This is a genomic window from Campylobacter sp. P255, from assembly GCF_003627915.1.
Classification (GTDB): Bacteria; Campylobacterota; Campylobacteria; order Campylobacterales; family Campylobacteraceae; genus Campylobacter_D.
In genome coordinates this window covers 57672-249956 of the sequence record NZ_NREN01000001.1, presented here as the reverse complement: position 1 = coordinate 249956, position 192285 = coordinate 57672, and the positions used below count along the sequence as shown (strand labels likewise).

The window sequence follows — 192285 nt, the reverse complement described above, 5'->3', positions numbered from 1 at the left end:
GCATTAGCATAGCTAGCTAAAAATGAAATAGTTGCTAAAGAAAGAAAGGTTTTTTTCGTAAAAAATGAGAGTTGGTTTGATGAATTTAAAGAATGTTTGATTTGGGAATTATCGATTCCCCCCCCCCCGTGAAACAAGTCATGTTTACTCCTAATATAAATGAAATGTAACAAAAGGCGTAATTATAATTTGCTGATGTTTAAAATAAGTTTAATAATAAAAATTTCATAAATAAAAACTAATCTTTATATAACAAAGAAATTTTTAAGCAGCTTTTTTCCATTTTGGCTTAGTATGGCTTCGGGGTGGAATTGTACCCCGTAGATGTCGTATTTTTTATGTTTTAAAGCCATGATGATATTGTCTTCGTTGTGGGCTAAAATTTCGCATTTTTTGCCTATATGGCTAACATAAAGAGAGTGATATAAACAAATTTTAAAATTTTGTTCAAGATTTTTAAAAAGTGGATTTGGTTTAAATTTTATAGTTTTTACTTTACCGTGGGTTGGGTTGGGGAGTTTTGAAATTTTGCCACCAAAAGCATGGGCTATACACTGATGTCCTAGACAGATACCAAGAATTTTTTTAGTTTTTTTAAAGTGTTTAATGGCTTTTAAGCTTAGCTTAGACTCTTTTGGAGAGTTGGGACCTGGGGAGATTAAAAGATGAGTGAAGTTGTATTTTTCAAGTTTTTTGGGATTTTTGAATTGATCATTTTGTATGATCTGATAAGGAATGTTTAGTTCTTTGAGGTAAAAGGCAATGGTATAGGTAAATGAGTCATAATTGTCTATGATTAAAACTTTCATATAAACACCCTTTTTAAACCTCTTAAAGAGTTGATAGCGTAAATTTCTTCAGCATTTAAAAGTTCATCTTGAGTGATGTTTTTTTCTTTGATGAGTTTGTGTTTTAAAAGTGCTTGTCGGTATATGCCATTTAGGCAGTGTTTTACATAAGGGGTAAAATACTCATTGTGGATTTTAACGATGATATTGGTTCTTGATCCTTCGCAAAGTAAGTTTTGGTCATTGAAAAAAACAACATCATAACAGTGGTGCTTTTGCCATAAAGGCGCATGGGCTTGGTATAAACTACGCAAAGATGTTTTGTGATGAGTAAGAAGAGTTGGCTTTAGCTTGTCTTTGCTTAGGAGTATTTTGGTGCTAGGGTTGTTATGCAAGTCACTAAATTCTAACTCATAAGAGCCGTTTTTAAAAAGCTTTAGTTTGAGAGCTTTTTGGCCTTTTGGGTTAAAGTGACTTTTGGTGAGAAAAAATGCTTTATTGAAAACTGCTTCGTTGAAGCTTTGTAGAGATTTAAAGTGCGTTTTTTTATCTTTTTGGGTAAGTATGTTTTTAAAATCATGCATGATTTTTTGTGTGTTAAAGTCAAAAAATTTAGCCGAATTTAGTAGTCTTGTCAAGTGTTCTTTAAAAAATAAGACAAAATGATCTTTATAATACATCGTTTCAAATAAATAAAAATCAGGCTTTAGAATTTTGCTTTTGAGTTTGAGTTCTTCTAGCTCATCTTGCTTTTGTGAGTCCCATACAAGCCCACTGCCTACGCCGTATTTTAGATGGTTTTCGTGATTTTTTTGTTCTAAGGTGCGTATGGCTACGCTAAATTTGGCTTTATTTTTATGGATGAAGCCTATAGCTCCACAGTATATGCCACGCTCTCTTTGCTCTAGGCTTTGTATGAGTTTGATTGTTTCTAGTTTGGGCGCACCGGTGATAGAACCACAAGGAAACAAGGCTTTAAAAATTTTAAAATAAGTGCTTTTTGGCTTGAGTGTTCCGCTGATTTTTGAGATGAGTTGGTGTAAAGTGGGGTAGGTTTTGACTTCAAAAAGTTTACATTTTAGGGAATTTTTCTTGATTAGTTTAGAAATGTCATTGCGTAGTAAGTCCACGATCATGACATTTTCACTGATGGTTTTTTCATCTTGTTTTAAAAAGGCTTTGAAATTTTCATCCTCTTCAGGGTCGCTTGAGCGTTTAATGGTGCCTTTCATAGGTTTTGTGGTGATTTTGTTGTTTTTGATTTTAAAAAAAAGCTCAGGTGAAAAAGAAGCAAGTTCTAAGAATTCATTTTTCATATAGGCTTTATAAGGAGTGTCTTGTTTAGAATGAAGACTTAAAAAACTCTCATACATGTTAAGATTGGATTGTAGATGTAGTTCTTGGGTGAGATTGACTTGGTAGCTTTGTCCTTTTGCGATGGCTTGTTTGACTTTTTCAAAATTTTGAAAATACTGCTCTTGGTCAAGTTCGCGGGTAAATTGCGGATAAAAATCTAAAGCTTGTGTTTTGTTTGAGAATTTTTTACGTGTTTTGTAAGCAAAAAAATACAAAAAAGGTTCTTTGCTTTGATAGTTTTTGTCTTCTAGGTATTTGTGAAATTCATATTGGATATAGCCTACAAAGTAGTATTTGTTTTGATTTTTTTCTATGATTTTAAAGGCTTTTTTACTTTCTTTTTGATTGTGTGCTTTGAGTTTGAAAGCAAGATCGGTGAAGAGATGTTTTCCAAAGATAGCAAATTCCATAAAAGCCTTTCATTTAAAAGTGCAAAAAAATGCGTAAATTTATTCTAAGCTAGGTTAAAAAGCTTTTGACTAAATTTTGTATGAGCAAATTCCACCCATCTACAAGTACAAATATGAGTAGCTTAAAAGGCATGGAAATCATCACAGGAGGTAACATCATCATACCCATGGCCATTAGTACCGAGCTTACTACCATGTCAATTACCAAAAAAGGCAAGAAAAGTAAAAAGCCTATTTCAAAAGCCGTCTTTAACTCGCTGATCATGAAAGCAGGAACTAAAACTGTCAAAGGTACATCATCGATGGTTTTTGGGTTTTCTAAATTTCTAATCCGATAAAAAAGAGCCAAATCTTTTTCTCTTGTGTTTTTAAGCATAAAATCTTTAAAAGGCTTTACACTTTTTGCAAAAGCTTCTTCATAGCCGATTTGTTCTGCGATGTAAGGTTTTATACCTTCGTTATATGATTTTGTAGCCACAGGTTCCATGATGAAAAAAGTTAAGATTAAAGCTAGGGTTACTAAAATGGTGTTAGGTGGCATGGTTTGAGTACCAAGGGCCGTTCTTAAGAAAGAAAACACCACTACAAGTCTTAAAAATGAAGTCATTACAAAAATGATTGTCGGTGCAAGTGCGAGTATGGTTAAAACTATGACAATGTTTAAAGTGGTTACAAGTTGTTGAGGGCTACTTGGTGCACTAAGACTTAAATTTACAGTTGGTATGGTTGCTTCAGCACCTAAAAGAGCTAAGCTTGATAAAAACAAAATAAATAAAACCCTCAATTTTTTTCCTCATAATATAAAAATAAAGAAAGTATTTTAGCAATTTTACTCTTAAAAGAATGCAAGATTAATTTATAAAATAAATGTAGATAATTTTTTACTTTAGCTTGATAAAATAAGCAATAAATTTTTAAAAAGGTTATGTATGAAAATTTCTGTGCTTATTTTGGCTGCTGGACTTGGCACGCGTATGAAATCGCAAAACCCAAAAGTGCTTCAAAAAATCGGATCAAAAGCGATGATTTTGCATATTTTAAAACAAGCATATAAAATCAGCGATGATGTATGCGTGGTGCTTTCACATCAGAAAGAGAAAGTGGAGCAGGTGGTTTTGGAGCATTTTCCTAGCACGCGTTTCCTAGAGCAAGACTTGCAAAATTTTCCAGGTACTGCAGGAGCTTTAAGGGGCTATGAGAGTAAGCATGAAAAAGTTTTGATTTTATGTGGAGATATGCCTTTGGTAAAAGCAGAGGATCTAGAGAAAATAGCCTTAAATGAGAGTGATTTTAATGTAGCTGTTTTTGATGCTAAGGATCCAAAAAGCTATGGAAGAATAGTGCTAAAAGAAAATAAAATTCAAAAAATCGTAGAAACAAAAGATGCAAGCAAGGAAGAACTTGCTATAAGCGTTTGCAATAGCGGAGTTTATGCCATCAAAGCTTCGATTTTAAAAGAAGTGTTGCCTTTGATAAAAAATGAAAACAAAGCCAAAGAGTATTATCTCACTGATGCGGTGTATTTAGCAAGAGAAAAAGGCTATGAAATCGATGCGGTGTTTGTGAATGAGCAAGATTTCATGGGGGTAAATGATAAGGTTGAGCTTTCTTTGGCGCAAGATCTTATGCAAGAAGCGATTAAAAAAGAATGGATGAGGCAAGGGGTGATTTTTCATATGCCTGCGACGACTTTTATTTCAGATGATGTAGAGTTTGTAGGTGAGTGCGAGGTGTATGAGAATGTGCGCATAGAAGGAAAATCAAAAATTATTAATTCTATCATCAAAAATTCTAGTGTGATTGAAGATAGTCTGGTGGAAAATAGCGATGTAGGGCCTTTGGCGCATTTGCGTCCAAAATGTCAGATTAAAAACACTCATATAGGAAATTTTGTTGAGTGTAAAAATGCTTTACTTAATGGAGTTAAGGCGGGGCATTTGAGTTATCTAGGTGATTGTGAGATTGATGAGGGAACTAATATAGGTTGTGGCACGATTACTTGTAATTATGATGGGGTTAAAAAGCATAAAACTAAGATAGGTAAAAATGTTTTTGTAGGTTCTGACACGCAGTTTATCGCTCCGGTTGAAATAGAAAATGAAGTGATCATTGCAGCAGGAAGCACGGTGTATAAAAATGTAGCCAAAGGGTCTTTGTATATCAATAGAGCTAAAGCGCAAACCATAGAAGAGTTTTTCTATAAAAAATTAGGAAAAAAATGAAAACCATCTTGCTAGCAGTAAGCGGAAGTATCGCCTTTTATAAAGCCTATGAGCTTATTTCTTTATTAAAAAAAGAGGGCTTTAGAGTTAAGGTTTTGCTTAGTTTGGGTGTGATGAATTTTGCAACCAAGCTTAGTTTTGAAGCTTTAGCAGATGAGCTTTTGTGTCAAGAAAATGAGAGTTGGCAAAACACAAACAATCACATCGCTTTTAGTAAAGACTGTGATGGAGTGCTTTTTGCGCCTGCTAGTGTTAATTCTATTAATAAATTAAACTACGGGATAGCAGATAATTTGTTTATCCAAACTTTAATGGCGGTGGATAAAAGCAAACCGTTTTTGATCGCCCCTGCTGCAAATACAAAAATGTATTTGCACTTTAGCACTCAAACATCTTTAAAAAATTTAAAAGATCAAGGTTGTATCATTATAGATCCTGTAGTAAAGACTTTAGCTTGCAAAGATGAGGGCTTGGGTGCTTTGGCTGAGCTAGATAGCATTATAAGTGCTTTAAAAAGAAGTCTAATGCAGGAGGATTTTTTCAAAAATAAAAGCTTTGTTATCAGTGGTGGCGGTACTAAAGAAAAGATCGATGATGTAAGGTGTATTAGTAATTTTTCAAGTGGCAAAATGGCAAAGGCTATTGCTGATGCTTTGTATTTTTTAGGTGCAAGAGTGGTTTTGGTGAGTTCGGTGGATTTTAAAACACCTTATGTATTGGAAAAATTTGAATCTTCTTTAGAATTAAAAGAGAAGTTAGAAAAATACAAAGGCTTTGATGTGTTGATTATGGCGGCTGCTGTGAGTGATTTTACTCTTGAAGCTTATAAGGGGAAGATTAAGAAAAATGAACATCTAAATGGACTTGATCTAAGTTTAAAACTCAATGAAGATATATTGAAAAATTTGGATTTTAAAGGCAAAAAAATAGGCTTTAAAATGGAATTTGATCCACAAAATGCTTTAGAAAATGCTAAAAAATCTTTAATAGATAAAAAGCTAGATATGGTATGTTTGAATGTTTTAGATGAGCATATGGGCTTTGGAAGTGATGAAAATAGCATTTGTTTTATCACTCATAAACATACTTTTCAAAGTGCAAAAGAAAAAAAAGAAAAACTTGCTTTTATTTTGGCTGATGAATTAAGGAAGCTTTGGTGAACATCATTAATTCTACTTTGCCAGTAAGAATGCAAATTCTTGAAAAACGTGCATATAATCGTTATGTGTTGCTTTTAAATACCAAAAAACTTGAAACAAAAAGCATGATAGAGCTTGAAGTAGGGGAAGAATACTTAGCTGAAGTGTATGAAGATAGAGGGGTGATTTCTTTTAAAAATCTTTTGAAAAAACCTAAAATTCGGCTTTTTGAACAAGGCGGGGAGTTTATAGAAAGACTTTTAGAGTATGCAGACGAAGATGGTTGGTATAAAAAAGCTGTTATTCAAGGTTTGCTTAATAGTAGTCATACTTATGAATTTGAAGTGTATAAAGAAATGTTTTTTGCGTTTTTTGAAGGGGTTTATCATATACCTTTTGTATATGAAGGAAATCGAGCTTTGTTTGAAGCAAGAAAAAATGGAAATATTTTAGAGGTATATTTGTATTTTGAAATTTTTGGAGCTTTGAAGATCATTGTTAATGATGGCAAGGTAGAGCGTATACAAACACCATTTTCTAAGGTAGCACAGTTTTTGAATGAGCATTTTAAATTTGAAGTGGTTAGTTCACTTCAACCGATGTTTGTTTTTAAGAGATTGATGGATATAAAGGGCTAAAATGAATAAACTAAAACATCTTGCTGTGGTAATGGATGGCAATAGAAGATGGGCAAGAAAAAATGGACTTTTGGAAAAAATAGGATATAGTCATGGTGCAAAGGTTGTAGAAAAGATTATAGAAGTTTGCATTGATGAGAAAATTCAAAATTTAACCCTTTATGCTTTTAGTACAGAAAATTGGCAAAGACCTAAAGAAGAAGTGGAATTTCTTTTTAAATTACTAAATAAATATTTAGATGAGTCTTTGCCAAAATTTATTGCCAATGAAGTGCGTTTTAAGGCTATAGGAAATTTAAGCCTTTTAGATGAATTGACTTTGCAAAAAATACATCATTTTCAAGAACAAACCCAAGCTCATGAGAAATTGTGCGTGAATTTGGCTATTTCTTATGGGGGTAAAGATGAAATAGTAAGAGCGGTTAAAAGGGTGCTTGAAAAAAATCTTGAAATCAATGAAGCAAATATACAAGCCCATTTGGATTTAAGTGAAGATGTGGATTTGTTTTTAAGAGTTGGAAGTGCAAAGCGTATTTCTAATTTTTTATTATGGCAGTCAAGCTATGCAGAAATTTACTTTAGTCAGACTTTATTTCCAGCACTAACTAAAAAAGAAATCGCAAATATTATTGGTGAATTTAAAAAGCGCAAAAGAACCTTTGGTAAATGATTTTTTTCTTTTTGCTTGGTCTTTGTGTGGGGTCTTTTGCCAATGTTGTAATTTTGAGGAGCATTGGCAAGGAAAGCATTGTAAGTCCGCGGTCAAAATGCCCCAAGTGTAAACACCCTTTGAAATTTTATCATTTAATCCCTATTGTTTCTTTTGTATTTTTAAAAGGAAAATGTGCTTTTTGTGAGAGAAAAATTTCTTATATGTATCCTTTCAATGAGTTAATTTGCGCATGTTTATTTATGTATGCATTTTATCTTTTTGATGATTTTTTGAAAAGTATTATTTTTGCCTGCATTTTAGCTGTGTTTTTAGTGCTTTCATGGATGGATTATTTGATCAAAGCAGTGAGTGAAATTTGGCTTTGGCTTTTGTTTATATTAGCTTTTTACTTTGATTTTTTGCAAAATAATGACTTTGATTTTATGTATTTTCAAGAAGGTTTTTTATTTAGGGTGTGTTTTGGCGCAGGCTTGGTATTTTTACTTAAAAGTGTGATTAATTTTGTTAAAAATTTTAAAAAAAGAGATGAAGTTTTAGAAAGTTTAGGGGAAGGTGATGTTATAATTATAGCTTTGATTTTTGGAATTTTTGGCTATGAAAAAGGATTTTTGATTTTATTTATAGCTTGTTGTTTAAGCCTTTTAGCTTTTATTAAAGTAGCCAAAAAAGATTATCAAATGCCTATGATTCCTTTTTTGTTTTTTGGAATTTTGATCAATCTTAGCATAGAAAGTATAGTATGAAACTAGTTTATAAGTATTTACTCAATCAATTTTTAAGTACGATGTTATCTTTGTTTTTTACTTTATTTATTATTGTTTCTATTATATTTTTTATACAACTTGCAAAAATCACAGCTTATATCGAGATAACTTTTTTTGAACTAATTAAACTTTATGTGCTTTTACTGCCAAAGATTTTGATTTTCACCTTACCTATATCATTTTTTATTGCTTTGACTTTGGCATTTTATAGACTTTCAAGAGAAAATGAAAGTACTGTGTTGTTTGCTTTAAGTATAGCACCTAGTATGATAGCGAGTTTTTTTGCTAAAATTGCCGCTTTAATTAGTGCATTTATGCTTACGGTAGTTTTGGTTTTTATACCAATTTCTTTTGAACTTTTTGATAATTTTGTTGATTATAAAAAAATCAGTGCCAAGGTGAGTATAAAAACTGGAGAATTTGGTCAAAGATATGGCGAATGGCTTGTTTTTATCGATGCTAAAAATCTAGATGATATTTATAAAAATATCATTATGTATCATCCAAAGAAAAGTCCACAAGATAAAGAGCAAATTATCATTGCTAAAGAGGGTAAACTTCAAACAGATGAGGGGGTGATTACTTTTAGGCTTGATGAGGGAAAGGCTTATGAGATTAAAGAGGATAATTGGCATATTTCTAGTTTTAAAAATCTTTTGATTAAAAGTAAAATTTCTTCTAAAGACTTAAGTACGCAAAGTTTTTATGGGTATTGGTCTGATGTGACAAGCAATAAAGAAAAGGCAAAAGAATTTGTGATTTATACTTTAATCGCATTATTTCCTTTGGCGAGTGTGTTTTTTGCCTTGTCTTTTGGCATTGTAACTTATCGTTATGAAAAAGGTTTTGCTTATTTGGGTATTTTCGTGATTATTTTTGCGTATTTTACACTTTTGATTAGTTTTTATAATCCTCCATTTGTAGCTATTGCGGTGATTTTTTTAAGCTTTTTGGTAAGTTCTTTGTTTTATTTTAAAAAGAAAATCGTAAGCAAATACTAATGCTTTTAAAACTTACCTTTTCATATGATGGATCGAAATTTCAAGGCTCTGCTACACAGCCGCATAAACATAGTGTGCAAGATACTTTAGCACAGGCTTTGTCGCATTTGGGAATTTATGATAAGCCTTTGTTTGCTTCTAGAACCGATAAAGGCGTTCATGCTTTTAACGCAGTTGCTTGTGTGAAAGCAGGGGAGTATTTTAAGGATTTATCGTATCTAAAAAATAAAATCAATCATTTTGCACATCCATACATACATATAAAGCATATTCAAAAGGTTCAAGATGATTTTCAAGTTCGTTTTGATGTGAAAAAAAGGGCTTATCGATATATTTTAAGCCATGAAAAATATAACCCTTTTTTAGCTTCTTATGTGCATTTTTACCCTAAGATCGACTTGCAATTAGCTCAAAAAATTATATCTATGTTTGAAGGAGAGCTTGATTTTAAACTTTTTCAAAAAGAAGGTTCTGACACCAAAACAAGTATAAGAAAAATGTATAAAACGAGAATTTATACATATAAAAACCATACGATTTTGTATTTTGAAGCAAATGGTTTTTTAAGATCGCAAATTCGAATGATGGTTGCTAGTATTTTAAGGGTGCTTGAAGGTAAAATGAGCCAAAGTGAGCTTTTAGAGCAAATTAGTACTAAAAAAGCTCATTGTAGGTTTTTGGCTCCTGCTAGTGGTTTGTATTTGAGTAAGATTTCTTATTATAATAATGCATGATTTTTTTATGCACAAAAAAAGATAAAAGAATAATCAAAGAACCTATACAAAAAGGTAAAATTTCTACATCTACCCCAAAAATACTCATATTGATAAAAATACTAATAGGTATAATTGCATTATTCATTAAAGCTAAAACCCCACTGTCTACTTCAGTAGAACCTTTGTTCCATAAAAAATAACCTAGTCCTGAAGCAATGGTGCCAAGATAGATCAGAGCTACCCAAGAACCAAGATTAGATGGTAAGTTGTTATAGTCTCCAAAGATTAAAAAGGCAGGTAAGGTGATACAGATCGCACCCAGATAAAAATATGCAAATGCTTCTTTTTGGCTTAAGTGTGTATGATTTTCAAGTAAAATTTTATAGAAACTTTGTCCTGCACCAAATACTAAATTTGCTCCTTGTATGAGTAAAAATCCATATAAAAAGTTTGAATTGATATTGTCAAATTTTACTATAAAGGCGCCTAAAACACAGACAAAAATACTGATAAAATACCAATATCTAATATTCTTTGAAAATAATCCATAAAATAAAACGACATAAAAAGGAGTGAAAATAGTAAAAAGAGCCACTTCGCTTACACTAAGATATAAAAAAGAATGATAATAAAACAAATTCATCACGCCAAGTTGCAAGGCGCCAATGGCGATGAGTTTGAGTTTTAAATTTGTATCGATTTTGAAATTTAAAAAGGGAATGAAAACCAACAATGATAAAAATACTTTTGCAAAAGCAGCAAAAAAACTATCCATTTCTAAAGTAATAAAATGTCCTATTAAAGGAAATGAAAAAGCCCATATAAAGCTTGCTAGTAATAAACTTGGCATTATAAAGCACCTTCTAATTTTAATAAAAATTCTTTGATGAATACCCCGCCATTGTAACCACTAAGGTGGTGTTTTGCGACTACTCTATGGCATGGAATGAAAATAGCAAGTTGGTTTTTTGCATTTGCATTTGCCACAGCCCTAAAGGCTTTTGGGTGGTTGATTTGACAAGCTATTTCTTGGTAGGTTCTAGTCTTGCCATAAGGAATTTGAACTAAACTTTGGTAAACTTTTTGCTCAAAAGCACTACCATGTGAAGTTAGTGGGGTATTAAAATGAAAAATTTTTTTCTTAAAATAAAGATCTAACTCTTCTAAAGCTTGGTCTAAAATAAGGTGTTTTTGCTTGCTAAAGTTAGGTTTTTTTGTACTAAAATCAACGCTAAACAATGCATTTTCAGTGCATTGTAGGATAATATAAGCAAAATCAGCCTTGTAAAAACTTTGATACATTTTTTTCCTTATTTTAAACAGATCATTGTATGAATTTTAAATTAATTAATTGTTATTAAAGCAAAAATTTAGTTAAAATAGTAATTTAATTTATATTCAAGGATTCTGTTTGAGAATTTTACTGTTATGTTTAGTATTTAGTTTTCATGTTTTAGCTTTGGAGTATAGCTGTGAATACGTAAAAGAAAACAAAAATGATTTTTTTAAGGAATTTAAACCTGAAAATACGCAAGATTTTACACAGGTAGATTTAAACTGTAAGATTTCTTTAAAAAATAATTCTATCACAAAAAAACTTTATGCACTTGCTAATGAAATTAGAGGAAGCAATAGTGCTTGTATGGGCGGGGAGTATTTTAGTGATTTAAGAAAATTTGATTTTAAATTATTAAAAATTGCACTTGATCCAAATGCTTATCAAAAAGATCTACAAGATCCTGTTTTGTCAGAAGAAAAATTTTCAAAGCTCAAAGCTTATTTTAGATTTTGGGCTTACCAAAGCATAGGAAATTTTAAGCTCTTTAAAGAATTTTGGAAAGAATACAATAGCGCTATCAATCCGTTGACTAAATACTTTCAAGATGAATTTCACTTGGATAAGGCAAGTGCGATATATTATGCAAGTAATGCATTGAACGAATTTTTAAATTGGGCTGTGGGTGAGACTAAAATTTTTAAAGATATTTCAGATTTTGAAAAATTTGTTGCAAATAAAAATAATTCTTTAGATCAGATTAAAGAGTATATTTATAGTAAGAAAATTAGCAATCTAGAATTAAACAGTGGCTTTAAATCTGCACTGTTAAATAATAGAGAAAGTGAGATTATTGCGGAATTTATCAAGCTTGGTGCAAAGATTAATGAGGGCTATGAGTCAGCTTTGTTTTTTGCTTTAGATAATGCAAACAATGTAAAAGTTTTATTAGATAATAAAGCCGAGATTGATTATAAAAACTCTTTTGGAAAAACTCCGTTATTTTATGCGGTAGAATATAATAACTACAAGGTAGCAAAGCTTTTGCTTGAAAATGGAGCTAATGTAAATCAAAAATACATCAATGATAATGAGAAACTATCTATTGCTAATATGGGAAATAATACCCCATATTTCATTACTTTGTGTGCATTGGAGCATACTTCTAAAAATATCTTTATGCATGCGGCAAATTATGCAGATGTAAAAATGCTTAAATTATTGATTGATTATAAAGCAAACTATAAAGAAATAGATGATCTAGGTTTTAATGCACTTGATTTTGCACTAATAGCAAAAAAAGAACAAAATGCTAAGTATTTAAGAAAAATTGGTTTAAAAGAGAATGAAAATTTAATGTTGTATGAAGAGGCACAGCCATGAAAATTGCTTTGATAACAGGGGTGAGTTCTGGGTTTGGTTTAGAAACTTTAAAGGCTTTAGTCGAACTTGACTATAAAGTTATAGCTATTGCAAGGCGTGAAGAAAGACTACATAAGTTGCAAGAGCTTTATGGGGATAAAGTGCATCCTATCGTACTTGATGTAAGAGATAAACAAGCTGTTTTTAATGCAATCGATAAGCTACCTCAAGAACTTACAAACATTTCATTGTTAGTTAATAATGCGGGCCTTGCTTTAGGATTGGATGAATTTGATTCTTTGGACATAGAAGATATTGAAACTATGATCGATACTAATATCAAAGGCTTTTTGTATATTGCAAGAGCAGTTTTACCTTTGATGAGAAAAATGCAAAATGCTCATGTGATCAACCTTGGTTCTATTGCTGCAAATGTGCCTTATTATGGAGGTAATGTTTATTGTGGAACTAAGGCTTTTGTGGCGCAATTTTCTAAAGCACTAAGAACGGATTTACGTGGAAGTAATATTAAAGTAACCAATATCGCGCCAGGACTTTGTAAAACTGAGTTTAGCGAGGTGAGATTTAAAGGTGATGTAAAAAAAGCTGACGGTGTGTATGAAAATACCAAATACATTCAAGCAAAAGATATCGCAAAGATAATAACTTTCATCATTTCTTTGCCAGAACACATCAATATCAATGAAATAGAACTAATGCCTGTGACCCAAACTTGGGCAGGTACTTTTAGCGAAAAAATATAAAAATTTAAGGAAAAATATGAAAATTTTTTATTTATTACTAGCTCCTTTATTTTTGTTTGCTGATGCACAAGCAAATGCACATCTTTTTGGAGCTTGGACACTTTTGCCACCTGTGATAGCTATTATTTTAGCTTTTATCACTAAAGATGTGGTGCTTTCACTGTTTATTGGTGCATTAAGTGGTACTTTTATGTTAGGACTTGTTGAAAATAGTATTTATCATGCTATTATCGCTTCTTTTACAGGATTTATTTCTAAAGTGGTAAACGCTATGGCTAGTCCAGGTAATGCAGGTATTTTACTTCAAGTTTTAACGATAGGTGGAGTTGTAGCACTCATTACCAAAACAGGTGGTACAAAAGCGGTTGCAGTTTGGCTTTCTACTAAGGCTAAACAGGCAAAAAGTTCACAATTTGCTACTTGGTGTATGGGAATTTTTATTTTCTTTGATGATTATGCTAACTCTTTGATCGTAGGACCTATCATGCGTCCAGTTACTGATAAATTTAGAGTAAGTCGTGAAAAACTCGCCTTTATTATGGATGCTACCGCAGCACCAATTACTGGTCTTGCTATTATTTCTACTTGGATTGGGCTTGAAATTTCACTTATTCGTAGTGGTTATGATTTGATTGATAATGCAACTTTTGCTCACCTTGGCATAGCTAAAGAAGAAATCAACGCTTTTGAAATTTTTGTACAAACCTTGCCTTATAGATTTTATAATCTTTTTATGTTGATTTTTGTTGTTTTGACAATTTATACAGGTAGAGAATTTGGACCTATGTTAAAAGCAGAACTTCGAGCTAGAGCGGGTAAATTTTCTCATGGACATGAGCAAATTGATAATATAGAAGATAAAGTATTAGAGCCAAAAGAACATGTAAAATTACAAGCTTCAAATGCAATCATTCCTTTGGCTGTGTTAATTGTATTTTCTTTTATAGGTTTTTATTTTAGTGGTTATAATGCTTTAGATGATGCAAGCATTAAAGCACAAATTGATGCTGCCCCGCTTAGTTTGTTTGCTTTTAGAGAAACTTTTGGTGCAGCAGATGCTTCTGTGGTATTGTTTCAAGCAGCACTTTTAGCAACTATAGTGGCGATTATTTTAGGAATGTATAGAAAAATCTTTACCCTAAAAGAGGCAATTGCGGTTTGGACACATGGTTGGAGAACGATGATCATGACGGTAATTATTTTACTTTGTGCGTGGTCGCTTGCTTCTGTGATTAAAGATCTTGGGACTTCTAAGTATTTAATCGATCTTTTTTCGGATAAAACACCTATTTATTTATTGCCAACTGCAATTTTTATTTTTGCTTCTATCATTTCTTTTTCAACAGGAACTAGTTATGGTACCATGGGTATTTTAATGCCTTTGGCTATTCCTTTGGCGATGGCTGTTGGGGTGCATAATGACTTAAGTGGCTTAGAATTACACCAGTATATGATTATTAACATTTCAGGTGTGCTAACAGGAGCGATTTTTGGAGATCATTGTTCGCCAATTTCTGATACGACCATTCTTTCTTCTATGGGAAGCAAGTGCGATCTTTTGGCGCATGTTAGTACGCAAATGCCTTATGCTTTAAGTGTTTGTGCTATTAGTATACTTTGTGGTTATTTACCAGTGGCATTAGGGTTGAATGTGTGGCTTGGACTTGCATTTGGTATTGTAGCAATGGTAGCCTTGCTTTATGTAGTTGGTAAAAAGGTAGATGCTTAATGCATTTTGAAGAAAAGGTTGCTTTAAATCAAGCATTGTTTTCTTCATTTTTTGATCAAGAAATTCAATGCTTTAGTTCTCCATTAAAAGCTTATAGAACTAGAGCAGAATTTTCTATATATCATCATGAAAATGGAGAAATTGCCTATGCAATGCATGAGGGTAAAAAGAAAGTTCCTATTACAAATTTTGATATAGCTGATGAAAAAATTCAAAAATTTATGCCTATTTTGTTGCAAAATTTAAATGAGAATTTAAAACATAAACTTTTTGGAGTGGAATTTTTAGCGACTAAGTTGGATTTAAGTGTAACCTTGCTTTATCATAAAAATATCGAAACCATTATACATGATTTGCAAGAATTATCTACAAGATTAAACCTCAAGCTTATAGCAAGAAGTAGGGGAGAGAAACTTGTTTTTAAAGAAGAGCGATTAGAGCAGGTGTTGAGTATTAATTCCAAAGAAGTAAAGTATGAGTTTAACAATGATTGTTTTATTCAGCCTAATACTTTCATCAATGAAAAAATGATAGAATGGGTGATAGCTTGTATTCAAGATGATTTTAAACAAGATTTGTTAGAGCTTTATTGTGGATATGGAAATTTTACCATTGCTTTGGCGCAGTATTTTAATCAAGTCTTGGCAACTGAAATTTCTAAGAAAAACATTGAGTTTGCATTGAGAAATTGCACTTTAAATGCTATTGAAAATATAAACTTTACAAGACTTTCTAGTGAAGAACTAAGCCAAGCTTTAAAAAAAGAAAGAGAATTTAATCGCTTAAAAGGGATTGATCTAGACGCTTTTGGGTTTTCTCATGTTTTGGTTGATCCTCCAAGAGCAGGGCTTGATCTAAGCGTAATAGAGCTTATTAAACATTATGAGTATATTATTTATATATCTTGTAATCCTGTGAGTTTAAAAGAAAATCTTGAAATTTTATGTCAAAGTCATGAAATTGTGCATTTTGCGTTTTTTGATCAATTTGCCAACACTCCTCATCTTGAATGTGGAGTTTATTTAAGAAAAAAAGCTTAATATAAGTTAGAATTTATATAAGCTTTGCTACTATATAAATAGTTGATTTAATCAATTAATTTTTTACAAAGGATTTCTCATTTTTTTTCAAAAAATTACTTATACTAATAGAAAAATACTCCATAGGATTAATGAAATTTTAGAGCCTTTTGGTTTAAAGTCGAGTGATTGGAGGGTTTTTGTTTATTTGAGTTATCATCAAAATAGTGCTTTAGCCCCAATTTGTGAGTATTATCAAATGGATAAAGCTTTGCTTTCAAGAGCGGTGTCTAAATTAGCAAAACTTGGGTATATTGATTTTCTAAAATCTGATGATAAAAGAGAGAAAATCATCACGCTTAGCACTAATGGTATGAAAGTATATCATGATGCTAACATTTATATAAGAGAATACGAAAAAGAGATTTTAAGTATATTGAATATTCAAGATCAAGAAAAGCTTTTAAAATTACTTGATTATATCAATGAAAAAATTTAAGAAAGGTTTTTTCATGGGTCTTAGTAAAAAGTATAATTTATTTAATGTAAATTTTTTCTGTATTTTTGGTATTAATTTTGCGATTTGTCTTGTATTTTATATGAGTACCATATCTTGTACAGATTATGTTTTAGGTGTTTTAAATCTTCAAACTAGCACAGCAGGTCTTATTATGGGTGCATTTGTTATAGGAGCTTTACTTTCAAGGCTTTATTTTGGTTCAATTATTGACAATATCAACATTAAAAAAGTGATCGTTATTTCACTTTTGGTTTATTTGTGTGTGAATTTGATGTATTTGAAATTTTATAATATTTATTTTTTGATTTTAATTCGTTTTTTGGCAGGGGCATGTTATGGGGTTTGCTCTTGTGCGTGTGGCGCGGCTATTGCGAGGATTATCCCTAGCAATAAAAGGGGGATTGGTATAGGTTATTACGCTACAAGTGTAGTTTTAACGTCGGCTTTGGGACCTTTTTTGGCTATAAAACTTGACTCTATCAATGAATTTCAATTAAGCTTTTTGATTGCCTGTGCAAGTATAGTTTTGGCTTTAATTTTATCGATCTTTTTAAAAGTAAGAAGATTTAAAAAACATCACCACCATCATCATGGTAAAAGAAAATTTAGCATTTATCATTATTTTGAAAAGTCAGCATTAGGACTAGCTTTGGTGACTTTTATTTTTGCATGTCCTTTTGGAGCAATAATCGCTTATATGAGTGCTTATACTCAAAGTTTGAATTTAAGCTTTGCTGGTTCGATGTTTTTTGTTGTTTATGCGAGTTTTTCTATGGTGTTTAGACCTATTGCTGGCAAAGTTTTTGATCAGTATGGACCTAACATTATCATGTTTTTTTCTTTTTGTAGTTTTATAGTATGTTTGCTTTTACTTGCTTTTGCGCAAAACTTTTTGATGATTATTCTTGCTGGAATTTTTTGTGCCTTGGGTTATGCAAATGCAGCTTCAAGCGCTCAAGCTCTGGCTATAAAACTTGCCCCTAAGGAAAAAATGGGTTTGGCTAATTCTACTTTTTTTATTGCTTTAGATTTTGGAATAGGGGTAAGCCCTTATTTGCTTGGTATTATCGAGCCAAGTATAGGTTTTGCTAATGTTTATGCGCTTTGTATAGTTTTAGTTGCCATTGCTATGGCTTTATATTATTTATTAATTGTTAAAAAATCTACATGTTAATATAATTTTAGATACAATGCTTTAAAAAAAGGAAAAGCATTGTATGAGATAGAAAAAATACTAAGCTCTATGCAAAATATCGCAGTAGTAGGGCTTAGTCCTAACAAAACAAAGGCTTCGCATTTTGTAAGCCAGTATTTACAAAATTTAAACTATAAGATTTATCCTATTTACCCTAAAGAAGATTTTATTTTAAACGAAAAGGTTTACCGAAGTTTAAAAGAAATTCCTGATGAAATTGACACAGTTGTAATGTTTCGAAAGGCAAGTTATGCTAATGAACTTTTTGAAGATCTTTTGGCGAAAAATATTAAGAATTTTTGGATGCAACTTGGTATTATGAATGATGAAATCATGCAAAAATGTCAAAAATATGGTATAAATTGCGTTCAAGATCGTTGTATAAAAATCGAACTACAAAAAAGGTAAAATCCATGATTGAATTAAATAAAATTTATCAAGCTAAGCAAAAGATCGCAGATTTTGTATTAAAAACTCCTTTTGTACATTCTTCATTTTTAAGTGAATATTTAAATGCAGATATATTTTTAAAGTGCGAGAATTTGCAAAAAACAGGCGCTTATAAAATTCGAGGTGCATATAATACAATAGCTAATTTATCTAATGAGCAAAAACAAGCAGGTGTGATTGCTGCTAGTGCAGGAAATCACGCACAAGGCGTAGCTATTAGTGCAAGAAAATTTGGTATAGAGGCAGTGATTGTAATGCCTGAGGCAACCCCTTTGTTAAAAGTAAGTGCGACTAAAAATTTAGGTGCAAAGGTGATTTTAAAGGGTGATAACTTTGATGAGGCTTATGCTTATGCATTAAATTATGCCAAAGAGTATAATTTAAATTTTATCCATCCTTTTGAAAACGAAAGCATTATGGCAGGACAGGGTACTTTGATGCTTGAAATGCTTGATGAGATTAGCGATTTAGATATGATACTAGCACCAGTTGGAGGTGGGGGTTTAATTAGTGGTGTAGCAAGTGCTGCAAAGCAAATTAATCCTAATATAAAAGTCATAGGAGTGAGCGCTAAGGGTGCTCCTGCAATGTATGAAAGTTATAAAAATAAACAAATTATTAATTCAAAATCAGTTAGAACTATAGCTGATGGTATTGCGGTGCGTGATGTGAATAAAATCAACTTTGATATTATTCTTGAGTGTGTGGATGATTTTATCCAAGTAGATGATGAGGAAATTGCAAATGCGGTGTTGTATTTGCTTGAAAAACATAAACTAACCGTTGAGGGCGCTGGAGCTTCAGCAGTAGCTGCATTATTGCATAAAAAGATAAATTTAAAAGAGTATAAGAAAATTGGTGTGATTTTAAGTGGTGGTAATATCGATGTGCAAATGCTAAATATCATCATAGAAAAAGGTTTATTTAAAGCCTTTAGAAAAATGCACATTAATGTAACCTTAATCGATAAACCAGGGGCTTTGAGTGCCTTAAGTGATGCTATAAAAGAAGTTAAAGCAAATATAGTCAAAATTGATTATGATAGATTTTCTACTAAATTAGACTACGGCGATGCAATGATTTCTATCACTTTAGAGACAAAGGGTAAAGAACATCAAGAATTGGTTCGAAAAATTCTTTTTGAAAAGGGATTTAATTTTAACGAAATTTTATAATAAATGAAATATAATGCATTATAAATAAAATCACAATTAAGGATGTCAATGTCGCGAGAAAAAATTCTAGAGCCAGATACACTTATAACCTCTAAAACAGATTTAAAGGGCAATATTATATATGCTAATGATGATTTTTTAAAATATGCGGGTTATAAAATGCAGGAAATTTTATATAAACCACATAATATCGTTCGTCATCCTGATATGCCAAAAACAGTTTTTAAGTGCTTATGGGATTATATACAAGATGGCAAGGAAATATTTGCTTTTGTAAAAAATAAAACCAAACAAAATGATTATTACTGGGTTTTTACAAATGTTACAGCTTCTTTTGATTCGCAAGGGAATATTATTAGTTATTATTCGGTTAGAAGAAAACCTAAAAGAGAAGCTATACCCACTATAGAACAAGTGTATAAAATTCTTTTAGAGGTTGAGCAAGATGGTGGTATTAAAGCAGGGGTTGATGAGCTTGAAAAAATAATAAAATCTTACGGTATGAATTACAATCAGTTGGTTTTGAATCTTCAAAGGTAAGATTTATAAAAACTAAGATATAATTACTCTTTTTTTTAAATTAAAATAAAAGGTTGGTTATGTCTTCAGAAAAAATTTTAACTTCAGATGTTTTGATCACATCAAAGACAAACTTAAGAGGTGAGATTATCTATGCTAATGAGGATTTTTTAAATTACTCTGATTATAAAATCGATGAGATTTTATATAAACCCCACAGCATTATGCGTCATGCAGATATGCCTAGGACGGTTTTTAAATATTTATGGGATAATATCCAGCAAAAAAAAGAAGTTTTTGCTTTTGTTAAAAATAAAACAAAATTCAATGATTATTACTGGGTGATTGCAAATGTTACTGCTTCGTGTGATGCAAGTGGAAATATTTTAAATTATTATTCGGTAAGAAGAAAACCAAAAATAGAAGCCGTAAAAACAATTGAGGAAATTTATAAAGTTCTTTTGAGAAAAGAAAAGGATAATGGTATAAAAGCAGGGCTTGAGGAACTAAATGCGGTGGTGAAATCTTACGGAATGACTTATAATGAATTAATAATGAGTCTTCAGAAATAATTAAAAGGATTTTTAATGAAAAATATTTTACTTATTGGTGCTGGTTTAAGCATATTGGCTTGTGGGAGCTCTTTGTATTTTGCAGAGCATGTTTCATTTGGATTTTTTTTGATTTTATTTGTTTTGCTTGGATGTGCCTTAGTTGTTTTAAGAAAAGAAGAACAATTCAGTGATAAAATTTTAGTTCTTAGTAGAGAGATTAAAAATGGAAATTTTGATTCTAGAATTGTTTATATCAAATGTTACAATAAAAAATTTAAAGAAATTGCAGACAATCTTAACAATACCATAGATGGTCTAGAAGCTTATTTTAGAGAAATTAACGCTTCAATTGCTTGTGTGCAAAAAGGTGAGTATTTTAGAAGAGCTATTCCTGAGGGCTTAAAAGGTATTTTTGTGCATAATATCAACTTTATTAATAAAGCTTTAGATGAAATAGAAAAGACTGGTAAAATGGTGTTTAAAAATGCACTATCTAGAGAGCTTATGGATTTAAGCCTAAACAGTCAAAATCAAAACTTACTAAAATTATCTACTAATCTTAATGCAATCATTAGGCTTATGAGAAGAGTTTTTCAAGACGTGAAGCTTATTTCTGATACTGCACAAAAAAATGGTATTGAGATTGGTGGTTTGCAAGAGTCTATAGGATTTATGATGCAAGTTGCAAATGAAAGTAAAAATACTGTAGATACTTTTGCTTCTAACTCACAAAACATCAATGCAATTGTTGAAGTTATTAGAGATATTGCAGATCAAACTAATTTACTTGCTTTAAATGCTGCTATAGAAGCTGCTAGAGCAGGAGAGCATGGACGTGGTTTTGCGGTGGTTGCTGATGAGGTGAGACAACTTGCTGAAAAAACCCAAAAAGCAACAGGTGAGATTACTCTAGCGATTCAAGTTATGAACCAAGAAATTGGATCAATACAAGAAAATAGTGAAAAGGTTTATGGTATTGCAAGCTCTTCTGATGCGAAAATTTTGGATTTTAGTCAAGCATTTAAAGATCTTGAAAATAAAAGCTTGCGCTTAGGGGAAGATTTTGTTAGTTTTGCTTCAGATTTAACTCTTTCTGCTATGAAGATAGATCATATTTTATATAAATCTGATGTATATTTAACACTTAATGGTTCTCAAGATAGACTTCAAAATTTAGATCCTATTTCTATCTTATGTAAAGATGAAGATGCAAAAAGTATTTTTTGTCCTTTGATTCCACCTAGAGAGTTAGAAGCTAAAAGTCAGTTGATACAAAATGTTGCAAATAAAGCAGTTGAGCTTTCTAAGAAAGATAATATAAGTAAAAATGATTATGATCATATTATGAATGATATACAAGAATTAGAAAAAGAAAGTAGGGTTATCATGGATAAGCTAGAAGCTTAAGAGCTTCTAGTTTTACTTATACAAGAGCTATTTTTAAAACTTCACTTAAAGTCTTCACACCTATAATTTTCATATTTTTAACCACTTCTTCAGGAATATCTTTTAAATCTCTCTCGTAATTTTTGTGTGGAATGATAGCTGTTTTAATATCTGCTTTGTATGCGGCGATCAATTTTTCTTTTAAGCCTCCTATTGGTAAGACATTTCCCATTAGGTCGATTTCTCCAGTCATTGCCACATCTGATCGAACTTTTTTATCACTAAAAATTGATGCAATGGCAGTGGTGATAGTAATACCCGCGCTTGGCCCATCTTTTGGTGTGGCGCCATCTGGTACATGAATGTGAAGATTGTATTGATTATAAATGCTTTCATCTTCTTTATAGGAAAGATTTTTTGGTGTATTAATTTGCCCCTCATCGATTAAATTTTTAATAAGACTTTGGGCAATTTTTGCTGATTCTTTCATCACATCACCCAAGCTTCCTGTAAGGGTTAATTCGCCTTTACCTTTAATTTTAATCGCTTCGATTTTTAGTACATCACCACCTACTGCAGTCCATGCTAGACCGTTGACTTGTCCTATTTTATTTTCTTTTTCATGTTTTTCGATCTCAAAAACTTTTTTATTTAAAAAATCTTTGAGATTTTGGGTAGTGATTTGAATACTAGTGTCATCTTCTAGTAAAAGTTTTTTGACACATTTTCTGCATACTTCTGCAACTTTTCTTCTTAAATTTCTTACACCCGATTCTCTTGTGTATTCAGTGACTATTAATTCTATAGCTTCATCATCAAAGCTAATTTCATTTTCTTTTAACCCGTGTTTTTTTATTTCATCAGGTATGAGATAGTTTTTTGCTATTTGGAATTTTTCTTGTGGGGTATAAGAACTAAGCTCAATAAATTCCATTCTATCTTTTAGTGCAGGTGGAATTAAACTTGCATCATTTGCAGTAGCAATAAAGATGATTTTACTTAGGTCAATGTTGAAATTTAAGTAATAATCTCTAAATTTCGTATTTTGTTCAGGATCTAAAATTTCAAGTAAAACCGCACTTGGATCTCCTCTGTGATTACGACTTAGTTTATCAATCTCATCAAGTACAACCACAGGATTGCTTTGTTTTGCTTCTATTAGCCCTTGTATAATACGCCCTGGCATTGCTCCTATATAGGTTCTTCTGTGTCCTCTTAGTTCATTTACATCTTCTAAGCCACCTAAGGCTATGCGGACTAATTCCCTTTTTAATGCCTTGGCAACTGAATTAGCCAAAGAGGTTTTACCAACACCCGGAGGGCCTACTAAACATAAAATAACCTTTGCACCATCTCTGTCTTTGATTTTACGTTTTTCCAAAAGCTCTTTTACTGCAAAATACTCCTCAATGCGCTCTTTTGGTTTTTCTAGAGCATAGTGGTCGCTATTGAGTTGTAAGGATACATCTTTTAAGTTAAGTTTTTTCTTTGAAGAGTGTTCAAAAGGTATATCTAAAACGGTTTCAATGTAAGTTTGCACCATAGATGCTTCTGAATTGTCTTGATGAATTCTTTCGTATTTTTGAATTTGTTTTCTGATCTCTTTGTAAGCATCTTCATACATAAAAGCTTTTTTCTTTTCTAGCTTTTTGTTGTATTCTTCCACTTCGCTTTCTTTTTGTATATCACTTCCAAGCTCTCTTTGAATTTGCTTGAGCTGTTCTTTTAGGAAGTATTCTTTATTGACTTTATCTATTTTAGAATGAACTTTATTTTTGATTTCTTTTTGAATTTTATTTGCTTCAATTTCTTTAGCTAAATAATCGATCAAATTTAATAGTTTGGTTTCTAAATTAGTTTCAATGAAAAACTCATAAGCTTGTTGTTTTTTGATTTTGATAGAATTGAGTATCAAATCACAAATTCTACTAGGTTCAACATCTTCTTCTATAGTTCGTAAAAGATCAGGTGGAAAATAATGGCTAACCGTAGATAAAGCTTTAGCTTTTTCTCTGACTACTTCAATAATAGCTTCTTTTTTTGTATTGCAAATAGGCTCTTGATGGATTAAATCTACTAAGGCAAATAAAGGATCATCTGAAATTTTATCTACAATTTTAGCTTTAGCATAACCTTGAAATAAAATTTTAATCCTACCATCGGGTAGTGGAACTTTTCTCATGATTGTTCCAATCACCCCACAGTCATAAATATCATCAAAGCCACGTCCACCTTCAATCTTTGAAGGTGCAACAAAGATCATGCTTTCATTTTGCAAAGCAGTATCTAAAGCTTTGATGTTTTGCATATCATTTAAAAAAATTGGTGTAATCATAAAAGGGTATAAAAAAAGCTCATCTTCTACAAGTACGGGAAGTTTTGCTGGATAATTTTGAGTATTTTCTAGTTTCATTACATTATACCTTCTTCAAATATTTTTCTATACCATGGAAGTTCTGGTTTGATCATTTCGATTGTGTTAAAATCGGAATTTTCTATTTTTTGCTTATAAATTTCATAACTTTGTTCTCTATCTTTTTTTTCATATAATTTTGCAATGCTTGTATCAAGATAAAAAACCGCAAGATTAAATTTGGTTAACATGGTGTCAATGAGATCATTATATTGTATATTAGGATAGTTTTGGTTGTACTCTTTGATTTCTTCTATGGTTTTAAGCATTAATGCTTGATTGCGATTTGGAACTGCAAAAGAGTCAAATTTAGCTTTGATTTTTAAATATCTTATGTATGCGATATTTTTAGAATCACCAAATTTATTTAAATATTCATCAAGATAAAAATTTGCCATTTCATATTCTTCTTCATTAATATGAGCTTGTGCTAAGATAAGCAAAGTTTGTTCTAGTAAAGGATCAGCAATATGTTCAGCTGCCATGGAAGTATAGTGCTTATCAGCTGCTTCAAGATTTTTTTCTTGTAAATCTTTAATGATTTGTTGATACCACTCCATAGAACTAAGATTATATAAATCTTCTGCTTTTTTAGAACTGCATGCCCCTAAGAATAATCCTATTATTATAAGCGAAAAAATAAAAATTTTTTTCATATATATCACCTTGTAAATTTAATAATTTATAATTATAATGTTTTTATGTTTATGAAAATGTTAATTTTAAAAAATTCAATTTTACATTCAAAATACAAATTTGATAAAAATTTAAAATTTGGAACTAAAATTGCTTAAAGATTTGTAATTTCTTAGTCAATAGATTTTAGGAGGCAAAATGAACTTAGAAGTTAAATGTCCTATTTTGGGTTTTGAAGATACCAAAAATATGAATTTTTACAAGATAGATGAGGTTTTTTATAGATTAAAGAGCCTTGATGGTAAAGATTTTTCTTTCGTGATGATTGATCCTTATATGATTCGCCCTGATTATGATTTTGAAGTTCCTGATTATTATCAAGAGTTGTTAGCTTTAAATGAGCAGACTAATTTTGGTGTATTTGTTATCGTGGCTATTAATGAACCATTAGAGGAATCTACTGTTAACTTTCTAGCGCCTGTTGTGATGAATTATGATAATAACTCATTAGTGCAAGTAATTTTAGATACAAGTAAATACCCTAATTATTTTCAATCTGAAAAGATTTCGGCTTTTATCAAACAGTCAAAATAATGTCCGAAATTTATATTTTAGGAAATGGCGCTATGGCTAGTGCTATAGCAAAAGGTATAAGCGATGCTTATGAAGTGATAATAGTTGCAAGAGATTTAAAAAAGGCAAGTAGTTTAAATTTTAAAGTCATATCATATGATGAGTTTGATATGGAAAATAAAAATGTTATTTTGGCTTTTAAACCTTATGCTTTAGAATCAGTAGCTACTCAATTAAAAGGCAAAGCAAGGTGGCTTGTTTCGGTTTTAGCAAAGACTACTTTTGAGCAACTTAGTAGTATTAAAGCGCAAAATTATATTAAAGTCATGCCAAATACCGCAGCAGAATTTAAGGCATCTACAACTGCGTATTTGATGAAAAATGATTTGTTTAAAGATGAGGTTTTGGCGTTATTGGGTACTTTTGGAAAAGCTATAGCATTGCAAAATGAAAAAGAATTTGACACAGCAATGGTTTTAAGTGGATGTGCTCCAGCTTTTTTAGCTTTAGTGGCAGAAAGTCTAGCTAATGCAGGTGTTAAAAATGGTTTAAAAAATGAGCTTAGTTATGAGCTTACGCGTGCTTGTTTTGAAAGTTTCAGTGCTTTGTTTAACCACTCTCATCCAGCAATTGTAAAAGAAAAAATTTGCTCTCCTGCAGGAGTTACAATTAAAGGAGTTGAAGCTTTGGAAAAAAAAGCTTTGCGTGGAGCTTTTTTTGAAGCTTTTGAAGCAAGTTTAGGTCAATGAAGCAAGCTTTTAGTCTCCTAGAGCTTGCTTTTTGTATTGTTATTTTATCTTCTATTTTTGGTTTTTATTATCTGATTTTTTTGGGTAAATCTTTCAATTTAATACATTTAAATCAACTTCTTTTTAATGAAGAAAAGGCATTGTTAGAATATAATCCCTTGTATCAAAGAGGTGAGATTGATATCAATCATCATCTTTTTTTAGAGTATTCTAGTGAGAAATTTCATCTGAAATCTTTAAAAGCTAAAGATGAATCATACAAAAAAGCCTTTTTAGATGAAAAAAGCTTTTAGTTTGTTAGAACTTGTATTAAGTTTGATTATTTTGGGCGTTTTAATTGTGGTTTTAGCTAGACCTGGCGTAGTGCTTTATGAATATGCTTTTAAGGTAAAAAAGACAAATGAAATTTTTTCAGATATTAATCAAGCTTTGCTGAGTATAGAAAAAATATACCAAACATGCATAGATGTAAAACACACAAAGCATTCTCTAGAATGCTATATGGGTGCAAATGATGATATTTTCTATGATTTATCTTTGAAAAAGTTTAATTTTAGCGGTGTTATTTTAGATGATAACCAAAGCTTTATTAGCCCCAAGAGTCATTTTCACTTTATAGAAAATGGTATTTCAAAAGGCGTGTTAAGCCACTATAAAGATATAGTGGCAAATAAAAAATTAAAAATATACCCTGATGATTATATTTATTTATATGATTTACAACATCAAAAATTAAGAATGATTTTAGCAGATGATAAGGAAAAAATTCATTTTATTGGTGAAAAATGGAGTGGGTTTTATAGTGTGGTTTATGCTTATGTGAAAGTGTATTTTGAAGATGAAAAAATTTACATTCAAGTTGGAGATTTAAATCATAAACAAAAAAGATTTTTACTAATGCAGGATGTTTTTCAACTTGAATTTACGCAAGAATCCAAAGCATTGAAAGCTACAATTTGTAGTAAAAAACAAAATGAATGCTTGAGTAAATGGATGTTTTTATGAAACAAGCATTTGCTATGGTTTATACTATTTTTTTTATTATGTTTGTTGCTTTTGTGTTAGTTTTTGTTGTAAAAATAAGCTCGTATACTCCAAGGATTATGCAAGATCTAATTCTTTATACACAAGGAAAAATTTTAGTATTAAATTCTAAAGAAATGTCAAAATATTTTTTGTATCAAGCATATTTAGAAGGCAAGGAGTGTATTGAGCAAATTAACTTTAAATACAACAATGCTACAGTGCAAATAGACTATGCTTATCCGCTAGGGAGATGTGAAAATGGGCAGTTGCTGTTAGACTATGAAGTAACAAAAGCTATAGTAGCTGTTAATGTAAGTGTGCTTTTAAATGAAAATAAAAGCGTGAATGAAGAAGTTTTTTTGCAAAGAAGTTTTTTTATCTACCCTAAATTAGATTGAATATATGTTTCAATTCCAACGGCTATCATTTTTACACCCATTGCCATAATAAAGACTAGTGCAATACGAGAAAAAACATAAAGAACTAGTTTGCCAATAACTTTTTCAATAGTAGCTGAAAAATGAAATAATACAAATATAAAAATAAAAGTAAGTAATACAGAAGCTACAGCTATACCTAAATTTTGATCTTCTGAAATCACTACTATAGTAGACAGGGTCCCAGGTCCTACAAGCATAGGAAATGCCATTGGCACTATACTTTTTTTAAGTAATTCTTTGTGGCTTAGGTCTTGATAATGCTGAAATTGACTACTAGATGGAGTAAAAAGTAAGTTTTTGGTACTCATGATGATCAGGATCAATCCGCCCGCAACTCTTAAGTCGTTAATATCAATCTTAAATAAAAATTTCATAATAAATGGACCTGAAAGTAGAAAAACCAAAACAATACAAAAAGCTGTATAGATAATATTTCGAAATAGTTTTTTTCTTTTATCTGCATCTAAACCTTCAGTCATTGCGATAAACTGCGGGAGATTGCCAAAAGGGTTTAAAACAGCTATGATAGCAATAGAAGCAAGTAAGATAGCATAAATTTCAGATTCTATATCTGAAAACATATTTCACCTTTATATCCCCAAGCTTATAAAGCTTGGGAGAATGCAATTATAATCCTTCAAAAGGATTAGTAACAACTTCTTTTCTATCTACAATATAAGGAATAAGTGCTACGTGTCTTGCACGTTTGATAGCAACTTCTACCATTTCTTGGTGTTTTTTACTAGTACCTGTTAAGCGGCGTGGCATGATTTTAAATCTTTCTGATAAAGCATGTTTTAACAAAGCTGTATCTTTATAATCAATAAAATCAACTTTAGCTTCTGTGTATTTGCAATATTTACGTGAATATTTTCTTTTTTCTGCCATGATATTTTCCTTTAAAATGGTAATTCTGTATCATCATCGTATTTGTCGATATCAATTTCCTTCATAGGTGTTTCTTTTTGTGGAGCTTGATATGCATTAGATGAATTTGTTCTAGTTTGGACTTGAGCATAAGGATCAAAACTTTGTTGTTGGTTAAAATTTTGATTATAACCATAGCTTTGATTATCAAAGTTATTTTGTTGAGTATTTTGTACGGTTGAACCTAGCATTTCTAAATTTTCAACTTGAATACTATGCTTAGAACGATTTTGTCCATTTTGATCGCTCCATTGCTCAAATCTTAAACGACCTTCGATTAAAACTTTACTACCTTTGTTAAGGTATTGATTTGCAATTTCTGCTGTTCTTCCAAAAAAGCTAATGTCGATAAAGCAGGTCTCTTCTCTTTTTTCTCCTGTATTGGTGCTAAATCTTCTTGTCACAGCTATAGCAGAAGAACCTATTGCGCTACCTGATGGAGCATAACGCATTTCTATGTCCCTTGTGAGATTACCTACTAAAACGACTTTGTTAAACATTAATTAGCCTTCTGTGCTTTCATTGGCTTTGATTTCTTTTTTACCTTGTTTGATACCTTTGCTTAGTTTTTCCCAAGCAGCGATTTCTTTTTTGTTTTCATATTTTACAACTAAAAATCTTATCACTTCTTCAGTAATTCTTAATACCCTTTCAAGCTCAGCGATTAAATTAGTAGGAGCTTTGAAGTAAATTACAAAATAAGTTCCTCTTTCGTATTTTTTGATTTTGTACGCAAGTTTTCTTGTTCCCATTGGAACTACGCTTTCAATTTCTGCGCCATTTTTTGTAAGGACTTCTTTTACGAATTCCAACTTAGCACTTACTTCTTCTTCTGTAAGTGTTGGTTTTAATATGAATAAAACTTCATAATGTCTCATTTGAATTTCTCCTTGTGGATATAAAGCCTAAAAATTAGGCAAGGATTTTGCATAAAATGCAAATTTTATTTTACCACAAGTTTTCTTAATTTAACTTTTTAGTATAGAGCTAATGTGTAAGAGTGTGGCGATTAGAAATTCTTTTTTTTCTATTTTTGAGTTTTTTTTAAGTTCGTATTCACAATTACACAGTGTAGTGAAAATGCTTTTGTATTGAGGTATTTTTAGCATTAAAGCTTGTTTTTGTAGGTTTTGCGCTATGGTCATGGGTGGTGTATAGCCTAAAATTTCTTTTAGATCTAAATTACCATAAACTTTAATGTGTAAGGTTATTTTAAAAAGTCTTGAAAAACTAGCATATAAAGCATTGATTAAAGCGATTTCATTGTAATGATCTAAAATATTTTCAAGATCAGCTCTTAGATCCTTTTTTTGCATGAGGTTGTCAAAAAAGCTTTCAAAGCTAATAGTACTTAAACTAAAACAATGTTCTTGTATGATTTTTTCATCAATACTTAAGCCACTAAATTTATTTAATTCATTTGCTGCTAAGTATAGATTTTCATTAAAATTGTAAAAAAGTGCAAAAAGTGCATTTTGTGTGATATTGATGTTTAATTCTTTGGCTTTTAGAGCTAGAAGCTCCATACCTTCTTTGGCTGAATTGACTTTATAAAATCTACAAAAATGATTACCGAAAATTTTTTCTGCCTCGCTTTGTTTGGAGGTTTCATCGTAAATTTCAAGTAGAAAATAATTATCTTGTGAATTGTGGCAAAGTTCTACTAGTTGTTTTAATTCTTTGGTTGGAATTTTTTTTTGAGTTTTGATTTCTAGTAATTTTTTTTCGCTAAATAACGAAGCGCTTGATAAATAATCGTGTGCTTGTTTAAAATCATATTCTTCAAAATAAAATCTCAAACTCTCATCAAAAGAGTATTTGTCTTTGATGAGTTTAGCATAGAGTTCAATTTGGAAATTATCAGCTCCATAGAGTAAAAAAAAGTTAGGAATATTTCCGCTATTTAGTAAGGTTTGGAGTTGATTTTTATACATTTTGATTTCTCTCTAAACTAAAATGTTTGGTAATTTTTCCAAAAATTTTAGCACTGATAATATCTACTTCAGTGATTTCTACTTCAACATGTTCTAATAAATTTGCTCTTGAACCTATAACGGTGATCAAAGCTCCTTTTATATCATCGTTGAGTTTCACTTGTAGTGAGCTTTGATTTTCTATCACTAAGGCTTTGAATTTTTTTCCTATGTTGTATTTTGCCCATCTTGCGAATTTTCTATCCATGAAGTGCCATGCAACTTTATCTGCTTCTCTTTCTAGTGTGCTTAATTCTTCACAAGTGCTTTCTATATTTAAAAGTAGATAATTAAACATTTTTTCATCTTGATTGATTTTTGCTTTTAAAAGTCTATGTAAAATAAGATCAGAATATCTTCTAATAGGACTTGTGAAATGGGTATATTTGTCAAATCCTAGACCAAAATGACCTGCATTTTCACTGGCATATTCAGCCTTTTTTTGAGCTTTGATGATAAGCTTGTCTACTTCTTCTCCTATGTTGAGTTCATTGGCTAAAGCTTGAATATCTTTGAATAATTCTAAAATATTATTTTTGGCATTAATATCTATACTAAGCGTAGATAAATCTGCAAGTAGCTGATCGATTTTTTTATAATCAGGACTTAAGTGGTTTCTAAAAACTCCTATATCGATGAGTTTTGCTGCAGCTTTGTTGGCTAAAAGCATACAATCTTCGATTAGATTATGTGAGGCTGTGTCGCTTTCAAGACGTGTTTTTAGGAGTTGATTGTTTTCATTTAGAGTCATTCTAAGTTCTTGGGTTTTAAACTCACAAGCATTTTTTAGGCGTTTTTTGCGTAAATTTTGAGTGATTGCAAAAGCATCATAAAGCCAATTAATCTCCCCCAAATCATCACGGTTTTTTAAGTACTCATCAACTTCATCATAATTAAAACGGCGTTTTGAGTTAATAATGGCTTCAAAAAGCTCTTCTTTGATGACCTCATTGTTTTGATCTAAGCATATTTTAAAACAAAATGCTAATCTATCTTCATTAGGTTTTAATGAACAAATATTTTCGCTTAAAGCCCTTGGTAACATAGGTATGGCAATATGAGGAAAATAAATCGAAAAACCTCTTGATCTTGCTTCTTTATCAATGGCGCTATAAGCATGCACATAAGCACTTACATCGGCTATAGCTACATAAATAGCGTGTTCACTTTTATCATAATAAATCGCATCATCAAAATCTTTTGCATCTATAGGGTCGATGGTGCAAAAATTTAAATTTCTAAGATCTTTTCTTGAAGGATACATGCTTGCATCTACTTCATTTCCATAAGCTCTTGCTTCGTTTTCGCATAAATGATCAAAAATTGCATTTTTATTAAAAAGCGCTAGGGAAATTTTTTCATCTACAAAATCATCATCAATATGTCCTATCACTTCAGTGATATTGTTATCATGATTTTCTATTTTTAAAATAGTTCCTAAAGGTAGAGCTTTTAACGATTTTTGAGAGGCTTTTAAAGCACATGTAAGTCCCGTTTGAATGTTTACTCCAAGTATGGCTTCACCATATTTTTTGGTAATAACCAAAGAGGTTTCGTGTGCTCTTTTGAGTATCAAAACCACTTTGGCGCTAGGACGCTTTTTTTTGATAGGAAGCAACTTTGCTACAACAATATCAGCGTAGTTTGCACCTTTGAGATTTTTATTTTCTATCAGTAAGTCACGCTTAAAAGCATGATCATAGCTTTCTAAAAAACCTGTTCCATTAGATGAGATATCGATTTTACCAAAAGTAAAACCATCTTTGAGATAGTATTTATTTTTATAAAATTTAATAATATCACAGGTCAATAATTCTCTGATAAGTTGTTTGTTTTTATTGGTAATTTCGCTTGCGTTTAGACCGTAGCTTAATTGATTAAATAATTCTTTCATAACACTCTTTAAAATATTTTTATAAAGTCTAAATTTTATCATAAAAGGATTAAATTTATATTTTTTAGTTATAATCTTTATTTTTATTCTAAAATTTTAGGAGTACATCATGGCTGTGTCAATTTATTATGATAAAGATTGTGATATTAACTTAATCAAGTCAAAAAAAGTAGCTATTATAGGTTTTGGTTCTCAAGGTCATGCTCATGCTATGAATTTAAGAGATAGCGGAGTAGATGTTATTATAGGTTTGAAAGAGGGCGGACAAAGCTGGGCAAAAGCTCAAAATGCAAATTTTATTGTTAAAAGTGTAAAAGAAGCTACTAAAGAGGCAGATTTGATTATGATTTTGGCTCCTGATGAAATTCAAAGCGAGATTTTTAACGAAGAAATTAAACCTGAATTAAAAACAGGTAAAACTTTGGCATTTGCACATGGTTTTAATATCCACTATGGACAAATTGTAGCTCCAAAGGGTATAGATGTGATTATGATTGCTCCTAAGGCTCCAGGTCATACTGTAAGACATGAATTTAGTATAGGTGGTGGAACCCCTTGTTTGATTGCTATCCATCAAGATGAAAGTAAAATGGCAAAAGCTTTGGCTTTGAGTTATGCAAGTGCTATAGGTGGAGGTAGAACCGGCATCATAGAAACGACTTTTAAAGCTGAAACCGAAACGGATTTGTTTGGCGAGCAAGCAGTGCTTTGCGGTGGGCTTAGTGCGTTAATTCAAGCAGGATTTGAAACTTTAGTTGAAGCAGGTTATGAGCCTGAAATGGCATATTTTGAGTGTTTACATGAAATGAAGTTGATTGTGGATTTGATCTATCAAGGCGGTATCGCTGATATGAGATATTCTGTTTCTAATACTGCTGAATATGGGGATTATATCACAGGACCTAAGATTATTACCAAAGAAACTAAAGAGGCAATGAAAGGTGTTTTAAAAGAGATACAAAATGGAAGCTTTGCAAAAGATTTCATTTTAGAAAGAAGAGCAAATTTTGCAAGAATGCATGCAGAGCGTAAAATAATGAATGATTCTTTAATAGAAAAAACAGGGCGTGAACTTCGTGCTATGATGCCTTGGATTGGTGCAAAAAAATTAGTTGATAAAGATAAAAACTAATTTGAAAACGATAGATAAAAAATACAAAGTGCTTTTAGCACTTTGCTTAATTGTGCTAGGCATTTTTCTTTTTGCTTTTGGATCTTTGTTTTTATCAAAATCAAAATACCAAATTCAAGAACAAAACGTAACTACACCTCACGAAACACCTATAAACATAGCACCTGTAGAAAATAATTTAAGCTTAGAAGAAGTTGATTTAGGGTTAAAAAATGAAAATTTGGAATTTTTAGATAAAAATATCAGTGAAATTTTAAATCTACACAACGAAAATAATGATGTAAACCTTAGTCAAAATGATCAAAATTTAAGTTATGATTTAAATACTACCCAAGAAGATCTTAATCAAACCAAAATAGAGCAAAACATCACAATAACTCCAAAAGAAGCAAATCAAACACAAGCGATAAAAATTACCAAAAAACCTAAAAATACAAAACCGCGTTTGGCTATTATTATTGATGATATGGCTAGCCATACTCATGTTGATATGCTTAGAAAAACTCATCTTAAATTAATACCTTCGTTTTTTCCGCCCGATAAACGCCACCCATATACAGCTGAATTTGCAAAAGATTTTGAATTTTTTATGGTGCATTTACCATTAGCAGCTATTAAGTATGATAAAGCAGAATTGAACACTTTACATCCTAGTGATGATGCGCAAAAAATACAACAACGCGTTGAATACATCAAAGAGCATTTCCCAAATGTAAAATTTATCAATAATCACACTGGCAGTTTATTTACATCAGATAAAAAAGCTATGGAGAAACTTTTTAAAGCTTTTGGTGAAAATGAGTTTGTTTTTGTAGATTCAAGAACTATAGGTAATTCTAAAGCTAAAATTTTAGCAAACAAATATAATCAACCATATATTGCTAGAGATGTATTTTTAGATAATGAAGACAATATAGCTTATATTAAAAATCAACTCAAGCAAGCAGTTGATGAGGCGGTAAAAAAAGGGTTTGCTATAGCTATTGGTCATCCACGTGAGAAGACTTTTCAGGCCTTAGTGCAAAGCAAGGAATTGCTTGATTTGGTTGAACTTGTGTATTTAAATGAAATTTATTGACCATCTTGAAGCTTTTAATGAGCTTTTAAATCCTCCTGCTAGGGTGTATTATAAAGGGAATTTGAAGCTTTTAGAATCTAGGAAAGTTGCAATTATTGGTTCTAGAAGAATGAGTGTTTATACTAAAAACTCTCTTGTGGAGCTTGTGTCGTTTTTAAAAAAAGTTAAAGTTTGTGTGGTAAGTGGTGGAGCTTTGGGTGTAGATATTCACGCTGCAAGATTGGCTTATCCGCATACTATAGCGATCTTTGCAAATGGTTTAGATGAAATTTATCCCAAAGCTAATGCAAGTGATATTTTGGATATTTATAACAATGCTTTAGCATTGAGTGAAAATGTACCAGATTATAAAGCTAAGCCTTATGATTTTTTACTGCGAAATAGACTAATCATTGCTTTAAGCGAAGTGGTAGTGATCGCACAGGCTGATTTAAAAAGTGGTTCTATGCAAAGTGCAAGACTTGCTTTAAGTATGAATAAACCCATTTATGTGCTTCCTCATAGAAAAAATGAAAGCGAAGGGACCAATTTGCTTTTGGCTCAAAATAAAGCTAAATTGCTTTATGATTATCAGCAATTTGCAGCGATGTTTGGAGAGCTTGAGTGTAAACAGCAACAAGATGACTTGTTAAATTTTATAAAAAACGAAGATGACTTAGAGAAAGTTTTGCAAAAATTTGGCGATAAAGTTTATGAATATGAGCTTGAAGGTTTAGTGGAAATTTCTGGAGTAAAAATAAGAGTTTGTATATGAAAACTTTAGCATTGGATATAGGTTTAAAGCGTATAGGTGTGGCATTGTGTGTTAATAAGAGTATTGTTATGCCACTTGAGGCTATTATAAGAAAAAATCGCAACCAAGCAGCTAGAGAAGTTCAAGAGTATATCAAAGAATACGAGATAGATACTTTAGTCGTTGGAATTCCTTTGGGTGGAGCAAGTGAAGATGAAATGCGTAAAAGAGTGGAGCATTTTGTTGCCTTGTTGGAGTTTGATAAAGAAGTGTTTTATGTAGATGAAAGCTTTAGTTCCAAAGGAGCACAAGAGCTTGGTGTGGCAAATTTAAGAAAAAAAGATGGTAAGCTTGATTCTTTAGCTGCATATTTATTTTTAAAGGATTTTTATGGCCTTGCTTGATTTAAGTATAGCTTTAGAAAGTATTTATACACAGTCACAAAAAGAGCAAATTCTTCAAAGCTTTGACCAAGAAAAAAATGTGAATATTTTTAGAAATTCTTTACTTATTGGAAATGATGAGCTCGAAAGTATTTTAAAAAATGAAACGATAGAATTTAAAAAAATTGATACATATTGCTATAAAATTCCATTTCATTTTAAAAGCAAATTAAGTGCGATGAGTGCATTTAGTGAGGGAAAGTTTTATATACAAAATTATGCTTCATATTTATGTGCAAAAACCTTAGGTGTAAAAGCAGGAGAAAGTGTTTTAGATATGTGTGCTGCTCCTGGTGGAAAGAGTTTGAATTTGGCTAATTTTATGCAAAACCAAGGATATTTAGCAAGTTGTGAATTATCTAAGACTCGTTTTTTTACTTTGAAAAATACCTTAGAAACTTACCAAGTGAAGATGGCAAAGTGTTTTTTAAAAGATGGACGCACGATAGGAAAGGCATGTCCGCTTAAATTTGATAAAATTTTACTTGATGCACCTTGTTCTACTTTTGCAAAGATGGGTTTTGGCATCCAAAAAAATATTAAAGAAATCAAGCAAATTGCAAATTTACAAAAAAAACTACTGCATTCAGCATTGTTAGCTTTAAAACATGGCGGAGAGCTTGTTTATAGTACTTGCACTTTTTTAAGAGAAGAAAATGAGGCTGTTTTGGAGAATGCCTTGAGAAATTCTAATTTTCATCTTGAATTGCTTGATTTTGAATTGCCAAATGTGCAATTTATTCAAGCAAAAAGCGAAGAATTTGATTTATCTTTTGCTAAAAGGGTTTTACCTGATGATTATGCTGATGGCTTTTTTATCGCAAAAGTGAAAAAACATTAAAAATCAATAAATTTAAATGTGAAAAATATTTTTTAATTTAAAACTTAAAGTGCTATTTTTAGGTAGTTTGAGCTTAAATTCACACTGTGAAACTCTTGTGAATAAAATACCAAAAAAAGAAAACTTAAATTAAGAAAAAAGTAAAAATAATGGAAGGTGTTTTGCAGGATAAATAAGCACTAGGCTTATTTATCTCTTAAGTTTAATTCGCTAATTAATTTAGTGTAAGCTTGATAATCTTTTCTTTTTAGATAAGATAAAAGTCTTTTTCTTTGACCAACAAGCTTTAAAAGTCCTAAACGAGAAGAAAAATCTTTTTTATAGATTTTTAAATGTTCTGTTAAATCTGAAATTCTCGCACTTAAAAGAGCGATTTGAACTTCTGGAGAACCTGTATCTCCTTCTTTTCTAGCAAATTTTGCAACAATTTCTGCTTTTTTAGCCGAATCTAAAGCCATAATAGACCTCCTGAGCGGTATTTAAAATTAAAAGATGTAATTATAACGAAAAAAACAAAAAAAATGCTGAATTTTAAAATATAAGAAATTTAATACCGAAGAAGACTTATTTTTGATATAATAAAAATTTTTATCATAGTCATAATAATTATACTTTATATATTTAGAAAGGAAAAAAGTGTTATTTACAAAAGCTAGCGAATACGCTTTGTTGTCTTTGATACATATAGCCAATTCTCAAGAACCACAAGATGTGGATACAATGTCAAATGTTTTAGATATACCAAAAAGTTTTTTGGCTAAAATCTTGCAAGCGCTTGCTAAAGATTCGCTTTTAAAATCCTACAAAGGGGCTAAAGGTGGGTTTATGCTTGTTAAAAATCCAAGCGAATATACTTTAAAAGAAATCATAAATAGTGTGGAAAAAAAATCCATCAATGTTTTTGAATGCAGTAATGGAGTTTGCCCTTCACAAAAAGAAGAAAATTGTAAAATTATGCCTGTACTTGTGAAGTTGCAAAATAAAATTGATGATTTTTTGATTTCTATTACTTTAGAGGATATTATTCAAAATAATGGCTAAAAGAGATATTTTTAGCTTGGTATTGCCTTGGGTTGCTCCGCTTGTTGCACCGGTATTAAAGGCAAAAAGCTTAACTATAGTAGCTGTGATAATTGCTATTTTAGCAATTATCATTGTACCTTTACCAAGTATAGTTTTGGATTTTTTTCTTGCTTTGAGTATAGCCATTTCGGTTTTGATTATTTTAATTTCTTTGTATATACCTAAACCTACAGATTTAACAACTTTTCCAACGTTGATTTTGATCATCACGCTTTTTAGACTTTCACTTAACATCGCCACAACGCGTATGATTTTAAGTGAGGGTCATCAAGGTCCAGCGGCTGTAAGTGATATAGTGGCGAGTTTTGGGGAGTTTGTTGTTGGTGGAAATTATGTTATAGGTATGGTTATTTTTTGTATTTTGGTTTTGATTAACTTTATGGTTGTAACCAAAGGTAGTACAAGGGTTTCTGAAGTGCAAGCAAGATTTACTCTTGATGCAATGCCTGGTAAGCAAATGGCGATTGATGCGGATTTGAATGCAGGCTTAATTGATGAAAAAACTGCACGCCAAAGACGTCAAGAAATTATAGCCGAGGCAAATTTCTATGGAGCAATGGATGGTTCTTCTAAATTTATTAAAGGAGATGCTGTTGCGGGGATTATTATAACTATTGTAAATTTAATTGGTGGGTTTATGATAGGATATTTTCAGCATGATATGGAACTTAGCGAATGCGCTTCTACTTATACGATTTTAACGATAGGCGATGGACTTGTTTCACAAATTCCTGGATTGATCACATCGACTGCAACTGCTATTATTATTACGCGTGCTAGCAAAGATGAGGATAATTTCGCCGAGGGTTCTATTAATCAGCTTTTAGGTGAGTATAAGACCTTGCTTATTGTGGGATTTATTTTGTTTATTTTTGCTTTGGTGCCTGGCTTGCCACATTTTTCTTTAGGGTTTATGGCTTTGATGTTTTTGGGGCTTGGCTATATGATAAAACAAGTACAAGAAGGTAAAATTCAAATCAATACTGTCTCGAGTAAAAAATCTCAAGAAGATAACGAGCAAGAGCAGGCTAAACCTCAAAAACGTAGCGAAGAGGAGATTTTAAGAGAAGAAGAAAATAAAATTACAGATATATTAAAATTAGAAATTTTAGAGTTAGAATTGGGCTATGGGCTAATTAAGCTAGCAGAAAGTGAGTTGACAGAACGTATTAGATCTACAAGACGTAATATAGCCCAAAGTTTAGGATTTTTAATGCCTAAAATTAGAATTAGGGATAATTTACAGTTAAAACCTAATGAATATACTTTTAAACTTAAGGGTGTAGGGATAGCTAGTGCAGAAATTTACCCTGATAAATACTTGGCTATGGATAGTGGTTTTATTACCGAACCTATTGAGGGTATAGCTACTAAAGAACCAGCTTTTAATTCAGACGCTTTGTGGATTGATTCATCTTTAAAAGATGAGGCAACATTGAATGGTTATATTGTGATTGATCCAGCAAGTGTGATTTCAACTCATATGAGCGAGCTTATAAAAGCAAATGCTTCAGAGCTTTTAACTAAACAAGAGGTGCAAAATTTACTAGATAAGATTAAAAATGACTATCCTATTGTAGTAGATGATTGTTTAAGAGTGGCAAGTATTGGTTTAATTCAAAAGGTATTAAAAGCCTTGCTTAAAGAGCATATCCCAATAAAAGATATGCTTACAATTTTAGAATCAATTAGTGATATAGCAGAAGTTAGTAAGAGTTTGGATATGATCATAGAGCATGTAAGAGCTTCTTTGGCAAGAGCGATTACTAATTTATATGTAGATGAAAAAGGTCAAATTAGTTTTTATATCTTTGATGCTGCTGCTGCTGCGAAGCTAATGGAACATGTGCAGTTTAAAGATGGGACATATCATTTGATGATCAATGTAGCACAAACTGGAGCTTTGGTTGAAGCTTTAAAAGCAGAGCTTGCAAGTGTAGCAAATACAAGAATCAAACCTTTCTTACTTTGTGTTGAACCACAGCTTAGAAAATTTATCGCCGATATTTGTTCGAATTTTGGTATTAATATTACTGTTTTAAGTTTTGCAGAAATTGCAGAAAATACTAAATTTGAAACAGAAGGCATTATCAAAGTTGATAATCTATAAAGGAAAAATATGAAAATTTATCATCTTTCGCATACTGATTTAGATGGTTATGCTTGTCAGTATGTGCTAGATTTTTATTTTAAGAATTGTTGTTTTTATAATTCTAATTATGGTAAAGAGATTAATGAAAATTTTAATGTTATTTTTAAAAATATCGAAGAGGATTTAAAAGAAAATCCTAAAGAAGAATTTGTGATTTTAATCACTGATTTAAATTTAACCTTAAGTCAATGTGAAGATTTTCAAAAGGCTATAGAAGGCAAAAAAATCAAACTTATGCTCTTAGATCATCATCAAAGTGGCTTAGAGTGTATGCAAAAGTATCCTTGGTATTTTCTAGATGATAAAAGATGTGCAACAAAAATTGTTTATGATTTTTTTAGTAGATGTTATGGTAAAAATAAGTCATTATCTCAGTTTGTAGATGTGGTAAATGCAGTGGATATTTGGCTAAGTGAAGATGATGGTTTTGAATTGGGAAAAGTTTTACTTGGCATGGTTTCTGGAGCAAAAGAGATAAATAGAGTGATGTTTGCACAAGAGAATATAAAATATCTTTTCCATCTTTTTGATGCTTCAAGAAAATATATTCAAGAAACTAATGCGCATATTCGTTTAGATGATGATTTGCATAGTTTAAAAAAATCATTCTTCAAAAAAGAAAAAAATGACACTTTAAGTAATTTAATTTCTCATTTTGTTGTAGAAAAATTAAGTGCTGAAAAAGAAAAATTTAGCATATTTTATAAAGGACACAAGGGTTTGCTTACTTCTAATATAGGCAATACTTCAGTGATTGGAAATGATTTTTTGATGCAAAATCCTGAATTTGATTTTTTTGTAGATCTTAGCTCAAGAAAAACCTTAAGTTTTAGAGCAAATAATAAAATCGATGTAAGCTCAATGGCTAAAAGTTTGGTTAATGGAGGAGGACATAAAAACGCTAGTGGAGGTTTATTTGCTGCGTATAAAGATAGCTCTAATTATGATTTTATCAAAGCACAATTTGTAGATTTGATCAAAAATAAAGAATTAAAGGAAAACAATCATGAAAACAAACAATCTTAAAGAAGAAGTAGAAAACTTACAATATGAATTAAGTATTGTTTTAGAGGCAATGCTTTTGCTTGCTGGGGTTGAGAAAAATAAATTAGAAAAAGCTGTAGAGGCGTATATTGATTGTATTGATGAGGTTTGTCAAAAAACTCAAAAAGAGGGAGCTGAGGAAGTTTTGGAAGTAGTGGAGTATTTGAAAAATCATCACAAAGATTTATTTCAATGAAAATTTTATACCTGCTTTTAATGGGTGTGTTTGCTTGTGCAAATATTTATGAAGATTTGAATGATTTTGCTTATAATAAACAAAATACACTCAACTTAAATTCAAGTCAGGCTTGGTTTTTAGAGTATAAGCAAAACAAGCAAGCTTGTGTAGATATTGTGCTTACAAAGCATAAAGCTTATGTTGTACAAATTCATCCTGCGTGTAATAATCTAAATAAAGAAAAAATAAATGATTATTTAAATTCGCAATTTTTAAGCTTGTATTCTAAAGATCTTACCAAACTTAGAAGAGAAATAGCTAGTATTAAAAATGTTATGCGTGATTTTATGATTTATTATACTTTACATCAATCTTTTGCAAATGATATAAAAAAAATGAGCAAAAGTGATAAATTACAAGTATATCAACTTGATAAGAAAAATGGTGGGAAAATTTTTTACAAAGTCAATAATCAAGCATGCGTAGTTTTTGATCTTTATTTAGATGAAAATTTACAAGCAAATATGCAAGTAAGCGGAATGGAAAATTTAGATAAAACTTGTATGGAGTTAATCTCATCTCCAGAATTTAAGGATCTTTCTTATACTAAAGATGAGATGAAAAAATATAAATTAAAAAACTAACCTAAAAAGTCTTAAACAATAAAGCTTAAAAATTCTACTTAAAGCCATTTTTTTTCTTTCTATATTTGAAAATACATAAGCTTCAAGATCTTGCTTTTCTCTTAAAGTGAGATTTTTCATTATTGTAAACCTTTTAAAAATATTGCTAGGCGAAATTATATTATCTTTTCTTTTAAAAAAACTGAAAATAAATAATTTAAAATTGTAAACTTATAGCTAAAAAAAGTTTAGTCATATTGACTAAATAATATTAAATATTTTTATTTAGAAATAACTTGACATTGTTATACTAAAGTTGTATAATTATTTTGTCACTTAAAAACATTGAGTGCTAAAATTGAAATAAGGTTTTATAATGAAGTCTTATAGTAAAAAGGATTTAATTTTAAAAACTATCATTGAAACCTACTTAGAAGGCAATAATCCTGTGGGTTCAAATGAGTTAAATCATAAAGTAAGCATACCTGCTTCAACTATAAGAGTTTATTTTAAAAAACTAAGCGATGAGGGTGTTTTAACGCAGCTTCATATTAGCAGTGGTCGTATACCAACTGCAAATGCCATGAAAGCTTATTGGTGCGAGCAACTTTGCGAAGATGAGATTGTGATTAATGATCTTGCTTTGTTGGAATTTTTGCTTGATAAGTTTGAAATATACAGTTTAGTTTATGGTGGCGATGAGTTGATTTTACAAGAACTTACCACAGTAAATAACAAATTTATCGTGCTAGATTTTGGGCAAAATGAACTAGTATTGAAATTTAATCATGATAGTTTGATTTTTTTGCAAAGACTTATCGGGCTTGATGTAAAAAGCATCGAAAATTTAGCTTTTAGAGTGGAATTTAAGGAGTTGTTAGAAAAAATAGCTATGTTAAAACATACAAAAATTTACTATAGATATAACGAGAGCAAAGCTTATCAAATTTATCAAAATGATAAATTTGCTAAGCTTTTATCTCCACAAATTGGATTTTATTTTAATGAAAAATTACAATTTGATCCTTTGTTTGAAGAAGGTTTTATGGGGTTAAAGCTTAAGAGTACATTTTTAGGAAAAGAATCTCATGTGATTTTTGCTGGAAGTGTTTACTCTGATTTTAAAACAATGTTAAATGTTATAAAGGAGGCTGCGTGAGCGAAGAAAAGCAAAATGAAACCATGCCAGAAGAAGCAGTGGAAAATTCAGAAAACCAAAACAATGAATTAGAAAAGCTTCAAGCAGAGTATAATGAGTTGAAAGATACTTATTTAAGAGCAAATGCTGAATTTGAAAATATCAAAAAAAGAATGGAAAAAGAGAAAATTTCAGCAACGATTTATGCAAATGAGAGTTTTGCTAAAGATTTGCTTGATGTAGTTGATGCATTAGAGGCGGCTATTAATGTAGAAGCTAATGATGAATTAAGTTTAAAGATTAAAGAAGGGGTGCAAAACACTTTGGATTTGCTTTTGAAAAAACTAGAAAAACATATGGTTAAAGTTATAGAAGCAAATGGTGAGTTTGATCCAAATTTACATGAAGCTATGTTTCATGTAGAAAGCGCTGATCATGAAAGCGGTCATATTGTCCAGCTTTTACAAAAAGGTTATGTGATGAATGATAGAGTGATTAGATCAGCAAAAGTTAGTGTTGCAAAATAAAATTTAATAAAAAGGATATAAAATGGGAAAAGTTATAGGGATAGATTTAGGTACAACAAATTCTTGTGTGAGTGTATATGAAAGGGGTGAAAGTAAGGTTATCCCAAATAAAGAAGGTAAAAATACCACTCCTTCGGTAGTTGCTTTTACTGATAAAGGCGAGGTTTTAGTAGGTGATAGTGCTAAGCGTCAAGCGGTTACTAACCCTGAAAAAACAATTTATTCTATTAAAAGAATTATGGGTTTAATGATCAATGAAGAAGCAGCAAAAGAAGCTAAAAATCGTTTACCTTATCATATCACAGAAAGAAATGGGGCTTGTGCGATTGAAATAGCAGGAAAAATTTATACTCCGCAAGAAATTTCAGCAAAAGTTCTAATGAAATTAAAAGAAGATGCAGAAGCTTTCTTGGGTGAAAAAGTAGAAGATGCGGTGATCACTGTTCCAGCATATTTTAATGATGCGCAAAGAAAAGCTACGAAAGAAGCAGGACAAGTTGCAGGATTAAATGTGTTAAGAATTATTAACGAACCAACTGCAGCAGCTTTAGCCTATGGTCTTGATAAAAAAGAAAGTGAAAAAATCGTAGTTTATGATTTAGGTGGTGGTACATTTGATGTTACTGTGCTTGAAACAGGCGATAATGTTGTAGAAGTTTTAGCAACGGGTGGTAATGCATTTTTAGGTGGTGATGACTTTGATAATAAATTAATCGACTTTTTAGCAAATGAGTTTAAAGATGAAACAGGTATAGATCTTAAAAACGATGTAATGGCTTTGCAAAGATTAAAAGAAGCAGCTGAAAATGCTAAAAAAGAATTAAGTTCAGCTAATGAAACTAATATTAACTTACCATTCATCACAGCTGATGCAAGTGGTCCAAAACACTTAACTAAAACTTTAACAAGAGCTAAATTTGAAAGCATGATTGATGGTCTAGTAGCTGAAACTATTAGTAAAATTAATGAAGTAGTAAAAGATGCAGGACTTGATAAGAGTGAAGTAAAAGAAATCGTTATGGTGGGTGGTTCTACTCGTGTTCCTCTTGTGCAAGAAGAAGTTAAAAAAGCTTTTGGTAAAGAGCTTAATAAGTCGGTAAATCCTGATGAAGTTGTAGCAATTGGTGCGGCAATTCAAGGTGCGGTTATTAAAGGTGATGTTAAAGATGTATTATTACTTGATGTAACTCCACTTTCTTTGGGTATTGAAACTTTGGGTGGGGTGATGACTAAAATCATCGAAAAAGGTACAACGATTCCAACTAAAAAAGAACAAGTTTTCTCAACTGCTGAAGATAATCAAAGTGCAGTTACTATCAATGTTTTACAAGGCGAGAGAGAATTTAGCCGTGATAATAAATCTTTAGGAAATTTCAATCTTGAAGGAATTCCACCAGCGCCTCGTGGTATGCCACAAATTGAAGTAACTTTTGATATTGATGCAAATGGTATTTTAACAGTTAGCGCAAAAGACAAAGCTACAGGAAAAGCACAAGAGATCAAAATCACAGGTTCAAGTGGGCTAAGTGAAGAAGAGATCAATAACATGGTAAAAGATGCAGAGCTTCACAAGGAAGAAGATAGAAAACGCAAAGAAGCAGTAGAAGCTAGAAATGCTGCTGATAGCTTAGTACATCAAGTAGAAAAATCTTTAAATGAGCTTGGCGATAAAGTAGGCGAAGATGACAAAGCAAATATCCAAAAAGCTTTAGATGAGTTAAAAGAAACATTGAAAAATGCTAATGCTTCTAAAGAAGAAATCGAAAGCAAAATGAAAGCTTTAAGCGAAGTTTCTCATAAATTAGCGGAAAATATGTATAAAAAAGAAGAGCCAAATGCTCAAAAGAAAAAAGATGATGATGTAATTGATGCTGAAGTTGAGTAAAAATTAAACTAGAAGCATAAAGCTTCTAGTTTAATTAATCAATATATTTCTTACAGTCTTCTTTGAAATAATTTCTGTCAAATCTTGCAAAATTATCGTTATTTGGCACTTTATAACATTCACTAAAATTTTTAGCCTTAAGAATTTTGACATAAAAACTAGGAATGGCTATATTGTTTTTAATGCGTTTTGGTTTGTCATCATAAAGCACTAAATTTAAGACTTCTAATTCTTTATTTTTCTTTGCTAAATACCGCTCTCTTTGTTCGATTTCATTCCAAATTTCAGCATTGATATCTTTTTTTTGTGGTGTGATATTACTCATTAAAAAAGTGCTAAGTTGGGCTTGTGGAGTTGCATTCATAGATTGATTAGGCACGACATGTCCTCTTGTATAGCCGCTTCTTAGGTAATCCTCCCAGTAAGTTCTGTATTTTTTAGGGATATTGGTATCATCTTCAAAGCGTGGGCGTTTTTTGATGTGCCCTTGATTTAAAATTTTAGCTTCTAGTTTATAAGCAATGGCCTTGGTACCCTTATAATTATAATCATAACAGTTGATGTAATAATACTTATCCATCAATAAAGAGCATTCTTTAAAATACGGCTTAAAACTAGGGTGTAATTCGTATTGAGTATAAGCAAAAGAGCTTAAAGCTAAAGCACAAAGCGTTAAAACTTTTTTCATGCTAAAAGCTTTCTAACCATTTCATTGAGTCTTTTGCCATCAACACTCACACCAAAAACTGCTTTAGCTTCTTTCATTAAAACACCTTGTTCTTTTAAAGAATTAATTTGTAATTTTTCTATCAGTTTTTTTAATTCGCTTTCTAATTCCTCATCGCTTAGCTGTTTAGGTAAATAAGCACTTAAAATAGCGACTTCTTGAAGTTCTTTTTGTGCTAAATCTTCTCTAGCGCCTTTATTGAAAGCTAGTGCAGCTTCGTTTCTTTTTTTGATTTCACTTGCAATGATTTTGTAAATTCTTTCATCATCGAGTGTGATTCTTTCATCAACTTCTATTTGTTTAAAACTAGCATTAAGCGTTCTTAGAGTGTTTCTTTTGAAGTCATCTTTGTTACGCATAGCTTCTTTGATATCTTCTAAAATTTGATCTTTTAAATTCATTTTTTCTCCTTTAAATTTTAATATTTTTAAAATGTGCTATACACACACCTTCTCTAACACCATCATCAATGACAATGAGTTTTTGCTTTTCAAATAAAGCAAAAAGGATTAAAGAACCGGCTATAAGGTATTTTTTTCTGTTTTCTCCAAGATAAATTCTAGCTTTTTCTTGTTCTAAATTCCAAATTTTCAATGCAAAATTAAAAAAATCCCTTTTTTGAAGTATTTTACCATTAACACTTTCTTCTAGGTAATCTTTGTATTTTATATTTTGTTTGTAAGCACAAAGTGTGGTTGGTACACCTGAATTTAAAACAAAATAGTTTCCCTTGATTTCTTTTTTGATGTGCTTGCTTATGGTTAGTGCTTGAAACAAAATCTGTTTAAAATGCATAGGATAAGAACTAAGATGAAATTTTAAGGTTTTGTCTTTGATGTATTTAAGGTTTTGTGGATTTTTCTTAAAAAAACGCATATAAGCACTAGGTTTTGCGGTTTTAAATCGCATTCTTTCATAAAAACTAATGATACCAAAATCATAACTTTTGCAAGATTGCTCACTAGAGATTTCACAAGATGCACCACCTAAATCACAATAACTTAGTTGTTTTTTGAATAATTTTAGACTTTTAAGTCTTTCTTGTATACCTAAAATGCTTAATCTCGCTTCGGTTTTTGCATCTATGATTTGCACTTTGAGTTGAAATTTTTTTTCAATTTGCTCCATAATAGTTGTAGCATTTTTTGCTTTTCTAAAAGCAGCTGTGGCAACTGCTTTTGCTTGACTTAGATCGTAATTTTTTTCTTTTAAAGATTTCAAAGCGTTAAAAATTCTTTCAATAGCTTCATCGCTAATAGTGTCATTTTGCATATTTTTAGCCGCTGCTATGATAAATTCTTCACTTTGTAATTTGTTGAAATTTTTATCCATTAAAACAGCTCTTAATGTATTTGATCCCATATCAATACCTAACACTAGCTCTCCTTAAAAAATTTAAAGTATAATAGCTAAAAAACTTATAAGGAAAACTTATGCTTTTAGGGGTTAATATCGATCATATAGCGGTTTTGAGAGAGGCTAGGAAAGTAAATGATCCTGATTTGCTTGAGGCCGCATTTTTGAGTGCAAATTGGGCTGATCAAATTACCATTCATGTAAGAGAAGACCGTCGCCATGCTAATGAGTTTGACTTGGAGCATATCTTAAAATATTGCAAGTGCGTTGTAAATCTTGAATGTTCTATAGATATGATAGAGTATGCTTTAAAATACAAACCTTCACGTGTTACTTTGGTACCTGAAAAAAGACAAGAGCTTACAACAGAAGGAGGGTTAAATCTTCATAATGAAAAATTGCAAAAAGCAATTGATGCTTTAAAACAAGAAGAGATTGAAGTTTCTTTATTTATTGATCCAAATTTAGAAGATATTGAAAAATCATCTTCTTTAAATGCTGATTTTATAGAACTTCATACAGGTTTATATGCTAATATCTATAATGCATTATTTACCAATATCAATCAAACTTCTTATGCTATAGCTGAGCTAATTTTAAGTAAAAGTGAACTTCAAAAACGTTTAGAAGATGAGCTTCAACGATTAAAGCAAAGTGCAAGTTTAGCAAAAACTTTGGGTTTAAGGGTAGCTGCTGGACATGGATTAAATTATAAAAATGTAAAAAATATTGTGGATATTTTAGAGATAGAAGAACTAAATATAGGTCAAAGCATAGTAGCAAGATCAGTTTTTGTGGGCTTAAAAGAAGCGATATTAGAAATGAAAGCATTGATGAAAAGATGAAAAAAATTGCCATTAGCGTAGGGGATTTAAATGGTATAGGTATGCAAATTTTATTAGCTTGTCATGATGAGCTAGTAAAAATTTGCGAACCTTATTATTTTATACATCATTCTTTGTTTCAAAAAGCAAGCAAGCTTTTAAAAATTACTCCTAAATCTAAAATCAATTTAGTTGAAATTTGCAACGAAAACAAAAATTATTTTGCTTTTAAAGAAGAAAAAGAAAACTGTATGATTTATAGCTTTTCTTACCAAGCTAGTGGGGAAATTGATCCAAATTTCGAGCTAAATCCTGCTACTTTAGATGTAAAAAGTGGAGCGTATTCTTTTTTGAGTTTTGAAGGGGCAAGTTATTGTACGCAATGTTTTTTAGATGCTTTGGTTACTTTACCGATTAATAAAAAAACTTGGCAAATGGCAGGAGTAGAGTATAAAGGACACACAGAGGCTTTAAGAGCGTTTTTTAAGCAAGATGCTATCATGATGTTAGGCTGTGATGAGCTTTATGTGGCTTTATACACTGAACATATGGCTTTAAGAGAGGTTTATAAAGAAATTAAAGCTTTAAAGCTTGCGAAATTTTTAATCAATTTTTATCAATGTACTTCTTTTGAAAAAATCGGCGTTTTGAGTTTTAATCCTCATGCAAGTGATAATGGTGTTATAGGTGGAGAGGAAGAGCGGGAGATAAAAAAAGCCATAAGAATGGCAAATGTGTTTTTAAAAGATCATACTATAAGCTTACAAAAGCTAGAAAATGAGGACTTTCTAAGTCAAAAAGAAAAAGAAAATTTACATCAAAAAAATATTTTTATAAACGAGCCGTTGGTAGCAGATACTGCTTTTACACCTTTTGCTTTAAGTCAATGCAAGCGGTTGGTGAGTATGTATCATGATCTAGCTTTGGCGCCTTTGAAAGCCTTGTATTTTGATAAAAGTGTTAATGTTAGTTTAAATTTGCCTATTGTTCGTACTAGTGTTGATCATGGTACAGCTTATGATAAAGCATATAAAAATATAGATATAAATTTACAAAGTTACATGCAAGCGGTAAAATCAGCGTTGTATTTTTTAAAAATCAAAGAAAAAACTAAGTAAAAATCACTAAAATGATAGTCTCAAAATCAATTCTAAGGAGAATGCTTGAGTAAAGATAACGCGATTGCATTTTTTATTTTTATTGTGAGTGTGTTATGCTTTTTTGTTTGGGGTTATAATTATATCCCTAATAATTCCATGGTATTGTTTGTTTTGGCAAGTGTCTTTGGAATTTTCATGGCCTTTAACGTTGGAGGTAACGATGTTGCAAATTCATTTGGTACAAGTGTAGGTGCTAAAACAGTTACGATTAAACAAGCTTTGATTATTGCAGCTGTGTTTGAATTAAGCGGGGCTGTGTTTGCAGGGGGAGAAGTAACAAATACCATAAGAAGCGGCATTGTGGTTTTGCCTGATGGGGTTGATCCTATGGTTTTTGTATGTGTTATGCTTTCAGCTTTGTTAAGTTCAGGAATCTGGTTGTTTATAGCAACAAAAAAAGGACTTCCTGTATCTACTACACATAGTATCATAGGTGGAATCGTTGGTTCTAGTATTGCTATGGGATTTGTGTTTTTTGATCAAGATCAAGCATTTTCTATGGTGAATTGGAATGGTATTTATAGAATTGCTATGAGTTGGATTATCTCTCCATTGCTTGGTGGGCTTGTAGCGTATTTAATTTATGCTTATATTTATAAAAAAATCCTAAAGCCATCTGAAGATATTTCACTAGTGGTAAAAGAAATAAAAAAAGAAAGAAAAGCTTTTAAAGAAGAATATTTTGCTAATTTAAAAAACAAAAGCCAAGAAGAGCAAATTAAAGAGTTAAGTGCGATTGTTTTAGATGATGATGAAAAAAGAAGTGAATATAAATTAAAAATCAAAGAGTTGAAAGAAAAAGAAAAAAATATTGATGTTTTTTCAAAAATGAAATTCCATGTACCATTGATCGCATGTGTGGGAGCTTTGATTATTTCTTCTATGTTTTTATTTAAGGGTTTAAGCAAGGTTTCGACTTTAGATGTGATGCAAAATTTATGGATAGTTTCGATTATTTCTATTTTTGCTTATATTGTTACTTTAGCGGTTGTAAGATTGATGAAAAAAACTCAAGCTAATAAAACCATTGAAAAGATTTTTTCATGGTTTCAAATTTTTACCGCTTCAAGTTTTGCATTTTCTCATGGGGCAAATGATATAGCTAATGCACTTGGGCCATTTGCTGCAATTTTAGATGTACTTAAAAACAACACTATCAATCCTAGTTCACCAGTGCCATTTGCAGTAATGTTGATGTTTGGTATAGCTTTGGTTATAGGGCTTTGGTTTTTAGGTAAAGAAGTAATCCAAACAGTGGGATCAAAACTTGCTGAAATCAAACCAACAACAGGTTTTAGTGCTGAATTAGGTGCAAGTATAGTTATACTTTTGGCAACTCAATTAGGAATTCCTGTAAGCTCAACTCATATTTTAATTGGTGCTATTTTGGGTATAGGGGTGTTTAATAAAGATGCAAAATGGGGCATGATGAAACCGATAGGTCTAGCATGGGTGATCACTTTGCCAGTTGCTGGAATTCTTTCTAGTGTTATTTTTATAATTTTTGTTAATATTATCTTATGAGTTTAAACTCATAAGATTTTTCTTAGCTTCTTCTAAATTTGAACTATTGATAAAATAATCAATCTTTGTAGGTTTTTTATACACTTTATCATAATATTCAAAAAGCATTTTGACGCATTGTTCTAAAAGGTTGTTTTCAAAGTTCTCGCAAAGTTTTGATTTAAATTTTTTACTAATATAGGGAGAAATTTTTTCTACATTTTTATAAAACACATCTTTTTTCATAGGAGTATAATGCTTTAACACTCTTTGAATGCGCAAATTCATATCACATTCACACCAAATTTTCTTAGCATTTTGCATGCTATTGTAAAGATTTAATGGTAAGGTTAAATTTCCAATTTGTCTACTTTCAGCTTCTATAAAGCAAGTTTGAAAAGGGTAGTCTTTTAAAAAGAAAAATAACTCATCTTCAAAGGCTTTTTGGCTAGGTTGTTCTCCATAAATTTTACCAAAACTTGATCCTTGGTGGTTGGCTAGTTTTTCTAAATTCAAAGCATTATCTAAGCTTTGTATTAGATCACTTTTTCCGCTTGCTGTATTACCACAAAGGCATAAGAACTCAATGTTTAAGTTTTTGGTAAAAAAAGCACTTACATAACTTCTATAGGCTTTATATCCACCTTCTAATCTTACAACCCTATATCCTAGTTCGGCTAAGATTAAAGCTACAGCTTTGGATCTTTTTCCACCTCTTGCACAATAAATTCCAACCAAAGATCCGATTTTATATGTTTGATAAAGCTTGAGAATATGTTCGCTCATGTTTTTGCATATATAGCTTGCGCCTTTTGCTTTGGCTAAGCCTTTGTTTTTCTTATAAAGTGTGCCAATTTCTTGAAATTCAGCATCGTTTAACGCATAGTAATTTTGCGCATTTTTAATATGAGCGTGGTGGTATTCTTTAGGACTTCTAACATCAATTAAAAGATCAAAATTGTAAGTTAAAAAATCTTCAAAATTAACTTCTTTATACATAGTCTTTAAATGCTTTGCATAAACTCATATATACTTTTTCCAAATCGCTACCACAAACTCTAGTTTGTCCTATGGTGGTGATAAAGTTTGTATCTCCTTGCCATCTTGGGATTAAATGATAGTGACAATGTGGTGCTATACCAGCACCTGCTGCAGTGCCTAGGTTCATACCTATATTAACTCCTTTGGCATGAAATTCTTGTTTTAAGATTTTTACGCCAATTCGCACAAAATGGCTGATTTCAAGCCATGTTTCATCATTTAAATCTTCTATGTTTTCTAAGTGTACATAAGGTATGATCATAAAATGTCCTGGGCTATAAGGGTATTTATTCATAACTCCAAAGCAGTGTTTGGCTCTAAAAATCACACCAAGTTTTTCATCTTCATGTAAATTTTGTCTACAGTGGCAAAAAGGACAAAAATCTTTATCTTTAGTGTTAAAATAAACATCTCTCCAAGGTGCGTATAAATACTCCATTATATTTCCTTTATGTTTGCATGTAAATTTGTGATGTTTTTGCTTATTAGTGCTTTATTTTTTGGTATTAAAGGTAAAAGGTTTTTATCTTCAAGGAGAAAAATTCTAGCTCCAACTAAAATAGCATGGTTAAGATCTGTTTTGTTTTCTAGGTAAAAAATAGCTTCTAGACCAAGATGAATGGCAAAATTATAGAGCTTTTTAAGTTGCATAGTTTTAAGCATTTTAGGGAAAATGATAAATGCATCTGCACCATAAACTAAGCTTTCTAAAATTTGATATTCATCAAAAATAAAATCAAACTGAATCACAGGTTTTTCATGGTAACGTCTAAAAAGACTTAAATTTTGTATATCATGGTTTTGTAAAGAACTTGTTGGCAAGATAACAGCATCAAAGTTTGCTTGATTAAAATTTAAGTCTTTGGAGTATAAAAAATTTGAAAGTCTTCCTTCAATCAAAAGTGTATAGATATCTTTAGGATAAAAAGCATTGGAGGCTAAGCTACGTCCTAGCATATCATAAGGAAAAATTTCTTTTTTTGTTTCTAGAATTTTTTGTGTTTTTGAAAAACAGTCTTCAAGATTTATTTTTGTAAACATTTTTTGATCGCCTTTAAGTGCTCTTTACTTTCATCTGAGCTTGAAAATTCTTTATCGTGAAGTGTTTTTTGTAAAATTTCATAAGCTTTTTTGCAGTCTTTGAGTTTATAATATCCCCAGGCAAGCGAATCAAGATAGTAAAGGTTTTGCGGCTCTTGTTCAAGTGCCCAACCTACTAACTCCATACCTTTGGCTATATCGATATCATATTCGATTAAGGCATATCCATAGTAGTTTTGATACAAAGCATCGCTACGCACATCTACGCTTTTTTCAAATTTTTTCAAAATAGAAGCTAGAATTTTAGGATCGCTGATTTTTTTACTTTTAGGATCCATGTAAATTTCAAACTCTAAAACTCCTGCCATGGAGAGGTATTTTTTATCTTGGCTAAGTTTATAATGCTGGAGTGCTATCGCATAAGCTTTCTTATAATCTTTTATTTGAGTATATAAGAAGATTTTAGTATCAGGATCAATGTTGTATGTTTGGCTTAAATTTAAAGCTTGAGTGTAGTTTTTTTCTTGCACTAGTAGTTCTATGATAGCATAGATGTATTTAATATCATGGTTGAGTTTGTATAGCTTTTCAAGAGTTTGGATACTTGCTTTGTAGTTTTTTTGATCTTGATAGATTTTTAAAAGTAGAGTGCATGTTTTAAGTGTACAGCTTGATGTTTTTACAAAGTCTTCTAGTAGTTTTTTTGCTTGATGAATGTTTTTATTTTTTATATTGATTTCTACCATTTTCAACAATAAATTCTCATGTGCAAAAAGTTTATAAGCAAGGCTATATTGTTCTAAGGCTTTGGTGTATAAGGTTTTTTTAGCAAAGATATCTCCTAGTATTTCATGATTTTTAAAGTCTTGTTCTTTTTCAATAAGCTGATGAAGAATTGCCTCTGCTTGTTTATAATCTCCTATTTCAAAAAAATACAATGCATTTAATCTAGCAATAGCAGGGTGATCTAAAAAATCCTTAGAAGCTTTTATAAGCGCTTCTTTTTCTTTTAAATTAGCCCCAAGAGCAAGAAATAATGCTTTTTTTAGATAAATACTTTCATTGTTTTCTTTGAATAAATCCGCATAAACATTACACGCATCTTGCAGTTGTCCTTCTTCTTCATAAACAAGTGCTTGTATGATTTTATTCTCATCTTTTGCGAAGACAAAACTTGTTAAAAATAAAGCAATGATTAATGAAAACAAACCCCTATGCATTCTTTTTTCAACTCCTCTTTGTGTGTTTTAAAATAATCCCAAAATGGAAAAGTTCGACATTGTTTTGGCCGACATTGATAAATTAAACATTTTTTATGCATTGTATCAAAAAAAATACAACGATAGCCATTTTCGTACTTTGCCTCTTTAAGGCTGTATTTAAAACCAACTTTGATGAGGTATTGTTCTTTAAAAGCTTCAAAATCAAGATTTAAAAAACTAGCAATTGCTTCTAACTCTTCCTTGCTAGCATAAATATACCCACTATCGCCTATGCAACATTTACCACCGCATTTTTGACAAGCATTTTCATCAAAAGAATAATCAAAACCTTTTTCATATATCATAGCTTATAGTTCCTGTAGTGTTGTAAATTTCTTGTATTTTTGGATTAAGTGTATTGTTATTATACATAAAAAGTGTAGGCATAATCACACAAGGACTTTTGCTGTTTTTTTTGATATGCATTAAGATGATTCTTGCATTGGTTTGAGGGTTGGAGTGTACACATTGTAACGCTACCAATTTTAGTTTAAACTCTTTTAAATAAGCGCATATTTCATCTAAAAAATTTGCATCATAGCACATAAAAAAACTACCATTTGGCTGAATGAGGCTATTGATTTTGGCTAACATTTTTTCAAGTGGCATAAATTCTTGATATCTAGATATACACAAATGGGTATCTTCACTTTTTTGGGTGTTTTTTTTATAAAAAGGAGGATTGGAGATTAAAAAGTCAAATTTAATATCGCTATTGTAATTTAAAAAATCTTCGCAAAAGCTTTGGATTTCGAGATTGTTTTCTTTGGCATTTTTGCGTGTTAGTTTGATATTTTGCTCTTGAATGTCTAGCATATATACTTTGGAGTTGGGAAATTTTTGTTTAGTTAAAAGTCCCAAGATACCACATCCACAACCTATATCTAGGATATTTCCTTTGAGGTGGTGTTGGGATAAAAAATCAAAAAGCAAAAGACTATCATTGTTGTAGCGATAGCCTTTTGGAAGTTGAAAAAGTTTTAGCATTTATAAAGATAATCGCAGATTTTAAATGAATCATTTAAACCCACTACAATAGAAGCTCCATTTTTACTAGCAATATCTCCTGCTACAAACAATCCTTTTACATTGCTTTCTTTGTTCTCATCAAAACTAGGTACACCTTTTTCATCAACTTCAATTGAACATTTTTGCAAGAAATCAAGCGGAGTTGAACCACCAATAGCATAAATAATACGATCGTAGGTTTCACATGTATCATTAGTGAAATTTACCTTTGCTTTGCCATTTTCATCTTCTATGCTATTTATATCAATACCTAGTTTTGCTTTGACACTACCTTGCTCGAAAGCTTTTTGAATATCTTCAAGATTAATATCATTTAATCTTGAGAAAGTTTCTCTTCTATAGCAAAGCGTTACGTCATTATTTTTAGCTAAATCTATGGCGTATTCAGCAGCTGAATTTCCACCACCAACAACCAATATTTTTTCATTTTGACTTGCTGAATTTGCATTGAAATTAATGATTTTAGTTAAAGTGATAGGTAATGGATAACTTGGTTTATTTGGTTTACCCATTCTACCTATAGCTATAACTGCATTTTTGCAGATATAATTTTCATTTGCAGTGCTAACGATGAAATTTTCTCCATCTTTTTTAACACTTTCAACTTCACTTGAAAGTTTCACCTCAAGGTGATGTTCTTCGATCGCTTTTTGGAAAGTTTCTATTGTACTTTCTCTTGTTCCATCTTCAAAATTTATATGTCCGTAATTTGTACTATCGCAACCTTTATAAGCCTTGTCAACTCTTTTGCCTTCTTTGTAAAATTTAACCAAAGTTTGGCAGATTGAGTCAGTTTTTTCTAAAACAATTACTTCTTTATTTTTTATTTTGGCTTCTATTCCTGCTGCAATACCTGCAGGTCCAGCTCCGATAACTACCATATCAAAAACTTTCATTCTTTCCCTTTTTTAGTATTTTATATATGTAAATGTATCAAAAAAACAATAATAAAAAATAAAAATTTAAAAATATTTCCTATCTTTGAAATTATTTTTTATGATTATAAATTATTAAAATAATAATATCTTATAAAAAAATACAACAATTGTGTAAAAAAATACTAGTTTTCTCTTTTTTTGTATAAATTTAAGTATTTATATTTAAAAAACTAGAAATTTATATATAGTATATAAAAGGAGGTTTTTTGATGGGACAAAGTGAAAATCATGGTTTAAAAAATAATTTTTTTACGCTTTTATTGCTGTCTTTTTGTGGATCTATTATTTATGGTTTACCTTATTTTAGAAAATACTACTACGATGATTATATGAATCTTTATCATCTTAACAATTTTGAAATGGGACTTTTGGGCAGTGCTTATGGTTTACTTGGTTTGTTTTCTTATGCTTTGGGAGGTTATTTAGCAGATCGTTTTGCACCTAAAAAATTATTGATATTTTCTTTAGTTGCTACAGGATTAGGGGGTTTGTTGCATTTGTATTTTACTTCTTTAAATGCCTTGTTGGTTATTTATGGTTTATGGGGTATTACTTCTTTGTTGACTTTTTGGCCTTCTTTAATGAAAATAGTAAGAAGCTTGGCAAGTTCCAAAGAACAAGCCCGTGCTTATGGAATTTTTGAAGGTGGAAGAGGGGTTGTTGGTGCGGCACATTTGGCTATAGCTACAAGTATTTTTGGGTATTTTCAAACCCAGGCTCTTGCCAATAAAGGAATAGAGATGATTATTATTTTTTACTCTTTAGCTCCTATTGTAAGTGCTGTTGTTTTGTTTTTTCTTTTAGAAGATAAAATAGAAGAAGCTAGTGAAAAATTACGACTTCAGGATTTGATCTTTCTTCTTAAAAATTCAGCCTTATGGCTTGTGGTAGCCATTACTTTTTGTACGTATTTTTTCAATATGAGTTTTTATTATTTTACCCCTTATGCAAGCAATGTTATAGGTACATCTGCTGTTTTTGCAGCTATTTTAACAGTTTTAGCACAATATATCCGTCCTGTTTCGTCTGTGATAGGTGGGTTTATAGCAGATGGTTATGGTAAAGCAAAGGTGATGATGATAGGCTTTATTTTAATGGGTATTGGAGTGGTATTTTTGATCTTAAGTTCTTATACAAGTGGTTTTTTGCAAATGAGTATTTTAACCTCTGCCTGTGTTGTGATTTATGTGGCTATGTATTCTAATTTTGGAATTTATTATTCTTTGTTGAGTGAGGGAAAAATTCCTATTCATTTGGCTGGTATGGCCATTGGTATTGTTTCTACATTTGGATATTTGCCTGAGGTCTTTGCGCCGCTTTTAGCAGGAGATTTGTTAGATAGATATCCTGGGGTGAAAGGTTTTTATATTTACTTTAGCATTATGATTGCAATGGCTTTTTTGGGTGTGATGTTTTGCTTGATTTGGATTAAAAAATATAACAAAAAGGAGAGAGTATGAAAGAGATTGTTTTGGATTTTAAAAACAAAGTTAAAGTTATAGAAAATGTATGGATTGAGTTAAAAGATGGAACTAAACTTTCATCTAGAATTTGGCTTCCCCAAGTTAAAGAAAAAGTACCTGCTATTTTAGAATATATTCCTTATAGAAAAAATGATGGTACAAGAGGTAGAGATGAACCTATGCATAGGTATTTTAGTGGAAATGGCTATGCGGTTGTTCGGGTTGACATTAGAGGGAGTGGGGAATCTGATGGCTTGCTAAAAGATGAGTATTTAAAGCAAGAACAAGATGATGCTTTGGAAGTTATTGAATGGATAGCAAAGCAAGAATGGTGCAATGGTAATGTTGGTATGATGGGTAAATCATGGGGTGGATTTAATTCTTTGCAAGTTGCAGCAAGAAGACCTAAAAATTTAAAAGCTATTATAGTAGTAGGTTTTACTGATGATAGATACAATGAAGATATTCACTATAAAGGCGGATGTTTGCTTAATGATAATTTTTGGTGGGGCAATATTATGCTTGCATATCAATCACGTTTTGTCGATCCAAAAATTGATCCAAATGGCAGGGAAAAATGGTTAAATAGGCTTAAAAACATGCCTTTATGGCCTGCACTATGGCTTGAACACACTTTAAAAGATGAATACTGGAAGCATGGTTCTGTGGGAGAAAACTATGATGATATACAAGTTCCTGTGTTTGCGCTAGATGGTTGGGCTGATTCTTATACGAACACAGTGTTTAGTTTAATGAGGGGGTTAAAGGTGCCTAAAAAAGCTATTATAGGTCCTTGGGCCCATGTTTATCCTCATGATGGTATGCCTTTGCCTGCTATAGGTTTTTTACAAGAGGCACTAAAATGGTGGGATAAATGGCTTAAAAATGAGCCTAATGATGTGCTTGAAACACCGATGATACAAGCTTATATTGAAAATAGCTACAAACCTTACTCAAAAATAGAAAAAGTCCAAGGTCGTTTTGTTGGCGTGGAGGATTTTAAGCAGCAAGTAAGTTATAAAAAATATTATTTAAATTTGCGTCAATTATCTTGTCAAAAATTTTATGACTTTGTAAAAATCAATACTCCATTAAACCATGGTCTTTTATCTGGTGAGTGGATGGGAGCAGGTGTTTTAGGTGAAAGCCCTTGTGATCAAAGGCTAGATGATGGAATGGCTGTGGTTTTTGAAAGTGAATGTCTAGAGCAAGATTTAGATGTTTTGGGTTTTCCTATCTTAAAAGTAAAACTTACAAGCGATCAAGAAAAAGCTATGCTTTTTGCTCAACTTAGCGAAGTAAGGGAAGATGGGTATGTTAAAAGAGTAAGTTATGGTGTTATAAATCTTGCGTTGAGTGATGATAATGAACAATTTGTGCCTTTAAAAAAAGATGAATTTGTTCAAAAACAAATCAAGCTTGATGCTTGTGGATATAGATTTGCCAAAGGTTCTAGAGTAAGATTATCATTAGCGAATTCTTTTTGGCCTATGTTTTGGCCTATGCCAAAAATTTCAACCTTAACTTTGGATTTAAGTGAGTGTGAATTTAATTTGCCATGTTTTAGTGGTAAAGACTGTGATAAAATCAATATGCAAGCTCAAAGCGCACCTTTAACACCAACAACACTTTTAGAAGAAGGCAGGGTTGATAGAAGTATTTCTTATGATATTTTAAATGATACTTGGACTTGCATTACAGATGGTGTAGGTGGTGTATTTGGAGAGGGTGTTTATAGATTTGATGAGGTTGATGTTTTGGTAAAGCATAATTTAAAAAGAGAATTAAAACTCCAAAACGAAAATCCTTTAAGCGCGCAATATACGATTACTCAAACCATGCAAATAGGACGTGAAGGTTGTATAATGGAAGCGGATATAGTCTTAACACAAACAAGTGACTTGGAGTATTTTTACATTAAAGGAGATATGAGAGTGAAAGAAAATGGCAAGCTTGTTTTTGATAAAAAATATAATTATAAAACTAAAAGAAATAGTTTGTAAAAAAGTCCAAAGTATTCACTTTGGACTTTTAGTTTTCTTGTAAATTTTTAGCTAAATCTTTAGCACCTTTTAAATCTACCTTACCTGAACCTAAAAGAGGAATTTGTTCTACTTTAAAATATTTACTTGGCTTAAAAATCGCAGGCATGGTGGAGTTTTTAATCGCTTCGCAAATTCCTTTGAAGTCTTGTTCTTGACACTCAATTAGTAAACATACCGCCTCACCTTTTTTATCATCTTCTAGCGCAACAGCGCAAAATTTTACCACTTCGGTGTTTATAAATTTAGCAATTTCTTCTTCTAAGGCTCCTAAAGATACCATCTCACCACCAACTTTTGCAAAACGAGAATAGCGATCTATGATATATAAAAAGCCATCTTCATCCACATGCCCTTTATCGCCAGTGTTATACCAACGTATGCCATCGATTTCTTTGATCACTTCATCAGTTTTTTCTTTGTTGTTTAAGTAGCCCACCATGACTTGATGACCGCCAATGAGTATCAAGCCATCTTCTCCATGATTTAAGCTTTTATAACTTGAAGGATCTACTATGCGTATTGCACTTCCTGGTAAAGGCATTCCTACGCTGCCTTCTTTGTTTGCACGGTGTAAAATCCAATAATCAGGGTCAAATTTATTTGGTAAATTTACACTTGCAACCGGAGTGGTTTCAGTGGCACCATAGCCTTCGAAAATAGGTTTTTTAAATTTCATTTCAAAAGCGGCTCTTACTTCGTTTTTAAGCTTTTCAGCACCTGAAACAATGATTCTTAAGCTTTCAAACATAATCGCATCAAGTTTTTTATTTCTTGCATAAATACCCAAGAAAGTTGAAGTACCACACATAATGCTTACATTATTTTTTGCTACAGCCTTAGCAACGCCTAGAGCATCGGTTGGATCTGCGTGAGTTACGCTTTTTATCCCTTCTAATAAAGGCAAAAATGTCGTTACGGTTAGCCCAAAAGCATGAAAAGGTGGTAAAGAGGATAAAACTACATCTTCATTCTTCGCACATAATACATCTGAAATTTGTGCTATATTGCTTAATATGTTACGATTGTTTAGCATTACCCCTTTTGGCATTCCTTCACTACCGCTACTAAATAAAATAGCAGCTACGGCAAGATTTTGTTTATTAGGTGCAAATAATGTTTTTAACAAGCAAGTAGGCAAAATACTTACTAAAGTAAGCATAGAAAAGATTTTAAACTTTTGAGTTTTAAAACTTGCGATTACATCTTCCATGAAAATAAGTCTAACATGGGTTTCAAATTCTAATTTCGCACCTTTGCTTTCTAGCTTCTCTATAAATTTTCTAGAAGTGTAAATTTGTTGAATTTGAGAACTTTGTATAGCTTGGTTGATCGCTTTTGTTCCAGCGGTAAAATTTAAGTTTACTACGATTTTATTTGCAAGTAATACGCTTAAATTACAAAGTGAGCTAGCCATAGAAGCAGGGAGTAAAATTCCTATACATTCTTCTTTTGGCGCATAGCTTCCTTGGGTAGGTTGTATATTTAAATCATATGATCGGTTTTTGATAAAAGAACTAAAAACTAAGCTTAGAGCAAGCATTTTTCTATAAGTAATGCCTCCTATGAGTGGGTCAACAATGGCAATTTGATTTAAATTTCTTTTAGCGCTATCAATCCAAGCTCTAGCAATGGTATGCATGCTTTCACATTGAGATTTCCAAGCAATAAAAGAAAGTTCAAAAACTTTTGCTTTTACTACTTCTTTTTTAGAATGTATTGGCAAACTTTTTCCAAATGCAATAGCGATTTTTCTTTTGCTTATTTTGCGATTTCTTGCTGAAAATTCTTCATCGCTTCTTGAAAAAGCACTTCCCCAAAGCCCTTTGATGTAAAAAGGTAAAATCACTCCATCGCGTTCTTCTAGCTTGGAACAAACCAATTCAAAACCACCTTTAAATTCATTAAGCTGTCCATGGCGTGAAAGTACTCCTTCTGGGAAAAGACAAACTAGATTACCATTTTTAATATGCATAGCGATTAATTCTAAGCTTGATTTGCTTGAAGTGCTAGAAACAGGTATAACACCAAATTTGTCTAAAAATACCTTAATATACCATTTTGAATAAATGCTTCTTTCCATAACAAAATAAATTTTTCTCGGTATGGCCATTTGTACTATAGCCCAATCAATAAATGAGATATGATTTCCTAAAAGTAAAGCACCGCCTTTTTCAGGGATATTCTCAAAACCTTCTACTAGTAAGCGATAGCGTTGAAAAAAGGCTAGGCTCATTAGCAAACGCACCAAAGAAAAAGGTAATTTACCAAGTACATAAATACTTCCTAGTAGTGCTACAACCATAACAAAATAAAACAAAGTACTTGCTTGTAATTCTAAATAAGCACCCAAGGTAGCTAACATTAAAAAGCCTAGCATAAAGACATTTTGAATGAAGTTGTTTCCAGCTAGTACCTTTCCTAGTTCATTTTCTTTAGCATGAAATTGTATGAGAGAGTTTAAAGGTATGATGAAAAATGCACCACACAAGCCAAATACAAAAAATACTGCACTATAGCTTAATAAGGTTTCTAAAAACGGCATTAAAAGACTCATAAGAAAAATACCCAAAGCACCAAGAGGTATAAGACCTAATTCGATATAGTTTTTCGAAAATTTACCACTAATAAGCGATCCTATGAACACTCCTATGCCAGAAAAAGCTAAAGAACACTGTACATAAAAGGTATTTTCGATAAAAAGGTCATTTTTTGCATATACAGGAAAGCTTACTAGATATAGTTGTGATATAGCCCAAAAAAGTGAAATTCCTATAATACAAAGCCAAATGACCTTATGGGAAAATATAGTTTTTAAGTTAGAAGCTAAAAGTTTTCCTTGAAAGTATTGTTTTTTATTAAAACTTAAATTTTTATCTTCTTCTTTTAAACTAGGGAGTTTATGTGCCAAAAAAAGTTCCAATAGTGAAAAGGCTATTAAAACAAAACCTAAAGGCGCTATTTGCTGTAAAACATCTGAACTATCGTTAAAATTTGAGTCAAAGAGCATTTCAAAACTTAGAGAAAATACTGCCATGCCTGCTAATATAGCTACTATACTAACAGCATTAACAGCTCCATTTCCCATAGCTAAGAGTTCTTTACCTACCAATTCTTTAATAAAGCCGTATTTAGCAGGAGAATACAAGGCAGATTGTACCCCCATAATAAAAGTCATAGCAAAAGCAAGCCAAAATGCACCAAGATAATAACACAAGCAAATAATGCAGGTTAAAATCACAGAAAAATATGCAGACATTTTCATGATTTTATTTTTAGGGAATTTATCAGCTAAAAAGCCTGAAGGTGAAAGCATAAGGACAAAGGGTAGAAGCATTAAGGCATTAACAATAGCGGTTAAAAAAAGTTGAGTACCATCTTCATATACTTTATAGATAGTGTTTTGTATGATGATTTTGTGACCTAAGTCTACAAAAGCATTGATAAAAGCTACTGCCAAAAATGGCAGTACGCCAAAGATTTTTAAAAAATTTCCGTGCATTGAATACTCCATTTAACTTGAAAATCTTATTTTATTATATCAATATTAAATGAAGTTTTATGATTTTCAGTCTTTAAATTCCACCACTTCATCAAAAGCAAAACGGGCTTTTTGTGTGCTTGAGTTGGTATTTGTATGGCCTAGGGTGATTAGCATTGAAACTCTTTCTTTGTGAGTATCTAGTTGGAGATATTGGTTCATTTTTTCTTGATTAAAGCCTCCAATCACACATGAGCCTAAATTTAAACTATGAGCTGCATTGATGATATTTGCAATAGCAAGATAACTTTGTTCTTTTGCATAAATAAAACGCTGTTCTAAATTCATAGAATCTATAAATGGTTGATAGGTTTGAATGCGTCTATCAAGCTCTTCTTGACTTATATTGCGTTTTTTAAGTTTCTCTATAAAATAATCTTTAAAATCTGCTCTTGATATCACAACAATGATCGCAGCACAATCTGCAACATGGGTTTGATTGTTTGCAATGGTAGCGATTTCTTTTTTATGTTTTTCTTGCTGAAAGACAAAAAATTTCCATGGTTCAAGTCCCAAAGAACTAGGGGATAATCTAGCACATTCTAAGATGTATTCTAGGTTTTGCCTAGAAATGCTATCTTTGGTGTAAGATCTAATCGAAGCGCGATTTTGCATTAAATTTAAATAATTTTGCATGATGATTCCTTTTTTTTGTTTTATCTTATATCTTATTAGCTTTTAAAATTGTTAAAATTATATTTTATTGCTACAATTTTATTTTTACTTCACACAAATGATTTAATATATTTATTTTTAAAGGTGAAAAATGAAAAAGATAATTTATTTAAGTATATTATTAATCACACTTGCTTTGGGGGTGTATTTTTTCTTTTTTGCAAAAAAGCAAGAGTATAATTACTTAACTTATGAAGTTAAAAGACAGGATATAACTCAGAGTATAGAAGCAATTGGTGAGGTATATGCAAAAACTCAAGTAGATGTTGGTGCGCAGGTGAGTGGACAAATTACAAAGCTTTATGTGAAGTTGGGTGATCATGTTAATGAAGGAGATTTAATCGCTCAAATTGACAAAGATAAACAACAAAATGATTTAGATATCACAAAAGCTCAGCTTGAAAGTGCAAGGGCAAATTTAGAAAGTAAAAAAATTGCTCTTGAAATAGCCACAAAACAATATGAAAGAGAACAAAAGCTTTATGCTAAAAAAGCTACTTCTTTGGAAAATCTTGAAAATCTTAAAAATACCTTTTATGCTTTAAAAGCAAACGTAGCTGATTTAAAAGCTCAAACTACTCAACTTGAAATTTCTTTAAAAAATGCTCAAAAAGATTTGGCTTACACTACAATAACTGCTCCTAGTAAAGGTGAGATTATCAATGTGGCAGTTGAAGAGGGTCAAACTGTAAATGCAAATCAAAATACACCAAGTATAGTGCGTTTGGCTGATTTAAGTGAAATGGAAATTCGCATGCAAATAGCAGAAGCAGATATTAATAAAATTAGTGTGGGTAAAAAAGTTAAATTTAGCATTTTAAATGAACCGGATAAAAAATATGAAGCAGTGATTTCTAGTATAGATCCAGCTAATACCACTATAAGCGATGCAACAAGTAATACTAACTTAAACTCAAGCTCAAGCGCTAGTACTAGCGCGGTGTATTATTATGCTAGGGTTTTTGTAAAAAATGATAATAATTTTTTACGTATAGGTATGAGTACTGAAAATGAAATAGCTATAAACACACAAAATCAGACTTTGGTGATACCTACTTTAGCGATAAAAAGTGATGCGAATGGTTATTATGTAGAAATTTTAAAAGCAGATGAAAGTAGCGTTAAAATGCCTGTAAAATTGGGTATAAAAGACAGCCTTAATACTCAAATTTTAGAAGGTATAAGTGAAGGTGATTTGGTAATTGTGGGTAAAAATAAAAAATGATATGCTTAGAAAATATTCAAAAAAAGATCAATCATACTACGATTTTAGAAAATATTAATCTTTATATTCAAAAAGGAGAATTTGTAGCTATCATTGGGCAATCAGGTAGCGGAAAAACTTCTCTTTTAAATATCATAGGTACGCTTGATGAACCAAGTAGTGGAAAGTATTTTTTAGATCAATATGAGGTAACTAAGCTTGATAAAGATGAAAAAGCAAGAATAAGGCGAGAAAAGATCGGTTTTATTTTTCAAAGATATAATTTACTTAGTCTTTTAAACGCTAAAGATAATGTAGCCTTGCCTGCTGTTTATGCGGGAAAAAACAAGCAAGAACGTCTTGAAAAAGCAAAAAAACTACTTTCTTTTTTGGAACTTGATCACAAAGAATTATCTAAACCAAATGAATTAAGCGGAGGACAGCAACAAAGGGTTTCCATAGCAAGAGCCTTGATGAATGGAGGAGAATTGATACTTGCTGATGAGCCAACTGGAGCACTTGATTCTAAAAGCGGAAAGATTGTTTTAGAAATTTTAAATAAACTCAACGAGCAAGGACATACTGTTGTTTTAGTTACCCATGATAGAGAGATTGCAGCAAAAGCAAAGAGGGTTATAGAAATTAAAGATGGTAAGATTATTAGTGATAGTGGTGTAAAAAAAGTAGAGAATTTTCAAGCTAGGGTTATGCCAAAAGAGAAAAAAAGTTTAGCTTTGCTTAAAAATCAACTCTTTGAAAGTTTAAAGATGTCTATTGCATCAATTATCGCACATAAGTTACGTTCTTTGCTTACTATGCTTGGTATTATCATAGGGATAGCCTCTGTTGTTTGTGTAGTGGCTTTAGGTCTTGGTGCACAAGAAAGAATTCTAGCTTCGATTAATTCAATAGGTACAAATACCATAGAAATTGTATCAGGTAGAGATTTAGGAGATATAAGATCTGGTAGAACAACACTTAATCTAAGTGATTTAAAAACTTTAGATTCTTTGCCATATTTAGAAGCAGTTGAAGCAGAAATCGGTAGAGTTGGGGTGGTAACTTATAAAAACAACTCTTTGCAAGCAAGAATTCGTGGAGTAGGGCCAAATCATCTAAAACTAAGTGGATCTGTGATGGTTGATGGTAGGTTTATTAATGATGAGGATATTAAAGATAATGCAAATATTTGTATTGTAGATGAAAATACTTTGAGAATTTTGTTTGATAATATTAGCGCAAAAGATGTTTTAGGTAAAAGCATTATTTTTAATAAGCAACCTTTGATTGTTGTAGGGGTTTCTAAAGAGGTAGATAAAGATGATTTTGGTGCAGATGAAAATACTGTAAAAATTTTCACACCTTATTCTACTTTGATGAATAAAATCACAGGCGATAAAAGAATAAGAGTTATTGTCACTAAGGTAAAAGATGAGGTTGAGCCTTCATTGGCTGAAGAGGCTATTGTTAAAATTTTAGAAATTAAACGCGGAAAAAAAGATTTTTTTACAGTCAATCTAGACAAAATTAAACAAAAAATCGAAGAAAATACTGCTACATTGACTTTACTGATTTCTTCTATCGCAGTGGTATCGTTGATAGTAGGTGGTATCGGGGTGATGAATATCATGCTTGTTTCGGTGAGTGAGCGTACAAGAGAGATTGGAGTAAGAATGGCAATTGGCGCAAGAAAGGAGGATATTTTAATGCAGTTTTTAATCGAAGCTGTGTTAATTTGCTCCTTGGGGGCTATTTTAGGTGTAATGCTTTCTTTTGTGGTTATAGAAGTATTTAATTCTTTAAAAATTGGTTTTACCATGATACTTTCACTTGATTCGGTGTTTTTGGGACTTTTAAGTTCAGTTGTAATCGGCATTGTTTTTGGTTTTTTTCCAGCTAAAAATGCTGCAAATTTAAATCCTATCAGTGCTTTATCAAAGGAATAAAATGAAAATATTTTTATTGTTTTTTATGGCTTTTTTCTTAAGTGCTTGCGTAGGAGTGAAGTTAGAACAAGTATCTCAAGAGCAGATAAAAAAAGATTATTTTGAAGAGTTTAACGCAAGTAAAGCATGGTGGAAAAAATATAACAATCAAGACTTAAATCGTATTTTAGATGCTGTGATTGATAATAATAAAGATTTAAATATTGCAAGAGTAAATTTTTTAAGCACCTTAGCACGATACAAGCTTTTGAAGTTAGATTTATATCCTAGCTTAAGTGGTAATTTGGGTGCAAGTGTAAGAAAAAATTTAAGTAATGGTTTGCAAACACATGATTTTTCCAATGGGATTATGTTAAATTATGAGCTTGATATATATGGCAAAATTTCAGATCAAGTTGCAAGTTCTGAGTTTTTGGCAAAAGCAAGTGAGTATGAGTTGCGTGCTTTAGAGCTTGATACAATAAATTTAGCAATAAATGCAATTTTTGAATTGATTTACTTTAATGATGTGGATCATTTGTTAAATAATCACTTAAAAAATCTTGAAAAAATGCTAGAAATTTACACTACAAAATTAAATTATGGTAAGATTGAATATATTGATCTTTTAAATATTAAAAAATCTTTACTAAATACAAGACAAAACATCATTGCAAATTTGCAAAATAAAGACTTAACGCTTAAAAATATTAAAGATCTGCTTGGTAAAGAAGATGAAAATTTGATCAATGCAATACTAGCTTATAGTTTAGATGATTTTTCTATGCACAAGCTTAATTTTGATATAGAATTAAATATGCTTGCTTATAAACCACAGGTGCAAGCAAAGTTAAATCAACTTAAAGCTTCTTATAAGGATTATTCAAGCATTCAAAAAGGTATTTTGCCTAGCATAAAAGTATTAGGTGCTTTAAATGGAAACCATACAGATATAGATGAGAGTTTTAAATTCTTATTTTTAGGTGGAAATATAGCCATTGAACTTCCATTTTTGGACTTTTATAGAGTAAAACAAAATGTCAAAATTTCAGAATTAGCCTATCAAGCTCGTTTATTTGAATATAAAGATGTATTGCAAAAAGCTATTCATGAGTTTAAACTTTGTTATGAAAATGATAGATATTATAATGATTTGTTAAATTTGGTAAAAGATATCAATACAAATCAAGCAAAAATTACACAGCTTTATTATGAAAAGTATGAATTAGGGCGTAGTGAATTAAAAGATTACCTTGATGCAGATGCCTTGCTTATTAATTCACTTCAAGAACTTAGTAGAGCAAAGCTTTCCTTGCTTAAAAATATTAATTTATATCATAATATTGTTTTGATTTCAGAGTAAAATAGACTTAAAAATGTTTCATTTTGTAATATTGTAGTTAAAGTATAATATTAATTTGCGTTGTTTTAAAGTCATTTAGAATACAATTGATAAATAAATCAAACAAAGGAGAGATATGAAATTTGATTTTTATGCAACGCTAGTTACTATGGTTATAGTATTACTTTTAGGCGTTTTTGTCATTAAAAGGGTAAAATTCCTTCGTGATTATAACATCCCTGAGCCTGTTGTTGGCGGTGGAATTGCTGCGATTGTTCTTTTAATCTTACATAGTTCTTTTTCATTGAATATCAAATTTGATGAATCTATGAAAGATCCTTTAATGCTTGCATTCTTTTCAAGTATTGGTTTGCTAGCTGATTTTGCTTCACTAAAAAAAGGTGGAAGAAAATTAGCGATTTTCTTGGTAGTAGTAGTTGGTTTATTATTTGCACAAAATATTGTTGGTATAGGTGTAGCAACTGCTATGGGACAAAATCCACTTATGGGGCTTATTGCAGGTTCTGTTACAATGAGCGGTGGACACGGTACGGGTGCAGCTTGGGCGGCTGAATTTATCAAAGAACCTTACCTTTATTCAAGTGCAACTACAGTTGCTATTGCGTGTGCAACATTTGGTCTTATTTCAGGTGGTATCATTGGCGGACCGGTTGCAAGATACCTAGTCAATAAGCATAAACTAGTGGTTCCAAAACAAAACGATGATAAAGATGCGATTTTAAATTTCCAATCTCCAGAAAAAGAAAGATTAATCACTCCATCTTCTTTTATAGAGTCTTTAGCATTGATTGCTTTGTGTTTGTTAATAGGTAGTGCTTTATCTGCTTATATTAAAACCAATACAGGGTTTACTTTGCCAACTTTTGTTTATTGTCTTTTTGTGGGTGTGGTTTTAAGAAATGTTTTATCAGCTACAAAAATTCATCATGTGTTTGATAGAGAAGTGTCAGTTTTAGGTAATGTGAGCTTGTCTTTATTTTTAGCTTTAGCATTGATGACAATCAATCTTTGGGATTTAGTTACCCTAGCTTTACCAATGCTAGTTATCTTAGTAGTACAAGTTGCAATGATGGCGGCTTTTGCTATATTTATTACTTTTAGAGTGTGTGGAAAAGACTATGATGCAGCGGTTTTAGCAGCAGGACATTGTGGTTTTGGTTTAGGGGCTACTCCAACAGCTATGGTAAATATGCAAACTGTAACAAATCACTATGGTATGAGCCACATGGCGTTTATTATCGTGCCTTTGGTGGGCGCATTCTTTATAGATATTGTGAATGCTTTAGTGATTAATGCTTTCTTGTATCTACCATTTTTCCATTAAAATCATCTAGCACTAAATTAGTGCTAGATTAATTTTTTATCTTTACTCTTACATAAATGATTTAAAAAGCACTCTTTGCATAAAGGATTTTTAGCCTTGCATGTATAGCGTCCAAAAAGCACCATAGCTTGATGGAGATAGTTGAGATTGTCTTTAAAAATTTTAGTTAAGTCTTTTTCAGTTTCTTCAGGAGTTTTAGCCTTGCTAAGATGAAGTCTATGTGAAACTCTAAAAACATGGGTGTCAACAGCCATGCAATTAGCCCCGCACCATTCTATCATCACTACATGTGCGGTTTTTTGTCCTACTCCTGCCAGACTTTTTAAATCTTGCTCATTTAGAGGAATTTCGCCATTAAACTGTTCGCAAACTGCTTGAGCCATTTTGATTAAATTTTGCGCTTTATTGTTATAAAATGAGCAAGAATTAATCAAAAGCTTCAAAGATGATAAGTTTGCCTTAGCCAAATCTTGTACGCTAGGATAAGCTTTAAATAAAGCAGGTGTGATGAGATTAACCCTTTTATCAGTACATTGTGCTGAAAGCATAACACAAACTAAGAGTTCATAGGCATTGGTGAAAACTAATTCTGTTTTTGCTTGTCCAAAATGCTGTAAAAATAATTCTTTAATTTCTAAATTTCTTTTCATAAACTTATTGTATGTTAATCGGCTTTAAATAAAGTTTAGATATAATAAAATTAACAAAACTATTTCAAAAGGAAAAACAATGAAAAAAATTTCTTTAGTTGCTGCGGCTTTGTTGACAGGTTTGAGTTTGAATGCTGCGGTGGTTGCAACCCTTGATGGAAACAACATTAGCGATACGGAAGTTAATGAATTTTTTGCTCCTATGTTAAGAGGTGCTAAAATCAACGATTTGCCAGCTGAGCAAAAAAAAGCAATCATTGATCAATACATCATTCAACAACTTGTATTAAAAGATGCTAAGGCTCAAAAAATTGAAAACGACCCTTCTTATAAAGAAGAATTAGAGCGTGCTAAAGAAGCTATTTTGGTAAATATCTACCAAAAGAAAATTTTCGATTCTATTAAAAATAACGATGCGAAAGCTAAAAAATACTATGAAGCAAATAAAGATAAATTTACTAAACCAGCTCAAGTAAAAGCTAAACATATTTTAGTAACTAATGAAAAAGAAGCTAAAGATATCATTGCTCAGCTTAGTAAACTAAGCGGAAAAGCTTTAAATGATAAATTTGCTCAACTTGCAAAAGAAAAATCAATAGATAAAGGTTCTTCAGCTCAAGGTGGTGATCTTGGTTGGTTTGCTGAATCAACTATGGTAAAACCATTTGCTGATGCGGTTTTTTCTATGAAAAAAGGTACTATTTCTAAAACTCCTGTGAAAAGTGATTTTGGGTATCATGTTATCTTAAAAGAAGATGCAAGAGCAAAAAGCACTGTAGGATTTAATGAAGTAAAAGCAGGTATAGAAAATACAATTAAAATGGAAGAATTTAAAGAGCTTATGAATAAAAAAGCTCAAGATCTTCTTCAAAAAGCAAAAGTGGAATACAAATAATGGGCGTATTAGATCTTGTTAAGCCAGGTGTGTTAAGTGGTGATGATCTAAATATCGTATATAATTATGCAAAAAAAGAAGGTTTTGCTATCCCTGCGGTGAATGTCGTAGGGACAAATTCTATCAATGCGGTTTTAGAAAGCGCTAAAAAAGTTAATTCGCCTGTGATTATTCAATTTTCAAATGGTGGAGCTAAATTTGTAGCGGGAAAAGCTTGCCCAAAAGCTGATGTACTTGGTGCAATAAGTGGTGCAAGACATGTGCATTTAATGGCAAAAGCTTATGGCGTGCCTGTGATTTTACATACAGATCATGCTGCTAGAAAATTACTTCCTTGGATTGATGCTTTAATTGAGGCAAATATTGAGTTTAAAAAGGAAACAGGTAAACCTTTATTTAGCTCTCATATGATTGATTTAAGTGAAGAGGATTTAGAGAGTAATTTAAGCACGTGTGAAAATTACTTAAAACAAATGTCTGAACTTGGGATTTCTTTGGAGCTTGAGTTAGGGTGTACAGGTGGAGAAGAAGATGGAGTGGATAATACCAACATCGATAATGCAAAATTATACACTCAGCCTGAAGATGTAGCTTTAGCTTATGAAAGACTTTCTAAGATTAGTGATAGGTTTTCGATCGCGGCAAGTTTTGGTAATGTGCATGGAGTGTATAAACCAGGCAATGTAATTTTAAGACCTGAAATTCTTAAAAATTCTCAAAATTATGTAAAAGAAAAATTTGGCTTAAGTGAAGAAAAACCGATCAATTTTGTCTTTCATGGCGGTAGTGGAAGTGATATAGAAGATATCAAAGCAGCGCTTAGCTATGGCGTGATTAAGATGAATATAGACACAGATACTCAATGGGCTTTTTGGGATGGCGTGAGAGAGTATGAGTTTAAAAATAAAGCTTATTTGCAAGGGCAAATTGGCAATCCTGAGGGCGATGATAAGCCAAATAAAAAATACTACGATCCAAGAGTATGGCTTAGAGCGGGCGAAGAAAGTATGATCAAACGCTTAGAGTGTGCTTTTAGTGATTTAAATTGTATCGATAGAAACTAAGAGTTTTATAACTCTTAGTTGATTTTCCTGTGAAGATTTTCAATTTTTAGAGTAAAATTAACAAAGGTTTATAAAATGGAAGTTAAAACAACTGATGATTTTTCTGATCTTGTATTGCCTGAAGGAAAAGGTAGTACAGGGATTGTTGCGTATTTAAAGATTATATTTATCCCTGCTATGTTGTATATTTTGGTTCTTTTGGGGTATTTTGGTAAGATTGATTTTAAAGTAGAATTACATAGTGTTGTAATGATAGGGATTATCTTTTTAGTGGCTTTGATTTTTGCAAGACATAGTGCTGATTATGCTTCGAGTATTTTCGAGCAGCAAAAAGATGAATTTAAGCTTATTTTAAAACGCTACATTATGAAGCATTTTTTAGTTATAGGTAAAGAGACAAAATCTAATGCGAGTTTTGATGATTTTGCTTATGCTTATGTGAAAGATCTAAGAAATGAAAATTTTGCTTCTGTAGGCGCAGCTATTTTTCCTATGCTCGGTATTTTGGGGACTTTTATAAGTATAGCAATGTCTATGCCTAATTTTAATTCAAGTGATACAGCAGGCTTAGAGCAAGAAATTTCAGTTTTACTCAATGGAGTAGGAACTGCCTTTTATGTTTCAATCTATGGAATTTTTTTAGCACTTTGGTGGATATTTTTCGAAAAATATGGCAGTAGTAAATTTCAAAAACTCTTAAATCGTCAAAAAAATGCAACAAGTGATTTTTTCTGGTCTAAAGAAGAAATCGACAGAAAATACCTTCAGGAAAGTTTGCAACACTTTGAAAAAATTGGCACGATTTTTGAGCATGTTAGCAATGAAGAGTTTTTCAAAGAATTAGATCATACAATAGATAGAAAATTTAAGGTTTTTCAAGAACTTGTAAATGCTGAAGAAAAGGCTGTAAGATTAAGCAGTGAGCATGTGAAACAAACTATGAGTGATTTATCTAAAACCCAAAGAGAACAAAAGGACATCGTGAAAACTTATAGTGAAATCGCAAATGCGGTTAATATGCTAAATTCAAATATTAAAGAATTAACTTTGAGAATTTCAGAGCAATACAATAGGCTTTTAGATGTGAGTTCGGATAAAATTGTTCATCTAGATAAAAGCGTGAGTGCTTTAGATGATAAAGTGAATAATTTTTCAAATAATATAGAAAAATATCAAAATCTTATGCTTGATAATCAAACCAAGCTTTTTGAAGGTTTTAAAGCAAGTATTATAGAAGGAATGCATACTTTTAAAGAAGCCTATGAAGATGAGAAAAATATCGATGAAAAAATTTCTTTAATGCAAGAATTTAAAGAAGAAAGCAAAGAATTAGATGAGCAAACCTCACAAGTGATAGCCAAACTTGAAAATCAAAAAGAAGATGAAAAAGTAGATGATAAAAAATAATTCTAATAGCGAAGAAAATAATTTTTGGATTGCTTATGCTGATTTAATGGCAGGTTTGCTTTTTATATTTATCTTGCTTATTGGTGCTATAGTAGTTAAGTATGTTTTAACTCAAAGTGACTTACAAACCATTAAGGAAAATTTACAAAAACAAGAAGAGCGTTTAAGAGAAAACAAAGAAGAATTAAATCAAAAAGAGGATATTTTAAAAAGCCTTAGTCAAAAGCTCAATACTACTTCAAGTACACTTGATGATGTTAGTAAACAAAAGCAAGCTTTAGAAGCAAATATCACAAAGCTTAATCAAGATTTAAATTCAAGTTTAGATGAAAAAGATCAACAAATTTTTGCCTTGCTTGAGAGGTTAAATAAAAAAGATGAAGAAATTAAAGAACTAGAACACAACTTTGAAGAAGCTAAGTCTAAAATCAAAGAATTAGGCTTAATCAAAGAAAATACCATTAAAAATCTTCAAGCCAAATTTGATACAAATATCACTTTGGATTCTAATTCAGGTGCGATAGTTTTACCTTCTGAAGTACTTTTTGATACCAATTCTTTTACTTTAAAAGCACAAGCAAAAGAAAATTTAAAGGTGATCTTAACACAGTATTTTGATAATATCTTAAAAGATGAAAATATCTTAAACAGTATAGAAAATATAGTGATAGAAGGTCACACAGATAGTGCGGGTTCTTATATATACAACCTTGATTTATCGCAAAAGAGAGCTTATGCGGTGATGAGTTTTATCCATTCATTTTATAAAGATCCAAGATTGCAAAAGCTTTTAATGGCAAGTGGTAGGTCTTATTCTGATGTGATTATGAAAGATGGTAAAGAAGATAAAGAAGCAAGCCGTAGGATAGAGATAAAATTTAATATCAATACAAATAATGCTTTAGAAAAGGTTGAAAAATACCTTGATAGCAAGTAGAATTGATGTTGTAAAATACAAAGATTTTGAATTTTTACTCAAAAGAGATGATTTACTAGGTTATATCAACGGAAACAAGGCTAGGAAGCTAGCCTTGTTTGAAAAAAATAAACATTTATTCAAAAAAGGACAAAGATTTATTTCTTTTGGTTCTTCTCAAAGTAATGCTTTGGTTGCTTTGGCTAAATTTTGCCATGAGAATGATTTTTTGCTTATTTTTGTTTGTGAAAAAATCAGTACTTTTTTAAAAGAAAACCCCCATGGTAATTTAGAATTTGCTTTAAAACATAATGTTATCTTAGTGGAAAATGAGAGCTATCCCACAAGAAGATTACAAGCCTTGGCTTTAAAAAAAGATGATGATATTTTCATAGAAGAGGGTGTGGCTATAAAAGAAGCTGAGTTTGGCTATAAACAACTTGCTTTAGAGCTTAGTGAACAATTAAACGAAAATGTAAGTATTTTTTTACCCTCAGGCACAGGAACTTCTGCGACTTTTTTGGCTAAACATAGTCAATTTAAAGTGTTTACATGTGCTTGTGTAGGCGATAGTGCGTATTTAAAAGAACAAATCTTAGCTTTGGAACCAAATTATGATTTTAATAATTTAACTATATTAAATCCACTTAAAAAATATCATTTTGCTAAACCATATTTGGAATTATATGAGCTTTATGATGATTTAAAAAGAGAGTGTAAAGTAGAGTTTGATTTGCTTTATGATATGGTAGGCTTTAAAACTTTATTGGCCCATAAAGAACAACTCGGTGAAAAAATCTTATATATCCATCAAGGAGGCCTTGAGGGAAATATAAGTATGTTAAAACGCTATGAGTATAAATTTAAAAATCAAAAAATACCATAATAAAAAATCACTAAGATAATCAAAGGTATAATGAATTTAACATAGTAATACCACAGTGTAAAAATATTGCCTTTTAAGGTATTTTGGTTGGAAAGCTCATAAATAGCATCTTTTTTTAGCACCCAACCTACATAAATGCAGCAAAAAAATGCAGTTAAAACAAAAAAGATATTTCCACTGATAAAATCAAAACTATCAAAGATATTCTTTCCCTTAATGATGGTGATATCTCTTAAAGGACCATAGGTGAGTATACAAGGTAAATTTCCTAATATAAAAATGGTTCCAAGTGTGAGGTTAATCGCAGTATTTTTAGCCAGTTTAAATTTTTCCTCTAAAACACTAATGATCACTTGATAGATTGGTAAACTAGTAGTAAGCGCAGCGATGATCAAAAGTAAAAAGAAAAATACACAAATTAAACCGCCAAAAGGTATATGCGAAAATGCTACGGGCAGGGTTTTAAAAACCAAAGATGGACCGCTATCAGGGGTTAGACCTACACTAAATAAAGCAGGGAAAATCATAAATCCAGCAAGCACTGCTATAAGAGTGTTTAAGATCCCAGTATAGATAGAAGTTTTGATCAAATTTTCATTTTTTTTAAGATGAGAAGATAGGGTAATCATTACACCAAAACCTAAAGAAAGTGCAAAAAATACTTGTCCTAAAACATCTATAAATAACTTAGGAGTGATCTTAGAAAGATCAGGGGTAAGGTAAAATTTCACACCTTCACTTGCACCATCAAGGGTTAAATTGCGTGCAACAACGATCAAAAGACAGATAAATAAAAATGGCATAAGATATTTTACGGATTTTTCTATGCCATCAATGATACCTTTTTTTAAAATAATCCAATTAATCGCCACAAAAATTGTAGTAAAAACACCTATTAATAAAGGGTTGTTTTCGATAGTTGTATTGTAAAATTCACTAGTATATTGAGCATCAATTGGTGTTGAAAGATTGAAATCACCTATGATGATCTTAAAAATATAAGCCAAGACCCAACCACCTATAACCATATAATAAGCCATAATTCCAAAACTACCCAAAAGCCCCATATAGCCAACGCCTTGCCATGGGCGTGCTATTTTGACGCCATTATTGGTTTTTCCACCAAAAGCGTCAACTGAATTTAGCATTCTGCGTCTTCCTATGACATTTTCCACTAAAATTACAGGAATTCCTATAAAAATCATTGCGATACAAAAGGCTAAAACATAAGCACCACCACCATTTTCACCTACTAAATACGGAAAACGCCAGGTAGCTCCAAAACCTATCGTTGCTCCTGCGACAGTGAGTATGTAAGTTAGCGTGTTGCTCCAAGTTTGTCTTTGCATGCTTTTTTCCTTACTAAAATTAAATAAAAAATATTTTAAGATAAAAAATAATACCATTATGCCAAATTTTTATTTATTTTTTTATCAAATTAAAGGAAAATCCATGCAAAAAAAGAAAATTTTGTTTTTAGGCGCAGGATATGCTACCTTATCAGCGATAAAAGCTCTACCAGATGAATTGTTTGAAAAAGCACAGGTAAGTTTGATTAGTAATTATTCATATCATTATCACACTATTTTATTACACAAAGTAGCTTCTAATGAAGATATTTATAGCTCAAAATACGATCTTCTGCCTTTGCTGAATCCAAAAATCAATTTTATTCAAGATAAAGTTTTAAAAATTTCTAAAGACAAAGTTTTTACTCAAAATGGCGAATTTGATTTTGATATCTTAGTGTGTGGGCTTGGTTTTGCTAAGGAAACTTTCGGTATCAAAGGTATGCAAGAATATGCTTTGAGTATAGATAATTATGAAAATGCTTTAAAAATTAATGAAGTCATTTATAACAAAATCCAAGACTACAAAAACACTCACAATGAAGATGATTTAAAAATCACAGTCTGCGGTGGGGGGTTAAGCGGAGTGGAATTTGTAGCTTCTTTAGCTAAAGAGCTTAAGACTTTTTGCCAAAAAGAACAGATCGATCATGATAAAATAGAACTTTCCCTTATTGAAGCTATGGATCAAATTCTACCGATGTTTGAAAAGAAATTAGCCTTAAAAGCAAAGCATAGATTGGAGCAACTTGGCGTTAAAGTTTATGAAAAATCAAAAATTATAGAGTGTGAGAAAAATGGTATCAAGCTTGATGGAGGTATGTTTATTAAGGCAAACACTATCATTTGGACTGCTGGAGTTAGAGGTAATAGCGTAATCGAAAATAGCACAGATTTTCCAAGTACAAGATCTCGTGTAGAAGTAGATGCTTTTATGCATCCATTAAATGTAGAAAATGCATCAAAGTATTTTTTTATCGGGGATAATAGTTTATTTAAAGATCCTAAAACCAATACTCCTTATCCACCAACTGCACAACTTGCATTAAGAGAAGGTGCTTATGTGGCTAAAGCTTTAAAGGCTTTGGTAGATGAGGAGGAATTTAAGCAAGAATTTTCTTTTGTAAGTGGAAATACGGTTTGTTCTATTGGTAATGATTATGCTGTTGGTACGGTTTTACATAAACCAATTAGCGGTTATTTAGCGATCAAGCTTAAAATTTTTATAGAGAAATTGTGGCAATACCAACTTGAAGGAATAAAAGGTTTTTTCAAATAAAATTAATTTAAATAGAGTTTTTAAGGAACTCTATTTAAAAATTCATCTGCATCCACATAGCCGATAATACGACCTTTTTCTTCGCTTTTGTTAAAAAATATCATTACAGGTGGACCAAAAACATTTAGCTCTTTCATAAGCTCTAAATCTTCTTGAGTATTATGTGTTACATCTGCTTTTAGTAGGGTGTATTTGGTAAGTAAATTTTGCACTCTAGTATCTTTAAAGGTATACTCTTCTAAGAGTTTGCAATTTTCACACCATGCGGCTGTAAAATCAAGCATAATGGGTTGGGTTGAATTTTGTAGTTCTTGTTCAAGTTCTTTTAAATTTTTAATGGTTTTAAAATTCAAACTAGTATCAATTTCTTTAGAAGCAAGGTTAAACTCAAGAGGTTTTAATAGGCTTTTAGATCCCATAAAACCACCTAAAAGTATACTTAAGCTATAAACTAAAATTAAAATCATACTTGCTTTTTTAAATTTATCAAAGTTATTTTTTACTTCATCAAATAAGCCCATAAAGCTTACAAAAAATACCCCAATAACCCCATAAAGCATTAAAATAATGTTTGCACTAAGTATTCTTTCAAGCATCCAAACTGCCATAATTAACATGATAAAACCAAAGAAAGTTTTTATCTTGAGCATCCATGCGCCACTTTTTAAAAAGCTTCCACCAAGACCGATTAAAAGTAAAGGTATACCCATACCAAAACTCATCACAAATAAAGAAAGTCCTCCTAAAAAGACATCTCCGCTATTAGTGATGTAAAGTAAAGCACCTGCTAAAGGTGCTGCTACACAAGGTCCTACAATGAGTGCTGATAAAAAACCCATAACAGCTATGCCAAAAACCCCATTTTTACCTTCAATTTTTTTATTGATGTAGTTTTGAAATTTAAGTGGAAGTTGTAAGTCATAAAGTCCAAACATAGAGAAAGAAAGTAAAACAAAAATACTTGCAAATGTGATGATGATCCAAGGTTGTTGTAATAAACCTTGTACATTTGCTCCAGCAAATCCCACCAAAGCACCTGCTATAGCATAAGCTAAAGACATAAAAAATACATATACAAACGATAAATAAAAGCTATGTTTTTTGGAAGGTTTATCTTTAAGCTTCATTGCAATTAATGATGATAAAATAGGGATCATCGGTAAAATACAAGGGGTAAGTGCTAGCAATAAACCATAGCCAAAAAATGTCACGAGTGTGATGAATATATTTTGCGTGCTAAGATCACTTGCAATTTGCTCATCTTCGCTTTGTTTTTTAAACTGATCTTTAGCTGAATTGATAACATAAATTCCATTTTGCTTATAAAGCGTGTAGTCTACATATACAGGACGATAGCATAAGCCTTCTTCTGAACATCCTTGATATACTAAATTTAATTTTGCTTGCTTGTTTTTTATGAAATCATCAAGTAAGAGTTGAGGAATGAAGAGTTCTAGTTGTTTAAAGATTACTTCTTTATTTTCTCTTGTTTGTGTTGGTGGAAAATTGAGTAAAGAAGTGATGTTGTTGGAGTTTAATTCAACTTTGATTTGATCTTTGTAAAGATAAATTCGATCAGCAAGATTGATTTTTAGAAAAATTCCTTGGCTATCGCTGTGGGTATTGAGCTTAAATGCTTCGCTAAGAGACAATACTCCATTGTTAGCAAAGGCTAAATTTAAAAAAATAAAAAATACCGCAAAAAAACGCATTTTTATCCTTGAAATTAAATTTTAAATTTGTTTTATTTTACTTATTTGTGGTAAATTTAAGTTAATAATCATCCTCAATCAAGGAGCAAATTATGGGTAAGGATAAATTTACTCTCATTAAGGTTAAAAAATCTACTCTTGAATATGAAAATGAACTTAAAAGATTGCAAATTGAGCTTTTGAAATTTCAAAACCATGTAAAAGAAAAGGGTTTGAAGGTCTTGATTTTGATCGAAGGACGTGATGCTGCAGGAAAGGGTGGGGCTATTAAAAGGCTTATTGAGCATTTAAATCCTAGAGGTTGTCGTGTGGTTGCACTTGAAAAACCAAGTGATGTAGAAAAAACACAATGGTATTTTCAGCGCTATGTGACGCATTTGCCCGCTGCTGGTGAGATAGTGATTTTTGATAGATCTTGGTACAATAGAGCAGGGGTGGAGCCTGTTATGGGGTTTTGCACTCCAAGTGAACATAAAAAATTCTTGCGTGAAGTAGCTTCTTTTGAGGAAATGTTACTTGATAGTGGAATTTTATTTTTTAAATTTTATTTTTCAGTCTCTAAACAAGAGCAAAAAAAGCGCTTTGAGCAAAGAAGGATAGATCCGTTAAAACAATACAAACTTTCCCCAGTGGATGAAAAATCCCAAGAATTATGGGACAAATATACTTTAGCAAAATATTCTATGCTTTTAGCTTCTAATACGCCAAAATGTCCTTGGGTGATTATCAACTCAGATAATAAAAAGAAAGCAAGGATTAATTTGTTTAAGTATTTGTTACATGCTTTAGAATATCCTAATAAAATTAAAAATAAATACTTTCAATATGATAAAAAATTAGTGCGTAGTGGCGAGGAGGAAATTCGAAAAATGGAGCTTAGTTTGAATGATGAAAAACTTAAAAAATTTGATAAAAAATAAAGGGCAAAATTGAGTAATCTTTTTATAGTATATAATAAATTTAACGAGCACAAAAAAATCACTTTAAAAGTCTATGCATTTAATGCTTTTTTATTGACTTTTTTATTGTTTTTGTTTTTTTATTTATCTTTTTTAAGTGCTAGTTATAATTTTGATTTTGGGGCGATTTATGAATACAAAGATAAAATGATAAAAGGATTTTTTACAAGTTTTTTTGTTAGTATCTTATCTTTGATTGTGGGTGTGTTTTTTGCTTTAATTTTATGTTATATGAGTCTTTGTAGAATAGTGCTTTTTAATATGTTTGCAAGGGTTTTTATAGAGCTTGTTAGAGGCACGCCTTTGCTGGTGCAAATTTTATTGATTTATTATATTTTTGCGGATAATTTTGGATTAAACAACCGTTATGTTTGTGGAGTTTTGATTTTGGCGTTATTTGCAAGTGCTTATATTTGTGAGATATTTAGAGCAGGGATTTTAAGCGTTGAAAATATGCAATATCAAAGCGCTAAAGCTTTGGGTTTGAGTGAGTTTGAAATTTACAAAAGTGTGATTTTTCCTCAAGCATTAAAAAATATCCTAGCACCGCTAAGTGGACAACTTAGCAATTTAATCAAAGATAGTTCGCTTTTAAGTGTGATAGCTGTTTCAGAATTAACTCAAAATGCCCAGGAGATCAATGCTTTTACCTTTTCTACTTTGGAAATTTACATTCCTTTGGCACTTTGTTATTTGGTGCTGACTTTGCCTATTTCTATGCTTTCAAGAAGGCTTGAAAAGAGTTTTTCTTAAAAGAAAAACTCTAGCTTTTGTTTTTTAAAAATTGTTTGCATGTCTTGAAGATATTTTTGACCTAGTTTATCAAAAAAACCATTTTCTTTAGATTTTAAAATAAATTCATTCAACTCTTCTTTTAAATTGGTATTGTTTTTATTTAAAGCTATAGCCCATTGTTCTGGTGTTTTTTCAAAAGGAGTGAAAATGGCTTTAGTTTGTTCGGGGTGTTTTTCCCATGCTTTATAAATGCTCATTTGATCATAAATAAACGCATCAGCTTTGGCTTGAATAACCTCTAAGATGGCCGCATTTTCTTTATCAAAAACTAAAATTGTTGCATTTTTAAGATTTTTTTGTGCATATAAATGCGCACTAGACCCTCTTTTTAAAGCAAGAATTTTCCCTTTTTGATTTATATCTTCTATAGAGTTGATGTTGGATTTTTTAGCACTTAGTATTGCTAAATGGGCTCTTGCATAAGGAATGCTAAAGTCAACGACCTTTTTTCTTTGTTCGCTTATACTCATAGAAGACATGATTAAATCAATCTTTTGGGTTCTTAAAGCAGGGATTAAACCATCCCATGCTATGTTTTGAATTTTTAAATCATAGTTTTTTTCTTTAGCAAAAGCTTGTAAAAACTCTACGCTAATGCCACTTGGATTGCCTTTGGTGTTACTCATTTCAAAAGGAGGGTAGGCTAACTCCATGCCTACGATTAATTCTTTTGCATGGAGTGTAAAAAACAAGCTGAGTAGAAAAAGTATTTTTTTCATATTTTCGCTCCAAATTGAGCTAAAGCTCTTTCATAATCTTCTTTTGTATCTATACCTATGCTTTGACTTTGTATTTTTAACATTTTGATTTTTTTGCCATTTTCTAAAGCTCTTAGCTGTTCTAGTTTTTCACACTCTTCCAAAGCTGAATTTTTCAAAGTGCAAAATTCTTGTAAATTTTTAACCTTATATGCGTAAATTCCAAGGTGTGCTTTGAAATTTTGTTTATAATTTGCTCTTTCATAAGGAATTTTAGATCTTGAAAAATATAAAGCATAATTATTAATATCAGTAACTACTTTAACTAAATTTGGATCTTCACAAGCTTTTGCATCCACTTCTTTATAACAACTACTCATAAAACAAAGCTTATCTTCAAAAGCTTTTTGACTAAATGCTTTAAAATTTTTGATATTTTGTGTTTCTATGAAGGGCTCATCAGCTTGTACGTTGATGATAAGTTCATCTTCGCTTAGTTGTAAAATTTGACAAGCTTCGTTGATTCTATCAGTACCGCTTTCGTGGTTTTTGCTTGTTAAAACCGCTTTTATGTTATGTTTTTGTGCTATCTTTAAAACTTCTTCATCATCAAGTGCTACGCATACTTCATCAACTTCTTGCATTTTTTTAGCTGTGTAAATAAACATAGGCAAATTGCCAATTTCACATAAAATTTTATTTTCAAAACGACTTGATTTTAATCTTGCAGGTATGATTATCATTGTTTTATCCATTCTATAATAGTTTGTTTTAAATTTTCAAGTTTGCAAACTGGGTTTTGCTTTGGCATATTTGTAAATAAGCTTGCGATATTAGGGTGAATTTTTTGGTTAAATTCTTTTGCAAGTTCTTGCATGCAAGCTTGTTCATCTTGGCATTCTTTATTATATATTGCTTGATACATGCTTGGTGTAAATTTACTCCATTGTGCTGTGGAGGTAATGAGGGTGGTGGTGTTAGGATCAAGCATTTTAAAACAAGTGCAAGTATGAGGGTCTAGTAGTCCCAAATGACTGTATTGTTTGATATATTGCATGCATTCATCATCGCTGCAAAAATCAGCTTCAAAATCTTCCTGTAAAAGCTCTAGTTCTGTTTGGTTAAGTTTGTAGTATTTTTCATTTTTTAAAGCTTGCATAAGCTCTTTGGTGCGTTCATCTTTAAATTTATCAAAAAGTAATCTTTCAATATTTGATGATATGAGTATATCCATCGCAGGAGAAATGGTCTTTTGTAAGCTTTTATTTCTTAAGTCATATTTGCCTGTATTGAAAAACTCACTTAAGATGTTATTAGAATTTGAGGCAATTTTGATTTTTCCTATTTTTGCTCCCATTTTTTTAGCATAATAAGCTCCCAAAGCATCACCAAAATTTCCACTTGGAACAATAATATCAATTGTCTTGTTGATTTTTAAACTAGCATAGTAGTGGTAGATGATTTGAAAAAGTATTCTTCCAAAATTAACTGAATTGGCTGCACTTAAACTTAACTTTTCTTCTTTTAAGGTCTTTTTAAAATCCTCATCATTTAAAAGTGATTTTAGAGCATTTTGTGCATCATCAAAATTACCCTCAATAGCTATAGATTTTAAATTGCTTGCATTTGAATGCGTCATTTGCAAAGCTTGAGTTTTACTTGTGCCTTCATTTGGATAAATACAAACTACTTTTATACCTTTTTTATTTTCAAAACTTTTTAGTGTAGCAGGTCCTGTATCGCCACTTGTGGCACACATGATTAGAAAATCATCATCTTTTTTTAAGTGTTCTAAAAGTACGCCAAAAGGTTGCAAGGCCATATCTTTAAAAGCCCTTGTTGGTCCATGAAATAATTCATTAATGTAAAGTTTATCGTTGATTTTTTTTATATCAATAGGGCAGGTTTTATCATCAAAACTCTCATAAGTTTTTAAAGCTTTTTCAAAAACCTCAAGCTCTAAATCAAAGTCAAACGCCATAATGATTTTTAAAGCTAGCTCTTTGTAATTTAAATTTTTCAAAGCTTCATTGTCTAGTTTGGGTAGATTAAGTGGTGCATATAGAGCATTATTAGGCGCACTAGGGCTAAGCAAAGCTTTTGAAAAGCTTGTTTGATGGTTTTTATCTTGGGTTGAGTGTAGTTGCATTTTCTTCCTTTTTGTTAAATTGATCAATATAATCTTGTAAAACTTGTTTAAAGCTATCTTTTAAAACAATATCAAGATGAATCAGCTCGGTTTTAAAGCCAAAATCCTTCACTTTTACATAGTCTTTAAAGGTTAGCATTAAGGTGTCGCAGTTATGCTTTTTTAAAAGTTTTTCTAATTCTTCTTTTTTAAAAGTATAATGATCAGCAAAAAAATAACAAGCCCTAGCTTTGATAAAATGTTCATACAGTCTAAAAGGCTTTGCAATAGAGCTTATCAAAATGGCTTTTTGATTTTCTTTTACATGAGAGTAACGCACAAAGTCTTCATTTTCTTTAGCTATGAAATCAGCCTTTTTAGTAAATGATTTTGGCAAACGATATGCCCCGCTGGGCAAGGTAAAATCAAAAAAAGGTTTTTCTTTACTTTGTAATAAAACATTGAATTTTTTAATATGAAATTTAGAAAAAGCATCATCTAAAAGTATGATTTTTGCTCCAAGTTCGATAGCTTTTTGTATCCCTTTAACCCTATCTTCGCTAACTATCACACCGCTAATATGCTTTGTGAGTGCATACTCCATAGCTTCGTCGCCGCTTTTTTTAATATCGCATAAAATTTCATCTTTATGTTTGACTATGATTAAACCCTTGCTTTGTCTTTTATAGCCTCTTAAAATGATAAAACAACCCTCAAATTCAGTAGCTATAGCTTTACAAATGGGTGTTTTGCCATTGCCTCCTAGAGTGAGATTGCCTATGCTTATAATCGGTAGATTAAAGGTTATTTCTTTTTTAAATTTAGTGTTTAAAATCGCTATAACCATATATAAAAAGCTAAAAGGTAAAAGCAAAAAAGCTAGAGTTTTTTGCAAAAAACTAGGTTTAAAAAAATACCGATCAAGCCAAGTCATATGGTGTCTTTTGGTGTTGTTGGGAGTTTGCGTTTAAAGGCGTTATCTTGTACACGTTTTAGGACTAAATTTTTTAATTTTTCATCGAATTTTTCTAAACTTTGATTGTTTTCTAAAGCTTTTAAAACCTCGTCTAAAACTTCATATTTATAACCTAACTCACTTTCATCGCTTTGATTTGGCCAAAGATCAGCACTTGGGGCTTTTTGTATGAAATTTTTATGCACGCCCATTAATTTTGCAAGTTCAAACACTTCACTTTTATAAAGTGTTGCCAAAGGATTAAAAGCACAAGCTAAATCTCCATAAATAGTCCCATAGCCAAGCATTAGTTCGCTTTTGTTGGAAGTGCCTACTACTAAAGCTTGGTGTAAAGCTGAATAATCATAAAGCAAACTCATGCGTACTCTTGCGGCTAAGTTGCCAAAACGTAAAGGGTTTAGATCTTGACAAATTTTTTCATAAGCACCAAGAACTTCATCAATATAAATAATTTTGTGATGAATTCGTAAATCTTCACAAAGCATCAAAGCATCATTTAGATTTTCTTTTTTAGAATGTTTTGTAGGCATTAAAAGGGCAAAAAGTTTTTCGCCCACTGCTTTTTTGCAAAGATGAGCGACTAAGGCTGAGTCTATCCCGCCACTTAAACCCAAGATAAGATTTTTATCTCCTGCTTGTTTTTTTATAAAATGGATCAATAATTCTTCTATTTTAGTATAATTCATATAAAATCTTTACAAAGTTAATTTTTTAAAATTATATTTGATTTAGTTAAAAGGAAGTTTATATGCGTATTTTAAAACAACCATGTGGAATGTATGAGACTAATTGTTATATCATAGATCACAATAACAAGCAAATCATCATCGATCCGGGTGAGAATGCTTATGAGTTTATCAAAGAAAATACAAGCAAACCTTTAGCTATTTTAAATACGCATGGTCACTATGATCATGTGTATGATAATGCTAGGGTTAAAAATGCTTATGCGATCCCGCTTTACATTCACCAAGATGATGCTTTTATGTTAAGTGATCCTTTTAATTATGGTTTTGAACACTCAAACGCTGATGTATTGGTAGAAAATGAAAATGAATTAAATATAGATGAGTTTAAATTTAAATTTCATCATTTTCCAGGACATACTCCAGGGTGCTGTATGATAGAGTTGGTAGGAGAAGATGTGCTTTTTAGTGGAGATTTTTTGTTTTATCGTAGTATCGGTAGATGGGACTTTCCTTATTCGGATGCGACTAAGATGAAAGAAAGTTTGCTTAAAGTTTTAGCTTATGATAAAGACTTTAGATTGCTTCCCGGGCATGGGGAGGAAACTACTTTAAAAGAAGAGCAAAAAGCAATTCCTGCTTGGTTAAGGTATTTTCACTAATGGATAAGGTTTTATATTTTTTAAGCTTTTTGTTGGTTTTAAGTGCAATTTTGAGTTTTTTTAAACCCAAAGAAACAAAAAAGAAATTTTTTCATAAATGCCCGTGTTTTAAAGCAGTAGAAAATGGCTTAATGAGTAGAATTTGCATTTACACAGGAAGCTTTGGTTTTATGTACTCGGTGCTTTATATGGGTTTTGGTGTATATGATAAAAAGCTTTTTATTATATTACTTTTATCTTTTGCTATATGGTATTTTGCTTGGGTTTTAAAAAAAGAATAGCCTATTAAAGGCTATTTTATTTTGTGTGAATATACAAAGGTTCAAAAGGACCATAACGGTGTTGTTCTATGCTGAATTTATCGTTTTTAGCATAAGGTTTAACATCCATATCTACAGGCTTGATATCACGATCTGGAAAATCTTTGTCTCTGTGTTTTTTAATAGGTCTTGCTTGAGAATTAATATAAGCTGCTACATCGTAAGCTTGTTCTAAATTTAAAGTCGCATCATCCTTAGGCATATTTGCCTTGATGTAACTTGCAGCTTTGATGAGTCTATACATACCTGCACCTGTGTTATAGCTATCATCACCCCATAAGGCAGGGTAGATATAATAACTCATGCTAGGATCATCACTTTTTAAACCTTCGCCATTTTCACCATGACAGGCAATGCATCTTTCTTGGTAGACTTCTTTACCCTTGGCAGGATCTGCAGCCCGCTTCAAAAGAGCTATTTTAGGTAAACCTTGTCCTTGAGTTTTTGCCCCTACTGCTACCCCTTGAGAAAGATAGTGCATATATGCAAGCATGGCTTTCATTTGAGGAGAGTTAATCGGAAGTTTTTTACCATTCATGGATCTTTCCATACAGCCATTGATTCTATCTTCTAGAGTGATGATTTTATCTGCTCTTGCATTATACTGTGGAAAGCGTGCGTAAATTCCTACAAAGCCAGATTGGTTTTTAATGGTGCCTGCGTTTGCATGGCAACTTGAGCAAGAAAGATTATTACCTGCATAACGGTTTTTAGGATCTTTTGCTTGTGGTCCTATGTAATTGGTAGTGTAATTTAAAATTTTATTACCCAAGATAACTGCTTGAGTGTAGGGTGAGTGAGGTAATTTTTCTTCAACAATTACACCATTTTCTATAGTGTCTGGAACTTTCCACTGCGCACTTTGTAGTTGGATACCGGTTTCTTTTTTTGCTTGAAGTTTTGCATGATCAAATGCAAAGCTAGAGCTGAGTAAAAAAGATAACGATAAAGCTGAACATAAGACTTTATTCATTTTTTCCTCCTTTAGCTTGTCTCGTTTTTATCTTATAACTTGAAATTTAAAAAAATATTAAATGTTTTTATTGTAAAAATATCCCTAGATAATGCTATTTAGTTTTTAAAGATAAAAATGATATGATTTGTGTTTTTTTAAATATGCAAATTATGTTACTTTTTTATACATTCAAATCTAAAAAGGGAGTCAAAATGAGAAAAAGTGTAGCAGAATGGGAAAAGCAAGAATTACTTTTAATTTCCTTGCCTCATAAAAATAGCGATTGGGCGCCTTATTTGGAAGAAATTTTACAAAGTTATGAAGAATTCGTTAAAACAGTGGCTAATTTTCAAAAAGTTTTACTTATAGCGCCTAGTGATGAAGATTTTCAAAGATTTCAGCATATTGATAATGTTGATTTTTTCAAGTGCGATACTAATGATACTTGGATTAGAGATTTTGGTGCGATTGATGTGCGAGAAGGAGAGAAGCTTTTAGCGCTTGATTTTGCGTTTAATGCTTGGGGAGATAAATTCCAAAGTGCTTTAGATAATGCAGTCAACTCAAAACTTTTTGCGCAAAAATTATCAGGAAAATTGGAAAAAATTGATTTTATTTTAGAAGGTGGAAGTATTGATTTTAATGGCAAAGGAGTAATGCTTACAACTAGTGCTTGTTTGCTAAATGAAAACCGAAATTCTACTTTTGATCAAGCGCAAATTGAAGCTAAATTAAAAGAAATTTTTGGTTTAAAGCAAATGATTTGGTTAAATCATGGCTATATTAAAGGCGATGATACTGATCATCATATTGATACTTTGGCAAGATTTGTAGATGAAAATACCATTGCTTATTGTGTGTGTAAAGATGAAAATGATGAGCATTATGTACCTTTAAAGGCTATGGAAGATGAGCTGAAAAAAACAGGATTTGATCTTTTAGAATTACCTTTACCTAAGGCTTTGTATTTTGAAGGAAAAAGACTTGGGGCAACTTATGCTAATTTTGTTTTTGTTAACGGTGGTTTGATTGTACCAATATATCATGATGAAAATGATGCTTTGGTGCTTGAGAGATTGCAAGAAAAATGTAAAGATAGAAAAGTAGTAGGAGTAGATGCAAGAGTGTTTTTAAGACAAAATGGCTCTTTGCACTGTTCTTGTCAAAACCGCTATGAAGGGCAAAGATGAATTTGCAAAAAAGCGCAACTATTATCGCGAGTGTTTGCGCTATCTTTTTAGCTATTGTTAAATTTGCAGTAGGTTTGGCATCTGGTTCTGTTGCGGTGCTTTCTAGTGCGATTGATTCTTTGCTTGATTGTGTTATTTCAGGTTTAAATTATTTGGCTTTGAAGAAAAGTTTACAAGGATCAAGTAAAGAATATAACTTTGGTTTTAGTAAAATTGAAGCATTGATGGGGCTTTTTGAAGGACTTGTGATTAGTGCTATTGGGGTTTATATATTTTACGAAAGTGTTTTAAAAATTCACAACCAAGAAAGTGTTGAAAAGCTTGATCTTGGAATTTTTGTCATGGCATTTGCTATGGTAGTTACTCTGTGTTTGGTTATTTTTTTAAATTATGTGGCTAAAAAAACCAAAAGTTTAATCATAAAAGCTGACAGTTTGCATTATAAAATAGACTTTTTAACCAATGCGCTAACACTTTTGGCATTAATTATCATAGCTTTTACAAATTATCATTTTATTGATGGTTTATTTGGTATAGCTATTAGTTTATATACGATTTTTTCAGCTTTGAAGATTATCAAAGAGAGTTCTCAAATTTTATTAGATGTTGCAATTGCAAAAGAACAAGTGGAGAAAATCAAAGAAATCATTCAAGAAAATAAAGAAGTCAAAAGTTTTCATCATTTAAAAACTAGAAAAAGCCCTGATATGCTTTATGTTAGTGTGCATTTAGTTTTTGAGCCTACAATATCGCTTTTGAAAGCACATGAAATAGGAGATGAAATCGAAGATGCTATAAGAGAACATTTTAAAGATGAATTTTGGAATATCCATATACATTTAGATCCATATGATGATTCAGAAGAAGAAAGGAATAAAAATGAAATTAGCACTCATTCAGCACGAATTTAAAGGAAATAAAGAAAAAACTATAGAAAAAACTTGTGAGCTAATCAAGCTTGCTGCGCAAGATGGGGCACAACTGGTAGTTTTGCAAGAATTACACCAAACACAGTATTTTTGTCAAAGTGAAAATACAAACTTTTTTGATTTGGCTAATGACTGGGAAGAAGATGTTAAGTTTTGGTCTAATGTAGCAAAAGACAATAAGGTTGTTTTAGTGACTTCTTTATTTGAAAAAAGAAGCGCAGGGCTTTACCATAACACAAGCGTAGTGTTTGAAAAAGATGGAACATTAGCAGGAAAATACCGCAAAATGCACATTCCTGATGATCCTTGTTTTTATGAAAAATTCTATTTTACTCCAGGTGATTTGGGTTTTGAACCTATACAAACAAGCGTTGGAAAGCTTGGAGTTTTGGTGTGTTGGGATCAATGGTACCCTGAAGCGGCTAGATTGATGGCTTTAAAAGGAGCACAAATTTTGATTTATCCTGCTGCTATTGGTTGGTTTGATAAAGATGCAAAAGAAGAAAAACAAAGACAACTTGAAGCTTGGGTAGGCGTACAAAGAGGTCATGCTATAGCTAATGGCTTGCCTGTGGTGGCTGTAAATAGAGTAGGTTTTGAAAAAGATGAAAGCGGTGTGGAAGATGGTATAAGATTTTGGGGAAATTCTTTTGTTTTTGGTCCACAAGGCGAAGAGCTTTTTAGAGCTGATGATCAGCAAGAGTTGTATAAAATTGTTGAAATTGACATGCAAAGATGTGAAAATGTACGCAGGTGGTGGCCGTTTTTACGCGATAGACGCATAGAGTATTTTCACGAATTAAACAAAAGATTTATTGACTAAAGGAGGAAAAATGAAAAAGGTTTTAATACCTTTGGCAAAAGGTTTTGAAGAAGCTGAGTTTATAGGTATAGCTGATGTTTTAAAAAGAGCAGGAGAAGCTAGTGGAAATTTAGAAGTAATTATTGCTTCGCTTGATGATGAACTTTTGGTGCAAGGAGCTAATGGAATTTGCATAAGGGCTGATGTGAGTTTGGCTAGTGTTGATCAGGAAAATTTAGATGCAATCGCTCTTGCAGGTGGCTTTGAAGGTATGATGAATTTAAAAAACAATCAAGCTATCATAAAAATCATACAAGATTTACATGCAAAGCAAAAAATTGTAGCGGCTATTTGTGCTTCGCCTATAGTGCTAGCTAAGGCAGGGGTGATTGATGGTGAGTTTTCTTGTTACCCTGGTTGTGAAGTGGGCATTGAAGGTGTTAGAGTAAATAAGGCGGTTGTAGTTAATAAAAATGTCATCACAGCAGCTGGGCCTGCTACGGCTATTTTGTTTGGTTTAGAGCTTGCTAAACATTTGTGCTCAGAAGAAATTTATCAAAAACTTTATGAAGGTATGCTTGTCCCTTTAACAAAATAAACCCTCATTAATGAGGGTTTAGCTTACATTTGTTTCATAAGCTTAGTGATTTCACCCTCATGAGGAAATCTATCTACTTCACAGTTAAATAAGTCTTTTTTTGAGTAAATGATTTTACCATCTACTTCTACTATAAAATGCCCACCACCTTTTTCTATGGTAGAAATTTGCACATCTTTGAATTCATTTTGTATTTCTTCTGCAACCCTTGCAGCTTGTGGTTTGTAATTTCAAAGATTACAATAATAAATTTTCACTTCCATTTTTTACTCCTTTTTTGAAAGTAAGCTATTATACATTTTTTCTCCTTGTAAGTTTTAAATTTAAGGTTTTTTTTTATAATAATAAAAAAACTTAAGGGAAAAGATGAGCCAATTTACACATTTGCATTTACATACTGAATACTCTTTACTTGATGGGGCAAACAAACTCAAAGAGCTTGCTAAAACACTAAAAGCACAAGGTGCAACTAGTGTTGCTATGACTGATCATGGAAATATGTTTGGGGCTATTGATTTTTACAAAACAATGAGAGCTGAAGGGATTAAACCTATCATAGGGCTTGAAGCATATTTGCACAATCACGATGATTTAAGTGATAAAAGCTCAAGACAGCGTTTTCATATTTGTTTATTTGCTAAAAATGAAATTGGCTATAAAAACTTAATGTTTTTAAGTTCGCAAAGCTATATACATGGTTTGTATTATTACCCAAGGATTAACAAAAAGCTTTTAGAAGCGCATAGCGAGGGTTTGATTTGTTCTTCGGCGTGTTTGCAAGGTGAGGTTAATTGGCATTTAAACACCAAAAACGAAAGAAATTTAAAATTTGGCGCAAAAGGCTATGAAGGTGCAAAAGAAGCTGCGCTTTGGTATAAAAAGGTTTTTGGAGATGATTTTTACCTTGAGATTATGCGTCATGGTATTGATGATCAAAAATTTATCGATGATTCTATCATTAAACTTGCTAAAGAGCTTGATATAAAAATCATCGCAACGAATGATACGCACTATACTTTTAAAGAAAGAGCGGCTGCACATGAAGTGTTTATGTGTATAGCTATGGGGGTTAAACTTGATGATCCAGGTCGTTTAAGACATGAAGTGCATGAGTTTTATGTAAAAACACCAGAGCAAATGAGTGAACTTTTTGCTGATATTCCTGAAGCTATTGAAAACACTCAAGAAATAGCTAATAAATGCAATCTAGAATTAAAACTAGGTGATCCAACACCACCAAATTTTAAATTCACCCGTGAATATGCAAAAAAATATGGCTTAAGCTTAAGCCAAGAAGATCAAGAATTTAGCTTTGATAATGATGATATAGTTTTTGAATATCTTTGTAAAAAGGGCTTAGAAGAAAGACTTCAATTTATCGATGAGAGTAAACATCAAGAGTATAAAGATAGGCTTGATTTGGAAATTAGTATTATTAAAAATATGAAATTTTCAGGTTATATGTTAATCGTTCATGATTTTATCGCCGCAGCTAAGGAAAAAGATATACCAGTTGGCCCAGGGCGTGGGAGTGCTGCGGGGAGTTTGGTTTCGTATTGTTTGAAAATTACAGATTTAGATCCTATACCTTACAATCTTCTTTTTGAGAGATTTTTAAATCCTGAGCGTGTATCAATGCCCGATATTGACGTGGATTTTTGTCAAGATAGAAGAGGGGAAGTGATTGATTATGTGATCGATAAGTATGGAGCTGAAAAGGTTGCGCAAGTTATTACCTTTGGTAAGCTTTTAGCAAAGGGAGTAATCCGTGATGTAGCTAGGGTTTGTGACATGAGCATACCTGATGCAGATGCTTTGGCAAAATTAGTTCCTGAAGAGCTTAAAATCACTTTAGAAAAAGCTTATGAGCAAGAACCAAAAATCGCTGAATTTGTAAATTCTCATCCAAAAGGGCGTCAAGTTTGGGATTTTGCTAAGGCATTAGAGGGTTTAAATAGAAATGCAGGTATGCACGCAGCCGGAGTTGTGATATCTAATGAAGCTTTGTGGAATAAAGCTCCTCTTTTTAGGCAAAGCAAAAACGATGAGCGTCATTTGGTAACGCAGTATTCTAAAGAATATCTTGAAGATGTGGATTTAATCAAATTTGACTTCTTGGGTTTAAAAACTCTTACAGTAATTGATAATGCGATTAAGCTAGTGAAAAAGCGTTATGGTAAAGATGTAATTTGGGAAAAGATTGATATGAATGATCCTAAGGTTTATAAAACCATACAAAGTGGTAACACCTTGGGTATTTTCCAAATAGAATCAGGTGGTATGCAAAGTTTGAATGCTAGGTTAAAACCCGAAAGATTTGAGGATTTAATCGCGGTTTTAGCTTTATATAGACCAGGACCACTTGATAGTGGAATGGTGGATGATTTTATCGATATCAAACATGGCAGAAAAGCCGCAACTTATGCCTTTGAAGACTTAAAACCTATACTTGAAAACACTTATGGGGTTATAGTTTATCAAGAGCAAGTTATGCAAATAGTGCAAAAAATCGGTGGTTTTTCTTTGGGCGGGGCTGATAATGTACGCCGTGCTATGGGTAAGAAAAAAAGAGAAATTTTGGATAATCTTAAAGCAGAGTATCTAGAAGGAGCTAAAAAGCAAGGCTATGATGAGAAAAAGGCTGATGATTTGTTTGAGCTTATTTTGAAATTTGCTGAATATGGTTTTAACAAATCTCACTCAGCTGCTTACGCACTTATAACCTTTCAAACAGCGTATTTAAAGACTTATTATCCAAGTGAGTTTATGGCTGCACTTTTAACAAGTGAAGAAAGTAATGTAGATAAGGTCGCAAAATACATTGAAGAGATGAAAAGAATGAACATCAAGCTTTTGCCACCAAGTATTAACAAAGCCCAAAGAGAATTTAGTGCAACTAAGCTTGATGATGGTTCTGAAGCTATTATTTATGGGCTTGGAGCGATTAAGAGTGTGGGGATTCCTGCGATAGAAAATATCATGGCTATTCGCAAAGAAGAGGGCTTTAGCGATTTTGATGATTTTATAAGCTCGATTGATCCAACTAAGATCAATAAAAAAACCATAGAAAATTTAGCTAAATCAGGTGCTTTTGATGAGTTTGGCTATACTAGAAAATGTTTAGTGGATAATCTTGAGCTTATTTCAGAAACAAGTAGGAAAATTGCTGAAGTTAAAAGAAACTCTACTGCTTCGCTTTTTGGAGAAGAAGAAATAGCCGCAGATATCAAAGTAGGGCTTCATGATAGCAAGATAGAATTTGAACTAATGGAAAAACTAGGCTATGAAAAAGAAATTTTGGGAATTTATGTATCAGGTCATCCTTTGGATAAATTTGCAAGTCAAATAGAAGGCATAGAGTATTTTAAAAGTATGGATTTTGAAACACTTAAAGGCGAGGGCGAGCTTTTGGTGGTAGGGAAGATTGAAGATTTTAAATCGATGATGAGTAAAAGCGGTAAAAGATATGCTAAGGCTGTGATTTTAGACTTTTACTCTTCTTTTGATATGATAGTTTTTGAAGCTCAGGTAGAAAAAGTAGAAACGATTTTCAAAGAAAGCAAAGATGAAGCCTTTGCTTTTTTACTAAGATATAAAAACAATGACAATGATTTAAGCTTTAGTCTAAATGAAATTTATACTTTAGAAGAAGCAAAAGAAAATGAGCTAAAATCTTTTAGTAAAAGAAAAAGCTTTGCAAAAAAAGAAAACAAAGAAGAATTCACGCAAGAGCCTATGAAATTTGAAGAAAATATTATAGAGCTTGATATTAACAAACTTAGTAAAGATATGGTGTATGAAATTTATGATCTAGCTAATACAAGACACAACCCAAAAGATGCCAACAACAAAAAGCTTGTGCTAAAAGTGCTTGATATGGGTAGTTGCTTGCTTTATCATACAAATTTTGTCCTTTCACAAGAAGCTATGGACGTGATAGCTCAAAAATGTAAAGGTTAAAATAAACAGCTAGTGTATTTTGGTTTTTATTATAATATTGAATATGTATATGAGGTTTTAAAATCTAATTTTAATCCATAGCTTTAAGCTATGGATTAGCTAATAAGCTCTTCTAAATGTTTTAAAATTTTTACCATGGCTAAAGTATCAAGTTTGCAGTATTCTAGTAAGGCTTGACGGAGCGCCTTTCTTTTATTTTCATCTTCATTTTGCATGGATTCAAAACTTTGCATAGCTTCGCTTCCATTATGGATTAAATTTAAATTTTTATAAGCTTGTTCCATATCAGGGATCAGAGCTGGTAAGACTTTTTTTATAGAATAACTCCCCTGCATTTTATAATGATAGTAATCTTTATTTTGAAAAGGTATCATAAGATCTTTGATATTTTTTTCTATGTTTAGCAAATGCTCACTAAATTCAGGAAAAGCAAGTGCCAAATTTCTTATCACACCTTTTTCAAAGCTAGCATTATAAGAAAGCACGCAAACATCTTTTGGTATATCGTTGATCAATTTTTTTGCAAACTCATATCTTGGATCGATCCCGCATTCACTTAAAAATTCTTTATGTTCTAACTTGTCTTTGTAGTCTATATGTAAAGAGTATTGAAAAGGAATTTGCATATAAGGTTTTATACCTTTATATTCAGGTATGGTTTGCATAAAGGTTTCAAAATCTAGATGATAAATAGGATAAGTTAGTGTATCTAAGAATTTTTTGATGTTTTCTTTGTTTATATGGATTTCTTTATTAAGTGAAGCTCGAATTTGTATTTGTTGATTTTCGGTAAAGATAGATAGATCTTTTATATCTTTAAAATTGATTATGTTTTTACGGTATAAATTAAAAATTTTATTAGATTTTGAAATGCTAAATATATTCTCGTTTTCGCATAAATTTCTTTGTTTAACCCAGCAGTACTCGTATCCATCACAGTCATAAGGATTAAAACAGTGTGTTCCTATGTCTATATTTGGCTCCTCTTTTTTGCTTAAAATTTCTTCAAAGTATTTTAAATTTTTTCTAACTTCTTCTTGATTTTGGATAACTTTATCTGTGATATCATTAATCTTAAAAAGTTGATTTATATCAAGAAAATCACCCCTATGGTAAGCACTATTTAAATGTATCAGGTTAACTTGTTTGATTTTATAACCCAAATTTGATAAAACATAATATTGTAAAGCACAATCATCTATATATGTTTTTTTAATTTCTTTAGAAGTAGGTGTTTTTGTTAAAGATGTAGAGCTTTTTACTTCATTTATAATCATGCCATCTTTGGTATTTTGCAAAATATCTATCATGATCAAAATGCCATCATAGCAAAAAGTAGCTTCATAGATTACCTCTTGATGGTTTTCTAATAACTTCTTGGTTTGCGTACAATTTTCAGCCAGCTTATCTTTATGATATTTTATTTTCACTCCACTAGGAAAAAGCTCGCAGGCTAGATCACCTACTTTGCTACCTATGTCGGTTTTTGTTGACTTATTAGATGAGTTTAAAACATCTTTGTTATAAGTATTTAACCAAAGAGATTTAACGCATTGTGTGCCTCTTGTGTATTTTGATTTTGAAAAAAACATTATTTACCTTTCTTTGTTGTTTTGTTTGAATTCTAGCCTATTTTATTGAAATAGGCTAGAGTATTATTTTTTCAAAGGTTTATCTCGCATTAGGGCATAAATTAGTCCGCTTGAAAAAGCAAAACGTGCTAACGCATTTTGTTTTTCTTCTCTTCTTTGTGCTACGGTTTTAAGATTGCTTTTTTTCAAAACCGAAAAAATCGCAAGTCCATACCATAATCCTAGTACTATTTTTAAAGGTAGTATTAAAATCATTAGTAATGGATTATTACGATTGTCTCTTAGTGTTGTATATGCTATATATAGCACAACGCATGTCCATATAAAAGCAATGACACCTATAATCATTAGCGCAGTATCTCTTTCTATTCGCATTAGAAATAATGCCATAAAGATTATAAAGGCTAAAGGCAATACAGTAAATAATCCAACACACAAGCTAAGATCTATTGTATTTCTATATATGACCACCTTGCCTTTTAATCCATAATACACAAGCACCGCAGCTATGATGATATATATTAAGATAGCTATGGTGATGATTATTGTATTGGTATAATCTTCTTGAGTCATTTTTGTGCTTGTATTATTATCTATGGTTTTTTCTATTGTTGTATCTTGTTGTGCTGTTGTATAATTTACTTCAGCATTAGCAAAAGTAAAGCATATAAACATTAATATGTTTAAAATTAAAAATAGTTTTTTCATTTTATTCCTTTGTTTGATTTGTTATTTTAAATTTGATTTTTATTTTTTAACACCTCCATGACTTGATATTTTTTATTTTGCAATTGTAATTTATTTTAGTGGACTGTATTTGTCTATTTTTTAATTTTTATTTTGCTATAATTTAAAATACGAAATAAGCTATAATTATAAAAAACAAAACTAAGGAAAATAATGAGTGATTTCAAAACTAGATTAAATGCAATTAAAGATAAAAATTTTGGTTATTTTTTTAATAAAGATGGAAAATGTTATATTTATCATACTAAATTTGGCAGAGAGAGAAATGGTGAAATTAACGAAAATGATGATATTGAATTGAGATTTAAAGAATTAACCAAGAAAATTTATGAAGATAATAACGAGGTATTTGATAAATTAAAAGGTGTTTTTGAGGAATATTTAAACGATTATCATAATAAAAGTACTATACATATTAAATTTGATGGAGATGGAGATTTTTTAAAAATAAAAAGCGAGATTGTGGATAATTTTAGCGAAACATTTGGTAAAGAAAAAATAGACGAGATAGATTTCAATCAGGGTAATTTTAAAAAAGATATTTTTGAAAAATGGTGGGATAAAAGTATAAATAGTGCTAAAATGCAAGGCAATGCTACGAATTTATTAAAAGATGAAAAAAAATTAGTTGATAATCTTAAAATAATAAATGATGCAGTAAGTAATAGTAGCAATTTAACAGAATTATTAGTAGCACTTGATAAAGTGGAAGGCATGAAAGCTACTGCTAGAGAATTAGCATATTGGATGCAATTTAAAGATGATAAATTTCCACTTGCAAATGATGCTTCTGTAAATACCGCTAAGTATATCTTTGAGATATTAAATGAAAATCCAAAAGAATATAATTTTGATAACAAATGCAAAGAAGAAGTATATTTTGATTTTGTTTTGGAAAAACTTGAAGTAAAAAAAACAAATAATCTTCCAAGATATTATATTTTAGATCAATTTTTAAATTTGATTGATAAGATAAAAAAGTCTGATTTTGCTTTAATTACAAAAGAAAAATTAGCTGAAAATGATAAAAATCAAAGTGTGTATTATAAACTTTACGAGGTAGCCTATAGCTTTGCAAATTTATGTGGCAAGGCAGATATTAAAAGTAGTGATTTAAAAGGTTTTTTGGAGCTTTTAAGAACACATAAAAATATCATTTTTCATGGAATTCCTGGAACAGGAAAAACTTATACTATGGTTAATAATATAAAAAATCTTATTAGCAATGAAGAGCAAATGCTTATCACTCAATTTCACCCAAGTTTTTCTTATGAAGATTTTATAGAAGGTATTAAACCTGCAGGGATTGAAAATGGACAATTAAAACTTGAGCTTAAAAATGGAATTTTTAGAGAATTTTGCGATAAAGCAAAAAAAGAAGAAAAAGGGTTTTTAGAAAAACTAGAAAAAGGAAATTTTAATGAAGCTCTAAGTGATCATGGGTATTTTTTCATAGCTGATGAGATTAACCGTGCGGAATTATCTAGGGTTTTTGGAGAATTACTTTATGCGCTTGAGTATAGAGGAGAAAAAGGCAAGATAAAAACACAATATGCCTCTATGAGAGATGATGAGGATTTTTATGTGCCTGAAAATATGTTTTTACTAGGAACTATGAATGATTTAGATAAAAGCATAGATAGTTTTGATTTAGCACTTAGAAGACGTTTTATATGGCAAGAAATGACATGTGATTATGATGTAATAAAAAATGAAATTTATGCCAGTAATAACGAAGAATACGCACAAGCTTGTAAAAAATTAAACGATAAAATTAGTAAAGACATAGGTGAAAAGTATCAACTTGGGCATTCTTATTTTCTAAAAATTGAATTTAAAAATGATGAGATTAAAGATAGTGATATGAAAAAACTTTTTAGCAACCGCTTTGAAGCGCTTTTAAAAGAGTATTTAAGAAGCGAATATAGTGAAAAAGAAATACAAACTCACCTAGATAATTTAAAAAAACTTTTTGTTATAGAAAAAAACGATGATAAAAATAAATGATAATAGCTTTATAGAAATAGATCAAAAATCTTCAAGAATACAAGATTTTGATTTGTATTTTGAAGATTTTATAAAAAATGGAAATTTCTTTTCTTTTTTCAATGATGATGAAAAAATTTTAAGCAAAAATACTAAAAATCCTATCATTTCATTACGAACGATTGAGGAAAACAAAAAACAAATCACTAGTGGAAATTATATAGGAAAAATTTCTTATAATGGTTTGGAAGTTGAGATCAATTCACGCTTTGGCAAGAAGTTTTTAGAAAGAATGCTAAATTTTGCTAATGACGTATTTGTCGATGATGTGAGTATTTATCAAGATGTAAAAAAAGAAAGCAATATAAGTGAGTTTATACTTTTTTATATCTTTGTGCAAAAACTTGAAAAAAGTTTTTTGATAGGTTTGCCTAAAAATTATCAAAGTAAAAAATACAACGATTTGCGTTTTAAGGGAAATATCGATATGGTTGAATTTATAAAACACAATATCCCTTTAAAAGCAAAGGTTGCTACAAAAACAAGAGAGCAAATAGAAGATGTGCATATTATTAATGTATTATATAAAGCATTAGAAGTCATAGAAAAGAAAAATTCAAACTTTTTAAAAAATGTAAAGCATATAAAAACTTATCTAGTGCAAAATAAAAGCGAACATTGCTTTATAAAAGAAAGTTTAAACAAAGCTTTTTCTAGTAAAGCTTTGAGAAATCAAAACTATCAAAACTACAAAGAGCTTTTAAAATATGCAAAAATGATCATAGAAAGTCAAAATTTCACTAGTAAAAATAAAAATGATCAAAAAAGTTATGGATTTATTGTTAATGTAGCAGAGCTTTTTGAAATTTATATGAGTAAGCTTTTAAGAAATAATTTTGAAGAATACATGCTTGATTCTCCAAAGCTTGAAATTTATAAAAATAGCTTTTATAAACGCTATATAATACCCGATATTGTTTTGTCTAAAGATGATGCATTCATGGTTTTTGATACTAAATATAAAAGAATGAAAATGGAAGGTAGAAGCCAAAATGGTATGGGGGATTTAGACAGAAATGATTTATTTCAAATTCATACTTATATGGGGTATTATCAAAAGATAGGCAAAGTGCTTTTAGGTGGGCTTTTATATCCTATGCAAGAATTTGAAAAAGAAAAATGCCATAGTGAAAATTCTATCCTTTCAGATGAATATCAATTTATAGTTGATGGAATTTTTCTTAAAGATTGTCAAAATCCAGATAAAGAAATCACTCTTGAGTATATTATCCAAAAAGAAGCGCAATTTATAGAAAGGATCAAAGAGCTACTAAAACAATCATTTTAGTAGCTTAACAAAAGAAATTTTTCTTTCTATATCCTCGTGAGTAATAGAGTTATTTCTAGTTTATAGGGTTTAAATTTTTTGCGCTAATATTGGCAAATAAAATATCCAAACTCACATCTAAAAGTTTTTTCAAGCCTTTTGAAAATCATAATCTTTTAAGTAAAAATTATTTCTTATTGAAATTCTATATTGTTTTACTCTTTAATGTAAAATAATCTTTATATGTAATGTCTTTAATGCTATATAAAAACTTATGTGTCTTGTTCTTTGGAGTATTATATTCACAGTTTATTTTATTAAATTTTTGTCTTTCTATCCGAGTTTTGATTTTTGTATTTTTTATAAAAGTTTGTTGGTATGAGTTAGAATGTGTTTTATGGTTTGAAGCATTTTTAATCCTTTTTTTGAATAATTTGAAAAATCATGGATAAAAAACAGATAATAGCAGTCTATCTTTTTGTAGTATAATTGTGAAATATCTAAAGGGTAAAAATGGAAATTAAAGAATTTGTTAAAGAATTGTTGAAGATTAATGATAAATTTGAAGATAATACTAAAAAAGGCATGAGTGATATAAATATTTTTGAAGCTTTGGGAGTTGAGTATAAAGAAAATTATCATTCTAAATTTATAGCTTATTTGATCGATCCGCATGGTGATCATTATCAAGAGCTTTTTGCAAATGAGTTTTTAAAAAAGCTTGGAGGATATACAAAAGCTAAGAAATTTAAAAATCTTACAGCTTATGATATAGAAAGCGTAGAAACAGAAGCTTGTATAAAAGATAGTAGAAGAATTGATATACTCATAAGTTTAAAAGATAAAAGATATATCATCATGGAAAATAAACTTTATGCAAAAGATCAACCAAATCAACTCAAAGATTATGTAAAACACATAAAAGAAAAAGTTAAAACCATAGATGATTTTCACGAAAATATACTTACTATCTATTTGCATAAAAATGAAGATGTTGAACCTAGCAAGTATAGCTTAGGCGTAAGAAATGGATTTAAAATAAGTGATGATCTTATATATGATAGCTCTGATAAAAAAATGAGTTATTATTTAAAATTAGACTATAAATGGATAAAAAAGTGGATTAATACTTGTATAGGCGTATGTGAGAATAAAATCAAAAACTATGAGATTGAAAAAGAATTTAAAAATGATATGCAAAATGTGATTTTTACTTTAAATCAATATAAAAACATTTTAGAATGGTATATAACAGATGAATATGTAGCTAGGGATTATGTATTAAATTTTCTAAAAGAAGATAAAGAAAATTTAAAAAATACTATGGCTTTGTATAGATATACCAAAAACAAAAGAGATTTTAAAGATGTAGATTGCGATAAGTATAAAAAAGCAAAAGAAATAGTAAAAGAGAAATGGGATGAAATTTGTGAAGAATTGGTAAGTGAATTTTTTGATAATCTTGAACAAGAATTTGAAAAAGAACAAGCTATATATGGCGAAGAATGGTTTGGATATAGGCTTGATGAGAAAAGGTTTAATCGTGATTGGTTTGATTTTTATCCAAAAATTTATGAAGATGATAATGGTGTGTGGCCTAGCGTGGGTGTTTATTTTGGAAAAAGTGATTATGGTAATTTTGGATTGACTTTTAAAATGAATTATATTGAAGAAGAGGAAAAATATAAAGAATGCATAAAGTATTTTCAAAACTCAGATATAAGAAATGATGGTATCCGCAAAAGTGGTGATCATTATTACTATGATGAATTTAATAATTTTAACTTTAAAGAAAACTATGCTTTTATATACTGGCTAATAAATAATCATGGCAATTGGATGGTAGAATTTTCTAAAATTTTAGAAGAGTTTTTAAATAAAGAAACCATAAAAAACACTTTAGAAAATATAAACAATGAATTAAAACCAAACAAATAAGCAATCATTTACTTATTTGATCAAGGTATTCTCCAACTACTTCTTTAACTTTATTTGCTATAAAATCAGGTTCTAAAACTTTTACATAAGGTATGTAATAATACACCAAAGGTAAAATTTCCATTTCATGAGTTATCTCAAGCTCTATTTCTATAGAGCCATCTTTGTCTTTACCGGTGATGATTTGTGAATTTAAGGGTTTTCTTTCAAAATATTTTCGTACCGGATCTTCCACTAAAAGTCTTACTGTAAAAGGCTTATCAAGATTAAACCATATAGAATTTACTTTTTGAAGTTTTACTTCTAAGCTTTCATCGGTTTGAAAATACTCTTGGGTTAAGGTGATGTTTTGTATATTTTTTAAATAAAATTTTTTGAAAATATCACGTTTTTTCATATCAAAAGCAAGCAAATACCAAAACCCACTAAAAAAAGCTAATTTTAGAGGTTTTACTTGGAAAAGTTTATTTTCATATTTAAAGACAATTTGTTTTTTAGTATTAATGGCTTGTTCAAGAATTTGAAAATTGCTTAAGTCTTTTTCTTCTAGCTTTTCTGCATCTAGGCTAGTATGGATAGGATTAGAGATGATTTGAGAAAGTTTAGAAAGTAGGGGGTGAGCTTTAGCATAAAAGCTGTTTCCGGCACTTTTTGCCATGGTATCAAGCACTTCAAGGATTATTTTTTCATCATCTTGCCCTTGAGTGTCTTTGCTTGTGTCAATGCGCCACTTCCTCCCGTTTTTAATAAGCCCCATAGGTTCAAAAACCCCTTGCATATCTCTTTTTATGGTTTTAGCACTTACATTGAGTTCTTGCGCTAGTTCTTTTATGGTTATGCCATTTTCAGATTTTACTAATTTTTCATATAAAACTTCAAGGCGTGTTAGTTTGGAATTTGCGATGTATTTTTTAAGATCTTTCATAATTTTTCTCTAATTTTTAAAAAATATTAACAAGAATTGCTTTATAAATAAATAAAGTCTAATCAACAAATATTGTTTGAAAATAAAAGTTTGAAAGATAAATAACACTCAGGAGTAAAAACAAATGGTGCCCGAGGTCGGACTCGAACCGACACAAGGTTGCCCTTACCAGATTTTGAGTCTGGCGCGTCTACCAGTTTCACCACTCGGGCTTTTGTGTAAGAATTTAATTTTATTTAAGAGTTGAGATTATACTAAAAAAATATTAAAAAAAAATAAAATATTTCGTATGAAAAATTAAATTAGCTTTAAATTTTGGAACTTTTTTTGCTTATAAATCCTTAAAAATTATTTGCGGAGCAAAATTATGAGAATTAGTAATCAGTATAATTTCTACACATCTATACAAAACTACACCGATGGACAGTCTTTGTTAAATAAATACAATTTGCAACTTCAAACCGGTCAGCTTATTCAGCATTCTTGGGAAAATGCAAACATTTATATCAATGGTTCAAGATTAGAATATGAAATGGCTAATATCAATCAAGTGATTCAAGGCACCCAAGCGGCCATGGAGATGACAAAAAACACTGATACAGCTTTGAAAAATATCACAGAGCTTTTGGAAAAATTTAAAACACTTTTAACTAAAGCTGCAAGTGATGGTAATTCTCAAGAGTCTAGGGAGGCTATCGCAAAAGAATTGCAACTCGTGAGAGATTCTATTGTAAATATTGCAAATACTAGCATTAATGGGCAGTATTTATTTGGTGGATCAAATAGCGCAAATAAGCCTTTTGATAAATATGGAAATTATTCTGGTAACAAAGATAATATTTTTGTAGTAAGTGGCGCAGGGACTCAAATTCCTTATAATATCCCGGGTTGGGATTTATTTTTTAAGCCTGATTCAAATATTAATAAAATCATCTCAACCAATGTTTCATTTACAGATGCACGCTATCCAGACAAAAAAGAATACATTACCGGTGAGTCTTTATTTTCTCATGTGATAGGACAAAATTATGTCCAAAATGGTAAACTCGATCCAGATAAACATTTTGACAGTAGCTACGATGATAAACTTCCTTTTCCGCATTCATCAATGTATGTTCAAGGGGTAAGACCTGATGGAACAAGCTTTAAGGCCACTTTAGATATAGACCCTGATGCGAAAATAGATAATGTGTTAAATAACATAGGTAAACTATATGGTAACACAGAAGGCAACAAAGTAGTAGATGTAACGATTAACGATAGTGGTCAAATTGAAATCAAAAGCTTAAAAGAAGGAAGTAGTTCTTTAGATTTTCATGCAGTTGCTATGACCCCGCAGCTTCAAGATGCAGAGCAAATTAAAGCTTTAAGTGAAGCTGCAAAGAATGAAGGTATCAGCATGAAAGATGTGACCGATCGTATTATGCAAGCCGCACATGGAGGGAATTTAAATAACACAAGAAGTCCGGTTACTATTGAAGTAAACGGTGAGCAATTTACCGTAGATATACACAAAACAGACTTTATAAAAAGCAATATCAATGGCAATAAAACCAATGGAGCTGATTTTGATGTGCCTTTTGAAAAAGATGGTAATACTGTTTTTGGTAATGTTTCTCAAGTGGTGAAAGGAACAAGCGAATACGCAACAGATAGTACAAAGCTTAGCGAAGTAGTTGCAAATGCCAATGGTAGCATGGATGGTCAGCAACTCCAAATGGAGATTACTTCTAAAAGTGGTCAAACTTATGAAGTGACTGTAAATTTAGAAAATTCATTAGTTAGTTTGACAAGACCTGATGGAACTTTGATTCAAATTCCTTTTATGAGCGCTGATCCAAATAATCCTAGCAATATAAGCTCAACTAATCCTGAAGATATTACTTATGGGCAATTAAATGATATCATAGGTATGATAGCTTCTGATAATATTCCAGAAACTACACTTGTACCTGTAAATGCTGATAATTTTAAAGAGTATCAAAAGTTAGTCTTAAATTCTAGAGATAGTGTTGAAGTTGGTATGGATTATAAGGGTCGTATCAGTATTACTGATAAATTTTCAAGTAACACCAACATCGGAGTAACTATAAAAGATTCTAACTCAAACAGTGGCTTTCCTCCAGCAGGAACCACGGTAAATGGTTCGGGTTTTGTCTTTAGTGCAAACAATTCTTTGACAATTGATGATCCAAATATTGATCTAATTAAAGATTTAGATGAGATGATCGATGCGGTTTTAAATGGTACCATGAGAGCTGATTCAGAAGGGAGTGATCCTAGAAACACAGGTTTGCAAGGAGCACTAGAGAGAATTGATCATTTGCAAGAGCATGTTAGAAAAATGCAAACTACCATTGGTGCATACACAAATAATATAGAAGAAACTAACAAAAGAATGACTTTTTTAAATATCAATGTGGCTTCGATTAAAACAGGGATTACTGATGCTGATTATGGGCAAACCTATATGCAATTTATGCAAACCATGGTTTCATACCAAGCAATGCTTTCAGCAACTTCTAAAATTTCTCAAATGAGTTTGTTAAACTACTTATAATTTTTGATATAATAGCTTTTTTTCTTTATAAAGGATGTGTTATAAAAAAAGAAGCTATTTTTCTCATTTCTAATATATGTATTTTTTATTTTTGTTTAAGTGCTTTGATACCTGATCAAGCTTTGGTAAGCATTATAGGGTACTCTTTAGCAAAGCTTAGTTATTTTTTATTTGGCTCGTTAACCAAATTTTATCCTTTTGTCTTTTTTTGGTTTAATTATCTTTTGTATAAAAATGACTATAATTTCGACTTAATAGAGCGTAGGTTTAGTGTGGCGGTATTTGCTTGTATACTTGCTTCGCTAATTTTTGCTTCGGTTTTTTTACAAGATAAAGGCTACATAGCTTCAGCTATGTTTGTGATTTTAAATGGTCTTTTTGGAAAAATAGGTAGCTTAGTGCTAGTGATTTTATTACTTGCTTTTGCTTTTAGTATTTCTTTTCCGCAAATCATAAAAGATGTGTTTAAAATAGAGCTTGACTTTGATTTTTATCTGAAGCTTGAAACTTTAATTAAAAATAAAATTTTCGGCTTTTTTGGTGGCGATAAATATGAAAATGAAACCAAAGAAGAGCAAGAAAAACTCAAACAAGAGCTTTTGATCAAAGATAAAGAAGAAGTAGTAAAGACAACGCAAGTGGAGCCAGCACAAGTGGTTCAGCAAAATAAGAAATTTAATCTTGATGATCTAAAAAATCAAGAACTAGAAGAAGTTGTCGTTAGTGAAGAAGATAAAAAGCTAGGTTCAAGTTACATCCATGAGCTTTCAGAGCCTATCGCAAATTTTGCACAAAAAGCAAGTAAAATAAATATAAAGGAAGATGAAATGACGCCTGAAGAGTATTTGTCAAAATATAAAAATAAAAGTGAAGATATTTATACTCAAACTTTAAAAAGTAAAAACCTAGATGAACCAAGTTATAAAAGACGCAATATAGATTTAAATGAAAACAAAGAAGAATTAAACGAAGATAATACTTTGTTTGCTAAAGAATTAAAAGAGCGCGAGCAAATGTTGCAAAAGGCTAAATTGCTTGAAGAATACAAGGCATTGCAAAAAGAAAAAATACTCGAAGAGTTGAATGAGGATTTTAAAAAAATCGAAGAATTAAATGCCATAGAGGCGCAAAAAGAAGCTGAATTTAAAAAAATACAAACTAAAAATAACTTCCTAGGTGTTAAAGAATTTAAAGATGAGGATTTTATCCCGCAAAATGAAGTTAAAGAATTAGACTTTAGCGAAGATGATTTTGTTAAGCCTACTAGCATAGAGGAGTTAAGAGGTAAAAAAAACTATGAAACTCCTTTTGTGGTAGAAGAAGTAAAAAATGATATTTATGAGGAAAAAAATACGCCTGAAGTTTATCAAAAACCTACTATAGAAGTTGTTGAAAATAAAACACATCATTCAATTACCAACGAAGTTAGCGAAAATAAAGCATTATTAAAAGATCTTGATTTTGGAAATTTTGAAAAGCCAAAGGATTTTACTTTACCACCTTTGGATTTTTTAACTATGCCAAAAGAAGGTAAAAGTGAAATCAATGAAGAAGAAATCGATAGAAAAATTTATGATTTATTGGAAAAATTAAGACGCTTTAAGATAGGTGGCGATGTAGTTAGAACCTATACAGGACCTGTTGTTACTACTTTTGAATTCCGCCCTGCAGCTGATGTAAAGGTGAGTAAAATTTTATCTTTGCAAGATGATTTAGCTATGGCTTTAAAGGCACAAACTATAAGAATTCAAGCCCCAATACCAGGTAAAGATGTGGTTGGTATAGAGGTACCAAATGAGCAAATCGACACGATTTATTTAAGAGAAATTCTAGAAAGCGATGTGTTTAAAAACTCTAGCTCGCCTTTAACTATAGCTTTGGGTAAAGATATAGTAGGTGATCCTTTTGTGACAGATCTTAAAAAACTTCCTCATCTTTTAATAGCAGGAACAACAGGAAGTGGTAAAAGTGTGGGGATTAACTCCATGCTTTTATCTTTGCTTTATAGAAATTCGCCAAAAACTTTAAGACTGATGATGATAGACCCTAAGATGCTTGAATTTAGCATTTATAATGATATACCACATTTGCTTACCCCGGTTATCACTGATCCTAAAAAGGCGGTTAATGCATTATCAAATATGGTAGCTGAAATGGAGCGAAGATACCGCTTGATGGCTGATGCAAAAACTAAAAACATCGAAAATTATAATGAAAAAATCAAAGAACAAGGCGGGGAGATCTTGCCATTTATCGTGGTGATTATCGATGAGTTGGCTGACTTGATGATGACAGCAGGTAAAGATGTGGAGTTTTATATAGGTCGCTTAGCGCAAATGGCAAGAGCTAGTGGAATTCACTTAATCGTAGCTACTCAACGCCCTTCAGTAGATGTAGTCACTGGGGTTGTAAAAGCAAATTTACCAAGTAGAATTTCTTATAAAGTAGGGCAAAAAATAGACTCTAAGGTTATTTTGGATTCTATGGGTGCTGAGAGTTTGTTAGGACGTGGGGATTGTTTATTTACTCCCCCTGGTATGAGTGGTTTGGTGCGTTTACATGCTCCTTTTGCAAGTGAAAATGAAATCGAAAATATCGTAGAATTTTTAAAAGCTCAACAAGTAGTTGAATACGATGAAAGCTTTTTGAAAGATGATAGTCAAGATGGGGTTTATAAAAGAAGTGAAATAGATGATGGGGAGTTAGATGAGCTTTATGAAGAAGCAAAAGCAGTGATTTTAGAAGATAGAAAAACAAGTATTTCTTATCTGCAAAGACGCTTAAAAATAGGCTATAACCGCGCAGCAAACATCATAGAACAACTTTCTCAAATGGGTGTTTTAAGTGAACCTGATGCAAAAGGGCAAAGAGAAATTTTATAATTAATTTCTTATTGCCTTATTATGTTCTTTTAAAGTAGAGGTAAAAATATGTTTATTGGTTTTTTTATCTCTTACAAAATATAAATACTCTGTTTTGGCAGGAAAAATTGCCGCTTTAATCGCTTCAAAAGATACGTTACACACTGCTTCTTTTGGTATACCACTGAATTTGTAAGTATTATAAGAGCTATTGTCTGATCTTATTCTTTGTGGGGTAACTTTTTCATGAGAGTACTTTCCGTAGTTGAGTGTTCCATCCATTTGAAGCTTCATGCCTTTTTTTAAGCGATTTCTAATCACTGATGAGATGATAGGCATTTCTTCATTATCTGCTGCCTCTTTTTGAATAATGGAAGCTATAATAATGTATTCATGCCATTTTTTTTCATTATATTCTCTAAAAATTTTAAAAGAAAGTTTTTTAAATTCATTAGTAGAATAAGCTAAAAGATATTTTACTAAAAGCTCTTCTGTAATGCCTTTTGGAATCTTATAAGTTTCAGGAAAAAGCATACCTTCTTTAAAAGGACTTTGCTTGTGAAATTCTTGCATTAAAGTTTTAGCGTTTAAGTTAAGCTTAGGGGCTAATTCGTGAAAGAATATTTCTGTGGTTTCTCCAGGAATGAGCGTAATGGTTTCAAGTGCTGCTTTAGCGATGGTAAGTTTGTGTAAAAATTCAGCTCGGTTGAGTGTATTTGTGCCTATATTGATCCAACCAGATTGAGGATGGCCTAAAAAATACAAAGTGTATTTATCAATACTGCTCATTTTATAGTTATTTTTATCTAATTGCGTTATAATCTTACTTACAGAACCTTGTGGTATAAAAACCACGGAGTTTGTTTTTATAGGTAAGAGTAGATAGTAAAAAATGGATAAAAGAAAAATTAAAATAAAATCACAACATATTAAAAAAATTCTTAAATTTTTAGCATTGCCTATTATTTTTTTCATAGCTTTGTTTATTTACCTCAAAAATGGAATTTATATAGAAAAAATCGAGATTGCTTCTATAAATTTGGAGAAATTATATATTAAATTAGATAAAAAACTTATTTTAAATGCAAAAAAAGTTACTATTAATTCACACAATCAAAAGGGGCAAAATGATACTAGCGCAAGTAAAGCTATTAAGATTATAAAAGATGTGAAGTATTTGTATTGGTTTTTTCAAGAAGTAAGCATTGGAGAAATTTTAGTCAATAATTATCCAGTAGAGTTTGTATACAAAAATGATTTGTTTTTTGTCAATGGTGAGGATTTGTTGATTAAGCTTAATTTAAAAGTTGATGATAAAAAAATTCAAGTTGATGTAAGCAATTTTCTTCTAAAAGATTATGATCTTAATGTTATGGGCGCTTTAATGGTAAATCCCAAAACCAAATTTTATACATTTAGGGGTAAACTTGAAAGCGATTTTTTAAAAAGTGATGTTAAATTTTCGCTCAAAAGAGAAGAAATTGCATATGAGTTAAAAAATATCAGCACAAATAATATTTCTAAAATCTTTCATATTCTTACAGAAAATGGAGTGAAGCTCCCGGCTAACTTGGATCTTTGGGTGGGAGGCAAGGTTAAAGCAGATTTTTATTTTATCGAAGAATTAAATGGTTTTGCGGATTTTGGAAAGCATAGGTATTATTTAGATGATATAAAAGCTAAGGGTTATGTGAATAATCTAAGAGTGGTATTGGATAAAGGAATTGATCCTATTGTTAGTCCTTTTGTAAGACTTGATTTTGCTAAACAAAGACTTGATTTTAATTATGATAAATTGTGTTTTAATAGTTACAATCTAGCTCAAAGTAAAGTTTATATCACCAATATGCTTAATGATAAAGCAGGGATTGATATCCATCTTAAAAGCAACAACACAAGGGCTGATTATAGGGTTAATCAAATTCTACGCCTTTATGATATAAAGTTACCTTTCTTGCAAAACAATGGTATCACGAAAACTGATTTAACCTTAAAAATACCTTTTGAACATCCTGAAAAACTTACATATAGAGGAAATTTTGATATTGTAAATTCTAATATTAACATTAGCGATTTTAAAATCATTCAGGCTAATGTAAATTTAGAAAAAGACAAAGTAAAAATCAACAATGCACGTGTGCAAAGCAAACTCATCAATGGGGATTTTAATGCTAGTGTAAATTTAAAACAAAAAAAAGGAGAATTTAAAACTTATATAACAAGCTTAAAACTTCCACAAGATAGTTTAAAAATAGAAGATAAATTTTTAAATTTAGATCTTGATTTTGATCATAATATCAGTTTGTATAATAAAGAACTAACAACTACTTTGTTTTTTGATCAAGGTTTTTCGGTATATGTTGCTAAACTTGCAAAATATAAAGAATACTCTAATCTCATGCAAAAAAACAATGTCCACGATGGAGAATTGTCTTTAAAAACGGTTAATTTTGATGATTTTGATGTAGATATTAATAATACAACTTTTGAATCTTTTTTACTTTATAAGGACAACAATCCTTATGAGTATGATAGCTTTAGTGTAAATATCAAAGGTGATGATTTTAATCTTACTAGTGCAAGCGGTAGCGTTTTAGCACAAAAAGAAAGCGATGATGTAAACATAACTTTAAATAATGTAAATTTGTTAATCTCACAAAATGATACCGAAAACACCTTGAGTGATCTTGAGGGGTTGAATTACTATATCAATGCAAAAAATATTGATCTTATTTTAAAAGATTTTAACAAAACTTTAGATTTTGATCAATTTAGTGCAAATGTAAAAAAAGATTTTGTAAAAGCGCAGGCAAATCGCGGTGAATCTAAATTTAACTTTTTATTAAAAGAAAATCAAATGCAAATTAGAGCTTTGAAAATGGATGATGATTTTTTAAATACCTTTATGCGACAAAATGCTTTTGAAAAAGGCGAATTTAACCTTTATATAGATGGCAATAGTACGGATTTTTTTAAAGGAAAGTTTTTGTTTAAAGATACATATTTAAAAGATCTTAAATTTCATCAACAGCTTTTAAGTTTTATAGATACTATACCAAGTTTGCTTTTATTTAAAGCCCCAACTTTCAATGAAAAAGGTTTTAGTATTGAAAATGCAGGTGTGAGTTTTAGTAGAAAAAAAGATCTTTTTGAAATCGATGCGCTTAATTTCAATGGAGATAGTGCAGATATTTTAGGTCAAGCTAAGGTGAATTTAAGAAGTGGTCAAGTTGATGGTTTATTAGAGCTAAGAACATTAAAATCAGCTAGTTCTGTGATCTCTAAAGTGCCAATTATTAACCAGATTATCTTAGGAAAAGATAGACAAATTAGTACACAAATTAAATTAGGTGGAACGCTAGATAACCCTGAGTTTAAAACTCAGCTGATTGCACAAAGCTTACAGCTTCCATATCATTTGATAAAAAATATTTTCGAGCTACCGGCAAATTTAGTAAAATAACTACAAAAGGAGTGACAATGAAAATCACTATCATAGGTGCTGGAAATGTTGGTGCAAGTGTAGCTTATGCATTGATTTTAAGAGAGTTAATTAGCGAGCTTGTTTTGGTTGATATTAATAAAGATTTGCTTCTTGCAAGAGAATTGGAACTAAGCCAAAGCATTGCAGCGTTTAATTTTGATATAAAAATTACTTGTACGAGTGATTATAAATATACTAAAAATTCTCAAGTGGTTATCTTTAGTGCGGGTGTGGCTAGAAAAGAAGGGTAAAGTAGAGATGAATTGTTTATGATAAATTCTAAAATAATGCTCGAATGCGCACAATGCATTAAACAATATAATCAAGATCCATTATTTATCATAGTTAGTAATCCGGTGGATTTTTTACTTAATACTCTTTATGAAAGTAAGCTTTTTAGATCAAATAAAATTATCGCTATGGCAGGGGTATTAGATAATGCAAGATTTAAATACGAGCTAAGCAAAAGATTAAATTTAAAAACATCAGAAGTAGATACTAAATTAATAGGTTTTCATAATGACAGTATGGTTTTGGTCCAATCACAAAGTAAAGTTAAAAACAAAGCCTTAGATGAAGTGTTAAATGCACAAGTTATCGCTCAAATAGAGCATGAAGTCAAAACAGGCGGTGCTAAGGTGATTAAACACTTAAAAACTTCAGCATATTTAGCTCCAGCAAGTGCTTGTGTGAGAATGATAGAAGCTTTAAAAAGTGGAGAATTTTTACCTATGAGTGTGATTTTAAATGGTGAGTATGGCTTATACGGAAAAGCTTTTGGGGTTATGGCAAGAATCAGTCTTGAGGGTGTGCTTGAAACTTTAGAATTGAAATTAAGTGAGTATGAGCAATTAGCTTTAGAAAAATCTTTCATTCAATACAATTACAAATGATATATTAGGAGTTACTACTCCTAATGTTACTTTGTGTGATAAAACTTCAATTGTTTTATTTTATCTTTCAAATAATACTTATTCATGCTATAAATTCGCTATAATAAAAAGTTTGTTTTAAAAATAATTTTTTGATAAAAAATCATTAAAAATGACAAAAAGAGAAAGGATTATTAATGATTGCTCCAGAAAATACGCCAGTTTGGGTTGATGAAGCAAGGTGTAAAGCTTGTAACATTTGTGTTAGTTATTGTCCGGCTGGAGTTTTAGCAATGAGAGATGAGGCTAGTGCGGTTTTAGGACAAATGATAGAGGTGGTTCATCCTGATTCTTGTATAGGCTGTAGCGAGTGCGAAAGCCACTGTCCTGATTTTGCAATTTTTGTTGCTAAGAGAGATGAGTTTAAATTCGCAAAGCTTACACCTGAAGCCAAAGAGAGAGCTTTAGCAGTCAAAGAAAATAAATACAAAAAACTAAATGCTTAGGAAAAACAATGAGAGAGATTATATCAACAGGAAATGTTTTAGTAGCAAAAGCTGCAATTGATTGTGGCTGTAAATTTTTTGGTGGTTATCCGATTACCCCAAGTTCTGAAATAGCGCATGAGCTAAGCCATATGTTGCCAAAAAATGATGGTACTTTTATTCAGATGGAAGATGAAATTTCAGGTATTAGCGTGGCTTTGGGTGCTTCAATGAGTGGAGTTAAGTCCATGACAGCAAGTAGTGGCCCTGGAATTTCTTTAAAAGCTGAACAAATTGGTTTAGGTTTTATAGCAGAAATTCCACTAGTAATTGTAAATGTTATGAGAGGTGGACCATCAACAGGACTTCCAACAAGAGTTGCGCAAGGAGATTTATTTCAAGCAAAAGCTCCAACACACGGTGATTATGCGAGTATAGCTTTAGCTCCTGCTTCATTAGAAGAGGCTTATACTGAAACCATTAGAGCTTTTAATTTGGCAGAAAAATACATGACACCGGTATTTTTACTTTTAGATGAAACAATAGGACATATGAATGGTAAGGCAAAATTACCTGATTTGGAAGAATTAAAAATCATCAATCGTAAAAAATTTACTGGCGATAAAAAAGACTATAAACCTTATGCAGCAGGGGAAAATGAAGCTGCGACACTTAATCCTTTCTTTGAAGGTTATCGCTATCATATCACAGGGCTTCATCATGGAGATATTGGTTTTCCAACTGAAGATGGGGCGATTGTAGATAAAAATATGAAAAGATTGTTTGGTAAGATTAAAAACAATACAGATGAAATTTGTACTTATGAAGAATTTATGTGCGAGGACGCGGAGTTTTTAATTATTGCTTATGGTAGCGTTGCAAGAGCAGCTAAAGAGGCTATTTTAAGACTTAGAGAAGAGGGTTTGAAAGTAGGTCTTTTTAGACCAATCACGCTTTATCCGGTTGCTGAGAAAAAAATCGCTGAAGTGGTGTCGCGATTTAACAAAGTAATGGTAAGTGAGTTAAATATGGGGCAATATTTAGAAGAAATTCAAAGAGTGAGCAAAAGAAATGATTTTATTAGCTTACACCGTGCAAATGGACGTCCTATAACCCCAAGTGAAATTATTGCTAAAGTAAAGGAGAATATGTAAAATGGCTTTTAATTATGATGAGTATTTAAGAGTAGATAAGCTTCCTACTCAATGGTGCTGGGGTTGTGGAGATGGTGTTGTTTTAAAAGCTATTATCAGAGCAATCCAAAAACTTGGTTGGAATATGGACGATGTATGTTTGGTTTCAGGTATAGGTTGTAGTGGCAGGATGAGTTCTTATGTCAATTGTAACACAGTACATACTACTCATGGTAGAGCTATCGCCTATGCTACTGGGATTAAACTTGCAAATCCTAAAAAACATGTAATCGTAGTAAGTGGAGATGGTGATACTTTGGCAATTGGTGGAAACCATACTATCCATGGTTGTAGAAGAAATATAGATATAACACATATTTTGATCAATAACTTCATCTATGGTCTTACTAATTCACAAACCTCGCCAACTACTCCACAAGGTTTTTACACTGTAACAGCACAAGCAGGTAATATTGATCCTAATTTTGATGCTTGTGAGTTAACTAAAGCCGCAGGAGCTTCTTTTGTAGCAAGAACAAACGTGATTGAAGCAAATAAGCTTGAAAATATTATTTTTAAAGCTTTATCACATAAGGGTTATAGTTTTGTTGATGTATTCTCAAACTGCCATATCAATTTAGGTAGAAAAAATAAAATGGGTGAAGCAGTTAGTATGCTTGATTGGATTAAAAACCGCTGTGTAGATAAGTCTAAATTTGAACAACTTGATTTAGAGCAAAAAGCGGATAAATTTCCTACGGGGATTTTACATCAAGATGAAAGCAAAGCAGAATACTGCGAAGCATATGAAGAAGTTAGAAGAGCCTTAAAAGAAAAAAGAATGGTTGATTTAGGAGCGCTAAAATGAAATTTCAATTAAGATTTTGCGGAGAAGGTGGTCAAGGGGTAATCACCGCTGGTGAAATTCTAGCTAAAGCTGCGATCAAAGAAGGGCGCAATGCTTTTAAAGCTTCTACTTATACATCTCAAGTAAGAGGTGGGCCAACCAAAGTTGATATTATTATCGATGAAAACGAGATCTTCTTTCCGTATGCAGTAGAAGGCGAGGTAAGTTTTATGCTTTCAACTGCACACAAGGGATATCAAAGTTTTAAAGATGGAGTAGCTGCAGGTGGTATTATAGTGATAGAACCAAATTTGGTTCACCCAAGCAAAGAAGATTATGCCAAATGGAAAATTTTTGAAATTCCTATTATTACTATAGCTAAGGAAGAAGTAGGTAATGTAGCCACTCAATCAGTTGTTGCCTTAGCTATCGCTGCTTATATGAGTGAGTGTATTGATATCGAAGCTTTAAAACAAACCATGCTTGATATGGTACCCGCAAAAACTAAAGAAGCAAATGCTAAGGCCTTTGATTTAGGCATAGAATACGCTAAAAAAGCCCAAGTAGTTTCTTGATTTTCAAGAAACTCCTCTTGTAAAAATATATTTATCAAATTATCGTTATAATATTTTCCATTTTTCAACAAAAAGGTAAAATAATGAAAGAGCTAAATGGCTCGCAAATGATTTGTGAAGCACTAAAAGAAGAGAATGTTAAGGTTGTTTTTGGTTATCCTGGTGGAGCAGCTTTAAATATTTATGATGAAATTTACAAGCAAACATATTTCAAACATATTTTAGTAAGACATGAACAAGCAGCTTTGCATAGTGCTGATGCATATGCGAGAATGAGTGGGGAAGTAGGCGTAGCAGTAGTGACAAGTGGACCTGGTTTTACCAATACAGTTACAGGTTTGGCTACCGCTTATAGCGATTCTATCCCTTTGGTTTTAATTTCAGCTCAAGTTGCAACTTCTTTGATAGGAACAGATGCTTTTCAAGAAATTGATGCTATAGGTATTTCAAGACCTTGCGTGAAGCATAATTATTTAGTGAAAAATATTGAAGAATTACCTAGAATTTTAAAAGAAGCTTTTTATATTGCCACAACAGGTAGAAAAGGGCCTGTGCATATTGATATACCTAAAGATGTTACTGCAGCTATGGGTATTTGGGATTATCCTAAAGAAATTTCCATGAAGACTTATAAGCCTACTTACAAGGGAAATATTAAGCAAATTAAAAAATTAGTTAGCTTGATAAAAAATTCCCAAAAACCTTTATTTTACTTGGGTGGTGGATGTATAGCATCTAATGCTAGTGATGCATTAAGAGAATTAATTCATTTTTGTCAAATTCCTGCAGTTGAAACTTTAATGGCATTGGGAACTTTAAGAAGTGATGATGAGCTTAATTTAAAAATGGCAGGTATGCATGGGAGTTACTGTGCGAATATCGCTTTAAGCGAATGTGATTTGTTAATTGCTGTAGGGGCTAGATTTGACGATAGGATTACAGGAAAAACAAGTGAATTTGCAAAGAGTGCAAAAATTGTCCATATTGATATAGATCCAAGTTCTATTTCTAAAATCATCGAAGCACATTATCCTATAGTTGGGGATATTAAAAGTGTGATTATGGATACCTTAGAAGAGTTAAAAAAAGAAAGTTTGGATCAGACTCAGTATCAAGAATGGTTTAAAACTCTACAAAGATATCAGCAGCTATATCCATTAAGTTACGAAGATAATGATGAAGTGTTAAAGCCCCAGTGGGTGATAGAAGAGTGTGCTAGGTTGGCTCCTGATGCGAGAATTATCACAGATGTGGGACAACATCAAATGTGGGTAGCACAATTTTATCCGTTTAATTATGCAAGACAACTTGCAACAAGTGGTGGGCAAGGAACTATGGGTTATTCTCTACCAGCAGCACTTGGAGCTAAATTAGCTGTGGATGAAGAAGTGGTGGTAAATTTTGTTGGCGATGGATCTTTTTTGATGAATATACAAGAGCTAATGACAGCAAGTGCTTATGGTATAAAAGTGATTAATATTATCTTAAATAATTCCTTTTTAGGTATGGTAAGACAGTGGCAAAGTATGTTTTACAAAGAAAGATTTTCTAATACAGACTTAAGTATTCAACCTGATTTTATAGGGATTGCAAGAGGATTTCACTGTGAGGGTTGCAATGTTTTTAGTAAGGAAGAATTTCAAAAAGCTTTTCAAAAAGCTTTAGAATCTGATAAAACCTATGTATTAAATGTAGCGATAGATCGCTATGAAGATGTACTGCCGATGGTGCCAGCGGGTGGAGCGATTTATAATATGATTTTACCTAGTTTCAAAAACAAGGATAAAAAATGAAAAGAAGGGTGATTTCAGTTATCGTGCTAAATGAACACGGGGTGTTATCGCGTGTAGTTGGTCTTTTTTCAGGAAGAGGTTATAATATAGAATCTCTCACCGTGGCTCCACTTGATGATAAGGATTTTTCGAGGATAAACATCGTTACTTTAGGCGATGAAAAAGTTTTCGAGCAAATTATCAAGCAGTTGCATAAGCTCATACCTACTTATAAGGTGATTGATTCAAGTGATTTTATAGAAAAAGAAACAGCATTGGTTAAAATCGCATTAAGTGAAAATTTTGCAGGATTGGATGCTATATTAAAAGCTTACAATGGTAGTGTAACTTATAGTGATGATGAATGTATTATTGTGATGGCGTGTGATGATGCTTGTAATATTGATAACTTTTTAAAAACCATGAAAAAGTATAATCCCATAAGTGTAGTAAGAAGTGGTTCTATTTTAATGGAGGTAAAATGAAAATTAGTGAAATTGCTAAATTTTTAGGCATAGAGTATTGCGGAGATGATATAGAGATTACAGCTTTGAATTCTTTGAATAATGCAAGTTTTACCGAGCTTAGCTATTGTGATGGAGAAAAAAATTCTAAAAAAATAGCTAGTAGTGGAGCAGGGGCTATATTGGTATCTAAAGAATTTGAAAATTTGGTTTCAAAAGATTGCATTAAATTAGTCGTTGATAACCCACATTTATCCTTTGCACTTTTAAGCAAACTTTTTGCTAAGCCTTTGATTGCTAGTGAAAAAAAACAATCTCACATTGCTAAAAGTGCCAAAATCATGCCAAATGTTTATATAGGTGAAAATGTCCAAATAGCTGATCATGTGGTGATAATGGCAGGGGCTTATATAGGGGATAATGTAAGTATAGGCGAGCATACTGTCATTCATCCTAATGTTGTGATTTATAATGATACTAAAATTGGTAAAAAATGTCATTTGTTAGCAAATTGTGTTATAGGTAGTGATGGTTTTGGTTATGCTCATACAAAAAATGGTGAACATTATAAAATTTACCACAATGGCAATGTTATTTTGGAAGATTTTGTGGAAATCGGTGCTTGTACGACAATTGATAGAGCAGTTTTTGAAAGCACTATCATCAAGCAAGGTACTAAGATAGACAATCTTGTTCAAGTAGGGCATAATTGTGAGATTGGAGAAAATTGTCTTATTGTAGCGCAAAGTGGAATTTCAGGTTCGAGCATTTTGGGTAAAAATGTCATCATGGGTGGACAAAGTGCTACAAGTGGTCATTTAGAAATAGGAGATTTTGCTACCATAGCAGCAAGAGGTGGGGTGACTAAAAGCCTTGAGGGTGCTAGAGTGTATGGCGGTTTTCCTATTATGCTTCAAAAAGATTGGTTGAAACTTCAGGCAAAAATTATTTCAGCTTATAGGGATAAACATGAGTAAAAAAATATACAAAAGCATAGAGCTACATGGCAGCAAAAATGGCGAAATTAGCCTTTGTCATCTTGCAAATCCTTATGGAGTAGGGAGTGAAGATGTGTTAAGTATTGGTGTGGCTTTAAAAAAAGAAAGTGGAGTGGATTGGAAAATTCACATTCCTTATGAAAATTTAAAAGAGCTTATTCAAGCACTTCAAGAAATTGAAAAAAGTAGAGCCTAGTTTAAAAACTAGGCGTTTTGATATTTCTTTTTCTTCCTGCTAGTAGTATTAAAATCAAAATGAGCATTGTTAAGATATAAACATAAATAGGTATATTAAAACTATCTCCATTGGCATAAGAATGTAAACCAGAAAGGAAAAAATTTACTCCAAAATAAGTCATTAATATGCTATAAAATGCCAAAATACTAGCACTTGCAAAAGCAAAAATAAAACTAGTTTTAACAATAAACCTTAAGTGTAATACCATGGTATAAACTACAATAGAAATCAAAGCCCAAGTTTCTTTTGGATCCCAACCCCAGTATCTCCCCCAACTTTCATTAGCCCATACTCCACCTAAGAAATTTCCTATAGTAAGCATCGCAAGTCCTATGATCATAGACATTTCATTAATACAATGCAGTTTTAAGATATTTTTATCGATATGATTGTTTTGATTTCTTAAGACAAAAAGGATTAGGCTTAAAATTCCAAGTATAAAACAAAGCGCTAAAAATCCATAACTTGCTGTTATAATAGACACATGAATATTAAGCCAATATGATTTTAAAACAGGAACTAAATTTCCAATTTGTGGATCCATAAAACCAAGATGTGCAACAAAAAGTGCAATCCCTGCTAAAAAACTTGCTCCACATAAGGCTAAGAATGATTTTCTAAAAAACACCACGGCACTTATCGCACATGCAAAAGCTATGTAAACCATGCTTTCATAAGCATTACTCCAAGGAGCGTGATCGCCTACATACCAACGAATGATTAAAGCTAGTGCATGTATTAACACACAAATACTCAAAATAATATAAAAAAACCCATATACCCAAGAAGATAAAGTAGTGTTTTTTAATATAACATAAAAACTCAAAACAAAAAATACAAGTGAAAAACTGATATAAATAAAGGTGAGGTTATCGAAAATATTATAGTGATTTAGCAGTATTTCAAGCTCTATTCTTTCTTTTGATGGTAAAACCTTGCTGCCATAGTGAAGCTGAAAATCTTTTAGAGATTGTAGAATTTCATTTGCATTTTGCCATTGATTGTTTTCAATGCCATTGCGAGTTTGTAAAAAATAATTCACTAAAAGCATTTGTAAGCGCTCAATATCTTCTTTAGTAAAAGGTAAAGCATGCACAGGAGAAAACCATTTTAGACTTTGCTCGTTAACATCAGGTAGTATAGTTAAAGCTTGTCCACTATAAATATAATAAGCGTGATTGATTTTTTCATCCAAGGCGAGTAAGTCTTTGTCTAATTTTGTGCGCTGTGAAGGGGTTTTTCGATTAGCTTCTTCGACATAATTGCTAAGCTTGTATACTCCATCGTCAAAAACATCATCAAATGCAATATGTTTTTCATTGATATTTGTGCCTATTAGTTTTCTTAAGTCTTTAGTTTTAGTAGAGATCATTTTGATTTTTCTAAATTCATTAGGATAAATCATCATGGCTAAAAAGATTTGATCATAGTGTAAATTTAAAAAATCATCTTCTTGGGTGATTTTATGGATAAATTCCATCGCTAAAGTATCTAAAGGTTTTATCCTTCCATTGTGATCTTGTACAAGTAATTTGGCAAAATTTAAAGAATGTGTGTATGAGTTTTTTTGGATATGGGAGATTAAATTTAAAATATCATTTTTATTTTCTTGAGCAAAAAGTGGAGTATGTAAGCCTATAAAGAGTAAAGTTAATAATGTTAAATTTTGTCCTTTTTTAAGATAAGCATTGAGGCGGTGAAATCTTGAATTTTTATCAAATAAAACCCATAAAAATCCTAAGATCAATAAAGTATATCCTATATAGGTTGGAATTTTTCCAGGATCTTTATTGACTGAAAGTATTGTTCCTTGCTCATCTTGATCGTATGAGTTTTGAAAAAATCTATATCCACCATAATCAAGAACATTATTCATAAAAATATCATAGTTTTGATAGATGTGGTTTTTTTCATCTATGATTTTGATTTTTGAAGTATAAGAAGAAGGACTCATAGAGCCTAAGTAGCGCTCTAGTATAAAATCTTCCAAATACAATGCAAAAGGAAGTTCGATTTTTCTTGGACCCCAGTTAATCTCAAAAGCTTTGTTTTGAAAATAAAATGAAGTTGCCACCTTGTCTGTGAAATTTGGATTTAAAGTGATATTTTTATCTTGATTTTGATAATGAATATTTAGTGTTAAGCTCGCAGGTGTTACAGAGTCTTTTTGCGCAGTGTAGTTAATGGAGCTTACGGTTAGCTTTTGATGGCCAAAACTAAAAGTTTTTTGAAAATGTTTCTGACTAAGCGGTGTAAAACTGATGGGAAATTCTACGCTTGTATTGGTATCAAGATCGGTTATTTTTATCAATTCTTCTCTTGTGGCTATGATGTTAGAACTTTGGCTTTCTCTTATATGCATTCCACCTTCTAAGCCTAAATACCGCGTAAGTCCTGCTCCTATAAGTATCATGATAAAAGAAAAATGTAAAAGTAAACTCGCGTATTTTTTCTTTTGTAGTAGTTTTTTATAGATTATTACTCCGGCTAAATTAAGTCCTAGTAATAAATGTAGCATGTCAAACCAAGCATTATCATAAACTAAAGCTTTAGCTGCACTAATGCCATAGTCATTTTCTATGAAAGTTGCCACAGCACATGCTATAGCATAAACACTCATAAGTAAAAAACTCATTGCAAAAGAAAAAAAATACCGCATTGTGCAACCTTTAAATATTGTTGTCTTTATAATAATGAATAAGCTTTTGCGCTATGCTTGCTTCATCTAATTTTTGATTTTCACTTTTATTTAAAAAATCCATAGTAGCGTATAATCTTTTTGCACTTATAAAACCAGGGTAATTAAGCAAGGTTTGGTAGTTTTGGTTTAAAATTACAACCGTTGGAGTTGCTACGATATTATAAATACTAGAAAGTTCAGCGGTGCTTAGATCGCTTTTGTGGTTTTTATAAAATGTATGAATTTTTTTATAACTTATGTTGATATAATAAGAACTATATTGATCTTGTATCATTTTTTGTAATTTTTTGTCATTTTCTATTTCTTCTTTTAGTTTATCACAGTATATGCAGTGATTAGCACTAAAGATGATTAAGATGTTTTTTTCATCGCTTTTGATATTGGTATTGTCTTTAAATAAATGCGCGATTTCTTCGTAAGATTTTTTATCTAGATCTTTTGCTTTTTGTGAATTTTCTTTGGAAAATTGCGTACCACTTGAGATTAAATTAGAATCAAGCTTTTCTTCCTTAGAGCATGCTATAAAAAAAACACAAGTTAGGCTAAGTAAGAGTATTGTTTTAAACATTTTTACATCCTTAAAGAAGTTGGAAAAAGTCCTTATTCGCTATTATAGCGAATAAGGTTATAAGATAGTGTTAAAGAAAGTATAAAGCATTAAAAACAAAAACACCAAGCCAGTAAATAACATCGCAAAACCGACAAATTTAGCCAACCATTGATATGCTTTAGAGGTGTTTTTGTTTTCATATAAAGTGCTTAATTTACCACTTTCTTTTAAGCGTTTATACCATACACTTCTTTCTTGCTTGATTTCTTCTTCGCTTATACTTCCTGAGAAAATCACCATATCCATAGGGAAGCGATCTGCTCTAAAATGTGTATTAAAGAAGTGAATTGCAAAAATAAATCCTGTAGCAAGCAATGCTTCATCAGAGTGAAGTAGGGTTGCTAGGTTGATCGCCTCACCTGGCAAAAATTTACCAAAGAAAGTAGGAAACCATAAAACAAGCCCTGAAATACCGATGATAAACATACCCCAAAATACTGCTAGATAGTCAAATTTCTCCCAATAAGTCCAGCGGTCAAATTGCGGTCTTGGACCAAAGCCAAAAAACCATTTAAAATGATCTTTCATATCTTTTAGATCTTGTAAATTTGGCATTAAAGAATCAGGACCAAAGGTTGCTTTTAAGACTTTTATAAAACTTATTTTTCCGGTTATTGGATCTCTTGCTACATCGCGACGCTTCCAATTGACAATGATGATTTCTCCAATATGTGAGAAAAACACCGCAAACATTACAATCGCGGATATATGGTGTATAGTAGCCGCATGAACGATATCTCCACCCATTAAATCGATCATAGGTTTAGCCCATGGTGAGTCATAAAATTTTTGTGGCAAACCTGAAAAAGCAAGTCCTAAAAAGCTAGCCGCCATAAAGAAATGTTGAATTCTATGTAAGGTGGTAAATCTTCTTACTTTTACCCTATCTTCATGAGCTGCTTTTCTTGCTTCTTTCCATTCTTTAGGGTATTTAATACGCATAGCAATTAAACGCAAACACCAAAGTACAGTATGAGCACCAAAGAAAACAAACACAGAGATAACTAAAATAGTCATAAAAATATAAGCACCATGTAAACCAGGATAGTTTTCTCCATCTCCATGATCAGCATGCGCCATCCAATTTGCAAAATTTTCATTTGAATTAGGGTGGCAAGATTGACAAGTTTGAACACGGTTAATAGGAGATAAAGTTGAACTTCTCTCTGTAGATTTTAAGATATTGTGCTTACCATGACAGTCAGAACATGTAGCAACACTTGGAGTTTCCCCTGGTGTGCTTAATACCATGCCTTTACCATGAAAAGTCATATGGAATGTTTTGGTTTTTTGTTTATGACATTGTGCGCATTTTTGATCCACTAATTGCTTTTGTGAATAAACACCTGAATGCTTTGGACTAACATGGATGGAATGGCAAGTCGCACAAGAAGGTTTTTCTTTTTTCTTTTCTGTGCTTTGATTTGGTAGAAATTCTTGCACCCCATGAGCGCTTTTTGCTAAAGCATTGCTTGCTTTTTCGTGGCAAGTAGCACATTTTTGGTTAATTAGATTTTTACTTGCTGCAATATCAGCTCTAATACCCTTGTCTTTTTGCGCGTGACAATCACGACAAGAAGGAGTGTTGCTAAATTTAAATCTTGAATGAATCGTATCTTTAAATTCAATAATCCCTTTAGCTTTTTCCCATTTTACAGTGTCGATTTTTTCGACTTTTCTACCTGATGTTACCCATGATTCAATACCATCAAGCATTACAACAGAGTTTTTATAGCCAAGTTCTATAGCAACAGCAGCAGCTTGAGAAGCTTCAAATCTAAAACGATTTAAACCATAAAATACTAAATTTGCATTTTTATCTTGTGGTAATAAATTTTGCCAATTTTCAACATAAGTTGATATAGAATTAGGTATATAACCATTAGTTTGTCTATCTTGCTCTGAATTGACATCAAAAAAATAAGTATTATTTTGATCTAGCATTGCTTGAGCTTGAGCTAAACTAATGCTTTTGACACCTTCTATTGTTCCTATTTCTCCATTTGCCTCAGCAAAAACAAATCCTGATGGCGTAAAAAGAGCAAAAAAAACAATAAAAAATCGTGTAATTAAATTTTTCAAGACTAGCTCCTTATTTACAAGGAAGAATGTTATATTCTTCCTTTATTTTATTTACCATTTAGGATATTTTGTGCTTCTTGGATATAAATCAACGCTTCTTCTATGATCTTTTTAGAATAAGCAGGTCCATGAACACCCCAAGATCCATCTTTTTCTAGTCTATCAGCTATGGCTTGAGCTTGATTAGTTAGGCTTAAGACTTTTGATTTTTGTTCTACTGAAAGTTTAGTTTTTTCAGCAAAAGTTTTATCAATGTTTGCTATGCCTTGTCTGATTTTTTCATAGCCTTCTTTAACAGGGTTTTGCCACTGCATAACTTTATCATAAATCATTTCTTGATTGCTAAAATGAAGTTTTTCAGGTAGAGTTGATTGTACTGGACTATGGCAACCACTTGCACCAGGTCCCATTAGATTGATATCGCTAAAGCTTGTTCTACCACAACTCCACATCAAATCAAGGAAAAATCTACCCTCATCATCTCTAGCTATAGTCCAACCACTTACTTTAGGAGATCTTTCTTTTCCTTCTGGTGGATTTAGTGTTTTTGCGGTTTTATCTACTTTGATATTCCAAATATGTGAAGCTCTTACATTATCAAAACCACCTTTGTCAGGGTTTTGAACCGCACCAAAGTTTTCACAACTCATCATGTTTGGCATATGGCAAGCTGTACAATTGTCTTTTGCGTGAATTCCACCTTTTTTGAAAAAGCTAGCTTGTGTTTCATGGCAGTCTTTGCAAGTTTTTTTAAGTTTTGTTTTAGTATATCCACTTTTCCAATCATTAAAGGTTACTTCATGTGGATCATGGCAAGTATTACATCTCATGCCTTTATCATAGTGTGCTGAAGAATACATCTGTGCACCTTCTGTTCCACATGCAGGACAGCTTGACTTAAAGTATGCATTAAATGGTTTTCTAGGATTGATTTTAGCATCAGTTTCATTGTAAGAAAATCTTTGATGACATCTTTCACAGTTTGATGGCATACCCGCACCTCTTGCACCATAAAGGTGAGCTCCAGCTCCATGGCATTCTTCACAAGTAATACCTTTTGAAATGGTGTGTTTTTGGAGTTCTTTTGGATTGCCTAAGGCTTTGTAAAATTCTTCTTTGCTTTTAAAGTCAAATTTGAATGTGTGACAAGTTTCACAATATGCAGTTGCAGGTTGAAATACTGCTTTTTCTTTATAAGTTGCAGCATAGGAATTTGTCCCCCAAACTTGAGAACCATTTCCACCAAAGTCTTCCATTTTGGTAGGGAAACCCGGGGCAAATGCTGCTATTTTTTGTGCCATTTCAGGTGTTAAAAACTCACTCCAAAGTCTTGAAAATTGATTACCACCAGCAGTTAATTTACCACTTAAATCACTCAAATTTCCATCTTCAACATGGTAAGTTCCACGCACAAGCCATCTATCTATAAAGCCGTATTTTGTTCTTGGAGTTCCAATGAGTGCATAAACATCATTAGGGTAAATTCCATCAGGTAAGATAGTAGCTTGAGAATTATACATAGGTTTTTTTAAACCATCAGCTCCGCCAACTTCTTCCATTTCGTGTGGAAAACGCACGGTTTTAGCATGGCGAGATCTTTCCCAAGAAGCATACTGTGCAGGGTGGCATTCACCACATTTTTTTGGGCCTACGAATTTATTTGGAAAATCCAAAAAAGACTCATAAGGCAAACGATACGTAATAGAAGCTTGTTTTAAATCATGTTCTTTTGCAAATTTAGCACCGTTTTGATTAACAACCCAATTTTCTGTTCTATCGCTATGGGTAAATTTACCTACTAAACGACCTTCTTTTTCATACTTGAAAATAGGGTGGTTTTTGTAAAGATAGTCAAAAAATGCATCTTCTTGAGCCACGTAACCATCAAGGGTTCTAGGCTCTGAAGAAGCAAAAGCTTGCGTACCCAAACCAATGCCCAAAGCTATACAAGCAAAGGTAGCGACTTTAGCTAGATTGTGTTTCATAACTTCCCTTTCATGTAGTTTTTGTTAAAAGATAAAAATGGTATTATTTATTATCCATTAACTTTAAAACATAATTTTGACTATTTTTTAATAAAAGTTAACTTAAAAAGCGTAATTTATTAACAAATTATTAATATAATTAATAATAATTATCAAATAGAAAGAGAAATGATAGTTTTTATTAAATTCTACTAATGGTACCAACCACCTTACCAACGATTAAAAAATCACCGTTTTGGTAATGTACATCTGCATAGCTTAGATTAAAAGAGTGTAGATAAACTCCTCCTTTATTACTTTTAAAAATTTGTTTGATAAATAAACCATCTCGGGTATTTACCGCAAAAACTCCACCTTCTTTAAAACTTTTGCTTTTATCTACTAAACACAAAGAATCATCTTTGATTTCAGGTTCCATGCTATCTCCTATACATGGAATGATATCACAATCTTTAGAGCCAAAAAAATCACTAAGCTTTTCATCTATAATTACTTCAGAAAAACTTACATTATCATTTAAAGCCCCACCTCCCATAGAGGCATTAACATCATAATATTTTAAAACATTATAGTTTAGATCAAGTGAAGGAGTATTGCTCTCAAGAGAGTCTTCATAAAAAAATGCATTGATATTGATATTTCTTTCATTGAGAAAATGAAGTATTTGTTTATAAGGTATGGAGTTTCTAAATTTCATACTATAGAAAGTATCGGGGTTGATATTTAGCATTTTAGCTACATCAGAATCTTTGGCGTTTTTTATGCCTTCTTTTTGGAGTATAAATTTTAGTTTATCGGTAATTTCATTCATTTGCATAAAAATCCTTTTAAATAAAAGGTATTTTAGCAAAATTTCTTTTATTTTACAAGATATCTTTTAAAACAAAAGATTTTAGCTTCCAGAATTTTAAAATAAAGGAAGCTAGATAAAAGTTAATGGTTGATCAAGCTTTTGATGTATTGATCTGCCATGTATAGGCCATTGCCATTGTCGCTTATGAGTTTGATTTTATCTACAATGCCTCTAAAAAGTGCTTCTTCTTCGTGCTGTTCGCTTACGTACCATTGCAAGAAGTTAAAAGTAGAATAATCTTTGCTTGAAAGCATAAAATCAACGAGATTATTGATAGAAGCAGTAATGCTTTGCTCATGCTCGAAAGTTTTTTCAAATACATCAAGCAATGATTTAAATTCACTATCAGGTTTTTTTACTTCTTTTAATTCTACTTTAGAATCAGTTTCGTTTAAATAAGTGATGAGTTTTCTAGCATGATCGCTTTCTTCTCTTGCATGCTCAAACAAAAACGCGCCCGCACCATCAAAGCTATGTTCATAGCACCATGAGCTCATACTTAAATACAAATTTGCTGCATACATTTCTTTGTTGATTTGCTCGTTTAATAAAGCCACTACTTCTTTTGAAAGCATTTTTTCTCCTTGTGTAAATTATTTCATTATATTAATCAGAACTAGATTAAAAATACATTAATAAAGATTATAGATCAATATTAAAAGAAAAAATGCTACCTTTTTGTGGGCTAGATTGAATTTTTAAAGAACTTTTGTGTAAAGAAAGTATCTTTTTAACTAAAAACAATCCTAGTCCAAAAGAGTTATTTTGTGTTGAACTTACTTTGTAGAATTTTTTTGTTATCAACTTAAGATGTTTTTCTTCTATGCCTATGCCTTGATCTATGATAGTAAAATTTTGATTTTTTATGATGATTAACACCTCTTTTTTGCTGTATTTTAAGGCATTGTCGATTAGATTAATGATGACTTGTTCTATGAGAAATCGATCTGCTTTGATAAAGCTTATTTGGCCTTGAATTTTTAATCTATCATCTTTGAAACTTTCTAGTAAATTTTTACTTAAAGCATATAGGTCAAATTTTTCCAAATTTAAAGAATCAAAATTAAGATTAAAAACAAAATTGAGTTTGTGTGTTAGTTGGTTAATTTTTACGCTTTGTTTGTGAATTTTTTCAAGTAAAAATAATTTCATATTTTTATCATTAGTTTCTTTTAAAGATTGCAAGCTCAAATCTATGACACTTATGGGGTTTTTAAGTTCGTGCGATATAGTGCTGATTACATTGCTTAGTTGGGTGTTTTTGATTTGAATTTTTTTAGCTTGTTTTTTGTTTTTTAATTCTTGTTTAATGAGTATTTTTTTGATTTTCAATAAGCGTAAATTTAAATTTTTTAATTCATAGAAAAAATTATAACTTGTGGTGAAACTAGAATTTGATTTGATGTTTTTAACAAACAATAATAATTCTTGAAAATAAACTTTAAAATACTTAAAAACAATTAAATAAAACACAGCAAGTACAAGTAAAAAGAAAGAAAAAATTATAATGTTTTTGATCCAAAAATTTTGCACCAAAGAGTGTATTTTAGGATAAACGATGATGATATATTGGTAATTTTTATAAGTATAAGCTTTAAAATAAATTTCTTTTTGCTTGTAAAAATTATGAGTAAAATCAGCTTTGAAGTGATTTAAAAAATAAGAATAATCTTTTAATGATGAAAAAATAGTATCATCTTGCTTGATGATAAAATCTGCTCTAGTTTCTAGGGCAAATTGGTTTATATTGTTAGAATTTAATGTATCTAATAACTGAAATTGTAAAACATCATTGAGTGTTTTTAGCTTTTGCTCATAGGTATTTTTTACTGTAGTGTTAATGTAGCTTTCATTAAAAAAATAAAATAATACAAAAAAAGCGATACAAAAAGATCCAAGTATAAAAAAGAAAAATGTTTTTATTTTTAGCACAATTTATAACCTACCGAACGCACTGAAATGATATTTTTTTTAATCTGTGGAATTTTTTGTTTTAATCTTAAAATAGCTGTATTGATCGTTTTATCACTTGTTGTGTCATTTTTCCACACTTGCTCGCTTAAAAACTGACGGCTTAGAAGTTGATTTTTGTGATTAAAAAAACACTTGAGTAATTCCACATCTAGGGTTGATAAATTTTCAAATATATTTGTTTTATAGGTTAGTTTTCTGTCTTCTATATATAAGGTAAAATCTTGATAAGAAATTTGTTCTTTTGGAGTTTTATTTCTTTTAGTTACGGCTTTGATTCTAAATAAAAGTTCATTAAAATCAAAAGGTTTGCATATATAATCATCACAACCTTGTTCAAAACCCTCTAAAATGTCTTTTTGTAAAGTCTTTGCGCTAAGAAAAATTACAGGCTCTATATAGCCTTTTTTTCTTAATTGTTTGATCATTTCTACACTATCGCCACTTGGCAGGTTTCTATCCATGATGATCAAGTCTATTTCATTGGTATCTAAAAAGGTCTCTAAGTCAAAAAAATCAAAATAACTATAAATTCTCATACTTTCTTGACTAAGTCTTAGTGTGATTAATTCGTTTAAGTCTTTATCATCTTCTATCAAAATAATATTTAACATATAAAAATTATATCAAAAAATACATGTATCCAAAATGTTTCCAAGTTTTTTTAAATTTGCATTACTTTTTAACTAAGGAGAAAAAATGAAAAAACTTTTAGCTTTAAGTATGGCTTGTTTTGTTAGCTTAAATGCAGCAGAATTAAAAATAGCAGGTTCATCTACTGTGTATCCTTTTACTTCTTTTGTTGCTGAAGAATATGCTGTTATAAAAAATACAAAAACACCTATAGTTGAAAGTATTGGCACGGGTGGCGGTTTTAAAGTGTTTTGCGAAGGAATTATTGATATTTCTAATGCTTCAAGAGCTATTAAACTGAGTGAATTTGAAACTTGTAAAAAATCAGGTGTAAGCGATATAGTCGGCGTTATGATAGGTTATGATGGCATAGTTTTAGCGCAAAATAAAATCAACACTCCATTAAATATAAGCTTACATGAGTTATTTTTAGCTTTGGCTAAAGAAATTCCACAAGATGGGAAATTAATCCCAAATCCTTATACAAATTGGCAACAAATCAATAAAAACCTACCAAATAGAAAAATTACAATCTATGGTCCTCCATCAAGTTCAGGAACAAGAGATAGTATAGAAGAACTTGTAATGGTAGATATTTCTAAAAAAATTCCTGAATATAAAGGTGCATATAAAACTATACGCCAAGATGGAGTTTTTATACCAAGTGGAGAAAATGATAATTTAATTATTTCAAAACTTTCTGTTGATAAAGAAGCTTTTGGGCTTTTTGGATACGGATTTTTAGCTAGTAATGATGATAAGGTTAATGCTGTATATATTGACAATGTAAAGGCTGATGAAAAAAATATTTCTAAAGGAAAGTATAAGTTAGCGCGTTCTTTATTTATATATATAAACGCTAAGAAAAATCCCGAAGTATTTGAATTTGCAAAAATTTATATGAGTGATGATCTAGCTAAAAGTGGAGCGGAATTAGAAAAAATAGGATTGGTTCCTTTGGATGAAGAAACTTTAAAAGCAACCCAAAAGCATATAAAAGAAAAAACTTTATTAACTGATGAGCTTGTTAAAGCTGGAAGAGTTTTTTGGTTTAGGATGTAAAATTGATAAAAGAAAAAATAATAAAACTAACGCTTTTTCTTTGTGCTTTTGTTAGCGTGATCGTGAGTTTTGCTATTATGCTAACAATTTTAATCGAAGCATTGAAGTTTTTTCAAAAAGAAAGCGTGTTGACTTTTTTATTTTCAAGTCAGTGGGCAGCAGATGCTGCATTTGTAGGTGCTGATGGAAGTAGTAAGCACGGAGTTTTTGGTGCTTTGAGTTTGTTTTGGGGAACTTTTTATATTTCTTTTATAGCGATGTTAACAGCCTTGCCTTTGGGTGTAATGTGCGCGATATATCTTGGAGTATTTGCAGGTAAAAAATCTAAAAATTACTTCAAGCCTATTTTAGAAACCATAGCAGGAATTCCTACAGTTGTCTTTGGGTTTTTCGCAGCTATAGTGGTGGCACCTTTTATAGTATGGTTTTTTTCTTTTTTGGGTATTAAAGCAAGTTTTCAAAGTGCTTTGGGAGCTGGTTTTATCATGGGTGTTATGATAATTCCTATAGTAGCTTCGCTCTCGCAAGATTGCATTGAAGCAGTAAGTTTAAAAAGGATCAATGGTGCATATGCTTTAGGTATGACCAAAAAAGAAGTTATCTTTGCGGTGATTTTACCAGAAGCAATGCCGGGTATAGTCGCAGCTTGTCTTTTGGGGCTTTCAAGAGCTTTAGGAGAAACGATGATAGTTGTTATGGCGGCTTCATTGCGTCCAAATTTAACAATGAATTTTTTAGAAGATATGACAACAGTAACCGTCAAAATAGTAGAAGCATTAAGCGGTGATCAAGCTTTTGATAGTTCTTTAGCTTTAAGTGCATTTTCTTTAGGGCTTGTGCTTTTTATCATTACTTTAATCATTAATATTTTTAGCGTTTATTTGATAAATCGCTTTCATAAAAGGAAAAATTTATGAGAAAACTTTTTAAGCAAAGAAAAAAAGCTTCGAAAAATTTTAAAAGATTTTGCAAGATGGGATTTTATATCAATCTTATCTTTCTTTTTGTTTTTTTATCAAGTGTAGGATATCTAGGTACATGGGCTTTTAAGCAAACTTATATTTATGTAGAAGCTGATAGAAATAATCCTTCTTATGAGCTTTTATCGCGCGCTGAACAAAGAAAAATAAGAACAGGTCAAGTTAAAGAAAAATCTTGGCTTTTGGCAAATTCAGAAGTAGATCAGTATATGAAAAAAAATTATAATAAATTAAATGATAAGCAAAAAAATCTAGTTGATGAATTAGTTCAAAAGCAAGAAATTAAGCTAAGCTTTAATACAAATTTCTTTTTTAATGGAGATTCTAAGTCACCTGAAAATTCAGGAATTTTTGCTTCTGTGGTTGGAACCTTACTTGTGATGGTAGTATGCATGGTAGTTAGCGTGCCAATTGGAGTTGGAGCAGCTATTTACCTAGAAGAATTTGCTCCACAAAATGCATTTACCCATTTTATCGAGGTGTGTATAAATAATTTGGCTAGCATTCCTAGTATTTTATTTGGACTTTTAGGACTTGGAGTGTTTATCAATCTTTTTGGGATACCTCGCTCAAGTGCTTTGGCTGGAGGACTTACTTTGGCGATCATGAGTTTGCCTATTATTATAGTATCTACCAAAGCGGCTTTAAAAAGCGTAGATATTAATATAAAAAACGCTGCATATGCTTTAGGTATGACTAAAGTTCAAATGATTAGAGGTATTATGTTACCTTTAGCAATGCCTATGATTTTAACAGGTTCTATTTTAACTCTAGCAGGGGCTATTGGTGAAACCGCACCTTTGATGATTATAGGTATGATAGCTTTTATACCTGATGTGGCAAATAGTATTTTTGCACCAACAAGTGTTTTGCCTGCTCAAATTTTTTCATGGTCGGCTATGCCAGAGCGTGCATTTTTAGAAAGAACAGCAGCGGGAATTATCGTGCTTTTACTTTTATTGGTAATATTAAACTTAGCTGCAATACTTTTAAGAAGATATTTTCAAGGAAAATTAAAATGATAGCAAAAACAACAAATCTTAATTTATTTTATGGTAAAAAACAAGCTTTATTTGATATTAATATGGAAATTAAAAAAAATAAAATCACAGCTTTAATAGGTGCTTCAGGTTGTGGAAAATCCACATTTTTGCGTTGTTTTAATAGGATGAATGACAAAATAGCTAAAACCGATGGTCTTGTAGAGATCGAAGGAAAAGATGTTAAAAACCAAGACTTGGTTATGCTTAGAAAAAAAGTTGGCATGGTATTTCAACAACCTAATGTTTTTGTAAAAAGCATTTATGATAATATTTCTTATGCTCCAAAACTCCATGGAATGATTAAAAATAAAGATGAAGAAGATGCTTTAGTAGAAGAATGTCTTAAAAAAGTGGGTCTTTTTGAAGAAGTAAAGGATAAATTAAAACAAAACGCTCTAGCGCTTTCAGGCGGCCAACAACAACGCCTTTGTATTGCAAGAGCTTTGGCTATAAAGCCAAAATTATTGCTTTTAGATGAACCAACTTCCGCACTTGATCCTATATCTTCAAGTGTAATAGAAGAACTTATTAAAGAATTAAGTCATAATCTTTCTATGATTATGGTAACACACAACATGCAACAAGGTAAACGTGTGGCTGATTATACTGCATTTTTTCATTTAGGGGAGCTGATAGAATTTGGAGAGAGTAAGGAATTTTTTGAAAATCCTAAAGAAGAAAAAACAAAAGCTTATTTAAGTGGATCTTTTGGGTGATTTTTGTTTGTTTGGAAAATTTTGATGATATAATTAATCAAATTTTCCAAAAGGCTTGATATGCTTAAAAATGAAACTTATTTCATAGATTCTTGTGATGATGTAGAGTTAAATATAAAAAGAGAAAGTAAGTTAGAATACAGAATCACTTATGATGATAGTAAAGAAATGAAAGCGATGGTTTTTATCATAGGTGGTTATGGAGCTAATGCAAATATACATTTTTTAGAAAGTTACCGAAAATTTATTGCTAAAAAATTTGATGTAGTAGCTGTAAATGTTTTTTATCATTGTTTTTGCCAAAGAAGATCTGATGTGGAGAAGTATAGCGCTGAAATGACTTTTTTGCTAGATGATATAAGGAAATTTGAAAAAGCCTTTGAGGAATTTAAAGTTGATTTTGAAATATTGAATAATACAGCTAGTATAGAAAAATATTACCATATTCTTGATCAAAAAATGACTGTACTAAAAGACAAAGGTTTATTGGATAGGGATTATAAAGTTGATTTATCTGTAACTTTTGTTCCGCCAAATAATGAGTATCAAAATTTTGCCATTATGCCTGCCATTGATCATATCAATGCTTTAAAAGATATCGTGAAAAATTATCCTCAATTTAAATCTTTACCAAAAATTTATGGAGGGGGCTCATATGGTGGCTTAGTAGCGCTAATGTGTGCGAAAATAGCTCCTTGGTATGTAGATGGAGTGATAGATAATTCAGGGGCTGCTTTACCGCCTTTGAGGTATATTGTAGGAAGAGATTTAAATCAAGGAGATGCAGTTTTAAATGAAGATGAACTTAATAGTAAGGTTTATTGTTATGTAGAAACCTACTGGACACGTAAAGATCCAAGCTCACCTTATTACTTTGCTGATGAAAACTACCTAATAAGAGCTTTGTTGAACAAGGATCATTTGATTTTGCAAGCACAAAAAAACAAAAACATCATCTATACAAGTTATCATAGTGCAAAAGATGAACTTAACCCCATCTGATCATAAAAATTCAATGATGGAAATTTTAAAAGCATTGGGTTATGAGGTGGATTTTCATTTGATTGATGAGGAAAATATAGATGGTAAATTTGTAAAAAATTTAACTCATGGTTGTGGAATTCCTGATAAGGCTTTATTTAATAAAGAATTGCCTATTTTGCTTGAAAAATTAAAAGACAAGACATTTAGTATGAAAGAAGATAGCATATCTTATCCTTGTAAAAATAAAGTCTTTACTTTTAAAGATAAAGGTGATAAATTTATTTTAGAGATATTATAAAGCTTACAAAAAGTAATTTTTAAGTAAAATTACTTTTTATACTTTCAAAATTTACTATCATAAAGAGTATTCATGGCAAGCAAACAACTTTCGCTTAAGCATCTTAGTATGCCTATACTACTTGAAATGTTTTTAAGATATTTTTCTTTGATTATCAATACTGTGATGGTTTCGCAGTATTCTAACTTTTTAGTTGGAGCTATGGGTGCGGGTAATCAGGTGGCTGATTTGTTTATCATTATTTTTAGCTTTTTAAGTGTAGGTTGTAGTGTGGTAATCGCTCAAGCTTTAGGAGCTAAAGACTATACTCTAGCTAGAAAGGCCATTCATCAAAGTTTATTTTTAAACGCACTGATTGGACTAGTGTGTGGAAGTTTGATTTTATGGTATGGAGAGTTTTTGCTTCATCTTTTACAAATTCCAAATGAACTTTTAAAAGATAGTGAAATTTACTTGCATATGCTTGGAATTTGCTTGTTTTTTGATGCTATGGGTATAGTATTAGCTGCTATTGTAAGAGTATACAATATGGCTTATTGGGTTATGTTTACTACTTTGTTAATGAATGTTGTGATATTCATAGGAAATTTTTACGTGTTGCATTTTACTAAGTTAGAGCTTTTTGGAGTAGGGCTTAGCAATATAACAGGGCGTGCGATATCTTTTTGTATGCTTGTGGGTATACTTAGCTTTAAGCTTAAAATTCATTTAAAATTTAAAGAAATGATAAGTCTTGAAAAAATGGTTTTAAAAAAGATACTCAACATCGGTGGGTTTGCAGCAGGGGAGCATTTGATATGGTTTATCCAATACACCATTGCTTTTGCCTTTGTGGCAAGTTTGGGCAAAGAAAGCTTAAGTGTCCAAACGATTTATTTTCAAATTTCTTTACTCATTATGCTAGTAGGGCAAGCTATAAGCGTAGCTAATGAAATCATCATAGGTAAACTAGTGGGTGCAAGGTATTTAAATGTAGCTTATAAGCATACTTGGATAGCGCTTTATTTTAGTGTGATTGCAAGTGCTTTTGTGGCTTTGTTAAATTATGTTTTGCAAGACTTTACCATGGGTGTGGTGAAACTTGAAGAAAATTTAAAAGAACTAATGATACCACTTTTTACTCTTTCGATTTTTTTAGAAATTTCAAGAACTTTCAATATAGTCATGGTAAATTCACTAAGAGCTACAGGAGATGCTAGATTTCCGTTTTTAAGTGGAGTGGTATTTATGCTTGGGGTGTCTTTGCCGGTAGGTTATGTGCTTTGTTTTTATGCAGGACTTGGAATGCTAGGAATTTGGATAGGATTTTGCGCAGATGAGTTTTTACGTGGTATTGTAAACTCTTATAGATGGAAAAGTAAAAAATGGCAAAACAAAGCATTAGTATAAAAGGAATTTTAGAATTTAAAGAATTTCGTTTTACATATGAAAAGAAAAAGCTAAAATACCTTAGGCTTCGAGTAGATAGAAACTTAAATTTTAAACTTAGCATACCACTATACTATGAACAAAGAGATATTTTGTACTTTTTAGAAAAAAATGAAGCTTGGATAAGAGCTAAGGAAAAAGAATTAGCTTTAAAAAGAGTGGTTTTGTCCGAAGATGAAGTGTATTTTTTGGGAAAGAAATTTCATTTGGTTTGGGGTGAAAAATACAAAAAAGTACGAATTCAAAAAGATAAAATATACGCAAAAGACCAAAAACACTTGCAAGCTTTTATAAGACAAAGTGCAAGGATTGTTTTTGAATTTTTTATCCACAAGTGGCAATTTGCTTTTGATAGAAAAGTGCAAAGAATTTGCATTAAAGAAATGGTCTCAAGATGGGGTTCATGCAATCATCAAAAAGCAAATATAAACTTAAATTTAAAACTCATGCAAAAACCCATAAAAGTAATAGAATATGTCATTGTTCATGAGTTAACTCACTTGATCTACCCACATCACCAAAAAGAATTTTACAACTTTTTGTATCGTTTGATGCCAGATTATAAAGAAAGGGAAGTGTTTTTAAAAACTCTTATTTTTTAATTGTATTTTAAAAATATATTGATTAAAATAAATAGTTTTTAAATATATTTTTAAAGGAAAGACAATGAAAAGAAGAAGTTTGTTAAAAATAGGCGCTCTTGGTTTAGCTACTATGCTCTTTAGTGCGGTAGCATTAAACGCAAAGTCAAACGAAATGATTAATTTTTCAAAAGACAAACAAAAGGCTTTATTGCTTTCAAGTTCAGGTTATAAAAATACAGGATATTTAAATCATGCCTTGCCTTGGCTTAAAGAATTTGTTGAAAGAAATAACTTAAAAGGTAAAAAAGTAGCCTTCATTCCTTATGCAGGTGTACGAAAAACTTACGATCAATATGAAGCACAAGTTTCTAAAGCCTTAGAAAGCTTGGGACTTCAAATAATTAGCGTGCATAGAGGTAATGCTGCTGAGATTGTTAAGAATGCTGATGCAATATTTGTAGGTGGTGGAAATACTTTTGAATTAGTTAATCAACTCTATAATAACAACCTGGTAGAACTCATTGCAAAAAGAGTAAGTGAGGGTGTGCCTTATGTGGGTTGGTCAGCAGGTTCAAATGTAGCAGGTGCGACTATGAAAACAACCAATGATATGCCTATTGTTGAGCCAAAGTCTTTTAATACTTTTAATATCTTCCCACATCAAATTAACCCACATTTTATCTCCGGTAAGCCAGCAGGACATAATGGCGAAAGTCGTGAAGAAAGATTAGAAGAGTTTTTGATCGTAAATCCTAGTGTAAGTATCTATGCTCTACCTGAAGGAGTTGCCTTGCTACTTGATGGTAAAAAAGCAAAAGTATTAGGTATGGATAAAAATGCACCGCTTTTGAAATTTGAAAACAAAAAAGCAATTCAAAAAATCGCCATTGATTCTGAATTTAATTACTAAAAATAAAGCTATCTAGAATTAGATAGCTTTTTAAGCTTTCCTTAGAATTAAAATTGTTATATTTATATTTTTAAAAAATTTTATTTTTAAGGTTTTTGATTTGCTTTTAGAAATTACTTTTAATTATAAATCCAAAAATGACATTTTTGAATATTTACTTGGTTATTATGCTAAAGATTACACATATCACTATGAACAAAAAGATGAAAAAATCACCATTAAGGTAAAAGGCGAGAAAGATGAAATTCAAGCATTTTGCGCTACTTTAGAAAAAATCAGCCATAGCGTGTTTTTGAATAAATTTGATTTAAAGCTTGTAGAAGAAGATTTCACACCTATAAAAAAAGAAAAAAATTTCACTAAAAGAAGTTTTTTAACTAGACTGAATGCAAATGCATACACCCAAGGTGAGCTTTTAAGCAATGAATGGGGTGTTTTTGTAGATGAGGAATTTAAAATAGAAAATGAGTTTATAAAAATCACTAAAGAAAATTTCCATGATAATTTAAAAAAAGCTTTAGAGAGATTAAAAAAACAAGAAAAAATATATTTTAAAAATTCAAAAGGAGTGTATGTTTTTGAAATTTTTAATGACAACTTAGATGATTTTTTAATCCCAAGCGATCCAAAACATATCAATGCATTTTTTTCATGCAATAATGAGCAATTTAAAATTTTAGCAGGGGTTGAAAAACCTCTAATGAAACTTAAGTTTAATGCTATTTTTAGACAAAACCACTCACCAACACAAGAGTATTTTAAAATCAAACTTTATGATAATCTTTTTTTATTTGCAATATGCTATGAGTTAGAAAAAGAAGGAGTGAAATTTTTAAATTTCAAAAAAATAGAGCATTTTGAAGATGATTTTGAAGTTGCTTTCATAGAAAATGAATTGCTTGTGTGCAAAGGATATGATTATATTTTACCTGAATTTAGAAATTTGATTTTTCAAAAAGAAGATAAAAATTTTGCAAGAATTTCTTGTATATTGACTGATTTTAAAGACAAAAAAACTTTGCTTTTAGAGCTTAGCAAGGCTTATGATGATGTTATTTTGCTTGATAAAGAATTAAACCTTTTAAAACTTTCCCTGCCAAAGAGCTTTGATGAGTTTTATAAAACTATAAGTCAAGATGATGTTGCTAAGAGATTGCTAGCTAATTATGAAAAAGAATTTACTCTAGTGCAAAAAGAGTTTAATGTTACTAATAGTTTTTTTAATCTTTTTGGTATGATAGGTATGATTTTAGAACTTGATAAAGATGTGCAAAAAGCAGCATTGGCGCTTTTGGCTTTAGCAGATGAAAGCAAAATGGCAAAAGGTGTTAGGATAGACTTTAAGCTTAATGAACAAAAAGAGTTTGATTATACTAAAACCTTAAGAAGCGTGATGAGCTTTAAGCTTGCAGGGGTGGAAAATCAAATCATAGCACTAGGTGTGGTTGAGAGTTTGGCATATTTTTTAAGAGATTTATTTGATGATTTAAAAGCTAAAAATCAAGTAGATTATGTAGTGCTTAGTGGAAGTTTGTTTGAGCATAAAAGCCTTAGTAAGAATGTATTTAAACATATTCCTTTTTTTAAGTTAAGTGATGTCCCACTTTGGATATGAAATTCACATCAAAGGACTAGTGCAAGGAGTTGGCTTTCGTCCTTTGGTTTTTAATATAGCTCAAGAGTTACACTTAAAAGGTGAGGTGTATAATGATGGCTTGGGTGTTATAGTGATCCTTGTATGTAATCAAAGTGAAGTTTTAACTTTCAAAGAAAAGCTTTTTTTGCATTTGCCACCTTTAGCGCGAATTGATGAGTTTGTTTTTTTTGATAAAAAAATTGATAAAAATTACGATAGTTTTATTATAAATCATTCGCAAGATGGTGAAAAATTTAGTCCTATTTTAAGTGATTTTGCTCTTTGTAAAGACTGCTATGAAGAATTTTATGATGAGAAAAATCCACGTTTTAAATACCCTTTCATCACTTGTACAAATTGCGGGCCGAGATTTTCTATCATCAAACAACTTCCTTATGATAGAGCTAATACTACTATGGAACAATTTAGCATGTGTGCTTTTTGTCAAAGCGAATACAAAGACCCAGCTAATCGTCGCTTTCATGCCCAGCCTCTTTCGTGTCCAAAATGTAAAATTACAATCTTTTTAAAAGATAAAAACCAAAATATTTTAGCTCAAGATGAAGAAGCTTTTATCCTGCTTGCAAAGTTTTTAGAGCAAGGTAAAATCATAGCTTTTAAAGGTATGGGAGGATTTCACTTAATTTGTGATAGTACAAACGAAAACACCATCATAGAACTTAGAAAACGCAAAAACCGCCCTAAGAAGCCTTTTGCTATTATGGTGAAAGATCTTGATATGGCTCAAAAGTTAGCTTTTATTAATAAATTTGAAGCAAAGCTTCTCACTTCAAATTTAAAACCTATTGTGATTTTAAATAGTAAAAATATCCATCAAGTCTTGGCACCTGATACCGATAAAATAGGCATTATGTTAGCTTACATGGGGACGCATTTAATGCTTTTTGAACATTTTAAAAAACCTATCATCGCAACGAGTGCCAATTTAAGCTCGCAAAGTATCATCTATAAAGAAACAAAACTTTTAGAACAGCTTAGCGATGTGTTTGATTTTTATCTTGATTATAATAGGCAAATACAAAACTCAAGTGATGATAGTATTGCCCAAGTTATTAACGATAAGGTAATGTTTTTAAGAACTTCAAGAGGTTTAAATCCGCTTTATATTAATACTAAAAATATTTTTAATTCCAAAGAAAATATCCTTGCTTTGGGAAGTGAATTAAAAAACGAGTTTGCATGCTTTTTTAAGGATCAAATTTTCATTTCTCCCTATATAGGCGATATGAAAAATTTAGATATCCAAGAAAGATTTTTGAAAATTTTACACTTTTTTCAAAAGGCATATGGGGTAAGCTTTGATCAAGTTTTGTGCGATAAACACCCGCATTTTGCTTATGTAAAACAAATAAATCATGATGAAAAATTTATGATACAACATCATTATGCACACTTGTGTGCATGTTTATTTGAACATAAAATTTACAAAAATGACGTTTTAGCTTTTGTATTTGATGGTACAGGCTATGGAGATGATGGTAAAATTTGGGGCGGAGAGATTTTTAGGGCAAATCTAAGAAATTATACCAGACTAAGCCATTTTAAAAATTTCAAATTAATTAATGCTGATATTAAAAATATCGCAAATTTAGCTTTATCTTTGATTTTTGATTTTAATTTAGAAAGCGAAGCAAGTTGGTTTTTGGGTCAATTTTCTCAAGTAAAATTAAACAATCTTAAAAAAATTCATACTCAAAGTTCTTTGTATACCAGTTCTCTTGGCAGAATTATCGATGCTTTTGGAGCGATTGCCTTTAATCAAGAAAAACTAGACTATGAAGCACAAATTGGGCTTTTGATGGAAAAATACTACAATCAAAACCTTGATTATAGCTATAAATTTGACATCAAAGATAATGAAATATGTTTTAAAAATGCTTTCTTGCAAGCTTTAAAAGATCAAGACAAGGTTAAAATTAGCACAGGATTGATCAATGCTATTGCAAATTTGATCATAGAATATTCAAAAAATTTCAAAGAAGAAGTGATTTTATGTGGCGGGGTATTTCAAAATAAAACACTTCATATGATATTATCTCAAAAAAATTTCTCTTATAAAACTTCTTTACAATATCCTTGCAATGATAGCTCCATTGCGCTTGGGCAGCTTGTGCATTATTTATCATTAAAAACTTAATCAAACTCATATTTTTTTAATACTTTTTTATATAAAATAAACAAAAAATATAAAAAGGATATCTTATGTGCAAAGACTGTGGCTGTTCTATCAATGGACATGATCATAACCATGATCACCATCATGAAAATCCAGCTTTAAAAGAAGAAAAAACTATTCATGTTATTAGTAAAATTTTATCAAAAAATGACCATCAAGCCTCACATAATAGAGAACATTTTAACGAACATGGCACACTTTGTATTAACTTAATGAGTTCTCCAGGTAGTGGAAAGACAACACTTTTAGAAGAAACGATAAAAAATTTAAAAGATAGCTTAAAAATAGCTGTAGTTGAAGGAGATTTAGAAACCAATAACGATGCAAACCGCATTATCAAAGCAGGGGGCTTAGCTCATCAAATTACCACAGGGCAAACTTGCCATTTAGATGCTTTTATGGTACATGATGCTTTACATCATTTTAAACTTAGCGAACTTGATATAGTTTTTATCGAAAATGTAGGAAATTTGGTATGCCCTGCAAGCTATGATTTGGGTGAGCATTTAAATGTAGTTTTGCTTTCAGTTACAGAAGGTAGCGATAAGGTAGAAAAATATCCGGTGATGTTTAGAAAAGCAGATTTGCTAGTTATAACCAAAGCAGATTTAGCTCAACACTTTGACTTTGATTTTAAAGCTGCTTCCATGGCAGCTAAAAGATTAAATCCTAAAATCGACATCATGATCTTAGATAGTAAAACAAAAACAGGTTTTGATCTTTGGTTGAATTACTTGAAAATGAAAAAGGAGCTTCATTAATGTGCCTTTCAATACCTTCTAAAATTTTAGAAATCGATGAATTAAATTCAGCTATAGTCGAGACCTTAGGAGTTAAAAGAAGAGTAAGTTTGGATTTGATAAGCGAACCTTTAAAAGTAGGTGATTATGTGCTAATACATGTAGGTTTTGCTATGGAAAAAATTGATACGCAAGCTGCACAAGAAAGTTTAAAAATTTATACAGATATAGCAGAAAAAATGCAAAATGGACAAATCGATGAAAATGAAGGCGATATGGGATTAAAACATGGATTTAATTAATGATTTTAGAGATAAAGAAAGGATTTTAGCCCTAAAAGAGCTTATCGCTTCTAAGATTACCAAGCCTATTAATATTATGGAGATTTGTGGGGGGCATACGCATAGTATTATGAAATTTGGTTTGATTGATTTGCTACCTAAAGCAATCAATTTTATACATGGACCAGGTTGCCCTGTGTGTGTCATGCCAAGAGAACGCATAGATGTAGCTTTAAAGCTTGCAAGTATGCCTAGTACTATTTTTTGCGTCTTAGGTGATATGTTAAAAGTACCAGGAAGCCATGAGAGTTTAATCGATCTTAGAGCCAAAGGAGCAGATATTAGAGCACTTTATACCCCTTTAGATGTGGTAGATATTGCTTTAAAAAATCCTGAAAAAAATGTGATATTTTTTGCCATAGGTTTTGAGACAACCACACCTATGAGCGGAGTAATCTTAGAAAAAAGCATAGCTTTAAATTTAAAAAATTTATTTTTTCATATCAACCATGTGCTAGTTCCACCCGCAGTAGAAGCTATCATGCAAGATGAAAATGTAAAAATCGATGCATTTTTAGGACCTTCTCATGTTAGCGTTATCACAGGAACAAACATTTATGAGCCTATTGCTAAAAAATACCAAACACCTATAGCTGTAAGTGGATTTGAACCAGTTGATATTATGCTTAGCGTGTTGAATATAGTAGAACAAATGAATGCTAATACTTTTGAAGTTTACAATGAATACTACAGAGTAGTTAGCAAAGAGGGTAATATAAAAGCCAAAACTTTAGTAGAGAAATACTTTCAAGCTTGTGATTTTGAATTTAGAGGTCTTGGAATGATTGCAAATGGTGGGCTTTGTTTAAAAGATGAATTTGCGCATTTAGATGCTAGTAAGGTATTTGATTGTGAGGTAAATAGCAAAGATGAAAGCAAAGCATGTATTTGTGGTCAAATTTTAAGAGGTTTAGCCAAGCCTTATGATTGCAAAGTATTTGCAAAAGCTTGCACCCCTAAAAATCCCATAGGAAGTTGCATGGTATCTAGCGAAGGAGCTTGTGCGGCTTATTATAAATACTATCAAGATAAGGTTTAAAATGAAGCAAATTACTTTAGCCCATGGTGGTGGTGGTGAAGAAATGAATGCCTTAATCGGCGAAATTTTTTCTATTTTTAAAAATGATGTTTTAAATGAAGCAAACGATGCGGCTATTTTAGATGATTTGGCTTTTAGCACAGATTCTTTTGTGTTAAATCCTATTTTTTTAAAAAATGTAAACATAGGAAAACTTGCAGTTTGTGGTAGTGTAAATGATGTATTGATGGTGGGAGCAAAACCTTTATATTTATCATTAGCCTTGATTTTAGAAGAGGGTTTTGAGATAGAAAAGTTAAAAATCATACTCAAATCCATAAAAGAAGAATGTGATAAAGCAGGGGTGAAATTAGTTTGCGGGGATACTAAAGTCGTTCCTAAAAATAAAGGCGATGCGATATACATCAACACTTCTTGCATAGGAAAAAACATACAAAAAATCAACACCAAAGACATAAAAAGTGGTTGTAGTATATTAGTTTCTAGAGATATAGGAGCACATGGATGTGCGGTTTTGGTTGAAAGAAATAATCTAGAAGCAAATATTGACAGTGATTGTAAATGTTTAAAAGAAGAAGTTTTAGCGCTTTTAGAAGCTGATATAAAAATCAAAGCAATGCGTGATGCAACGCGTGGTGGACTTAGCGCGGTGTTAAATGAATGGGCTAAGTTGAGCAATTTAGAACTTATGGTATATGAAGAAAAAATTCCAGTTTGCAATGAAGTTTTAGGAGTTTGCGAGCTTTTTGGATATGAGCCTTATGAACTTGCTAATGAAGGAACCTTTATATTATGTATAGAGCAAAAAGATGAGCAAAAAGCATTAGAAATCTTAAAAAAATTTAATGCTAATGCAGCTATTATAGGTAAAATCACAGCCAATGAAAAAGCAAGGGTGATTTTAGAAAATGCCTATGGAGCAAAGCGTGTTTTAGAAGCTCCAAAAGGTGAACTTTTACCAAGAATTTGCTAATGCATGAGTTAAGTATTACAGAATCTTTACTAGAACTTTGTGAAGAATATGCCCAGGGTAAAATAGTCGAAGAAGTACATGTAAAAATAGGGCGCTTAAGCGGTGTTGAGGCTGCGCTTTTACAAAGAAGCTTTGAGACATTTAGGGAAAATAGCCCCTTGTGTAAAAATGCCAAATTTATCATGCATCTTCAAGAGGTGGTAGTGGAGTGTCAAAAGTGTCATTTTAGTGGGGTGCTTGAAAATAATATCTTTTGGTGTCCAAAATGCGAAGATAAGAATTTAAAAATTATCGATGGAGAGGAGCTTTATCTTATGCAACTTGTGTTAAAAGAAGATGAGAAATAAAGGTAGTATTTTGCATAGTGAAATCATTTTAGGTGCGGGTTGTTTTTGGTGTACGCAAGCTGTATTTGATGAGATTAAGGGTGTAGTGTATACAGAAGTAGGTTATATGGGTGGCAAGCCAAACCCAAGCTATGAAAGTGTAGTAAATGGCGATGGAAATATAGAAATTACTAAAATAGTATATGATCAAAAAGAAATTACACTAGAAAAAATTTTAGAAGTTTTTCTAAAAATGCATGATCCTACAAGTATTGATAAACAAGGAGCGGATGAGGGAATTCAGTATCGTTCAGTCATCTTTTACCAAGATGAAACACAGTTAAAAATCATTAGTGATTTTTTGCAAAAAGCACAACAAAATTATGAAAAAACCTTAGCGACACAGGTTTTGAAAGCAAAAAAATACTACAAAGGTGAAGATTATCATCAAAAATATTTTAAAAACAATCCTGATCAGGCTTATTGTCGATTTGTCATTGAACCTAAAATTAAAAAAATAAAAACTTGCATATAAATTTTATAAGTAGTTTTAAAAGCCTTTTTACAGGCTTTTAAATTTTAGTGGCAACCACAACCGCCGCATCCACAACTTTGGTTAAAAAAGTTTTCTAAAGCTTGCATATTTGGTAATTCAGTAACTTCATTTACAAGTTCTTTATATACAACCACACCATCTTTTACCACAAATACAGCTCTAGCTAGAATTCCCTCAAGCGGACCATCTGCCATTAAAACACCGTATTTTTCACCAAATTCTTTAGAAACAAAATCACTTGCAACGGTTAGATTATCAATACCTTCGGTTGAACAAAAACGACCCATAGCAAATGGTAAATCCATACTTACTACGATTACTTCAGCGCCACTTGCTGCTGCTTTTTTATTAAATTCTCTAGCTTCAGTAGCACATACTGGAGTATCAAGGCTTGGTACGCTGATAATAATTTGAGTTTTACCTTTTGGAGCGATTTCAACACCTGAAAGATCTTTGGCTTTTAGAGTAATGTTTGGTGCCATATCTCCAACTTGAACATTATTTCCTTTTAAGCTTACTTTATTTCCTTTGAATAATACGCTATTCATTTTTTCTCCTTAAATGATTTATATTAATCATAATATAAAAAGATTAATAAAGTCTTATTTTTTTTCTTCTTTACACATACCTGCTTCGATTAGAAAACATGAAGGCTGATAGTTGCTTTTTTTTATCTTATCGTATTTTGCATAGCTTAAGTATAAAGTATCTTTAGCTCTAGTAACCGCAACATAAAAAAGTCTTCGCTCTTCTTCTAAGCTTCCACCCATGCTCATGAGTTTTTGGTTAGGAAATCTTCCTTGCGCAAGATCTATAACAAATACAAGCTCAAATTCAAGCCCCTTGCTAGCATGAATACTTAAAAGATTAACCCCGCTTCCACTACTCATTTCACTAGCGCCAAGGGTGAGAAAGTTATAGTATTTGTAATTATCACTATAATTTTTAGCCAATTCTTTTAATACAAACATTTTTGCATTGATTTTTTCTAAAATTTCACTTTTTTTATTTAAATCAACATTAGAATTTTTATTAGTCGCTCTCTTGGCTGCTAAAATATCACAAATTTCTTTAAAATAATCATTCTCTAAAATCAAATTTACAAGCTGGCTTGAAACCTTACATTCACTAGCTTTTTTTATAAAAAGATAAATTTTTTCAAGATTTTTTGCGCAAAATTCATTGATCTTAGGCAGGCTTAAAATAGGGTGGGTGTTAAACTCACTTTCTAAATTAAATCTTGATGGAGAAGCTAACTCTTCAATATCATCAAATAAACCCAATTGATAACTTTGTTTTTTGTATTTTTTTAAACTTACACTAGTGTCAGGATTTAAAAATCCTTTAATTAAACTAGAATGTCCTAGTTTTAACAAAGCATCAAAAATATCTTTAGCTAAAACCCCTCCAACTCCTTTGGTATATTCAAGTAAATGGATAAAAGCCATGATATCTTTTGGATTAAGCACGATCGCAAGCATGGAGCAAAAATTCTTCACTTCTAAACTTTCAAAAAAACTCCCACCGCCTTTTCTTTTACTAGCTATGCCAAGTTCTCTTAAGGCTACTTCTATACCATCAGCACTTGAGTTGTTTCTAAAAATAACAGCGATTTCATCTAAATTAACTCCACTTTGTAGAATTAACTTTGCGATAGTGGAGTATTGATCAAATAATTCGTTAAACGTTAGTAAACTTGGTGCTTTAAAGTCTCCTTCTCTTGTTACGATTAATTCTTTAGGATATAGTCTTTCATTATTTAAGATGACTTTATTAGCTAGCGCAAGAATATTTTTACTAGAGCGATAGTTTTTATTTAAAGTAAAAATATTTGCATCCACAAATCTATCTTTAAAACTTCCTATAATGGAAATATCTGCTCCATTAAAAGCATAAATGCTTTGATCATAATCTCCCACACAAAATAAACTTTTACTATTAAACGCGTCAATAAGTGAACCTTGCAAGGTATTAGTGTCTTGATATTCATCTACTAAAATTTCATCAAATTCGAAATGATGTGAAGATAAAACGTGTTTTAGTTTAATCAATAAATCATTAAAATCCACATAGTTAAAACGTGCTTTTTCTTCTTCATATTCTTTTAAAATATCTTCATAAATTTCAGCATAAACAGCTTGTTCATCATAGTTTTGACAAAACCAGTTGTAAAATTCATCTAAATTTGCATTGGTATTTTGAAATAAAGAATACACATCATATAAATAACTTGGCATATAAGGCTTAGTGTCGCTTAAATGATGAAAAGTGCGTTTTTCAAAAATAGAACGCAAAAGAATTTTAAGCTCACTTGCTGGTTTTAAAATGATATCATGGTTTAATTCTTTAAGCAAAGTATAGGCGGTGCTATGAAAAGTTCCTGCGGTAATTTTTGAAGTAATGCTTTTGTCAAAATACCTCCCAAGTCTTTCAATCATTTCTTTGCTTGCTTTGTTAGTAAAGGTTAATAGCATGATTTTTTCAGGCTTTATGCCATTTTGAAGCAAGAATGCTATTCTTGCAACAATAGTAGAAGTTTTGCCTGTGCCTGCACTTGCTATGATTAGATTATGTCCAAAAGGGGCACTAGCAGCTTTGTATTGTTCTTCATTTAAACGTGATAAGGGCATGGAAATCCTAGTTTAAAATTATATTTTCTATATGATTAAAATAAAAATAATTTACGCCATCTTTGTATTCATAATGAAGCGTAAGTTTATGAGAATCTAAAATAGTTTTAACGATGTATAGTCCAAGTCCAAAACTATCTTTATTTTTCTTTCCTTGAGTAAAGGCTTGAGTATAGTGTTTTAAGTCTTTATCCAAGGCTTTTCCTTTGTTTTTAAAGCAAAGGTATTCTTTGGTTATTTCTATGGTAACACAATTTTCATCAGAGTATTTTGTCGCATTATCGATCATATTTTTCATCGCAGTGGTGAATAATTTAAAATCCACATTAACACTAAAACTTTCTTTGATGCTAATTTTTACTTTTTCATCATCACTCATGGCAATATCTTTTGCTTCATCTAAAAGATCTAAGATATTGTATTTTTTTAAATTAATCAAACCCGCACCCGAAGTAATTTGTTCAATAGCAGCAAATTCGTTGATTAAAATTTCTAAACGATTAAAAGCACCTATGAGTCTTTCTTTGTATTTGCTATTTTCAAGCATTTCTAAAGTGATCAATCCTTTGGTAATAGGAGTTTTTAACTCATGCATGATATTTCTTAGAAAAAATTGTCTTGAAGTATTAAGCTTTTGAATTCGCAAAATAGACTCATAAAAGGCTGTTGCAACCTGTGAAATTTCATCGTTGCCTTTGCTGACATTTTGAATTTCATCTAGTTTATTTTCTCCAAATTTATCAATTTGTTTTTTTAAAGCTCTTAATGGTTTTAATTTTCTAATGATAAAAATATATAATACCAATAAAACCATCACCACAATACATGCAATAAGCTTGATTACAAAGTAACGGTAACCTTGATATTCTAAATCTTTATACAAATAAAGCTTGCCATCAAAGATGATTTTTAAATACACATTATCTTCTAAAGTAATGATTTCAACCACACCTGTGCTAGTTTGAGCGCGTGCTATGGTTTCAGCCTTGTAGATGATTTTTCTTATAGAAGAGGGTGCGGTTAATTCAATCATCTTGTAATTTTTAGTTTGCTCATAAAATTCCTTCTCACTAATCACATGATTAAAATACAATAATCTTGCGTTGGCTATAAAGGAGTATTTTGCATTAAGTTCGTTAGTGTAATTTTGCTGATCATATTTAATAAGCCATAAAAATGCCAAAATCACACTAACACTTGCAAGTAAAAAAACAAAGGTTATGGTATAAAAAATCGATGATTTATTCATTGAGTTAGTTTATATCCTATGCCTCTGATTGAATGAATGTATTTTGGAGTTTTAGGATCATCGCCGATTTTTTGTCTAATTCTACTAATAATTACATCTATACTTTTATTACTAGAATCTTCGCTAATAGAACTACAATTATACACAAGTTCTTCACGGCTTACCACTCCACCTTCTTTTTTAATCAAATAACTCAAAATGTCAAATTCAGCATTAGTAAAACTAATCTCTTGATCTTTCATAGTGATAGTGTGTTTATATTTATCATAAACAAGATCTTTTTTGACTTGAGCTTGGGCGGTTTTGGTGTTTGAAATTCTTCTTAGATGACTTTTTATCCTTGCTTGAAGTTCTTGAGGATTATATGGTTTTGGCAAATAATCATCAGCACCCAAATCAAGAGCAGTAACCTTATCGCTGATATCGTGTCTTGCACTTGAAATAATAATAGGCGTATCGTATTTTTTACGAATTTCCTCACACACTTCAAGTCCATCAAGACCAGGCAAACTTAAATCTAAAATGATTAAATCATAAGGATTTAAAGCAAGTCTTGAAAGACCGATGTATGGTTCATGCGCGATATCTACTTTCATGTCAAATTGCTCTAAGTACTCTGCTATAATCTCGGCCAATTCTAAATCATCTTCAATCATTAAAATATTTGTCATTTTTTTCCTTTCTTAAAAAAGTAAAGCTCTAACTAAACCGCCTCTATTGATCCAAATTTTAACATATTCTTTGCCTTTATTTAACTCTAAAGCTTTTGATAATTCTTTAAAATTTGAAACCTCATATTGATCGATACCTATGATAATATCACCTTGTTCAAAGCCTATTTTTTCTGCTTTTGATTTTGGCGTAACTTCGGTGATTAAAATACCACTAATGTTTTCAGGTATACGGTATTGGGCTTTGTTTTTAGCATTTAATTCAACTAATTTTAAGCCATCAATATAACCTTTTTCATATTGTAGCGACTTTTCATCAGTTTTTAACATAAATTTCGCAGTTTTAATCTTATTATCTCTTTCATAAGTTAACTCTATCGCTTGTTTTGGATCGATACTTCCTATATAGTTTTTTAAATCCATAGGGCTTTTAATCGTGGTTTTATCTACTTTTATGATCAAATCGCCTCTTTTTAAACCTGCATTATAAGCTGCTGAATCTTTTTGTACTTCAGTGATTAAAGCTCCTTCTTGATTAGTATAGGCTTTTTTGATATCTTGAGTTAAAGCTCCTATGACTACACCCAAATATCCTCTTTCAATTTTTCCATGTTCGATTAGTTTTTGTGCGATAGATTTTGCCATATTTGAAGGGATAGCAAAACCAATACCATTATTTCCTCCGCTTCTTGAAAGTATGGCCGAGTTGATCCCAACTAAAGCTCCTCTACTATCTACTAAAGCTCCACCTGAATTTCCAGGGTTGATAGAAGCATCAGTTTGAATGAAATTTTCGTATTGATTTAAACCTATATTGTTTTTATTCAAAGCTGAGATAATTCCACTTGTAACACTACTTCCTACGCCAAAAGGATTACCCAAAGCAAATACCACATCACCTTCTAACAATCTATCTGAATCAGCAAAAGTAACAGCGGGTAAATTCTTAGCTTCAATCTTTATTACAGCTAGATCTGTTTTAGGGTCAGCTCCGATTAATTTTGCTTTGTATTCGGTGCTTGAATCAGGTAAATTCACAGTGATTTTTTCAGCACCTTCGATAACATGGTTGTTGGTTATAATATATCCATCATTTGAGATAATCACGCCCGAGCCAAGCGAGCTTACCACTTCTTTATTTTTCTTGCTTTTTGGAGCTTGTGGAAAATCAAAACCAAAAAATTGTTTGAAATAAGGATCGTTAAAAAAATCATCAATACCAAAAGAATTACTTTGAACGGTTTTTGAAGTTGAGATATTCACCACAGAATTTTTTACCTTTTGTATAGAATCATGGTAAGAAAGTATAGAATTTGGATTACTAGCTGGTAAAGTTCTTTGTATATTATCATCTGCTTGTTTAAAATCAATACTAGCACTAAAAAGACTAGTTGCTACTGCTAAAGAAAGTATGGTTATTTTTTTCATATTCATCCTTTATAAAATCATTTCCTACAAGTATAAAATTTTATTTTTACACAATTGTAAATAAAACCTTTAGTTTTAAAACTTATAAAAGTTGATTGACTAAGACTAAAGTTTTTGATATAATCAAAACATTATAAAATTGAAGGAAAAATAATATGAGCAATAGTTTATACGATACTTTAGGTGTTGCTAAAAATGCTAGTGCAGATGAAATAAAAAAAGCTTATAGAAAATTAGCAAGACAATACCACCCTGATATCAACAAAGAAAGTGGCGCAGAAGAGAAATTTAAAGAAATCAATGCCGCATATGAAATTTTAAGCGATGAGCAAAAAAGAGCTCAGTATGATAGATATGGTGATTCAATGTTTGGCGGACAAAGTTTTCATGATTTTTCAAGAAGTGCAGGCGGAGCTGATATTAATGATATTTTAAATAGTATCTTTGGTGGAGGTTTTGGAGGATTTGGCAGAGGCTTTAGCTCTAGCAATAATTTTAAAAGTGGTTTTGGGGGCTTTGGAGGTTTTGAAGAAGATTTAGACTTGCAAGCTAGTATAAAAATTCCTTTTGAAAAAGGAATTTTAGGTGGCGAACATATAGTAAATATCAACAACGAGCAAGTGAAAATCAAAATTCCTCATGGTATTAAAGATGGAGAAAAACTACGCATAAGAGGCAAAGGTAAAAGCTTTCAAGGACACAGCGGAGATTTGATTTTAAAAGTTGAATTAGAACAAAGCGATGAATACGAAAGAGAAGATGATGACTTGTATAAAAAAGTTGAAATCAGTTTAAAAACAGCCCTTTTTGGTGATAAAATTAGCGTTCATACTCCACGAAAAGAAGTTAAAATCACCATACCACCAAATTCCAAAAACAATCAAAAAATCCGAATCAAAGGCTATGGAGTGCAAAATAGAAAAACTGATTTATATGGGGATATGTATTTGATTTTAAATGTAAAAATACCTGATATTAATACACTTGATCCAGATTTTGTAAAAATTTTAGAAGAAAAACTACCTTAAGGAGTGGATATGGAACACAGTTATGATGAACCGGTATATCTTATTAGTGTTGTGGCAAAGGTTTTAAGTATACACCCACAAACTCTAAGACAATACGAAAAAGAAGGTTTAGTTGAGCCAAGTAGAACTGATGGTAAAATGAGGCTTTATTCGCAAAAAGACATTGACCGTATAAAAATGATCTTGCGTTTAACTAGAGATCTTGGAGTAAATTTAGCAGGAGTAGATGTAATATTAAAACTCAAAACAAAAATTGATGAGTTTGAAAATACCATAGAAGAGTTAAGATTGGAGCTTGATAGAAGAGATAATCCTTCAAAATCAAGAGCGGTTGTCAAACATAGAAGTAATTTTGATTTAATTTTTTTAGAAAAAATCAAATAACTTCATAATTGCAAAAAGGCTGGTTAGTGGATGCATTTATAACTTTATTTTTGACCGCAGTAGCAGTAGCAGTTGTTTTGAATGTCATATTAAAAAAATTTGGTATTCCAACTATTATAGGCTATATTGCTACAGGTTTATTTGTGCGTGAATTTTATGGCTTTAGCACCAATGAAATCATCATACACGTGGCAGAATTTGGTATAGTATTTTTGATGTTTACTATTGGACTTGAATTTTCTTTTAAGCATCTTTTAGCGATGAAAAAAGAAGTGTTTTTAAATGGAAGTTTGCAAATGCTAACTTGTGGTTTAGTATGCACTTTACTTGTGACTTATATTTTGGGTATTGCAAGTCATATTGCGATGATTGCAGGTTTTGCCTTGGCATTATCATCTACAGCTATTGTTTTAAAAATACTCAATGATAGTGGCGATATCAATGAAGAATACGGCAGAAAAGCTTTGGGGATTTTACTTTTTCAAGACATCGCAGTAATACCACTACTACTTATGATTGATATTTTTAGCTCTCAAAATGCAGATATTTCTAGACTTTTAATCACCACTTTAGTTAGTGCTATTATTTTACTAGTTTTGCTTTATTTTATAGGTAAATATCTTTTTACTTATGTTTTAAAATTTATCATCAAAACAAATGCGAATGAAATTTTTATCGCGACCATTCTTTTTACTGTGATTGGCGCAAGCTTTTTGGCACATTCATTTGGTTTTTCATACTCTTTAGGTGCTTTCATAGCCGGAGCTTTAATAGCAGAAACACAATATAAACACAAAATTGAAGCAGATTTGGTACCTTTTAGAGATTTACTTTTGGGATTTTTCTTTATTAGTGTTGGCTTGCAGATAGATTTTCATCTTGTTTTTGAAAATTGGTTTTTGATTTTTGTATTTGTAAGTTTAGTTTTGGTTATAAAGTTTGTAGTTATTTATGGTCTTTTGGTTTTATATACTAGAAAAAGAGTAGCATTAAAAACGGCTTTAAGTATTTCTCAAATTGGAGAATTTGCACTCGCAGTATTTTCACTCATGCAAGTTAATTCACTTTTAGATGAAAAAACTGCGCAAATTTTTATCATAGTTTCTATTGTAACAATGGTTGCAACACCATTTATTTTAAATAATCTTAGAAAAATAGCCAATGCAGCCGAGGGTGAGCAAAATGATATGGCCAAATTTTATCTTTGTGATCAAAAAATGAAGGATCATTTTATTATTTTTGGTTATGAAAGATTAGGTCAAGAAGTCGTACAAAAAATCAAAAAAACAGGTATTCCTTATTTGGTTTTAGAGAATGACTTGAATTTAGTCGAACTTGGTCGAAGTAGAAATGAAAATGTATTTTTTGCAAATGTTGCACAAGTAGAAACTTTAAAAATAGCCAATATCGAAGAATGCTCAGTCGCAATTATAACCATAAGCAATGAAGCAAAACTTGATATGCTTTATCAAGTGCTTTCCAATCTAAACAAACCTATCAAAACAGTGTTAAAAACAAGTGGTATGGGAGCAAAGATCATCTTCCCTCATGCTGATAAATACTTACACATTGTAGATGCAGAAGCTTCCATAGCAAGAAATTTAGTCCAAGAGGCATTACAATGTAGAATCAACACAAGTGCAGCAGAATGAAAAATGAAGAAAAAGCCTTAAGGGTAAAATACGTAAGAGCTTTGGAAAAATTTACCAATTCTGCAATCAGTGCTTTAAAAAGAGAAGATTTTGATATGATACTTTTTAGAGAAAGAATGCAAAAAAATGCTAAGATTTTTGAAAAAATTCAAGCGGTTTTTTTGGATTCTACCTATACTAAGGCTTTGGAAATTTTTGTCAATGAGTGCTTAGATGATGGCTTAGATCAAAAAACGCTTGTTTCAAAAGCAAATGCTTTATACAAATTAAAGAAAAATCAAAGCTATAAAAAAGACAAACATAAAACTAAATTTAAGGATGAATATTGATTAATGTAATTTTTGATATGGACGGAACTTTAATAGATAGCGCTAATGCTATTGTATGTGCAGTAAATGAAATAAGAGCTGATTTAAATCTTGAACCTTTAAAAAGAGATTTTATCCTTGATACAATCAACACTCCAGGGCAAAACTATGCTAAGATTTTTTATGGCGTTGATACTTACTCTCACACAAGCTTCAAAGAAGGTTATGAGAAGTATTTTATCAAGCATTATGACCAAAGCGTGGTGCTTTTTGATGGGGTAGTTGAAGTTTTGGATTTTTGTAAAAAAAATGGGTGCTATTTGGCCATTGCTACCAATGCGCCACAAGAAAGCTTAGTGCCTATTTTAAAAAAACAAAACATTCTTTCGTATTTTGATAAAATTTTAGGCGTTAGTTATGGTATAGAAGCTAAGCCTGATCCTATGATGTTAAGATTGATTGCAGATGAGGCAAAATACAATAAAAGTCTTTTTATAGGCGATAGCTTAAAAGACAGACTTTGTGCAAAAAATGCAAATGTAGATTATATACATATTGCTTGGCATAAAGAAGTTAAAGAACCAGATGGGGCTAATGATAAAAACACTTTAATAGAAAAAATTCAAACTCACATGAAAGGTTAAAATATGGATATTTTTGATGAAATGTTTGCTAAAACTCCTAAAGAAAAATTTATAGAAACAATAAAATACGCAAACCTAGGTGCTTTAGAAAATGTAATGGAAAAATTACTAGCAGATCACATTGCTATGATAGAACTTTTAGAAAAAAATAACCTTAACGAAACAGATGTTGCTCAATTTCAAATGGAAAATTCTCTTTTGATAGATGAAAGAAAAAATGACTTTTATATAGGCTTAAGCGCTGAAATTTTAGGTCATGAGGGTTGATTTTGCGTTGGTTTTGGTGGATATTTTTATTTTCTAGTTTACTTAAAGCTGAAGTTTTTTTTGACTATACCTATCAATTTACCTTAAGTAAAGATGAAAAAGCGAGTGTAAGAATTAAAGAGATTGATTACCCTGATGAAATCTATCATTTTGACTTCTCATGGACTTTGTTTGATCAAACTAATATTATCGTACATTCAAAATACAAAAAATACCCCAGACAATTTGTCATGTCTTTAAGAAGAAATTTAAACTGGGTGGTTCAAACTTTAGTGCCTGATTATAATAATCCTCATATTGACAGAGCAAGATTAATACTAGAATTTAGTGATTTCAAGAAAGGAGAGGCTATTTTTACTGTTTATATAGAAGATAGAAATAAAAAACTAGAAGTGGAATTTTTAGACCCTAGAAAAGCCACTCTTAATCAAAACTAAAGTAAAATTTAATAAAATACAATATAAGAAAACTAAGGAAAGCATAGTGCAAAAGATCGATCAATACATGCATGAATTTTTATCAGAGTTAAATTACGAACCTATTTTAACGATGAGTTCAAAACTTCAAGGCGGAAAAAAATTACGCTCAAAATTACTTTTAAAAATCGCCAATGAAAATGAAACTAGCTATAAAATTTGTGCCATTATAGAATTAATTCACGCTGCGAGTTTGCTACATGATGATGTTATTGATGAGGCAAAACTTAGAAGAGGTGTAAAGTCGATCAATGCAGAATTTGGCGCAAAAAATGCCATTATGTTAGGTGATATTTTATATTCAAAAGCTTTTTATGAACTCTCGCTTTTAGATTTAAAACTTGCAAAAGTTATCTCTAATGCAGTAGTAAAGCTTTCTATTGGAGAGTTAATGGATGTAAATTTAAGTGAAACTTTCAACACTAACAAAAACGCTTACTTACAAATGATATACAATAAAACTGCAGTTTTAATCGAAGCTAGTGCAAGAAGCGGTGCAATACTTGCTGGCTTAGATGAAAATGATTTTGCAGAATATGGAAAAAATTTAGGCTTAGCCTTTCAAATTGTGGATGATCTTTTGGATATTCAAGGCGATGAACAAACCTTAGGAAAACCCGCTATGAATGACTTTAAAGAGGGCAAAACCACTCTTGCTTATATGTATTTATATGAAAAATTAAATCCTCAAGATCAAGCAATCTTACAAGGTTATTATAAAAAAGATTTAAATGAGAGTGAAGTTGCTTGGATAAAAAATAAAATGCATGAATATCAAATTTTCGAGCAAGTCCATCAAGAACTAAATGTCTATGCAAACAATGCCTTAAAAGCTATAGAAAAATATAACATAAAAGATTTAGAAGATATTATCAAAAGTATGATTGAGAGGGATTTTTAATGCATTATTATTGCATCAGCTTTACACATAAAAATACAGATATTGCCACTCGAGAAAAGCTTTCCTTCTCCAACGAAAACAAAAAAAGAGAACTTTTAAAACTCATTCATGCCAACAACAAGATTTTAGAAAGTCTAGCACTTAGCACTTGCAATAGAGTTGAAATTTTACTTTTTGCAGGTGAATTAGAAGGTGTTGGCGAGCATGTTTTAAAAACTTTAAGTTTGCTTTGCAATGTTGATAAAGAAAATCTTGGATCTAAGGCAGATTTTTATGAGGATAGTGGTGCCATCCATCATCTTTTTTCCGTAGCTAGTTCACTCGATAGCTTGGTTATTGGCGAAACACAAATTGCTGGCCAATTAAAAGAAGCATATAAGTTTGCCCTACAAGAGCAAAGATGTGGAGTGCATTTAACAAGAGCGATTCATTATGCTTTTAAATGTGCAGCCAATGTAAGAAATCAAACCGATATTTCAAAAAATCCTATTTCAGTTGCTTCTGTTGCAGTAGCCAAAGCCAAAGAATTATTGAACTTAGAAAATAAAACGGCTGTGGTTATCGGAGCAGGTGAAATGAGCGAATTAGCCTGTAAGCACCTTTTAAATGCAAAAGCTAAAGTGCTTATACTTAATAGAGACATAGAAAAAGCGGGGAAACTTTGTGAATGTTTAGGTGAAAATGCGAGTTGTGAAAGTATTGCGAATTTAAAAAATGCCTTAAATCAATATGAAGTTTTTTTTAGTGCTACTAATGCTCCTCATGCTATCATAACTCATGATTTGCTAGAAGAAAAAGACTATAAAAGGTATTTTTTTGATATAGCCGTACCTAGAGATATTGATATAAAATCTGATGAAAAAAACCACGTCTATGCGGTTGATGATTTAGAAGAGGTGGTAAAGAAAAATTTAACCCTAAGAGAACATCAAGCGCAAATTGCTTACTCTATAGTAGGTGTGATGACTAATGAGTTTTTTCAGCATTTAAGCAAGCTAGCAACCTTACCTTTAGTAAAACAGCTTCGATTACAAGCTGATGAAATTGCTAGCATAGAATTACAAAAAGCTATAAAAAAAGGATATTTAAAACATTCAAATCATGAAGAAGCAAGAAAGCTTATAAGACAAGTAATGAATGCCTTTTTGCACCATCCTAGTGTAAATCTTAAAAAACTAAGCGGAACCATGCAAAATGATTCAGTGATTAATGCGATGCGTTATGTATTTGATTTAAAAAATGAAAATATGGAAGGTTTAAACCTTTATAAATGTGAATTTAATTTGGAGAATAATCATGAAATTTAGTAAATTTTATGCCGTAAGTACAAAAGAAAATCCAAAAGATGCCACGCTACCAAGTCATATATTTTTAGTTAAGGGTGCTTTTGTAGAGCAAATTGGAAGTGGCTTGTATAATTTTTTACCTTTAGGAAAAAAAGTTTTAGATAAAATCAAAAACATCATCAAAGAAGAAATGGATAAAGCAGGAGCTCTAGAAGTAAACTTAAGTTTTAACACCCCAGCTGATCTTTGGAAAGAAAGTGGAAGGTTTAATGTATTTGGCAAAGAACTTTTACGCTTTAAAGATAGAAAAGAAAACGATTTTGTTTTAGGACCAACCCACGAAGAAGCTATGGTGGCTTTAGTTAGAAATAAAGTTACTTCATACAAACAACTTCCTTTACACTTATATCAAATTGGCTTGAAATTCAGAGATGAAGCTAGACCTAGATTTGGACTTTTAAGATGTAGAGAATTTTTAATGAAAGATGGCTATAGTTTTCACGCTAATGAAGCAGATTTAGATAAAGAATTTAACCTCATGCACGAGACTTATAGCAAAATTCTCACACGATTAGGGCTTGAATTTAGAGCTGTTGAGGCTGATAGTGGAGCCATTGGTGGTAGCGGTTCGAAAGAATTTATGGTTTTGGCCAAAAATGGCGAAGATGATATATTATTATGTGAGCATTGTGATTATGCAGCTAATATCGAAGCAGCAAAAAGAGCTAAAAAAACCTGCCAAGATGAAAGACCAGAAGCAGATTTTGCAACACAATTTCACACTCCTAATGTAAAAACCATAGAAGAGTTAGCAGAATTTTTCAAGATTAACTCTTACTATACCATTAAGGCTATTGCAAAAAAAGCTATTTATGAAAATGAAGAAAAAATCGTGGTATTTTTTGTGCGTGGTGATGATGAGTTACAAGAGGTTAAAGCACTTAATGCAGCCAATGCGCTAGAATTAACCGATGCAAGCGAGGAAGAATTAGTAAAAGCAGGTTTAGTGCCTGGATTTATCGGCTTTGTAGGGTTAAATGGTGTTGATTTTTATATCGATCATGAACTTGAAAACGAAACAAATATGATTATCGGGGCTAACAAAAAAGATTATCATTTAGTAGGTATTAACGTAGTCAATCTAAACAAAGAACGCTTTAAAGATCTTGCAGCAGTCAAAGAACACGATCTTTGTCCAAAATGCCAACACAAACTCAAACAAAGCAAAGGTATTGAAGTAGGGCATATTTTTAAACTTGGTAGCAAGTATTCTAAAGCAATGAATGCAAGTTATCTAGATGAAAATGGCAAAGCACAGTTTTTTACCATGGGTTGCTATGGCATGGGGGTAAGTCGCTTGGTAGCTGTTGCTATAGAAGCAAGTCATGATGAAAAAGGTTGTATCTGGAATAAAACCTTAGCACCTTTTGTTTTAGATATCATTGTTTCTAATGTAAAAGATACAAAAGCTATGGAATTAGCTGAACAAATTTATAACCATTTTAAAGATAAAGAAGTGTTGTTTGATGATAGAAATGAGCGCTTTGGAGTAAAAATCAACGACTTTGAATTAATGGGATTTCCTTATGCTTTAGTTATTGGCAAGGGCTTAGAAAAAGATGAAGTTGAGCTAATCCACAGAAATACCTTAGAAAAACAGGTGTTAAAAACACAAGAAATCATTCCACACTTAGAGAAAATTTTATGATAGCAAAAGTCAACCTTAGTGCTTTTTTGGTTTTAGAATTAATTGCAAGTGTTTTGTTTATTGTTTTTTTTGGTTTTTTAAATTTTTTTATGATAGTTTTTGCAAGCATGTTTTTAGGGGCAATGTTTTTAGCAAAAACTTGGACCAATCTCATCACCATGCAAAATACCCATACTAATTTATTTGGTATGGTTAAATTATTTTCTTTAACCATAGTAGGAATTTTACTGTTAATACCGGGAATTTTGAGTTCATTTTTAGGCATATTGTTGTTGTTTTTCATGGCAGTTTTAAAATTTTTCACTCATAAAAAATCCCAAAAACACCAAACACCAAACAACGAAGAAGAAATCATTGATGTAGAAATCATACAGGAGCATAAAAAATGCAATTAATCATCGCAACAAGAAAAAGTCAACTTGCTTTATGGCAAAGTGAACACGTAAAAGAACAATTACTGCAAACACATGCAAATTTAAAAATTACACTAGAAGGATTTAAAACCAAAGGTGATGTTTTACTTGACTCACCTTTGGCAAAAATAGGTGGAAAAGGACTTTTCACAAAAGAACTTGAAGAAAGCATGTTAAGAGGCGATTCGCATTTGGCTGTACATAGCTTAAAAGATGTGCCAAGTTTTTTTCCTGATGGTCTAGTTTTAGCTGCTATTTCAAAAAGAGAGGTTGTAAACGATGCTTTTTTAAGTGAACATTATGAAAACCTAACTGCACTTCCAAAAGGTGCAAAAGTTGGCACCACAAGCCTTAGAAGAAGAATGCAACTTTTAGCATTAAGACCTGATTTAAATATCATTTCTTTAAGAGGCAATATCAACTCACGCTTAGAAAAACTTAAAGCAAAAGAATTTGACGCAATTATCTTAGCATTGGCCGGTATTAAACGTTTAGGTTTAGACAAAACAATTAAATATGTCAAAGCTTTTGAGCTTGATGAGATGATACCTGCAGCTTCTCAGGGTGCTTTAGGTATAGAAAGTATTGATGATGAAAAAATTTTAAAATACCTAGAGTGCTTAAATGATGAAAATGCCTTTATAGAAACTCACATAGAAAGAGACTTTATCAAAACCTTAGAAGGTGGCTGTCAAGTACCTATAGGTATCAATGCAAAAATTCTTCAAGATAATATAGAAATTCGTGCCATAGTAGGTTTGCCTGATGCAAGTAAATTACTAAAAGAAAAAAGAGTTATTAAAAAACAAGACTATGTTAACGCAGGTGAACTTTTGGCTAAAGAAATGATAGCAAAAGGGGCAAGAGAAATTTTAAAAGAAGCAGAGAGTATGATATAAATGCAAAAATTTATAGAACTTTTGAAAAAAAATCATCTATTGAAAATCATCAATGATCCTGTTGATGTTGATCTTGAAATGGCGCATTTAGCTTATATAGAAGTCAAAAAGGAAGATTCTAAAGCTTTACTTTTTACTCATGGGGTAAAAAATGGCAAAAAGTATGACTATCCGGTGCTTTTAAATACTTTTTGTAATGAAAAAGCTTTAAATTTAGCTTTTGGAAGAGATCATGAAGAAGTAGCTAAAGAAATTAGCTCTTTATTGAAAATGCATATTCCGCAAAGTTTTGGTGCAAAATTAAATTTTTTCAAGACTTTATTAGATCTAAAAAATATCCCACCTAAACGCATTAAAAAAGAAGGAGAATTCACCTATAAAAGTTTAAATTCTTTAAGTGATATTCCTATTTTAAAAACCTGGGAAAAAGATGCTGCACCTTTTATCACTATGGGGCAAGTTTACACTCAAAGTTTAGATGGTAAACAAAACAACCTTGGGATGTATCGCTTGCAAGTTGTTGATGATAAAACTTTGCTTATGCATTGGCAAATTCATAAAGATGCGAGTCATTTTTTTCATGAGTACAAAAAAGCAAATCAAAAAATGCCAGTTAGTATAGCCATAGGTGGCGATCCTTTGTATATTTGGTGTGGACAAGCACCTTTACCAAAAGGAATTTTTGAGCTTTTGCTTTATGGTTTCATCAAGAAAAAACCTGCCATTTTAGCAAAGTGCAAGAGCAACCCACTTTATGTGCCTTATGATAGTGATTTTGTGATAGAAGGCTTTGTTGATCCTAATGAATTTGCACCTGAGGGGCCTTTTGGAGATCACACGGGATTTTACACTCCGGTTGAACTTTGTCCTGTATTAAAAGTAGAGAAAATTTTTGCTAAAAAAAATGCAATCTATCAAGCTACTGTCGTAGGAAAACCTCCATTAGAAGACAAGTACATGGGACTTGGCACCGAAAGAGTTTTTTTACCTTTACTTCAAACTAACGCACCTGATTTGATCGATTATAACATGCCAGAAAACGGGGTATTTCACAACTTAATCTTAGCCAAAATAGAAGCAAAATACCCTGCGCACGCAAAACAAATCATGCATACATTTTGGGGTGTAGGGCAAATGAGTTTTGTTAAACATGCTATTTTCGTAGATGAAAACGCACCTTCATTAAAAGACTATGACAAACTCATACCTTATATACTCGATCGTTTTGATGAAGAAAAATTACTTATTAGTGAAGGAATTTGCGATCAACTCGATCATGCTTCAAATACCTACTGTTATGGTGGGAAAGCAGGGCTTGATGCATGCGGTGATGAAAAAAAAGTAGAACTAGAAATTTTAAAAGATGAAACTTTACTTCAATTATTTAAAGAGAAAGATTCAAGTATTTTAAATTTAAAACAATTCTACACTCAAACTTTCGCACCAATTAGCGTAGTTTTGATTGATAAAAAAGAAAAAATTGCTCAAGTATTTGAAAAACTACAAATTTATAAAAAACACTTTAGAATTTTAGCCTTTTTAGATCAAGATGCTATTTTAGAAAACCCTTACATGCTAGTATGGCGTATCGTAAACAATATCGATGCAAAAAGAGACATTTTTATAAAAAAAGATTGTGTTGGGATTGATGCGACAAACAAAGGTTTACTAGAAGATTATCATAAAGCATGGCCTTTAATGACTAATTGCTCTAAAGAAGTTATCGATAAGCTCATTGCAAAAAAATTACTTCCTAATGATGAAAAATTCTTCAAAAAGTTTGAAATTTTTTAATTTCGGGCTTTTTGAGAACACTTTTTGCTTGTAAAAAATATAGATTTTTAATCTAAATATTAAGTTTTTTAAAATTGTGTCGATAGTGTATTTTGAAGTCTTTTAAAAAGGAGTTTAAAATGGACATTGGTAACATTCAAAGAGATGCAAATATCACTCATTTTAATACAAAGGGTGCAGAAAAAACATCTCAACAAGAAAGCAAGCAACAAAATGATTTAAAAGATCAAGATGAGAATTTAAACGATAAGTTGAAAAATGCAACAGAAAAGTTAAACCAGCAAATGGAAACTTTAGAAACAAATGTGCGTTTTGCGTACAATGATAAAATCAACGAAATGTATGTGAATGTGACCGAAAAAGATACTGGCAGGCTCATACGCAAAATTCCTAGTGAAGAGGTTATGAAGCTGATAGAGTATTTTAAAGGTGTTATTGGCACTATTTTTGATAAGGAGAGTTAACAATGGCAGTAGGTAGTTTAGGAAGTTTAGGGATAGGTTCAGGTGTTTTAACAAGTGACACTTTAAATAAACTCAAAGAAGCAGAGATGAATGCTCACTTGAGTCTTTATAATACACAACTTGAAACCAACACTTCAAGACAAAAAGACTTAGCAGAGCTTGAAGCGAAGTTACTTGCTTTCCAAACTGCTGTTAATAGCCTAGGGGATACCTCTCAGTTTAACAAAAAGAAAGTATCTCCTAGCGTAAGTGGAGATAGTGCCGCTGCGAGCTTAGTAGTAGGATCCTTATCTAACCTTACTAATATGAAAGTGATCGTAGATCAACTAGCCCAAAAAGATGTATATCAAAGTAATGGCTTTAGGGATAAATCTGCTACCGTTATGGGTAGTTTGGGTATAAAAGGTGATGAAAGTGGTAAAACTTCTTTTACTATCACTCAAGATGGAAAAGACTATAAGATCGACATAGACCAAAGTACAACTGTGGCTCAGCTTGCTGAAAAGATCAACGCAGCCACCGGTGGCAAAATAGAAGCTAAGCTTGTTAACACCGGAGACAGAGATAATCCATACCGCTTAGTCGTACAAAGCACCGAAACAGGAACAAAAAACAACATCTCTTTTTCAGGTGATGATGAGCTTTTAAAAGCTATGGGCTGGGAACTTGATAAAAATAGCATTAGCGCAGGCGGTTTATATGGATTTAGACCAACAGGTGCCGGAGATAAAGATAAAGACAAAATTACTAGCTCGATTAACAATATAAATCAAGAAGATAAGCTTTTATCTAAAGGAGAAAGCACTTCTTTAACTTTTGTTATAAAAAATGGCGAAAGATATGATAGATTTACCATTAATATTGATGAAAACACTACTTATAAAAGCTTAGCAGAAGATTTAAAAAAACAAACCAATGGAAAAGTAGAATTAAGTTTTGGTGAAAATGGTAGTTTTACTTTTAGAGCTACCAATGGTGGCGAACTAAGCCTTTTTGATGGAGGTTATGCAGTAGATAAAGATGGCAACATCGATCAAGCAAATTATACTAGAGATGAAAAAGCTACATCTTTGCTTAGTAGTAAATTTGGAATTACTTTAGATAATAGCACACCACAAGGTTACAATGTAAAAGCAGACAATGAAAACCACATTCAAAAAGGTATGGATGCTATCTTTAGTGTAGATGGTGTGAAGATGACAAGACCAACCAACACTATCACTGACATAGGTCCTGACATCACTTTGGAGTTAAAACAAAAAGGTGAGATTAGTTTCAATGTCACTCAAGATACAGAATCTATCGCACAGTCTTTAGAAAGCCTAGCTACAGCTTACAATGACTTGATGATCAATCTCAACGCAGCGACCAAATTTGACCCTGATGCAGGGACAAAAGGAAACTTTGTCGGTGTAAGTGAAATTTACAACATCAAATCTCAAATCAACAACATCCTACTTCAAACCATCACCGTTGATGGAACAGTTATCGTTGGTGATAGCGACAGCTCAGAAGGGATTAAAGTTTCTTCAAAAGTAAGCTTGTCTTTGGCAGATTATGGTTTGACTTTAAATGATGGGGTTTTAACTTTTGATTCAGGTAAGTTTAACTCTAAATTTAATGAAGATCCGCAAATGGCTGAGAAATTTTTCGTAGGAAGCAATGGCTTTGAAGATATTGACCTAGTGGGCGATAGGGTGAGTAATCTTGGTGAAGAAGATATAAAATTTGAAGAAGGTAAATTTACCATCACTTATAATGATGAAACGATTGATTTAAGTAAAACGGTAAATGGGGATCCTTTTACACTTACTGGTGCTGATGACATAGAAAAAGCTAAAAATCTAGTAGAACATATCAATAGTTTTGGCTTAGAAGGCTTAGAAGCTAGTTTTGAAATCATCAATCAAGGTAAAGAAGGACAGCAAATCCAGTTTAAAATCAAAGGAACTTCAGGTAGCAACCTTGAAATCAAGGGCGATAGTGAATTTTTGAAAAAATTTGGCTTAAGCTCTAGAACCATTTATTCAGTTTACAAAGAAGAAACAGGAACTTTTGGGGTGTTAAAAAACACCATGGGAGAAATCATGAGTTCTGATGGCTCATTTGGTGGTTACAAAGAATCCCTAACAAAAGAATCTAAAAACCTAAACGAAACCATCGAATCAACTAAAAAAACCATAGAAGATAGATACGATACGATGTGGTCTAGATGGGCTGCTTATGATGGTATCATCGCAAAATTAAACAATCAAGCAAGCGTTATTTCAAACATGATCAACGCAGCAAATAACCAAGGTTCATAATTTAAGAAAGGAAATTAATGCTAAATAGTGCAGTTTATAACGCATATTCGCAAAATCAAACCGGAGTAGAATCTCAAGAAAAATTAATCGAGATGTTATATAGTGGGATTTTACGTTTTTCTAGTAGAATAAAAATAGCCATACAAAATGACAATATAGAAGAAAGAGTATATTATGTAAAAAGAGCTAGTGCTATTTTTATTGAGCTACTTAACTGTCTTGATTATGAAAAAGGTGGAGAAGTAGCACACTACCTTAGTGGCTTATATACTAGAGAATTACAACTTCTTTCTTTAGCAAATATAGAAAATAATGAAGCTAGGGTAGATGAAGTGATTAATGTTGTAAAAGGCTTATTGGAAGCTTGGAGGGAAGTACATCAAAAATGAGTGAAAAAAAATGGATAGATGAGTTTAAACTAGCTGTTTATACTGAAGATGTAGAAAAAATAGTCAAACTCATAGAAAAACCTGATTTTAATGACTGTCCTAATGAAGCTTTGGCATTAACCAATGAGGCCATAGCTTTTATGAAGAAAAAGCAAGATGAAGTGGCTCTTAACTTAAAAAAACTCAAAAAAGCTTCTGCTTACATGAAGTAAAACATGGCGATAAGCCGAGTTCTGTCAAGAGCGATCATTTATCTAGACTTGTTTTTGCAAACAAGTTCAAGCGAAGGGTTATATCATAAGACTAAAACCACCCCTTCTTGCTGCAGATTGGGTTTACATAGCTAACTTTGTTACCAAAGTTACTGGTAGGCTCTTACTCTACCGTTTCACCTTTTCCATATAAAATATGGTAGTTTTCTTTCTGTTGCACTTTCCCTTAGGTTGCCCTAGCCATCCATTAGATGGAATCTTTGTCTTATTGCAGCTCGGACTTTCCTCTTCTAAAGAAGCGATCGCTTGCCATGTTTAGTCAAATTTTATCAAAAAAATCATTTTTATACTAGAGTAAAAACAAGATTTAGTATAATTTTTAAGTCATTTTTATCTTTTACGAGCTCCATTTGTCTAACTTTCACATAAGGATCTAAATTTTGTAAAAATTGCATTAAGCTATAAAAATCACTTTTGAAATTTAACCTCACTTCATAATATGCAAAATATTTATCTTGTACTTTATGACTTTGAATTTGTAATTCTTTTGCTTGAATTTGACTAAGACTTTGCTCAATGTGCTTTAAAACACTTTGATAATCCTTGCTTTCTTCTAAACTCAAATTTTCATCTAAAAATTCGATTTTTTCATCATGTATAGCGATTAAATCTTGTATTTGTTGATACTGACTTTTTAACTCAAAAAGTTCATTTTGTGATGATTGCAACCTAGCTTCAAAAGCCCTATATACACTAATATAAACTACAAAAAATCCAAGCAAAAAAACCATGATAAATGCTAATATCAATTCACGTTTAGATAAAGCAAAAAGGATATTTTCTAAATCATCAAAGATTTTTTTCAAATACAAGAATGGTTTTTCCATGTTTGACTTCTTTGTTTTTTAAAATAAATGAGTATTTTTTAAATTCATCATAAAAATCATCATCTTTTATTAGCTCTATAGTAAAAATATTATCTTTTATAGATAAAGCCTCTATAGGAATTTGATAAAAATTTAACACTGATAAGAAATTATAAAAATCTCTATAGCAAAGCGTATGAGAATAAATTTTTTGCAATGATTTTATTTTTTTCTGATTTTCATTTTGTGTCTTTAAAATCACCTCATTTGTTTTTTGCTGTAGCTGGAGGTGTTTTAATTTTTCACTTTCATTTTGAATAAGGCTTTTTAACTGGAAATTTTCTTTCGTATTTGATAAGGCTTGTATATACAAATAACTAGGATACATCATAGCCAAAAAAACTCCACAAAAAAACAAAAGCAAAGCTTTAAAGCTATAAGATTTAAAATAAACCAATGATTCTTTTTTAGCAAAGTTAATCTTTGCAAAGCTGATTTCTTCAAGTAGTTTTGGATATAAAAGCTTACTTTCTAATTTTTTAAATATACTGATATTTTTCGTATCATCTATGCTGATAATATTTTCATAAATATTTTGCAATTTAGCTTGATAGGTCTCATTATAAGCATTTAAAGGCAGTATTTTGCAGTTTTTAAAGTCACTTCCTAGGTAGTCTATTAAGACTATGTATTGTTTTTTAAACAATAAAACCAAATTATTTAAGCTTTTAGCTTTATTAAAATACACCCCAAAAAGCAAAGGCTCTGGGATCAAAAAGTCTTTACTTGAAACATTCTCACGTTGGGTTAAAAAAACATGTGTAAAATCATCATCTAGAAAATATTCTATTTTATAAGAAAAATCATCTTTAACTCCTAACTCACTGAAGCTTTTGCTTAAAATCTCATCTTCGCTTGTTAGTTTTGTAAATCTAATATAAAGAAGTTTTTCATAAGCCAAAAAATCCTTTAAAATAGACCTTTTACTCATCATAAAGGATTTTTTTAAGATTTTGCTCGTTTTTATGCCAATTTTTTTCAAGTTGGACGAACAATTTTAGCATTACCTTTTTTTGTGCTAATTTTTCTATTTTTATCCTAGCTTCTTTTCCTATGCGTTTAATCGTTGCGCCATCTTTGCCTAGTATCATTCCTTTATGCGAATTGCTATCTGTGATGATTGTGGCATTGATGTGATAAATTTGATCTAGTTCTTTGATTTTTTCTATTTTGACTTCAGTGGTGTATGGAATTTCATCACTTAAATTCTCATATATCGCTTCTAAAATAAAATCTCTGTAGATATCTTTTTCATTTGTTGTAGTGATAAATTCAGGATCAAAATAATACGGATGTTCAGGCAAATACTTAACCATCTCATCTAGAAGAATTTTTTTATAAAATTTTTGCTTTGCAGAATAGGGGATAATAGCGCTAAAATGGGAACTAAATCGAGCATATTCGCTTAGTTTTTTCAGTAAAATTTCCTTTTTTACCAAATCAACTTTATTGATTAATACAATATGTGGCACTTTGGGATTTAAACTTAAAAAATTTTCATAATCTTTAATATCATCATAAATACTAGCTACAAATAAAATCACATCACAATCAGCAATGCTTTTAATCGCCAAATCTATCATAAGTTGATTCATAGCCTTAGAACTTGCATGCAAACCAGGCGTATCTATAAAGATAAGCTGATGATCTTCATGCATGACAATGGCATTGATTTTTCTTCTTGTAGCATTTTGTTTGTGAGAAACCATCGCCACTTTTTCTTCTAATAAAGAATTAAGGATAGAACTTTTTCCTGCATTAGTTCTACCCACTATACTAACAAAGCCACTTCTCACAAGATATACCTAGCTAGATCTTTGTTTTCTATGATATCTCCAAGTTTAACTTGCACTTTAAAATCATCTATTTTATAAACTTTACCAGCATATTCATCTGCTTCAAAGCTTATATCTTCCAAAAGTTTTTCTACTACCGTATGTAAGCGTCTTGCGCCGATATCTTGCATTTCTTCATTTGCTTTGCTTGCTATTTTTGCTATTTCTCTAATCGCATCATCTTCAAAAACTAATTCCACTTTTTCAGTTTTTAAAAGCTCAATATATTGTGTTAGCAATGAGTTTTTAGGTCTTGTTAAAATCGCATATAATGCTTCCTCATCTAATGAATCAAGCTCTACTCTCAAAGGAAAACGCCCTTGAAGTTCAGGGATCAAATCACTTGGCTTGCTTAAATGAAACGCACCTGCTGCGATAAATAAAATATGATCAGTTCTTAAAGGCCCGAATTTAGTTTGTATAGTGCTACCTTCAACTATAGGAAGTAAGTCTCTTTGCACACCTTCTTTACTTGGATCTTGGCGATTAGAATTAGAGCTTGAAACTGCTACCTTATCTATCTCATCGATAAAAATAATCCCTTCATTTTCCGCTCTTCTTAAAGCCTCGCCTTTAATGCTTTCCATATCAAGAATTTTCTCACTCGCTTCTTGGGCTAAGGCTATTCTTGCGTCTTTAACTTTCATTTCTTTTTTAACTTTTTTATTACCCACACCAATCACTTTAACAATGTCTTGCATAGCACCCATTTCAGGTGGTAAGTTTGGGTTGGTGTCAAACACACTTTGTGAAATTTCAACTTCTATCACGCTATCATCTAAATCACCCGCTTGTAATTTTGCGCGCATTTTTTCTAAAGAATTTTGATACTCTTCTTGCTTTTCTTCGCTAATGCCTTTTGGTAGAGGCGGTAAGAGTTTTTCTAAAATTTTATTTTCTATAAACTCGTTAATTTTTTCTTTGTTTTTTTCTTTTTCTTCATTTTTTACTAAATTTAAAGCAGCATTTGCTAAATCCCTAACCATACTTTCTACATCACGCCCAACAAAACCAACTTCAGTGTACTTGCTTGCCTCAACTTTAACAAAAGGAAGCCCCATCATCTTAGCAAGGCGTCTTGCAATCTCTGTTTTACCAACCCCAGTTGATCCTATCATCAAGATGTTTTTTGGCATGATATCATCTTGCAGTTCAGGACTAAGTTGCATTCTTCTATAACGATTTCTTAAAGCTATTGCTATGATTTTTTTAGCGTTTTTTTGTCCAATCACATAATCATCTAAAAATTTTACAATCTCTTTTGGAGTTAAATTCATTTATCATCCTCAATTACATAAGTTTTAATATTTGTATTAGTGTAAATGCAAATTTCACCAGCTATTTGTAAACTTTCTTTTACTAATTCTTCCTCATCTAAACTAGAATGCTTAGCCAAGGCTCTTGCAGCAGAAAGCGCGTAGTTGCCACCACTTCCAATAGCAGCTATAGCACCATCTTCAGGTTCTACTACATCTCCAGTTCCTGAAAGTAAAAATATATGATCTCTATCAAGCACAAGCATCATAGCTTCAAGCTTTCTTAAGTATTTATCTTTGCGCCATTCTTTAGAAAAGTCTATGGCAGCTTTTAGCAAGTCACCCTTAGAACTAGAAAGTAATTTTTCAAACATATCAAAAAGATTAAAAGCATCAGCAGTACTTCCTGCAAAGCCTGCCAATACTTTACCATTATTTAATTTTCTAATTTTCACCGCATTGTTTTTTAAAACAGTATTTCCAAAACTTACTTGTCCATCTCCACCTATAACAGACTTATTTTTGCCTTTATAAGCTAAAATTGTAGTCGCGTGAAACATTACTCTCCTTTAACCTCTAGCTTAAATAAAGCATGGATCGCATGTCCTAACTTTACTGAAATTGTATGCAAGCCAAGCTCTTTTATCGTGTCACATTCTAAGCTTTTTTTATCAAGCTCTATACCTTTTTGATCTTTTAATGCATGAGCAATTTCATCTTTGGTAACCCCACCAAACAAACTTCCATTAGCTCCCACAGGTTTAGCTATACAAATCGTGATTTTAGATAACTCTTCTTTTAGTTTTTCCAAATTTGCAAGCTCAAATCTTAAATTTTCAGCCTTTTTCTTTTGCTCAGCCTCATATTGCTTTAAAACCTCATGTGTAGCAGCTTTAGCAAAACCTTTCGCAATTAAAAAATTTTGCCCATAACCATCTTTAACTTCTTTAACTTCTCCTGCTTTTCCTAAGCTTTTTACATCTTTGATTAACAATACTTTCATTTTTGTCCTTTATTAGAATTTTCTTCCATTTTTACCTGCGATGATAAATCTCAACGCATTCAATCGTATAAAGCCTTGTGCATCTTTTTGATCATACACTACATCTTCTTCAAAAGTACAATAAGCTTCATTAAACAAGCTATCATTTGCACTTTCTCTACCTATTACTATTACATTGCCTTTATATAATTCAAGTTTAACTTTACCATTTACATACTTTTGTGATTCATCGATCAATGCTTGCAGCATTAATCTTTCAGGTGAAAACCAATAGCCATTATAAATTAAACTTGCATATTTTGGCATTAACTCATCTTTTAAATGTGCTGCTTCTCTATCTAAAGTAATGCTTTCTATAGCACGGTGTGCTTTTAACAATATAGTCCCTCCTGGGGTTTCATAGCAACCTCTACTTTTCATTCCCACATAGCGATTTTCAACAATATCAAGACGACCTATGCCGTGTTTTGCACCAAGTTCATTTAGTTTAGCTAAAAGTTGCGCAGGAGACATTTTTTCTCCATTTATGGCACACAAATCACCTTTGTTAAACTCTAGTTCCACCATCTCGCTTTCATTTGGGGTGTCTTTTAAGTCTTTCACCCAACGCCACATATCTACTTCAGGTTTAACCGCAGGGTCTTCAAGCACCAAACCCTCATAAGAAATATGCAGTAAATTCGCATCCATAGAATAAGGCGACTTACCCGGTTTTTTAGCGATATCAATTCCATGCTTTTGCGCATAAGCTAAAAGTTTTTCACGGCTATTTAAATCCCATTCTCTCCATGGAGCAATAATAGCCAAGTTAGGATTTAACGCTAATGCACCTAGCTCAAAACGCACCTGATCATTACCCTTACCAGTTGCCCCATGGCTGATCGCATCTGCGTTGGTTTTATTTGCAATTTCTACTAAAGCTTTTGCTATCAAAGGTCTTGCTATACTTGTACCTAGTAAATACTCTCCCTCATAAATAGCATTTGCTCTAAACATAGGAAATACATAGTCTTTTACAAATTCATCTTTTAGATCCTGAATAAAAATATTTTCTTCTTTCACACCTAAAGAAAAGGCTTTTTTTCTAGCAGGTTCTAGCTCTTCACCTTGTCCTACATCTGCTGTAAAAGTGACAACTTCGCAGTTATATTCATCTTGTAGCCATTTTAAAATTATACTTGTATCTAGTCCACCAGAATACGCTAAAACCACTTTTTTGATATCTTTTTTCATTATCTTTCCTCTTTGTAAAAATAATTTTAAAATTTAACGAATTTAGCTTAATATAATGTAAAATATTAAAACATTTTGCAACATTTTCTTGTATTTTTTGATAAAATATTTTTATGAGAATAGATAAGTTTTTAAATGTAGTCAATATCACCAAACGTCGTGCTATTTCAGAAGATATGTGCAAAAGCGGTGTAGTAAGCATTAATAATCAAGTTGCAAAAGCAAGTAAAACAGTAAAAGTCGGCGATGAAATCAGTATTAAATTTATAGAATACACCAATATCTATAAAGTCTTAGATATACCAACAACCAAAAGCATACCAAAGGCTATGCAAGAAAAATATGTGGTGAAAATTCAATGAAAGAAATGATTTTAAGTCAAAATGAACTAGATCAATTATGTATGGTTTTACCTAAAAACGGGGTTGTTTTACTTCAAGGAGACTTAGCAAGTGGTAAAACTACTCTAGTACAAGCTTATGCAAAGTTGCTTGGAGTGGAAAAAACGCTTCATTCTCCTACATTTTCTATTATGCAAGAGTATGATTTTCATCAAGGTAAAATGTACCACTATGATATCTATCAAGAAGGTTTTGATGGACTTTTAAAAAATGGTTTAATTGAAAATTTTTTTGAAGAAGGTTTGCATTTGGTGGAGTGGGGCGATGAAAAATTAAAAAAATATTTAGATAAATACCAAATTTTTAATATAATTTTACAAATTATTCCTTATGAAAACAAAAGAAAGTACATAATACATGAGTAAGCTAGAAGCTAGAAATTTAGAAAAAATCATCAAAAAAACAAAAATCATTCACGATGTCTCACTAGAAGTACAAAGCGGAGAAGTCGTAGGGCTTTTAGGGCCTAATGGAGCAGGAAAAACCACTAGTTTTTATATGATATGCGGACTTATTTTACCAACTAGCGGACAAGTGTTTTTAGACTCTCAAGATATCACAAAAGAACCGCTTAATAAAAGAGCAAAACTTGGCATTGGGTATTTGCCTCAAGAAAGTAGCGTATTTAAAGATTTAAGCGTTGAAGAAAATTTACTCTTAGCTGCACAAATTATCTATAAGGATAAAAATTTATTAGAACAAAAAGTGGAGCAAATGCTAGAATTGCTTAGCATAGAGCCAATTAGACACAGAAAAGGCATGAGTTTAAGTGGGGGCGAAAGAAGGCGTTGTGAGATAGCAAGATCACTGATGTGTGACCCTAAGTTTTTACTTTTAGATGAGCCTTTTGCAGGAGTTGATCCTATTGCAGTGAGTGAAATTCAAAGCTTGATTAATGACTTAAAAGCTATGAATATAGGTGTTTTGATCACTGATCACAACGTAAGAGAAACGTTAGCAATTTGCGATAGAGCTTATGTAATCAAAAGCGGAAAATTGCTTGCTAGTGGCAATGCAAATGAAATCGCACATAATGAAGATGTTAAAAAATATTATCTTGGAAGTGAGTTTAGACTTGAATAATGCTTAAACAAAAAACCTCTATAACGCAAAAAGCAAAACTATCGCAAACTTTAAGATCTTGGCTTCCTATACTACAAGCTAATATTGAAGATTTAAAAGAAAGCCTAGATGAATTTGCAAAAGAAAATCCCTTTATAGAAGTAAAAGAAAACTCAAGCATTACAAACAACCAAAACAAATACTTTCAAGAATACTTCAGTAAAAATACAACCACTCAAATGATTGATGCAAAAAGTTTAGAAGTAAAAAATGTATATGAACTTTTAAACGAGCAAATCATACCTCCATTTTTTCCTACACAAAAATCCCAAACCATTGCAGAAAAAATCATAGAGTGTTTAAATCATGAGGGTTATTTTGAGTATGATGAGGAAATTTTAGGCGAATTTGATCCTACGGAAGTAGAAAAAATCAGACAAAGGTTTAAATATCTTGATCCTATTGGAGTAGGGGCAAAGGACCAGCAAGAAGCCCTTATTTTTGCGTTGGAGCATTTTGACTTAGATGATGAACTTTATGAATTTTGCAAAATGCTAATTTTAAATTTAGAAAACGCTAAAGACTTCATCAAAGATCCTTTATATAAACAAGCCATAGCTGTAATTAAAAAAATTTCTTTTCCGCCTTTTTTAGAGTACTTTGAAGAAAGTATGGAAATCATTCCTGATATATTTATCTATCAAGAAAATGGCGAAATTAAAATCAAAATCAACGATGATTATTACCCAGAAATTGCTTTTGAAGCAGATGGCTTAGATCATGAGTTTTTAAGTGCTTATCTAAAAGATGCTAAAAATTTAATTGATGCATTAGCTATGCGCAAAGCCACTCTTTATAAATTAGGACTTATGATCATAGAATATCAATATGATTTTTTCATGGGCGGGGATATCAAGCCTATGCAACTTAAAGACTTAGCGCAAGACCTTGAAAGAAATGCTTCTACTATCTCAAGAGCCATTGCAAATAAATACCTAAGTTGCGATAGAGGCTTAATACCTTTAAAGTCTTTCTTTACCACCGCTGTCGATGATGGAGAAACCTCCAATGCGACCATTAAAGATTTTCTTAGCAATCTAATAAAAAAAGAAAATCCTAAAAAACCTTTAAGTGATTTGAAAATTCTTGAACTTACTCAAAAAGAATTTCCAAGCGTACAGCTAGGGCGTAGAACCATCACAAAATACCGTATGCAACTTGGTATAGGAAGCTCAAGTGAGCGTAAAAAATTATATGAATTAATGTAGGAAAAAAATGAATTTAGAAAGTATTTTTGAAAAAACTATCAAACAAAATGTACGTTTAATAGCGGCTAGCAAATATGTTCAAGATGGACAAATTCGGGAGCTTTTTAAACAAGGTGTTATAGAGTTTGGAGAAAATCAAGTCCAGGCTTTAGCTTTAAAAAAAGAAAAACTGCAAGATTTGCAAGAAATCAAATGGCATTTTATAGGTAATCTTCAAAGCAATAAAATCAATCTTTTGATCAAACAAAACCCTATACTTTGGCAATCATGCAATGGTTTAAAAATAGCCAAAGCAGTAGATAAAAGACTTGATTATAAATTAGATACTTTATTGGAAATTAATACTGCTAATGAAAGTTCCAAAAGCGGTATAGAACAAAATAAAGCCGTAGAAGAGTTTTTACAAATAAAAGAAGAATGTAAAAATTTAAATCTAGTAGGGGTTATGTGCATAGGCTCTATGAATGAAGCAAAAGTCCAAGAAAGTTTTGAACAAACTTTTAAAATCTATGAAAAACTACAAAAATACGGGGCAAAAATTTGCTCCATGGGTATGAGTGGGGATTTTGAGCTTGCTATAAAATGCGGATCCAACATGGTGCGTTTGGGGAGTATTTTATTTAAATAAACCCCATTTGTTTTGCTTTTTCTATCATAAAATCAGCACCATTTTCACTTTTTAAATTTTGCAATGCTAAGGATTTTGTTTCTAGTGAAAAATTTTCCACCAAAGTTAAAAAATCACTTTTTTCATCTTGAGTTAAAATCTCACACAAATTACGCTCTTTTAAATACAAAGCATTAAAATACTGATGATTTTTAGCTGCATAGGGATAAGGTATAAAAATACAAGGAAGCCAATTTGCGCTAAGTTCAAAAAGACTACTTGCACCTGATCTTGATATAGCTAAATCTGCCTTAGTGATTTTTTCTATAATGTTTTTATCAAAGTCAAAAAGCTCTACATTGATACTTAAATCCTCATAAGCCTTTTTACATCTTTCATAATCATTTTTACCACACTGGTGAATAATATTAATACCTTTTTCTTTAAAATACCAAGCATTTTCTAAAGCAAGATCGTTAATAAATTTAGCCCCTTGTGAACCACCAAGAAAAATAATATTTTTTAATTCCTTTCTCACTCTTGCTTTTTGCGAAAAAACCTCATTAATAGGGTAAGGACAAAAGAAAGTATTTGCCTTGTTAATTTGATCTTCAAAAGCAGTAAAAAAAGCTTTAGAAAGCGGTTTTAAGAGTGAATTTAAACTTCCCATTTTAGAATTTTGCTCATGGATCAAAAGAGGTGTATTTGACATTAAAGCACCAAAGGCACCCGGAGCACTACTGTATCCTCCTACGCTAAAGACTGCCTTGATTTTATGCTCTTTTATAATTTCCTTTGTTGTTTTGGCAAGTTTTAAAATATGTAAAAAAGACTTAAATTTAGCCAAACCTTTTTTATTTACCACGCCTTGAGAACTTAAAAAATACTTTTTATAAAAACCATTTTCATTTTCAAACCAAAGCCTATCTTGTCCATTTTCACTCCCTATATAAATACAATCTAAGCCTTGTTTTTTTGCACTTTGTAATAGACATCTTGCTATCGCTAAATGTCCTCCTGTACCTCCACCTGTAATTGCTATCATTTATAAACCTCTTTGTTTAGTTTTTCTTCTAAAATAGCAAGTCTTGCTTCTAATTTAGCGATTTTTTCTTCATAATCAATCTTGCCATGTTCTTTGATATAAGCAGGTATGCCCACAGCAGTTAAATTAGGTCCAACATCTTTCAAAACAACCGCATTAGAGCCTATTTTGGCATTTTTACCTATGGTAATATTACCTAAAATTTTAGCACCAGATCCTATTACTACACCATCTTCTATAGTAGGGTGTCTTTTAGTATTTTTATCTAAACTCGTTCCACCTAAAGTAACACCTTGATAAATCAAAACATCATCACCTATGATAGAAGTCTCACCGATCACAACCCCACTTGCATGATCAATAAATATCCTTCTACCCAAACTCGCACCTGGGTGCAAATCAACCCCTGTGAAAAAATGCGAAATTCCGCTAATAATCCGCGCAATTTTTTTATAACCTTTTTGATAAAAAAAATGTGCAAAGCGATAATTCACCACAGCCCAAACACCAGGGTAATTAAAAACTAATTCAAAAGAAGACCGATATGCAGGATCTTTTTGTTTTGGCATAGAAAAATCTTCTTTAATTAGTTTAAAAATACTCATTTTGAACCTATACTTTTTAAATATCCATTATCATTTAAAAATAAATAAATTTCACCCAAAATATGCTTTTTTTGATTTTCATTTACAAGTTTTGAAGCATAAATTTTTTCATTAATATTATCCATAATTGCATGAATATCATAGTCAAGATCTTCTAAGGTATCTAAAATAGATTGAGCCTCTAGTACGCTTTCTACTTCAAAACCCTTTTCGCTAATACTAATACAAGCTTCGGTTGGATGTGTAAAAAGATTATGCTTCATACCAAGGACTTCTTGATAAGCTCCCACTAAGAAAAATCCTAAAAAATAATCTTCAGCTTCTACATCAATATCGTGTAAAAACAAAGGATTATCTTTAGAATAAGAAATTTCTCCATCGCTATCACAAGTTATATCCCATATGCTTGCGCTTCTTGTAGGTTTTTTATTAAGTCTATCAAGCGGCATAATAGGAAAGTTTTGCTCTAAACCCCAAAAATCAGGTAAAGACTGAAATACTGAAAAATTCACTAAATATTTTTCTTGTACTTCATTTTGCAAACTCGATAAATCAGCTTGATCGCCAACCAAAGAAATAGCTTTTCTCATAATCAAATGCAATAAAATTTCACTATTAGAGCGATCTTGCAAGTCCACATAACCCAAATCAAACAAGGTTAAAATGCTCTCCATATGATCAATACTATCATGTAAATACTCTAACGCATTAGAAGCCTTGATGTTTTTATATAAATCATACAATTCATCAATGAGTTTTGGATTTTTATCTTTTAGCAAAAGCTTGCTTTCTGTGTATTCTTGAGAAAAAAGCTCCAAAACAGGTGCCACTAAAACAGCATGATTAGCTGCTACAAAACGTCCACTTTCTATAAAAATATCTGGTTCAAGATCTTTTTTTTGCTCTGCAATACTTTTTAAAATAAACACCACATCATTTGCATACTCACTTAGGGTGTAGTTTCTACTCATTTCATTTTTAAACTGAGAATATTCCACCGCTAAACCTCCACCAAGATTAATGGCTTTTAAATTTTTTGCACCCATCTTTCTAAGCTCGGTGTAGATATTTCCTGCTTCATTTAAAGCTTTTTTTAAAGGATGAATTTCAGTGATTTGCGAACCCAAATGAAAATGTATCATAGTGAATTGATCTAAAAGCTTATTGGCTTTTAAAAGATTTACCGCTTCAATAAGCTCGGTGGAAGTTAAACCAAATTTAGAATTAATACCACCACTTTTTGCCCAAATTCCAACTCCAGCTGAATGCAAACGCACCCTTAAGCCTATATTTGGTTTAGGTTTGAAACGATTTTTAGCAATTTCTATCATTGCTTCAAGCTCGTTTAACCCTTCCATGGTTAAAGTGATATTATGTCCCATTTCACAAGCTATAAAGCCCATATTGATCAACTCTTTATCTTTAAAGCCATTAACCGTTATAGGCGCGCCTTCATTATTATAAGCCATGGCTAGTAAAAGCTCAGCTTTACTTCCTGCTTCTAGGCCATAGTTGTACTCCTTGCCTAGATTGACTAAATTTTTTACAAAGCCTGGGTATTGGTTTACTTTCAAAGGGTAAACCGCATTGAATGTTCCTTTATAGTTAAATTCTTTTTTTGCTTTGGCAAATTTTTCATATATTTGTTCAATTTGCTTATGGATTAAATGAGGAAAGCGAAGCAACAATGGCCCCTTATAACCATCATCACGTAAAGTATTGACTATATCTATAATGGCAGGTTTTTTACCATGATTTACACATACTTTGCCATTTTCAATGATAAAATTATTTGCTCCCCAAATACTAATACCATAATCAATCATAATTCATTCTCCAAATTTACTAATTTTATATTTTTATTTTCTTTACTATCTAAATTTTTATAAAAAATCTCTTCTTTTTGCATTTCATCTTCACCTATACACAAAAAGATTTTAGCATTGGCAGTATCTGCTTGATTTAAGTGTTTTGCAAGTTTTTTTGCTTCATAACTTATATATACTTTATGTTTTTTTCTTAAAGTATTTGCTAGTTTAAAAATGGTATCTATATAAGCTTCATCCATAGCACAAAGATAAATTCCTTCTCTAGCTTTTATGCTTTGTTTTTGCTCTAAAATAGCCATGATCCTTTCTATACCCATAGCAAAACCTACACCATAGCCACTTTTACCATCTAAATACTCAATCAACCTGTCATATCTTCCACCACCTGCCACAGCAGCCTTTGCTCCGATTTCATCGCTGATAAACTCAAACGCACTTTTAGAATAATAATCAAGCCCGCGCACCAACTTCTCATCGCACTCAAACTCAACATCGTTTTCATTTAAAAGTTTTTGTAATTTTTCATAGTCTTTTTTACAACACTCGCACAAATTTTCACTTAGTTTTGGCGCATTTTCAATCAAGCTTTGACAGTGATCATTTTTACAATCAAGCACTCTGATAGGATTTAATTCTTTTCTTCTTAAGCAGTCTTCGCAAAAACTATCTTTGGAATTTAAAAAAGCTATGAGTTTTTCTTTATATACACCCATGCATTCTTTACAACCTAAAGAATTAATTTTCAAACTTGTGTGAATTTCTAAGCGTCTAAAAATTTCATTTAACATTAAAATAATACTCGCATCTTCATACACACTTGCCACACCAAAGCTTTCTACTCCAAACTGATGAAATTCACGTAATCTTCCTTTTTGTGGCCTTTCATAGCGAAACATAGAACCATGATAAAACCACCTTTTAATACTTTGGGCTTTATCCATTTTAGCTTCAATGTATGATCTTACCACTCCAGCTGTACCTTCAGGCCTCAAACATACTTCATTACCCGCTTTATCAACAAATTCATACATTTCCTTGCCGACTATATCAGAACTTTCTCCTACACTTCTTTTAAAAAGCTTGGTAAGCTCTAAATGTGGACAATTAACAAAAGTAAAACCATAGTTTTTAGCTACTTCCTCGCAAGTGTTTACTACTTTTTCATAAAGCCTAGCTTGCTCATCGTGTAAATCTTTCATTCCTTTTAAAGCATTAATCATCGATAAATTCCTTAATCTTTTCATGCAAATCTTCAACACTCAAAGATGCATCTAGTTTTAAAATTTTCATATCTATTTTAGTTTGCAAAAAATCTAAAGTTTCTTCTAAAGCTTTTTGTGTATTTAAGAAAAACTCAATCCCTCTTTGCTCAATACTGTCTAAATCTTTTTTAGAAAGCCTTTGAGTGATGAGTTCTTTTGAACCGTATAAAAATACAACCTTTTGTGGAAAAACCCCACTTGTAGCAAAGGCATTCAGCTCAAATAAAATATTTTGATCAAAATCACATCTTGCATAAGCCATATTGGAAATAAAACTACGATCAGAGATAATGAGTTTATTTTGTTCTTGGGTTAAATGCAAATCACACAAATTGGCTCTATCGGCTAAAAAAAGCAAAAGTTCGGCTTTTTTTGAAAATTGTATTTTGCTTTCTAATAAAATTTTTCTCAAATACACCCCAAGTTCACTTCCACCAGGTTCTTTAGTGAAAAATGCATCAGGAAAATGTTTTTTTAAAAGTTCTATTTGTGTGCTTTTACCCACACAATCCACTCCTTCAAAAGCTATATACAATCTTTCTCCTTTAATAGAGGTATAACATCTTTTGGCACAAGTTTACTCACATCACCATTATGCATACAAATAGATCTTACTATGGAACTTGAAATAAAAGAATTTTTTAAATTTGGCATAAGATATATGGTTTCAAAATCTTCCCAAAGCATGTGATTTGCATAGCCAAGTTGCAATTCATACTCAAAATCACTTACCGCCCTTAAGCCTCTTATGATAATATTTATTTGCAAATTTTTAGCTAGATCTACTAGTAAGTTATCAAAAGTCACAATTTTAACATTTTTTAAGTCTTTTGTAGCAATTTTTACCATTTTTTCTCTATGCTCTAAACTAAACATAGGTTTTTTGCTTTCGCTTTTAGCCACAGCAACAACTACTTCCTCAAACATTTTACTAGCACGGATGATCACATCTAAATGCCCATTGGTAATAGGATCAAAAGTACCAGGATACACACAACTTGCCATTATTGCCACCTTTGATATAAATTATGCTCAATATTTGCAAGATCAAGCCATTTTCCTATGATAAATTCATTTAATTTTTCTATACTATCAACCTTAGCATAACTTGCCATTACAGGAGGAGCGATAATAACTCCATAACTAGAAAGCTTTGTCATTTGCTCTAAATTTAAAGTAGAATAGGGCATTTCTCTTACCCCAAGTATAAGCTTTCTTCGCTCCTTCAAAGCTACCCCCGCAGCTCTTGTAAGTAAAGTATCGCCTATACCACAAGTAATTTTTGCTAAAGTATTAATCGAACAAGGTGTAATAAAAGTCGTTTCTATACCAAAAGATCCACTTGCAACATTTTGACTAATATCTTCATTGTCTAAAAAATTCACATAATCAAGTTCAAATTTGTCTTTTATGTATTGCATGAAGTTTATGTTTTCTAAAAGTGAATTTTCTTTTATAAAACTAATTTTGGCATTTTGGGTTACAATGGCAAAAATTTGCCCCTTTTGCCTTAAGTGCTTTAGCAATAAAAAGCCAAGCTCACAAGAACTAGCTCCGCTAATACCTACTAAAATTTTTCTCATTTTAGCTCCACGTAATTTTTACTAATAACTTTACCATATACCACTTTTCCATCTTTATTTTTAAGACGAATTCTTTGATTTAAGTTTCCACTTTGCAAAGCTTTTAACTCTATCATCATGCTTAAATCCCCATCTTTGATAATACCATAAACAGAATCATTTCTTTGTATAAGAGTTTTAGTTTTAAACATATTGTATTTTAAAATCACATTTTCCCTTATATTACTTTTGGCAATTAAATTTGTAATTTCATCTTTTTTTAGCACGCCTTGTGGAGCTTTATCAAAAGGAATTTTTAAAATTTTAAAACTGGCAGGACTTAAATTTTCATTACGCGAAATAGGGCGTATGGTTTGCAAAACTTCTAACTTTGCCTTTAAAAAATACTTAAAAAATATATTTTTTTTGTATTGCTCTGGAGTTTTAAATTCAGCTTTTATAAAACCATCAGCTCTATCAAAATTATGATTACCTAGTTTTAAAAAAATGTATTGATTAAAATCAGTAGGCAGGCTTGATTGAGTGTTAAGATCTAAAGAAATGATTTCTAGTTGTGGATAATTTGTTTTAAATTCTTTAACCAATGCTAGTTTTACTTCATCAAAATTCGAAGCAAAACTTAAAGTATAGAAAAATAAAAACAATACAATATTTCTCACAAACATACAACCTTTGCAATAATTTTAAAAACTAACATATCATACATAAAAAAAGTTTGAATTTGGTTGAAAATTACCAAAATAAATAAAATAAAATTTGCTTGTAAAAATGCAAGATTGAAGATTGAGGACAAAATCTAAATCTAAGGAATTGCATAATGAGTATATTTAGTATAAATGATAATTCCTCTTATGGTTCTATCATTTCACAAACAAAAGCAAATAAAGAAAATAAAACAAGTTCAAAAACAAATTTTACAAATACTTTTGTTAAACAAAATACCAGTAAATTAATTGAAATTCAAAGTAATAATACTCAAACATTAGCACTCAATGAAGCAATATTAAATCAAAATAGTATTAAAAGCGATTCTCCCAATTATCATATATCGAGCGATTTTAAAAATTCTATTTATGCTTTAAAATATAGACAAGCTAATAATCCTGCTTCTATGGCTTATGGTTATAGTGTTGATTCTAGTGGCTATATGGGTAGTGATTTTAATAAAGCAGCGAGATTGCCTGAAGATTTTAAGATACATAAATCTACTTTAGATGAGTTGTATAGAGTAGCTGAAAACAATCCTATTATTGCGGGCGAAAAAGAATATCTAGGCATTTCAAATTACTATATAAACATAGATATGGCTGATACTATAAGACAATATTATAATATTTTTTCTAGTGCTTTAGAACAAAGTTTTCCAAATGATAAAATAAGCTTTAGTGAAGCAGATATTAATTCTATGCCAAAAGGTTATGCTATTGATGGATTTTATAATGGATATGGCATAGGCTTTCAACATTCAGACACAGTAAGAAATAATGATATACGCATTAAATTCTTGGCAGATTATTCTGATGTAAAAATTTCAAATGTATATAAAACATCAGAGCAATTTAATGAGGCAAATAATATTTATGATGATTCTTGGGGATTAATAACAGGTATCAAGCCTGAAACTCTAGGACTATCTATGAAAGACTTAAACAACATCAATAAAGGCGATGAGCATGAATTCAAACCTGATATGCCTGTTTATCCAAAAAATGAAGATGGGGGTTATCCTAAAGAAGCTTTATTTATGAGTTTTTTAAAATCTCAAGAAGGGCGTATTTTATATAGCCCAAACACCACTTTAAACCCAAAAGCACAAATGCATAATGCAGTTAGAGCAAAAGAAAGCTTTGGAAGCCCAAGTATGCACTTAGATGATATAATGACAAAAAATCGATTTTCAGTCTTTGTTTAAGTATTATGCTGAAGAAAGTTTTCAAAACATACATCTTTATCTTTATGAACATGGAATTTCAAAAAATGAAGCAATGGGAAATTCTCAATTAGACTTCGACATGAAAAAATATTTTGCTAATGGTTGGAAACCACAAAGCAACACGATTAATTCTTATACAAATTCTATAATGGATAGATTAAATAATCTCATGAGTCAAACTAGGGTGTAAAAAGTGGAGCGGGAAACGAGATTCGAACTCGCGACCCCAACCTTGGCAAGGTTGTGCTCTACCCCTGAGCTATTCCCGCATTATACAAAAGAAAGTGTGATTTTATCAAAAAAATACCTTATAGTCAAGTGATCACATCTAAAAAGTTGACTTTCACTATCTGTTTTACTTGTATTACTCACAAGTCTTATAAAAACATAATGCATTTATCATAGTAGGTGCTATTTACCCACTTTAGCTCCTAAAGATAAAAAATGCTTTACTTTCAAAAAACAAGTTTTTATTTAATTGATAAACTACATTTTTACATACTTGCTAGAGTTTACAAATAGGAATATTTTTTGCTTATAGATGATAAATCACAAAAGGAGTTTTCATGCAAATAAATGATAAAAATAGTCCACTAGCCCTAAATAATATGACAAAAATCAAAGAAAAAAATGCCTCTTCGGATGAATTTCAAGCAACACTCAACGCACTTAAAGATAAAGAAGAAAAAGAGTATAAAAAAGATAACACCGATACTTTTAGTAATACAGATTTAAATATAGGTTCGATTTCTAAAGATTACAGTATATATGCTTGGGAAAAACTTCGCCAAAGCAAATACCAAAAAAATGAAGAAAATATCTTAAACAATCTTTTTAAAACTTTAGATAAAGCAAGAGCTTAAGAATTTAAATAGGGCAGGGTAATACCCTGTTTAAATTTTTAAAACTTTAACTTCTTGATCTTTTGTTAGTTTTGTATCATCAATTTGAGTGATTAAAATGTGCGTATTTTCACATAAAGGTTTTAGCATACCTGATCCAAATTTAGCTTCACTTGGCTTAAAATAACCATGATTTAACTCACCAAATGCAAAATCATTTCTTTGACCTTTAAAATTTAATTCCTTGGTTAATTTTGCTCTATCAAATTCCAAAAGATTACCCACATAAAGCAGATGAAGTATATTTTTTGCAAAAATATGCGTTGAAACCAAAGAAGCCAAAGGATTTCCTGGTAAAGCTAAAAAAAGCATGTCTTTTTTACTATAAAGTTTTACATGTTTACAAAGCTTAGCATTTACTTTTTCAAAAATAGGATTAAAGTCACATTCAGATAAAGCCTGCTTGATAAAATCAGCCTCGCCCATACTAGCCCCACCACTACTTATGAGTATATCAAAATGTTTACCATCTAAAAGATTTTTATAAGCATTAAGATCATCTTTTACAAGTCCTAGGTACTCCACATCAGCATAATCTTGCAAAATAGCATAAATTCCAAAAGCGTTTGCATTATATATACTATATTCATCAGCTTTTTCCCAAGGCTCTACAAGTTCATCTCCACTTGAAAAAATTCCAACACGCATTTTTTTAACCACTTTTAACTCATAAATTCCTTGAGCAGCGAGCATAGCTATCATACCCGAAGTGATTTTTTCTCCTTTTTGAAACAAAAGCTCCCCAAGCTTTGCTTCTTCACCTTTAAAACGGATAGCGTTGTTTTCTTTAGCATTTTTGGCATTGAGTTTTTCATTTTCAAGTAAAGCTTCTTCAAACATCAAAACAGTATTTGCATTTTGAGGAATTTTAGCTCCTGTCATGATTTTATAACATTCATTTTCACCTAAAATATAAGTATTTTTATCACCCGCTAAAATACTTCCTTTGATTTTTAACATTTCGTTTTTAAAAGCATAATTTAATGCATACCCATCTAAAGCAGAGTTATCAAACGCAGGTAGATTTTTTTGAACAAAAATATCTTCATATAAAATACACCCTAAAGCTTGTGTTAAATTTACTTTTTCAAATTCATTTCTTGTTTTAATGTGTGTTTTTAAAAATTCTAAAGTTGCAAAAATATCTCTCATTCTTCAAGCCTTCTTATACTCGCCCCTAGCTTTTTAAATTTATCTTCTAAATTTTCATACCCTCTATCAAGATGATAAATTCTATGAATTTTACTAGTTCCTTTAGCTGCTAAAGCTGCTAAAATCAAAGCCGAAGACGCACGCAAATCAGTAGCCATTACATCAGCCCCTAAAAGTTCTTTGGTGCCATTAATAGTTGCAATATGCCCATTTAATCTTATATCAGCTCCCATTCTTAAAAGCTCACTTACATGCATGAAACGGTTTTCAAAAAGCCTTTCATCGATGATACTTGTACCATTTGCTTTTAAAGCTAATGCCATGAATTGTGCTTGCATATCTGTTGGAAATCCCGGGTATTCGCTTGTTAAAATTTCCACCGGTTTGATTTCTTTTGCAGGGTTAATGCTAATACTATCTTCATTAATATCAAAACTAAAACCCATTTGCTCTAATTTTGCCAAAACTGCACTAAGATGACCTGCGTTGACTTTTTTAAGAGTGATTTTTGAGTTAGTGATAGCACCTGCACACAGATAAGTTCCTGCTTCAATACGATCTGGTATAATTTCAAAAGGTTTAAATTCCAAAAGCTCTCCACTTGTACCATAAATTTCAAGCTCAGAAGAACCTATGCCTTGTATATCAAGTCCAGCTCTAGCTAAAACTTCGCAAAGTTGCACCACTTCAGGTTCTTTAGCTACATTTAAAATTCTAGTTTTACCATGAGCTAGGGCTGCTGCCATGATGATGTTTTCACTGCCTGTAACGGTGATTTTATCAAACATCACATCTGCACCACTTAATTTACCATTAGCTACAACATAGCCTTGTTTGATCTCGATATTTGCTCCCATTTTTTCTAAAGCTAAAAGATGTAAATCAATAGGGCGTTGACCTATAGCACAACCTCCGGGCAAGGAAACTTCACAATTTCCAAATCTAGCTAACAAAGGCCCTAAAGTAAGTATAGAAGCACGCATTTTGCGTACGATGTCGTATTTTGCTATGGTTTTGTTTAAATGATTTGTATTGATTGTTGCAAAATTATCTTTAAAGGTATAATTTGCTCCTAAATTTTCAAGCAAAGAAAGTAGGGTGCAAATATCTGCCACATTAGGTAAATTGGAAATTTGCACTTCATTTTTTGCTAAAATACTTGAAGCTATCAAAGGAAGTGCGGCATTTTTAGCACCACTAATTATCACTTCTCCATTAAGTTTTTCAACACCATCAATCTCTAAATAAGTCATCTTTTTCCTTAAAATATATACATATAAAGATATTATTTTACAATAAACATAATAAATATTAGTTTTTAATTGAAAATTTATGATAGAGTTTTATGGCATATTCTTATAAAAAGAATATGCTTTGATCTTAGTTTCTATTGTGAAGTTTTTTAGCTACTTCTGCAGCTAGTTTAAGCTTTTCGTTATCAAAATGGGTGTAAATCCTTGAAGTATTTAAACTCGCATGCCCTAATGCTTCTTGTACTAAAACTAGATCTTTTTGCTTTTTATAAAGTAGGGTGGCAAAAGTATGTCTTAGCATATGTGCGCCATTTTTTTGCTTGCGAATGCCAGCTTTAAATAAAATTTGCTCCACTATGCGTGAAATATAAGCTTGCGTAAGGGCTTTGCCATTGCGGTTAACAAACAAAAGCCCATCTTGAGAAAGGTAGTTTACCCTCACATCTTTTAAAAGATGCTCTATCAACTCTTTTTTTATCATCACAACACGGTATTTATTGCCTTTTCCTCTAATACGTATAATATAAAGATCATTTTCCTCGCTAATATCTTTTAATTTAATATAAATAGCCTCACTTACACGAATTCCTGTGAAAATAATAATCTTAATAATCAAGCGATTGCGTATGGTGTTATTTTTAAAATCTGTATTATCAATAGCATCTAAAAATTTACCAACTTCATCTTCACTCATATATTCAGGTAGCTTCACTCCTTTAGATCCGCTTATACCTGCCCAGTTTTTAAGATTGATGTCAAAAATATGCGCTTTATCATCTTCTTCATTTTGTTTATCTAAAAATGCAAAAAAATTAATCACTGCGATACGGTAATTTTTTTTACTCGCATCAGATAAAGAAGCACTAATGCTTGCTAAAACCTCGACTAGCAATTCCTCATCAATTTGCTTTAAAGAATAAAGCTTATAAAACATCAAATATTCATAAAGTTTTTTCAAGGGATTAAAATAAGTATTTACCCCGCTAAGTCCTGCATTTCTAGCTTTTTTCACATAAGCATCAAGCTCTTGTATGTTTTTGACGCCTTTACTAAGCGCTAGATTAACCATAGCTAGAGCCTGCGGATCTTTTAATTCTTTATTTGACAAAGAATTAAGCTTAAATTTTACATAACGACTCAACCAAAATAAAAACGACTTTTCAAAACTATCTTCACAATCTAGCGGATATTTCATCACTCATTCTCCAAAGCCTTCAAGGTGGCAATTTTTGCGTGGATATATGCACTATCAAACAAGCTCTTAGAGCTTTCTTTTATAATTAAGCCAAGTTCGGTACAACCTAAAATAACCCCTTGTACTTGTGGAAATTGCTCAATTAAATCATGAAAATATTTTTTTGAATTTTCTTTTATCACACCTTTGCAAAGCTCATCAAAGATAATATCATTGATTTTAACCATATCATCTTCTTTAGGGGTAAACACCTCAATGCCTGATTGGATTAGCATTTCTTTATAAAATCGCTCTTTCATTGTGTATTTAGTACCAAGTAATAAAACCTTGCTCACATTTTGCTCTTGAAGTTCTAAAAGCATAGCTTTAGTAATATGCAAAACAGGGGTTTGAATACGGCTTTGGATATCTTCATAACACCAATGCATTGTATTGGTACAAATAAGGATAAAATCAACGCCACATTTTTCCAAAAGTAGGGCATGATGGGTTAAAATTTCACTTGCTTTTTGCCAATCATTTTGGTTTTGGCACTCTTTAATCTCTTCAAAATCAACACTAGTTAAAACAATCTTAGCACTATGTAATTTACCTAATTGATGGTTTGTAATTTTATTAATAACCTCATAATAACTTAATGTGCTTTCATAGCTCATTCCGCCTATTAAACCTATGGTTTTCAAACTTTTTCCTTTAATATAAATATAAGCATTATAAAAAAATCTAACTTAAAAAATATCAAGCTATAATTATAAAAAACAAAACTAGGAGCAAGACATGTTTTTTAAGAAAAAAACTCCACAAAAACCTACCAAACCAAACAAGACAACTAAACAAGAAAGTATTTACAAGAATGACTTTAGTCAAGAAAAAAGATTGTATGAATTTAAAGAGAATATGAAAAAACTTTCACAAAATGAAAATAGTGCTATGATTTTAGCAAAGCAATTATCAAGGCTTATTCAAAAATCAAAATAAATACAATTTTTTTCACCGCTCATTCTAGATTGCATTTTTATTTTAATCATTCGCGCCTATTAGCTTAACCTAAACACTAAACCTTTTTTTGACTTTTATATAAATAAAAATATTTTAATTTAAACTTAATATATATGTAAAATTATATGATAAATAGTAAAATAGTGAAATAATATATATTTTGTATTGAAAACTATAATTTTCAAACTTTTATATTTATCTACACTTCTATCCACATACCATCTTACAAAATACCTATAATATGGAATTTTAAAGCATTTTAACTTTTGCGTGATAAAAACTTATCCACAAAAAAATAAGTATAATTTTTTGAAAAATAATATAAGTAATTTTACGCAAGAAGTTCGTAAGGATAAAATATGAAATATATTTCAGGTAAATTTTAGTTTATTTTTACACTTAAAATAAATTGAAATAAAAACGAAGTAAATTAAAAGTCATAATTGAATTAAATATGATCTGAACTTTTAGGATAGTCAAAAAATACTACTTCCCCACTATGTTCTTTTAACTCTTTAAAATCTTGTATATCAAAACGCATACATAAAATAGCAGAAGTTGGAAAGCTTTCTAATTCTATATGGGCTAAATACTCACATAATTCTTGCAAGAAAGGATTATGCATAATTAGCACTACCCTACTCTCTTTAAGCTCTTTAATAAAATTTAAAATACAATCCACATCACCTTCATAAAAGCTTTTTTCTATGGTGATATCTTTTTCTTTCAGTGAGAAACATTTGCAAAACTTTTGTGCGGTTTTTATACTGCGTTTTGCTGGACTTGATATAATACTTTGTGCATTAAAATTCAAATCCTTAATTCTATAAATCATCGTTTTTAAATCATCTTTTCCATTAGAGCTAAGTTCTCTTTGTAGATCTTGTTCGTAGTTTTCTTTTTGAGCTTTTGCATGGCGGATAAAATAGATATATTTCATTTTATTACTCTTAATCTACCTAAAATATATCCGCATATAAATCCAAAAATATGTGCA

At 31.2% G+C, this 192285-nt stretch carries 188 protein-coding genes, 2 tRNA genes, 1 other RNA gene and 3 pseudogenes (1 of these 194 cut by a window edge); 116 read left to right on the top strand and 78 right to left on the bottom strand.

The features are described from left to right. Positions 1-245 precede the first annotated feature (245 nt). Genes CKA54_RS01245 through fliP form a run of 3 tightly spaced genes read right to left on the bottom strand, consistent with a single transcriptional unit; the run spans position 246 to position 3338 of the window. Positions 246-809 carry an aminodeoxychorismate/anthranilate synthase component II gene (locus CKA54_RS01245; RefSeq protein ID WP_120759292.1) on the bottom strand — a complete coding sequence of 188 codons (564 nt, stop codon included), beginning with the start codon at positions 807-809 and terminating at the stop codon, positions 246-248. After that, positions 806-2554: a bifunctional anthranilate synthase component I family protein/class IV aminotransferase gene (locus CKA54_RS01240; RefSeq protein ID WP_120759290.1), complete on the bottom strand. Its 1749-nt coding sequence runs from the start codon at positions 2552-2554 to the stop codon at positions 806-808. The genes CKA54_RS01245 and CKA54_RS01240 overlap by 4 nt, the downstream gene beginning before the upstream one ends. Positions 2555-2603: 49 nt before the next feature. Then, positions 2604-3338, bottom strand: coding sequence for a flagellar type III secretion system pore protein FliP (gene fliP, locus CKA54_RS01235; protein WP_120759288.1), 735 nt, complete (start codon positions 3336-3338; stop codon positions 2604-2606). A 145-nt stretch (positions 3339-3483) separates the two neighbouring features. On the opposite strand from fliP, the gene glmU reads away from it, so the two are divergent. From glmU to truA, 7 genes are read left to right on the top strand one after another with little or no spacing between them, the layout of a single operon-like run. Then, the gene (gene glmU, locus CKA54_RS01230) at positions 3484-4776 is read left to right on the top strand and encodes a bifunctional UDP-N-acetylglucosamine diphosphorylase/glucosamine-1-phosphate N-acetyltransferase GlmU (RefSeq protein WP_120759286.1); all 1293 of its coding nucleotides are present in this window, start codon (positions 3484-3486) and stop codon (positions 4774-4776) included. Beyond that, on the top strand, positions 4773-5936 hold the full coding sequence (gene coaBC / locus CKA54_RS01225; RefSeq protein ID WP_120759284.1) for a bifunctional phosphopantothenoylcysteine decarboxylase/phosphopantothenate--cysteine ligase CoaBC: 1164 nt from the start codon (positions 4773-4775) through the stop codon (positions 5934-5936). The genes glmU and coaBC overlap by 4 nt, the downstream gene beginning before the upstream one ends. Further along, the gene (locus CKA54_RS01220) at positions 5933-6553 is read left to right on the top strand and encodes a hypothetical protein (RefSeq protein WP_172586650.1); all 621 of its coding nucleotides are present in this window, start codon (positions 5933-5935) and stop codon (positions 6551-6553) included. Before coaBC ends, CKA54_RS01220 begins: the two co-directional genes overlap by 4 nt. 1 nt (position 6554) lies before the next feature. Then, positions 6555-7223, top strand: coding sequence for a polyprenyl diphosphate synthase (gene uppS, locus CKA54_RS01215; RefSeq protein WP_120759280.1), 669 nt, complete (start codon positions 6555-6557; stop codon positions 7221-7223). Continuing rightward, complete coding sequence (locus CKA54_RS01210) at positions 7220-7969, top strand: A24 family peptidase (protein WP_120759278.1); 750 nt, start codon at positions 7220-7222, stop codon at positions 7967-7969. The genes uppS and CKA54_RS01210 overlap by 4 nt, the downstream gene beginning before the upstream one ends. Next, positions 7966-8991 carry an LptF/LptG family permease gene (locus CKA54_RS01205; protein WP_120759277.1) on the top strand — a complete coding sequence of 342 codons (1026 nt, stop codon included), beginning with the start codon at positions 7966-7968 and terminating at the stop codon, positions 8989-8991. Before CKA54_RS01210 ends, CKA54_RS01205 begins: the two co-directional genes overlap by 4 nt. Next, positions 8991-9725, top strand: a complete 735-nt coding sequence (truA, locus tag CKA54_RS01200; protein WP_120759275.1) for a tRNA pseudouridine(38-40) synthase TruA — start codon at positions 8991-8993, stop codon at positions 9723-9725. The genes CKA54_RS01205 and truA overlap by 1 nt, the downstream gene beginning before the upstream one ends. On the opposite strand, the gene CKA54_RS01195 is transcribed toward truA, so the two are convergent. Together CKA54_RS01195 and CKA54_RS01190 are read right to left on the bottom strand one after the other, a co-directional pair. Next, on the bottom strand, positions 9679-10557 hold the full coding sequence (locus CKA54_RS01195) for an EamA family transporter (protein ID WP_120759274.1): 879 nt from the start codon (positions 10555-10557) through the stop codon (positions 9679-9681). The genes truA and CKA54_RS01195 overlap by 47 nt on opposite strands. Beyond that, the gene (locus CKA54_RS01190) at positions 10557-11009 is read right to left on the bottom strand and encodes a methylated-DNA--[protein]-cysteine S-methyltransferase (RefSeq protein ID WP_120759272.1); all 453 of its coding nucleotides are present in this window, start codon (positions 11007-11009) and stop codon (positions 10557-10559) included. The genes CKA54_RS01195 and CKA54_RS01190 overlap by 1 nt, the downstream gene beginning before the upstream one ends. A gap of 109 nt (positions 11010-11118) precedes the next feature. Between CKA54_RS01190 and CKA54_RS01185 the strand changes: the two genes are divergently transcribed. The 11 genes from CKA54_RS01185 to CKA54_RS01135 all read left to right on the top strand — a co-directional run bounded on the left by CKA54_RS01185 (position 11119) and on the right by CKA54_RS01135 (position 21677). Then, on the top strand, positions 11119-12366 hold the full coding sequence (locus CKA54_RS01185) for an ankyrin repeat domain-containing protein (RefSeq protein WP_120759271.1): 1248 nt from the start codon (positions 11119-11121) through the stop codon (positions 12364-12366). Continuing rightward, positions 12363-13109 carry an SDR family NAD(P)-dependent oxidoreductase gene (locus tag CKA54_RS01180; RefSeq protein ID WP_120759269.1) on the top strand — a complete coding sequence of 249 codons (747 nt, stop codon included), beginning with the start codon at positions 12363-12365 and terminating at the stop codon, positions 13107-13109. The genes CKA54_RS01185 and CKA54_RS01180 overlap by 4 nt, the downstream gene beginning before the upstream one ends. A gap of 16 nt (positions 13110-13125) precedes the next feature. Next, positions 13126-14838: a Na+/H+ antiporter NhaC family protein gene (locus CKA54_RS01175; protein ID WP_120759267.1), complete on the top strand. Its 1713-nt coding sequence runs from the start codon at positions 13126-13128 to the stop codon at positions 14836-14838. Continuing rightward, entirely contained in the window at positions 14838-15878 is a 1041-nt protein-coding gene (gene trmA, locus CKA54_RS01170) for a tRNA (uridine(54)-C5)-methyltransferase TrmA (protein WP_120759265.1), read from the top strand. Before CKA54_RS01175 ends, trmA begins: the two co-directional genes overlap by 1 nt. A gap of 187 nt (positions 15879-16065) precedes the next feature. After that, a complete protein-coding gene (locus CKA54_RS01165; RefSeq protein WP_120759264.1) occupies positions 16066-16356 on the top strand; it encodes a winged helix DNA-binding protein in 291 nt (96 codons plus the stop codon). A 13-nt stretch (positions 16357-16369) separates the two neighbouring features. Then, the gene (locus tag CKA54_RS01160) at positions 16370-17551 is read left to right on the top strand and encodes an MFS transporter (RefSeq protein WP_172586649.1); all 1182 of its coding nucleotides are present in this window, start codon (positions 16370-16372) and stop codon (positions 17549-17551) included. A gap of 69 nt (positions 17552-17620) precedes the next feature. Then, positions 17621-17980 carry a CoA-binding protein gene (locus CKA54_RS01155; RefSeq protein WP_120759303.1) on the top strand — a complete coding sequence of 120 codons (360 nt, stop codon included), beginning with the start codon at positions 17621-17623 and terminating at the stop codon, positions 17978-17980. Between the two features lie 5 nt (positions 17981-17985). Next, entirely contained in the window at positions 17986-19197 is a 1212-nt protein-coding gene (gene ilvA, locus CKA54_RS01150) for a threonine ammonia-lyase (protein WP_120759259.1), read from the top strand. A gap of 48 nt (positions 19198-19245) precedes the next feature. Next, positions 19246-19737, top strand: a complete 492-nt coding sequence (locus tag CKA54_RS01145) for a PAS domain-containing protein (RefSeq protein ID WP_120759258.1) — start codon at positions 19246-19248, stop codon at positions 19735-19737. Positions 19738-19796: 59 nt separating this feature from the next. Continuing rightward, positions 19797-20288: a PAS domain-containing protein gene (locus CKA54_RS01140; protein WP_120759255.1), complete on the top strand. Its 492-nt coding sequence runs from the start codon at positions 19797-19799 to the stop codon at positions 20286-20288. 15 nt (positions 20289-20303) lie between these two features. Then, positions 20304-21677 (top strand): methyl-accepting chemotaxis protein, encoded by a 1374-nt coding sequence (locus CKA54_RS01135; RefSeq protein WP_120759254.1) that lies wholly within the window; start codon positions 20304-20306, stop codon positions 21675-21677. A gap of 16 nt (positions 21678-21693) precedes the next feature. Here the strand turns inward: CKA54_RS01135 and lon are convergent, their stop codons facing one another. Together lon and CKA54_RS01125 are read right to left on the bottom strand one after the other, a co-directional pair. Further along, complete coding sequence (gene lon, locus CKA54_RS01130; RefSeq protein ID WP_120759252.1) at positions 21694-24069, bottom strand: endopeptidase La; 2376 nt, start codon at positions 24067-24069, stop codon at positions 21694-21696. Then, positions 24069-24725 (bottom strand): outer membrane protein assembly factor BamD, encoded by a 657-nt coding sequence (locus tag CKA54_RS01125; RefSeq protein ID WP_120759250.1) that lies wholly within the window; start codon positions 24723-24725, stop codon positions 24069-24071. The genes lon and CKA54_RS01125 overlap by 1 nt, the downstream gene beginning before the upstream one ends. A gap of 178 nt (positions 24726-24903) precedes the next feature. On the opposite strand from CKA54_RS01125, the gene fliW reads away from it, so the two are divergent. From fliW to CKA54_RS01100, 5 genes are read left to right on the top strand one after another with little or no spacing between them, the layout of a single operon-like run. After that, on the top strand, positions 24904-25299 hold the full coding sequence (fliW, locus tag CKA54_RS01120) for a flagellar assembly protein FliW (protein ID WP_120759248.1): 396 nt from the start codon (positions 24904-24906) through the stop codon (positions 25297-25299). After that, the gene (locus CKA54_RS01115) at positions 25299-26027 is read left to right on the top strand and encodes a pyrroline-5-carboxylate reductase (RefSeq protein ID WP_120759247.1); all 729 of its coding nucleotides are present in this window, start codon (positions 25299-25301) and stop codon (positions 26025-26027) included. The genes fliW and CKA54_RS01115 overlap by 1 nt, the downstream gene beginning before the upstream one ends. After that, positions 26024-26320 (top strand): hypothetical protein, encoded by a 297-nt coding sequence (locus CKA54_RS01110; RefSeq protein ID WP_120759245.1) that lies wholly within the window; start codon positions 26024-26026, stop codon positions 26318-26320. Before CKA54_RS01115 ends, CKA54_RS01110 begins: the two co-directional genes overlap by 4 nt. Next, positions 26304-27032, top strand: coding sequence for a type II secretion system protein (locus CKA54_RS01105; RefSeq protein WP_120759243.1), 729 nt, complete (start codon positions 26304-26306; stop codon positions 27030-27032). Before CKA54_RS01110 ends, CKA54_RS01105 begins: the two co-directional genes overlap by 17 nt. Further along, positions 27029-27451 (top strand): hypothetical protein, encoded by a 423-nt coding sequence (locus CKA54_RS01100; RefSeq protein WP_120759241.1) that lies wholly within the window; start codon positions 27029-27031, stop codon positions 27449-27451. The genes CKA54_RS01105 and CKA54_RS01100 overlap by 4 nt, the downstream gene beginning before the upstream one ends. On the opposite strand, the gene CKA54_RS01095 is transcribed toward CKA54_RS01100, so the two are convergent. The 6 genes from CKA54_RS01095 to CKA54_RS01070 all read right to left on the bottom strand — a co-directional run bounded on the left by CKA54_RS01095 (position 27433) and on the right by CKA54_RS01070 (position 32287). Then, positions 27433-28074, bottom strand: a complete 642-nt coding sequence (locus CKA54_RS01095; RefSeq protein WP_120759239.1) for a MarC family protein — start codon at positions 28072-28074, stop codon at positions 27433-27435. The two genes, CKA54_RS01100 and CKA54_RS01095, sit on opposite strands and share 19 nt — an antisense overlap. A 46-nt stretch (positions 28075-28120) precedes the next feature. After that, the gene (gene rpsR, locus CKA54_RS01090) at positions 28121-28381 is read right to left on the bottom strand and encodes a 30S ribosomal protein S18 (RefSeq protein WP_039618521.1); all 261 of its coding nucleotides are present in this window, start codon (positions 28379-28381) and stop codon (positions 28121-28123) included. A gap of 11 nt (positions 28382-28392) precedes the next feature. After that, entirely contained in the window at positions 28393-28920 is a 528-nt protein-coding gene (locus CKA54_RS01085; protein ID WP_120759237.1) for a single-stranded DNA-binding protein, read from the bottom strand. Positions 28921-28923: 3 nt separating this feature from the next. Then, complete coding sequence (rpsF, locus tag CKA54_RS01080) at positions 28924-29298, bottom strand: 30S ribosomal protein S6 (protein ID WP_120759235.1); 375 nt, start codon at positions 29296-29298, stop codon at positions 28924-28926. Positions 29299-29388: 90 nt separating this feature from the next. Continuing rightward, entirely contained in the window at positions 29389-30354 is a 966-nt protein-coding gene (holA, locus tag CKA54_RS01075; protein ID WP_120759233.1) for a DNA polymerase III subunit delta, read from the bottom strand. Then, the gene (locus tag CKA54_RS01070) at positions 30347-32287 is read right to left on the bottom strand and encodes a ribonuclease R family protein (protein ID WP_120759231.1); all 1941 of its coding nucleotides are present in this window, start codon (positions 32285-32287) and stop codon (positions 30347-30349) included. Before CKA54_RS01070 ends, holA begins: the two co-directional genes overlap by 8 nt. 109 nt (positions 32288-32396) lie before the next feature. Here CKA54_RS01070 and ilvC point away from each other — a divergent pair, with 109 nt between their 5' ends. Genes ilvC through CKA54_RS01045 form a run of 5 tightly spaced genes read left to right on the top strand, consistent with a single transcriptional unit; the run spans position 32397 to position 36514 of the window. Next, positions 32397-33419 carry a ketol-acid reductoisomerase gene (gene ilvC / locus CKA54_RS01065; RefSeq protein ID WP_120759229.1) on the top strand — a complete coding sequence of 341 codons (1023 nt, stop codon included), beginning with the start codon at positions 32397-32399 and terminating at the stop codon, positions 33417-33419. A 1-nt stretch (position 33420) separates the two neighbouring features. After that, positions 33421-34497, top strand: coding sequence for a divergent polysaccharide deacetylase family protein (locus CKA54_RS01060; protein WP_120759227.1), 1077 nt, complete (start codon positions 33421-33423; stop codon positions 34495-34497). Then, a complete protein-coding gene (locus tag CKA54_RS01055) occupies positions 34484-35251 on the top strand; it encodes a DNA-processing protein DprA (protein WP_120759225.1) in 768 nt (255 codons plus the stop codon). Before CKA54_RS01060 ends, CKA54_RS01055 begins: the two co-directional genes overlap by 14 nt. Then, entirely contained in the window at positions 35248-35634 is a 387-nt protein-coding gene (gene ruvX / locus CKA54_RS01050) for a Holliday junction resolvase RuvX (RefSeq protein ID WP_120759223.1), read from the top strand. Before CKA54_RS01055 ends, ruvX begins: the two co-directional genes overlap by 4 nt. Continuing rightward, complete coding sequence (locus tag CKA54_RS01045; protein ID WP_120759222.1) at positions 35621-36514, top strand: RsmB/NOP family class I SAM-dependent RNA methyltransferase; 894 nt, start codon at positions 35621-35623, stop codon at positions 36512-36514. Before ruvX ends, CKA54_RS01045 begins: the two co-directional genes overlap by 14 nt. A gap of 185 nt (positions 36515-36699) precedes the next feature. On the opposite strand, the gene rpsO is transcribed toward CKA54_RS01045, so the two are convergent. Continuing rightward, the gene (gene rpsO / locus CKA54_RS01040; RefSeq protein WP_039618506.1) at positions 36700-36972 is read right to left on the bottom strand and encodes a 30S ribosomal protein S15; all 273 of its coding nucleotides are present in this window, start codon (positions 36970-36972) and stop codon (positions 36700-36702) included. 178 nt (positions 36973-37150) lie between these two features. Between rpsO and CKA54_RS01035 the strand changes: the two genes are divergently transcribed. Genes CKA54_RS01035 through CKA54_RS01015 form a run of 5 tightly spaced genes read left to right on the top strand, consistent with a single transcriptional unit; the run spans position 37151 to position 41615 of the window. After that, positions 37151-37555: an Rrf2 family transcriptional regulator gene (locus CKA54_RS01035; RefSeq protein ID WP_043019926.1), complete on the top strand. Its 405-nt coding sequence runs from the start codon at positions 37151-37153 to the stop codon at positions 37553-37555. After that, entirely contained in the window at positions 37548-39707 is a 2160-nt protein-coding gene (gene flhA, locus CKA54_RS01030; protein WP_043019925.1) for a flagellar biosynthesis protein FlhA, read from the top strand. Before CKA54_RS01035 ends, flhA begins: the two co-directional genes overlap by 8 nt. A 9-nt stretch (positions 39708-39716) precedes the next feature. Then, positions 39717-40775: a DHH family phosphoesterase gene (locus CKA54_RS01025; RefSeq protein WP_120759220.1), complete on the top strand. Its 1059-nt coding sequence runs from the start codon at positions 39717-39719 to the stop codon at positions 40773-40775. Next, on the top strand, positions 40756-40989 hold the full coding sequence (locus CKA54_RS01020) for a hypothetical protein (protein ID WP_120759218.1): 234 nt from the start codon (positions 40756-40758) through the stop codon (positions 40987-40989). The genes CKA54_RS01025 and CKA54_RS01020 overlap by 20 nt, the downstream gene beginning before the upstream one ends. Next, positions 40986-41615 carry a hypothetical protein gene (locus CKA54_RS01015; RefSeq protein ID WP_120759216.1) on the top strand — a complete coding sequence of 210 codons (630 nt, stop codon included), beginning with the start codon at positions 40986-40988 and terminating at the stop codon, positions 41613-41615. The genes CKA54_RS01020 and CKA54_RS01015 overlap by 4 nt, the downstream gene beginning before the upstream one ends. On the opposite strand, the gene CKA54_RS07840 is transcribed toward CKA54_RS01015, so the two are convergent. Next, positions 41604-41735, bottom strand: coding sequence for a hypothetical protein (locus CKA54_RS07840; protein ID WP_256378632.1), 132 nt, complete (start codon positions 41733-41735; stop codon positions 41604-41606). The genes CKA54_RS01015 and CKA54_RS07840 overlap by 12 nt on opposite strands. A gap of 235 nt (positions 41736-41970) precedes the next feature. Between CKA54_RS07840 and CKA54_RS01010 the strand changes: the two genes are divergently transcribed. From CKA54_RS01010 to dnaK, 3 genes are read left to right on the top strand one after another with little or no spacing between them, the layout of a single operon-like run. Beyond that, positions 41971-42753 (top strand): HrcA family transcriptional regulator, encoded by a 783-nt coding sequence (locus tag CKA54_RS01010; protein WP_120759214.1) that lies wholly within the window; start codon positions 41971-41973, stop codon positions 42751-42753. Further along, a complete protein-coding gene (gene grpE / locus CKA54_RS01005; protein ID WP_120759212.1) occupies positions 42750-43259 on the top strand; it encodes a nucleotide exchange factor GrpE in 510 nt (169 codons plus the stop codon). Before CKA54_RS01010 ends, grpE begins: the two co-directional genes overlap by 4 nt. A 22-nt stretch (positions 43260-43281) precedes the next feature. Then, positions 43282-45144: a molecular chaperone DnaK gene (dnaK, locus tag CKA54_RS01000; RefSeq protein ID WP_120759210.1), complete on the top strand. Its 1863-nt coding sequence runs from the start codon at positions 43282-43284 to the stop codon at positions 45142-45144. 34 nt (positions 45145-45178) lie between these two features. Here the strand turns inward: dnaK and CKA54_RS00995 are convergent, their stop codons facing one another. From CKA54_RS00995 to CKA54_RS00985, 3 genes are read right to left on the bottom strand one after another with little or no spacing between them, the layout of a single operon-like run. Further along, entirely contained in the window at positions 45179-45832 is a 654-nt protein-coding gene (locus CKA54_RS00995; protein ID WP_039664137.1) for a DNA/RNA endonuclease G, read from the bottom strand. Next, positions 45829-46272: a GatB/YqeY domain-containing protein gene (locus CKA54_RS00990; protein WP_120759208.1), complete on the bottom strand. Its 444-nt coding sequence runs from the start codon at positions 46270-46272 to the stop codon at positions 45829-45831. Before CKA54_RS00990 ends, CKA54_RS00995 begins: the two co-directional genes overlap by 4 nt. A 10-nt stretch (positions 46273-46282) precedes the next feature. Further along, positions 46283-47248 carry a Ppx/GppA family phosphatase gene (locus CKA54_RS00985; RefSeq protein ID WP_120759206.1) on the bottom strand — a complete coding sequence of 322 codons (966 nt, stop codon included), beginning with the start codon at positions 47246-47248 and terminating at the stop codon, positions 46283-46285. Between the two features lie 56 nt (positions 47249-47304). Here CKA54_RS00985 and CKA54_RS00980 point away from each other — a divergent pair, with 56 nt between their 5' ends. The 3 genes from CKA54_RS00980 to CKA54_RS00970 are packed head-to-tail and all read left to right on the top strand — an operon-like array spanning position 47305 to position 50735. Next, positions 47305-48072, top strand: a complete 768-nt coding sequence (locus CKA54_RS00980) for a pyridoxine 5'-phosphate synthase (RefSeq protein ID WP_120759204.1) — start codon at positions 47305-47307, stop codon at positions 48070-48072. Beyond that, entirely contained in the window at positions 48069-49169 is a 1101-nt protein-coding gene (gene pdxA, locus CKA54_RS00975) for a 4-hydroxythreonine-4-phosphate dehydrogenase (RefSeq protein WP_120759202.1), read from the top strand. Before CKA54_RS00980 ends, pdxA begins: the two co-directional genes overlap by 4 nt. 45 nt (positions 49170-49214) lie before the next feature. Further along, a complete protein-coding gene (locus tag CKA54_RS00970) occupies positions 49215-50735 on the top strand; it encodes an inorganic phosphate transporter (protein ID WP_120759200.1) in 1521 nt (506 codons plus the stop codon). Here CKA54_RS00970 and mnmH read toward each other — a convergent pair. From mnmH to CKA54_RS00935, 7 genes are read right to left on the bottom strand one after another with little or no spacing between them, the layout of a single operon-like run. Then, a complete protein-coding gene (gene mnmH, locus CKA54_RS00965) occupies positions 50730-51713 on the bottom strand; it encodes a tRNA 2-selenouridine(34) synthase MnmH (protein WP_120759198.1) in 984 nt (327 codons plus the stop codon). The two genes, CKA54_RS00970 and mnmH, sit on opposite strands and share 6 nt — an antisense overlap. After that, the gene (locus CKA54_RS00960) at positions 51706-52194 is read right to left on the bottom strand and encodes an HIT family hydrolase, FHIT branch (RefSeq protein WP_043019915.1); all 489 of its coding nucleotides are present in this window, start codon (positions 52192-52194) and stop codon (positions 51706-51708) included. Before CKA54_RS00960 ends, mnmH begins: the two co-directional genes overlap by 8 nt. Beyond that, positions 52194-52796, bottom strand: a complete 603-nt coding sequence (locus CKA54_RS00955) for a hypothetical protein (protein WP_120759196.1) — start codon at positions 52794-52796, stop codon at positions 52194-52196. Before CKA54_RS00955 ends, CKA54_RS00960 begins: the two co-directional genes overlap by 1 nt. Beyond that, positions 52781-54016 (bottom strand): lipopolysaccharide assembly protein LapB, encoded by a 1236-nt coding sequence (locus CKA54_RS00950; protein WP_120759194.1) that lies wholly within the window; start codon positions 54014-54016, stop codon positions 52781-52783. Before CKA54_RS00950 ends, CKA54_RS00955 begins: the two co-directional genes overlap by 16 nt. Beyond that, entirely contained in the window at positions 53992-54363 is a 372-nt protein-coding gene (locus CKA54_RS00945; RefSeq protein WP_039664126.1) for a YkgJ family cysteine cluster protein, read from the bottom strand. Before CKA54_RS00945 ends, CKA54_RS00950 begins: the two co-directional genes overlap by 25 nt. Next, complete coding sequence (locus tag CKA54_RS00940) at positions 54353-55045, bottom strand: tRNA1(Val) (adenine(37)-N6)-methyltransferase (protein WP_043019913.1); 693 nt, start codon at positions 55043-55045, stop codon at positions 54353-54355. The genes CKA54_RS00945 and CKA54_RS00940 overlap by 11 nt, the downstream gene beginning before the upstream one ends. After that, positions 55039-55983 (bottom strand): NAD(P)-binding domain-containing protein, encoded by a 945-nt coding sequence (locus tag CKA54_RS00935; protein ID WP_043019912.1) that lies wholly within the window; start codon positions 55981-55983, stop codon positions 55039-55041. The genes CKA54_RS00940 and CKA54_RS00935 overlap by 7 nt, the downstream gene beginning before the upstream one ends. A 251-nt stretch (positions 55984-56234) precedes the next feature. Here CKA54_RS00935 and CKA54_RS00930 point away from each other — a divergent pair, with 251 nt between their 5' ends. Beyond that, on the top strand, positions 56235-57485 hold the full coding sequence (locus tag CKA54_RS00930; protein ID WP_120759192.1) for a nitrate/nitrite transporter: 1251 nt from the start codon (positions 56235-56237) through the stop codon (positions 57483-57485). Further along, a complete protein-coding gene (locus CKA54_RS00925; protein ID WP_120759190.1) occupies positions 57482-59491 on the top strand; it encodes a CocE/NonD family hydrolase in 2010 nt (669 codons plus the stop codon). Before CKA54_RS00930 ends, CKA54_RS00925 begins: the two co-directional genes overlap by 4 nt. Positions 59492-59519: 28 nt before the next feature. On the opposite strand, the gene CKA54_RS00920 is transcribed toward CKA54_RS00925, so the two are convergent. After that, complete coding sequence (locus CKA54_RS00920; protein ID WP_120759188.1) at positions 59520-63032, bottom strand: acyl-[ACP]--phospholipid O-acyltransferase; 3513 nt, start codon at positions 63030-63032, stop codon at positions 59520-59522. Positions 63033-63098: 66 nt separating this feature from the next. Beyond that, positions 63099-63707 carry a nitroreductase family protein gene (locus tag CKA54_RS00915; protein ID WP_120759186.1) on the bottom strand — a complete coding sequence of 203 codons (609 nt, stop codon included), beginning with the start codon at positions 63705-63707 and terminating at the stop codon, positions 63099-63101. A 130-nt stretch (positions 63708-63837) separates the two neighbouring features. Between CKA54_RS00915 and CKA54_RS00910 the strand changes: the two genes are divergently transcribed. From CKA54_RS00910 to gltS, 4 genes are all read left to right on the top strand, one after another. Further along, positions 63838-64971 carry an efflux RND transporter periplasmic adaptor subunit gene (locus tag CKA54_RS00910; RefSeq protein ID WP_120759184.1) on the top strand — a complete coding sequence of 378 codons (1134 nt, stop codon included), beginning with the start codon at positions 63838-63840 and terminating at the stop codon, positions 64969-64971. Then, positions 64968-66896 (top strand): ABC transporter permease, encoded by a 1929-nt coding sequence (locus tag CKA54_RS00905; protein WP_120759182.1) that lies wholly within the window; start codon positions 64968-64970, stop codon positions 66894-66896. Before CKA54_RS00910 ends, CKA54_RS00905 begins: the two co-directional genes overlap by 4 nt. Position 66897: 1 nt before the next feature. Beyond that, positions 66898-68238, top strand: coding sequence for a TolC family protein (locus CKA54_RS00900; protein WP_120759180.1), 1341 nt, complete (start codon positions 66898-66900; stop codon positions 68236-68238). Between the two features lie 115 nt (positions 68239-68353). Next, positions 68354-69562: a sodium/glutamate symporter gene (gltS, locus tag CKA54_RS00895; RefSeq protein ID WP_120759178.1), complete on the top strand. Its 1209-nt coding sequence runs from the start codon at positions 68354-68356 to the stop codon at positions 69560-69562. A gap of 23 nt (positions 69563-69585) precedes the next feature. Here the strand turns inward: gltS and nth are convergent, their stop codons facing one another. Continuing rightward, a complete protein-coding gene (gene nth / locus CKA54_RS00890) occupies positions 69586-70212 on the bottom strand; it encodes an endonuclease III (protein ID WP_120759176.1) in 627 nt (208 codons plus the stop codon). A 79-nt stretch (positions 70213-70291) separates the two neighbouring features. Between nth and CKA54_RS00885 the strand changes: the two genes are divergently transcribed. The 5 genes from CKA54_RS00885 (at position 70292) to CKA54_RS00865 (ending at position 75380) form a co-directional block, all read left to right on the top strand. Next, the gene (locus CKA54_RS00885; protein ID WP_120759175.1) at positions 70292-71107 is read left to right on the top strand and encodes a peptidylprolyl isomerase; all 816 of its coding nucleotides are present in this window, start codon (positions 70292-70294) and stop codon (positions 71105-71107) included. Next, positions 71107-72171 carry a class II fructose-bisphosphate aldolase gene (fbaA, locus tag CKA54_RS00880; RefSeq protein WP_120759173.1) on the top strand — a complete coding sequence of 355 codons (1065 nt, stop codon included), beginning with the start codon at positions 71107-71109 and terminating at the stop codon, positions 72169-72171. The genes CKA54_RS00885 and fbaA overlap by 1 nt, the downstream gene beginning before the upstream one ends. Positions 72172-72246: 75 nt before the next feature. Continuing rightward, positions 72247-73578 carry a MotA/TolQ/ExbB proton channel family protein gene (locus CKA54_RS00875; RefSeq protein ID WP_120759171.1) on the top strand — a complete coding sequence of 444 codons (1332 nt, stop codon included), beginning with the start codon at positions 72247-72249 and terminating at the stop codon, positions 73576-73578. Beyond that, entirely contained in the window at positions 73565-74515 is a 951-nt protein-coding gene (locus tag CKA54_RS00870) for an OmpA family protein (protein ID WP_120759169.1), read from the top strand. Before CKA54_RS00875 ends, CKA54_RS00870 begins: the two co-directional genes overlap by 14 nt. Further along, a complete protein-coding gene (locus tag CKA54_RS00865) occupies positions 74502-75380 on the top strand; it encodes a 1-aminocyclopropane-1-carboxylate deaminase/D-cysteine desulfhydrase (RefSeq protein WP_120759167.1) in 879 nt (292 codons plus the stop codon). Before CKA54_RS00870 ends, CKA54_RS00865 begins: the two co-directional genes overlap by 14 nt. On the opposite strand, the gene CKA54_RS00860 is transcribed toward CKA54_RS00865, so the two are convergent. Then, complete coding sequence (locus CKA54_RS00860; RefSeq protein ID WP_120759301.1) at positions 75365-76729, bottom strand: sodium-dependent transporter; 1365 nt, start codon at positions 76727-76729, stop codon at positions 75365-75367. The genes CKA54_RS00865 and CKA54_RS00860 overlap by 16 nt on opposite strands. A 103-nt stretch (positions 76730-76832) precedes the next feature. On the opposite strand from CKA54_RS00860, the gene CKA54_RS00855 reads away from it, so the two are divergent. Next, complete coding sequence (locus CKA54_RS00855; RefSeq protein ID WP_172586648.1) at positions 76833-78008, top strand: NAD(P)/FAD-dependent oxidoreductase; 1176 nt, start codon at positions 76833-76835, stop codon at positions 78006-78008. Between the two features lie 20 nt (positions 78009-78028). On the opposite strand, the gene dsbD is transcribed toward CKA54_RS00855, so the two are convergent. Continuing rightward, on the bottom strand, positions 78029-79720 hold the full coding sequence (gene dsbD / locus CKA54_RS00850) for a protein-disulfide reductase DsbD (protein ID WP_120759163.1): 1692 nt from the start codon (positions 79718-79720) through the stop codon (positions 78029-78031). A gap of 92 nt (positions 79721-79812) precedes the next feature. Here dsbD and ppk2 point away from each other — a divergent pair, with 92 nt between their 5' ends. Then, positions 79813-80640: a polyphosphate kinase 2 gene (gene ppk2 / locus CKA54_RS00845; RefSeq protein WP_120759161.1), complete on the top strand. Its 828-nt coding sequence runs from the start codon at positions 79813-79815 to the stop codon at positions 80638-80640. A gap of 57 nt (positions 80641-80697) precedes the next feature. Next, positions 80698-81432, top strand: coding sequence for an amino acid ABC transporter permease (locus tag CKA54_RS00840; protein WP_335334108.1), 735 nt, complete (start codon positions 80698-80700; stop codon positions 81430-81432). On the opposite strand, the gene CKA54_RS00835 is transcribed toward CKA54_RS00840, so the two are convergent. The 5 genes from CKA54_RS00835 to CKA54_RS00815 are packed head-to-tail and all read right to left on the bottom strand — an operon-like array spanning position 81429 to position 85962. Beyond that, entirely contained in the window at positions 81429-82193 is a 765-nt protein-coding gene (locus CKA54_RS00835; protein ID WP_039664075.1) for a transporter substrate-binding domain-containing protein, read from the bottom strand. The genes CKA54_RS00840 and CKA54_RS00835 overlap by 4 nt on opposite strands. Further along, positions 82190-82915, bottom strand: coding sequence for a 3-deoxy-manno-octulosonate cytidylyltransferase (gene kdsB / locus CKA54_RS00830; RefSeq protein ID WP_039664073.1), 726 nt, complete (start codon positions 82913-82915; stop codon positions 82190-82192). The genes CKA54_RS00835 and kdsB overlap by 4 nt, the downstream gene beginning before the upstream one ends. Continuing rightward, positions 82912-84321, bottom strand: a complete 1410-nt coding sequence (gene thrC / locus CKA54_RS00825; protein ID WP_039664071.1) for a threonine synthase — start codon at positions 84319-84321, stop codon at positions 82912-82914. Before thrC ends, kdsB begins: the two co-directional genes overlap by 4 nt. Then, positions 84296-85234 carry a tetraacyldisaccharide 4'-kinase gene (locus tag CKA54_RS00820; RefSeq protein ID WP_039664069.1) on the bottom strand — a complete coding sequence of 313 codons (939 nt, stop codon included), beginning with the start codon at positions 85232-85234 and terminating at the stop codon, positions 84296-84298. The genes thrC and CKA54_RS00820 overlap by 26 nt, the downstream gene beginning before the upstream one ends. Further along, positions 85231-85962, bottom strand: a complete 732-nt coding sequence (locus tag CKA54_RS00815) for an NAD synthetase, NH3-dependent (RefSeq protein WP_039664067.1) — start codon at positions 85960-85962, stop codon at positions 85231-85233. The genes CKA54_RS00820 and CKA54_RS00815 overlap by 4 nt, the downstream gene beginning before the upstream one ends. Before the next feature lie 62 nt (positions 85963-86024). On the opposite strand from CKA54_RS00815, the gene CKA54_RS00810 reads away from it, so the two are divergent. Further along, positions 86025-86624: an MBL fold metallo-hydrolase gene (locus tag CKA54_RS00810; protein WP_039664064.1), complete on the top strand. Its 600-nt coding sequence runs from the start codon at positions 86025-86027 to the stop codon at positions 86622-86624. Continuing rightward, the gene (locus CKA54_RS00805) at positions 86624-86905 is read left to right on the top strand and encodes a hypothetical protein (protein WP_039664062.1); all 282 of its coding nucleotides are present in this window, start codon (positions 86624-86626) and stop codon (positions 86903-86905) included. The genes CKA54_RS00810 and CKA54_RS00805 overlap by 1 nt, the downstream gene beginning before the upstream one ends. 16 nt (positions 86906-86921) lie before the next feature. Here the strand turns inward: CKA54_RS00805 and CKA54_RS00800 are convergent, their stop codons facing one another. Then, the gene (locus tag CKA54_RS00800) at positions 86922-87917 is read right to left on the bottom strand and encodes a c-type cytochrome (RefSeq protein ID WP_039664059.1); all 996 of its coding nucleotides are present in this window, start codon (positions 87915-87917) and stop codon (positions 86922-86924) included. 194 nt (positions 87918-88111) lie between these two features. Between CKA54_RS00800 and CKA54_RS00795 the strand changes: the two genes are divergently transcribed. From CKA54_RS00795 to CKA54_RS00780, 4 genes are read left to right on the top strand one after another with little or no spacing between them, the layout of a single operon-like run. After that, entirely contained in the window at positions 88112-89089 is a 978-nt protein-coding gene (locus CKA54_RS00795) for an agmatine deiminase (RefSeq protein WP_039664057.1), read from the top strand. Continuing rightward, positions 89086-90000 carry a cation diffusion facilitator family transporter gene (locus tag CKA54_RS00790; protein ID WP_120759159.1) on the top strand — a complete coding sequence of 305 codons (915 nt, stop codon included), beginning with the start codon at positions 89086-89088 and terminating at the stop codon, positions 89998-90000. Before CKA54_RS00795 ends, CKA54_RS00790 begins: the two co-directional genes overlap by 4 nt. Further along, positions 89969-90841 (top strand): carbon-nitrogen hydrolase, encoded by an 873-nt coding sequence (locus CKA54_RS00785; protein ID WP_120759158.1) that lies wholly within the window; start codon positions 89969-89971, stop codon positions 90839-90841. The genes CKA54_RS00790 and CKA54_RS00785 overlap by 32 nt, the downstream gene beginning before the upstream one ends. A 10-nt stretch (positions 90842-90851) precedes the next feature. Next, positions 90852-91418 (top strand): DJ-1 family glyoxalase III, encoded by a 567-nt coding sequence (locus CKA54_RS00780; RefSeq protein ID WP_120759156.1) that lies wholly within the window; start codon positions 90852-90854, stop codon positions 91416-91418. A 23-nt stretch (positions 91419-91441) separates the two neighbouring features. Here CKA54_RS00780 and CKA54_RS07835 read toward each other — a convergent pair whose 3' ends face one another. Beyond that, positions 91442-91681, bottom strand: a complete 240-nt coding sequence (locus tag CKA54_RS07835; RefSeq protein ID WP_255349556.1) for a SelT/SelW/SelH family (seleno)protein — start codon at positions 91679-91681, stop codon at positions 91442-91444. 103 nt (positions 91682-91784) lie between these two features. On the opposite strand from CKA54_RS07835, the gene dnaE reads away from it, so the two are divergent. Next, entirely contained in the window at positions 91785-95378 is a 3594-nt protein-coding gene (dnaE, locus tag CKA54_RS00770; RefSeq protein WP_120759154.1) for a DNA polymerase III subunit alpha, read from the top strand. A gap of 95 nt (positions 95379-95473) precedes the next feature. Here the strand turns inward: dnaE and CKA54_RS00765 are convergent, their stop codons facing one another. Both CKA54_RS00765 and CKA54_RS00760 read right to left on the bottom strand, forming a co-directional pair. After that, a complete protein-coding gene (locus CKA54_RS00765; protein ID WP_120759152.1) occupies positions 95474-96970 on the bottom strand; it encodes a DUF2779 domain-containing protein in 1497 nt (498 codons plus the stop codon). Positions 96971-97033: 63 nt separating this feature from the next. Next, complete coding sequence (locus tag CKA54_RS00760) at positions 97034-97696, bottom strand: YIP1 family protein (protein WP_301182151.1); 663 nt, start codon at positions 97694-97696, stop codon at positions 97034-97036. 174 nt (positions 97697-97870) lie between these two features. On the opposite strand from CKA54_RS00760, the gene CKA54_RS00755 reads away from it, so the two are divergent. From CKA54_RS00755 to CKA54_RS00745, 3 genes are all read left to right on the top strand, one after another. Continuing rightward, a complete protein-coding gene (locus CKA54_RS00755) occupies positions 97871-99724 on the top strand; it encodes an McrB family protein (protein ID WP_120759149.1) in 1854 nt (617 codons plus the stop codon). Next, on the top strand, positions 99708-101051 hold the full coding sequence (locus CKA54_RS00750; protein WP_120759147.1) for a hypothetical protein: 1344 nt from the start codon (positions 99708-99710) through the stop codon (positions 101049-101051). The genes CKA54_RS00755 and CKA54_RS00750 overlap by 17 nt, the downstream gene beginning before the upstream one ends. Before the next feature lie 492 nt (positions 101052-101543). Next, entirely contained in the window at positions 101544-102968 is a 1425-nt protein-coding gene (locus tag CKA54_RS00745) for a PD-(D/E)XK nuclease family protein (protein ID WP_253254838.1), read from the top strand. Positions 102969-102972: 4 nt separating this feature from the next. On the opposite strand, the gene CKA54_RS00740 is transcribed toward CKA54_RS00745, so the two are convergent. Both CKA54_RS00740 and CKA54_RS00735 read right to left on the bottom strand, forming a co-directional pair. Beyond that, positions 102973-103893: a YafY family protein gene (locus tag CKA54_RS00740; protein ID WP_120759145.1), complete on the bottom strand. Its 921-nt coding sequence runs from the start codon at positions 103891-103893 to the stop codon at positions 102973-102975. 125 nt (positions 103894-104018) lie between these two features. Next, a tRNA-Leu gene (locus CKA54_RS00735) sits at positions 104019-104105 on the bottom strand. A 155-nt stretch (positions 104106-104260) separates the two neighbouring features. On the opposite strand from CKA54_RS00735, the gene flgL reads away from it, so the two are divergent. Together flgL and CKA54_RS00725 are read left to right on the top strand one after the other, a co-directional pair. Beyond that, positions 104261-106453, top strand: coding sequence for a flagellar hook-associated protein FlgL (flgL, locus tag CKA54_RS00730; protein WP_120759144.1), 2193 nt, complete (start codon positions 104261-104263; stop codon positions 106451-106453). Positions 106454-106587: 134 nt separating this feature from the next. Continuing rightward, positions 106588-109335, top strand: coding sequence for a DNA translocase FtsK (locus CKA54_RS00725; protein ID WP_253254840.1), 2748 nt, complete (start codon positions 106588-106590; stop codon positions 109333-109335). On the opposite strand, the gene mltG is transcribed toward CKA54_RS00725, so the two are convergent. Then, positions 109336-110289, bottom strand: coding sequence for an endolytic transglycosylase MltG (gene mltG / locus CKA54_RS00720; protein ID WP_120759140.1), 954 nt, complete (start codon positions 110287-110289; stop codon positions 109336-109338). It lies immediately after the preceding gene. On the opposite strand from mltG, the gene CKA54_RS00715 reads away from it, so the two are divergent. The 10 genes and pseudogenes from CKA54_RS00715 (at position 110207) to CKA54_RS00670 (ending at position 120140) form a co-directional block, all read left to right on the top strand. Then, positions 110207-112777, top strand: coding sequence for an AsmA-like C-terminal domain-containing protein (locus CKA54_RS00715; protein WP_253254837.1), 2571 nt, complete (start codon positions 110207-110209; stop codon positions 112775-112777). The two genes, mltG and CKA54_RS00715, sit on opposite strands and share 83 nt — an antisense overlap. Before the next feature lie 17 nt (positions 112778-112794). Then, positions 112795-113691 (top strand): annotated as a pseudogene (locus CKA54_RS00710) (malate dehydrogenase). A 176-nt stretch (positions 113692-113867) separates the two neighbouring features. Further along, a complete protein-coding gene (locus CKA54_RS00705) occupies positions 113868-114176 on the top strand; it encodes a 4Fe-4S binding protein (protein ID WP_120759136.1) in 309 nt (102 codons plus the stop codon). 8 nt (positions 114177-114184) lie between these two features. Continuing rightward, positions 114185-115309, top strand: a complete 1125-nt coding sequence (locus CKA54_RS00700) for a 2-oxoglutarate synthase subunit alpha (protein ID WP_120759135.1) — start codon at positions 114185-114187, stop codon at positions 115307-115309. A gap of 1 nt (position 115310) precedes the next feature. Beyond that, on the top strand, positions 115311-116156 hold the full coding sequence (locus tag CKA54_RS00695; RefSeq protein ID WP_120759133.1) for a 2-oxoglutarate ferredoxin oxidoreductase subunit beta: 846 nt from the start codon (positions 115311-115313) through the stop codon (positions 116154-116156). Next, positions 116153-116710 carry a 2-oxoacid:acceptor oxidoreductase family protein gene (locus tag CKA54_RS00690; RefSeq protein ID WP_120759131.1) on the top strand — a complete coding sequence of 186 codons (558 nt, stop codon included), beginning with the start codon at positions 116153-116155 and terminating at the stop codon, positions 116708-116710. The genes CKA54_RS00695 and CKA54_RS00690 overlap by 4 nt, the downstream gene beginning before the upstream one ends. An 83-nt stretch (positions 116711-116793) precedes the next feature. Next, on the top strand, positions 116794-118503 hold the full coding sequence (locus tag CKA54_RS00685; RefSeq protein WP_120759129.1) for an acetolactate synthase large subunit: 1710 nt from the start codon (positions 116794-116796) through the stop codon (positions 118501-118503). Continuing rightward, entirely contained in the window at positions 118500-118967 is a 468-nt protein-coding gene (ilvN, locus tag CKA54_RS00680; protein WP_120759127.1) for an acetolactate synthase small subunit, read from the top strand. The genes CKA54_RS00685 and ilvN overlap by 4 nt, the downstream gene beginning before the upstream one ends. Next, the gene (gene lpxD / locus CKA54_RS00675; RefSeq protein ID WP_120759125.1) at positions 118964-119923 is read left to right on the top strand and encodes a UDP-3-O-(3-hydroxymyristoyl)glucosamine N-acyltransferase; all 960 of its coding nucleotides are present in this window, start codon (positions 118964-118966) and stop codon (positions 119921-119923) included. Before ilvN ends, lpxD begins: the two co-directional genes overlap by 4 nt. Continuing rightward, the gene (locus CKA54_RS00670) at positions 119916-120140 is read left to right on the top strand and encodes a hypothetical protein (RefSeq protein ID WP_120759123.1); all 225 of its coding nucleotides are present in this window, start codon (positions 119916-119918) and stop codon (positions 120138-120140) included. The genes lpxD and CKA54_RS00670 overlap by 8 nt, the downstream gene beginning before the upstream one ends. 1 nt (position 120141) lies before the next feature. Here CKA54_RS00670 and ccsA read toward each other — a convergent pair whose 3' ends face one another. The 8 genes from ccsA to CKA54_RS00630 form a co-directional block, all read right to left on the bottom strand. Continuing rightward, positions 120142-122841 (bottom strand): cytochrome c biogenesis protein, encoded by a 2700-nt coding sequence (gene ccsA, locus CKA54_RS00665; protein WP_120759121.1) that lies wholly within the window; start codon positions 122839-122841, stop codon positions 120142-120144. A gap of 10 nt (positions 122842-122851) precedes the next feature. After that, positions 122852-123451, bottom strand: a complete 600-nt coding sequence (locus CKA54_RS00660; RefSeq protein WP_120759120.1) for a thioredoxin family protein — start codon at positions 123449-123451, stop codon at positions 122852-122854. A gap of 57 nt (positions 123452-123508) precedes the next feature. Continuing rightward, entirely contained in the window at positions 123509-125575 is a 2067-nt protein-coding gene (locus tag CKA54_RS00655) for a rhodanese-like domain-containing protein (RefSeq protein ID WP_120759118.1), read from the bottom strand. A gap of 47 nt (positions 125576-125622) precedes the next feature. Next, positions 125623-127560 (bottom strand): multiheme c-type cytochrome, encoded by a 1938-nt coding sequence (locus tag CKA54_RS00650; RefSeq protein ID WP_120759116.1) that lies wholly within the window; start codon positions 127558-127560, stop codon positions 125623-125625. Positions 127561-127741: 181 nt separating this feature from the next. Beyond that, positions 127742-128377 (bottom strand): LexA family transcriptional regulator, encoded by a 636-nt coding sequence (locus tag CKA54_RS00645; protein ID WP_120759114.1) that lies wholly within the window; start codon positions 128375-128377, stop codon positions 127742-127744. Positions 128378-128493: 116 nt separating this feature from the next. Beyond that, positions 128494-128988: a ferritin gene (locus tag CKA54_RS00640; protein WP_120759113.1), complete on the bottom strand. Its 495-nt coding sequence runs from the start codon at positions 128986-128988 to the stop codon at positions 128494-128496. 67 nt (positions 128989-129055) lie between these two features. Then, positions 129056-130345: a sensor histidine kinase KdpD gene (locus tag CKA54_RS00635; RefSeq protein WP_120759111.1), complete on the bottom strand. Its 1290-nt coding sequence runs from the start codon at positions 130343-130345 to the stop codon at positions 129056-129058. Continuing rightward, positions 130339-130998, bottom strand: a complete 660-nt coding sequence (locus CKA54_RS00630) for a response regulator transcription factor (protein WP_120759110.1) — start codon at positions 130996-130998, stop codon at positions 130339-130341. Before CKA54_RS00630 ends, CKA54_RS00635 begins: the two co-directional genes overlap by 7 nt. An 85-nt stretch (positions 130999-131083) precedes the next feature. Between CKA54_RS00630 and CKA54_RS00625 the strand changes: the two genes are divergently transcribed. The 16 genes and pseudogenes from CKA54_RS00625 to msrA all read left to right on the top strand — a co-directional run bounded on the left by CKA54_RS00625 (position 131084) and on the right by msrA (position 146809). After that, positions 131084-132079, top strand: a complete 996-nt coding sequence (locus CKA54_RS00625) for a substrate-binding domain-containing protein (protein WP_120759108.1) — start codon at positions 131084-131086, stop codon at positions 132077-132079. A 2-nt stretch (positions 132080-132081) separates the two neighbouring features. Then, positions 132082-132996, top strand: coding sequence for a phosphate ABC transporter permease subunit PstC (pstC, locus tag CKA54_RS00620; protein WP_120759106.1), 915 nt, complete (start codon positions 132082-132084; stop codon positions 132994-132996). After that, positions 132993-134081: a phosphate ABC transporter permease PstA gene (gene pstA, locus CKA54_RS00615; protein ID WP_120759104.1), complete on the top strand. Its 1089-nt coding sequence runs from the start codon at positions 132993-132995 to the stop codon at positions 134079-134081. The genes pstC and pstA overlap by 4 nt, the downstream gene beginning before the upstream one ends. Continuing rightward, on the top strand, positions 134078-134818 hold the full coding sequence (gene pstB, locus CKA54_RS00610; RefSeq protein ID WP_120759102.1) for a phosphate ABC transporter ATP-binding protein PstB: 741 nt from the start codon (positions 134078-134080) through the stop codon (positions 134816-134818). Before pstA ends, pstB begins: the two co-directional genes overlap by 4 nt. 60 nt (positions 134819-134878) lie before the next feature. After that, positions 134879-136100, top strand: a pseudogene (locus tag CKA54_RS00605) (DUF2920 family protein). 72 nt (positions 136101-136172) lie between these two features. Continuing rightward, a complete protein-coding gene (locus tag CKA54_RS00600; RefSeq protein ID WP_120759100.1) occupies positions 136173-137489 on the top strand; it encodes an MATE family efflux transporter in 1317 nt (438 codons plus the stop codon). Next, positions 137465-138130, top strand: coding sequence for a M48 family metallopeptidase (locus tag CKA54_RS00595; RefSeq protein WP_120759098.1), 666 nt, complete (start codon positions 137465-137467; stop codon positions 138128-138130). Before CKA54_RS00600 ends, CKA54_RS00595 begins: the two co-directional genes overlap by 25 nt. A 64-nt stretch (positions 138131-138194) precedes the next feature. Next, the gene (gene pepE / locus CKA54_RS00590; RefSeq protein ID WP_120759097.1) at positions 138195-139022 is read left to right on the top strand and encodes a dipeptidase PepE; all 828 of its coding nucleotides are present in this window, start codon (positions 138195-138197) and stop codon (positions 139020-139022) included. 100 nt (positions 139023-139122) lie between these two features. After that, on the top strand, positions 139123-140637 hold the full coding sequence (locus tag CKA54_RS00585) for a hypothetical protein (RefSeq protein ID WP_120759095.1): 1515 nt from the start codon (positions 139123-139125) through the stop codon (positions 140635-140637). Then, entirely contained in the window at positions 140618-142816 is a 2199-nt protein-coding gene (gene hypF, locus CKA54_RS00580) for a carbamoyltransferase HypF (RefSeq protein ID WP_120759093.1), read from the top strand. The genes CKA54_RS00585 and hypF overlap by 20 nt, the downstream gene beginning before the upstream one ends. Positions 142817-142881: 65 nt before the next feature. Continuing rightward, complete coding sequence (gene hypB, locus CKA54_RS00575) at positions 142882-143616, top strand: hydrogenase nickel incorporation protein HypB (protein ID WP_120759092.1); 735 nt, start codon at positions 142882-142884, stop codon at positions 143614-143616. After that, positions 143616-143897: a HypC/HybG/HupF family hydrogenase formation chaperone gene (locus CKA54_RS00570; RefSeq protein ID WP_120759090.1), complete on the top strand. Its 282-nt coding sequence runs from the start codon at positions 143616-143618 to the stop codon at positions 143895-143897. Before hypB ends, CKA54_RS00570 begins: the two co-directional genes overlap by 1 nt. Beyond that, positions 143884-144975 carry a hydrogenase formation protein HypD gene (gene hypD / locus CKA54_RS00565; protein WP_120759088.1) on the top strand — a complete coding sequence of 364 codons (1092 nt, stop codon included), beginning with the start codon at positions 143884-143886 and terminating at the stop codon, positions 144973-144975. Before CKA54_RS00570 ends, hypD begins: the two co-directional genes overlap by 14 nt. 1 nt (position 144976) lies before the next feature. Next, on the top strand, positions 144977-145948 hold the full coding sequence (gene hypE, locus CKA54_RS00560; protein ID WP_120759086.1) for a hydrogenase expression/formation protein HypE: 972 nt from the start codon (positions 144977-144979) through the stop codon (positions 145946-145948). Continuing rightward, positions 145948-146295 (top strand): hydrogenase maturation nickel metallochaperone HypA, encoded by a 348-nt coding sequence (locus CKA54_RS00555; RefSeq protein ID WP_120759084.1) that lies wholly within the window; start codon positions 145948-145950, stop codon positions 146293-146295. Before hypE ends, CKA54_RS00555 begins: the two co-directional genes overlap by 1 nt. Beyond that, positions 146285-146809, top strand: a complete 525-nt coding sequence (gene msrA / locus CKA54_RS00550) for a peptide-methionine (S)-S-oxide reductase MsrA (protein ID WP_172586647.1) — start codon at positions 146285-146287, stop codon at positions 146807-146809. Before CKA54_RS00555 ends, msrA begins: the two co-directional genes overlap by 11 nt. 44 nt (positions 146810-146853) lie before the next feature. Here the strand turns inward: msrA and tpx are convergent, their stop codons facing one another. Genes tpx through CKA54_RS00525 form a run of 5 tightly spaced genes read right to left on the bottom strand, consistent with a single transcriptional unit; the run spans position 146854 to position 152808 of the window. After that, on the bottom strand, positions 146854-147378 hold the full coding sequence (gene tpx / locus CKA54_RS00545) for a thiol peroxidase (RefSeq protein WP_120759072.1): 525 nt from the start codon (positions 147376-147378) through the stop codon (positions 146854-146856). A gap of 54 nt (positions 147379-147432) precedes the next feature. After that, positions 147433-149460 carry an ATP-dependent helicase gene (locus tag CKA54_RS00540; RefSeq protein WP_120759070.1) on the bottom strand — a complete coding sequence of 676 codons (2028 nt, stop codon included), beginning with the start codon at positions 149458-149460 and terminating at the stop codon, positions 147433-147435. Between the two features lie 7 nt (positions 149461-149467). Then, complete coding sequence (locus CKA54_RS00535; RefSeq protein ID WP_120759068.1) at positions 149468-150709, bottom strand: ArsS family sensor histidine kinase; 1242 nt, start codon at positions 150707-150709, stop codon at positions 149468-149470. Further along, entirely contained in the window at positions 150706-151380 is a 675-nt protein-coding gene (locus CKA54_RS00530; RefSeq protein ID WP_120759067.1) for a response regulator transcription factor, read from the bottom strand. The genes CKA54_RS00535 and CKA54_RS00530 overlap by 4 nt, the downstream gene beginning before the upstream one ends. A 12-nt stretch (positions 151381-151392) precedes the next feature. Next, on the bottom strand, positions 151393-152808 hold the full coding sequence (locus tag CKA54_RS00525) for a DegQ family serine endoprotease (protein WP_120759065.1): 1416 nt from the start codon (positions 152806-152808) through the stop codon (positions 151393-151395). 155 nt (positions 152809-152963) lie between these two features. Between CKA54_RS00525 and CKA54_RS00520 the strand changes: the two genes are divergently transcribed. From CKA54_RS00520 to CKA54_RS00440, 17 genes are all read left to right on the top strand, one after another. Then, on the top strand, positions 152964-153836 hold the full coding sequence (locus CKA54_RS00520) for a DnaJ C-terminal domain-containing protein (protein ID WP_120759063.1): 873 nt from the start codon (positions 152964-152966) through the stop codon (positions 153834-153836). A 9-nt stretch (positions 153837-153845) separates the two neighbouring features. After that, positions 153846-154220 carry a heat shock transcriptional regulator, MerR family gene (locus tag CKA54_RS00515; protein ID WP_039668403.1) on the top strand — a complete coding sequence of 125 codons (375 nt, stop codon included), beginning with the start codon at positions 153846-153848 and terminating at the stop codon, positions 154218-154220. Positions 154221-154246: 26 nt separating this feature from the next. Then, positions 154247-155872 carry a cation:proton antiporter gene (locus tag CKA54_RS00510; protein ID WP_120759061.1) on the top strand — a complete coding sequence of 542 codons (1626 nt, stop codon included), beginning with the start codon at positions 154247-154249 and terminating at the stop codon, positions 155870-155872. Next, positions 155869-156201 carry a hypothetical protein gene (locus CKA54_RS00505; RefSeq protein WP_039663684.1) on the top strand — a complete coding sequence of 111 codons (333 nt, stop codon included), beginning with the start codon at positions 155869-155871 and terminating at the stop codon, positions 156199-156201. The genes CKA54_RS00510 and CKA54_RS00505 overlap by 4 nt, the downstream gene beginning before the upstream one ends. After that, positions 156198-156824, top strand: coding sequence for an HAD family hydrolase (locus CKA54_RS00500; RefSeq protein WP_120759059.1), 627 nt, complete (start codon positions 156198-156200; stop codon positions 156822-156824). The genes CKA54_RS00505 and CKA54_RS00500 overlap by 4 nt, the downstream gene beginning before the upstream one ends. A 3-nt stretch (positions 156825-156827) precedes the next feature. Beyond that, the gene (locus CKA54_RS00495) at positions 156828-157091 is read left to right on the top strand and encodes a DUF2018 family protein (protein ID WP_120759058.1); all 264 of its coding nucleotides are present in this window, start codon (positions 156828-156830) and stop codon (positions 157089-157091) included. A gap of 2 nt (positions 157092-157093) precedes the next feature. Further along, entirely contained in the window at positions 157094-157528 is a 435-nt protein-coding gene (locus CKA54_RS00490) for an exporting protein (protein ID WP_120759056.1), read from the top strand. A 46-nt stretch (positions 157529-157574) separates the two neighbouring features. Then, positions 157575-158468, top strand: coding sequence for a polyprenyl synthetase family protein (locus tag CKA54_RS00485; RefSeq protein ID WP_120759054.1), 894 nt, complete (start codon positions 157575-157577; stop codon positions 158466-158468). Beyond that, positions 158468-159775: a glutamyl-tRNA reductase gene (gene hemA, locus CKA54_RS00480; RefSeq protein WP_120759052.1), complete on the top strand. Its 1308-nt coding sequence runs from the start codon at positions 158468-158470 to the stop codon at positions 159773-159775. Before CKA54_RS00485 ends, hemA begins: the two co-directional genes overlap by 1 nt. Continuing rightward, a complete protein-coding gene (locus CKA54_RS00475; protein WP_120759296.1) occupies positions 159762-161462 on the top strand; it encodes a proline--tRNA ligase in 1701 nt (566 codons plus the stop codon). The genes hemA and CKA54_RS00475 overlap by 14 nt, the downstream gene beginning before the upstream one ends. Beyond that, positions 161459-161857, top strand: coding sequence for an FxsA family protein (locus tag CKA54_RS00470; protein ID WP_120759051.1), 399 nt, complete (start codon positions 161459-161461; stop codon positions 161855-161857). Before CKA54_RS00475 ends, CKA54_RS00470 begins: the two co-directional genes overlap by 4 nt. Beyond that, positions 161848-162774: a hydroxymethylbilane synthase gene (gene hemC / locus CKA54_RS00465; protein WP_120759049.1), complete on the top strand. Its 927-nt coding sequence runs from the start codon at positions 161848-161850 to the stop codon at positions 162772-162774. The genes CKA54_RS00470 and hemC overlap by 10 nt, the downstream gene beginning before the upstream one ends. After that, positions 162775-164568, top strand: coding sequence for a menaquinone biosynthesis decarboxylase (locus tag CKA54_RS00460; protein ID WP_120759048.1), 1794 nt, complete (start codon positions 162775-162777; stop codon positions 164566-164568). A gap of 119 nt (positions 164569-164687) precedes the next feature. Next, positions 164688-165032 carry a FlaG family protein gene (locus CKA54_RS00455; protein WP_120759046.1) on the top strand — a complete coding sequence of 115 codons (345 nt, stop codon included), beginning with the start codon at positions 164688-164690 and terminating at the stop codon, positions 165030-165032. A gap of 2 nt (positions 165033-165034) precedes the next feature. After that, positions 165035-167338 carry a flagellar filament capping protein FliD gene (fliD, locus tag CKA54_RS00450; protein ID WP_120759044.1) on the top strand — a complete coding sequence of 768 codons (2304 nt, stop codon included), beginning with the start codon at positions 165035-165037 and terminating at the stop codon, positions 167336-167338. 17 nt (positions 167339-167355) lie between these two features. Further along, positions 167356-167727 carry a flagellar export chaperone FliS gene (gene fliS / locus CKA54_RS00445; RefSeq protein ID WP_120759043.1) on the top strand — a complete coding sequence of 124 codons (372 nt, stop codon included), beginning with the start codon at positions 167356-167358 and terminating at the stop codon, positions 167725-167727. Continuing rightward, complete coding sequence (locus tag CKA54_RS00440; protein WP_120759041.1) at positions 167724-167939, top strand: hypothetical protein; 216 nt, start codon at positions 167724-167726, stop codon at positions 167937-167939. Before fliS ends, CKA54_RS00440 begins: the two co-directional genes overlap by 4 nt. On the opposite strand, the gene rnpB is transcribed toward CKA54_RS00440, so the two are convergent. The 8 genes from rnpB to CKA54_RS00400 form a co-directional block, all read right to left on the bottom strand. Beyond that, positions 167934-168257, bottom strand: an RNA gene (gene rnpB / locus CKA54_RS00435) — RNase P RNA component class A. The two genes, CKA54_RS00440 and rnpB, sit on opposite strands and share 6 nt — an antisense overlap. A gap of 26 nt (positions 168258-168283) precedes the next feature. Next, positions 168284-168826: a hypothetical protein gene (locus CKA54_RS00430; RefSeq protein ID WP_120759039.1), complete on the bottom strand. Its 543-nt coding sequence runs from the start codon at positions 168824-168826 to the stop codon at positions 168284-168286. Then, positions 168789-169766, bottom strand: a complete 978-nt coding sequence (locus tag CKA54_RS00425) for a hypothetical protein (protein ID WP_143297918.1) — start codon at positions 169764-169766, stop codon at positions 168789-168791. Before CKA54_RS00425 ends, CKA54_RS00430 begins: the two co-directional genes overlap by 38 nt. Before the next feature lie 22 nt (positions 169767-169788). Continuing rightward, entirely contained in the window at positions 169789-170661 is an 873-nt protein-coding gene (gene era / locus CKA54_RS00420; protein ID WP_120759035.1) for a GTPase Era, read from the bottom strand. Beyond that, the gene (gene hslU / locus CKA54_RS00415; protein ID WP_120759034.1) at positions 170658-171977 is read right to left on the bottom strand and encodes an ATP-dependent protease ATPase subunit HslU; all 1320 of its coding nucleotides are present in this window, start codon (positions 171975-171977) and stop codon (positions 170658-170660) included. Before hslU ends, era begins: the two co-directional genes overlap by 4 nt. Further along, a complete protein-coding gene (hslV, locus tag CKA54_RS00410; RefSeq protein ID WP_120759032.1) occupies positions 171974-172516 on the bottom strand; it encodes an ATP-dependent protease subunit HslV in 543 nt (180 codons plus the stop codon). Before hslV ends, hslU begins: the two co-directional genes overlap by 4 nt. Continuing rightward, positions 172516-172959 (bottom strand): 50S ribosomal protein L9, encoded by a 444-nt coding sequence (rplI, locus tag CKA54_RS00405; protein WP_043019755.1) that lies wholly within the window; start codon positions 172957-172959, stop codon positions 172516-172518. The genes hslV and rplI overlap by 1 nt, the downstream gene beginning before the upstream one ends. A 12-nt stretch (positions 172960-172971) precedes the next feature. Further along, on the bottom strand, positions 172972-174192 hold the full coding sequence (locus CKA54_RS00400) for an argininosuccinate synthase (RefSeq protein WP_120759031.1): 1221 nt from the start codon (positions 174190-174192) through the stop codon (positions 172972-172974). Between the two features lie 113 nt (positions 174193-174305). On the opposite strand from CKA54_RS00400, the gene CKA54_RS00395 reads away from it, so the two are divergent. From CKA54_RS00395 to CKA54_RS00375, 5 genes are read left to right on the top strand one after another with little or no spacing between them, the layout of a single operon-like run. Beyond that, entirely contained in the window at positions 174306-174554 is a 249-nt protein-coding gene (locus tag CKA54_RS00395) for an RNA-binding S4 domain-containing protein (RefSeq protein WP_039663642.1), read from the top strand. Further along, entirely contained in the window at positions 174551-174958 is a 408-nt protein-coding gene (tsaE, locus tag CKA54_RS00390) for a tRNA (adenosine(37)-N6)-threonylcarbamoyltransferase complex ATPase subunit type 1 TsaE (protein ID WP_039663640.1), read from the top strand. Before CKA54_RS00395 ends, tsaE begins: the two co-directional genes overlap by 4 nt. Beyond that, positions 174951-175676 carry an LPS export ABC transporter ATP-binding protein gene (gene lptB / locus CKA54_RS00385; RefSeq protein WP_039663638.1) on the top strand — a complete coding sequence of 242 codons (726 nt, stop codon included), beginning with the start codon at positions 174951-174953 and terminating at the stop codon, positions 175674-175676. Before tsaE ends, lptB begins: the two co-directional genes overlap by 8 nt. Continuing rightward, the gene (locus CKA54_RS00380; RefSeq protein WP_039663635.1) at positions 175676-176923 is read left to right on the top strand and encodes an RNA polymerase factor sigma-54; all 1248 of its coding nucleotides are present in this window, start codon (positions 175676-175678) and stop codon (positions 176921-176923) included. Before lptB ends, CKA54_RS00380 begins: the two co-directional genes overlap by 1 nt. Positions 176924-176930: 7 nt before the next feature. Next, entirely contained in the window at positions 176931-177551 is a 621-nt protein-coding gene (locus tag CKA54_RS00375) for a YggS family pyridoxal phosphate-dependent enzyme (RefSeq protein WP_120759029.1), read from the top strand. Here the strand turns inward: CKA54_RS00375 and CKA54_RS00370 are convergent. From CKA54_RS00370 to flgA, 8 genes are read right to left on the bottom strand one after another with little or no spacing between them, the layout of a single operon-like run. After that, positions 177544-178575 carry a UDP-N-acetylglucosamine--N-acetylmuramyl-(pentapeptide) pyrophosphoryl-undecaprenol N-acetylglucosamine transferase gene (locus CKA54_RS00370; protein WP_120759027.1) on the bottom strand — a complete coding sequence of 344 codons (1032 nt, stop codon included), beginning with the start codon at positions 178573-178575 and terminating at the stop codon, positions 177544-177546. The genes CKA54_RS00375 and CKA54_RS00370 overlap by 8 nt on opposite strands. After that, positions 178572-179180, bottom strand: coding sequence for a serine O-acetyltransferase (gene cysE, locus CKA54_RS00365; protein WP_120759026.1), 609 nt, complete (start codon positions 179178-179180; stop codon positions 178572-178574). Before cysE ends, CKA54_RS00370 begins: the two co-directional genes overlap by 4 nt. Further along, on the bottom strand, positions 179177-181006 hold the full coding sequence (speA, locus tag CKA54_RS00360; RefSeq protein ID WP_120759024.1) for a biosynthetic arginine decarboxylase: 1830 nt from the start codon (positions 181004-181006) through the stop codon (positions 179177-179179). The genes cysE and speA overlap by 4 nt, the downstream gene beginning before the upstream one ends. After that, the gene (gene hisS, locus CKA54_RS00355) at positions 181003-182229 is read right to left on the bottom strand and encodes a histidine--tRNA ligase (protein ID WP_120759022.1); all 1227 of its coding nucleotides are present in this window, start codon (positions 182227-182229) and stop codon (positions 181003-181005) included. Before hisS ends, speA begins: the two co-directional genes overlap by 4 nt. After that, entirely contained in the window at positions 182222-182806 is a 585-nt protein-coding gene (gene tmk, locus CKA54_RS00350; RefSeq protein WP_120759021.1) for a dTMP kinase, read from the bottom strand. The genes hisS and tmk overlap by 8 nt, the downstream gene beginning before the upstream one ends. Next, positions 182797-183276, bottom strand: coding sequence for a pantetheine-phosphate adenylyltransferase (gene coaD, locus CKA54_RS00345; protein WP_120759019.1), 480 nt, complete (start codon positions 183274-183276; stop codon positions 182797-182799). Before coaD ends, tmk begins: the two co-directional genes overlap by 10 nt. Next, positions 183276-183854 carry a UbiX family flavin prenyltransferase gene (locus CKA54_RS00340; RefSeq protein ID WP_120759017.1) on the bottom strand — a complete coding sequence of 193 codons (579 nt, stop codon included), beginning with the start codon at positions 183852-183854 and terminating at the stop codon, positions 183276-183278. The genes coaD and CKA54_RS00340 overlap by 1 nt, the downstream gene beginning before the upstream one ends. Beyond that, complete coding sequence (gene flgA / locus CKA54_RS00335) at positions 183851-184519, bottom strand: flagellar basal body P-ring formation chaperone FlgA (RefSeq protein ID WP_120759015.1); 669 nt, start codon at positions 184517-184519, stop codon at positions 183851-183853. Before flgA ends, CKA54_RS00340 begins: the two co-directional genes overlap by 4 nt. Positions 184520-184671: 152 nt before the next feature. On the opposite strand from flgA, the pseudogene CKA54_RS00330 reads away from it, so the two are divergent. Next, a pseudogene (locus CKA54_RS00330) lies at positions 184672-185977 on the top strand (Cj0814 family flagellar-dependent secreted protein). Between the two features lie 4 nt (positions 185978-185981). Here the strand turns inward: CKA54_RS00330 and CKA54_RS00325 are convergent. Beyond that, positions 185982-186056 (bottom strand) — tRNA-Gly (locus CKA54_RS00325). Between the two features lie 297 nt (positions 186057-186353). Between CKA54_RS00325 and CKA54_RS00320 the strand changes: the two genes are divergently transcribed. Continuing rightward, positions 186354-186650, top strand: coding sequence for a hypothetical protein (locus tag CKA54_RS00320; RefSeq protein WP_120759013.1), 297 nt, complete (start codon positions 186354-186356; stop codon positions 186648-186650). A 30-nt stretch (positions 186651-186680) separates the two neighbouring features. On the opposite strand, the gene CKA54_RS00315 is transcribed toward CKA54_RS00320, so the two are convergent. From CKA54_RS00315 to CKA54_RS00300, 4 genes are all read right to left on the bottom strand, one after another. Then, the gene (locus CKA54_RS00315; protein WP_120759011.1) at positions 186681-187841 is read right to left on the bottom strand and encodes a molybdopterin molybdotransferase MoeA; all 1161 of its coding nucleotides are present in this window, start codon (positions 187839-187841) and stop codon (positions 186681-186683) included. Then, a complete protein-coding gene (gene murA / locus CKA54_RS00310) occupies positions 187838-189094 on the bottom strand; it encodes a UDP-N-acetylglucosamine 1-carboxyvinyltransferase (protein ID WP_039663606.1) in 1257 nt (418 codons plus the stop codon). Before murA ends, CKA54_RS00315 begins: the two co-directional genes overlap by 4 nt. A gap of 127 nt (positions 189095-189221) precedes the next feature. Then, complete coding sequence (locus CKA54_RS00305; protein WP_120759009.1) at positions 189222-190289, bottom strand: tyrosine-type recombinase/integrase; 1068 nt, start codon at positions 190287-190289, stop codon at positions 189222-189224. Beyond that, positions 190289-190972 (bottom strand): aspartate/glutamate racemase family protein, encoded by a 684-nt coding sequence (locus tag CKA54_RS00300; protein WP_120759007.1) that lies wholly within the window; start codon positions 190970-190972, stop codon positions 190289-190291. The genes CKA54_RS00305 and CKA54_RS00300 overlap by 1 nt, the downstream gene beginning before the upstream one ends. Before the next feature lie 94 nt (positions 190973-191066). Between CKA54_RS00300 and CKA54_RS00295 the strand changes: the two genes are divergently transcribed. Next, on the top strand, positions 191067-191267 hold the full coding sequence (locus CKA54_RS00295; RefSeq protein ID WP_039663598.1) for a hypothetical protein: 201 nt from the start codon (positions 191067-191069) through the stop codon (positions 191265-191267). Between the two features lie 469 nt (positions 191268-191736). On the opposite strand, the gene CKA54_RS00290 is transcribed toward CKA54_RS00295, so the two are convergent. Both CKA54_RS00290 and CKA54_RS00285 read right to left on the bottom strand, forming a co-directional pair. Continuing rightward, positions 191737-192228, bottom strand: coding sequence for a phosphohistidine phosphatase (locus CKA54_RS00290; protein ID WP_039663595.1), 492 nt, complete (start codon positions 192226-192228; stop codon positions 191737-191739). Continuing rightward, positions 192225-192285 carry the final stretch of a rhomboid family intramembrane serine protease gene (locus tag CKA54_RS00285; protein WP_120759005.1) on the bottom strand. It continues 470 nt past the right edge of the window, so only the last 61 of its 531 coding nucleotides appear in the window; the start codon falls outside the window, past its right edge; its stop codon occupies positions 192225-192227. Before CKA54_RS00285 ends, CKA54_RS00290 begins: the two co-directional genes overlap by 4 nt.

Bases quoted from the DNA above. Each gene is read 5' to 3' on its own strand.
- CKA54_RS00370 (WP_120759027.1), bottom strand. From the start codon at position 178,575: ATGATAGCAATTACAGGTGGAGGTACAGGAGGACATTTAGCGATAGCA.
- tpx (WP_120759072.1), bottom strand. From the start codon at position 147,378: ATGAATAGCGTATTATTCAAAGGAAATAAAGTAAGCTTAAAAGGAAAT.
- CKA54_RS00940 (WP_043019913.1), bottom strand. From the start codon at position 55,045: ATGCTAAAACTTTTTCAACTTCCAAAAGGCTATCGCTACAACAATGAT.
- lptB (WP_039663638.1), top strand. From the start codon at position 174,951: ATGAGTAAGCTAGAAGCTAGAAATTTAGAAAAAATCATCAAAAAAACA.
- CKA54_RS01125 (WP_120759250.1), bottom strand. From the start codon at position 24,725: ATGAAAAAAATTTTTATTTTTTCGCTTATAATAATAGGATTATTCTTA.
- hypF (WP_120759093.1), top strand. From the start codon at position 140,618: ATGTCCCACTTTGGATATGAAATTCACATCAAAGGACTAGTGCAAGGA.
- CKA54_RS00860 (WP_120759301.1), bottom strand. From the start codon at position 76,729: ATGCAAAGACAAACTTGGAGCAACACGCTAACTTACATACTCACTGTC.
- CKA54_RS01240 (WP_120759290.1), bottom strand. From the start codon at position 2,554: ATGGAATTTGCTATCTTTGGAAAACATCTCTTCACCGATCTTGCTTTC.
- CKA54_RS00685 (WP_120759129.1), top strand. From the start codon at position 116,794: ATGAAAGAGCTAAATGGCTCGCAAATGATTTGTGAAGCACTAAAAGAA.
- CKA54_RS00900 (WP_120759180.1), top strand. From the start codon at position 66,898: ATGAAAATATTTTTATTGTTTTTTATGGCTTTTTTCTTAAGTGCTTGC.
- CKA54_RS01245 (WP_120759292.1), bottom strand. From the start codon at position 809: ATGAAAGTTTTAATCATAGACAATTATGACTCATTTACCTATACCATT.
- mltG (WP_120759140.1), bottom strand. From the start codon at position 110,289: ATGAAAAAAATAATAGGCAATGCTAAAAATTTAAGAATTTTTTTAATA.
- coaBC (WP_120759284.1), top strand. From the start codon at position 4,773: ATGAAAACCATCTTGCTAGCAGTAAGCGGAAGTATCGCCTTTTATAAA.
- CKA54_RS00785 (WP_120759158.1), top strand. From the start codon at position 89,969: ATGAAATTAGCACTCATTCAGCACGAATTTAAAGGAAATAAAGAAAAA.
- hslV (WP_120759032.1), bottom strand. From the start codon at position 172,516: ATGTTTCACGCGACTACAATTTTAGCTTATAAAGGCAAAAATAAGTCT.
- CKA54_RS00945 (WP_039664126.1), bottom strand. From the start codon at position 54,363: ATGATATATGAAAAAGGTTTTGATTATTCTTTTGATGAAAATGCTTGT.
- CKA54_RS01140 (WP_120759255.1), top strand. From the start codon at position 19,797: ATGTCTTCAGAAAAAATTTTAACTTCAGATGTTTTGATCACATCAAAG.
- holA (WP_120759233.1), bottom strand. From the start codon at position 30,354: ATGTATAAAAATCAACTCCAAACCTTACTAAATAGCGGAAATATTCCT.
- fliD (WP_120759044.1), top strand. From the start codon at position 165,035: ATGGCAGTAGGTAGTTTAGGAAGTTTAGGGATAGGTTCAGGTGTTTTA.
- uppS (WP_120759280.1), top strand. From the start codon at position 6,555: ATGAATAAACTAAAACATCTTGCTGTGGTAATGGATGGCAATAGAAGA.
- CKA54_RS00715 (WP_253254837.1), top strand. From the start codon at position 110,207: ATGGATAAAAGAAAAATTAAAATAAAATCACAACATATTAAAAAAATT.
- CKA54_RS00595 (WP_120759098.1), top strand. From the start codon at position 137,465: ATGGCAAAACAAAGCATTAGTATAAAAGGAATTTTAGAATTTAAAGAA.
- lon (WP_120759252.1), bottom strand. From the start codon at position 24,069: ATGAAACTAGAAAATACTCAAAATTATCCAGCAAAACTTCCCGTACTT.
- msrA (WP_172586647.1), top strand. From the start codon at position 146,285: ATGAGAAATAAAGGTAGTATTTTGCATAGTGAAATCATTTTAGGTGCG.
- CKA54_RS00925 (WP_120759190.1), top strand. From the start codon at position 57,482: ATGAAAGAGATTGTTTTGGATTTTAAAAACAAAGTTAAAGTTATAGAA.
- rpsO (WP_039618506.1), bottom strand. From the start codon at position 36,972: ATGGCTTTAGATTCGGCTAAAAAAGCAGAAATTGTTGCAAAATTTGCT.
- CKA54_RS00430 (WP_120759039.1), bottom strand. From the start codon at position 168,826: ATGGAAAAACCATTCTTGTATTTGAAAAAAATCTTTGATGATTTAGAA.
- CKA54_RS01175 (WP_120759267.1), top strand. From the start codon at position 13,126: ATGAAAATTTTTTATTTATTACTAGCTCCTTTATTTTTGTTTGCTGAT.
- ccsA (WP_120759121.1), bottom strand. From the start codon at position 122,841: ATGCGGTATTTTTTTTCTTTTGCAATGAGTTTTTTACTTATGAGTGTT.
- CKA54_RS00790 (WP_120759159.1), top strand. From the start codon at position 89,086: ATGAATTTGCAAAAAAGCGCAACTATTATCGCGAGTGTTTGCGCTATC.
- CKA54_RS01085 (WP_120759237.1), bottom strand. From the start codon at position 28,920: ATGTTTAACAAAGTCGTTTTAGTAGGTAATCTCACAAGGGACATAGAA.
- speA (WP_120759024.1), bottom strand. From the start codon at position 181,006: ATGATTGATTATGGTATTAGTATTTGGGGAGCAAATAATTTTATCATT.
- pepE (WP_120759097.1), top strand. From the start codon at position 138,195: ATGAAAAGAAGAAGTTTGTTAAAAATAGGCGCTCTTGGTTTAGCTACT.
- CKA54_RS00530 (WP_120759067.1), bottom strand. From the start codon at position 151,380: ATGACAAATATTTTAATGATTGAAGATGATTTAGAATTGGCCGAGATT.
- CKA54_RS00640 (WP_120759113.1), bottom strand. From the start codon at position 128,988: ATGCTTTCAAAAGAAGTAGTGGCTTTATTAAACGAGCAAATCAACAAA.
- ilvC (WP_120759229.1), top strand. From the start codon at position 32,397: ATGGCTGTGTCAATTTATTATGATAAAGATTGTGATATTAACTTAATC.
- CKA54_RS00295 (WP_039663598.1), top strand. From the start codon at position 191,067: ATGTTTTTTAAGAAAAAAACTCCACAAAAACCTACCAAACCAAACAAG.
- CKA54_RS00935 (WP_043019912.1), bottom strand. From the start codon at position 55,983: ATGAAAGTTTTTGATATGGTAGTTATCGGAGCTGGACCTGCAGGTATT.
- CKA54_RS00930 (WP_120759192.1), top strand. From the start codon at position 56,235: ATGGGACAAAGTGAAAATCATGGTTTAAAAAATAATTTTTTTACGCTT.
- CKA54_RS00290 (WP_039663595.1), bottom strand. From the start codon at position 192,228: ATGAAATATATCTATTTTATCCGCCATGCAAAAGCTCAAAAAGAAAAC.
- CKA54_RS00455 (WP_120759046.1), top strand. From the start codon at position 164,688: ATGGACATTGGTAACATTCAAAGAGATGCAAATATCACTCATTTTAAT.
- CKA54_RS00980 (WP_120759204.1), top strand. From the start codon at position 47,305: ATGCTTTTAGGGGTTAATATCGATCATATAGCGGTTTTGAGAGAGGCT.
- CKA54_RS00440 (WP_120759041.1), top strand. From the start codon at position 167,724: ATGAGTGAAAAAAAATGGATAGATGAGTTTAAACTAGCTGTTTATACT.
- pstA (WP_120759104.1), top strand. From the start codon at position 132,993: ATGAGAAAACTTTTTAAGCAAAGAAAAAAAGCTTCGAAAAATTTTAAA.
- rpsR (WP_039618521.1), bottom strand. From the start codon at position 28,381: ATGGCAGAAAAAAGAAAATATTCACGTAAATATTGCAAATACACAGAA.
- CKA54_RS00740 (WP_120759145.1), bottom strand. From the start codon at position 103,893: ATGAAAGATCTTAAAAAATACATCGCAAATTCCAAACTAACACGCCTT.
- CKA54_RS00520 (WP_120759063.1), top strand. From the start codon at position 152,964: ATGAGCAATAGTTTATACGATACTTTAGGTGTTGCTAAAAATGCTAGT.
- CKA54_RS01105 (WP_120759243.1), top strand. From the start codon at position 26,304: ATGAAAAAAGCTTTTAGTTTGTTAGAACTTGTATTAAGTTTGATTATT.
- CKA54_RS00750 (WP_120759147.1), top strand. From the start codon at position 99,708: ATGATAAAAATAAATGATAATAGCTTTATAGAAATAGATCAAAAATCT.
- CKA54_RS00810 (WP_039664064.1), top strand. From the start codon at position 86,025: ATGCGTATTTTAAAACAACCATGTGGAATGTATGAGACTAATTGTTAT.
- truA (WP_120759275.1), top strand. From the start codon at position 8,991: ATGCTTTTAAAACTTACCTTTTCATATGATGGATCGAAATTTCAAGGC.
- CKA54_RS00660 (WP_120759120.1), bottom strand. From the start codon at position 123,451: ATGTTTAAAACAATACTCTTACTTAGCCTAACTTGTGTTTTTTTTATA.
- glmU (WP_120759286.1), top strand. From the start codon at position 3,484: ATGAAAATTTCTGTGCTTATTTTGGCTGCTGGACTTGGCACGCGTATG.
- CKA54_RS00395 (WP_039663642.1), top strand. From the start codon at position 174,306: ATGAGAATAGATAAGTTTTTAAATGTAGTCAATATCACCAAACGTCGT.
- CKA54_RS01070 (WP_120759231.1), bottom strand. From the start codon at position 32,287: ATGAAAGAATTATTTAATCAATTAAGCTACGGTCTAAACGCAAGCGAA.
- flgL (WP_120759144.1), top strand. From the start codon at position 104,261: ATGAGAATTAGTAATCAGTATAATTTCTACACATCTATACAAAACTAC.
- CKA54_RS00915 (WP_120759186.1), bottom strand. From the start codon at position 63,707: ATGCAAAATTATTTAAATTTAATGCAAAATCGCGCTTCGATTAGATCT.
- CKA54_RS00765 (WP_120759152.1), bottom strand. From the start codon at position 96,970: ATGTTTTTTTCAAAATCAAAATACACAAGAGGCACACAATGCGTTAAA.
- CKA54_RS00690 (WP_120759131.1), top strand. From the start codon at position 116,153: ATGAAATTTCAATTAAGATTTTGCGGAGAAGGTGGTCAAGGGGTAATC.
- CKA54_RS00885 (WP_120759175.1), top strand. From the start codon at position 70,292: ATGAAAAAAATTTCTTTAGTTGCTGCGGCTTTGTTGACAGGTTTGAGT.
- CKA54_RS00630 (WP_120759110.1), bottom strand. From the start codon at position 130,998: ATGTTAAATATTATTTTGATAGAAGATGATAAAGACTTAAACGAATTA.
- CKA54_RS00700 (WP_120759135.1), top strand. From the start codon at position 114,185: ATGAGAGAGATTATATCAACAGGAAATGTTTTAGTAGCAAAAGCTGCA.
- CKA54_RS00905 (WP_120759182.1), top strand. From the start codon at position 64,968: ATGATATGCTTAGAAAATATTCAAAAAAAGATCAATCATACTACGATT.
- hisS (WP_120759022.1), bottom strand. From the start codon at position 182,229: ATGATTAATGCTTTAAAAGGAATGAAAGATTTACACGATGAGCAAGCT.
- CKA54_RS00995 (WP_039664137.1), bottom strand. From the start codon at position 45,832: ATGAAAAAAGTTTTAACGCTTTGTGCTTTAGCTTTAAGCTCTTTTGCT.
- CKA54_RS01015 (WP_120759216.1), top strand. From the start codon at position 40,986: ATGAAAATTTTATACCTGCTTTTAATGGGTGTGTTTGCTTGTGCAAAT.
- CKA54_RS00870 (WP_120759169.1), top strand. From the start codon at position 73,565: ATGATAAAAAATAATTCTAATAGCGAAGAAAATAATTTTTGGATTGCT.
- CKA54_RS00670 (WP_120759123.1), top strand. From the start codon at position 119,916: ATGAGTAAAAAAATATACAAAAGCATAGAGCTACATGGCAGCAAAAAT.
- CKA54_RS00705 (WP_120759136.1), top strand. From the start codon at position 113,868: ATGATTGCTCCAGAAAATACGCCAGTTTGGGTTGATGAAGCAAGGTGT.
- tsaE (WP_039663640.1), top strand. From the start codon at position 174,551: ATGAAAGAAATGATTTTAAGTCAAAATGAACTAGATCAATTATGTATG.
- hypE (WP_120759086.1), top strand. From the start codon at position 144,977: ATGAAGCAAATTACTTTAGCCCATGGTGGTGGTGGTGAAGAAATGAAT.
- CKA54_RS00555 (WP_120759084.1), top strand. From the start codon at position 145,948: ATGCATGAGTTAAGTATTACAGAATCTTTACTAGAACTTTGTGAAGAA.
- CKA54_RS00400 (WP_120759031.1), bottom strand. From the start codon at position 174,192: ATGAAAAAAGATATCAAAAAAGTGGTTTTAGCGTATTCTGGTGGACTA.
- rplI (WP_043019755.1), bottom strand. From the start codon at position 172,959: ATGAAAGTATTGTTAATCAAAGATGTAAAAAGCTTAGGAAAAGCAGGA.
- cysE (WP_120759026.1), bottom strand. From the start codon at position 179,180: ATGAGTATTTTTAAACTAATTAAAGAAGATTTTTCTATGCCAAAACAA.
- CKA54_RS00695 (WP_120759133.1), top strand. From the start codon at position 115,311: ATGGCTTTTAATTATGATGAGTATTTAAGAGTAGATAAGCTTCCTACT.
- CKA54_RS00805 (WP_039664062.1), top strand. From the start codon at position 86,624: ATGGATAAGGTTTTATATTTTTTAAGCTTTTTGTTGGTTTTAAGTGCA.
- CKA54_RS01155 (WP_120759303.1), top strand. From the start codon at position 17,621: ATGCAAAATATCGCAGTAGTAGGGCTTAGTCCTAACAAAACAAAGGCT.
- hslU (WP_120759034.1), bottom strand. From the start codon at position 171,977: ATGAATTTAACTCCAAAAGAGATTGTAAAATTTTTAGATGATTATGTG.
- CKA54_RS00305 (WP_120759009.1), bottom strand. From the start codon at position 190,289: ATGAAATATCCGCTAGATTGTGAAGATAGTTTTGAAAAGTCGTTTTTA.
- kdsB (WP_039664073.1), bottom strand. From the start codon at position 82,915: ATGATAATCATACCTGCAAGATTAAAATCAAGTCGTTTTGAAAATAAA.
- CKA54_RS00645 (WP_120759114.1), bottom strand. From the start codon at position 128,377: ATGCAAATGAATGAAATTACCGATAAACTAAAATTTATACTCCAAAAA.
- coaD (WP_120759019.1), bottom strand. From the start codon at position 183,276: ATGGCAAGTTGTGTGTATCCTGGTACTTTTGATCCTATTACCAATGGG.
- CKA54_RS07840 (WP_256378632.1), bottom strand. From the start codon at position 41,735: ATGAAAAATCTCACTTTAAGAGAAAAGCAAGATCTTGAAGCTTATGTA.
- mnmH (WP_120759198.1), bottom strand. From the start codon at position 51,713: ATGTATAAAGAAGTTAATTTTGAAGATTTTTTAACTTACAATTTTGAT.
- CKA54_RS01205 (WP_120759277.1), top strand. From the start codon at position 7,966: ATGAAACTAGTTTATAAGTATTTACTCAATCAATTTTTAAGTACGATG.
- CKA54_RS00505 (WP_039663684.1), top strand. From the start codon at position 155,869: ATGAAAAATGAAGAAAAAGCCTTAAGGGTAAAATACGTAAGAGCTTTG.
- CKA54_RS00920 (WP_120759188.1), bottom strand. From the start codon at position 63,032: ATGCACGGAAATTTTTTAAAAATCTTTGGCGTACTGCCATTTTTGGCA.
- CKA54_RS00340 (WP_120759017.1), bottom strand. From the start codon at position 183,854: ATGAGAAAAATTTTAGTAGGTATTAGCGGAGCTAGTTCTTGTGAGCTT.
- CKA54_RS00470 (WP_120759051.1), top strand. From the start codon at position 161,459: ATGATAGCAAAAGTCAACCTTAGTGCTTTTTTGGTTTTAGAATTAATT.
- rpsF (WP_120759235.1), bottom strand. From the start codon at position 29,298: ATGAGACATTATGAAGTTTTATTCATATTAAAACCAACACTTACAGAA.
- CKA54_RS00755 (WP_120759149.1), top strand. From the start codon at position 97,871: ATGAGTGATTTCAAAACTAGATTAAATGCAATTAAAGATAAAAATTTT.
- thrC (WP_039664071.1), bottom strand. From the start codon at position 84,321: ATGCAACTACACTCAACCCAAGATAAAAACCATCAAACAAGCTTTTCA.
- CKA54_RS01195 (WP_120759274.1), bottom strand. From the start codon at position 10,557: ATGCCAAGTTTATTACTAGCAAGCTTTATATGGGCTTTTTCATTTCCT.
- flhA (WP_043019925.1), top strand. From the start codon at position 37,548: ATGGCTAAAAGAGATATTTTTAGCTTGGTATTGCCTTGGGTTGCTCCG.
- CKA54_RS00800 (WP_039664059.1), bottom strand. From the start codon at position 87,917: ATGAATAAAGTCTTATGTTCAGCTTTATCGTTATCTTTTTTACTCAGC.
- CKA54_RS00815 (WP_039664067.1), bottom strand. From the start codon at position 85,962: ATGAATTATACTAAAATAGAAGAATTATTGATCCATTTTATAAAAAAA.
- gltS (WP_120759178.1), top strand. From the start codon at position 68,354: ATGAAATTTGATTTTTATGCAACGCTAGTTACTATGGTTATAGTATTA.
- hemC (WP_120759049.1), top strand. From the start codon at position 161,848: ATGCAATTAATCATCGCAACAAGAAAAAGTCAACTTGCTTTATGGCAA.
- fbaA (WP_120759173.1), top strand. From the start codon at position 71,107: ATGGGCGTATTAGATCTTGTTAAGCCAGGTGTGTTAAGTGGTGATGAT.
- dsbD (WP_120759163.1), bottom strand. From the start codon at position 79,720: ATGCGTTTTTTTGCGGTATTTTTTATTTTTTTAAATTTAGCCTTTGCT.
- ruvX (WP_120759223.1), top strand. From the start codon at position 35,248: ATGAAAACTTTAGCATTGGATATAGGTTTAAAGCGTATAGGTGTGGCA.
- CKA54_RS00535 (WP_120759068.1), bottom strand. From the start codon at position 150,709: ATGAATAAATCATCGATTTTTTATACCATAACCTTTGTTTTTTTACTT.
- CKA54_RS00515 (WP_039668403.1), top strand. From the start codon at position 153,846: ATGGAACACAGTTATGATGAACCGGTATATCTTATTAGTGTTGTGGCA.
- CKA54_RS01145 (WP_120759258.1), top strand. From the start codon at position 19,246: ATGTCGCGAGAAAAAATTCTAGAGCCAGATACACTTATAACCTCTAAA.
- CKA54_RS01115 (WP_120759247.1), top strand. From the start codon at position 25,299: ATGTCCGAAATTTATATTTTAGGAAATGGCGCTATGGCTAGTGCTATA.
- CKA54_RS01160 (WP_172586649.1), top strand. From the start codon at position 16,370: ATGGGTCTTAGTAAAAAGTATAATTTATTTAATGTAAATTTTTTCTGT.
- CKA54_RS01095 (WP_120759239.1), bottom strand. From the start codon at position 28,074: ATGTTTTCAGATATAGAATCTGAAATTTATGCTATCTTACTTGCTTCT.
- dnaE (WP_120759154.1), top strand. From the start codon at position 91,785: ATGAGCCAATTTACACATTTGCATTTACATACTGAATACTCTTTACTT.
- trmA (WP_120759265.1), top strand. From the start codon at position 14,838: ATGCATTTTGAAGAAAAGGTTGCTTTAAATCAAGCATTGTTTTCTTCA.
- CKA54_RS00875 (WP_120759171.1), top strand. From the start codon at position 72,247: ATGGAAGTTAAAACAACTGATGATTTTTCTGATCTTGTATTGCCTGAA.
- murA (WP_039663606.1), bottom strand. From the start codon at position 189,094: ATGACTTATTTAGAGATTGATGGTGTTGAAAAACTTAATGGAGAAGTG.
- pdxA (WP_120759202.1), top strand. From the start codon at position 48,069: ATGAAAAAAATTGCCATTAGCGTAGGGGATTTAAATGGTATAGGTATG.
- lpxD (WP_120759125.1), top strand. From the start codon at position 118,964: ATGAAAATTAGTGAAATTGCTAAATTTTTAGGCATAGAGTATTGCGGA.
- fliW (WP_120759248.1), top strand. From the start codon at position 24,904: ATGAACTTAGAAGTTAAATGTCCTATTTTGGGTTTTGAAGATACCAAA.
- CKA54_RS00780 (WP_120759156.1), top strand. From the start codon at position 90,852: ATGAAAAAGGTTTTAATACCTTTGGCAAAAGGTTTTGAAGAAGCTGAG.
- flgA (WP_120759015.1), bottom strand. From the start codon at position 184,519: ATGTTTGTGAGAAATATTGTATTGTTTTTATTTTTCTATACTTTAAGT.
- hypB (WP_120759092.1), top strand. From the start codon at position 142,882: ATGTGCAAAGACTGTGGCTGTTCTATCAATGGACATGATCATAACCAT.
- CKA54_RS01010 (WP_120759214.1), top strand. From the start codon at position 41,971: ATGAAGTCTTATAGTAAAAAGGATTTAATTTTAAAAACTATCATTGAA.
- ilvN (WP_120759127.1), top strand. From the start codon at position 118,500: ATGAAAAGAAGGGTGATTTCAGTTATCGTGCTAAATGAACACGGGGTG.
- CKA54_RS01110 (WP_120759245.1), top strand. From the start codon at position 26,024: ATGAAGCAAGCTTTTAGTCTCCTAGAGCTTGCTTTTTGTATTGTTATT.
- CKA54_RS01135 (WP_120759254.1), top strand. From the start codon at position 20,304: ATGAAAAATATTTTACTTATTGGTGCTGGTTTAAGCATATTGGCTTGT.
- CKA54_RS01180 (WP_120759269.1), top strand. From the start codon at position 12,363: ATGAAAATTGCTTTGATAACAGGGGTGAGTTCTGGGTTTGGTTTAGAA.
- hypD (WP_120759088.1), top strand. From the start codon at position 143,884: ATGGATTTAATTAATGATTTTAGAGATAAAGAAAGGATTTTAGCCCTA.
- CKA54_RS00625 (WP_120759108.1), top strand. From the start codon at position 131,084: ATGAAAAAACTTTTAGCTTTAAGTATGGCTTGTTTTGTTAGCTTAAAT.
- CKA54_RS00525 (WP_120759065.1), bottom strand. From the start codon at position 152,808: ATGAAAAAAATAACCATACTTTCTTTAGCAGTAGCAACTAGTCTTTTT.
- CKA54_RS00600 (WP_120759100.1), top strand. From the start codon at position 136,173: ATGGCAAGCAAACAACTTTCGCTTAAGCATCTTAGTATGCCTATACTA.
- CKA54_RS00495 (WP_120759058.1), top strand. From the start codon at position 156,828: ATGGATATTTTTGATGAAATGTTTGCTAAAACTCCTAAAGAAAAATTT.
- CKA54_RS00795 (WP_039664057.1), top strand. From the start codon at position 88,112: ATGAGAAAAAGTGTAGCAGAATGGGAAAAGCAAGAATTACTTTTAATT.
- CKA54_RS01190 (WP_120759272.1), bottom strand. From the start codon at position 11,009: ATGTATCAAAGTTTTTACAAGGCTGATTTTGCTTATATTATCCTACAA.
- ilvA (WP_120759259.1), top strand. From the start codon at position 17,986: ATGATTGAATTAAATAAAATTTATCAAGCTAAGCAAAAGATCGCAGAT.
- CKA54_RS00380 (WP_039663635.1), top strand. From the start codon at position 175,676: ATGCTTAAACAAAAAACCTCTATAACGCAAAAAGCAAAACTATCGCAA.
- CKA54_RS00315 (WP_120759011.1), bottom strand. From the start codon at position 187,841: ATGAGAGATATTTTTGCAACTTTAGAATTTTTAAAAACACACATTAAA.
- ppk2 (WP_120759161.1), top strand. From the start codon at position 79,813: ATGGGTAAGGATAAATTTACTCTCATTAAGGTTAAAAAATCTACTCTT.
- CKA54_RS00540 (WP_120759070.1), bottom strand. From the start codon at position 149,460: ATGCCCTTATCACGTTTAAATGAAGAACAATACAAAGCTGCTAGTGCC.
- CKA54_RS00950 (WP_120759194.1), bottom strand. From the start codon at position 54,016: ATGCATAGGGGTTTGTTTTCATTAATCATTGCTTTATTTTTAACAAGT.
- CKA54_RS00820 (WP_039664069.1), bottom strand. From the start codon at position 85,234: ATGACTTGGCTTGATCGGTATTTTTTTAAACCTAGTTTTTTGCAAAAA.
- CKA54_RS00320 (WP_120759013.1), top strand. From the start codon at position 186,354: ATGCAAATAAATGATAAAAATAGTCCACTAGCCCTAAATAATATGACA.
- dnaK (WP_120759210.1), top strand. From the start codon at position 43,282: ATGGGAAAAGTTATAGGGATAGATTTAGGTACAACAAATTCTTGTGTG.
- pstB (WP_120759102.1), top strand. From the start codon at position 134,078: ATGATAGCAAAAACAACAAATCTTAATTTATTTTATGGTAAAAAACAA.
- CKA54_RS01100 (WP_120759241.1), top strand. From the start codon at position 27,029: ATGAAACAAGCATTTGCTATGGTTTATACTATTTTTTTTATTATGTTT.
- CKA54_RS00835 (WP_039664075.1), bottom strand. From the start codon at position 82,193: ATGAAAAAAATACTTTTTCTACTCAGCTTGTTTTTTACACTCCATGCA.
- CKA54_RS00960 (WP_043019915.1), bottom strand. From the start codon at position 52,194: ATGGAGTATTTATACGCACCTTGGAGAGATGTTTATTTTAACACTAAA.
- hemA (WP_120759052.1), top strand. From the start codon at position 158,468: ATGCATTATTATTGCATCAGCTTTACACATAAAAATACAGATATTGCC.
- CKA54_RS01210 (WP_120759278.1), top strand. From the start codon at position 7,220: ATGATTTTTTTCTTTTTGCTTGGTCTTTGTGTGGGGTCTTTTGCCAAT.
- CKA54_RS00855 (WP_172586648.1), top strand. From the start codon at position 76,833: ATGCAAAAAAAGAAAATTTTGTTTTTAGGCGCAGGATATGCTACCTTA.
- CKA54_RS00745 (WP_253254838.1), top strand. From the start codon at position 101,544: ATGGAAATTAAAGAATTTGTTAAAGAATTGTTGAAGATTAATGATAAA.
- CKA54_RS00990 (WP_120759208.1), bottom strand. From the start codon at position 46,272: ATGAATTTAAAAGATCAAATTTTAGAAGATATCAAAGAAGCTATGCGT.
- CKA54_RS00460 (WP_120759048.1), top strand. From the start codon at position 162,775: ATGCAAAAATTTATAGAACTTTTGAAAAAAAATCATCTATTGAAAATC.
- CKA54_RS01055 (WP_120759225.1), top strand. From the start codon at position 34,484: ATGAAATTTATTGACCATCTTGAAGCTTTTAATGAGCTTTTAAATCCT.
- CKA54_RS00910 (WP_120759184.1), top strand. From the start codon at position 63,838: ATGAAAAAGATAATTTATTTAAGTATATTATTAATCACACTTGCTTTG.
- CKA54_RS01025 (WP_120759220.1), top strand. From the start codon at position 39,717: ATGAAAATTTATCATCTTTCGCATACTGATTTAGATGGTTATGCTTGT.
- CKA54_RS00570 (WP_120759090.1), top strand. From the start codon at position 143,616: ATGTGCCTTTCAATACCTTCTAAAATTTTAGAAATCGATGAATTAAAT.
- nth (WP_120759176.1), bottom strand. From the start codon at position 70,212: ATGAAAAGAAATTTAGAAATTAAAGAATTATTTTTACAGCATTTTGGA.
- CKA54_RS00955 (WP_120759196.1), bottom strand. From the start codon at position 52,796: ATGTTTACAAAAATAAATCTTGAAGACTGTTTTTCAAAAACACAAAAA.
- CKA54_RS00375 (WP_120759029.1), top strand. From the start codon at position 176,931: ATGAATTTAGAAAGTATTTTTGAAAAAACTATCAAACAAAATGTACGT.
- fliS (WP_120759043.1), top strand. From the start codon at position 167,356: ATGCTAAATAGTGCAGTTTATAACGCATATTCGCAAAATCAAACCGGA.
- CKA54_RS01045 (WP_120759222.1), top strand. From the start codon at position 35,621: ATGGCCTTGCTTGATTTAAGTATAGCTTTAGAAAGTATTTATACACAG.
- CKA54_RS01020 (WP_120759218.1), top strand. From the start codon at position 40,756: ATGAAAACAAACAATCTTAAAGAAGAAGTAGAAAACTTACAATATGAA.
- CKA54_RS00650 (WP_120759116.1), bottom strand. From the start codon at position 127,560: ATGAAACACAATCTAGCTAAAGTCGCTACCTTTGCTTGTATAGCTTTG.